We start from the raw sequence: 222,076 nt of genomic DNA, 5'->3' as shown, positions 1-222,076 counted from the left end.
TGGACGCCATCGCCTCGATGGCGTCGGCGGGCGGGCCGATCCAGATCAGACCGGCGTCCGCCACGGCCCGCGCGAAGTCCGCGTTCTCCGAGAGGAATCCGTATCCGGGGTGGACGGCGTCGGCGCCCGCCGCCAGCGCCGCTTTGACGATGGCCTCGCTGCGCAGATAGGTTTGGGCGGGTGTGTCGCCGGGCAGCCGCACCGCCGCGTCCGCCTCCCGCACATGGAGGGCGGTGGCGTCGGCGTCGGAGTGGACGGCGACCGTCGCGATGCCCAGCCGGCGGCAGGTGCGAAAGACACGGCACGCGATCTCGCCGCGATTGGCGACAAGGACAGTGGAAATCACAGGAGGGTCCTCACATCCGGAAGACGCCGAAGCCGCCGCGCGCGCCTTCGACCGGTGCCGTGTGGATGGCGGACAGGCACAGACCGAGCACCGTCCGGGTGTCGCGCGGGTCGATGACGCCGTCGTCGTAGAGCCGCCCGGACAGGAACATCGGCAGCGACTCCGCCTCGATCTGCTGCTCGACCATGGCGCGCAGGCCGGCGTCCGCCTCGTCGTCGTAGGGCTGTCCCTTCGCCGCGGCGGACGCCCGGGCGACGATGGACAGCACGCCGGCGAGCTGCTGGGGGCCCATGACCGCGGATTTGGCGCTGGGCCAGGCGAACAGGAACCTCGGGTCGTAGGCCCGGCCGCACATGCCGTAGTGCCCGGCGCCGTAGGACGCGCCGATGAGCACCGACAGGTGCGGGACACGGCTGTTGGACACCGCGTTGATCATCATGGCGCCGTGCTTGATGATGCCGCCCTGCTCGTACTCCTTGCCGACCATGTAGCCGGTGGTGTTGTGCAGGAACACGAGCGGTACGTCGCGCTGGTTGGCGAGCTGGATGAACTGCGCGGCCTTCTGGGACTCGGCGGAGAACAGCACGCCCTGGGCGTTGGCCAGCACGCCCACCGGGTAGCCGTGCAGCCGCGCCCAGCCGGTGACCAGGCTCGGCCCGTACAGCGGTTTGAACTCGTCGAAGTCGGAGCCGTCGACGATCCGGGCGACGACCTCGCGCGGGTCGAACGGGGTCTTCAGGTCCTCCGGCACGATCCCGAGCAGTTCCTCCGCCGCGTACTTGGGCGGCTCGGCCGCGCCGGGGTCCGGGTGTGCCTTGCGGTGGTTGAGGCGGGCGACGATCCGGCGGGCCTGGCGCAGCGCGTCCGGCTCGTCGAGGGCGAAGTGGTCGGCGAGTCCGGAGGTGCGGGCGTGCATCTCGGCGCCGCCGAGCGACTCGTCGTCGCTCTCCTCGCCCGTCGCCATCTTCACCAGTGGCGGGCCGCCCAGGAAGACCTTCGACCGGTCCTTGATCATGATGGTGTGGTCGGACATGCCGGGCACATAGGCGCCGCCGGCGGTGGAGTTGCCGAACACGACGGCGATCGTGGGGATGCCGGCCGCCGACAGGCGTGTCAGGTCGCGGAACAGGGCCCCGCCGGGGATGAAGATCTCCTTCTGGGACGGCAGGTCCGCGCCGCCGGACTCGACGAGCGAGATCACCGGAAGCCGGTTGGCGTAGGCGATCTCGTTGGCGCGCAGCGCCTTCTTGAGGGTCCAGGGGTTGGAGGCACCGCCGCGTACGGTCGGGTCGTTGGCGGTGATCAGGCACTCGACGCCCTCCACCGTCCCGATGCCGGTCACGATCGAGGCGCCCACCGGGTAGTCGCTGCCCCAAGCGGCGAGCGGGGACAGTTCGAGGAAGGGGGTGTCCGGGTCCAGCAGCAGCTCGATGCGTTCGCGGGCGAGCAGTTTGCCGCGGCCGCGGTGCCGGGCCACGTACTTCTCCCCGCCGCCGGCGAGCGCCTTCGCGTGCTCGGCGTCCAGTTCGGCGAGCCGGCCGAGCATCACGGCACGGTGGGCGGTGTGTTCGGGGCCGGTCACATCGACGGCCGAGGCGAGAACGGTCACAGCAGAGCCTCCGGGATGTCGACGTGCCGGGCGCGCAGCCACTCGCCCAGCGCCTTGCCCTGTGGATCGAAGCGGGCCTGCGCGGCGACCCCTTCGCCGAGGATCCCGGCGACGGTGAAGTTGAGGGCGCGCAGGTTGGGCAGTACGTGCCGTACGACGGGCAGTTCGGCGGTCTCGGGGAGCAGCGCGCGCAGCCGGTCGACGGTGAGTTCGTGGGCGAGCCAGCGCCAGGCGTCGTCGGTGCGGGCCCATACGCCGATGTTGGCGTCGCCGCCCTTGTCGCCGCTGCGCGCCCCGGCCACGAGTCCGAGCGGGGCGCGGCGGGTCGGACCGTGCCGCAGCGGCTCGGGCAGCGCGCCGGGCCCGGCGTCGGTGAGCTCCCGGGTGATCTGCGGGTGGGGGACGGCGACGCGTTCACCGTCGTGCAGGACGGCGGTGTGCGGGACGCCGTCCGCTTCGGTGTACGCGGCCTCGAACACGCCGTACGGGGCGCCCTTGCCGGGTGGTGCGGTCACATGGAAGCCGGGGTAGCTGCCGAGCGCGAGCTCGATCGCGGCGCTGCTCACGGCGCGGCCGACGCGTTCCGCGTCCAGGTCGCGGACCGTGAGCCGCAGATACGCGGCGGCGCGCTCCTCGGTGTCGGGGTCGGTGCTCTGTGTGCGGGCGAGTTCCCAGCGCACCTCGGCGGGCGGCTGCTTGCGGAGCGCGTCCTCCATCTGTTCCTGTACGAGCCGGGCCTTGGCGTCGATGTCGAGTCCGGTCAGCACGAACGTGACCTCGTTGCGCCAGCCGCCGAGGCGGTTCAGTCCGACCTTGAGCGTGGGCGGCGGTGCCTCGCCGCGCACTCCGGAGATCCGCACCCGGTCGGGGCCGGCCTGCTCGAGGCGGACGGTGTCGAGCCGGGCGGTCACGTCCGGGCCGGCGTACCGGGCGCCGCCGGTCTCGTACAGCAGTTGGGCGGTGACGGTGCCGATGTCCACGAAGCCGCCGGTGCCGTCGTGTTTGGTGATGACACAGGTGCCGTCGGGGTGGATCTCGGCGACGGGGAAGCCGGGCCGGCGGACGTCGTGGCCGCCTTGGGCGAAGAACGCGTAGTTGCCGCCGGTGGCCTGGGTGCCGCATTCCAGGACGTGCCCGGCGACGACGGCGCCGGCGAGGGCGTCCAGGTCGTCGGGGCCCCATCCGAAGTGGGCGGCGGCGGGGCCGGTGACGAGGGCCGCGTCGGTGACGCGTCCGGTGACGACGATGTCGGCCCCCGCGCGCAGACAGGCGGCGATCCCTCCGCCGCCGAGGTAGGCGTTGGCGGTGAGCGCCCCGGGGAAGCGGGCGGTGAGGTCGTCGCCCTCGACGTGCGCGACGTTCACGGGGACGCCGAGGCGGGCGGCCAGGGCGCGGACGGCGTCGGCGAGGCCGGCGGGGTTGAGTCCCCCGGCGTTGGCGACGATGCGGACGCCCTTGTCGTGGGCGAGGCCGAGGGTCTCCTCGAGCTGCCGCAGGAAGGTCCTGGCGTAGCCGAGTCCGGGGTCCTTCAGGCGGTCGCGGCCGAGGATGAGCAGGGTGAGCTCGGCGAGGTAGTCCCCGGTGAGCACGTCCAGCGGCCCGCCGGTGAGCATCTCGCGCACGGCGTCGAAGCGGTCGCCGTAGAAGCCGGACGCGTTGCCGACGCGGAGCACCCGGGCGCTGTGCGCGGCCTCGGGGCCGGTCACGGCTTTCCGCCTTCCGGCACGTCACCGGTCGGCGTGCCCGCGCCGGGTGCCCGCCCGGCACCCGGCGGGCCGGCGAAGGCCTGGGCGATGTCCAGCCAGCGGTCGGCGTCGGCGCCTTCGGCCCGCAGGGCCAGGTCGTCGCGGTGTGCGCGCTGGGTGACCAGCAGGCAGAAGTCGATCGCCGGGCCGGTCACGCGCTGTGCGGCGTCCTCGGGTCCGTAGGTCCACGATTCTCCGCAGGGGCCGGTCAGTTCGACGCGGAACGGTTCGGCGGGCGGGGTCAGCCCGTGCACGCCGAACGCGAAGTCCCGTGTGCGGACGCCGAGCCGGGCCACCTGTGCGAGACGCGCGGTCGGCCGCCGCACGACGCCGAGCGCGTCGGCGATGTCCTGGCCGTGCGCCCAGGTCTCCATGAGCCGTGCGGTCGCCATCGACGCGGCGCTCATCGGCGGCCCGTACCAGGGGAAGCGGGTGCCGGCGGGGGCCGAGCGGAGGGCCTCCCGGAGCTGTTCGCGGCCGGTCCGCCAGCGGGCGAGCAGTTCACCGGGCGGGAGGGCGGCGCCCGCCTGTGCGCCGTCGTCCACGAACGAGTGGGGCGCGGCGAGCGCCTTCTCCACTTCCGCGGCGAAGCCGTCGGGGTCCGTGACGGCCGTCAGGGCGGCCGCGTCGGTCCAGGCGAGGTGGGCGATCTGGTGGGCGACGCTCCAGCCGGGGGCGGGGGTCGCGGTCGCCCACCGCCCGGGATCCAGCTCTCTCACCAGCTGATCGAGGTCTTCGCTTTCGCTGCGCAAGTCGTCGAGTACGACGGCCGGGTCGGACACGGAACGCTCCCCTGTGGGACGACGGTCTGTGCCCCGGAGCATGGCAGCGCACCCGGAAACAAGCAAGCATGCTTGCTTTGATTGATTCCGACGTCCGGCCCGCGATGCGCTTGAGTCGCAGGTCAAACCGCATGGCATCGCAGAATTGATTCTCTTTGAACCGCAAGGGTGGTTCGGCCGGTAGGCCATTGCGGGCGACACCGGCGCCCCCTCAACGTGGTGAGCCGACCCCCCTTTCCCCGTTCCGGCCGGCCGGTCGCGCCCGCCGGTCGACACGTTGATCCACTCCGTTGCAGTTCATTCACTCTCTGTGTACACATGTCACAGTCAGTTATGGCCGGCCTATTCCGTCTGCATATGCCGCCCCGGTGACCGCGGGGCCGTCCCGCATGCGCGCACGGCCGGCACGCCATGAGGAGTCCCATGTCACGACCACGACTGTCCAGGCTGATCTCCGCCTGCGCCGTCATCTCCGCCCTGACCAGCGCCCCCCTGGTCGCCGCACTCCCGGCGGCAGCCCACGGCGGCGCACCGGAACCCCGCTCCCTGACCCGCGACGCCGCGCCCGGCCGTGGCGAGAAGGTCACCGTGGACAAGGCGGAAGCCGCCGTGCTCGGCCAGGAGCACGCGGAGCGGCACGCGCAGGCGAGGCTGCGCGCGCAGGACGCGGGTGACTATCCGCAGCCGACGCGCACGGCCCGCCTGGAGTCGCTCACCAAGTCCCAGGCCACGCAGAACGCCAAGTTCGCCGCACGGGAGTACGGGGCCTTCAAGGAGTACTTCCCCTCCCCGGACTTCGGCGTGCACGTCGCGCAACTGCCCACCGGAAAGGTCCTGTTGTTCTCCTTCGAGCGGGTCGAGACCAATCCGACGAAGGAGACGGCGCCCACCCAGGTCATCGGCGCGCAGAACGCGGGCCGGGCGTATCTGTGGGACCCGCAGAAGGGCAGCGGCACGGACGCGTTCAAGAAGGTCACGCCGCCCACCGTCATGATGCCGGACGGCAAGAACGAACCCCGACCCGCGCCCTTCTTCTGCGCCGGCCACGCCTACCTCCCCAACGGGATGCTCGGCGTCTTCGGCGGCAACCTCGGCGGCAACCACGGCTCGGGGGCGAAGCTCTCCCTCGTCTTCGACCCGTGGACCGAGCGGTGGTCGCTCAACCAGGAGATGTCCGTCGGCCGCTGGTACCCGAGCGCCGTCACCGGTGCCGACGGGCGGATCCTCATCATGTCCGGGCAGTCCGAACTCGGCTGGGCGACGCCCACCCCGATCGTGGAACGCTTCCCCGCGCTGTCCCACGACGTCCCGTTCAGCCGGTCGGACGTCCCCGAGAACGTGCCGGTGGACGTCTTCAAGGCGGAAGCCCCGTACAGGAACGACTATCCGCACCTGTTCTCCCTGCGCGACGGCAAGATCTACGGGCTCGGCCGGGACCACGACCAGCAGTGGCTCTTCGACCCGGACACCGAGACCCGCACGAGCCTGGCCGACCGGCCCGACGGCTTCATGCGCAACTACGGCTCCGCGGTACCCCTGCCGGCCGGCTTCAGGGGCCCCGACTCCGTGCTCGTCCTCGGCGGCGACCGCGACAACCCGAACACCTACCAGCTCGTCGGCGGCCGGTGGAAGACCAAGGAACCCCGGGCCTTCGGCCGCACCCAGGACGACACCCTGCTGCTCCCCGACGGCGCGCTGTTCACCGTCAACGGCGCCCATGACATCCGGGACTACGGCAACGGCCCCTACAACCCCAACGCCGACCTGAAGTACCGGCAGACCGAGATGCGCGACACGGACGGAAACTGGAAGCTCGGGCCCGCCCAGCGGCTGCCGCGCGGCTACCACTCCAACGCCGTCGTCCTTCCCGACGGCCGGATCATGGTCACCGGGGACGAGGCGCAGCAGATCGCCAACGACCCGGACATCCAGGACGACATGGACGGCTCCATCGAGATCTACGAGCCGGCCTATCTGCACAACGGCGACCGCCCCGACCTGTCCGCCGTGCCCCGGCGCACGATCGGCTACGACGACCGGTTCCAGGTGCTCAGCTCGAACCCGGACGACGTCCGGCGGGCCGTGCTGCTGGCCCCCACGACGGCCACCCACTCGGTGAACTTCAGCCAGCGCCACCTCGACGTGCGGATCAAGAGCCGCAGCGACGGCGCCCTCGAACTCCAGGCGCCGCCCTCGGCGCAGGCCGCGCCCCCCGGCTACTACATGCTCTTCCTCCTCAACGAGGAGGGCGTTCCCAGCACTGCCAAGTTCGTCTCCTTCGGCCCGCCGGCCGGCATCTGAGGCACCGGCCAGGACCAGACGCGAACCACAGAGGAATGCGAGGCAGGATGACGGATCTGGCACTGCGGGAGAGCACGGAGATCCAGGGCGATGTGCTCGCCGGCTTCAAGAAGGACCACGTACAGCTGCTGTTCCTGAAGTTCGACGACGCGACCCGGGCGCGCACCTGGCTGCGCCGGCTGAAACCGCGTATCGCCACGACCCGGCAGGTCGCCGCGTTCAACGCGGCCTTCAGTACGGCCCGCCGCAACACCGGGGGGGACGACCCCAAGGCGCTCACCGCCGTATGGCGCAGCGTCAGCTTCACCCACGGCGGCATCCGCACCCTGACGGGCAAGGACCCTTTCCCCCGGACCGCCGAGGGCACGACCGAGCACGCCTTCAAGCAGGGCTCCGCGATGCGGGCCGGGATGCTCGGGGACACGGGCGACAACTCCCCGGAGAACTGGCTCTTCGGCGACAGCAACGCCCAGCCCGTCCACGCGGTGCTCACCATCGCTGCCGACAAGGTCGAGGACCTGCGGGCGGCGATCGCGCAGGAGCGGCAGGAGGCCTCCGTCCACAAGGTGGTGATCGTCTTCGAGCAGGACGGCGGGACCCTGACGGGCGCCCGCAGGGGCAAGGAGCACTTCGGCTTCAAGGACGGCGTCAGCGAGCCCGCCGTCCAGGGCTTCGACGAGCCCGACCCCCGCAAGCCCGAGTGGAAGAAGGGCAGCCCCGGCACCCGGATCATCCCCGCCGGTGAGTTCGTCATCGGCGAGGAGACCGTCAGCGGGAAGCCGTCCGGCCTGCCGGAGTGGGCGAAGAACGGCTCGTTCCATGTGGTGCGCCGGCTCGGCCAGGACGTTCCGGGCTGGTGGGCGCAGATCGGCGCACGGCTGAAGGAGCTGAAGAACGCCAAGGCCGTGCCGCCGGAGGCCACCGCGGAATGGCTGGCGGCCCGGCTGGTCGGGCGCTGGCGTTCGGGCACGCCCGTGGCGAAGTGCCCGCACGCCGACGTCTCGTTCGACCCGGACTGCGGGAACGACAACGACATCAGCTTCGCGGACGACCTGGAGGGGGAGATCACCCCGCTCTTCTCCCACCTGCGCAAGACGAACCCCCGTGACGGCCTCGCGCTGAAGAAGGGCGACAAGCCCGTACCGGAGAAGGGCGGGCTCGACGGCCGGCGCATCATGCGCCGCGGCATCCCCTTCGGCCTGCCCTTCGACCCCGCGGGTTCGGCCGGCCACGGCCCCGACGCGGCTCGCGGCCTGGTCTTCGTCAGCTACCAGGCCGATCTTGTGCGGCAGTTCGAGTTCATCCAGAGGGACTGGGTGACCGACACCAAGTTCCCGGACCGCGACCCGCGGGTGGGCGCCGATCCCATGATCGGCGTGACCACCGATGTCACCTTCAAGGGACAGCCGGTGCGCTTCGAGCAGTTCGTCCGGACCGAGGGCGCGGTGTACGCGTTCACGCCGTCGCTGTCGACGCTCGACCGTCTCGCGGACGGGAAACTCTCCGACGACGCCCCGAAGATCAAGATCCGGGTCACCGACGAGGGCAACCACGAGATCTCCGCCGTCTCCACCTTCGACATCGGCGACGTCGTCGACGCGGGCAAGGCGAAGCTGATGCTCCAGGACGACGGAAAGCTGGTGGTCTTCGACGAGAACGACGACCCCCGCTGGGCCTCCAACAACCCGGCCACCCCCGGTGCCCGTGCCGTCTTCCAGGAGGACGGCAACTTCGTGATCTACACGCCGGACAACCGGCCGGGGTGGGCCTCCGCGACCGACGGCAACCCCGGCGCCTTCCTCGCCGTACAGGCCGACGGCAATGTGGTGATCTACAACAGCAAGGGCGGGCCCGTCTGGCACAGCAGGACCCAGCACTGACGCCCCCACGAGCGCACGGAACGGCCCGCCGACAGCGTCGGCGGGCCGTTCCGCCACGTCATGCCCCCGGCGCCCGTTTCCCGGCCGACGCCTGCGTCCGTACCGCGCCCATGCTCGCCACGACGACCAGCACGATCGCCAGCCCCTCCGCCGGCGAGAGCGCCTGACTCAGTACGAGGAACCCGGCCGCCGCGGCGATCGCCGGCTCCAGGCTCATCAGCACCGCGAACGTCGCCGCGGGCAGCCTGCGCAGCGCCAGCAGTTCCAGGGTGTACGGCAGGACCGACGACATCAGCGCCACCGCCAGTCCCAGCCCCAGCGTCGAGGGCACGAACAGCCGCGACCCCGCCTCCAGCAGACCGAACGGCAGGCTCAACAGCGCGGCGAAGCCCATCGCCAGCGCCAGCCCGTCCGCCTGCGGGAAGCGCCGCCCCGTGCGGGCGCTGAAGATGATGTACGCCGCCCACATGCCGCCCGCCGCCAGGGCGAACGCCGCGCCGACGGGGTCGAGCCGTTCGAAGCCCCCTCCGCCGAGCAGGACCACGCCGCCGAGCGCCAGCGCCGCCCACAGGAGGTTCACCAGCCGCCGCGAGGCGATCACGGAGAGGGCGAGCGGCCCCAGCACCTCGAGCGTGACCGCCGCACCGAGCGGGATCCGGTCCACGGCCTGGTAGAAGAGCATGTTCATCCCGCCCATGGCGGCACCGAAGGTGATCACGGTGGCCCAGTCGGCGCGGGAGTGTCCGCGCAGCCGCGGCCGGCAGATCACGAACAGCACCAGGGCCGCGAGCACCAGCCGCAGCGTGACGACGCCCAGCGCACCGGCCCGCGGCATCAGCATCACGGCGACGGCGGCCCCGAACTGCACGGAGAGCCCGCCCGCGACGACGAGCGCGACGGGCCCGAGGGAACGCCGGGCACCGGACGGCGGCGCCCCGCCGGCGCCCTGCGCCGCGGCGCCCGCCGCCTCCGGCAGCACCACCGCCGCGGCACCGGCCTGCGCCCCTGTGCCCGTCCGCGCCGACTGCGCGTCCTTCACCCCGGCCTCCCTGAACCTTCGCCTGCCTTGTCCTCCCCAAGCTACGGATCAGTGCGTCGCGCGTGAAATGTGTTTCTCGCTGCGGTTATGCTCCACGCGTATGAGCATCGAGCTGCGCCATCTCCGCTGCTTCCTGGCCGTCGCCGAGGAGTCGAGCGTGACCAGGGCGGCGGCCCGGCTCGGTCTCACCCAGCCCAGCGTCTCCCGCGCCCTCGCCTCGCTCGAGCAGCATGTGGGCGTCCGGCTGGTGGACCGTTCCACCCACCACCTCGCCCTCACGGCGGCGGGCCGTGCCTTCCGTGACAAGGCGGCCGTGGCCGTCGCCGCCTTCGACGACGCGCTCGACACCGGGCGGCTCCCGCAGCGGCCCCTGCGCCTCGGGCACGCCTGGTCGGCCCTCGGGCCGTACACGACCCCGCTGCTGCGCCGTTGGCAGCGCGAGCACCCGGACGTCCCCCTCGAACTGCTGCGGGTCGACGACCGTACGGCGGGGCTCGCCCGCGGCGAGGTCGACGCCGCCGTACTGCGCGGCCCGGTGGACACCCCCGGTCTGGCCACGGAGCTGCTGTTCACGGAGCCCCGGGTGGCCGCCGTGCCGTCGGACGACCCCCGCGCGGGGCGTGCCTCGCTGACCCTGACGGACCTGGCGGCCGGCCCGGTCGTGCTGAACACGGTGTCCGGCCTGACCACCCTGGACCTGTGGCCGCCGGAGACCCGGCCCACGGCGACGATCACGGTCGCCAACACCGACGACTGGCTCACCGCGATCGCCGCGGGCCGCGGCGTGGGCGCTTCGGTCGCGTCCACCGCCCAGATGCACGCGCACGGCGGTGTGACGTACCTGCCGTTGTCGGACGCCCCTCGGGTGCCTGTCTTCCTCGCCTGGCGCAGCGCCTCGCCCCACCCCGCCGTGCGTCAACTCGTCGGGCTGGCCAGAGCGGTGGCCCGGCCGCGCTGACGCGCACCGCCCGGGCGGGACGGACCGGGGTGCCGGCCTTCCAGGAGGAGAGCGCCGAGCCGCCCGGAGCGGCCCGTGATAGGCAGGTCGTATGAAGCGCGACGAGCTGGTGTGGTTCCTCCGCAGGAACAGGCTCGCGGTCCAGGCCTCGGCCGCACCGGACGGATCACCTCAGGCGGCGGTCGTCGGATTCGCCGTCAGCGACGACCTCGAGATCGTCTTCGACACCGTCGAGACGACCCGCAAGAGCCTCAACCTGCGGGCCGACCCGCGTATCGCCCTCGTGATCGGCTGGGACGACGCGATCACCGTGCAGATCGAGGGGCTCGCGGACTTCCCCGCCGGCGCCGAGCTCACGCGCCTCCAGGAGTGCTATTTCCGCGTGTACCCGGACGGCCGGGACCGGCTCTCCTGGCCGGGGATCACCCATGTGCGGGTCCGCCCGACGTGGGTGCGGTACAGCGACTTCACCCAGGAGCCGCCCCATGTCGTCGAGGTCTCCGCCGCGCAGCTCGGCTGAGACGCCCGTCCTCCCCGCGTCCCTCGTCCGCCGGCGGCCCACAAGGCGCCTCACGGCCGCCTTGGCGCCGCGTCCGGCCACCACCAGGAGCAGGACGGCCGCGACGCATTTCGCCGCGCCGAGCGCGCCGGCCGTTCCGCCCCGCAGCAACGAGACGAGGAGCGACCCGAGGCCCTTGTCCGCCGGGTCGACCTGGTCCACCGCGATCGCGGACACCAGCAGCTGCCCCACCAGGGCGACCAGGAGCAGGGCCGCGCAGGACCGTGCCAGCAGACCCACGACGTCGGTCCGCCCGACGCTCTTGCGCATGGCATCCGCTCCTTCCTGGCCGGCCGCCCATCCTGCCGGATACGGGCTGTCACTTCGTGACCGGTCCCTCGTCCAGGCCCTCCGCCAATACCTCCGCGAGGTGCCGGGCCCGGCGGCCGGCGAGCTGTTCGAGCTGGGTGCGGCAGGAGAAGCCGTCGGCCAGCAGCTCGGTTCCCGCGGCGGCCGCACGTACGGCGGGCAGCAACTGCTCCTCCGCGCACGCCACAGACACCTCGTAATGCCCCTTCTCGAAACCGAAGTTGCCCGCGAGGCCGCAGCAGCCTCCGCTCAAGGCGCCCTGAAGGCCCGCCCGTGCACGCAGGCGGCGTTCCGCCGCGTCGCCGAGGACCGCGTGCTGGTGGCAGTGGGTCTGGCCCGCCACCGGGCGGTCGATCCACGGCGGTTCCCAATCGGGGGCGCACTCCTCCAGGGTCTGTGCGAAGGTCCGCACCGACGCCGCCAGCCGGGCCGCCCTCGGATCGTCGCCGAGCAGCTCGGGCAGGTCGGTCTTGAGGGCGGCCGCACAGCTCGGCTCCAGCACGACGACGGGCACATCGAGTTCGAGCAGCGGCTCGACGACGTCGAGCGTGTGGCGCATGGTCGTGCGTGCCCGGTCGAGCTGTCCCGTCGACACATAGGTGAGCCCGCAGCAGACCCGGCCGGGCGGCAGCACGATCCCGATGCCCGCCGCCTCCATGACGCGTACCGCGGCCCGCCCGGCGGACGGTGAGAGGTGGTCGGTGAAGGTGTCCGGCCACAGCACGGCCGTCCGGCCCTTCTCCAGCACTTCGGCCCGTGCGCCCATGTGGTCGCGCAGCCACCGGCGGAACGTTTCCGGCGCCAGGCGCGGCAGGTCCCGTTCCGGCGCGATGCCACCGAGCCGTTTGGCGAGCGCGGCCAGCGGCCGCACCCGGACTGCTGCACCCAGCAGCGGGGCGAGCGGCGCGGCGGCCCGCAGCCACTGCGGGAGACGGCCCATGGCGTAGTGGGCGGCGGGGCGGCGGCGTCCCGCGTAGTGGTGGTGCAGGAACTCGGCCTTGTACGTGGCCATGTCGACGCCGACCGGGCAGTCGCTCCGGCAGCCCTTGCAGGACAGGCACAGGTCGAGCGCGTCACGTACCTCGGGCGAGCGCCAGCCGTCGGTGACGATCTCCCCGGCGAGCATCTCGTGCAGCAGCCGCGCCCGGCCCCGGGTGGAGTGCCGCTCCTCGCCGGTGGCCCGGTACGAGGGGCACATCAGGCCGCCGCCCGCGGCGGCGTCCTCGGTGCGGCACTTGGCGACGCCGACGCAGCGGCGCACCGCGCCCGCGAAGTCACCGCCGTCGTTCGGGTAGCCGAAGGCGACGTCGACGGGCCGGGCGGGAAGCACGGCGAAGCGCAGGTTCGCGTCCAGCGGGGCGGGGCGTACCAGCATGCCCGGGTTCATGCCGCCGGCCGGGTCCCACAGGTCCTTGAACCGGCCGAAGAGGCCCACCAGTTCGTCCCCGTACATCTTGGGCAGCAGTTCGGCCCGGGCCTGGCCGTCGCCGTGTTCGCCCGACAGGGAGCCGCCGTGGGCGACGACCAGGGAGGCGACCTGTTCGGAGAACGCGCGGAAGCGGCGGACGCCCTCCTTGCTCAACAGGTCGAAGTCGATGCGGACATGGACGCAGCCGTCGCCGAAGTGCCCGTAGGGGGTGCCGCGCAGGCCGTGTTCCGCCAGCAGGGCACGGAAGTCGAGCAGATAGGCGCCCAGGCGGGCGGGCGGCACGGCGCAGTCCTCCCAGCCGGGCCACGCCTCGCCGCCGTCGGCCCGCCGGGTCGCGGTGCCCGACGCGTCCTCCCGCAGCCGCCACAGGGCGCGGACGGCGGCCGGGTCGTCGACGACCGTGCCGTCGAGGGCGTCGGCGGCCCGCATGATCCGCTCCGCCCGGTCCCGCGCCTGCGCGGCGCTGTCGCCGCCCGTCTCGACGAACAGCCATGCCCCGCCGCGCGGCAGGCCGTGGCCGGCGGGCACCAGGTCCTCCGCCATGCCTTCGACGGTCAGCGGGCCGTGGGGCAGGAGGCCGGCGGCGGCTTGTGCGGCGGCGCTCTCGTCCTGGTAACCGATGACGGCCAGCGCCCGGGCCGCCGGGGCTGCCACGAGCCGCACGGTCGCCTCCGTGAGCACGGCGAGGGTCCCTTCGCTGCCGCAGAAGGCGCGAGCGAGGTCGGTGCCCTTCTCCGGCAGCAGCGCGTCGAGCGCGTAGCCGGAGATGCGGCGCGGCATGGCGTCGGGGAAGCCGGTGCGCAGCAGGGCGAGGTTGCGGTCGACGAGGTCGGTCAGGCCGGGCGGGGCGTCGTGCGGCGGGCCGCCCCGGGCCAGCCGGTGGCGGGTGCCGGCGTAGGTGAGGACGGACAGGGCGTCGACGTTGTCGGCGGTGGTCCCCCAGGCGACGGAGTGGGATCCGCACGCGTTGTTGCCGATCATCCCGCCGAGCGTGCAGCGGCTGTGCGTCGACGGATCAGGGCCGAAGAGCAGGCCGTGTCCCCGTACGGCGTCCTGCAGCCGGGCCTGTACGACTCCGGGCTGCACGCGGGCGGTCCGCTCCTGAGGGTCGACGGCCAGGACCTTGTTCATGTGGCGGGTGAAATCCAGGACGACACCGGTGCCGGTGGCCTGTCCTGCGATGGAGGTGCCGCCGCCGCGGGGCACTACGGGGACGCCGTGGTGCCGGCACACCTCGAGCACCGCGGCCACGTCGTCGGCGTCGCGGGGGGCGACGACACCGACCGGGACGCGCCGGTAGTTCGAGGCGTCCATGGTCGTCAGGGCCCGGGCGGCGGCCGAGAAGTCCACTTCACCGACGACGGCGGCCTTGAGCGCGCGGGCCAGTTCTCCCGTATCCCTGGTGTGTTCAGCCATGCGCTCCAGAATGACTCCTCCGGCCGCCGACGCACCGGCAGGAAACGTGTCACTTGCACACGTTGTGCGCCCTCCGTGAAGTGGGAAGCGCCACGACCTTCCCCAACTGATCGTCAACCCTCCTATAGTGACGACGACTTCGCCAGGAAGCAGCGGCTCCAGTTGCGCCCCCCGTCACCCCGGAAGGCACCACTCGATGACCGGCACCTCCGAGAAACGATGACCCGCGCCACGACCCGGGCGACCCCCGGAAGCGCGCTCGCGGGCGCGGACGCCCCCGCGGACGGCGGCGCTGACTTCTGCGCGCTCAAGATCGCTGTGGTCGGTGGCTTCGGCGCCGGCCGGTCGACGATGGTGCGTTCGGTCAGCGAGATCCGTCCGCTGCACACGGAGGCGGTGATGAGCGCGGCCACCCCCGTGAGTGACGCCGGGGTACGGGTCCCGGCCAAGACGGCGACGACGGTCGCCCTGGACTTCGGCCGCATCACGATCGACGAGCAGAGGGTCCTGTATCTGTTCGGCACCCCCGGACAGGAACGTTTCCGCTTCCTCTGGGACCGGCTGCTCCGCGGTACCACCGGCGCCGTCGTCCTCGTCGACACCCGGGCCCTCACCGACGCCTGGTACGCGATCGACCGCCTGACGCACCACGGCACGCCGTTCATCATCGCCGTCAACGACTTCGGCGGTCCCTTCCGTTCGGAGGAGGAGATCCGTGCCGCGCTCGCCCTCCCCGCCGGCGTGCCGCTGGTCGAGTTCGACGCCAGGGACCACTCGTCCAGCAAGTTCGTGCTGATCGCCCTGGTGGAACATCTGCACGCACTCGACAGCGGCCACGGTGTCTGACCTGGCGGTGGGGCGCACTCGCACCGTCTCAGCCGCCGGACCGTGTCCCCGTCGTGCGGCCGGACCGGTATACGCTCCGAACGTGGCTGATATCCAGATTCCCGCTGACATCAAGCCCGCCGACGGCCGTTTCGGCGCGGGCCCCTCCAAGGTGCGTACGGAGGCGCTGGACGCGCTGGCCGCCACCGGCACCTCCCTCCTCGGCACGTCCCACCGCCAGGCCCCGGTCAAGAACCTGGTCGGCGAGGTCCGTGACGGCGTGCGCGAGCTGTTCTCCCTCCCCGAGGGATACGAGGTGATCCTCGGCAACGGCGGATCCACCGCCTTCTGGGACATCGCGACCCACGGCCTGATCGAGAACAAGTCCCAGCACCTGTCGTTCGGCGAGTTCTCCTCCAAGTTCGCCAAGGCCGCCAAGCTGGCGCCGTGGCTGGCGGACCCGACGGTCATCTCCTCCGACCCCGGCACCCACCCGGAGCCGCAGGCGGAGCAGGGCGTCGACGTCTACGCCTTCACCCACAACGAGACCTCCACCGGTGTCGCCGCCCCGATCCAGCGGGTCGCCGGCGCCGACGACGGCGCGCTGGTCCTGGTGGACGCCACCTCCGGCGCGGGCGGCCTGCCGGTCGACATCGCGCAGACGGACGTCTACTACTTCGCCCCCCAGAAGTCCTTCGCCTCCGACGGCGGCCTGTGGATCGGCGTCTTCTCCCCCGCCGCCCTCGAGCGCGCGGCCCGCGTGCACGGCTCCGGCCGGCACGTCCCGGAGTTCTTCTCGCTGCCGACGGCGATCGACAACTCGCTGAAGAACCAGACGTACAACACCCCGGCGCTGGCCACCCTCTTCCTGCTGAACGAGCAGTTGAAGTGGATCAACGGCCAGGGCGGCCTCGACTGGTCGGTCCGCCGCACCGCGACCTCCTCGCGCACCCTGTACGGCTGGGCGGAGGCGTCCAAGTACGCGACCCCGTTCGTCGTCGACCCGGCGAAGCGCTCGCAGGTCATCGGCACGATCGACTTCGCCGACGAGATCGACGCGTCCGCGGTCGCCAAGGCGCTGCGCGCGAACGGCATCGTCGACACCGAGCCGTACCGCAAGCTGGGCCGCAACCAGCTGCGCGTGGCGATGTTCCCGGCGATCGACCCGGCGGACGTCGAGGCGCTGACGGCGTGCATCGACTACGTGATCGAGAAGCTGTAGCAGCGAACCGAACGGCGAAGGGCCCGGCGGACACCGCCGGGCCCTTCGCCGTACCGGCGTGGCCGCGCCCTCACCCCGACTGCGCCTTGATGTGGTCGAGCACCTCGGTGAACTCCGTCGTCGGCGAGAACTCCATCAGATCGGTGTCCTCCAGAGCCTCCGGAGCGTGGCCGGGCGCCCAGTAGTACGCCTGGCCCGCCTCGTAGGTCTCCTCACCGGAAGCGGTCCTCATCCTGATCCGGCCGTTCACCAGGAATCCCCAGTGGGGGCATTGGCACAGGTCCCCGGGCATCCCCTTGAGCGCGGGCCCCATGTCCGTGCCCTTGGGCAGGTGGACGAAGGCGACGGACAGGCCGCCGCCGGCGTCTTTCACCCTCAGCTCCACACCGCCGCCCTCGAGTACGACGGGGGTCTCCTCGCGCGTGGTCGCGGTCATGATTGCCTCCACGGCCGGGACCGGTCGACTCGCGTTCCCCGGCCTCTTCCAGTCTCGCCCCGGCGACCCCCACGGTCGAGGCGGCCGGAACCGCGCCGGCAACCGGCCCGGCGCATGATCGCTCGATGGTGTGGCGCTCCGCCTGACGGACGCCGGTGGGTGCCGCGTCCTACGATGATGCTCTCGACACCAGCCACCAGGAGGCCCGCATGTCTGCCGCAGCAGTCGAGCACCCCTGTGACCCCTGTGACGGCGAGCCGCCGACGCTGCTCGAAGAGGCGGATCGCCTCATCGAGCTGCTTCCCCGTCATCGCGTCGAGATCATCGGAGGCATCCTCACCGTGACCCCGCCCCCGGACGGCGCCCACGCCAGGACACTCACCCAGCTGATGCTGCCCTTCGTGTCAGCCGGGCTGCACGGCGGAGAGACGGTGATCCTCCAGGCCGTCGGACTCTGGCTCCCCGATGGACCCGAGGACTACACCATCCCCGACCTTGCCCTGGTCGATGCGGACTTCGAGGACCATCTGATCGAGTACAACTGCTACGACCCCGCCGTCTTCCGGCTCGTCGTCGAGGTCACCTCCAGCAACTACCGCAACGACCTCCGGAACAAGGCCATCGCCTACGCCCAGGCGAAGGTCCCCGTTTATGTGATCGTCGACCGCAAGCACACCAGGATCCACGTGCTCACCAACCCGCTCACCAGCGAGTACGACAGCCATGAGGTCTACGCGCCCGGCCAGCAGATCGCCCTCCCCGCCTCGATCGGTGCCGAGGTGAAGCTCGACGCGGCCGAGCTGCTGAAGGCCGGGGCGCCTCGCCGGTCCGACGACGTCAGCGGCTGAGCCGCTGGAAGCGCCGTACCGCGAGCGGTGCGAAGACCGCCGTGACGATGATCGGCCACACCACCGCCATGAGCAGCGAGTGCTCCTGGATCCAGCTGCCGTCGCTCGCCACCGGGTTCCCGAACAGTTCGCGGGCCGCCGCGGCGGTGGAGGAGATCGGGTTCCAGGCGGCGATGGTGCCCAGCCAGTCCGGCATCGTCGACGGCGGCACGAAGACGCTCGAGATCATGGTCAGCGGGAAGGCCACCGCGTACAGGCCGCCGGCCGCCTCCGGGGTGGGGACGAGCAGGCCGAGCAGGATGCCCACCCAGATCAGGCAGAACCGCAGGAGCAGCAGCAGCGCGAACGCGGCGAGTGCCTTCACCGGGCCGGCGTCCGTGCGCCAGCCCATCGCGAAGGCGGTCGCCGCGAGGATCGTCAGCTCGGCGCAGGCGACGATCAGGTCGTTGACACCCCGCCCGGTGACGACGGCGGAGGGCGCCATGGGCATCGACCGGAAGCGGTCGATCACACCCTTCGTCGCGTCGGTGACCACTGCCATCGCCGTGTTCATGAAGCCGAAGGCCATCGTCATGGCGAACATGCCCGGCATCAGGAAGTCACGGACGCTGCCGCCGTCGGGCGACTTCATCGCGCCGCCGAAGACATAGCCGTAGAGCAGCACGGAGATGATCGGGAAGCCGAGCTGCCAGGCGATGAGGACCGGCTGGCGCCGGTAGTAGGTCAGCCCGCGCCGGACCACGTTCCAGCAGTCGGCCACCGCCCAGTAGGCGCGCCCGTGCCTGTCGTCGAGGGTCAGGTCCACCAGGTCCGTCGTACTCACGCCGCCTCCTCGGTCTGCGTGCCGTGTCCGGTCAGGCGCAGGAACACGTCGTCCAGGCTGGGCCTGCGCAGCCCGATGTCCTCCACGGGGATCCGTTCGTCCTGAAGGGTGCGGGCGACCTCGGTGAGGGCCGCGACCCGGTCGGTCACCGGTGCGTGGACCCGGCGTTCAAGTTCCTCGGTGGTCGGGTCGGTGTCGGCGACCCGGGCCACGGTCTTGGCGATCGCCGGGAGGTCGGCCGCCTCGCGGGCGACCACCTCGATGCGGTCGCCGCCGACCCTGTTCTTCAGCCCGTCGGGCGTGTCGTCGGCGATGGCCCGGCCCTGGTCGATGACGGTGATGCGGGAGGCGAGCCGGTCGGCCTCCTCGAGGTACTGGGTGGTGAGCAGGACGGTCGTGCCGCCTGCGACGAGCCGGCGCACCGCGTCCCAGACCTCGCCGCGCGAACGCGGGTCGAGTCCGGTCGTCGGTTCGTCGAGGAACAGCACATCGGGTGCGAGGATCATCGACGCGGCGAGGTCGAGCCGGCGGCGCATTCCGCCGCTGTACTTGCCGACGCCCTTGTCGCCGGCCTCCACCAGGTCGAACTGCGCCAGCAGTTCGGTGGCCCGCAACGCCGCGCGCCTGCCGCCGAGATGGAAGAGGCGGCCGAACATCTCCAGGTTCTGCCGGCCGGTCAGCACCTCGTCGACCGCCGCGTACTGGCCGGTGAGACCGATGCGCCGGCGCACCTGCCGCGGGTCGCGCCGCACGTCGACGCCGGCCACCCGCGCCCGGCCGCCGTCGAACCGCAGCAGGGTCGCGAGGACCCGCACCGCGGTCGTCTTCCCGGCGCCGTTCGGCCCGAGCAGGCCGTGCACGGTGCCCTGGCGCACGGCGAGATCGAAGCCGTCGAGGGCCCGTTTGTCCCCGTACCGCTTCTCGAGTCCTTCTGCCGAAACGGCGTATTCGTCCACTGAGCCCCTCCGAGACGAGCTAACTGAGTACGGTGTACCCATATGAGAGTACACCGTACTCAGTTTCTGTCCAGGCGATTACGCTGACCCCATGACGACTGAGACGAGCGGCAGCAAAGACGTCTCGCGCAGCCTCGAACTGCTCTGGGGCACCGGCGAGCGACCCTCACGCGGCCCCAAGCCGGGCCTCACCCTCGACCGGATCGTCAGCGCCGCGATCGAGATCGCCGACGCGGAGGGCCTTGCCGCCGTCTCGATGCGCCGCCTCTCCACCGCGCTGGGTACGGGCACGATGTCCCTCTACCGCTACGTCCCCGGCAAGGCCGAGCTGCTCGACCTGATGCTCGACCGCGTCACGGGCGAGCCCCTGGAGAACGACGCGCACCCGCCGGAGTCCGACACCTGGCAGGACGCCGTACGCGCGATGGGCCGCGCCTACCTCGATCTCTACCGGGCGCACCCCTGGCTCCTGAAGGTCAACCAGTCACGTACGGTCCTCGGCCCCAGCGCCGTACGGGGGCTGGACGTCTCCCTGTTCGCGCTGCGGGAGATGCGGCTGAAGGACCCGGAGCTGATCTCGGTGATCATCGCGGTGCAGAGCTTCGTCACCGGCATCGCACGCATGGAGATCGAGGCCGCGGAGGCGGCGAAGCAGACGGGGCAGAGCGAGGAGGAGTTCTGGCGCGATCAGGAGCCGTTCCTGTCGAAGGCCATGGTCAGCGGCGAGTACCCGACCCTGGCGCATCTCTCGGAGGACGCCTTCACCTCGGACTTCGACCACTTCACCTTCGGCCTGGAACGCCTGGTCGACGGGTTCGAGACACTGGTCCGGGCGCGGGCGAAGGACGCCTGACCCGCGGCAGGCCGCCAAGAGCCGGTCGCGGGAGGTCCCGCCCGGCCCGCCGCCGGACGCCTCAGCCCCGGCGCCGGCGCAGCGCGAGGACCAGCACCGCGCCGCCGCCGAGCACGAGCAGGCCGTACGTGGTGACGTCACCCTTCTCGTCGTTCCCGGCGGCCTTCCCGCCGTCCGCCGGCGCGCCGGGGCTCTTCGCCTCGCCGCCGGAGCCCGGTTCCCTCTCGACCGCCACCCGCTCGACGGGGCTCTGCTCCCCCTCGGTGCCGATCATCAGCGCCGTGCCGTCCGTCGTGTACGTCACCGACTCCGACTGGCCCTGGATCGGCGCGCGCACCCGGTGGTCGGCCCCGAGGCGGCCGTCCTTCCACTCGTAGCCGCGGGCGCTGAAGTAGGAGCGGAGCACCAGCTCCGTGCCGTCCGGCGAGAAGGCGCCGTCGGTCACCCACGGCACCTCCCCGATCCGCCGGAAGACGTTGGTGGCCTTGGCGTCGAGCGTGGCCGGGCCTTCGTAGAGGCCGCCGCCGTCCTCGTTCTTGGAGGCGATGTAGACGCGGCCGGTCTTCGGATGCACCATCAGCGCCTCGGCGTTGCGGGCGCCGTCCGCGTACTTCACGTCGAACTGGGTGGCGGTGACGGTCTGGTCGCGCAGCCGCTCCGGCTCGGGGAAGCGGTAGATCCAGACGTGGTCCCAGCTGCCGTCGAGGTTGTCGCCGATGTCGCCGACGTAGATGTTGCCGTCGGGGCCCACGGAGATCGCCTCCATGTCCCTCGGCTCGCCGACGCCGCGCATGGTGATCGTCGCCACCGTCTCGCCCGTCGCCGAGTCGACGCCGAAGATCCGCGGCTGGTCCTGGTCGTTGTGCGTCCAGTAGATCCCGGGGTGCGCCCGGCTCGCCGCGAGCCCGCTGGACTCGGTGATCCGCGGGTCCTTGATCGTGAACCCTTCGGACCCGCCGTCGGCGGCGGCGACGGGGCAGGCGGCGGCGAGCACGAGAGCGGCCGCCAGGCCGGTGACGTACGGAAGCGAACGCATGCCCCAAGCCTGCCATCCCCGCCGGGCGGCTCCTACGGGCGTACGGCGGTGACCAGCCACGCCGTGCTGCGCAGCCGGACGGCTCCGTCCTTCTCGTACGGCCGCAGGATGTCCGTGAGTCGACGCCGGGCCCGCTCGCCGGTCGCCTCGTCGACCTGGCTCAGCAGATGGCGGCCCGGTCCGGAGCCCATGAGGAACGCGGTGGCGTCCTCGGCGTCACGTCCCCACCTCCCGTAGGCCTCGGCGGGATCGACGGTGACGCCGGTGAACCCGGCGGCCGTCAGGACCTCGCGGACGCGACCGGGATCGGCCAGGGAGAACATGCCGGGCCCGCCGGTGGCCCCGAAACCGCCCATCGGAAGCATGTCCCGCAGGCCGGCCAGCGCCTCGATCCACTCGTTGCCGTCCCCGCCGGCGACGAGGAACGCCGCCCGGCCGCCACCGCGCAGGCCACCGCCGATGTTGGCGAAGGCGGCCACCGGATCGGCGAAGAACATCACGCCGAAGCGGCTGATCGCCACGTCGAAGCCGCGGCCCGCGAGGGGGTGGACCTGGGCGTCGCCGTGCTCGAAGGTCACGTTGCCGAGGTGTTCGGCGCGTGCGGACTCACCGGCGCGCTCCAGCATCGGCCGGGACAGGTCCACGCCGGTGGCGTGCCCGTCGGCCGCGCGGCGGGCGGCGAGCCTGGTGGTGGCGCCGGCGCCGCAGCCGACATCGAGGACCGAGTCCTCGCGGGCGACGGCGGCGGCGGTGAGCAGGGCCTCGTCGAAGCCCTCGTTGACGGCGTCCCAGCGGTCCTGGTTGCGGGCCCAGTGGGTGCCTTCGTACCCGTTCCAGGCCTGCTCCTGCTCTGTGTTCACGATGTGTTCCACGGCGCTGCCTCCCGCTAGAATGGGCGTATGCCCAAACAGTATGGGCGTGTGCCCATTCTGTCCATCGCAACCCGCAGAAGACCCGGAAGGCCCTGGATGTCACCCCGTGGAGTAGCCGTCCCCGACGCCCGCGAACGCCTCTTCGCCGCGGCGGAGCGAGTCGTGGCCCAGAGCGGCCCCGGCGCCCTGACCAGCCGGGCCGTCACCGAGGAGGCGGGCTGCTCGAAGGGGCTGCTGCACGCGCACTTCGCGGGCGGGCTCGACGAGTTCGTCGCCGAACTGGTCCTCGACCGGCTCGCCCGTACGGCCGCCCTGGCGGACCGGCTCCCCTCACGGGCGGGCGAGGACACCGTCACCGCGAACCTCACCGATGTCGCCACCGCGCTGTTCACCTCCACGGGACCGACCGTCTCCGGGCTGGCCCTCACCCGCCCCGGAGTCGCGATCCGCTTCCGGGAGGCGATGGCGGCGGGCGCACCGGGCTTCACCACCGTCCAGGAGGCGGTCACCGCGTACCTGCGGGCCGAACAGCGCCTCGGCCGCCTCGACGGCCGGCTCGACGCGGAGGCCGTCGCCCTCGCGCTCGTCGGCACGGTCCACCACCTGCTGATGACGAGTCACCCGGGCACCCCCGACCCCCATGAGCAGATCCGGCGACTGGTCACGGCGCTGGCGGGTGGCGGGCCTCACATCGCGGACCAGTGACGAGTTACCGGTGAGTTCGGCCATGATGTCGACCATGCGATTGATGTTCGTCGGCGACTCCATGACCATCGGACGCGCCGGCGACTTCACCTGGCGCTACCGGATGTGGCAGCACCTCTCCGCCCTCGGTGAGCCCTTCGAGATCGTCGGCCCGCGCCACGAGCTGTACGACACGCAGGAGAACGCCCCCGTGTCCCATCGGTACGCCGACCCCGGCTTCCCCGGACCCGCCCGCCGCCACCTGGCCGGCTGGGGCGAGGGCTGGCTGCACATGGCCCCCTTGATCCGCGAGACGGTCGCCGCGGAAGGGGCCGACGTCCTCCTGGTCTCGCTGGGCCTGATAGACCTCGGCTTCTACACGGACAGCGACCAGACCGCCCGGAACGTACGGGAGTTCATCGCGCAGGCCCGCCTGGCCAACCCGCGCGTGCGGATCGTCATGCTCCCGGTCATCCCGAACATCCGCGCCCGGTCCGACCGGCCCTTCGCCGCCGAGTGCGACCGGTTCAACGACCTGCTCGCCAAGGCGGTGGCCGACCTGGACACGTCCGCGTCCCCGCTCCTGCTGGCCTCGCACCCGCCGTCGTACGACATCGACACCGACACCTACGACGGCACCCACCCCGGCCCGAGCGGCGAGATCAAACTGGCCGGGGCGTTCGCGACGGCGATGCACCAGGCGTGGGGACTGGGCGGGGCGTACAGCGTCGCCGCCTGAGCGGCCCTCCCCGCGGGAAAACCGGGTGCGGGCCTCTCCCCCGGCTGCGACCCTGCCCGTATGTCCACGTTCGAAGACCTCGTCGCCGAAGGCGAAGCCGTCCCCACCGAAGGCTGGGACTTCTCCTGGTTCGCCGGCCGCGCGACGGAGCAGCGCCCCTCCTGGGGCTACGCGAAGCTCCTCGCCGAGCGGGTGCCGAAGGCCGAGGCGGTCCTCGACATCCAGACCGGCGGCGGCGAGGTCCTCGCCTCGATCCCCGCCGCCCCGCCGGTGCTGGCGGCGACGGAGTCCTGGCCGCCGAACCTGGAGATCGCCCGGCGCAACCTCGCCAGGCTCGGCGCGACGGTCGTCCACGTCGGCGACTCGGCCGACCTGCCGTACCCCCCGGCCCACTTCGACCTGGTCGTCAGCCGCCACCCGGTGAGCACCCGATGGGACGAGGTCCACCGCGTCCTGCGCCCCGGCGGCACGTACCTCTCGCAGGCCGTGGGCGACGGCTCGGTCCGCGAGCTCACCGACTTCCTGATGGGCCCGCAGCCCGTCGACCCGTCACGCAGCCCGTTCACGACCGTCACGGCCGCGGAGGCCGCCGGCCTGGACGTCGTCGACCTGCGCCAGGAAGCGCTGCGGATGGAGTTTCACGACATCGCCGCAGTGGTCCACTTCCTGCGCAAGGTGATCTGGATCGTCCCGGGCTTCACCGTGGACGCGTACCGCGACCGGCTCGCATCCCTCCATGACTTCATCGAGCGCCACGGGCCGTTCGTGGCCCACTCCAACCGCCTCCTGATCGAGGCCCGGCGCCCGCGCGGCTGACGCCGGAGGGTCCGCGGTACGGTGCCGCTGGGCGCCGAACCGGGGAGATCACGCAGATGACCGTCATACGCCGTCTGGCGCTGTACGTGGCGCTGCCGCTGGCACTCGCCGTCGTCGCCGGCTACGGCTGGTACCGGCTCAGCGACACGGGCAAGCGCTGGCGCTACGAGGACAAGCTGGCGACGTACTGCCAGGGGCTGATCCCGCCCGAGGAGTCGGCCCTCTTCACCGGCTACGACACGGATGAGGGACTGCCGAACGACGTGCACCACGGCGGGTCCGACGGCTACGAGTTCTGCGTGGTCGGGAACAAGACGCTCACCATCGCCCTGATCCCTGAATCCGCCCGGGACGACGACGGCGCCCGCGGCGTGTTCGACGAGCTGCGCTCGAGCAGGACGGGAACCCTGCCGATGTCGCTGGGCGGCGGCTGGCACGGCTACACCGACCTCGACAGCACCGCCGTGGTCCTGAGTTGCGGCAACAAGGACGCGTCCGTCGTCGTCCACACGGCCGGCCGCGGCAGCGCGGTGGCGGGACGCACCACCGCCGAGCTCGCCGCGGCCACCGCGGTCAGGGCGGCCGAGCACTGGAACTGCGAGGCGGAGCCCGGCGGCCGGATACCTCCCGTCGCCGCGGAGCCGGAGGAGAAGTCCCGCTTCGAGACGCACGGAACGTGCGCCGGCATCCCGATGCGCGACATGGACACCGTCCACTGGATCAAGGAGACGCCGACGGCGGACTCCTTGGTGACGGAGAGCTGCGTGCTCGGCGAGACCAAGGCCCGTGCAGAGGAGCTGTTCCAGGTCCGCGCCCACTTCGGCCCCTTCGCACAGGCCTGGTACCCGGGTGACGAGCCCGGCCGGGACGCGGGCCGGAACGGCAGCGACTTCCTCTGGGCCACCGCCGAGTGCCCCGGGACCAGCGCCCGCGCGGTCTTCACGATCTCCAGCACGGTCTACGCCCCCGGGGGCGTCGACGACTTCGCCCGCGCGGCTCTCAAGGGCTTCGCCGAACGCTCGGCCGGGCAACGCGGCTGCACGGACCTGAAGCTCCCGGGCTGAAACCCACTCAGCCACCGCGAGTGGGCCTGGCCCGCTCCAGAACAGCGAGCACCGCCTGGGTGACGACGTCCGGTCTGCTGCTTTGGATGTAGTGACCCGCGGCCGGAACCACCGTGTGCTCCCCGCCCGCCACGGACGCGGCGACGGATTTCTGCAGCTCGGTCCACCGACGTCTCATACCCTGCGGCATCCCCCGGCTCGCGCTGAGGACCGTCACGGGCACGTCAGGCAGCCTCGACGCCGCGCGGCGGCGCCGGATCTCGGGGGTGGCCTTGACGATCATGCGGTACTCGTCGACGGCGGTACGCACCTGCTGCCGGCTTCCGGAGGCGGCGAGCCAGGCGGCGACCAGCAGCTCCCGCACCCGCGGGTCGTCGGTCGCGCGGGATGCCTCGCGCACGGCATCGCGGTGTCTCGACCGGCCGGTGAGCCGGAGAGACGTACGCACCGCCAGCTGACGCGCGTACGCCCCTTCGGCCATCCGGCCGGCCCACGGCTGGAACTCCTCGTGCGAAGGGTCGAGCAGCACGAGCCCCGCCACCAGGTCCGGTTCGGCCCACGCCAACAGCTCGGCCAGCTGGCCGCCCCAGCTGTTGCCGACCAGGACGCACGGGCCGCCGCCGGCTCGGGCGAGCAGCGCGGCCAGGTCCTCGACGGCCGAGTCGAGCGTGAGCCGGGGGACCGGGTCGCTCAAGCCGAGCCCCGCCCGGTCGTACGCGATCACTCGGGTGCAGCGGGCCAGGGGCGCCAGCACCGACGTCCACATCATCGACGACCCGGCGCTCGGCGCGTCCAGCACGACCGCCGGCGCGCCCTCGCCCGCTTCGATCCAGCGCAACGTCCGCCCGTGGCGGTCCAGTTCGCCGCGCGACGCCCCGCCCGGCACCAGCGCTCCGACGGCCTTGACCACCGCGTCGTCCACGACTTCCCCTCCAGATCTCGCAACCGGCGCTTGCGCCAACGAATCCGGGCGGGCGACGGTTCCGCCGAGAGACCTGGAGGGTGCTTCCCCGGCCGGGGTGGGGCCGGGTCCACGCCTTCGCCGTCAGCCGGTGAGCAGGTCCGGGTTGTCGGCCAGGGCCGCGAGGTGTGCGCGCGGGTCGGCGATCAGCCTGCGGGTCGAGAGGTCGAGCATGCCCGCGACGCCGGAGATCTCCGCGGCGATCGTGCCGTCGTCCTTGACGATCTGCTGCTCGACCGCGAAGGTCTTGCCCTCCGAGTAGACGAACCGGCAGGTCACCCGCACCTGGTCGCCGCCGCGCAGCTCGCGCAGGAACTTGACCGTCACCTCGAGCGCGACCGGTCCCACGCCGCTCGCCAGCAGCTTCTCCTGCGGCAGGCCGGCGGCGCGCAGCAGTTCCCAGCGCGCGTGCTCGGCGTACTGCAGATAGACGGCCTGATTCAGATGGCCCTGCGTGTCGAGCTCGTAGCCCCGCACGGTCACGTCGGCGAAGAAGGTCATGCCGACGGCAACCGCGAGGTCCGGTCCGGTATTCCCGTCGGCAAGAACCTCAGAGCGCGGCCCGCGTCAGCCGGTTGGCGAACGTCGACATCGTGTAGGTGCCGATACCCATGACGACCTCCAGCGCGTTCTGCGAGGTGAAGCCGTGCGCCAGGAAGTCGCGCAGCTCCTCGTCGCCGACGGCGCCGGCGGTACGGAACACCTCGAGGGTGAACTGCCGCACCGCCTCGAGCCGTTCGTCGGGCAGCACACGCTGCTCGGAAAGCACCGCGATCAGCTCCTCGTCCGCACCGAGCGTGCGCAGTTTCCCCGTGTGCATGGCCACGCACACATGGCACTCGTTGCGCGCGGCGACCGTCATGACGACGACCTCACGGGCGACCGGGTCGAGCGTCGTCGTCTCGAACGCGGCGCTCAACCTGAGGAAGCCCTCCAGCAGGTGCGGCGACTCCGCCAGCCTGGCGACCGCCGGCGGCAGACGGCCGAGCCGCTTGGTGGTGGCCTCCATGGCACGGCGGGACGCGGGCGGGGCGGATTCCAGGGTGTGCTCGGTGAACATGGCCGACTCCTACAATGGACAACATGGTTGACGAACCGCTCCCTGAAAACGTAAACCAGGTTGTCGAACAGCGCAAGGCGATTGCCGACCCGCCCGGATACGAGCTGCCCCTGCTCCTCTTCGCCGGGTTCCGCTCGCTCATCGACAAGCTGCACGCCGAACTGGCCGAGCAGGGCCACCCCGACGTACGGCCCGCCTACGGCTTCGCCATGCAGGCCATCGGCGCGGAAGGGGCCACCGCCAGCGACCTCGGCCGTCGTCTCGGCGTCTCCAAACAGGCGGCCGGCAAGACCATCGACCGGCTGCTCTCCCTCGGCTACGCGGAACGCGCCGACGACCCGGCGGACGCCCGCCGCAAACTGATCCGCCTCACCCCGCACGGCTTCGACGCGCTCGCCCGCTCGGCGGCGATCTTCGACGAACTGCGCGCGGAATGGGCGCGGGCGATGGGCCCCGACCGCCTGCGCGACCTCGAATCCGCCCTGCGCACAGTCACCCCGCCGGGCAGCATCCGCCTGGACGCGGCGGGCTGGCTGGGCGGCGCCTGACCGTTCCGGGGTGGTGACCGGTCACTGTGAGTATCGTTGTACCGCGCGGCTGCACTCGTTCGAGCGGCAGCCGGGGAGGAGCGCCACGATGACCGCCTTGGACGAGCGCAGGATCGAAATGGCCGAGAACAGCGACGAACGCACCCTGGACGAGATGTTCCAGTGGCTCGAGTCCGCCCCCGAGGGATTCAAGGTCGAGATCGTCGAGGGGGCCATCTTCATGTCGCCGCAAAGGGACATTCATTGGCAGATCATTCGCCGGATCGTGCGGGCGCTCGAGGACCGCTTCGGCATGGACGTCACGGTGACGTCGGACGTACGGATCGACTTTCCCGGGACGCTGAACGGCTTCGCTCCCGATGTCGCCAAGATCAGGGACGGGGCCGAGAAGGACGCAGCGGGCCGCTGGCGCCACCAGGACGTCGAGTTCGTGGCCGAGGTCGTCTCCAAGGGCACAGGGCACAACGACTACGGCCCCAAGAAGGCCGCGTACGCCGCGGCGGGGGTCCCCGCCTACCTGGTAGCCGACCCGTACCAGCGCAAGTGCCACCTCTACACCGCCCCGAAGGAGGGCGACTACGCGACGGAGACGACCGTCGTCTTCGGCACGGACCTCGATCTCACCGGTACCCCCGTCGGTCTCACGCTCACCACCGCCGACTTCCCCCGCGAGTGAGCCCGCGCCGGGCGTGGGCCGCCGCCCCCCGGCAGGGAGCGGCGGCCGAGGTTCACCAGGCGAACGCCTCCGGGGAGGGGCCCGGCCCCGGGAAGATCTCGTCGAGGCCCGTGAGCAGTTCCTCGCTCAGCTCCAGCTCCACCGCCCGCAGCGCCGACTCCAACTGCTCCGCCGTGCGCGGGCCGACGATCGGGCCCGTCACGCCCGGACGGGTCAGCAGCCAGGCGAGCGCCGCCTCACCGGGCTCCAGGCCGTGCTTGTCGAGCAGGTTCTCGTACGCCTGCACCTTCTCCCGTACGGCCGTGTTGGCCAGCGCGTCCGCGCTGCGGCCGGTCGCCCGCCGGGAGCCCTCGTTCTCCTTCTTGAGCACCCCGCCGAGCAGTCCGCCGTGCAGCGGCGACCAGGGGATGACGCCGAGGCCGTACTCCTGGGCGGCCGGGATGACCTCCATCTCGGCACGGCGCTCGGCCAGGTTGTACAGGCACTGCTCGCTGACCAGGCCCAGCGAACCGAGACGGCGGGCGGTCTCGTTGGTCTGGGCGATCTTCCAGCCGGGGAAGTTGGAGGAACCCGCGTAGAGGATCTTGCCCTGCTGGATCAGTACGTCGATGGCCTGCCAGATCTCCTCGACCGGGGTGCGCCGGTCGATGTGGTGGAACTGGTAGAGGTCGATGTGGTCGGTCTGCAGGCGCTTGAGCGAAGCGTCCACCGCGCGGCGGATGTTGAGCGCCGAGAGCTTGTCGTGGTTGGGCCAGACCTCGCCGTCCGTGCCCATGTTCCCGTACACCTTGGTGGCGAGCACGACCTTGTCACGGCGGCCCTCGCCCTTGGCGAACCAGCTGCCGATGATCTCTTCGGTGCGGCCCTTGTTCTCGCCCCAGCCGTAGACGTTGGCCGTGTCGAAGAAGTTGATGCCCGCGTCGAGGGCCGAGTCCATGATGCTGTGGCTCGTGGCCTCGTCGGTCTGGGGGCCGAAGTTCATTGTGCCGAGGACGAGTCGGCTGACCTTGAGTCCGGTGCGTCCGAGCTGCGTGTACTTCATGACGTCCAAGCCAACGCCTTCGAGCACGCTCGAAGCAAGGACCACTTCGCGCAAGGACGGGTCTCGAGGCAGGGACACCCGGCGGCGTGGTCAGACCCGGCGGCCGGTCTCCGCGTCCGCGCAGTGCAGGAGACCCCCGGTCCGGTCCCGGCTCGCGGCAAGGAACAGCACCCGGTCGGTTCCCAGCGGCACCGGCCGTTCGGCCCACACGCCCGCTGCCGCCGCCGCCCACAGCAGCCGGCCGTCGCGGACGGCCCCGACCATGTCCCCGTCGGAGACGAACACGTGCCGGTGGCCGGCCGCCATCTCCCGCGGGCGCACCGCACGGCCGTCAGGGGCGGCCAGGCGCAGTCGCCGCAGGCCGCGCCGTCCGCCGGTCTCGGCGACGTACAGCCGGTGCCGCCAGGTCGTCGCGTACACCCGGTCGCCCACGCACACAGCGGGTTGCGAGAACGAGGTGAAGCGGCCGAGCCCCAGCCGCACGCCTATCAGGGGCTCCGCCCGGTCCCTGCCCGACCAGGCGAAAAGCCGGATCCGGCGCCCGAGGGCCTGGGAGAACAGCACCCGGCCGCCGTCGACCAGGGCGGGCGGGGGGCCGAGGCGCTTCACCACACGCTTCGGGAACGAGGTCCGGCGCAGCACCTCGCCCGTGTCCGTCGCCCGCACGCAGAGGCTGCCGGCGCCCCAGGTGTGGAACAGAGCCGCGTCGGCCTCCTCACCCTGCCCGAGCAGATCGCCGTAGCCGTTCTGCCACAACTCGTCGCCGGTACGGGCGTCGAGGGCGCGGAAGCCCGCGGTGTCGAGGATCACGGTCCCGCCCCGCACCAGCAGGCCGTAGATCCTGCCGAACTCGTCCTCCCAGAGGGTCTCACCGGTCGAGGCGTCGACGCCGGTGATCTGACCGCCGTCCTCGTCGTTCCACAGCACGACGGCCGAACCGGCCGCCGCGGCCTGCCGCAGCCGGCTCCTGCGGCGCTTCCACCGCACCTCGCCCGTCTCCGCGTCCAGGCCGACGAATCCGCTGCGCTCGTAGTCCCGGTTCACAGGGACGACCACCGTCCCTGTGGCGCGCACGATGCCTTCGCCGTCCGGGTTTCTCAGCTCCTCGCTGCACCAGCGGATCCGGCCCCCGTGCGCGTCCACCGCGCCTATCCGGCTGTCGGAGACCACGACATGGACGGTGTCGCCCACGACGACGGGACTGCTCAGCGTCCCGCCGGGCGCGCGCAGCGTCCACCGGCCGCTCCCGTCACCCGCCCTGATCGTCAACGGCGGTTGGTCGTCCGGCATGTACGGCTCCTTCGACGGCGAGCCGCTCGGAGCCCGGATCCCGGCGCAGCGGGCCCGGCGCCGCGCGGAGGCGGATACCTGGGTGTTCGGCCGGCCGGTCGCGGGGCGCGTCAGCCGATGGCGGCGGCCACGGCGACGATCACGAACATCAGCACCAGCGCCGCGGCCATGATCTGGTTTCGGGTCTTGGGATTCACCCGTCGAGGTTAACCCGCGCCCCCGAGGGGCCAGGAACCGACCACGTCGTACCGGGGCTGCTCACCCGCCACCCCGCTGACCGGCAGGTTGCTGCGTACGAGGGCGAGGTCGGTCACCTGCCACGGGGTGCCCTCGAAGTCGGCCAGCGCCGCCACGTAAGGACGCAGGTCACCCGCCTCACGGGCCCGGGCGATCGTCAGATGCGCCTGATAGCGACGGTGCTCCTCCATGCTCACGCCGGCGCGGCGGGCCGCGGCGTCCGACCGCTCGGCCAGCAGCCGCATCTCCTCCAGGCCGCCGGCAGCCCCGACCCACAGCGCGCGGTGCCCGAACCGCCCGCCCTGGTGCAGCCGCAGCGGAAACGCCGACGTCCTGCGCGCCGCCCGCGCCAGCCGCTCCCGCAGCTCGGGCACGAGCTCGTCGTCGACCTCCCCCATGAACGCGAGCGTGAAGTGCCATCCGGCGTGCCCGGTCCAGCGGAGCGTGTCGGCGGCGGGAAGCCGACGGAGGACTGCGACCTCGGTGGCGAGTTCGTCGACGGCCGTGGGGGGTGGGAGTACGGCGGCGAAGAGTCTCATGGGGTTCAGTGTGCCGCGCGCGGGCTCCGATGCGCGGGGCGTTTTCCCCTACCCGCGCCAATCGCCGGGCGGGCTGGAGCTGCCTGGAAACTCCAGCCCCGCCGGCGTCCGAGGCGCGGGGGTCCGGGGGCAGAGCCCCCGGTCCGCCGCCCACGGGAGGTGCCCCCCGGGCTACGCCGCGGTCGTCAGCCTCTCCCGCGCCACGAACCGCACCTGCGGATGCCCGCGGTGCCAGCCGACCGACAGTCGCAGGCCGCCGACCCGCGCCAGCATCACGCCGACGCCGGCCGCCGCCACCGCGGCCACCGCGCCGCCCGCGGCGAAGCCGACGCGTGCGCCGTACGTGTCGGTGACCCAGCCGACGAGCGGCGCGCCCAGCGGCGTGCCGCCGGTGAAGACCATCATGAACAGGCTCATCACGCGGCCCCGCATGAGCGGGTCCGTCGCCATCTGGACGCTCGAGTTGGCGGTGACGTTGACCGTCAGGCCGAACATGCCGATCGGGACCATCATCACCGCGAAGATCCAGAACGCCGGGGCGAAGGCGGTCACGATCTCCAGCACTCCGAAGAGCACCGCGGCGCCGACCAGCAGCCGCAGCCGCGAGGTTCCGCGCCGGGCGGCGAGCAGCGCACCGGCCAGGGAGCCGGCGGCCATCAGGGTGTTGAGCAGGCCGTACGTACCGGCGTCGCCGTGGAAGACGTCGTCGACGAACGCGGACAGCCAGATCGGGAAGTTGAAGCCGAAGGTGCCGATGAAGCCGACGAGGACGATCGGCCAGATCAGCTCGGGCCGGCCCGCGACGTACCGCAGGCCTTCGCGCAGTTGACCCTTGCCGCGCGGGGCGCGCTCGACCTTGTGGAGCTCGCAGGACCGCATCATCAGCAGTCCGGCGATGGGCGCGATGAAGGACAGGCCGTTGAGCAGGAAGGCGTATCCGCTGCCGACGGCGGTGATCAGTACACCGGCCACGGCGGGTCCGACGAGGCGCGCGGACTGGAAGTTGGCCGAGTTGAGGGAGACGGCGTTGCGCAGCTGGTCGGGGCCGACCATCTCGGCGACGAACGACTGCCGGGCCGGGTTGTCGACGACGGTGACGAGGCCGAGCAGGAACGCCGTCAGGTAGACGTGCCAGACCTGGACGTGGCCGCTGAGCGTGAGCACGGCGAGCGCCAGGCCGGTGAGGCCCATCGCGGCCTGGGTGGCGAGCAGCAGCTGCCGCTTGGGCAGCCGGTCCGCGAGCACCCCGCCGTACAGGCCGAAGAGAAGCATGGGGAGGAACTGCAGCGCGATGGTGATGCCGACGGCGGACGCGGATCCGGTCAGGCTGAGCACCAGCCAGTCCTGGGCGATGCGCTGCATCCAGGTGCCGGTGTTGGACACGACCTGACCGGTCGCGAAGAGCCGGTAGTTACGGATCTTCAGCGAGCTGAACATGCTCTGCTTGCGGTCGGGCCGGGTGGACAGGGTGTCGGGGTCGGTCGGTGCGGGGGCGGAGTCTGCTCCGGATCCCGTACTCAAAAGAGTTCGCCTCCTCAGGGCTTGCGTGTGGGGCGGACGGGCGGACGGACTGCGCTTCCGCCCGCGGTCATTGCAGGTGTGCGAGCTTCTCCAGGACGGGGGCGGCTTCGCGCAGCTTCGCCCACTCCGCCTCGTCCAGACCTTCGGCGAGCGAGGCCAGCCAGGCGTTCCGCTTGCGGCGGGACTCCTCGAGCATGGTCTCCGCCTGTTCGGTCCGGCTGACCACCTTCTGCCGGCGGTCGTCGGGGTGCGGCTCGAGCCGGACGAGTCCCTTGGCCTCGAGCAGCGCCACGATGCGGGTCATCGACGGCGGCTGCACGTGTTCCTTGCGGGCCAGCTCACCGGGGGTGGCCGAGCCGCAGCGGGCGAGTGTGCCGAGCACCGACATCTCGGTGGGGCTCAGCGATTCGTCGACGCGCTGGTGCTTCAGGCGGCGGCCCAGCCGCATGACGGCCGAGCGGAGCGAGTTCACGGCGGCGACGTCTGCGTCAGTACCGTGGGACAGGTCAGGCATGTTGTTAGCGTAACTCATTACCCTGACTAAAGACCAGTGGGTTACGGGGCCGATAGATGTGTCACCCATATGAGTGAGAGACAGCCGGAAAGTGACGCCTCCGCGGCGGGAATCCGGCGACCCTGACCGCATGAAATCGACTGTGCTCAGCCTGCGCATGGACGGTGAGCTGCTCGACCGGCTCCGGCAGCATGCGGCGAAACGACAAATGAGCGTCCAGGACTACGTGGTCCGGACGCTCATTCGCGACGACTTCGACGAGCGCTTCAAAGCGGCGGTCGACGAGACGGAGAAGTTCTACGGCGTCACGTGAGGGGCCCCTTGCGGGCGATCCCGCCCGACGGCCCGCCGAACGGCCCCGCAGAAACGATCACGCGGCGGCGTTCAGGTAAGGGCGGTCCTCAGGCAGCGGCAGTCCTCAGGTGAGTGCGGCCCGTCAGGTGAGACCGAGGGCCGGCATGGCGTAGTAGAAGACGAACACCGCCGACACCGCGTACATCGCCGCGGGCACCTCGCGCCCGCGCCCCACGGCCAGGCGCAGCACGCTGAACGTGATGAAGCCGATGCCGATGCCATGGGTGATCGAGTAGGTGAACGGCATCATCACCATCGCCAAGAACGCCGGCGCGGCGATCGTGAAGTCGCTCCAGTCGATGTCCTTGACCGAACCGGCCAGGATCAGGAAGCCGACCGCCACCAGCGCGGGCGTCGCCGCCTGGGACGGGACCATCGTGGCGAGCGGCGTGAGGAACAGTGCCAGCGAGAACAGCGCGCCGGTGACGACCGACGACAGGCCCGTACGGGCGCCTTCGCCGACGCCGGCCGTGGACTCCACGAAGCAGGTGTTGGCGGAGCACGAGGCGGCACCGCCCGCGGCGACGGCGAGGCCGTCGACGACCAGGACCTTGTTGATGCCCGGGTAGTTGCCGTCCTTGTCCATGAGCTTCGCCTCGTCGCCCACGGCGAGGATGGTCCCCATCGCGTCGAAGAAGCAGGACAGCAGCACGGTGAAGACGAACAGGACGCCCGTCAGCAGGCCGACCTTCTCGAAGCCGCCGAACAGGCTGACCTGGCCGAGCAGGCCGAAGTCGGGCGTCGAGAGCGGGTTGCCCGGCCACTCGGGCGTCGTCAGGCCCCAGGAGTCGATGTCCGCCACGGCGTGGATGATCATCGCGATCACCGTCATGACGACGATCGAGATGAGGATCGCGCCGGGCACCTTGCGGATGATCAGCGCGAGGGTGAGCAGCGTGCCGAGGGCGAAGACCAGGACCGGCCAGCCGAGCAGATGACCGCCGGTGCCCAGCTGGAGCGGGACGGTGGTGTGGGCGGCGTCCGGGATGCGGGTGATGAAGCCCGAGTCCACGAGCCCGATCAGCATGATGAACAGGCCGATACCGATCGCGATCGCCTTGCGCAGGCCGAGCGGAACGGCGTTCATCACACGCTCACGCAGGCCGGTGGCCACCAGCAGCATGACCACGACACCGGCGAGCACGACCATGCCCATCGCGTCCGCCCAGGACATCTGGGGGGCGAGCTGGAGGGCGACGACCGTGTTGACGCCGAGGCCGGCCGCGAGCGCGATCGGGACGTTGCCGATGACGCCCATCAGGAGGGTCGAGAAGGCCGCGGTCAGCACGGTGGCGGTGACCAGCTGGCCGCCGTCGAGCTGGTGCCCGTACATGTCCTTCGCGCTGCCGAGGATGATCGGGTTCAGCACGAGGATGTAGGCCATCGCGAAGAAGGTGGCGAATCCGCCCCGGACCTCGCGGGCGACCGTGGAGCCGCGTTCGGTGATCTTGAAGAAGCGGTCCAGACCGCCGGACGGCTGCGGGGGCGTGGGCGGCAGGCCGGGAGACCCGACCTCGGCGGTGGCCGTGGGGGACATGCGGAAACCTCAGACGTACGCGAAGGGGGGCGACACGAGAAGGGCAGAGAAAACCGGCCAGACTTGGACGATCCAACGAAGGAAACCAGTCAGCCGGAATCAGTTTCAGTATGAACATATGAACGAAAGATCGCCACTCTCCGCGCGTAGACCCCTGCGGTTACTGGCCCCCCGGCCGTCCCGGCCGCCCCGCCTACACTGTGCGCATGGCGAAATGGACCCCCCGGCACGAGGCACCCGAACCCCTTGAGGGACCGATCGTCGCCACCATCACCGGCGGCACGATCCTGTGGTTCGTGATGTTCCTCGCCCAGGTCCCCTTCTACAGCTGGTTCGACGACCGCGACCTGACCTGGTGGGTGTGGACCTGCCTGGCCGGCGCGGGCCTCGGGCTCATCGGCATCTGGTACGTACGCAGCCGGGAAGCCGCCCTTAAGCGCGCCCGGACCTCCGACGCGGCCGGCGCCGCGGAGCCCCGGGAACCGGGCACCCCTCCCGGCCCGTAGTCCCCGAGGGGGATTCGTGTCCGACCCTGGTCCGATCTTCCGGCCGCCCAGGGGGTGAACGGTCCGGCCCCGCCGTAACGTCGGAACCATGACGCAGCGGGCGGACAGGGGCCGCGGCCCCGAGCCGGAAGGACCCGTCATCGACGCGGGCGCAGAACTCGACCCCGTACACCCCCGGCGACCACCGGGCGGCGGGCCGCCCGCCACCGGTCTGACGTCCGCGGAGGTGGCGGAACGGGTCGCACGGGGCGAGGTCAACGACGTACCCGTACGCAGTTCGCGCTCCGCCGTCGACATCGTCCGCGCCAACGTCCTCACCCGCTTCAACGCCATCATCGGCGTCCTGTGGGTGATCATGTTCTTCGTCGCGCCGATCCAGGACAGCCTCTTCGGCTTCGTGATCATCGCCAACACCGGCATCGGCATCATCCAGGAACTGCGCGCCAAGAAGACCCTGGACTCCCTCGCGGTCATCGGCGAGGCGAAACCGAGGGTCCGCCGGGACGGTGTCGCCGCCGCGGTCTCCACCTCCGAGATCGTTCTCGGCGACCTCGTCGAACTCGCCCCCGGGGACAAGGTCGTCGTCGACGGCGAGATCGTGGAGGCCGACAACCTGGAGGTCGACGAGTCGCTGCTGACCGGCGAGGCCGACCCCGTCCTCAAACAGCCCGGCGACGAGGTCATGTCAGGGAGCTTCGTGGTCGCGGGCGGCGGCGCGTTCACGGCCACGAAGGTCGGGCGCGAGGCGTACGCGGCGCAGCTCGCTGAGGAGGCGTCCCGCTTCACGCTCGTCCACTCCGAGCTGCGCTCCGGTATCTCCACGATCCTCAAGTACGTGACCTGGATGATGGTCCCCACCGCGATCGGGCTGATCCTCAGCCAACTGGTGGCGAAGGACGACAACTTCAAGGACTCGGTCGCGAGGACCGTCGGCGGCATCGTGCCGATGATCCCCGAGGGGCTCGTCCTCCTCACCTCCGTCGCCTTCGCGATCGGCGTCATCCGTCTGGGCCGCAAGCAGTGCCTGGTGCAGGAGCTCCCCGCCATCGAGGGCCTCGCCCGCGTCGACGTCGTCTGCCTCGACAAGACCGGCACCCTCACGGAGGGCGGCATGGACGTCACCGAACTGCGGACGCTGGACGGCGCGGACGAGCAGCGCGTACGGGCGGTCCTGGGCGCGCTCGGCGCGTCCGACCCGCGGCCGAACGCCTCGCTCCAAGCCGTCATCACGGCCTACCCGGACGACGGTGAGCACCGCTGCACGGCCGCGCTGCCCTTCTCCTCCGCCCGCAAGTACAGCGGCGCGACCCTCGCCGACGGCGACGGCGCGATGTCGACCTGGCTCCTCGGCGCGCCCGATGTGCTGCTGCCCGCCGGTAACCCCTCCCTCGCCGAGGTCGACCAGCTCAACCGGCAGGGACTGCGGGTGCTGCTCCTCGCGCGGGCGGAAGGCACCTTGGACGCCCCCAAGGAGAAGACGCCGACCGCTCTGGTCGTGCTCGAGCAGCGCCTGCGCCCCGACGCCTCGGCGACCCTGCGCTACTTCGCCGACCAGGACGTGGCGGCGAAGGTCATCTCCGGCGACAACGCGGTCGCGGTCGGCGCGGTCGCGGCCAAGCTCGGCCTGCCCGGCGCCGATGCGACGCTCGACGCGCGCAAGCTGCCGGCCGAGCGCGAGGCGATGGGCGCGGAGCTGGACGGGGCCGCGGTCTTCGGCCGGGTCGGTCCGCAGCAGAAACGCGACATGGTCGGTGCGCTCCAGGCCCGCGGCCACACCGTCGCGATGACCGGCGACGGCGTCAACGACGTCCTCGCGCTGAAGGACGCGGACATCGGCGTGGCGATGGGGGCGGGCTCGGAGGCGACGAAGGCGGTCGCCCAGATCGTCCTGTTGAACAACAGCTTCGCGACGCTGCCCTCGGTGGTCGCGGAGGGCCGCCGGGTCATCGGCAACATCACCCGCGTCGCCACCCTCTTCCTGACGAAGACGGTGTACTCGGTGCTCCTGGCGATCCTCGTGGTCTGCAGCCAGGTCGAGTACCCGTTCCTGCCCCGGCATCTGACCCTGCTCTCCACCCTCACCATCGGTGTCCCCGCCTTCTTCCTGGCGCTCGCCCCCAACAAGGAGCGCGCCAAGCCCCACTTCGTCCGCAGGGTGATGCGCTACGCCGTCCCGGCAGGCGTGATCGCGGCGGCGGCGACGTTCTGCGCGTATCTGCTGGCCCGCTCGCACTACTCGGGACCGTCCTCGCTGTCCGCGGAGACGAGCGTGGCCACGCTGACCCTGTTCCTGGTCGCCATGTGGGTCCTCGCGATCATCGCCCGCCCCTACACGTGGTGGCGGATCGGCCTGGTGGCGACGATGGGAGTGGGCTTCCTGCTGGTGCTGACGGTGCCGTGGCTCCAGGACTTCTTCGCGCTGAAGCTGGTGGGTACGACGATGCCGTGGACGGCCGTCGTGATCGCGGCGGTGGGAGCGGTGCTGCTGGAGCTGTCGTGGCGGGTGGTGGGGCGGCGCTTCCCCGCGTAGCGGCCGGACGGCTCGCCGGCAGCGGAAGCAGTGACCCACGGCTCGCCGTGACCGGAAGCTGCGGCAGCCACGGGGCGGGGCGCCGGAACGGCGAAATAATCGATCGACTTTTCGATCACCGTAAATAGAGTTGGATCGTGCTCCTGACAAGTGCAGCTCTGGGCGTGACGGTCATCTGTATGGGGTTGTTCTGGGCCCGCAGGAATCTGGTGGTGGTCAGCGTCGAGGGGGCCAGCATGGAACCCGCGGTGCGGCACGGCGACCGCGTGCTCGTCAGAAGAAGACGCCTGCACCGGGTCAGGACCGGCGACATCGTCGTCCTGGAGCCCCCGTCGGACGGCCCGTACCGCACCGCCGCCACAGCCGGGCCCGACGGCCGGATCTGGAACGTGAAGCGGGTCGCCGCCCTTCCGGGCGATCCCCTGCCGCCCGGTGTGCCCGGCGAGGGGCAGGTAGGACCGGGCACCTTCGCGGTCCTCGGCGACAACCGCGCCGACAGCATCGACTCCCGGCACCGGGGCCTGTTCCCCGCGGAGCGGCTGATGGGCGTCGTCGTCCGCACACTCTCCGCCCGATGAGGTTCGGGCTCCTCGGCCGGCTCGAGGTACAGGCCGGCGGCCAGCGGATCTCCGTCCCACGGGGCAAGCAGCGGACGATCGTGGCGGCGCTGCTTGCCGCCGAGGGCCGGGTCGTCGCGGTGCCGTCCCTGGCGTGGGAGGTCTGGGGAAACCAGGTGCCGGCGTCGGCGGTGCCCAACCTGCGCACCTACGTCATGCGATTACGCAGGAGGCACCAGGACCTCGGTGAGCGGCTGACGACTTCGACCTCCGGCTACGCCCTGCACACGGAACCGCACGAGCTGGACCTGAGCGTCTTCAGGGACGCGGCGAAGCAAGGACACAAGGCCCTCACCGAAGGGGATGCCGCGGCAGCCGCGTCGGCGTTCGACAGCGCTCTGGCGCAGTGGCGGGGTCGGCCGCTGGAGGACATCCCGCTGGGGCCCACCCTGAACCACCTCGCGCAGTCCCTCGGCGAGCAGTACGCGCAGACGGTCGAGGACCGGGCAGAGGCGGGCCTCGTGCTCGGCGACCACCGGGGGGTGGTGGACCGGCTCCGCCCGTTCGTCGAGGACAATCCGCTGCGGGAGCGCGCCTGCGGGCAGTTGATGCTGGCGCACTACCGCAGTGGGGAGATCGACGCGGCGTTACGCGTCTTCCACCAGGCCCGCGACGCCCTGCGCGACGAACTCGGCATCGACCCGGGCCGCGAGCTGTCCCGGCTCCAGCAGGCGATGCTCGCCCGCAGGCCGGAACTGGAGACAGCGGCCGGACACATCCGCCCCGACGCGTCCGGGCCGCCACCCGGACCGGGCCTGCGCGCTCCGGGAGCGGGGCGCGTACCGCGCCAGTTACCGCCCGCCCCGGCGATGTTCGTGGGCCGTACCGCCGAACTCGCCCGTACCGGGTCGGCACTGCGCGGGAACGCGGGTCCGGTGGTGATCGCGATCCACGGGCCGGGAGGCGTCGGGAAGTCGGCACTCGGGCTGCGCGCCGCCCACGCGGTCGCCGGCCACTATCCCGACGGCCAGCTGTACGCGGATCTGCAAGGGGCGAACCACGACTCACCGGCGCTGTCCCCGTGCGAGGTGCTCGGCAGGTTCCTGCGCGCCCTGGGCGTGGACCGCTACGACGTCCCGGCCGACGAGGCGGAGGCAGCGGCCCTGTTCCAGTCGGTGCTCGCGGACCGGCGGGTGCTGCTCGTGCTGGACAACGTGGCGTACTCGTCACAGGTGCGGCCGCTCCTGCCGGCCGGTCGCGGTTGTGGCGCCCTCATCACCGGCCGGACGGTGCTGTCCACGCTGGACGCCGAACAGCTCGCACTGCGAGAACTTCGTCACGCGGAGTCGGTGGCGGCCCTCACGCTCCAGGCGGGCGAGGCGAGAGCCGCGGCCGAACCCGGCGCGATGGACGCGGTCGCACGGGCGTGCGGCGGGCACGCGCTGGCCCTGCGGATCGCGGGGGCGCGGCTCGCGGCCCGCCCCGACATGCCGGTCTCCTGGCTGGCGGAGCGGCTGGCGCGCCGCCGGCTGGCCGAGTGGTCGGAGGGCGACCTGGACCTCCGCGCCTGTTTCGCGGCCGGTTACGAGGCGCTCACGGACCCGGTCGCGGCCCGGGCGTTCCGGCTCATCGGCCGGGCGCGCCCCGGCGTCGTCCATGCCAGGTCCGTCGCGGCCCTGCTGGGCGAGGACGTGACCACCGCGGAGGCCGTGCTGGACGTGCTGGTGGCGGCCCGCCTGCTGGAACCGACGGCCGAAGGCCATTTCCACATGCACCGGTTGCTCCGGCTGTACGCGGCGGAGCTGCCGGAACCCGGCCCGTGCGCGGACCGGGGCCGCCGCGCCCGCGTGACCGTGTGCTGATCCGCCCGCCGGTCCATGCGCGATGTATCAGCCGGTGTACGTGCCGTTCATAGGGTCATGACCCAGACCAACGACCGGAGGGAACAACCATGTTCGCCATGATGGACAAGGTGCTCGACCGCCTGGTGCCGCGGGCCACCGCCCACGCCGACACGTCGTTCTACAAGTACTGCACGGGCTGCGCGTACGTCGAGGTGTTCGACGCCATCGGACGCTGGCAGAAGCTCTGCCACGTCGTGGGCGGCACGACCGGCTGCACCACCTGCCAGTACTTCAAAGTCGGCTGCTGACAGGTCGCTTGAGTGACGTATCTGCTCCTCGGATGCCGCGCGCTGCTTCTGGTCGTCTTCCTCGTCGCCGTGGCGGGGAAGACGCGCAGTCGCGCGGCATTCGCCGAATTCACCTCGTCGGTCGTCGCCCTGCGACTGCTGTCGCGGAGAACGTCCGCCGCGGCCGCGGCGACCGTCGTGGTCGTGGAGCTCGCCACGACCGCCCTGCTCGTGGTCCCCGCCACCGCGGTCATCGGTCTCGCCCTGGCGGTGGCCCTGCTGCTGGCGTTCTCCACCGGCATCGTCCTGGCCCTGCGGCGCGGCGACGGGACGGCGTCGTGCCGGTGCTTCGGCGCCTCCGCCACGCCCCTGGGCCGGATCCACGTCGTGCGGAACCTGGCCCTCGCCGTCGTCGGTGGCGCCGGTCTTGTCACGGGCGTGACCGCTTCGGTCTCCTCCTGGCCGCCGCATCCGGCGGGGACCGTCGTCACGCTCGCGGTGGCCCTGCTCGGCGCGCTCCTGGTGATCCGCCTCGACGACCTGGCCTTTCTCTTCACCGACCCGAAGCGAGACTTGTCATGATCTACCTCATCGCCGCAGTGGTGCTGGTCGGCCTGCTCTGCGTGTTCGACCTGTTCCTCACTTTCGCCGTGCTGCGCAGGCTCCGGGAGAACACCGCCGAACTGGACAGGCTGTCCGTACAGCCGCAGATCCAGATGTACGACCCGAAGGTCCTCGAAGGGACGACGGTCCCCGAACTCGGCGACGGATCCGGCGAGCGGCTCGTGGCGTTCTTCGAGGCGACCTGCGACGCCTGCCACGAGCACGCACCGCGGTTCGCCGCCTCGGCCCGCGGCTACGACAGCGCCATGGCCGTCGTCTCCGGCAGGGGACCGCAGGCCGAGGAACTCCTCGCCCTGGTGGGCCCCGACGTCCCCGTCACGCGTGCCGACGAGGCGAAGGCGCTGGTGAAGCGTGTCGGCCTCACGGCGTTCCCGACCTTCGTCCTCGTCGACGCCGACGGGACGATCACCCGTGCGGGTACCGACGTGAGCGAGCTGGCACCCCGGGTCCCGGCCGCGTGACCGGCAGGTTCGAGGTCGTACGGCTGGTCGGTGTCGCCGTCGGCCTGTGCTGGCGCGCGGGGCGCGGCCGCTGCCTGATGTACCTGGCCGCCACGGTGGTCGGCGGCCTGCTGCCCACCGCCACGGCCTGGTTCACCAAGTTCGTCGTCGACGCCCTCATGGCCGGCCAGGTGACGGGCGCCGTGCGATGGGCGGTCGCGCTCGCCGCCGTGGGCGTGGGTACGGGGTTCCTGCCGCACCTGTCGCGCTTCCTCCGCAGTGAACTGGACCGGCGGCTCGACCTGGTCATGAAGGACGAGCTCTACACCCGGCTCAACGGGCTCCAGGGCCTGGCCCGTTTCGAGGACCCCGCCTTCCGCAACGACCTCACCATGGCGTCGCAGGCATCGGGTGCGTCGCTCGGGTCCACGACCGCGGGCCTGTTCGACATCGCGCGCAGCCTGATCACCATCGTCAGTCTGCTGGCGACCCTGTCCGTGATGAGTCCCCTCATGGCGGTCCTGGTGGCCGCCGCCGCGGTGCCGGCGCTCCTGGTGCATCTGGTGCTGTCCCGCAGACACGTCACGATGCTCGCCACGATCTCCCCCGCCACCCGCCGGCAGATCTTCTACTCGTCGCTGATCTCGGACCTGACGGCGGTGAAGGAGACCCGCATGTTCGGCCTCGGGGACTTCCTCAAGGGCCGGATGCTGGACGAGTTGTCCGTGATGCACCGGGGCGAACGCGGGCTCGACCGGCGGGAGTTCCGTACGCAGAGCCTCCTGTCGCTGCTGTCGGCAGGGGTCGCCGGCGGCGGACTGGTGTGGGCGGTCTCCGCGGCCGCCGCCGGGGACCTGAGCGTCGGCTCCGTCACTGCCTTCGCCGCCGCTGTGACCGGGGCGCAGGGAGCACTCGTGGGGCTGGCCTCCGGTATCGCCGGCGCCTACCAGGCGATGCTCCTGTTCCGCTACCACCGGAACGTGGTCGCCACCCCCGACGACTTCCCCTCGGCGGCCGGCGAGATCGCTCCCCTGCGCAAGGGGATCGAGCTGCATGACGTGTGGTTCCGCTACAGCGACGACCACCCCTGGGTGCTGCGCGGCCTCGACCTCACCCTGTCCCACGGCTCGTCGGTGGCGCTCGTCGGTCTCAACGGGGCGGGCAAGAGCACCCTCATCAAGCTGCTCTGCCGCTTCTACGACCCGACGCGGGGCGCCATCCTGTGGGACGGCGTGGACATCAGGACGGTGCCGGTGGACGAACTGCGGCGCCGGGTAGGCGTCCTGTTCCAGGACTACATGTGCTACGACCTCACCGCGGCGGAGAACATAGGCGTCGGTGACCTGACGGCGCTGACCGACCTCCCGCGCCTGCGGGCCGCCGCCCGGCTGGCCGACATGGACGCCCAGCTCGAAAAGCTTCCGCAGGGGTACGACACGCTGCTCAGCCGCATCTTCTTCGAGAACTCCGACGAGGACGACCCGCAGACCGGTGTCGTGCTGTCCGGCGGCCAGTGGCAGCGGGTGGCTCTGGCCCGCACGCTGCTGCGGGAGTCCGGCGAACTGCTCATCCTCGACGAGCCCGGATCGGGACTCGACGCCGACGCCGAGCACGAGATCCACCAGCGCCTGCGCGAGCACAGGTCGGGCCGTACGACCCTGCTGGTGTCGCACCGTCTGGGAGTGGTCAGGGACTCGGACGTCATCGTCGTCCTGGAGGACGGGCGCGTGGTGGAACAGGGCACGCACGACGAGCTGACGGCCGCCGGAGGGCAGTACGCCCGCCTGTTCGCGCTCCAGGCCGAGGGCTACCGCACCACCGACGAGTCGGTCGGCGCCTCGGCGACACCCTGACCGGCTCCCCCGCGGCTCGCCGCGCCCGGACCGTGGGCGCGGCGCCTGCCGTGACCCGTCGCGGGTGGGCGGGCCGCGGCAGGCGCAGGGCCGGTGCGACAGACCGGGGCGCTGCCAGATGTGCGAGCCCTCGCGAGCCGTCGGACCGCCGCCCCCGGTTCGCGCCGGCTCTGCCGAATTCACCTCGGCGTCATGCGGCCATCACGCTTTGCCCACCGGACACGACCAGGGTCCACTACGACGAGCGAAGCGTCATGTACTCGACATAGAGGAGCCCATGTGACCCCGCGCCGCCCCCTCTTCACCGCCGCTCTTGTAGCGGGTACGGCCCTCGCGGCCGTCGCCGCGACCGTGCCCGCCGCGGCTCACCCGCACGGCCGGGCCGACGCCCTGCCGGCCGTCCAGCCGCGGGCGGAGACGGCCACGCTCTACGACGACGAGGCGGGCGGCAACGCCAACGCCGACGACCCCGCGATCTGGCGCAACGCCGCCGACCCGGACCGCAGCCTCGTCGTCGCCACGGCGAAGGAGGGCGGCCTGCGGGTCTACGACCTCGACGCACGGCAGGTCCAGTTGATCGCGGCACCCGCCCCGGCCACGGCGGACGACGCCCCCGGACGCTTCAACAACGTCGATCTCCTCCAGGGTGTCCGGCTCGGAGCCGGCCGCGCCGACCTCGCCGTCGTCAGCGACCGCGGCAACGACCGGCTGCGCTTCTACCGCATCGACCGCGACCGCCCCGGCGGCCCGCTGACCGATGTCACCGACCCCGCGGCCGCGCCCGTGTTCTCGTCCGGCCAGGACGAGATCAACGAGCAGGCGACCGCGTACGGCCTGGCAACCTGGACCGACCGGTCGACGGGCCGCTCCTACGCCCTGGCCAGCCGCCGCAACCGCACGGGCATCGCCCTGCTGGAGATCACCGCCCGCCCCGACGGCACGGTCGGCTACCGCAAGATCCGCACCGTCGAACTGCCCTCGGCCTTCCGCCTCCCCGACGGCACTTCCTGGTCCCCGTGCGGCGAGCCCGGTGAACTGCCCCAGGTGGAGGGCATGGTCGTCGACCCGGCGAACGGCATGCTCTACGCGGGCCAGGAGCGCGTGGGCGTCTGGCGGATGCCCGCCGACCTCACCGGCAGGCCCGTCCTCGTCGACAAGGTCCGCGAGTACGGCGTCCCCGGCACGTACGACGAGGAGACCGAGGAGTGCACGCCCGGCGCCGACCCCGGTCACGGCGGCAGCCGGCTGGCAGCCGACGTCGAAGGGCTGGCCCTGCTCACCGAGCCTGACGGCGACGGCTATGTGATCGCCTCCGGCCAGGGCGACAACACCTTCGCCCTCTACGACCGCGAGGTCGGCGACAAGAACGAGTACGAGGGCGGCTTCCGGATCACCGCCGCCTCCGCCACCCTCGACGGCTCGGAGGAGTGCGACGGCGCGGCCGTGCTGAACGCCCCGCTCGGCCACCGGTACCCGAACGGTCTGCTCGTCGTGCAGGACGGCCACGACGCTCCCGGGGACGGTGACCGCGAGGCGACCAACTTCAAGTTCGTCGACCTGGCGGACGTCCTCGACACGGTCGACTGAGCCCGGCCCGCACGGGGGGCGGCAGCCCGCCGCCCCGCGCGCAATCTGCCGCCGGCCGGTCAGGCGTGCGCCCAGCCGTGCGGCGCCGGCGAGTGGTAGAGGCTTTCGATGTCGTCCGGCACCGGTGCGTAGAGCGCTTCGTCGTTCCGGCGGTGGCGGCCGGACTGCATCGCCTCGCTGTCTCCGGTCCTCGGCGACAGCCGGCCCTCAGCGGCCAGGTACTGGGCGCGCAGCAGCAGCGTCCTCGGGCTGAGGCCGAGTTCTTCCGCGACTGTCGGGAGGTCCAGGCCGGACTGCCAACTCCATTGGAGGACGGAGTCCATGCCGGGCGACCAGACCACCGAATCCTCGGCGGGCCGTGCCACGTACTCGGCCGTCGGTACGGGCACACTCGGCGGTACCGGTGCTTCCACGCGCGGATGGGGGAACGGGACGTCCGGCGACACGGGCTCGTCCTCGCGAGGGATCGGCGCCGCACGGTGCTCCGGTCGAGCGGCGAGGATGTGCTCGGCGACGGTGTGGGCATCGGTCTTACCGACGGTCTTGCGGGCTACGCGGACCTCACGGGCGTTCAGCCCCATGAGATCGGCGACCGCCCCATCGCTGCCGACCGTGACAGCGAACGCGGCGAGCGTACGGGCTCGGTCGGCATGCGCCTCGTCCAGGATCGCCCGCGCCTGCCGCACCTTGTCGTCGCTGCTACAGAACGCCTCAGCCAGGAGGGTGTTGCGCTCCCAAAGGTCACGTGGTTCCACGCCCCAGCCAACGATCTTCGACGGCGGGGGACACTTGGCCCGGACTCCGAATACCCGAAACGGCCTAAATCCCCCATTTACAGTCGATCTGCTGAAACGTCGACCACACTCGGACTCATGTCCGGGCCCGGGCCTGCTCATCGTGCAGGACGACCACACCCCCGGCATCAGTTGCACGCGAAGCCGTCGGCTTCCGGTTCGCCGCCCTGGGCGACGTCCTGGAGCCGCCGACCGGTCGTGGGTGCCGCGCAAGGGGCGCGGCACCCCGCGAAACGCGCCTACGGCCGGGCGTAGGGCCGGGTCATGATCTCCATGTTGTGGCCGCTCGGGTCGTCGAAGTACGCGCCGCGACCGCCGAACAGCCGGTTGATCTCGCCCGGTTCGGTGTGGCTCGGGTCGGCGTAGTACGTGACGCCGACCGTCTCCAGGCGGGCGATCATCGTGTCGAACTGCTCGTCGGGCACCAGGAACGCGTAGTGCTGCGGCTGGATCGGCTCGTCGGTCAGCTCGTAGTAGTCGAGCGTGACGCCGTTGCCGAGGTCCACGGGCAGGAACGGCCCGAACGGCGCGGCGACCTCGACGCCCAGGATGGCGGCGATGAACTCGGCCGACAGCCGCCGGTCCTTGGCGTACACGGCGGTGTGGTTCAACTGGACGGTGGTGACAGGCGGTTGCTGCTGAGGCATGGTGGGGCGACTCTCCAGGTCTTGGTTCCTCAAGGGACAGGTCGAAGATGGAGAGACAACGGCGGGCCCCTGGCCCGCCCCGCGCTCACGCCGAGGCCGGGCGCCTCACTCGTGCGTGGCCCATGGCCGACCCGGCAGTCACCCGGCCGAGCCTAGCCGCCGACCGGGCGCGGCGCACCTGAGTAAGTAGGCGTACTCATGACAACGCCCCCCGCAGGGCGAAAGGATCAGCGGACGCGTCGGCCCGCCCCTCCCCAGACCGCCGGAGTGCCCAGGTGAAACGTCCCGCCCCCACCGTGACCGGCGTTGCCGCCGTGCTGCTGGCGCTGCCCCTCCTCGCCGGTTGCGGAACCGTCGTCGGCGACGGCCCGGGCGCCACTCCGACGCGTGACGCGTCGAGCGCGCCGGCCATCGACCACGAAGCGCGGGCCAAGGAGGCGAAGGCCGCACACGACCGGAAGTTCCCGGAGGTGGCGAAGGTCTGCGCCGACGCGCCGGCGAAGCCGTCCGAGGAGCCGACCCCTTCCGAGGCGCCCACCGACCCGTGGGCCCGCAGGGTCGCCGAGAACCACGCCTACAAGACACAGGCGCGCCTGGACGCCGACGCCCGCTGCCGGGGCGACGCCCACGCCCGCCGGATCACCGCCGGCCTGGAGGGTGTACGTGACGAGAAGGCGCTGCGCTCCGCACTCGGCCGACTCGGCTATCCGCCGGAGACAGTGGATGTGTACGAGACAGGTGCCGCCCCGGGCTTCTCGTTCAGCATCCCGGACGCCGGTCCGTGCATCACCGGCACCCTGACCGAACCGGCGAAGGCGGAGGCGCACGGGCACTACGTCGAGGGCGGCTGCACGGAACCCAAGGGCGGGCACTGAACCGCCACTTCCGCCCAGACGGTCTTCCCGACGGGACAGCGCGGCTCCACACCCCAGCGGTCGGCAAGTACATCCACGAGAACCAGCCCCCGCCCCGACACGTCGTCGGCGGCGGGGGTCCGTACGTCGGTCGGCGGATGCACCGAGGACGCGTCCGAGACCTCGACGCGCACCCGCCGTGCGTCCAGCGTCAGCCGCAGCCGGAAGTCCCGCCCCGGTACGCGACCGTGCCGTACGGCGTTCCCCGCGAGCTCCGCCACCAGCAGGGCGACGGTGCAGGAGAGGTCGGAGTCGGCGGGGTGACCCCACTCGGCCAGGTGCCGCACGGCGACCCGCCGGGCCAGCCGCGCACCGCGGGGCGTCGAGCCGAACAGCGCCGCGAACTGACCTCCCGTACGCGGTTCTTCGTCCGCTGCCCGCTGGTGGTCCGGGCCTTCGCCCGGCGTCGTCATGGTCTTCAGCACTGTGTCGCCCATCCCGGTTCGCCGCTCTCTTGAGGCACGACCCGTGGGTGTACGGACCGTGACGTTCCGTGTTCAAGAGTCGTCGCGCGGCTCTACGCTCGGAAGGGCATGCAGCCTTACACCGCAAGCCGTAAGGAACGGAAGTAAGCCCATGGCCAAAGGAATTGAGCCCGAGGAGTCGATGGCAGCGCTCTTCGGCTCCCGGGTCCGCCGACTGCGGACGGCCGCCGGTCTGACCCAGGCCCAACTGGGGGCAAGGACCCATGTGGTGAGCACCCGCATCACACAGGTCGAGCGGGCGTCCGGCGCCCGCCCGACGCTGGAGCTCGCGCGGGCGCTCGACGCGGCGCTCGGAGCGGACGGGCTGCTGGTGGACCTGTGGCCGCACGTCTACCGGGAGTCGTTCCCGGACTGGTCGCGGACGTTCATGGCGTACTCGGCGCAGACCGAGGCGATCCGTGAGTACACCGCGCACGTCGTGCCGGGTCTCTTGCAGACGGAGGAGTACGCCCGGGCCGTGCTGAGTGTCGGCCTGTCCCACCGGGACGAGCAGCACTTGGAAGAGCGGCTGGCCGCCCGGCTGGAACGGCAGAAGCGGCTCGGGTCGCCGGACCGACCGGAGCTGCTGGTGATCCTCGACGAGACGGTGCTGCGGAAGCGGATCGGCGGGGACGACGTCATGCGACGGCAGCTCGCGCGCCTGCTCAAGGCCGCCGCCGAACCCCACATCACCGTGCAGGTCCTGCCGTTCGACGAAGGCGCGCACGACGTGCTGGGCGGCTCGCTCACCGTGCTGACCCTGCGGGACGGATCCGAAGTCGCCTACACGGAGGGCGCGGACCACGGCCGGCTCTTCGAAGATCGGGACGATGTGCGGCGTTTCGCGGTGGCCTACGATCGGCTGCGGGCAGCGGCCCTGCCCCCGCGCAGGTCGCTCCACATGATCCGATCCGCGATGGAGGAGGACCACCGTGACCCCCAGCTCCCTTCCCGGTCCGCGCGACGCCGCCTGGCGAAAGAGCAGTTACAGCAATCAGGAGGGCGGCAACTGCGTCGAGGTGGCCGACGGAATCCCCGGCGTGGTTCCGGTACGTGACAGCAAGGCCCCGCACGGTCCCGCACTCACCTTCGCGACCGCGTCCTGGACCGCGTTCATAGGCGAGTTGAAGGCCGCCGACCGGGCCTGAGCCGAGCGGGACCCGGTCCGTACGCCGGTCTTCCCGGCCCGCCGGGACCTCGCCCGCGAGGGGTCGGTGAGCCACGAACTCCCCCAAAGAACCTGGGGGAAAGAACCACCTGCCCACCCTCCCCGCCCCGGCATCACTCGGACGGGTGACCGGCTTGCGGGGGCGGGAAGTTGGCGGTTACGTTCGCGGCAACAACCCCAGACATATGACGGCCCCCGGCCGGGACGGCAATCCCGATCGAGGGCCTCACCACCCAGGAAGAAGCCCCTTCCCGATGGCTGAACCGCAGTCTAACGCGCCCCTGCGCGCCCCCGCCGGAGCTCCGACCTCCGGCGTGATCCACGTCCGCACCCGGCTCGCCGGCGACTTCACGGTGATCGCCAACGCCCTGCTCCAGCGCCGGGGCAGCGCGGTCACGGTCGGCGTCGCGGGCTACATCCTGTCGCTGCCGGACGGCGCACCCGTACGCATCGACGCGCTGTGCGAGCACTTCACCGAGGGCGAGATCCTCATCTCCCGGGCCCTGCGGGAGCTGGAGGCGGACGGCTATCTGGAGCGGCGGCGCGAGCGCGGTCCGAGCGGCCGACTCCGCACGCGGACGTTCTTCCACGACGTGCCACCGGGCGACGGCCCCGAGCCCCCGCGGCCGCCCTCACCGCCGCGCCCCCGCAGGTCCACACCGTCGCCGCAGCCCGCGTCCGAACCCCGGCCCGTGCCCGAGCCGACTCACGAGCCGGACCCGTCGCCCGCCGCGCAGACCGCCACCACGGAACCGCAGGCCGCCGCGGACCCGGCTGCCCACCCCGCCCCGGACCCCCGCGCTGCGGTGATCCTGGCCTCGCTGCGCATCGTGGACCGCCGGCTGATCCTCTCCCGGCGGGAGGCCGACCGACTCGCCCCGGCGGTCACCCGGTGGCTCGAGCACGGCGTCAGCCCCGAGGACATCACGACCCACCTCACCACCCGCCTGCCGGACCCCTTGCGGGCCCGCCCGGCCCGCATCCTCGCCTACCGCCTCGGTGAGCTCCCGCCACCCCTCCCCGACCGGCCCGCGGCCCCCGCCGCCCTCCCCTGGCAGACCTGCGACGGCGGCTGCGAACGCGCCTTCCGAGCGGCGGAACCGGGCCGCTGCCGCGACTGCCCACCGGTCGCGGGCCTGGCGACGGCGTGCTGACCGGCACGCCTGCCTGGTCCGACGCCGTCTCGCGCGTGAACGTCGTCCCACACACCGAGGCCGTCGCGCGCCGAGCAGACAAGCTGCTCGCCGCGGCCGGTATGCACGATCGCAAGTACGCGCTCGACGCCATCGTCGCCGCGACCGCCCCCGCCTCACCGTCGCCCGTCACCGTCCTGGCCTCGGACCCCGAGGACCTGCTCATGCTGTCCGTGGGCCCGGCGGTCCGACCGCCGGTGGCCCCGCCACGGGCCGGCGGAGCCGTCAGACGCGGGCGATCAGGGCGTAGCGCTCGTCCGTCACCGGGCCGCCCCACAAGGCCGGGTCGCCGCTGAGGGGTTCGACGCGCAGGTCGGCCACGAGAGGCCGCACTGCGGCCGCGAGGTCGTCCGCGCCGATCCCGCCGTGCCAGGGCAGGGTCTCGGCGCCCGCCACGTACGGCACACCGGCCTGGCCGGACTCACGCCAGCGGCCCTCGACGAGGATCAGCGTGCCGCCGGGGCGGATGCGGGCCGTCCAGTCGGCGAGGGCGGCCTCGGGGTCGGGCAGGGTCCACACGAGGTGGCGGGAGAGCAGGGCGTCGAACCGCTCGTCGCCGGTGGGCGGTGCCGCCGCGTCGCCCACCAGGAAACGCGCCGGGAGACCGGCGGCGGAGAGCTTGGCCCGGGCCTGGTCGATCATCCGGGGCGAGAGGTCGACCCCGGTGACCCGGTGCCCGGCCTCCGCCACCAGAGCGGAGAGCGAGCCCGTGCCGCAGCCGACGTCCAGCACGGACGACGGGTCCGACGGGAGCCAGGCGGTGAGCAGTCGGGACCAGGCGGCGCGGGTCCCGGCGGCCCGCAGGCCGTGGTCCGGCTCGGCGTCGAAGTCGGTGGCGGCTGCATCCCAGTACGCGGTGATCGCTGTGGAGTCGGTCATCCGCCGATCGTTTCAGCCGGCACCGACAGTGCCGTGGTGGGCGAGCGCCGCGTGCGGATCGCCCTCGACGGGACGGTGGTCGATGTGGACGGTGGCCGCCGTCAGCCGGGGTACGGCGTGGATCAGCGCGTGCTCGGCCGCGACGGCCAGCGAATGCGCCTGGACGACGGTGAGTTGCGGGTCGACCACGATGTCGGCCTCCGCCCGCAGCGCGTGTCCGATCCACCGCATCCGCACCTGCCCGGTGTCCAGCACGCCCTCCACACCGCGCAGCGCGGTCTCCGCCGTCCCGACGAGGGCCGGGTCGACCGAATCCATCAGGCGCCGGCAGACCTCACGGGCGGCGTCCTTCAGGACCAGCAGGATGGCGACGGTGATCAGCAGACCGACGACCGGGTCGGCCCACCGAAGGCCCAGCGCGGCGCCGCCCGCGCCCAACAGGACGGCCAGCGAGGTGAATCCGTCCGTACGGGCGTGCAGGCCGTCCGCGACGAGCGCGGCGGAGCCGATCCGCCGGCCGGTGCGGATGCGGTAGCGGGCGACCCACTCGTTGCCCGCGAAACCGACCAGCGCGGCAGCCGAGACCGCCCACAGGTGCGTGATGTCGCGGGGGTTCAGCAGCCGGTCGACGGCCATGTAGGCGGCGACCACCGCCGAGGCTGCGATGGCGGCCACGATGACGATGCCCGCCAGGTCCTCGGCCCGCCCGTAGCCGTACGTGAAGCGGCGGTTCGCCGCGCGTCTGCCGAGCATGAAGGCGATGCCCAGCGGGACGGCGGTCAGCGCGTCGGCCGCATTGTGGACCGTGTCACCGAGCAGCGCCACCGACCCGGACAGGGCGACGATGACGGCCTGGACGACGGTGGTCGCGCCCAGCACCACGAGCGAGATCCACAGCGTGCGCATCCCGTCGCGGGACGTCTCCATCGCCGCGTCGACCTTGTCGGCGGACTCGTGGCTGTGCGGCCGGAGGACATGGGCGAGCCGGTGCCGCATGCCGCCGCGCACAGGACCGTGGTCGTGACGGGCGTGATCGTGATCCCCGTGGTGGTGATCGCCGTGCTGGTGATCGTGCCCGTTCGGATGAGTGTGCCGAATCCCCGCCATGGCACCCACCGTCGCACAGGAACCACCTTGCGGCTACAGCCGTCATACGCCCTGTGACCAGGTGCGATTCCCTCGCAAGTACGCGCGGAAAGCACCTGGCCCGAAAGCGACGGCCTACGCGTCGAACCAGCGGTCCCGCGCCAGCTCCTCCGTACGGGACGGGTCCTCCAGCAGCGCCGCGACCTCGAAGCGGCGCGGCCACTGGCCCGCCGCCCAGGCGAGACCGGCCGCCACGCCTTCCAGCGTCGCGGCGTGCAGCACGCCGTCGGGGGTGCGGCGCCAGTCGAGTTCGGTGCCGCCCGCGACCAGCTCCTCGTGCTCGACGTACGAGTCGGGCGTCGCCGGGCCCAGCAGGATACGGACGGACTCCGGAACCTCGTGCTCCTCACCGTCCGTCGTGACGTCCGCGTCCACCGTCTCGCTCAGGCGCCTGACCTGGAACAGGTCCGCCAGGTCCTCCGCGCGGGTCGGCGCCACCGGGAGCAGGGGCAGACCGGCGGACAGCGGCAGCAGGTCGGGGGTGTCCGCGACGACCGCGTCGGCGGCGTCCACCACACGTACCTCGCCGTCCACCACCGCCCGCAGCTCGTCGGGGAGGGTGACCTGGTCGGGGTCCAGGTCGGCGAGCGACGTGTAGAGGCCGTGCAGCTGGCGGCCGGTCACCGCACGGTCGGGATCGGCCAGGCGGGACAGCAGCTCCGCCGCGCCACCCGGCTCGTCCAGCAGCGCCGCGACCGAGGTGCGGACGCCAAGGGCGTGCAGCACCTGCGCGTCGGCGAAGCCGGTCGTGTCGGCCGACTCGTACAGGCCCTCCAGCAGCGGGTCCGCGCCCGACGCCCGCAGACCGGCGGGGCGGCGGCCGTCCAGCACCGGATGGTCGCGCAGCCACCACGCCGTGTACGGGCGCACGGTCTCCGTCGTGCCGTCCGGCAGCAGGATCCGTACGGACTGGGTGAGCGCGTCCCGCAGCGGCGGCTGCGCCAGCAGCGCGAGGGCCTGCGGCCAGCGGTCGTCGTCCACCAGGTCCAGGTCGCGCACGGCGACGATCTCCGTGGCGACCGGCGGCACGGGCGTGTCCGGCAACCGGTCGAGGACGTCCTCGCACCACACGTCCACCGCGTCGAGCAGGCCCGCGTCGTCCGGCTCGGCGAAGTCGCCGTCGCGCGGCTCGAGTTCATCGGGGTCGAGGACGACGTCGGTGGCGCGGACCAGGGCGAAGTTCGCGAGGACACCGCAGGCGGCGAGGGGCTGCTCGCCCCACCGCTCGGCCAGCTCGGCGTCGCACAGGGCGAGTTCGCCCTCGCGCATCACCGAGGCGAACGGGCTGCCCGGCAGGACCAGTTCACCGGCCGGAGCCGGCTCGCCGTCCTCGTCGGGCAGGGCGAGCGCGCCGAGCCACGGCTCGTCGCCCGGCTCCAGCTCCGCGTCGCGGACCAGCGCGAGCACCGTCTCGGCGAGCTCCTCCGCGTCGAGCGTGTCGGCGTCCTCGTCCCACACCTCGCCCTCGTCGAGGGAGGCCGCCACCGCCGCGCGCACCTGCGGGGTCCGCAGAACGGCGCGCGGCGTCGCGGGCAACGCCCCCAGCTTCTCCAGCAACGGGTGGGCGGCGTCCGGGTGGACGACCTTGAGACCGAGGCGCGCCAGGTCGGCGGGGGTGTCCGCGAGCGGAAGCAACGTCTGGCGGGGGCCGATGGTGGTGCGCGAGTCCGCGAGCGGGACGGGCAGACCCGACAGGCGGTCCGGGTCGACGCCGGCGAGGCTCTCGTACAGACGGTGCCACCAGGCAGGTTCGCGTTCAAGGCCGGCCAGCCGGTCGATCGCCTCCGTGAGCGGCACCCGTGCCACGCCCAGGGTGCGCAGCTCCACCCGGCGCTCGAGGCCGGCGGGCAGCAGCGTCGGCATGACCTCCGCCAGTACGCGCACGGTGTCCGTGCCCGCCCCCTCCAGCACCTCCGCCTCGATGGGCCGCAGGCCGTTGGTGGTCACCCGGTCCGGCAGCCCGGTGTCCTCGTCGGACACGTCACGCGGGACCGCCGCCTCGAGGAACGCCGTACGCGGCAGGCGCCGCAGGATCGCCGCCCGCAGCGCGCCGTCGAGTTCGCCCTTGCCGAGCGGGCCGGGCACGAGGTCGATGACGCCGGTGGTCACCGGCTGCCAGCCGCCGAGCAGTTCGGCGTACGCGTCCGCCGCGCGCTCCACCAGGAAGTCGGTGAGCGGCCCGCGGGCCGGGTGGCGGCGGGTCGTGTCCAGCGGCAGCGACGCGATGAGCAGCGCGGGCACGCCCAGGGGCTCGTCGGTGGGGGTCGGCGCATGCACCACGGGCGCGGTGAGCGGCCGGGCGGGCGCGCCCTCGTCGTCGACAGGAACGGCCCAGGTGACGGTCCAGTGCGGGCGCAGCCGCTCCTCGACCGGCCGGTCCGCCAGCAGCGCCGGCTCGGTCGCCCCGCCGTGGCTGACGACCCGCCAGCGGCGCTCGCCGTGGACGCTGTCCTCGACGCGGACGTACGGCTCCTGCTCGTAACGCTTCAACACCCGCGTCGAGTCGGGGGTTTCGATGACGATCTCGGCGAGGCCGGGCAGCGTGAGCAGCAGCGCGTCGTCGATGCCGGCGAGCAGACGCTCGACGAGGTCCACGGCTGCGCCGTCGCGCAGCGGCAGCACGACGACCGTGTCGTAGCCCTCCGGCGCGGTGCCTTCCGCGGGCAGCGGGAGCCGCAGCAGCGGCACGTGCCCGTCCCTGCGGCGCAGCTCGTCCCCGAGGCCGGGGCTGCCCTGGGCGGCCTGGCCCGCCAGCTCCCTGGCCTCCGCCAGGGACCAGCGCACGCCGCCGTGACGGCCGATGACGGCCGGCTCGTCACTGACCGCGAGGACGGCGGCGAAACCGACACCGAACCTGCCCACGGCCGCCTCGTGGCCCTCACGCTTCGCGGAGGCCCGCAGGGTGCTCAGCGACTCGACGCCGGTGGCGTCCAGCGGGGCGCCGGTGTTCGCGGCGGCGAACACGGCGGGCTCGCCGTCCGCGCCGACGGGTCGCAGGTTCAGCCGCAGCCGGCCGGGGACACCGGCACGGGCCGCGGCGTCGGCCGCGTTCTGCGCCAGTTCGACGACGAGACGGTCCCGGTAGCCGCCGAGGGCGAGGTCCTCCTCGGCGTTGGCGTCCTCCCGGAAGCGGGCGGGGCTCGCGCCCCACGCGTCGAGCACGCCGCGCCGCAGCCGCGCCGTCCCGAACGGGTCGGCCCACTCGGTCGTCCTGACGCTCACGCTGTGCTCCACTCTCTTACGGCTCCCGGGCGCGGGGCCGGCCACGCCGGCCTGCTGCGACTCCTGATGCGCCCGAAGGTACCGCGTACCGGCCCGGGGTGCGGTCCTCGCCCACCGCCCGCCGTCACCCTCCGGGCGTGTCCCCCTGCACCGACCCCGCCCCACCGCCGGACCCACCGCCAGTCACCACCGTGACACGCCGCTACGGGCGGACCTCCGCCCCCGGCCCGCGGGCCGGGAGACGGGACGCCCTTCGCGCGCCACCGGAAAGTCGCCACCGAAGTCGGCAAGCCGAAGCGTGTGGCCGCTGCGGCGGACTCCTGGCACCGCATCACCGGCTGCGGCCTCTCTGACATGCCGATTCGGCAGACGAGCGCCCGGGGGACGTGCCCGGTAGCGTCTGATTGAGGGGAGGGCGAGCAACCCGGACCGCCGGCGCAAGACACCGAAGGACAGACTCTCGTGCCCTGCCGCGACCCCGATGATGATGCCGAGCGGCGCGAGGTACGACGGCGCCGCACCAGCGGCACGCTGCGGAGCCGATGCCGCGGACCCATCGGCACCTGGCCGGCCGTGGGACTCACCGTGGCTGTTCTCGTCGCCGCCAATGTGGTCATGCACCGCTGGACCGGCCTGTCCGGCCTGGCGACAGCACTCCTGGTAAGCGCCCTGCTGCTCGGCGTCCTCCGCATGGCGGACGGTACCTGGGCGGACGCGGGCCTGGCACCCGGCACACTCGCCCGCGGTTGCCGCTGGGCACTGGTTCTGATGGGCCTGGTCGGCGTCGTCTACTTGGCCGGAGCGCTGTTGCCGGCCACCAGCTCGCTGTTCGAGGACCGGCGCTACGACGGGATGAGCGCGAGCGAGTTGACGGTTCGTGTTCTCGTCCTGGTCCCCGTCGGCACCGTCCTGGTGGAGGAGGTCGCCTTCCGCGGCGTGCTCTACGGTCTGTTGTGCCGCGCACGGGGGGTGGTCTGGGCGACCGCCGTGTCGAGTTTGCTGTTCGGCCTGTGGCACGTACTGCCGTCACTGGGCCTGGCGACGGCGAAACCTGCTCTCACGACTGTCTTCGGCGCCTCCGCGTTCGGTGCCGCCCTGGCGGTCGCGGCGACCGTGCTGTTCACGGCGGCAGCGGGAGTCCTGTTCTGTGAACTGCGTCGCCGCAGCGGCAGTCTGCTGGCGCCCATGGGCCTGCAGTGTTGAAGTTGGGTGGACCGGCGAACAGGGTGCCGGCGGTGCGGTTGCGCAGGTCGTACTCCCCGCTGAAGGCCGTCTCACCACCGAACGACCCCAGGCTCTCGCCTGCCACGAACAGCCTCGGACGCTGGTCCTGGGGCAGCTTGGACCAGACGTCGTAGACCGCGTCGAAGAGCTCGCGGCCTGCCTCACGCGCTTTGGACTGATCGACGAGATAGGACAACCACGACGGCAGGTACGAGTACTGCATCGCCACAGTCGCCGAGTCGCCGCTGCCGAGGTACTCGAACGAGTCCACCGCGGCGGGATCCACCCAGCCGCTCCCCGTGGTGGTCATCACGAGCAGGTTCTCGCGTTCGAAGCCGCCCGCCCGCCGGAGGTCCGCGACGGCTCGCTCCGCCCGGGTCTCCGTGTCACCGGAGGTCGTCAACCCAGCGTAGGCCCGGACGGGCTCCTGCGCCGCGCTGTGGGTGAACTCGCCGATGTCCCGGGCCGACGGTCCACTCCCGGTGAAGGCCCGCCCCTGTCTGCCCAGCGAGTCCCACGGCACCAGAGAACCGGGCCCACCCGAGCGCAGGGCGGAAGTCGGCTGGTGCACGCCCTCCGGGGTCTCCGTATCACGCAGCGAGAACGCCTCGTTGGCCGCGTTCACGAATCCCCCCAGCAGCACACCGCTGAAAACGGACCACGCGAGTCCCGCCACCACGACCCAGCCGACCACCCGCGCCGCACGCGGCCCGATCCAGCGGCCGAGCAGGCGGGCGGCCCCGTGGTACAGGCGACGGAGCCCTCGCCCGGCCATCAGTAGGAGGCAGAAGACGAGGACGGCGACGAGCGGGCAGGCGACGGTGGCGATGACGTTGTAGTCGGTGACCCCCATGAGCCCGCGGATCTGGTGCTGCCAGTACTGTCCGAGCCCGAACGCGAGGCCGAACAGCACGATGGCGAACACGCCCAGGACGAGCCATGACCTGCGGGACGGGCTCCGTCGGTCCCGGTCGGCGAAAGCGCGCCACACGTAGGCGGCGACCACGCCGAGCCCGTACCCGATGGCCGCGCTGATGCCGCAGACCAGTCCTTGGAGTACACCTCCGCGGGGAAGCAGCGACGGAGTGAAAGACAGGCACGCAAGGAGAAGCGCGCCCCAGCAGCCGGGCAGCGTGAAGCGGAGCAGCCGTCGGCGCTTCCCGGACCCGGAGAGCGATTCCACCCGGCCGTCGTCCTCGGGGCTGTTGTCCCTGCGCGAGGGCGGCACGTCCGAGGGAGACGACGAAGACGCCGGCGGCTCATGAGTCATGTCTGTCCTCCGGGGCAATCGTCGCGCGGTCCGACCCGCCGTGCCATCCGGACCGGGAGCCCGGCCCCTGGCTCCGCCCACGCGAGCGGGCGCTCCGACCAGCCACGGCGCGGCTCCTCCTTCCTGCCGGCCTACTGAGGCTCGGGTGCACGAGGTCAGGAGGGGAGGACACGCCTGCCCGTGGGTCGACCGAGGTCGAAGACATCCGGCGCGTTGCAGAGCGGCTCAGGATCACCTACCGGGGCCGACGCACTCCTGAGCAGGTCGATGCCGCTGTGTCTGCCGCTGTGGAGCACCTCAAGGACAGCAAGATCCGTGATTTCGTCCCTGTGCTCGCCGAACGCCGCGCCCGAGTCGTCCTCGACTCCGTGACGGGGAGGAGCAGTTCAGACGTCATCGGAGAGTCCGCGCCGGCAGATCAGGGGTGCGGGCGAGGCAGTGAGAGGCGGTCCATCAGGGGGCTCAGAGCCTGTCCGGCCCCCTGATGGGCAGTGAAGCGGGGCGACGGGCCGGCTCCCTGCCCCTCGTGCCCCTGACAGGGCTGCGGCCCGCTTGGCTCTCATGGCGACGGTCGGCACCGGAGAAGCCGCGAGCGGGGCCGTGGCCCCGGTCCCGGGCGCGAGGGCATCGGGCCGCGGCCCCGGGTCGTCAGGAGTGGCCGAGGTCGTCCGACGTGCCGTCGGACTCCACCGGGACGGAGCCGCCGTCGCGGGCCGGGCGCAGCGGGAACTCGTCCGCCGCCATGGAGTCGAAGACCGGCGGCGGCGGCGTCGGCGGCTTCGGCATCACCGCGGCCTCCGAGTGCCCACCGCAGCCGTAAGCCAGCGAGACCACCCGGCCGTCGGCCGGTGAGAACTCGTTCGCGCAGATGCCGAACGCCTGCCGCAGCGAGCCCGCGATCGGGACCAGGAAGCCGCAGGAGACGCAGGACGCCGGGGCGGCCTGTGCCATGGGCGTCTTCGCACCGTAGGACTCCTCCCAGCGGTCGGCCGCCGCGTAGAGCCCGTACCGGGACAGGACGCGCGCGCGGCGCATGCCCAGCTCCTCGGCGAGCGCCGCGATCTGGCCCCGGCCGCTGTTGGTCGTGGCCTCGACCGCCGTCCTGCGGTCGGTGAGCTCCGCGTCCTCCGCCTCGACCAGCTCGACGAGGTCGTGGGTCGGGGGGTGCTCGGCGAGGACCGAGTTCGGCGGCGGCTCGTCCTCGCCGCTGTAGCCGGGCTCGAGGCGGAGGTCCTCCGCCTCGGTCGGCAGCAGGTCGCCGGGGCCCATGTCACCGGGCCGCAGCCGCTCGCTCCACGGGACCCACTCGGGCGCCAGCAGCGCGTCGGGGCCGGGCAGCAGGACGGTTTCGTCAAGGGTGATGTTCTTCGCCCGTGAGGCGCGTGTGACGGTCACGGCCCACCGCCAGCCGCGGTAGCCGGGCTCCTCGCACTCGAAGAAGTGCGTGACGACCCGGTCCCCTTCGGAGACGAGCGACACATGCTCTCCGACCACCCCAGGCGCCGCGGCCTCCTCGGCCGCCGTCCTGGCGAGGTCTACCGCCTCGGCGCACAGGCGGTCGGGGGTACGGCTTCGCGTCGTCGCAGCACTCACTAGTCTCGCTTCTCTCCTACGCCGTCTCACGGATGCGCTCGGCCGATTACGAGGTACGGGGCGGCGCACGGAGCGGACCAGAGGGCCGCATCGACGTCCACACGCCCGGACCGTCCTGATCCCGGGCACACCTAACGTCATCCATTCTGCGGGATGCCGAAGAGGCGCGCGGCCGAGAACAACCGCCGGTGGCGCGCTACGCACGCTACCCCTTCCTTCGCCCGCCGCCCACCTGCCCGTCCCAACACGGGCCGAACCGGCCCCGGCGAAAGGGCCGCCGCGACCGGCACGACCGGTGCGGGAACCGGGCAGGAAGGGGGCGGGGGCCGGGCCGGGGTCCGCAGGAACCGGGTCGCGGCCCGGCACGGACCGGTCACGTACCCACGCGAGAAGACCGCAGGAACACCCGCAGAACTCCGCAAGGAGAAAACACGCCGCACCGCGGGCGGGGAACCGGTTCGGGGCAGCCGGGCTTGGGGCACTATGACGGGGTGGCAGCCGCAAGGTCGTCCGAAGGAGACGGCCCGGCCCGCAGGGCGGGCCGGGCGGTCGGCCGTGCCTTGCACCTTCCCTTCACCGGCACCGCCCGCGGCATCCGCAGGGCGACACACGCGCACGGCGCCGGCGAATCGGGCCTCGGGAAGCTGATCGAGCTGCACGCCGTGAACGGCGCGGGCGACGTCATGATCACCGTCGCGCTGGCGTCCACGGTGTTCTTCTCCGTCCCGACCGACGAGGCTCGCGGCCGGGTCGCGCTGTACCTGGCCGTCACGATGGCGCCCTTCGTCCTGCTCGCTCCCGTGATCGGCCCCCTCCTCGACCGCCTCCCGCACGGCCGGCGCGCGGCCATGGCGGGCGCGATGCTCGCCCGCGCACTGCTGGCGATCATGATGTCGGGCGCCGTCGCGACGGGCGACCTGGAGCTCTACCCGGCGGCGCTCGGCGTGCTGGTGTCGTCGAAGGCGTACGGGGTGGTCCGCAGCGCCGTCGTGCCACGGCTGCTGCCACCGAACTTCGCGCTGGTGAAGGCGAACTCCCGGGTGACGCTGGCAGGTCTGCTGGCCACGGGCGCCGCGGCGCCGATCGGTGTGGGCCTCCAGCAGATCGGACCGCAGTGGCCGCTGTACGGGGCGTGCGCGCTGTTCGTCCTCGGCACCTACTGGGCGTTCACGATGCCGCCCAAGGTCGACTCGGCGAAGGGCGAGACGCCCGTACGCGTGCTCGCGCACGGCGAGAAGAAGCCGACGCTGCGGACGGTCGGCCCGTCGGTGCTGCACGGCCTCCAGGCGAACGCGGCGCATCGCGCCCTGTCCGGCTTCCTGATCTTCTTCCTCGCGTTCCTGCTGCGCGAGCATCCGCTCTCCGGGCAGTCGGCCGCCGTCTCGCTGGGAATGGTGGGGGTCGCCGCAGGCGTGGGCAACGCGCTCGGCACCGCGATCGGCGCCTGGCTCAAGGCCCGCGCCCCGGAGGCGATCATCGTCACGATGCTGTCGCTCGTGCTGACGGCGGCCGTCATGGCGGCCGTCTTCTTCAGCACGGGCATGGTGGCCGTCCTCGGCGCGACGGCCGGGCTGTCCCAGGCGCTGTCGAAGCTGTCCCTCGACGCGGTGATCCAGCGGGACGTGCCGGAAGAGGTCCGCACGTCGACGTTCGCCAGGTCGGAGACGCTGCTCCAGATGGCATGGGTCGTGGGCGGCGCGATCGGCATCGTGCTGCCGCTGAACGGCGTGGTGGGCATGTCGGTGGCCGCGGGCATCGTCGGGGCGGGAGCGGTCACGGCGGGGCGCGGGCTGCTCGGCGCGGCACGCCACCGCGGGGCCACGCCGAAGGCCCGGGTGGCTTGAGGCCCCCGGCCCTCTGAGGTGCCCGGCCTGCCGTGCGACGTGCGGTCACGGGTACCTCCCGCGGCGTAACGGGGCGCGCTTCGGGCCGCCGCGCCGCGCACCCCCGCGCGGCAGGGCGAAGCACGCCCGATAGCCTTCGGCTCATGACCGTTGCGTTCTTCTCGGGCAAGCGCCGCCGGGCCGCTGCCGCTCTCGGTGCCGTCTCCGCCGGGCTCCTCGTCCTTTCCGCCTGCGACAAGCCGACGCCGCTCGTCACGGTGACCATCGGTTCGGACTCCGTCCACGCGGAGGCCGCCTGCTACAACGACGGCGAGGCGATCAAGGAGTCCGAGATCCAGGGCTGCCTGACCAAGAAGCCGTCGAAGATCATCAAGGTCGCCATGGACGACCAGGTCCGCATGGGCGTCGACCCGGAGATCGCGGACAACGGCTGGACCCTGCTGTTCGGCGCGCAGCCGGTGGAGCAGGAGCCCTTCAAGAAGACGTACCGGACGATCCCCGGCAACGCCTTCTTCTCCTCCGCGACCGGCGAGCCGACGACCAAGACGGCCGTCAGCGTCATGGAGACCAAGGGCAAGAAGGTCGTCGGCATCTGGAACTTCCAGTTCGAGAAGGAGTCCTGACCGGGACCGGAGGGTGACACCGTGCGCGTGCTTGTCGTGACCGCGGTGGCGGCGGAGGCCGCCGCCGTCGTCGCGGACGCCGGTCCTCCCGAGGCCGCCGCCGTTCCGCTCCCGGGCGGATACGCGCTGACGCGCACCCCCGACTACGACGTGCTCGTCGGCGGGGTCGGCCCCGCCGCTGCCGCCGCGGCGACCGCGACCGCCCTCGCCGTGGCCGACACGCCGTACGGTCTCGTCGTCTCCGCCGGTATCGGCGGCGGCTTCCCGCCGCACGCCCCCGTCGGATCACTCGTCGTCTCCGACGCCGTCGTCGCCGCGGACCTGGGCGCCGACACCCCCGACGGCTTTCTGCCCGTCGACAAGCTCGGCTTCGGCCGTACCGTGCATCCCTCGCCCGCCGGTCTGTCGGCGCTCGTGGCCAGGACCCTCGGCGCCGTCCACGCGCCCGTGCTGACCGTGTCCACGGTCACCGGCAGCGCCGCCCGGGCGGCCGAGCTCGCCCGCCGGCACCCGCGTGCCGCCGCTGAGGCGATGGAGGGCTTCGGCGTCGCCGAGGCCGCCGCCGCCCACGGCGTGCCCGTCGTCGAGGTCCGCGCGGTCTCCAACGCCGTCGGCCCCCGCGACCGCGCGGCCTGGCGCATCGGCGAGGCGCTGGCCGCCCTGCGAAAGGCGTTCCAGCAGCTCGCCCCCGTCCTCCAGGAGCAACCGTGACCCTGCGTATCGCGTACTCGCCCTGCCCGAACGACACCTTCGTCTTCGACGCCTGGGCCCACGGCCGGGTCCCCGGCGCGCCCGCGCTGGAGGTGACGTTCGCGGACATCGACCTCACCAACGGCTGGGCCGAGCACGGCGGCGCCGACGAGTACGACGTGCTGAAGGTGTCGTACGCGGTGCTCCCATGGGTGCTCGACGAGTACGCCCTGCTGCCGTGCGGCGGCGCTCTGGGCCGGGGCTGCGGCCCGCTGGTGCTCACCCGGGAGGCGGGCACGGACCTGACGGGCAAGACGGTCGCCGTGCCGAGCGAGCGGTCGACGGCGTACCTGCTGTTCCGGCTGTGGGCCGCGGAAGTCGTGCCGGGCGGTGTCGGCGACGTGGTCGTGATGCCGTTCCACGAGATCATGCCCGCCGTGCGCGACGGCAAGGTCGACGCCGGACTCGTCATCCACGAGGCCCGCTTCACGTATCAGGACTACGGACTGCACTCCCTCGCCGACATGGGCGAGCACTGGGAGTCCACCACGGGCCTGCCGATCCCGCTCGGCGCGATCATCGCCAAGCGGTCGCTGGGCGAGGAGACGCTGCGCCTGCTCGCCGAGTCGGCGCGGGCGTCCGTACGGATGGCCTGGGACGACCCCGAGGCCTCGCGGCCGTACGTGCTCGAGCACGCCCAGGAGATGGACCCGGCGGTCGCCGACCGCCACATCGGGCTGTACGTCAACGAGTTCACCGCGGACCTCGGGGACGACGGCTACGCGGCCGTGCGCGGACTGCTCACACGCGCCGCGGCCGAGGGGCTCGTACCGCCCCTCGCCCCGGACGCGCTCGACTTCGTCTGACGCACCCGCGCGTTCACGCGACGACGACGCACCCGGCGCCGGGGGCCCGGAACTCCGGGTCCGCCGGCGACGGGTGCCATGTCGTCGGCCGCTGGACTACACGTCCAGCTGGTCCGCCACCGCGCGCAGCAGGCCGGCGATCTTCGCGCCCTGCACCTTGTCGGGGTACCGGCCGCGCTCCAGCATCGGGGTGATGTTCTCCAGGAGCGTGGTGAGGTCCTGCACGATGGACGCCAGTTCGTCCGGCTTGCGCCGCTGCGCGGCCGCCACGGACGGCGTCGGGTCCAGCAGCGTCACCGACAGCGCCTGGTCGCCACGCTGGCCGGCCACCACACCGAACTCGACGCGCTGACCCGGCTTCAGGGCCTCTACCCCGGACGGAAGTACAGAGGAGTGCACGAAGACGTCGCCGCCGTCGTCGCGGGAGAGAAAGCCGAAGCCCTTCTCACTGTTGAACCACTTGACCTTGCCGGTAGGCACGTCTGTCCTCGTCCTCGTACTCGTTGGGCGCTGGGGCACCGCAAGTCGGTCCGCCGAAAAACGGCTCTTGATAGCACTACAGCGGGTCGCCTGACCCGCCACCCCCAAGGCTAATGGTCCAGAGGCTGGTGACAAGACGTCCCCGGTGGGTTCGTGCGCGCAAGGGAACTACCCTGGCCGAATGACTGCTACTCCTCCCGCCACCGCTCCCGCCCCGGGCGACGGGCTGGTGCGTGCCGGCGCTGTCCTGTTCATCATCGGCGCGGTGGCCACTCTGGTCACGGTGGCCCCGCTGTTCCTGGGCACCGAGCCCTTTCCGACCGTCGCGTACATGGTGAGCATGCTGATGGGCGTCGGGTTCATGGTCGCCGCCGCGGGCGTGCTGCGGTCGATCGCCGCGCAGCGGCGTCAGGCCGGATCCGCGCGGTAGGAACGCAGCCACGCCGGGAACGCGGTCAGGTCGTCGAGGACCACGTCCGCACCCGCCGCGCGCAGTTCGTCCGCGTCGCAGGGCCCCGTCGGCACCGCCACGGAGAGCGCGCCGGCGACGTGTGCGCCCCGCACGTCGCCGATGTGGTCGCCCACGTACACGCTCGCCCCGTGCTCGTGCAGCGCCTCCGCCTTGGCCTCCGCCCACAGCCAGCCGATCGTCTCGTCAGGCTCGATGCCGAGGTGCGCGAGGTGGAGCTTCGCGTTCGGCTCGTGCTTCGCCGTGACGACGATCGCCCGGCCGCCGGACTCCCGGACCGCGGCTATGGCCTCGCGGGCACCGGCCATCGCGGGTGTCGGGGCGATCGCGTACACCGGGTACATCTCGCGGTACCTGTCGGCCATCTCCTGGATGTGCTCGTCCGGGAACCAGTGCGCCAACTCCTGCTCCAGCGGCGGCCCGAGGCGCGTGACGGCCAGGTCGGCGTCGATCGGCACGCCCGTCTCGTCGGACAGCGCGCGATAGGCGGCGCGGATACCCGGCCTCGAGTCGATGAGCGTCATGTCGAGGTCGAAACCGACGGTCAGCGGGCGGTGGGCGGAGTGAGGGGCCATAGGGGTCATTGTGCCCACCCGTAGGCACGCATTTTCGGATGCATAGACTTAGCCAAGCCTTACCAACCTCGGCCCGGTCCTGGCACTGCCGCGCTCCGGCCTCGGCCCGTCCTCACGCCCGACACGACCGCACCTCGATTGGTTCCCATGTCAGCCAGACGCGCGCTCGCGGCCCGCCGCATCGGGTGGACGGCCGCCGCCGTCGCGGCCCTGCTGCTCGCGGTGCTGCTCAGCCTCGCGGTCGGGGCGCGCTCGGTCGCCCCGACCGCCGTCCTCGACGCCGTGCTGAACGGCGGACACAGCCCCGACGCCGAAGTCGTACGCGAGCTCCGGGTGCCGCGGACCCTCATCGCGCTGATGGTCGGCGCGGCGCTGGCCCTCGCCGGCACGGTCCTCCAGGGCATCACCCGCAACCCGATCGCCGACCCCGGCATCCTCGGCATCAGCCAGGGCGCCTCGGTCGGCGTGGTGCTGGCCATCGCCTTCGCCGGGGTGCACACGCTGAGCGGATACGTGTGGTTCGCCTTCGTCGGCGCGGCGATCGCCTCGGTCGCCGTCTACGCGATCGCCGCCCGCGGCCGGGGCGGCGCGACGCCCGTCAAACTGGCGCTCGGCGGCGCGGCGATCAACGCGCTGCTGGTCTCCGTGACGATGGGCGTGCTGACGACGAAAGCGGCGGCACTGGACGAATTCCGCTTCTGGCAGGTCGGCTCGGTCGCCGGCCGCGACGCCGAAGTGGTCGGCCAGATCTGGCCCTTCCTGCTCGTGGGCGCCGTTCTGGTGATCTCCGTGGCCCGCGGCCTGGACGCGCTGGCGCTCGGCGAGGACATGGCGAAGGGCCTCGGCCAGAACGTCGCCACCGTACGGATCGTGGGCGGTGTCGGCGCGACCGTGCTCACCGGCGCCGGGGTGGCGGCGGCCGGCCCGATCGCCTTCATCGGCCTGGCCGTCCCCCACATCGCCCGCGCCATCGTCGGCAGCGACCACCGGTGGGTACTGCCGATGGCGGCGCTCGTCGGCCCGGTGATGCTGCTCGTCTCCGACGTGATCGGCCGGATCGTCTTCCCGCCGGGCGAGGTCCCGGCGGGCGTGATGACAGCCCTCATCGGTGTGCCGTTCCTGGTCACCCTGGTCCGCCGCAAGGCGGTGCCGGCATGAGCGCGCAGACCGTCACCGGCCGCCGGATGCGGCCCGCCGGCTACACCGTCGTCCGCACCACCCGCGGCAGCTTCCTGCTGCACCGCCGCGCCGCCGCCGTCGCCCTCGGCCTCGCCGCGGTGCTCGCCGCGGCCTGCGTCGCCTACCTGAGCGTCGGCGAGAGCTTCGTCGCCCCCGCCGAGGTGCTCAAGGTCGTCCTCGGGCAGCCGTCGCCGGACGAACTCGTCGTGGGGACGCTGCGGCTGCCCCGTATGGTCCTCGGACTCCTCGTCGGCGCTGCCTTCGGCGTCGCCGGCGCGCTGATCCAGACCGTCGCGCGCAACCCGCTCGCCAGCCCCGACATCATCGGCATCAGCCAGGGCGCGAGCGCGCTCACCGTGGGCGCGATGACGTTCGGCCTCACCTCGTACGCGGTGCTGCCGTACCTGTCCGTCACCGGCGGCATCGTCGCCGCCGCGCTCGTGTACGTGTTCGCGTGGCGCGGCGGGCTGCACGCCACCCGGTTCGTCCTCATCGGCATCGGCTTCGCCATCGCGCTCCGCTCGGTCACGACGCTGTTCATGACCAAGGGCGACTACCTCGTCGCCCAGCAGGCACAGATCTGGATGACCGGATCACTGAACGGCCGCGGCTGGGAGGAGGCCGCGCCGCTCGGCTGGACGCTGCTCGTCCTGCTGCCCGCGGTGCTGTGGGCCGCCCGCGCCCAGCGCACGGTCTCCATGGACGACGACACCGCGACCGCCCTCGGCGTACGGCTCGGCCGGGTACGGCTCGGGCTCGTGCTCCTCGGGGTCGTACTGGCGTCGATCGCGACCGGCGCCGCCGGGCCCGTCGACTTCGTGGCGCTGCTCGCACCGCAGATCGCCCGCCGCATGACCCGTACCGCGCAGATCCCGCTGCTGTGTTCCGCGCTGCTCGGCGCCGTGATCGTCGTCCTCGCCGACCTCGCGGCCCGCCGGATGTTCTCGCCCACGGAGCTCCCGGTGGGTGTGCTGACGGCAGCGATCGGCGCCCCCTACCTGATCTGGCTGATCGTTCGCAGCCGCACCGTTGGAGGTAAGTCGTGAGCAGGCTGACGGCGCGCGAGCTGACGCTCGCCTACGAGGACCGCACGGTCGTGCACGAACTCGACCTCGCGGTCCCCGACGGGCAGGTCACGGTCATCGTCGGCCCCAACGCCTGCGGCAAGTCGACCACCCTGCGGGCGCTGGGCCGGCTGCTGAGGCCGAAGGGCGGCGCGGTCCTCCTCGACGGAGCGGAACTGTCCGCGATCCCGACGAAGAAGATCGCCCGGTCGATCGGACTGCTGCCGCAGTCCCCGGTCGCGCCGGAGGCCATCACCGTCGCCGACCTCGTGGCCCGCGGCCGCCAGCCCCACCAGCACTGGTGGCAGCAGTGGTCGCAGGAGGACGAACGTGCCGTGACGGACGCCATGGAGCGCACGGACGTCACAGCCCTCGCCGACCGGCCCGTCGACGAACTGTCGGGAGGTCAGCGGCAGCGCGTGTGGATCGCGATGGCGCTCGCGCAGGAGACGGACCTGCTGCTGCTGGACGAGCCGACGACGTTCCTCGACATCGCGCACCAGGTCGAGGTGCTCGACCTCGTACGGCAGTTGAACCACGAGCGCGGCCGCACGGTCGTCGCCGTGCTCCACGACCTCAACCAGGCCGCCCGCTACGCCGACCATCTCGTCGCCATGAAGGCCGGCCGGATCGTCGCGGAAGGCGCCCCGGCCGACATCGTCACCGCCGAGCTGGTCCGCGAGGTGTTCGGCATGGAGTCCGTCGTGGTCGCCGACCCGGTGACCGGATCGCCGCTCGTCGTGCCCGGAGCGCCGTACTCCCCTCCGGCCCGGCCCAAGACCCCCACGTCCACCACACAGTCCGCCTGAAAGGTACCCCCGTCATGAGCAGCATGCTTCGCCGCCGCGGCCTCCTCGCCGGTTCCCTCGCCCTCACCGCCGCGATGACGCTGAGCGCCTGCGGCGCGAACGACGACGCCGCCCCCTCCGACTCGGCTGCGTCCGGCGGCGCCGGCGGCAAGCACACGGTGAAGACGGCCATGGGCGACGTCGAGGTCCCCGACGCGCCGAAGCGCGTCGTCGTCCTCGACACCGCCGAGCTCGACTCCGCGATCACCCTGGGCGTCAAGCCCGTCGGCGCCACCCACACCGGCACCGAGTCGGGCTTCCTCAACTACCTGCCCAAGGACAAGCTCGAAGGCATCACGGACGTCGGCGAGATGATGACCCCCAACCTGGAGGCCATCGCCGCGCTCAAGCCCGATCTGATCCTCACCAGCAAGATCCGCCACGGCGACAAGTTCGCCGAGCTGAAGAAGATCGCGCCGACGGTGATGACCGAGACCACCGGTGAGCCCTGGAAGGAGAACTTCCAGATCCACGCGGACGCGCTCGGCAAGAAGGCGGAGGCGGCGAAGGCCGTCGCCGCGTACGAGGCGCGCGCCGGGAAGGTCACCGAGGCGCTCGGCGGCAAGGAGAAGGCGGCGGCGACCGAGGTCAACGTCGTCCGCTTCGTCGAGGGCGCGGACATCCGCATCTACGGCAAGAAGAACTACATCTCGACGATCCTCGCCGACGTCGGCCTGGGCCGCCCGGCCATCACCGACAAGGCCAAGGACGGCTTCTCCTACGACGTGAGCCCCGAGAAGATCGACCTCGCGGACGCGGAGGTCGTCTTCCACTCGACGTACGGCGACCCGGAGAAGGCGAAGCAGAAGCAGACGCTGGACAGCGCGCTGTGGAAGAGCATGAAGGCGGTCGAGAACAACAAGGTGTTCGCGGTCGACGACGAGCTGTGGATCCAGGGCATCGGCTACACGGCGGCGTCCCGGATCCTGGACGAGCTCGAGGCGGACCTGACGAAGTAGCAGGCGGGGGCGGGGCGCCCCTGCGGGGCGTGGCCCGCTGCGCGGGAGCGTTGCCAGGGCCTCGCCGCAGCGGGACGTGGGCCGCCGCGGGAGCGTGGGCCGCTGCGCGGGGCCGTCCCCTACCCGCCCCTTCCCGTAACCGGGGGCTCCTCCCCCTACGCCTGGCGGCGTGGGGGGGACCCCCACCGGATCCCCGCGCCTCGAACTCCCCCTACGGCCTGGCGGCCGTGGGAGGTGCCCCCAGCGGGGCTGATTTCGCGGAGCGAAATCAGCCCGCCCGGCGATTGAGGGCACCGCGCGAAGCGCGGTACGGGGCCCGGGGCTTGCCCCGCCACGCGGCGGAGCCGCACATCGATACAGCGGGAAGGGGCGGGGTGGGGAACTGGCCCGCCGCAGGCGTTACCGGAGCCGCCTCGACCGCCACACCAAGAAGACCGCCGACGCCACCGCCGCCCCCCTCACCACCCACGGCCACGTCCCCGTCAGCGCGTCCCGCATCCCGTCCTCGGCGATCGTCTCGCCCCAGTGGCCGTTGATGCGGCCCCAGAGCCACAGCGCACCGCCCGCCACCGCGGCGCCCGGCAGGCCGAGCACGGCGAACTTGACCTCCGTGCGGGACAGTCGGCGAGAGCCGTACGCGAGGAGCCAGCCGAGGCCGAGTGCGACGAGCGAGCCGAGGATCGCGCCGGCGACGAGCAGCGCCGCGGCGAGCAGCAGCATCGGGCTGCCGAGGCCGGGCCGGGGTCCGGCGGAGGCGTCGGCGTCGGCGTCGACGCCGACGGCGCGACGGCGCAGCAGCCGCCTCAGCGAACGGCGGCGGCGCCCACCCGCCCCGGCCGGGGCGTCCTCGCCCTCCCGGTCGCCGTCCTCGGCCTCGTTCTCGTCCTCCGACGGCGGGGGCTTCAGTATCTCGGGGATCTCGACACCGCCGACGAACCCGGCCACGGCGTCGCCCGCGCCGAACGGCGCCGGATCGATACGCCACCAGTCCGGCTCGGAGCCGGAGGGGCCCAGTTCGTCCATGCCGGCGAGATGAGGCGGCGACGCCGCCTCACGCGGCAAAGGCGCAGGCGTGGGTGCGTCCCCCGCACGCGGCCGTGGCACGCGACGCCGTCCCCGCAGACGCGGCAGCGCGGACGTCTCCGGCTCCATGTCCCGCTCCGGCGGGGCTGCCTGACGTGGCGTCGGCTGCGGCCCGTCGGCCTCCCGTGCGGTGGCCGAGGCCGCAGGAGCCGACGTCGCCGACGCCACCACTTCGTCCGGAGTCCCGAGCCGACCGAGGATGCGGCGTACGCCCGCCGGGCTGTCCCCGCCGAACTTCGTCCGCTGCTTGTCGATCTCGGTCCGCAGCGTCGTCACGAGCCGCATGCGTTCGCCGGACGGAAGCTGTGCCTGCTGGGCCAGGTCGCCGACACGGCTCAGATAGTCGTAGACGAGCTGGTCGCTCTCGATCCCCACCGACGGTTCCCCTGACGTTCCCGGTGTGCCCGGCGTCCCCGGTGTTCCCGTGCGCAGGCCGGCGGACGCCAAGAGCCGGCCCGCCTTCCCGGGCCGTCCCGTCCCCGACGGTAGCGCTCCAGGGGCTAACGTGGGGCGGATGGGGACCATGCCCGAAGAACGCGGCGGCAGCCCGCGCACGCTCGCGGAAGCGCTGCGCGCCCGCGACGACGAGGAGCTGGCCGCGCTGCTGCGCGCCCGCCCCGATCTGCTGAGCCCGGTGCCGAACGACGTCACCCAGCTCGCCACCAGGGCCGGTACCCGCGCTTCGGTCGTACGGGCGCTGGAGCGGCTGGACCGGTTCACCCTGCAGACCGCGGAGGCGCTCGCGGTGGCGCCGGACCCGGCACCGTACGGGACCCTGCTCGCGCTGATGGCAGGCGACGACGGTGACGCCGACGTCGAGACCGCCCTCCCCGGCGCCCTGGGGGTGCTGCGCGGGCAGGCCCTGGTGTGGGGCGCAGACGACCGGCTGCGGCTGGTGCGCACAGCTCGCGAGCTGCTCGCGCCGTCGCCGGCCCGTCCTTCGCCGACCGGGCTCGGCCCCACGGTGACGGAGGCGACGACCGGTATGTCGCCCGGCCGGCTCCAGGAGATCGTGGCGGCGGCGGGCCTGCCGACGACGCACGACCCGGTGTCGGCGGTGGCGTCGCTGACCTCGCTGTTCACGGACCGGTCGCGGATGGCGGCGCTGCTGGACACGGCCCCGTCCGACGCGCTGGCGGTCCTGGACCGGCTGGTGTGGGGGCCTCCGTACGGGGAGGTGACGGCGGACCCCACGCCGCCCGTGCGCTGGCTGCGGGACCGCGGTCTGCTGCTGCCGGCGTCGCCGCGCACGGTGGTGCTGCCGCGGGAGGTGGCGCTGCATCTGCGGGCGGGGCGGGCGCACCGGGCGCCGGAGCCCGTTCCGCCGGCCGTCACGTCGGCCGCGGAATACGGTCCACAGGCTGTGGACAGTGCGGCGGCCGGGCAGGCGTACACGGCGCTGACCACGGTCGAGGACCTGCTGAAGGACTGGCACGAGGGCGGCCCGGCGGTGCTGCGCGCCGGGGGTCTGGCCGTGCGGGACCTCAAGCGGACGGCCGCGGCGCTGGACACCAGCGAGCAGCTCGCCGCGTTCTGGATCGAACTGGCCTACGCGGCGGGGCTGCTGGCCTCCGACGGCGAGGCCGAGGAGCGGTACGCGCCGACACCGGCGTACGACGAGTGGCTCGAACTCCCGACGGCGGAGCGGTGGGGTGACCTGGCCGTCGCCTGGTTGACGGCGACGCGTACACCGGGCCTCGTCGGCAGCCAGGACGCCAAGGGCCGCACGCTCTCCGTCCTCGGCCCGGACCTGGACCGCTCGGCCGCCGTGGAGGTGCGCCGGCGCGTCCTGGAACTGGCGGCGGAGCTTCCGCACGGCACCGCCCCCTCCCCCGAGTCGCTGCTGTCCCGGCTGCGCTGGGAGCGGCCGCTGCGCGGCGACGCGGCGGGCTCCACGAAGGACCTGCGGGCACGCGTCGCGGCATGGACCCTGTCGGAGGCGGAGCTGCTCGGCGTGACGGGCCGGGGAGCGCTGTCCACGCACGGCCGCGCCCTGCTCGGCGGGGAGGGGCCCGGCGCCGACGGGACCGGAGAGGGGCCCGGTGCCGAGGGCACACTCGCCGACCGGCGCGCCCGCGCCGTCAAGTCGCTCGCGCCGCTCCTGCCGGAGCCGCTCGACCACGTCCTGCTCCAGGCCGACCTCACGGCGGTCGCCCCGGGGCCCCTCGACCGTCCCCTCGCGGAGACGCTCGCCGTCCTCGCCGAGATCGAGTCCAAGGGTGGCGCCACCGTCTACCGCTTCACGCCCGGCTCCGTACGACGGGCTCTCGACGCCGGCATGGCCGCCTCCGACGTGCACGCCTTCCTGACCACGCACTCCCGCACGCCCGTGCCGCAGCCGCTCAGCTACCTCGTCGACGACGTCGCCCGCCGCCACGGCCATCTGCGTATCGGCGCCGCCTCCGCCTATGTGCGCTGCGACGACGACGCCCTCCTCGGCGAGATCCTCGCCGACAAGCGGTCGCAGGGCCTCGGGCTGCGCCGCCTGGCGCCGACCGTGCTCGCCGCCCAGAGCGATCCGGGGACGCTGCTCGAGGGCCTGCGCGCGATGGGGTACGCGCCGGCCGCCGAGTCCGCCGAGGGCGATGTGGTGATCACCCGCGCCCATGCCCGCCGCACCCCGCCGCGCACCCCGCCCGCCCCCGTACCGGAAGGGCCGCCCGTACCGGACGGCACGCTGCTCGGCGCGGCCGTGAAGGCGATCAGGGCGGGTGACATGGCGGCCAGCGTCGTACGGAAGCCGGCCGCCGACGAGGGCCGACCGCAGGCCGGTGAACTGCCCCGCACGTCGTCGGCGGAGACCCTGGCCACCGTCCAGGCCGCCGCGCTCACCGGTTCCGCGGTGTGGATCGGCTACGTCAACGCGGAGGGCGCCGCCAGCCAGCGCGTCATCGCGCCGGTCCGCGTGGAGGGCGGCTTCGTGACGGCGTTCGACCACACCGCGGACGAGGTGAGGACGTACCCGCTGCACCGCATCACCGGCGTGGCGGAACTGGCCGACGACGCCCCTTGAGCCACCAGGTGAGCGGAACCGGCCGACGACGCCCCTTGAGCCGCCCGGTGGGCGGAACCGGCCGAGGACGCTCCTTGAGCCGCCCGAAGAGGGGGCCGGAACGTCCTCTCGCGGGCTCGTCGGGCTCCGCCTCGCCGCGCCGCCGGCGCCATGCGCGGCCCAGCCTGCGCCCCAGCAGGACGTAACCGATCAGCGCGCCCGTGGTGTTGAGGATCACGTCGTCCACGTCGAAGGCCCGGCCGACGACGATCGCGCCCTGCGCCAGCTCGACCAGGGCCATCACCACGACCGTGAGCACGATCACCCGCAGCAGCCGCATCGACCGGGGCACCAGCACCGGCAGCAGCACGCCGAAGGGCACGCCGAGCAGCAGATTGCCGCCGGCCTGCTTGGCGGCCGCCAGGAACGTGTAGTCCTCGGCGTACTGCCGCAGGGATGCTCCGGGGCGCATGTTCGCCGTCGCCACGCCCTCTGAGGCGTGCGAGGGCGTGAGCGTCAGCCGGGCCAGGACGGCGGAGAACAGGACCAGGGCGGCGAAGGCGCAGACGATCAGACCTGCGCGGAGGAGGGTTCTGCCCCACTCGCGGGGCCGGGCATCTGTGGTCATGACAACCCGGCTACCCGCGCATTCCCCGGACAGACCCGCGATGCGGGACACTGGTTGTTTGGCCGTGTCCCGGACGGACGGACCGGCCCGACCGAAAGGGTGTGGCGTTGAACGGACCGCTGATCGTCCAGAGCGACAAGACGCTCCTGCTCGAGGTGGACCACGAGCAGGCGGACGCCTGCCGTCGCGCCATCGCGCCCTTCGCCGAACTGGAGCGCGCGCCGGAGCACATCCACACCTACCGGGTCACGCCGCTCGGCCTGTGGAACGCCAGGGCCGCCGGCCACGACGCCGAGCAGGTCGTCGACGCGCTGGTCGAGTTCTCCCGCTACCCCGTGCCGCACGCCCTCCTCGTCGACGTGGCGGAGACCATGGCCCGCTACGGCCGGCTCACCCTGTCCAAGCACCCCACCCACGGGCTCGTCCTCACCTCCACCGACCGGCCGGTGCTCGAGGAGATCCTGCGGTCGAAGAAGGTCCAGCCGCTGGTCGGCGCCCGCATCGACCCGGACACGGTCGCCGTGCACCCCTCGGAGCGCGGCCAGATCAAGCAGACGCTGCTGAAGCTCGGCTGGCCGGCCGAGGACCTCGCGGGCTACGTCGACGGCGAGGCGCACGCCATCGAGCTCGACGAGTCGGGCTGGGCGCTCCGCCCGTACCAGAAGCAGGCCGTAGAGGGCTTCTGGCACGGCGGCTCCGGCGTGGTCGTCCTCCCCTGCGGCGCGGGCAAGACCCTCGTCGGCGCCGGTGCGATGGCCCAGGCGAAGGCCACCACCCTGATCCTGGTCACCAACACCGTCTCCGCCCGCCAGTGGAAGCACGAGCTGGTGAAGCGCACCTCGCTGACCGAGGACGAGATCGGCGAGTACAGCGGCACGAAGAAGGAGATCCGCCCGGTCACCATCGCCACCTACCAGGTGCTGACGACCAAGCGGAAGGGCATCTACCCCCACCTGGAGCTCTTCGACTCCCGCGACTGGGGCCTGATCCTCTACGACGAGGTGCATCTGCTGCCCGCGCCGGTGTTCAAGTTCACCGCCGACCTCCAGGCCCGCCGCCGGCTCGGCCTCACGGCCACGCTGGTGCGCGAGGACGGCCGCGAGTCGGACGTCTTCTCCCTCATCGGCCCCAAGCGTTTCGACGCGCCGTGGAAGGAGATCGAGGCGCAGGGCTACATCGCCCCGGCGGACTGCGTGGAGGTACGGGTCAACCTGACCGACTCCGAGCGGCTGGCGTACGCGACGGCGGAGCAGGAGGAGAAGTACCGCTTCTGCGCGACGACCGCGACCAAGCGCAGGGTCACCGAGCAGCTGGTGCGCAAGCACGCCGGTCAGCAGACCCTCGTCATCGGCCAGTACATCGACCAGCTCGACGAGCTCGGCGAGCACCTGGACGCGCCGGTCATCAAGGGCGAGACGCCCAACACCCAGCGCGAGAAGCTCTTCGACGCGTTCCGCAACGGCGAGATCAGCGTGCTGGTGGTGTCCAAGGTCGCCAACTTCTCGATCGACCTGCCGGAGGCGACGATCGCGATCCAGGTGTCCGGGACGTTCGGCTCCCGACAGGAGGAGGCACAGCGCCTCGGCCGGGTGCTGCGACCGAAGGCGGACGGCCACAAGGCGCACTTCTACTCGGTGGTGGCGCGGGACACGATCGACCAGGACTTCGCGGCGCACCGCCAGCGGTTCCTGGCCGAGCAGGGCTACGCGTACCGGATCATGGACGCGGACGACCTGCTGACGGGCGAGGACCCGGTGCGCTGACGGCGCGGTCCCGGGTCGCGCCTTCGGCGGGCGTCCCCCCTTGCCCGCTTTGCCGGCGTGGCTGGATGCCGGGAAACGGCACTTCCGACCCGCCCGGCGCCTGCGGGGGACCCCGTGGCGCAGCCGCGCTCAGCGGCGGCGGACGCCCGCCTCCTCCCCGTACTCGCCGAGGACGGCGACGCTGAAGACGGCGCCCGCGAAGACCCTGACCGCGCGCAGGGCGTTGCCGACGCGGTGGTGCCGGCTGTCTGCGGCGCCGCTCGCGGTGGCTCCGTCGCGGGTGGTTCCCGGGGGGAGGATCGCTGTGGTCATGCGTCCATGGTGCTGCGCGTCACCCGCTCGGAGCATCGGGCTGCGGGGTGAACCGGCGGGCGCTCCACGTACTACTCCAGACAGAGCGCGTCCCCTACGGGAATGACCCCGCCGCCCCTACGGCCGGAAAAACCGTTCGCGCCCCTTCGGCGCCCCCACTACAATCGCCGGCTTGTCCCAGGTCGCCTGTCCGTGGCCCGGGGACTTCCCCCGCCTCCCCCGAGGAGAGCCGCCGCCCGGACGGAAACCGGCCGGTCCGCCATGTCGTGATCACGCAGCTCAGCCGGAGGCAACCCGTGCCCGCGCACGCCCCTGTACCCGACGTATCCACCTCCACCGTGGCCACCGACGGGGACGATCCGCTCTCCCGCGAGCGGGCCCACCTCGCCGCGTCGCGGTCCGCCCTGCGCGCGATGCGCGAGGACGTACAGTCCCTCGACATCAAGGACGTCACGGCGAACTGGGTCAACGCCGCCGTCCTCCAGTCGCAGATCGAGGACCGCATCAAGGCGCTCGCCGATCTGTCCCACACCCCCCTCTTCTTCGGCCGCCTCGACTACCTGCCCACCACGCAGGAAGGCCGTCGTTTCTACATCGGCCGCCGCCACGTCCACGACGCCGAGGGCGACCCGATGGTCATCGACTGGCGCGCACCCGTCTCCCAGCCCTTCTACCGGGCCTCCCGCAAGGACCCGCAGGACGTCGGTCTGCGCCGGCGCTTCGGCTACACCGGCGGGGACCTGACGGCGTACGAGGACGAGCACCTCACCGACCCGTCGGAGACCGAGCAGACCTCCAGGCTCCTCCAGGCGGAGATCGAGCGGCCGCGCGTCGGCCCCATGCGGGACATCGTCGCGACGATCCAGCCCGAGCAGGACGAGATCGTGCGCAGCGGCCTGTCGGGCACGGTGTGCGTGCAGGGCGGACCGGGCACCGGGAAGACGGCCGTCGGCCTGCACCGTGTCGCGTACCTCCTCTACGCGCACCGGGAACGGCTGGCGCGCACCGGCACCCTGGTCATCGGGCCGAACCGGTCCTTCCTCCACTACATCGAGCAGGTCCTGCCCGCCCTCGGCGAGCTCGAGGTCAAGCAGGCCACGGTCGACGACCTGGTCGGGCACGTGGAGGTCAGCGTGCGGGACACCGCGGCGGCGGCCGTCGTCAAAGGCGACGCCAGGATGGCGAAGGTCCTGCGGCGCGCGGTCCGCTCGCACGTCACGATGCCGACCGAGCCGGTGGTCGTGGTGCGCGGATCACGGCGCTGGCGGATCCCGGCGTACGAACTCGAGGAGATCGTCCGCGAGTTGCTCGACCGCGACATCCGCTACGGCGCCGCCCGCGACGCCCTCCCCCAGCGGATCGCGCACACGGTGCTGGTCCGCATGGAGGAGGCGGGGGAGGCGCCCGACGACCGGGTCCAGGACGCGGTCGCCCGCAACCCCGCCGTCAAGGCGGCGGTCAAGGCGATCTGGCCGCCGGTCGACCCGGCGAAGCTCGTACTGCGGCTGCTCTCCGACGCCGAGTTCCTCGCCGCGCACGCGGACGGCGTCCTCACCGCCGAGGAGCAGGCGACGATCCTGCTGCCGAAGCCCGCGCGCAGCGTGCGGTCCGCGAAGTGGTCGGCGGCGGACGCGGTGCTGATCGACGAGGCGACGGACCTGGTGCAGCGCACGCAGTCGCTGGGCCATGTGGTCCTCGACGAGGCGCAGGACCTGTCCCCGATGCAGTACCGCGCGGTGGGCCGCCGCTGCTCCACGGGATCGGCGACGGTCCTCGGCGACCTGGCCCAGGGCACGACGCCCTGGGCGACCGCGTCGTGGGCGGAGGCGCTGTCCCACCTCGGCAAGCCGGAAGCGGTCGTCGAGGAGCTGACCGCGGGTTTCCGCGTCCCCCGCGAGGTGATCGCCTACGCGTCGCGCCTGCTCCCGCACATGTCCCCCGGCCTCGCGCCGGTCTCCTCGGTCCGTGAGTCCCCCGGTTCCCTCGAGGTCCGCGCGGTCGCGGACGCCGCGGACCTCGATGCGGCGGTCGTAGCGGCGTGCGGGGAATCCCTCCGCAACGAGGGCTCGATCGGGCTGATCGCGGCGGACTCCCGTGTCCCCGCGCTCTCCGCCGCGCTGGCCGCGGCGGGCCTCCCGCACCTGTCCCCCGGTGAAGAGACCACCGCACAGGCGCGTCTCACCCTCGTCCCGGCGTCGCTGGCGAAGGGCCTGGAGTACGACTACGTGGTCCTCGACGAGCCGGCGTCGGTCATCAGCGACGAGCCGGACCTCCGCACGGGCCTGCGCCGCCTGTACGTCTCCCTGACCCGTGCGGTCTCCGGTCTCACGGTCCTCCACGCGGCCCCGCTCCCGCCCCAGCTGGCCTGACCGCCGTCGGGCGGACCCGGCTCCCGACTACCGCCGCGGCGGTACGGCACCGCCGCGGGAGGCCGGACCTCCCACGGGTGCGCCCGGCTCCGGGCCGGGCCGCCGCATCGGGCCGGGGCCGTGAGGCCTGACCTGCGCCCGGGTCCGGGCCGGGCCGGTCCCGGCGCGGCGGCGCGCCCTCGCGCGCTACGCGTCGAGCGCGGCGCGCCATTCGCGGACCGCTGCCGGGTCCACGGGGGCCGACCATCCGCCGGGCCGTGCCGCGCCGCCGATGTGGAAGCCCGTCAGGCCCGCCTGCCGCAGACGCGGGACGTGGTCCAGGCGCAGGCCCCCGCCGACCAGGAGCTGCGGCTCGTAGCCCGGTTCGCCGTGTCGCGCGGCCTCGGTGAGGAGCGTGCGCATGCCGTCGTCGACGCCCGCGGCGGAGCCGGCCGTCAGATACGTGTCGAGCCCGGGCAGGTCCGCCAATTGCTTGCGCAGGGCGTCCCGGTCCGCCGCGTGGTCGATCGCGCGGTGGAAGGTCCAGCGGCAGTCGTCGACGACGGCCAGCAGCCGTTCGATCGTGACGAGGTCCGGCTGCCCGTGGTCGTCGAGGAAACCGAGGACGAACTCGTCCGCCCCCGCCTCACGCAGGGCTTGCGCGGCCCGGACCAGGGCGTCCATGTCCGCCGGGCCGCCGGCCGCGAAGCCGTCGGAGAGGCGGAGCATCACGCGCAGCGGGATGTCGACGGCCGCGCGGATCGCCGTGAAGGTGGAGACCGGCGGCGTCAGCCCGTCGGCCGCCATGTCGGTGACCAGCTCCAGCCGGTCCGCCCCTCCGGACTGGGCGGCGACCGCGTCCTGCGCGTCGAGGGCGATCACCTCCAGGAGTACACGGTTGCTCATGGGACCCATTCCTCCAGGCTCCGACAGGTCTAGTCCATTGGCCAGCCTAATGCTCAACGAGCCGGACGGCAGCCACACCCTGATCCTTCCCGGGAAGCGGGCTTGCATCCAGTACGGGGCGGGGGTATACATGAAGCCACACAGAGATACCCCCTGGGGGTATCAAGAAGAGGCCGAGGAGACACCATGCCGCAGACCGCGACCGAATCCCGCTCCGTAGAGCTCGCCATCGGTGGCATGACGTGCGCCTCCTGCGCGGCGCGGATCGAGAAGAAGCTCAACCGCATGGACGGTGTGGAGGCGACCGTCAACTACGCCACCGAGAAGGCGAAGGTCACCTTCGCCGAGGGCACCGCCGTCGCCGATCTGATCGCCACCGTGGAGGCGACGGGCTACACCGCCGCCGAGCCGGCGCCGCCGCCTGTCGAGGGCGGGCCCGCAGCGCCGGACGAGGCCCCGGCGGACGACGGGCTGACCCCGCTGCGGCAGCGACTGGTGACCGCGGTGGTGCTCGCGGTGCCGGTGGTCGCGATGGCGATGATTCCGGCACTGCAGATCGAGTACTGGCAGTGGCTGAGTCTGACCTTGGCCGCGCCGGTCGTCACCTACGCGGCCTGGCCCTTCCACCGGGCGGCGTGGACGAACGCGAAGCACGGCGCGGCGACGATGGACACGCTGATCTCGGTCGGTACGTCGGCGGCGTTCCTGTGGTCGCTGTGGGCGCTGTTCTTCGGCACCGCCGGCACTCCCGGCATGACGCATCCGTTCGAGTTCACGATCGCCCGCAGTGACGGGGCGGGGAACATCTACCTGGAGGCGGCGGCCGGTGTCACCGCGTTCATCCTGGCCGGACGGTACTTCGAGGCACGCTCGAAGCGCCGGGCGGGCGCGGCGCTGAAGGCGCTGCTGGAACTGGGCGCCAAGGACGTGACCGTACTGCGCGACGGCCGGGAGGAGACCATCCCGACGTCCGACCTGAAGGCCGGGGACCGCTTCCTGGTCCGGCCGGGCGAGAAGATCGCCACCGACGGCACGGTGGTGGAGGGCGCCTCCGCCGTCGACGCCTCCATGCTCACCGGCGAGTCCGTCCCGGTCGAGGTCTCGGTCGGCGACACCGTCACCGGCGCCACCCTGAACGCCGGCGGCCGCCTCGTCGTCGAAGCCACCCGCGTCGGCGCCGACACCCAGCTCGCCCGGATGGCGAAGCTGGTCGAGGACGCGCAGAACGGCAAGGCCGCGGCCCAGCGCCTCGCCGACAAGATCTCCGCCGTGTTCGTCCCGGTCGTCATCGCACTCGCCCTGGGCACCCTCGGTTTCTGGCTCGGCAACGGCTCCGGGCTGACCGCCGCGTTCACCGCCGCCGTCGCCGTCCTGATCATCGCCTGCCCCTGCGCCCTGGGCCTGGCCACCCCGACCGCGCTGATGGTCGGCACCGGCCGCGGCGCGCAGCTCGGCATCCTGATCAAGGGCCCCGAGGTCCTGGAGACCACCCGCAAGGTCGACACGATCGTCCTCGACAAGACCGGCACCGTCACCACCGGCAGGATGACCCTGCTCGCCGTGCACACCGCCGACGGCACCGAGGAGGCCGAGGTGCTGCGGCTGGCCGGTGCGCTGGAGAACGCCTCCGAGCACCCCATCGCCCAGGCCGTCGCCGCCGGGGCCACCGAGAAGCTCGGCGCCCTGCCCACCCCCGAGGACTTCGCGAACATCCCCGGCCTGGGGGTCCAGGGCATCGTCGAGGGTCACGCCGTCCTCGTCGGCCGGACCAAGCTCCTCGCCGAGTGGGCCATGGAACTGCCCGCCGGCCTCGCCCGCGCCCGGCACGAGGCCGAGGCCGCCGGCCGCACCGCGATCGCCGTCGCCTGGGACGGCGAGGCCCGCGCGGTCCTCGAGGTCGCGGACGCCGTCAAGGACACCAGCGCGGAAGCCGTCCGCCGCCTGCGCGCCCTCGGCCTCACCCCCATCCTCCTGACCGGCGACAACGAAGCCGTCGCCAAGAGCGTGGCCGCCGAGGTCGGCATCTCCCCCGAGGACGTGATCGCGGAGGTCATGCCCGAGGACAAGGTGAACGTCGTCAAGCGTCTCCAGGCCGAAGGCCGCAGCGTCGCCATGGTCGGCGACGGTGTCAACGACGCCGCCGCCCTCGCCCAGGCCGACCTCGGCCTCGCCATGGGCACCGGCACCGACGCCGCCATCGAGGCCGGCGACCTCACCCTCGTCCGCGGCGACCTCAACGCCGCCGCCGACGCCATCCGCCTCTCCCGCAAGACCCTCGGCACCATCAAGTCCAACCTGTTCTGGGCCTTCGCCTACAACGTCGCAGCCCTCCCCCTCGCCGCCGCCGGACTCCTCAACCCCATGATCGCCGGAGCCGCGATGGCCTTCTCCTCCGTCTTCGTCGTCGCCAACTCGCTGCGCCTGCGCAGCTTCAAGGCCGCGTGAAGGAGCGCGAAGGGCCCCGGGGCACCCGCCCCGGGGCCCTTCGCGCGTGCGGGCACAATATGAGCCATGACCGACCGATCCGCCGACCTCCGCGCCCGCTGGACCGACGCGCTCCTCGGGGCCCGGGGGGAGGCGAGCGGCCCCGACCCGCTGCCGTACGGGGAGAACCTGCTCGCGCGCTGGGCCGAGCCGCAGCGGCGGTACCACACCACCGGCCATCTGATCGCGGTCCTCGACCACATCGACACCCTCGCCGGCCATGCGGACGATCCCGACCTCGTACGGCTGGCCGCCTGGTTCCACGACGCCGTGTACCTCCCCGACCGCTCGGAGAACGAGGAGCGCTCCGCCCGCCTCGCCGAGCGCGCCCTCCCGGAGGCCGGGCTGAGCGAACGGGCGACCGCGGAGGTGGCCCGGCTGGTGCGCCTGACCACCACCCACGCCCCCGACGAGAGCGACCGCAACGGCCAGGTGCTGTGCGACGCGGACCTGGCGATCCTGGCCGCCGCACCCGACGCGTACGCCGCATACGCGGCGGCGGTGCGCGAGGAGTACGCCTTCGTCCCGGACGAGGCCTTCCGCGACGGCCGTGCCGCGGTGCTGCGGCAGCTCCTCGCCCTGCCGCGGCTGTTCCGTACGCCGCACGGCCGGCACGAGTGGGAACAAAAGGCCCGCCACAACCTCACCGTCGAGCTGGAGCTGCTCGCCGCGTCCTGATCCGGCGGCCGGGAATTCCAGGCTTCAAGCACCTGTTGGCAACTGTCATGCCCGACCCTTCCGAACGCACCGCCCGCGCCCGTATGCCGCTCGCCGTCTACATCCTCGGCCTCTCCGTCTTCGCCCTCGGGACGAGCGAGTTCATGCTCTCCGGGCTGCTGCCGCCGATCGCGGCGGACATGGACGTGTCGATCCCCCGGGCCGGGCTGCTGACCTCGGCGTTCGCGGTCGGCATGGTGGTCGGCGCACCGCTGCTCGCCGTCGCGACGCTACGGCTGCCCCGCAGGACCACTCTGATCACGCTGATCTCCGTCTTCGGCGTCGGCCAGGTCGCCGGCGCCCTCGCGCCCACCTACGAGATCCTTTTCGCTTCCCGTGTGATCAGCGCGCTCGCCTGCGCCGGCTTCTGGGCGGTCGGCGCGGCCGTCGCCATCGCGATGGTGCCGGTGACCTCGCGGGCCCGGGCCATGGCCGTCATGATCGGCGGACTGTCGATCGCCAACGTCCTCGGCGTCCCCGCGGGCGCGTTCCTCGGCGAGCACCTGGGCTGGCGGTCGGCGTTCTGGGCGGTCGGCGCGGCGTCCGCCGTGGCGCTCGTCGGCGTGCTGATGCGGATCCCGCACATCCCGCTGCCCGAGCAGAAGCCGCAGCTGCGGAAGGAGCTGACGATCTACCGGGACCGCCAGGTCTGGCTGGCCGTGGCGATCACCGCGCTGGCGGCGGGCGGTGTGTTCTGCCTCTTCACCTACCTCAGTCCGCTGCTCACCGACGTGGCGGGGCTGGACGCCGGCTGGGTGCCGACCGTGCTCGCGCTGTTCGGCATCGGCGCGCTGGCCGGCTCGACGATCGGCGGCCGGGTGGCCGACGCGCACCTGTTCGGCGTGATGCTCAGCGGCATAGCCGCGTCGACGGTGCTGCTGACGGCGATCGCGCTGTTCGCCTCGTACGCGGCCGCCGCGGTGGCGCTGTCGTTCCTGCTCGGCTTCTCCTCTTTCTTCACGGCCCCGGCGCTCAACGCCCGGATGTTCAATGTCGCGGGCGCGGCGCCGACGCTCGCCGGAGCCACGACGACCGCGGCGTTCAACCTCGGCAACACCGGCGGGCCCTGGCTCGGCGGTGTGGTGATCGACGCGGACCTGGGCTTCACGTCGACGGCCTGGGCGGGCGCGGCCATGATGGTCGTCGCCATCGTCCTCGTGGCGGTGGCGCTGCGGCTCCACGGCAGCTCACGGGTGGTGTCCCAGTCGGTCCCGGGCCGGCGGGCCGTCTCCGCGGAACACGTCTGAGCGGAACAACGCGTCCGAGCGGAAGAACGCGTCCGAGCCGGGGGATCCCGCCCGGCGGCCCCCTCAGACGGAACGCCCCTTGGGCCGGCGCAGCCCCGCGCCCGTGAGGCGGCGTACGAGCTCCTTCGAGCCGACCTCCACCGCGCCCGCCGCGACGGCGTCCGCGTACCGGTGCGAGGGGACGTCGTAGTGGTCGCGTTCGAAGGCGCGCGGCGGGCAGCCGATGGACGCGGCGAAGGCGTGGAGCTCCTCGAACGACACGTCACTGACCAGGTGGGACCACATCCGGCCGTGCCCCGGCCAGGTCGGCGGATCGATGTAGACCGTCACGTCAGGCCGCCTATGGGGGCCACCACCACGCCCGCCTTGCCGCACACCCAGTGCGGGTCCGGCCCGAGCTCCGGCTGGATCTCCAGGGCGTGCGGGTCGCCGGCGTCGCACACCGGGCACAGCGGCCAGCGGCCGTGCCGCTCCAGCAGGGCGTCCTGGACGTCCTGGGCGACGAGACCGACGACGTACTCGACACCCTCCGGCCACTGCTCGACCCACCAGCGGCGGTGTGTGACCGCGTCCTCGACCATGGAGACGACTCCTGCGTCGGCTACGTTGCGGGCGGCCAGATCGGTGAGGACCAGGGCCCGGGCCCGGTGCAGAGCCTGTTCCAGTGGGTTCGAGTCGTCCATGCACCCATTCTCTCCGGGTCTTGACGCCACCCGAAACGCGAAAATACCTTTCAAGTGTGACCAATCAAGTGAAGGAAATTTTCAGCGGTGACGCTCCCGCACCCGCCGCCCTCGCGGCCAAGGTGCGCACGCTCTCGCCGTCCATGACCCGCTCCATGCAGCGGGTCGCCGAAGCCGTCGCCGACGACCCGGCAGGCTGCGCGGCCCTCACGGTCACCGGCCTCGCCGAGCTCACCGGCACCAGTGAGGCCACCGTGGTCCGCACCGCCCGCCTGCTCGGCTACCCCGGCTACCGCGACCTCCGCCTGGCGCTCGCCGGCCTCGCCGCCCACCAGGAGTCCGGCCGGGCGCCGGCCATCACCACCGACATCGCCGTCGACGACCCCATCGCGGACGTCGTCGCCAAGCTCGCCTACGACGAGCAGCAGACCCTCGCCGACACCGCCGCCGGTCTCGACACCGTCCAGCTCGGCGCGGCCGTGGCCGCCGCGTCGACCGCCCGCCGCATCGACATCTACGGCGTCGGCGCGTCCTCGCTCGTCGGCATGGACCTCGCCCAGAAACTCCTCCGCATCGGCCTGATCGCCCATGCCCACGCCGACCCGCACCTCGCCGTCACCAACGCCGTGCAGCTGCGCTCCGGCGACGTGGCCATCGCGATCACCCACTCCGGCTCCACGGGTGACGTGATCGAGCCGCTGCGGGCCGCCTTCGACCGCGGCGCCACGACGATCGCCATCACCGGCCGTCCCGACGGTCCGGTCTCGCAGTACGCCGACCATGTGCTGACGACGTCGACCGCCCGCGAGAGCGAGCTGCGGCCGGCCGCGATGTCGTCCCGTACGAGCCAACTGCTCGTCGTGGACTGCCTGTTCATAGGCGTGGCGCAGCGTACGTACGAGTCGGCGGCCCCTGCCCTCGCCGCCTCGTACGAAGCCCTCGCGCACCGCCACAGCCCGCGCACCCGCTGACGCCCGCGCACCCGCTGACCGAACCCCCCGCGTACCAAGAAAGCCGAGCCGCTCTTCATGACCTCCACCTACGGTGAACTCCGCGCCCAGCTGGCCACTCTCACCACCGAGGCGTTCCGGCCCGAGCTCGCCGACATCGACCGGCTGCCCACCCTCGAGATCGCCCGGATCATGAACGGCGAGGACGAGACCGTCCCCGCCGCCGTCGCCGCGCAACTGCCCGCGATCGCCGCCGCGATCGACGGCACCGCGGAGCGGATGTCCCGCGGCGGCCGGCTGATCTACGCGGGGGCCGGCACGGCGGGCCGGCTGGGCGTGCTCGACGCCAGCGAGTGCCCGCCCACCTTCAACACCGACCCGTCGGAGGTCCTCGGCCTGATCGCGGGCGGCCCGACCGCGATGGTCAAGGCCGTCGAAGGCGCGGAGGACAGCAAGGAACTGGCCGCGGCGGACCTGGACGGCCTGGAGCTCACGGCCGACGACACGGTGGTCGGCATCTCGGCGTCCGGCCGCACCCCCTACGCCATCGGCGCGGTGGAACACGCCCGCGCGCTCGGCGCGCTCACCGTCGGGCTCTCCTGCAACGCGGACAGCGCGCTGGCCGCGGCCGCGGAACACGGCATCGAGGTCGTCACCGGGCCCGAACTCCTCACCGGGTCCACCCGGTTGAAGGCGGGCACGGCGCAGAAGCTGGTGCTCAACATGATCTCGACGATCACCATGATCCGCCTCGGCAAGACCTACGGGAACCTGATGGTCGACGTCCGCGCGTCCAACGACAAACTCCGCGCCCGTTCCCGCCGCATCGTGGCGCTGGCCACGGGCGCGTCCGACGAGGAGATCGAGTCGGCCCTGGAAGCGACGGACGGCGAGGTGAAGAACGCGATCCTGGTGATCCTGGGCGACGTCGACGCCCCGACGGCGGCCACCCTCCTCGCCCGCACCTCGGGCCACCTGCGCGCCGCCCTCACCGCCTCCTCCCGGACCTGACCGGGCTCACTACCAGGGCCGCCCGGCCACCCCGGCCGGCCGGTCACCGGTGAGGGACGGTCCGATCCGTCACGTCATTCCTCGACGATCGTCACGACGTCACGGCACAGCACCCGCGGCCGGTCCGCCTCGACCTCCAGCACCCAGGTGCCGGAAGGGGCCGTGAGGTCCGCGACCAGGCTGCCCGTACCGTCCGGTGCCAGCGCGACCGGGGCCGCCGCCGGCACCCCGTCCCGGACCAGGCGCGCCCGGACCGTTCGTCCCGGGTCGGTCAGCCCGGTGACGGCGACCTCGAAGGGCTCACCCGCGACGGCGAAGTCCGGTGCCGCCAGGCCGAAGTCCTCTCCCGCCAGTGTCTCCCTGGCGGGCTTGCCCCGGCGGATGGCGGCGAGTTGGTGGCCGACCGACTCCGCCCCCGCCATCGTGGCGTGGCGCTCACCGCCCCAGACCGCCTGGGACATGTCGTCGAGAGCCCACTTGGCAAAGGCCGACTCCTCCGGAACGGTGCCGTCGCCGGTCCATTCCTGCGAGTTGTCGAGCCAGGTGGGGAACTCCAGCGTTCCGTCCACACCGACCACCACGCCGTGCACGGTGGGGTGCGCCCTGCCGCCGAGGCAGTGCACCCGGTACGGAGGCACGGGCAGGGCCGACCTGCTCGCCTCCCAGGCATCGGTGAACTCGCGATGGAAGGCGAAGGCGTCGTCCACCAGTTCCGAGGGCAGATCAGGCACGAACCCGTCGGTCAGCGGCCGCCACCGGCTGCCACCGTCGGCCATGGCCGCCTTGTACACCGGCAGCAGCTGCGCCACGGACGGAAACGTGCGGGCCAGGTCCACCAGTGCGGAGTTGACCCGCGCGGCCCTTTGCGCGGCCTTCCGGCGCAGCCTGCCCTGGTCCGCGCCGGGCCCCACGCCGTTCTTCGTGAGGAAGCGGACCGCCTTGGCCGCGCCGCGGTGCGGCGTGCCGATGGTGACCAGGGAGCGGGCGATGTCCCGGCCGCCCAGGCACTCCAGGTAGTAGCGGGCGATCAGGCCGCCCATGGAGTGACACATGAAGACGACCTTCGGCACGTCGTCGTGTGCCTGGGGATAGAAGCCCGCGGCCCGCTCCTGCCATTGGGCGAGGGCCGATTCGACCCGGGTCCGCAGACGGCGCGCGTTGAGCCGGTTGGACAGACGCCAGTCATAGGCGAAGGCCACGTACTGACCGGGGCGCAGCCCGCCCTGCGGATGGTGGTCGGGGCTGCGGTCGAGCATCGCCCTGACGTCCGGGTAGCCGAGGAACGACACCAGGCCGGGCAAGGCGTCGGGTCCCTTGAGCAGCTCGTCGGCGTCCACCGCCCAAGGCTCCTCCGGTTCGTTGTCGCCGATACCGGGCGGCAGCGCGAGGCGCTCCACGGCCTTGGAGGGGCGCAGCATCTGCAGGGCGGCCTGCTTCGACTGATGCCACAGGTCCCGTCCGTCCCGGGTCAGCCGACTGCCGAGAATGCCCGGCACGAAGACCACGAGGTCGTGCTCCATCGCGAATGTTCTCCCTTTCCTCGTTCCCTGGGGGCGCCGTCCCGGGTTATCCGGCCCGGGCGGCCTGCACGGCACTCCTGATCAGCGGCTCGGGCAGGCTGATCTGGTCGCAGCGGACGCGTCCTTGCACCGCGAGCGTGATGCCGAGACGGGCGTCGAACGCGGCGTCGGCCGCCTCGATGTCCAGGCCCCGGTGCGGCGCGGTGAGTTCGTCGAGCCACACCTCACGCCCGACGTCCCGCACGGACGCGGTCCGCGCGCCGCCGAGGACCAGCAGCAGCGGATCGCGGGCGCGCCCGGAGAAGGCGAGGGCCGAAGGGGTTCCGTGCGCGTGCGCGAAGCCGGTCGTCGTCCACTCCCCCTCTTCGCACTCCGCCAGATGCACCGCGCCCGCGCGGGTCCAGGCGATCAGCGGCAAGCACTCGCCGTCGACGAGTCTCGCGCCGAGCGCGGCACCGGCGGGGCGGTCCGGTGCGGCCCGCTGCCCGCCGGCGCCGACGAGGCCCTCGCCGGTGCTCTCCCACAACCGCAGCGCGTCCACGCAGTCCGCCAGCACCCAGGTGCGTCCACCCAACGAGTGGGCGTGCACGGCCCGGATCCTCACCTCCGGGACGCCCGCCTCACCGGAGCTGTGCCACGGACCGGTCCCGTCCGGCCGGGTGAAGCGCCGGACCCGGCGTCCGTCGGGGACGAACACGTGCAGGCCGTCGGCCGTGGACACGAGTTCGAGGCCCTCCGCGATGTCGCCGGCATCGCCGCCGAGGTCGACGTGTCCGTCGCGTTCCCAGTCGCCCGGGACGTCGGAGAGCCGCCACATCTGGACGCGCCGCCCGCCGACGGCCGCGACCACCCACTGTCCGCCGTGCCGGACCGAGGACACGGCAGTGACCCTCGCGTCGTGACGCAGCACGGCTTCGGCGCCGACCTGTCCTTCGCGGGCGTCCTGCCGGGTGACGTGCACATCGCGGCCCCAGACCCTGGTGAGCAGGGCGGGAGCCCCTGGTTCACCGGCCGTCAGCCGCACGACCGGGCGCTCGTCGTGATCACGCCGCCGGACCTCGCGGCCCGCGCGCACCGCGGCAGGCACATCGAGCAGCCTCACCTCCGTACCGTCACCGACGGCCAGCCGGCCCGAGCCCGACGGGTCGAAAGCCAGGCCGTTGCGCCTGCTGCCCAGACCGAAGGAACACCGGAAGGTGCTGTCGGTGACTCCCGTCACCCGCACCGTGCTGCCATGGTCCTCGTACAGCGCGACGAGCGGCATTTCACCGCACAGCCCCAGCGCCACGTCCCTGGAAGCCGACTCGGCGACGAGCTCCGGAGTGAAGCGCGGGGTCGCGGTGTACCCCTCCGCGAACAGCCGCCAGACGCGGACCTGTTCACCGTCGACCACCGCGAGCAGGCCGCTGTCGTCCCCTTCCGCCAGCGCCGCTGCGGCGAACGCGGGCCCTTCGAGCGTGTCGAGCTCCCACTCCCGCCGCACCCAGTGCTCGTCCCCGGAGAGCTTGCTGTGCAGTTCGTGCACAGTCACCGTGCGGCCCGCGGTGAGCAGGAAGCTACGGTCGCGCAGGCCGAGCAGCGCGACGCGACCCGCCTCCACGGGCAGCAGGGTGCCGCGGACCTCGGCCGACAGTCCGGCCACGACCGGCCAGCGCCACGCCCAGACACGGCGGCCGTCGGCCGCGGCGACCAGCAGGTCGTCGCCGAGCCGGGCGGCAGCGACGCTGCCCAGCGTGCCGCCCCAGTGGAAGGTCCTTCGCGGCAGGCGCTCGCGTCCCGACCACAGGTGCACGGTCGAGCCGTCGTGGGCGACGGTCACCCGCCGGATCCGGGTACCCGCTTCGCACACCTCGGTGAGAACGGCCCGGCTGCCGTGCTCCGACCCGGTGGTGCGGCGTGTCAGCACGTGGTCGCCGGTGCCCGCGTCGCGGACGGAGATCTCTCCTCGCCCCGCGACGGCGATCGTGCCTCCCTCCGCGGCCGTCCAGCTCACCGCGCGGGCTCCGCCGAGGGGCGCCGGCAGGGACAGCTCCAGCGGGTCCGGTGGCGTGTCGGTCCACACCTCGTCCCAGCACAGCTCCTTGAACTCCTGAAGGCCCTCGATCCGGCGTAAGTACTCCGGATGGCCGGCGTGGGCCACGGCACGAAGGATCGCTCTGCGCTCCCGGCGATCGGTGTGCCGCCGGAATTCGCCGCCCACCCGCCGGTACAGCGCCGCACCCTCACAGGTGGCGGCCAAGGAGGCGGCGAGCGGCAACATCACGTCCGGCCGTGTCCGCACCAGGAAGCACGGGTCGTCGAACAGTTCCTCCAACGGATCCGGCTCGTCGTCGAGCACGACCGTCGCACTCCGGGCCTGCGCGGCGTGCGCTCCGAGGTAGGCGAGGGTGTACTCGTCCGCCGTGTCCCAGTCACCGGCCAGCTCGTCGTAGACGCGGCGGTGGGCGGCGGCGGGGGCGAGCTTTGCGCGGGCCAGCAGCGCCGTTCCGTAACTGGCGTGCCCCAGGCGGTGAACGGGAGGTCTTCCCGGCCGGTGCTCCACGGTCAGCAGGACGTCCGTGACTCTGCTCAGCACCGTGTCGAGCGACTGACGCGACACCTTGGGCGAGCCACGGCGCAGCAGTGCCCGCGCCATGCGGAACCACAGGTCGCGATCGGACAGTCCGTTGCCCTGGGCCAGGGCGAGCGGCAGCAGCAGTTCGGCGGCGCCGAACCGGCCGGACGGATCGAGGGCCTCGAGCTCGTCCTCCATCCGTGCCCGCAGCTCCGCGCCTCCCTCGCGGACGAACTCCTCCAGCCGGCTGCCCGACAGGCACTCCGGCTCCCGGGCGAGGGCCCGGGCGACCAGCTTGGCCACGAGAAATCGCCGCCTGCACTGTTCCGCCACACGTCGAGCGGTCTCCAGTCGCACCCCGTCGTTCTCACGGCCCGCGTAAGGAGAACCCTCGTACGCGGCGAGGTCCGCCGCGACGAGGGAGGCGATGTCCCGCTCGGTGTCGGCGTCCTGGTCGATCCGGAGATCGGGCGCCGTCCGGTCCAGAGCGTCCAGCAGCGACTCCCGGCCCACTCCGTCGGTGATCTGCCGGGGATGGGCACGGGTGGCCACCACGACCTTCACGCCCGGACGGTGCGACAGGGGATTGAGCAGCCGGCGCGCGATCTCATGGGCCTGGCCGGGCATGGCCTCGTCGAGGCTGTCGACCAGCAGGTTCAGCCCACCCACCTGCTCCACCAGCGAGCTCACCCGGTCCACGCACTGCTCCGGGGTGATGCCCGCCGGCGGCGGCTCGGCACCCAGCGGCCCCAGCACCTCGACCACGGCCCTGGCCAGCGAATGCAGCGACTCGCCCTGGCAGGACACCGCGGCATGGATCGAGCCGGGGCGGGGCCGGGTCTGGACCGGGGGTTCCGGCCTGAGCGATTCGCGCATCTCCGGCACGGACAGCAGGGCCAGCCGGCCGAGCAGTGCGGACTTGCCGGTGCCGGCCGCGCCGGTGACGACGAGCATGCCGTTCGTGGTCGCCTCGAGCCAGGTGACCAGTCTGCTGAGCGGCTGCACGCGGCCGGTGAAGCGGAGCCGGGAGGTGCGGTCGGAGATCTGGTCGAAGTGTTCCGGCCGCAGCCACGGCAGATGGTCGGCCGGCCGAGCGGCCGTGCGGAACACCTTGTTCTTCTCCGAGAAGTACGGATTGTGCAGGAACCGCGTGTCCAAGGGCCGGATCACGGCCGCCCTGGGCCGCTGCTCCGGGTCGGCCAGACCCGATTCCCTGGCCTTGAGGTCGACGGCCTCCAACAGGTCCGGTAGGGAGAGGTAGAGCGCCGTGGACGCGAAAGGGCGCACCATGCCCTCGAGTTCGAGCCGCTCGTCCGCGACGGCCTGCTCCAGCCAGTCCACCCAGCGACCCTCGTCCACCTTGAGGCCGGCGCCCGCGGTGGCGGCGACGACGAGGCCCCGTTCACGCGGCGATCCGCCGGAGAAACGGCCGTACGCCTCGACGAGGGGACGCGCGGCTCCCAGCGTGCTCTGCGACTGACAGGCGTCGACGACGATCAGGAACTCGGTGTCCCGCTCGACGGCACACCTCTGGAGCAGGTCCGTGAAGGGCATGGCCCGGTTCAGGTCCATGCTGCCGGTGGAGAAACTGTTCCGGCAGCCCAGGAAGTAGCCGCGGTCCCCGAGGTCGTAGCCATGACCCGTCCAGTAAAGGATCTTGCGGGTCGCCTCGTGCTCGAGGAAGCGGCTGAGCCCCGCCTTGACGTCGTCCAGCGTGCCGCCGCCGTCGAGCCGCATCTCGTGGGCGAACCCGAACCGCTGCACGCACAGCTTGGTGAACCGCTGACGCGCGTCCTCCACGAGCTTGCGGTCGAGCCGCCCCTCGGGGTCGTCGTACGCCTCCATGGCCACGGTGCCGACCAGCCCCGATGCCCTGAGTTCCTCACGTACGAGGTGAACAGTCATCCCCTCCCCCTCCCGTCCCTATCATGGTCCATCTGCCGTGACCTGTGTCGGGCCGGCCGTCAACCGCCCTGCGCGAAAGGTGAATTGATGACTCCGAGGGACCGTTTCACCGTGGTCGGACGCCAGACCGACTGCCATGTCTACGAAGGTGACGGGACACGGCCGATCGCCGAGGAGAACATGCGGGTGAAGTACGTTCCCGGGCGCGTCCGCTTCCCGGAGGAGATCGGCCGCTGGCGGCGGGAGATCGAGGAGGAACAAGCCGCCAAGGAGGCGGCCGGGGAACCGCATCGCTGGAACAACCCGCGCTTCGCCGTGGAACGCCTGACCGTCTCCCGCACCCACACCGCGGAGGAGCCGGTCGCGACGCTCACGCTGCGCGACGCGGACTACTACGACTTCCTGACCACCTCCATCAATCTCGACCGCATGAAGAGCGACGGGCAGACGCTCCGCGAGCAGTACATCGACGGCAAGGACCCGCTGGAGGCGGAGCCGTTCATGTTCTGCAGCTTCGGCGTGAACGTCGCGGTGGAGACGGGCAAGGACAAGAAGATGGTCATCTCCCACCGCAGTTCCCGGGTGGCGGGACACAACAAGTCGAAGTGGAACTCGTCCGCGAACGAGGGCCTGGCCCGCAACCACGACCTGTCTCCCGACGGGAGCGTCAGCCTGCACGCCGTGGCCCGCCGGGCGATGCGCGAGGAACTGGCCGTGTACGAGTCCGACGAGGTCGACCTCGAACTCCTCGGCTTCGGCCTCGATGTGCGCGACAACCAGTGGGCGGCGTTCTTCCGGGCGGTCCTCGCCGACCTGACCGAGGAGGAGCTGAGGGCGCGGTGGAGCCGTGGCATCGAGGACAAGTGGGAACACGACCGCCACGCGTTCGTGCCGGCCGACCCGGAGAGCGTTCTGCGCTTCCTCCGCGACGAACCGGCGGAGAACTGGACAACGTGCGCCCCTGCCCTCTTCTACCTGTCGCTGGTCCGAGCGGCGGTCCGGGCGCGGGACAACGACCCCACGGCCCGCTTCGAGGTGGAGGCGATCGAACGCAGGGTTGTGCGCGAACTCGATGACGACGAGTAGCCCCTGCCCCCGCGCCCGGCCGGAACCGGACCGCCCCTCAAGCCCGCCGACGCCCGGGCCGCCCACCAAGCCCCGCCGACGCCCGAGGCACGCACCAGGCCCGCCGGCGATTGAGGCGCGGGGCTCGGGACAGACCCCCGACGACCGGGCCGCCCCGCCCCCGCCTCGCGCTACGCCGCGTCGACCGCTCGTTCCTTCACCGTCACCCGCCCCTTGCGGATCGTCGCGATCCGCCTCGTCCGGCGCGCCAGCGCCGAGTCGTGGGTGACCATCACGAACGTGAAGGCGTGCTCCTCCCACAACGCCTCCAGCACCTCCATGATCTCGTCGCGCATCGACTCGTCCAGGTTCCCCGTGGGCTCGTCCGCGAGCAGTACCGCCGGCCGTTTCACCAGCGCACGCGCGATCGCGACCCGCTGCTGCTGCCCGCCGGACAGCTCGCCGGGCAGGTGCCGCAGCCGCTCTCCGAGCCCGACGGACGCCAGCGCCTCCCCGGCGCGTTCCCTGCGTTCGCGCGCCTTGAGACCCGGCAGCGGCACGAGCGCCGTCTCGACGTTCTCCTGCGCGGTCAGCGTGGGAATCAGGTTGAAGCTCTGGAAGACGAAGCCGATCTTCTCCGCCCGCACCCGCGTCAGCCTCGCCTCCGGCAGGGTCGCCAGATCCGTCCCGTCGAGGACCACGCTGCCCTCGCTCGGCCGGTCGAGGCCCCCGAGCATCTGCAGCAGCGTGGACTTGCCGCCTCCCGTGGGGCCCTGGATGACGAGCCGGCCGCCGTCCTCGATGGTCAGGTCGACGCCGTCGAGGGCGTTCACACTGTCCTTGCCGCGCCGGTAGCGCTTGGTGACGCCACTGAGCTGGTACATCGTCAACTCCTGTTGTACGTGGAAGAGAAGGGGCCGGGTGTCGGCCGGGTCACTCGACGCGGCGCAGCGCGTCGGCGGGCCGCAGCCGGGATGCCCGCCAGCCGCCGAAGCCGCCCGCGACGAGGCCGCCGGCGACGGCGAGGGTCACGGCGAGGCCGATCGTGGTGAGCGACACGGGCGCGGTGAGCGCGATGTCGAGGGCGCGGTCGGCCGAGTCCCGCAGGGGTCCGCCACCGCCGGGACCGGCGACCCGGAGACCGCCGCCACCGCCCGCCGCGCCCGCCCCGGCGCCACCGCCGAGCTGAGCGGTGAGGGTCGGGCTGAAGGTGGTGATCAGCCACGCGCCGGCGAGTCCGAGGGCGATCCCGAGCGCGCCGCCGACGAGCCCGTTGACGAGCGCCTCGCCGGCGACCTGCCGCGTCACCCTGCCGCTGCGCCAGCCGAGCGCCTTGAGCGTGCCGAACTCCCGCACGCGCCGGCTGACCGCCGAGGACGTCAGCAGTCCGGCGACGAGGAACGCCGCGGCCAGCACCAGGACGGAAAGCCACTTGCCGACGCCCGACGCCAGGTCGGACGCCGTGGACAGCGACCCGGAGACCGTCTCCGCGAGGTCGGCGGAGGTGGTCACGGTCGTGCCGGAGATGTTCTTCTGGATGGTCTCCTTGACGCCGTCGATCTTCTGCGAGTCGGTCGCCTGGACGTAGACCGTGGTCACCTTGTCCTTGGCGTCGGCGAGCCGCTGCGCCTGGGCCAGCGGCAGATAGACGTCGGCCGCGGCGTCGCCGCTGTCCGCGGTCGCGATGCCGATGATCTCGAAGTCGGTGCCGGAGATGGTGAGTTTCTTGCCCGGGCCGAGGTCCTTCTCCTTGGCGTAGGCGCTGTCGAGGACGGCGACCCGCGCGTCGGTCTCGTTCTCCTTGAAGGTCCGCCCGGAGGTGATCGTCGAGGAGGTAAGGGGCCCGAGCTCCTGGTGGGCGACGTCCGTTCCGTACGCCGTGTACGAGTCGACGTCGAAGTCGGCCCCGCCGCCGCGCACGGCGCCGCCACCCGCGCCCGGCCCGCCCTGGCCGGGCTTCTGCTGCACCGCCCCGCGCTTGAACTCGCCGTTGACCTTCATGACGTTGACGCTCAGTCCGCCGACCGCGCCCGCGACGCCTTCCTGCTGCGCGACCTCGGCGACGGTCGAGGAGGCGAGGGTCTCGAACCCCTGGACCATCACGATGTCGCTGCTCTGCTCGGCGTCGTCCCCCTCGTCCTTGGCGTCGAACCGGAAGCGGGGCCGCCGCACGGTCTCGCCCTCGCCGGGCGGCTCCGCGGCCTTGGTGACGGTCATGTCGGTGCCGAGCCCGTACAGCGATTCCAGGACCTTGTCCTGGGCGCGGTTCATCCCGGACGACACGGAGTTGACGACGATGACCAGCGCGATCCCGAGGGCGAGCCCCGAGGCGACGACGAGCGCCGCTTTTCTGCGGCGGCGGAGCTCACGCCGGAGGTAGGTGAAGAACATGGCGTGACGGTATGGACGCGGCGTGATGGGGAGTTAAGGCCCGCATGAGAGCCGCATGAGTGTTCCGGGCGCGCCGGACGGACGGAGATTGCCAAAGAAATTTTGCAAAAACTATTTTGCTGACCACTCGGTCCGATCTACGCTCGCCCGGTGACCGATGACCCCTCACACCGCCGCCGCGTACTCGATCCCCGCCAGGACGCCGCCGCCCTCAAGGCACTCACCCACCCCCTGCGGATCCGGCTGCTGGGCCTGCTGCGCATGGAGGGACCGGCCACCGCGAGCGAACTCGCGGTCAGGACGGGTGAGTCGTCCGCGTCGACCAGCTACCACCTGCGGGTGCTGGCCAAGTACGCGTTCATCGCGGAGGCGGAGCACCGCGACGGCCGGGAACGGCGCTGGAAATCCGTCCACGACGTCACCAGCTGGAGCAACGCCGCGATGGCCGGCTCACAAGAGGCGCGGGCGTTCGTCGACGTGGCCCGACGGGCCCAGCTCGACCATCTGGAACGGTCGCTGGTCCGGCATCAGGAGGACCTCGACACCGGCAGGCTCGGCGGGGAGTGGCTGGAGCCGTCCGGCTTCACCGACCTGGTGGCCCGCCTCACGCCGGAGTCGCTCACCGAGCTGTGGGCGACGTTCGAACGCACCGTGGGCGAGCTCGCCACCCGCGACGAGGGCGACCCCCGCGCCGAGCAGGTCGTGCTCTTCACGGGCGGGCTGGCACTCGGCTCGGGCATCGACGCCGGCGACACGGAGCCGAACGCGGGAGCAGGCAGCACCAAGGCCGGCACGGAGAAGACGTCAGCCACGGAGGACCGCTCGTGAAGCTGCTGGACCCCCGCGCCGCCCGCCGCCGCTTCGTCACCGTCTCGTTCCTCTTCTGGCTCCCCGTCGGCCTCTACGTACCGTCCCAGGTCCTGCTCCTGACCGAACGTGTGGGGCTCACCGCCGTCGCCGGGCTCTTCGCCGTCTACTCGGTCACCGTGTCCGCGCTGGAACTACCGACCGGCGGACTGTCCGACGTCATCGGCCGCCGTGCCGTCCTCGCCGCCTCCGGGCTGCTCACCCTGTCCGGTCTGGCCCTGATGGCGCTCGGTACCACCCTCTGGGCGCTCGCCGTCGCCATGTTGTTGATGGGCACGGGCCGCGCCCTGTCCAGCGGCCCGGCGGAAGCCTGGTACGTCGACACCGTGCAGGCCCACTCCGGCCCCGGCACCGAACTGCGCTCCGGCCTCGCCCGCGGCAACACCGCCTCCTCCGCAGCACTGGCCGCCGGCACGCTCACCGGTGGGGCCCTGCCCTTCATGCTCAACCTCGGCACCGACCCCGGCGCTCACCTCGCCGACGCCACCGGCGGGCTCGTGCTGCCCCTGTCCGTGCCCGGGCTGCTCGGAGCCGCAGTCTGCGTCGCATATGTCGCGTACGTACTGACGGCCCTGCCGGAGCCACCCCGCCCGTCGGTCACACTGCGCGGCGTGCTGCGCGGGGTCCCGGCGACGATGCTGGGCGGACTGCGGCTCGGCGTCACAGAGCCGCTGGTCGGCAGGGTCCTGCTGACGGCGGCCACGGTCGGCGCGTCCTTCGCCACCCTCGAGCTCCTCACGCCCGGGCGGGCCGCCACGCTCACCGGCGCACCCGAGTCCGGAGCCGTGCTCTTCGCCGCGCTCGCCTGCGCCGGCTTCGTGTGTGCCGCGATCGGCAGCCAGTGCGCGCCACTGGCGGCCCGGCTGACGGGCAGCAGCGAGCGCGCGATTCTCGCCTCCCTCGGCGTAGGCACGACCGGGCTGCTGCTGCTCGGCGTGACCGCCGCATGGGACGGCCCCGTGCCCGTCGCCCTCGCCGCGACCGGATACGGCCTGGTCCACCTCGGCCACGGCGCAGCCGGCCCGAACCAGAACGACCTGCTTCACCGCCGCATCGAGAGCACGGTCCGCGCGACCGCCCTGTCGGTGAAGTCCCTCGCGCTGCAGCTGACCGGGGCGCTGGCCGGTCTCCTCGTCGGTTCGCTTCCCGTCGGCCCCCTGCCGTGGCTGGTGGGCGCCGCGGCCCTCCTGCTCGGCGCGCTGCTGTGGACCCGCCGGGCCCGCCCGGCCCCCACGTCCACCCCGGCCACGGGCACACCGCTCCCCGCGACAGATCCGCTGCCCCGGCCTTGAACGAGGTCGTTCGCCGCCCGCACGGAGCGCACCAGGCCCTCTCGGCAGTCGATCCGCAGAACTGTGCAACCGCCGCTCACCAAGGTTTGATCGTGCTTCATGACGGCCGGGACCGCGCGACCGCCGCACGGTTCGCGGTCGAGCTCCAGCAGCACAGCGTGCACGACGGCCCGCGCTGAAGCGCCGGCTGCTGTCGACCCGCCGGAGGCAACCTGGCGGGCAGTGCGGGCGACCACGGGTCGGGACCGCCCGCACTGTCACGCCACCGAAAGGGATGCGGGCGCGGCGCGCTTCCAGCAGGGCTGCTCAGAAGAAGTCGTCCTGCCCCCGGTCGCGTCGCGACCCGTCCCGTACAACGGGAACAGCGGCTCTCCGCCGAAGCCTTGCCGTGGCAGCGGCATTCAGAAGGCGTCGTCTCCACCAGAGCAGCAAAGCCGCTGCGGCAACCACCACCGGCAGCACGCGCAGAGCCAACCCACCGGCGGTCAGGCTCTCTTCCTGTGAACCGGGGTCGGCGGCCCCACGCTGTGCGGGCACCTGCGGTTCGGAGTCGTAGCCGGAGTCGGGACCGGAGTCGGTGCCGGAGTCATGGCCGGCTGCCTGACGCGGTGTGGGCGCGCCGAGCCAGATCGCTCCGCGCCCGTCGGCGGACGGCTCGCTCAGAGAGCGGTCGACCTCCGCTGGCAGGCTCGCGAAGTCCGCGGCGAACCGCTCCCCGGAGACCTTCGCGACGGGAATCCTGCTGAAGTCGACGCCGCCGTAGACATAGCTGCGCACATAGGTGGTCCCGCCTTCGGTGGTCTCGTCGGTGACCTTGAACTCGCCCTTCGTGTACGACTCGACGAACCGGTCGAAGGTGTCGGTGGGCTTCCAGTCGCCGGTGAGCGGCCAGTCGTCGACGTCGCCCGTGTCGATGAGGTCACCGTAGGTGGTGTCCTTGCTGCGGCTCAGGTCGCGATACCACTCGGCGGCGACCCGGGCGAGGTAGACGCGGCGCAGCTCGGCGTACTCGGGGGCGGTGTTGATGGCCTTCTTGAGCTCGGTGAGGACCAGAGTGCGGAAGTGCTGCTCGTTGTAGTCCTCGGTGGCCTTGTCCTGCTTCGGGCACGAACCGGTGGCGTTCGCCCCCCGCTGTTTCAGGTACTGGGTCTCCATCCTGACGTCGAGGGGCGCGTCGAGGATGTAGAGCTTGTCACCGTCCTGGTGGATCGACGCGGGCGCGGGAAGGATCCACGTCCGGTACGACATGCAGTCCCCGCGGATGCCGTCCCAGAACTTCCGTCCCCGTACGGAGTGGGGGTGGATGAGCTTGCCGATCGTCTTCTTCATCAGCAGATCGGCTTCGAGGAGGACCCGTCCGGCGTCCGTACGGCCGAGCCGCTCGTCGACGATACGGTCCGGCTCGCCCGGGTTGAGGTTGACCCAGAACGCCGACGGTTCGAGGGACAGCCAGACGAAGAACGCGTCGGAGCTGCTCTCCGCGGCGTCGAGGCCCGCCGCCGGAGAACCGCCGCCGTCGGCGGAGAGGGGCGCCTGGAAGGCGTACTGCAGACCGCTGCCGTCGCCGGGGTCCGAGAGATGGCGCAGTTGCAAGGAGGAGAAGTCGATCCCGCCGGGCGCTTGGGGCACGGGCTGCGTCAGCGCTCGGCTCAGGCCGTCCGCGGTGCCGCCCGCGGTGCCGCTCTCTGGGCACGGGTCGGCCGCCGGTCGTGCGTTGCGCGCAGCGGCCGGCGCCGCCACGGTCGTCAGCTGCGGGATGAAGCCGAGGGCCTGGCTGTCGCCGCACGGTTCGGCGGCGCGGGGGTTACGGAAGAACTGGTTCTCCTTCCTGCTCTGCGCGATCCGCTGCCGCTCCGCCGCCCTGCGCTGCTTGCTCAGCTGCTTCTGTGCCGCCACTTCCCTGGCCACGGCGGTCTCTTCGGCTTTGGCTCGCGCCCTGGCGCCGTCGATCAGCGCGTTCATCTCGTCGGAAGAGCCCAAGCCGTCCACGACGGCGTAGATGACATCGGTGTTGGCCGGGATCCGGCCGGCGCACTGAGGCCTGCACGGCGAACGGTCGCTGTAGATCACGAAGAGCCGGTCCTGGGGCACCGGTTTCCGCGCATCCTGGCTCAGGAAAGCCAGGTCCCAAACGAGGATCTTCAGTTCGGAGTGGTTGCCTTGCGCTTTCGCCGAGGCCTCGTTGGCGTGCGGGACTACGGCAAACTTCTCGATCCCGGGGCGTTCGTCCATGCGCAACCGCTCGTACAGCGCCGGGTCGTCGTGCTTCAACGCGGCGGTCTCCACCACCTCAAGGCCCCGGGTGTCCACGTCGTCGAGACCCGTGATGTCCACGAACCCGATCGCGACGTTCCGGCTCCCGTCGATCCGACGCGGGTTCTTGCCGCCGTCGAGCTGCGACCGGTGACCCCACACCGACTGCCCGTGCACGTAGGACCGGTGTCCCAAGGGGTCGCTGTACCAGTCGCCTTCGATCCGGGTCAGCGATCTCCCGGAGGGAGCGGGCTTGCGCTCCTTCTTTCCCCCGTCGGCCGTGAGGTTCCGGGTGTGGCCGGGCGTCTGCGTCTGCACCTCGGCGGACGCCTCCGCGAGGCCGCCGCCCGTGCCCAGTAACAGCCCGAGCATCAGCACGGACGCGGCCAGCGCACGCGGCCCCGTACGCCCTCTGGTCGATGACATGTCGCTCCCCCGGTTTCCGTCCGCGCAAAATACGCGACTGCCCAGGAGGGCCCTTCCCCAGCAGTCACCCCCGTGCCGCCGGTCCTTTGGCAGTTGGCCGGAAGTCGCCACTGAAGGGCCGAAGACTCAGCCGCGCAGCGTCACCCCGTACCTGGTGCGCAGGCGGGTGATCTCCCACCACGCCACCGCCGTCACCGACGCCGGGCCGCCGAGGACCGCGCAGAACTGGACGGCCGGCGGCCCCGGCGGCGCTCCGGCCATGGCCAGGTTGATCGCCGCGAGTTCCCACACCAGGACGCCCGTGAGCAGGGCGGGGAGAGCCGCATGCGCGTCGGCCGTGTTGAAGGCGGTACGCAGCGCCGTCGTGGACGCGAAGACGACGAAGAACAGCACCCACAGCACCGGCAGCAGCAGCGCGAGCGTGATCAGCGGGCTGAGACGGCTGCTCTCGTAGGTCCGGCTGAGGAGCATCACGCCCGCGAAGAGCAGCGGTACGGCCGTGAAGGCGCCGAAGTACCAGAGCACCGAGCGGACCGCGGGCCGCAGCCTGGTCCGCATGCCGGGCCGTGCGTGCGGCGGCGCGAGCCGGAAGAGGACGAGGATCACCACGGGAGCGGTGAGGAGCAGCAGCCACGGCGTGACGACCAGCCGGAAAAGGTACTGGTCCTGCACCTCCGCCCAGTCCGCCTCGGTCCCGTAGGCGGCGAGGATCAGGAAGGACGCGACCAGCGCGACCCAGGCCCTGGTCTTCTGCACGCGCCACACCTCGGGGTCCTGGTACCGCCGGTAGCTGTGCGCGGGGAACCGCAGCCTCGCCTGACGACGGGCGGACCTGGCCAGCGGGTAGCCCAGCAGCACCATCAGCGCCGGCCACACACAGAGCAGGCCGATCACCCAGAGGCAGCCGGGCATCCGGCGCACATGCCGCAGCACCTCGCCCAGCGGCGGCCATTCGTCCTGACGGAACTGCTGCCACAGCGACGGGGGCGGACCGTAGGGAGGGTACGGGTACGGGTACGGGTACGGCCCAGGACGGGGCGGCGGTCCCGGATACGGTCCCTGCCCCGGATACGGCCCGGGCTGCGGCGGCACACCTGGCTGCGGCTGCCCCGTCCACCGGTACGGATTCTGTCCCCCGAATGTCACGCCTTCGCCCTTCCTGGAGTGGTCCGCCGATCATTCCAGGTGAGCGAACTGCCGTGCACAGCCAGGTACATGGCGGGCCGGAACCAAAAAGCCCGCTCGACGACCGCCCCCGGCGTAAACTGGGCCGCATGAGCCGACGACGACATTGATCCACCGCAGCGGGTCCTGGAACGGGCTGTCGCGGGCCGCCGCACGGGTGAGCACCCGGCGTCCCCCGTTCGTTCCGCAGAAGGACCACACGCATGCTCACCGTTTCGTCATGCCCGCCGGACCCCCGTGTCCGCGGTGTCCGCCGCCTCGAGCGAAGGCTCTACACCTACGCGGGTCTTGAGGACTTCGTCCTCCTCTACCCCCTCTACGCCCTGCTCTTCGCCGAACACGGCCTGACCACCGCCGAGATCTCCTCCCTCTTCGCCATCTGGTGCGTCGTCGGCCTGCTGGTCGAAGTGCCGTCGGGTGTCTTCTCCGACACGGTGTCCCGCCGCGTCACGCTGGTCGCCGGCCCGCTGCTGACCGCCGTCGGATTCGCGCTGTGGGCGCTCACCCCCTCCTACGCGGCCTACGCCGCGGGCTTCACGCTCTGGGCCGTCGGCGGCTCGCTGCGCTCCGGTTCCATGGAAGCGCTTGTCCATGACGAACTCGAACGGCTCGGCGCGGCCGACCGCTACGGCCGGATCATGGGCAGAGCCGCCGCCTTCGGCATGGCCGCGACGGCCGCGGCCACGGCCGCTGCCGCGCCCGCGCTCGCCTTCGGCGGCGACGCGCTGGTGTGGGCCGGGAGCATCGGCGCCTGCCTGCTGTGCGCCGCGGCGGGCGCGACGCTGCCCGAGCACCGCGCCGCCCACCACGACACCACCGAACGGCCGGGCTACCTCGCGACGTTGCGCTCCGGACTGGCCGAGGTGCGCGGCAGCCGTCCCGTCCGGCGGGCGATGGTCCTCGCCGTGGTGATCACGTCGATCTGGGGTGTGCTGGACGAGTACGTGCCGCTGCTCGCCGCCGCCACGGGCGTCGCGACGGAGACCGTCCCCCTGCTCGTGCTGGTGGTGTGGGTGGGCGTGACGCTCGGCTCGCTGCTGGTGACGGCCGGCGAACGGCTGTCGGTCCGCGCGACCGGGGCGCTGGTCGCGGCCGCGGCCGTGGCGCTCGCGGCGGGCGCGCTGTCGGGCACGCCCGCCGGATTCGCCCTGCTCGCCGTCGCGTTCCTCGTCTTCCAGCTCGCGGATGTGCTGGCCGACGCACGCCTCCAGGCCACGATCACCGGCAGGAGCCGGGCGACCATCACCTCGCTGACGGGCCTCGGCACCAACATCGCCTCGCTGCTGGCGTACGGCACGTACGCGGCACTGTCGCCGCACGCCTCCCACGGCACGGTCTTCGCGCTGCTGGCCGTGCCGTACCTGCTGGTGGCCGCCGCGATGGGCCGGCCACGTCCGGCCCCCGCGCCGGCCGGTCAGGAGGCGCAGTAACGGTCCCGCGCCGGGCGCTCCCCGGTGAGCAGGAAGCGGGTCACGGTCGCGTCGCCGCACTCGTTGCCGTTGTCCACGTAGGCACCGTGGCCGACCGCGTCGACGACGACCATCCGCGCCCGGTCCCCGAAGGCCGCCCGCATCTTCTTCGCGCCCGCGAGCGGGGTCGCCACGTCACGGTCGTTCTGGACGAGCAGGACGTTGGACGGGCCGTGCGGCGTGATGCGGACGGGCCGCTCGGTGGGGCCGAGCTCCCAGAAGGCGCATGGCATCACGTTGACGGGCATGCCGGCCGTGAGCGGATGGCGCTCACGGCTGTCGGCCACGTCCTTCTCGTAGGAGGCCTGGTCGTCCCCCCAGGCGTCCACGTCGTTGCAGAGCGTCGCGGCCGACGCCGCCACGGTGTTCTGCATGGCCTCGTCCGGGGGCGTGTTCGGGGCCGGCAGCCCGGCCCCGGAGCGGGCAGCGGCGATCAGGCGGGCGACGACCGGGAACCGCTTCGGCGAGTAGAGGCTGTCGAGCAGCGTCTGACGCAGCACGTTGCCGTTCAGCTCCTCGGGGTTGGCGCCCGGCCAGGGGATCGGCTCGCGGTCCAGGCGCGCGGCGAGGGCGAGGAAAGCGGACCGTACCTCCTTGGGCGACCCCGCCAGCCGGTCCGGGTCGGCGGGGTCGGCGGCCCAGGCGGCGAAGTCGGGGAAGACGTCCTCGACGCCCACCGCGTAGTTCGCCAGCCAGCCCCGCGACACCCGGTCCGGGTCGGGGTCGTCGTTGCTGTCGAGGACCCAGCGGTCGGTGCGGTGGGGGAACATCTGCGCATAGACGGCGCCGGCGTAGGTGCCGTAGGAGACACCCCACGCGGACAGTTTCCGCTCGCCGAGCGCCTCGCGGATGCGGTCGATGTCGCGCGCCTCGTTGCGGGTGCTGACGGTGCGCAGGACCTCGCCGCCCTTCTCGGCACAGGCGTCGGCGAGGCGCCGGCCGGCGGCGAAGTTGTGGTCGACGGAGCCGTCGGGCGCCGGCCAGGGGCGCAGACGCTCCATGGCGAGGTCGTCGTGCGGGAGGTCGCAGCTGACGGGTGCGGACCGCCCGACGCCGCGCGGGTCGAAGCTGACGACGTCGTACGCGTCGCGCACCGACTGCGGCAGGGCCTTCCCCCGCCGGGAGGGCTCATGCAGACCGGGATTGCCCGGTCCGCCGGGGATGATCAGCAGTGTGCCGCGCCGGGCTTCGGGCCTCTCGCTGCGCAGCCGCGACACGGCGAGCTGTATGTGCGGCCCGCGCGGCTCGGCGTGGTCCAGCGGCACGGACACGGTCCCGCACTCCTGGCGCGGGTCGAGTCCGGTCCCGGGGCACGGGCCCCACCGGACGGCCGATGCGGGCCGGCCGGTCGCCTCTGCGGACGGCGCGGGGAGGGCGACCAGCGTGGTCGCGAGGGCGGGCAGCGTCAGCGCGACGGTGACGGCGGGCCGGAGCCGGAACGTTCGAGTGATTGCCATGGCACGACCCTCCCGGAATTCCGCGCCCGGCCCCACGGGACCAACTGCCGTATCCACCAGGGGGTTTGCCCCACCAGCACAGGCCGGTCACCCCCAGGCGGGCGGACTCCGGGTGCGCGCAGGCACCCGCTCGCGGGCGGGCGTCCCGCCCGGTGCGCGCGGCCGGGAACGCCCGAGGGCGGCACCCCCGTGCAGGGGTGCCGCCCTCGGTGTGAAACCGGTCTGCCGATCCGCGAGCGGATCAGAAGTCCATGTCACCGCCCGGCATGCCGCCCGGAGCGGCCGCGGCGGCCTTCTCCGGCTTGTCGGCGATGACGGCCTCGGTGGTCAGGAACAGCGCCGCGATGGAGGCCGCGTTCTGCAGAGCAGAGCGGGTCACCTTCGCGGGGTCGATGATGCCCTCGGCGATCATGTCGACGTACTCACCGGTCGCGGCGTTCAGGCCGTGGCCGACGGGCAGGTTGCGCACCTTCTCGACGATGACGCCGCCCTCGAGACCACCGTTGACGGCGATCTGCTTGAGCGGGGCCTCCAGCGCGAGCTTCACGGCGTTGGCGCCGGTCGCCTCGTCGCCCTGGAGCTCGAGCTTCTCGAAGACCGAGGAGGCCTGGAGCAGGGCCACGCCACCACCGGCGACGATGCCCTCCTCGACGGCCGCCTTCGCGTTGCGAACGGCGTCCTCGATGCGGTGCTTGCGCTCCTTGAGCTCGACCTCGGTCGCGGCGCCGGCCTTGATGACGGCCACGCCGCCGGCCAGCTTCGCGAGGCGCTCCTGGAGCTTCTCGCGGTCGTAGTCCGAGTCGCTGTTCTCGATCTCGGCACGGATCTGGTTGACGCGACCCTGGACCTGGTCGCTGTCACCGGCACCGTCGACGATCGTGGTCTCGTCCTTGGTGATGACGACCTTGCGGGCGCGGCCCAGCAGGTCCAGGCCGGCGTTCTCGAGCTTGAGGCCGACCTCCTCGGAGATGACCGTGCCGCCCGTGAGGATGGCGATGTCGTTCAGCATGGCCTTGCGGCGGTCGCCGAAGCCCGGGGCCTTGACGGCGACGGACTTGAACGTGCCGCGGATCTTGTTGACGACCAGGGTCGACAGGGCCTCACCCTCGACGTCCTCGGCGATGATCAGCAGCGGCTTGCCGGACTGCATGACCTTCTCCAGCAGCGGAAGGAGGTCCTTCACGTTGCCGACCTTGGAGTTGACGATCAGGATGTACGGGTCGTCCAGGGACGCCTCCATACGCTCCATGTCGGTGGCGAAGTACGCCGAGATGTAGCCCTTGTCGAAGCGCATACCCTCGGTGAGCTCGAGCTCCAGACCGAAGGTCTGGGACTCCTCGACGGTGATGACGCCTTCCTTGCCGACCTTGTCCATGGCCTCGGCGATGAGCTCACCGATCTGGACGTCAGCGGCGGAGATGGAGGCGGTGGAGGCGATCTGCTCCTTGGTCTCCACGTCCTTGGCCTGCTCGAGCAGGGCACCGGAGACGGCCTCGACGGCCTTCTCGATGCCGCGCTTCAGGGCCATCGGGTTGGCGCCGGCGGCCACGTTGCGCAGGCCCTCACGGACGAGCGCCTGGGCGAGAACGGTCGCGGTGGTCGTACCGTCACCGGCGACGTCGTCCGTCTTCTTGGCGACTTCCTTGACCAGCTCTGCGCCGATCTTCTCGTACGGGTCCTCGAGCTCGATCTCCTTGGCGATGGAAACACCATCGTTGGTGATCGTGGGGGCGCCCCACTTCTTCTCGAGGACGACGTTGCGACCCTTGGGGCCAAGGGTGACCTTGACGGCGTCGGCGAGCTGGTTCATCCCGCGCTCGAGACCGCGCCGTGCCTCCTCGTCGAACGCGATGATCTTGGCCATGTGAAGTGGTCCTCCCGGACTGGGGTGGATTGCTTCGGATCGCATCCGGCGCCCGCGACGGACGGCCTGCGTGCCTTGTGGTTCCTTGCCCCACCCGGCTCGCGGGCCTCACCGACCCGATCCAAGTTCTGTCACTCTCACTGGGAGAGTGCTAACGCCAATGATTAGCACTCGACCCCTGAGAGTGCAAGCGCCTTCGAAGAAGGCTCCTTGAGGGGTGGCGGTCGGGCGACGGGTGAGCGCAAGCGCCTTCGAAGGATGCGGGCGGTCCGCGGCGGTGTCCGGACAGGTGTCCGGACACGCGTGAGCGGCGGTGCACCGGACACGCGTGAGGGGCCCGCTTCCCGGTGGCCGGGAGGCGAGCCCCTCATGCGTGAGTGCGTCGGTGGCCGAACGCGCCTGGATCAGTTGGATCAGACGGCGAGCTTGACCATGTCCGCCTGCGGACCCTTCTGGCCCTGCGAGATCTCGAATTCGACTCGCTGACCTTCTTCAAGGGTGCGGTAACCGTCCATCTGGATCGCGCTGTAGTGGACGAAAACATCCGCACCACCGTCGACCGCGATGAAGCCGTACCCCTTCTCCGCGTTGAACCACTTGACGGTGCCCTGAGCCATGCCTAACTCCCCTATTACTGGCCCTTGCGCAGGACCGCACTTCGCGGACCCGGGTCAGATCTCCACCCCAGCAGGAGGGGTGTGCGCCGGAACGCGTCGACCGCGGCTGAATGTATCTGCCCAACTGCCCTCTGCAACAGGTCAATCGGACGAGAAATCTGGGCAGGACCGAACGGCCGATCCGTGTCAATTCATGGAATTCCGGGGCAAGTCGGGCCCGGCAAATAACGCCTAAGTGGCAATTCGATCGCATGGTTTGGCCGCATTCTTGCGGAACTTGAAGGCATTCTCGAGCGGCCGGCGAAGGGGGCTTCCCAAACTCTACCGCGCTCAACCATGCAGAATTGCCCCCTCCGCTTCTCTCGCGGAGGGGGCAATTTCAGTAACTGCGGGTAAATCCCTGGGGAAAGCTTGACGTCCGCTCCCCCGCTACCGTCAGCCGCCGGCGACGGCGGGGATGATCGACACGCCCGCGCCGTCCGGCGTGGCCGTCTCCAGGCCCTGCTCGAAACGGACGTCGTCGTCGTTCACGTACACGTTGACGAACCGGCGCAGCTTGCCCTGGTCGTCCAGGACGCGGGCGGCGATGCCCGTGTGGTTCTTCTCCAGGTCCGCGATGACCTCGGCGAGGGTCGCGCCCTCCGCCGGGACCTCGGCCTGGCCGCCCGTGTACGTACGGAGGATGGTGGGGATGCGGACGTTGACGCTCATGTTCGTCACCTCTCGGCGGGGTACGGCGTGGCAGTGCGGAGCAAGGTTCTCAGTGGGCGGCCAGGCCCGCGTCGCGGAACGCGTCCAGGCTCGGGCGGATGACGGCGGTCGCCTGCGAGGTCTCCGCGACGGCGTCGAGGGTCTTGAGACCGTCGCCGGTGTTGAGCACGACGGTGGTGAGCGCCGGGTCGAGCAGGCCGGCCTCGATCAGCTTCTTCGTCACACCCACCGTCACGCCACCGGCCGTCTCGGCGAAGATGCCCTCGGTGCGGGCCAGCAGCTTGATCGCGTCGACGACCTGCTCGTCGTTGACGTCCTCGACGGCTCCGCCCGTGCGGCGCGCGATGTCCAGCACGTACGGACCGTCGGCCGGGTTGCCGATGGCGAGGGACTTGGCGATGGTGTTCGGCTTCTGGGGCCGCACGACGTCGTGGCCCGCCTTGAAGGCGGTCGACACCGGCGAACAGCCCTCGGCCTGGGCGCCGAAGATCTTGTACGGCTTGTCCTCGACGAGCCCGAGCTTGATCAGCTCCTGAAGACCCTTGTCGATCTTCGTGAGCTGGGAGCCGGAGGCGATCGGGACGACCAGCTGGTCCGGCAGCCGCCAGCCGAGCTGCTCGCAGATCTCGTACGCCAGGGTCTTGGAGCCCTCCGCGTAGTACGGGCGGAGGTTGACGTTGACGAAGCCCCAGCCCTCGCCCAGCGGGTCGCCGATGAGCTCGGAGCAGAAGCGGTTCACGTCGTCGTAGTTGCCCTCGATGCCGACGAGCTCGCCGCCGTAGACCGCGGCCATGACGACCTTGCCCTGCTCGAGGTCGTGCGGGATGAAGACGCAGGAGCGGAAACCGGCCCGCGCGGCGGCGGCGCCGACCGCGCCCGCGAGGTTGCCCGTGGAGGAGCAGGACAGGGTGGTGAAGCCGAAGGCGCGGGCGGCCTCGAGGGCCTGGGCGACGACCCGGTCCTTGAAGGAGTGCGTCGGGTTGCCGGAGTCGTCCTTGATGAACAGGCCGCCGGTGACGCCCAGTTCGCGGGCGAGGTTGTCGGCCTTGACCAGCTTGGTCCAGCCCGGGTTCAGGTTCGGCTTGTCGGCCACATCGGCCGGGACGGGCAGCAGCGGGGCATAGCGCCAGATGTTGGCCGGGCCCGCCTCGATCTGCTTCCGGAGCTCTTCGGGGCTGCCGCTCGGAAGGTCGTATGCGACTTCGAGCGGCCCGAAACACTCGGCGCAGGCGAAGATGGGACCGAGTTCGAAACGCTGTCCGCACTCGCGGCACGAAAGTGCGGCGGCGGGGCCGAGGTCCACGGAGGTGGACGCGGTGGCGGAGGTGCTGGTGCTGGTGCTTGCGACGGTCTGCGCAGCCATGATGGCGAGGCCCTTTCTCCTCATCTTCCTCGTGACGCACTTCGCCACGAGACGGAATTGGCACCTTCCCCACCGTGACCTCGCGGTCGGCAGGAGGGTTGCCGGGGCTTCAACGGGCCGTTCCCTCTGCCCCTCTGGATGAGCGGTATGGCTCCGGACGTGCGGTCCGGGCGTTTGTGTGCAGGGACCCCCCGAGATGCGAGGGTCCTTCGCGTTGCTCAAGACTGTAACCGAAGCCCCGGACGCTCGAGATAGTCGTCCGACCCGCGAGATGGATCACACGACCGACTGTCGATCGACTGTCAAGGGAGACGCGAAGTGCTCGATGAGGTGGCCCGCTGGCTGAGCCGGCGCTCCTGGTCCGCGTCCGACCGCTCCCTCGAGAGGCTGATGTCCGCCAAGGTCAGGCAGGGCACGACCGTCAGCGTGGTGCTCCCCGCGCTGAACGAGGAAGCGACGGTCGGAGAGATCGTCACGATCATCCGCCGGGAGCTGATGGAGAACACCCCGCTCGTCGACGAGCTGGTCGTCATCGACTCGGCCTCGACCGACCGCACGTCGGAGGTGGCCGCGGCCGCCGGGGCCCGGGTGGTGCACCGGGACGCGATCCTGCCCGGCCTGCCCGCGGTGGCCGGCAAGGGCGAGGTGCTGTGGCGGTCGCTGATGGCGACGGGGGGTGACATCGTCTGCTTCTGCGACGCGGACCTGCGCGACTTCTCCGCGGACTTCGTCTCCGGGATCGTCGGCCCGCTGCTGACCGAGCCCGACGTCCAGTTCGTCAAGGCCATGTACGACCGCCCGCTGGGCGGGGGCGCCGCGCCCGGCCCCGACGGCACACCGGCCCAGGGCGGCCGGGTGACCGAGCTGGTGGCCAGGCCGCTGCTGAACCTGCACTGGCCGCAGCTCGCCGGGTTCGTGCAGCCGCTGGGCGGCGAGTACGCGGCACGGCGCTCGCTGCTGGAGCGGCTGCGCTTCCCCGTCGGGTACGGCGTGGAGCTCGGCCTGCTGGTCGACTCGCTGAACCTGGTGGGCCTGGACGCGCTGGCCCAGGTCGACGTCGGCACCCGCAAGCACCGCCACCAGGACGGGCAGGCGCTCGGCAGAATGGCCGCGACGATCTATCGGACGGCCCAACTGAGGCTATCCCGCCCGCATTTGGTGCGCCCGTCGATCACGCAGTTCGAGCGCGTGGGGAACGGGTTCGTGCCGCGGACGCACCCGGTGGACACGGAGGAGCGCCCGCCGATGCTCGAGATCGGTGAGTACGCGGCGCGTCGCGCCGCATAAGCAGGACCCGCCGGTCATTTTGCCTACATTTCCCATGTATGGGACTTATGGGATTTCTTGTTCTGTCGTTTCCCGGATCTCCGGGCAGTCGCGGCAGGCACCGCAAGGAGACGCCCACCGGCGGCACGGAACGGCTGAAGGGGCTCCTCGGCACCTTGGCGGTCACCGCCGCCGCGGCGTTCGGACCGGCCGTCCCCGCGGTGGCGGCGCCGACCGGGCCGGCGGCGCCGGGAACGCTCCCCGGTGAGCTGCCGGCGCACCGGACCGCCCCGGACGCCGCCGAGCAGCGGACGGACGGCCACCCCGAGGACGCGCCCGCCGCTGCCTCGGCCGCCGGCGGCCCGGAGGGGGCCGCCGGCGGGGCCGAGGGCCTTAAGGGCGGGGAACCGGTCCGTCAGGTGGAGATGGCCCGCACCGGCGGCACCGCGGAGCAGCTGTGGCTGCTGGGCGGCGTCGCGCTGAGCCTGACGGCGGCCGGCATCGTCGCCGTGGCCGCCACCCGCGGCCGCCGCCGCGACCACTGACCTGCGCGAGGCCGTACGCACGTTTGAGCTTTTGCGGTACGGGCTAGATTTCGGCACATGGTCTCCGACGCAGCCCAGATCCTCGTCGCGTCCAACCGCGGCCCTGTCTCCTACGAGCTGAACGAGGACGGAGAGCTCGACGCCCGCCGCGGCGGTGGAGGACTCGTCTCCGGCCTGTCGGCCATCGGCTCGGACGCGCAGTCGCTGTGGGTGTGCGCGGCCCTCGGCGACGGCGACCGCGAAGCGGTCCGGCGCGGGGTCGGCGAACCCGGTGTACGGATGCTCGACATCGACGCCCGCGTCCACGCCGACGCGTACAACGGCATCGCGAACTCCGTGCTGTGGTTCGTCCACCACATGCTGTACCAGACGCCCCTCGAGCCCGCCTTCGGCCGGGAGTTCCGGCGCCAGTGGGGCGCCTACCGGCTCTACAACCGGGCCTTCGCGGAGGCGCTCGCCGCGGAGGCGGCCGACGACGCCGTGGTTCTCGTGCAGGACTACCACCTGGCCCTGGTGCCGGGAATGCTCCGCGAACTCCGCCCCGACCTGCGGATCGGCCACTTCTCGCACACCCCGTGGGCGCCCCCGGAGTACTTCGCGATGCTGCCCGGCGACATCGCGGAGGAACTGCTGCTCGGCATGCTCGGCGCCGACCGGCTCGGGTTCCTGACCAAGCGGTGGCTGCGGGCGTTCCAGAGCTGCGCCGCCGCCGTCCTCGCGCCGTACGACGGGACGTCGCTGTGGCCGAAGGACAACGAACCGAGCTTCGAGTTCCGGATCCCCGGCCGCGGCCGCCACCGGACCCGCCTCGGGGTCCACGGGCTGGGAGCCGACGCCGACTTCCTGCGTGAGCGGGCCGGGCGCCCCGACGTCGACGAGCGGATGGCCGCCCTGCGGAAGCAGGCCGGCGAAGGCCGCCGGACGATCGTGCGCGTCGACCGCACGGAACTGTCCAAGAACATCCTGCGCGGCCTGCAGGCCTACCAGGAGTTGCTGGAGGAGCACCCCGAGTGGCACGAACGCGTCGTGCACATCGCGCTCGCCTACCCCTCACGCCAGGACCTCGAGGTCTACCGCCACTACACGGCGGAGGTCTCCCGGCTCGCCGACGAGATCAACGCCCGGTACGGCACGGCCGACTGGACTCCGGTCGTCGTGCACGTCAAGGACGACTTCGCCCGCTCGCTCGCCGCGTACCGGATGGCCGACGTGGCCCTGGTCAACCCGATCAGGGACGGCATGAACCTGGTCGCCAAGGAGGTGCCCGTCGTCACCGACCTCGGCTGCGCCCTGGTCCTCTCACGCGAGGCCGGCGCCCACGAGGAGCTCGGTGACGACGCGATCACCGTCAACCCGTACGACGTCAGCGGCACGGCGGCGGCGCTCCACGAGGCGCTGACCATGTCCGCCGACGAGCGGGCCGAGCGCTCGAAGCGCCTGGCGGCGGCAGCGACCGCGCTGCCGCCGCGGCAGTGGTTCCTCGACCAGCTCCAGGCGCTGCGCGAGGAAGGTTAGACGCGCAGGGCGAGGGCTGCCAGGAAGTCCGCCAGCTGCGCCGGCCCCGGGAGCACCAGGTCGGCGCGGTCGGCCAGTTCGGGGACCTCGTTGCCGCTGCACAGCAGCAGGCCGGGCACACCGTCGGAGCGCAGCTTCTCGACGGCGCCGTAGGCGGCGAGGTCGCCCAGGTCGTCGCCCGCGTACAGCACGGACCCGGCGCCCACCTCGCGCACGTACTCGGACAGCGCGACGCCCTTGTCGACGCCCGGCGGGCGCAGCTCCAGGACCATACGTCCCGGCTCCACGATCAGGCCGTGCCGGGAGGCGAGCTCGGCAAGCGGCTCACGCAGGGCCTCGAAGGCGGCCTGCGGGTCCTCGGCGCGGCGGGTGTGCACCGCGACGGCGCGGCCCTTCTCCTCGATCCAGGTGCCCTGCCAGGCGCCGATCCGGTCGAGGAAGCCGGGGAGCTCGGCCCGCACGGCCGCGACCCCCGGGTCGGGGGCCGGAGCGCGTACGGTCCCGGTGACCGCGTCCCAGCGCTCCGCGCCGTAGTGGCCGAGGACGACGAGGCGGTCCAGACCGGTGACACCGGAGAAGCCGCCGTAGCGGACGGCGACCCCGGCCGGGCGGCCGGTGATCACCGCGACCGACGCCACCTTCGGCGCGAGCGCGGCCAGCGCGGGGACGGCGCGCTCATGGGCGCGGGCCTGTTCGGGGTCGGGCACGATCTCGGCGAGCGTGCCGTCGAAGTCGAGTGCGATCACGGCCTGCCCTGGCCGTTCGAGGAGTGCCGCGAGGCCTTCACGACCTGCGGGGGTGGACGGCGTCGGCATGGAGTCTGCGGCTTCTGCATACGGTGAGCTGCCCATGCCTTCGACCCTAGCGGCGACTTCTCCTCGCGTCCCTCACACGGCGAAGCCGGTTGACGGTGACCGGGTCGTGGGCGAGGGCACGCGCGTCATCGAGCAGGGCGTTGAGCAGTTGGTAGTAGCGGACCGGGGAGATGCCGAGCTGCTCCCTGACGGCCCGCTCCTTGACGCCGGGGCCCGGCCAGGAACGGCGTTCCATGGCCAGGACGGCCCGGTCCCGCTCGGAGAGCTCCTGGGCGCCGGGCCGGTCGCCGGCCTCCTGCTCCTCAGGCGCCTGGTCGTCGGTCATACGATCCAACATATCGGTGCCCACCGACGCCCGGACCGCCCTGTGGACGACGCCCGGCGCACGGAGTCACTCCGCGCTCTCGGCCGCCCTGGCGTCCTGGGAGATCCGGTCCAGCGTGCGGGCGGGGCTGCCGCCCGGTCCCACGGCGTCGCCGATGTTCTTCTTGATGTTCTCGCTGGCCGAGGCCCACGACGTCTTGCCCACCGGCGGCAGCACGGAACCCGGCAGCACCTCCAGGAACTCCTTGAGGTCCGCGTGCTCCGGGTCCTTCTTCATCTCCTCCTGGGCGGAGACCGTCACGGGCAGCAGATCGTTCTGCCCGGCGAACTCCAGGACGTTCTCGTCCGTGAAGAGGAAGTCCAGGAACTTGCCGATCTCCGTGCGGTGACCGTTCTGCTTGAAGCCCATGATCCAGTCGGCGACGCCCATCGTCGTGTCGGCGGGACCGCTCCTGCCCGGGAGCGCGACCTTGCCCACGTCGATGCCCGCCTTCTCCGCGGCTTGGAGCAGCGAGGGGTGGCCGTTGAGCATGCCGACATCGCCCCGGGTGAACGCGGCGAAGGCGTCCTTGCGGTTGAGCTTGCCGGGGGCGACCGGGCCGGTGAGCTTCTCGTCGACCAGGTTCTCCTTCAGCCACTCGAAGGTGTCGATGTTCTGCGGGGAGTCGATCGCGTACCTGCCGAGCTCGTCGGTGTAACCGCCACCGCCACTGAGCAGCCACATCATCGTCTCCGCCTGGGCCTCCTCGGGGCCGAGCGGCAGCGCGAAGGGGTAGTCGACGTCGGTGTTCTGCTTGAGCAGCTCCGCGTCCTCCTTCAGCTCCTTCCACGTCCCGGGGGCGCCGTCGATCCCGGCATCCTCGAAGAGTTCCTTGTTGTAGAAGAGCAGCCGGGTGGAGGCGACGAACGGCAGTCCGTACTGGGTGCGCTTCATCTCGCCCGCGTCGGTGAGCGGAGGAAGGAAGTTGGACTGGACGGGGATGGAGAGCATCTGGTCGGCGGAGTACAGCTTGTCCGCCGCGGCATAGTCGGCGTAGGCGCCTATCTGCGCGATGTCGGGGGCCTTGCCCGCCTTGACCATCTCGGCGACCTTGCGGTCCACGTCGTTCCAGGACTCGATCTGGACGTCGACCTTGATGCCGGGGTTCTCCGCCTCGAAGGCGGCCGTCAGATCGGCCCAGTACTTCTTGCTGCTCTCACCGCCGGCGACGTCGTAGTCGGCGGCCACCAGTTTGAGGGTGACACCGTCCCCGGAACCGCTGGAGCTGCCGCAGCCCGCGAGCGAAACCGTCATTCCGAGTGCGGCGACAGCCGCTGTCAGACCCAAGAAGCGCCGCTGCACAGCTCTTCCCCACCCTCTGCTACCTAGTACGTGTTCCGTTTGTCCCAGTCGGTCCCCCCGCGACGTCCTGTGAGATGAGGAGCGATCTTTCCCCATCCGGCGTACAAGGTCTACACCACTGCGGTCTCACTTTCACAACGCCTGCACGGCCCCGCGCGGGGTACGCCGCGCGCGGGGAGCGCCCGTGGCGGGCCCCGCGCCCTCCCCGCCCGGTTTGTATGGCGTGGCAACAATCTCGGCGAGTGGACTAGACCTTTACCCGTTCCACGCGCCAGACTGTTCCCGTGAGACACGTCATCGCCCTCGATGTGGGCGGCACCGGTATGAAGGCTGCCCTGGTCGGGGCGGACGGCACGCTCCTGCACGAGGCACGGCGGCCCACCGGGCGCGAGCGCGGGCCCGACGCCGTCGTGGAGTCGATCCTCGGCTTCGCCGCCGATCTCCGCGCCCACGGCCAGGAGCACCTGGGGCAGGCCGCCGAGGCCGCCGGTGTCGCCGTGCCCGGCATCGTCGACGCAGAGCACGGCATCGCCGTCTACGCCGCCAACCTCGGCTGGCGCGACGTCCCCCTGCGGGAGTTGCTGAGCCGCAGACTCGACGGCGTCCCGGTGGCGCTCGGGCACGACGTCCGCACCGGCGGCCTCGCGGAGGGCCGGATCGGCGCCGGCCGAGGCACCGACCGGTTCCTGTTCGTCCCGCTCGGCACCGGCATCGCGGGCGCCATCGGCATCGCCGGCACCATCGAGGCCGGCGCCCACGGCTGCGCCGGCGAGATCGGCCACATCGTCGTACGGCCCGGCGGCCCCGCCTGCGGATGCGGGCAGCGCGGCTGTCTGGAGACACTGGCCTCCGCCGCCGCGGTCACCCGCGCCTGGTCCGCCGCCGGCGGCGACCCCACGGCCGACGCCGCCGACTGCGCCAGGGCGGTCGAGGCGGGCGACAAGGCGGCGACCCGAGTGTGGCAGGAGGCGGTCGACGCACTCGCCGACGGCCTCGTCACCGCACTCACCCTGCTGGACCCCCGCACGCTGATCATCGGTGGCGGCCTCGCCGAGGCCGGGGAAACCTTGTTCTCACCCCTTCGGGCGGCCGTAGAGGAACGCGTGACGTTCCAGAAGCTGCCCACGATCGTCCCGGCGGCCCTCGGGGACACCGCCGGATGCCTGGGCGCAGGGCTGCTCGCCTGGGATCTACTCGCCACGGAGGTATCCGCCTGATGGCCGCCAGCGCCGCTCGCGCCACGAGCACGGTCCACGCCGGGAGCCCGCACCACCCGCCGAGCACTGTCCTGGCCGGTGCCCGGGTGGTGCTGCCGACCGGGACCGTCGACAACGGACGCGTCGTCGTCGAGGGCACGAAGATCGTCACGGAAGCCTCCGCCACCGAGGCTCACGTCCACGACCTGTCCGGCCACTGGGTGGTCCCCGGCTTCGTCGACATCCACAACCACGGCGGCGGCGGAGCCTCCTTCACCTCCGGCACCGCCGAGGACGTCCTGCGCGGCGTCATGACGCACCGGCGGCACGGCACCACCACACTGGTCGCCTCCACCGTCACCGGCGACATGGACTTCCTCGCCCACCGGGCCGGCTTCCTGTCCGAGCTGGTCGAGCAGGGCGACCTCGCGGGCATCCACTTCGAGGGGCCGTTCATCTCCCCGTGCCGCAAGGGCGCCCACAGCGAGGAGCTGCTGCGCGACCCCGACCCGGCCGAGGTCCGCAAGCTGATCGACGCCGCCCGCGGCACCGCGAAGATGGTCACCCTCGCCACCGAACTGCCCGGCGGCATCGACTCCGTACGGCTGCTCGCCGAGCACGGCGTGATCGCCGCGATCGGCCACACCGACGCGACGTACGAGCAGACCCGCGAGGCCATCGACGCCGGCGCCACCGTCGCCACCCACCTGTTCAACGCGATGCCGGCGCTCGGCCACCGGGCCCCCGGCCCGATCGCGGCGCTGCTCGAGGACGAGCGGATCACCGTCGAGCTGATCAACGACGGCACCCATCTCCATCCGGCCGCGCTCGAGCTGGCCTTCCGCAGCGCCGGCGCCGGCCGGGTCGCGTTCATCACGGACGCCATGGACGCCGCTGGATTCGGCGACGGCCGCTACCAGCTGGGCCCCCTCGAGGTCGAGGTCAAGGACGGTGTGGCGCGGCTCGTGGAGGGTCATTCGATCGCGGGCTCCACGCTCACCCTGGACACCGCCTTCAAGCGGGCCGTCACCGTCGACCGCATCCCGGTGGAGGACGTCGTCGCGGCGATCTCCGCCAATCCGGCGAAGCTGCTCGGCGCGTACGACAGGGTCGGCTCGCTCGACCCCGGCAAGGACGCGGACCTGGTGGTCCTCGACGCCGACTTCGCCCTCAAGGGCGTGATGCGTCGCGGCGAATGGGTCGTCCGCCCCGCAGCGGGCTGACGGCGCGGCACCTCGCGGCAGGCGGTTGGCCACCAGGTCTTGGGCCAACCGCCTTCCGTTTGGCATGATCAGAACCCGTACGAGCACGGCAAGCGCGTTCTTCGGGGGTGTCCACGGGTGATCCTTACGGTCACGCTCAACGCCGCCCTCGACATCACCTACAGGGTGGCCGCCCTCACCCCGCACGCCACCCACCGCGTCGGCGATGTCGTGGAGCGCCCCGGCGGCAAGGGCATCAACGTCGCCCGTGTACTCACGGTTCTCGGCCACGAGAGCGTCGTCACCGGCTTCGCGGGCGGAGCCACCGGGGCCGTACTGCGCGGGATGCTCGCCCCGCTCGCGCCGCACGACGCGCTCGTCGAGATCGCCGGCACCACCCGCCGCACCATCGCCGTCACCGACGGCGCGAGCGGCGACACCACGCAGCTGAACGAGCCCGGACCGACGGTCCTGCCCGAGGAGTGGGCCGCCTTCCTCTCCTCGTACGACTCCCTCCTGCGCGAGGCCGACGCGGTCGCGCTGTGCGGCAGCCTGCCGCCGGGCATCCATGTCGGCGCCTACGCCGAGCTGGTGCGCCGGGCGCGCGCCGCGGAGGTGCCCGTACTCCTCGACACCAGCGGCGAACCGCTGCGCCGAGGCATCGCCGCACGCCCCGATCTCGTCAAGCCCAACGCCGACGAGCTGGCGCAGCTCACCGGCTCGAGGGAACCGCTCCGCGCGACCCGCGACGCCCGCCGCCGCGGCGCGCACACCGTGGTCGCCTCGCTGGGCCCGGACGGTCTGCTCGCCGCCACACCGGACGGCACCTGGCAGGCCGTTCCGCCGGAGCCGGTGAAGGGCAACCCGACGGGCGCGGGTGACTCGGCGGTCGCCGGCCTGCTCTCCGGACTGGTCGAGGGACTCCCCTGGCCGGAACGGCTTTCCCGGGCGGTGGCCCTCTCCACGGCGACCGTGCTGGCCCCCGCGGCGGGCGAGTTCGACGCGGCCGCGTACGAGCAGCTGCTGCCGAGGGTCACCGTCGTCGAGCACACCCCGGCCGCACCCGGGAAGTGACGGCGCCGGAGCCGGACCTGAAACGCCTCGTCCCGGCTCGCGCGGGGCGCGGCCGGGACGATGACGGGTGACACGTACGGGCTACGGCCGCCGTGCGGACGCAGGGCCCGCGGTCAGCTCTTGGTCTGACCGGCCTCCAGCCAGACCTGGTCGAGATAGGCCTCGCACTGGTTCCCCTGCTCGCAGGAGATCTTGAGGTCGTTCTTGCCCTTCTCGAGGTTCACGAAGGCGTAGGTGTTGGTCCAGCCCTTCTCCCAGTCGCCCTCCGCGGCCTTCGCGAAGTTCGACATGTTGAGCTCGCGGGGCTGCCCGCCGTTGATCGTCAGGGAGGTCTTGGCGTCCTTGCCGGGCACGCTGTACGTGATGTACATCGTGTAGGCGCCGGCCTCCGGGACGTCCACCGACCAGCCGGCCGAACCGCCGACACCGTTGAACATCACGTACGCGCCGTCCGCGCCCTTCGCGCCGGGCACGTCCTTGGCGAGGGCCGCGGGCGGCCCCAGCGTCAGCGTCGCCGCGTCCTGCTTGGGCAGCTCGACGGGCTCCGGCTCCTTCTCGGACGGCGACGGCTTCTCCTGGACGGTCTCGCCCGCGGACGGGGTGGTGCCTCCGCCGCCCTGGCCCGCCGTGTCGTCCTTGTCGCCGTTGCTGGTCATCAGCGCCGCGGCGATGCCGATCACCACGACCGCGACGACCGCGATCGCGCCGATCAGCAGGCCCTTGGTGTTGGGGCCACCGCCGCGTCCGCCGCCGTGACCGCCCTGGCCGTGGCCGCCGGGCTGCGCCGGGACCTGACGCGTCTGGGCGGAAGCCCCGGGGTACGTCTCCGGTGCGGCGTACGCGGCCGTCGGCTGCTGGCCGTAGCCGGGCTGCTGCCCGTACGCCTGCTGGTGCGGGACCTGCTGGCCGTACTGTCGCTCGCCGACCGTACGGACCTGGTTGTACGAGGTGCGGGGGACCCCGGGCTGCGCGGCCGGACCGGGGTAGCCGTAGCCGCCCTGGCGCGGCGGCGTGGCGCCTGCCTGCTGCCCGTCGGCGTACAGATAGCCGAACGGGTCGTCGTCCTCGGGCGTGCTCGCGCCGTTGTTCCCGGCCGTCATCCCAGTCACTCCTCACCATCTCGTCAGCACAACGCTGACGCGAGGCGAGCCTACCCGGTTCCACTCACCCCTTTGGGTGTCGTGGGCCTCATCCGGTGGGACCGGGGCCGGTCACCAGGCCGGGTGCGGTCGGGTGTGATAGGTCACCCGGCCCCGCGGGGGCTCAGCCGGCCCTGCGGTGGACCTTCGAACGGGACCGCTTCTCGATGTACATCCGCTGGTCCGCGGATTGCAGGACCTCCTCGACGGACATCCCGCAGCTCGCCCAGCCGATGCCGAAGCTGGCGCCCACCCGCACTCCGCGGCCACCCACCCGGATGGGCAGGATGATCGCGTTCCGCAGACGTACGGCGAGGTCGGCGGCGTCCGCCGCGCCGAGGCCGTCGGCGAGGACGACGAACTCGTCACCGCCGAGCCTGGCGACCGTGTCACCGTCCCGTACCCCGGTGGTGAGCCGGCGCGCGACCTCCACGAGAACCGCGTCACCGGTCTGGTGCCCGAAGCGGTCGTTGATCGACTTGAAACCGTCCAGGTCGCAGAAGAGGACCGCGAGCCCCTTGGCGCCGTCGTCGATCTCACTGTCGGGCGCCACCGTGTGGACGTGGTGGTCGTAGGGCCGGCCACCGACCGTGTCGAAGTCGAAGCCGTCGCTCCGGAAACCGCGGTCGGTCTCGTACGCGGCGTCGAGCGCCTCGATGTCCGTCGCGTACGTCGCGTGCGGCCGCTCGCACAGGCGCGAACTGAGCCGGGCGCGCAGCTCGGCGCTGTTGGGCAGGCCGGTGAGCGCGTCGTGCGAGGCGCGGTGGGCGAGCTGGAGCTCGTGGCGCTTGCGGTCCTCGATGTCCTCGACGTGGGTCAGGAGGAAGCGGGGCCCGTCCGCGGTGTCGGCGACGACCGAGTTCCGCAGCGACACCCATACATAGCTGCCGTCCCTGCGGCCCAGTCTGATCTCCGCGCGTCCGCCCTCGGCGGAGGTACGCAAAAGGGTGCCGACGTCCTCGGGGTGGACGAGGTCGGCGAAGGAGTAGCGGCGCATCGCGGAGGCGGGGCGGCCCAGCAGCCGGCACAGCGCGTCGTTGGTGCGCAGCAGGCGGCCGTGCTGGTCGCCGCCCATCTCGGCGATGGCCATGCCGCTGGGCGCGTACTCGAACGCCTGACGGAAGGATTCCTCGCTCGCGCGCAGTGCCTGCTGCTCGCGTTCGAGGCGGACCAGGGCGCGCTGCATGTTGGCTCGAAGTCGTGCGTTGCTGATGGCGATCGCGGCCTGGGAGGCGTACATCTGCAGCGCCTCCTGACCCCAGGGCCCTGGCCGGCGGCCGTTGCGCGGGCGGTCCACGGAGATCACGCCGAGCAGTTCACGCCCGCCGCCCGACGCGTACATCGGGGCGTAGAGACGGTCCTGCGGGTGCCACTCGTCGTCGAAGCGGGGCTCGGGGCCGTCGGTGTGCCACTGGGGCACGTCGTCCTCTATGAGGACCCAGCCCTCGGTGTGCGGGATGAAGCGCAGGTCGCCCCAGGCCTCACCCATGGACAGGCGGCGGTCCCAGGAAGTACGCGAGCCGACCCGGCCGGTGATCAGGGCCTCGGCCGCGGCGCTGCCGGCGAAGGCGGCGACGACGAGGTCACCGTCGGGGCGCACCAGGTTGACGCAGGCCAGTTCGTAGCCCAGCCCGGCGACGATTCCGTCGGCGACGGTCTGCAGGGTGTCGGCCAGGCTGCGGGCCGTGTTGAGGTCCGCGACGACCTGGTGCAGCTGCCGCAGGGTCGCAAGACGGACATAGGGCTCCGACTCGGTCTCCATCGCTCGCTCTCCCCGAGACCTCGACAGCAAACTCCAGGGCGTCTGATTGGCGTACTTGTAGCGGTATCCCGGCCACTGAATCACAGCGAGCAGCTCACCCGGTACACAGGGTCAACAAATACTGGCCTCTGTGACTCAAGTCACATCAGGTGATGAAGGGTCAGATGCTGATCCGCCGGACACACCGTAGCTTTCTTGAAATCAACTATTGAACGCAAAACCATCGGAACGTACCCATGGTTACTCATGGTGGTCGGCCTGCGGTCCTAGGACCCGGCTGGTCCCCGAGCCCGATGCGGCGGCGGAACGGCCGAGACTAGCGTTCCTCGTGTGTTGCAGACGACCCCCGCTCCGGCCGCTCCCGCCATCCCCCATCCTGAGGGGGTGAGCAATGAGGAATTCCGTGCCGCCATGTCCCGTCTGGCCGCCGGCGTGGTGCTGGTCACCGCGCGCGACGCCGACCACGGGCCGCGCGGCGAGGACGTCGGCATGACGGCGACAGCCTTCATGTCCGTCTCCCTCGACCCGCCGCTGGTGCTCGTCAGCCTGCGCAACGGCTCACGCATGGACGACCTGCTCGCGGAACAGCCGCTGTGGGGCGTCTCCGTCCTCACCGAGGGCCAGCGGCAGATCGCCGGCCGCTTCGCCATGAAGGGCCGGCTCAGCGACCGCCTGCTCTTCGACGATCTGCCCCATGAACGCGGCGAGATCTGCGGGTCGCCTCTGGTGAAGGGCGCGCTGGCGACCCTCGAGTGCCGTACGGAGCAGCGGGTGGAGGCAGGCGATCACACGCTGGTGATCGGTCAGGTCCTGAAGGTGGGCCTCTCCGACGTGGTCGCCGGGCCCCTGACGTACTTCCGGGGGCGGTACCGGCACCTCGGGTGAACGCGCCGAGGTACGCGCGCCGCCGGGTTCGAGAGGCCCTGGCTACCAGTCGCGGCCGGAGCGGCCCCGCTTGGTCTCCGCGCGCTGCTTCTTCTCCCGCAGCCGGCGCTCGTTGATGCCGCGCGGGATCTTCGTCGCCCGGCGGGGCCTGGGCGGCGGGGCGGTCGCCTCGGCCAGCAGGGACGCCAGCCGTACCGCCGCGGTCTCGCGGTTCCGCCACTGAGAGCGGTGCTCCGAGGCGCGTACGGCGATCACACCGCCCACCATCCGGCTTGCGAGCCGCTCCAGCGCGCGGTCCTTCCAGACCGGCGGCAGCGCCTCCGTCCTCGCGAGGTCGAAGCGGAGCTCCACCTGCGAGTCGCTGGTGTTGACGTGCTGGCCACCGGGCCCCGAGGACCGCGAGAAACGCCACATGAGCTCGGCCTCCGGCAGGGAGACGGAGCCGCGGATGATGTAGGGCCCGGACATGTCATCCATGGTCCCGCGCCCCGGACGCGCCCGTCACCCTCTTTTCTCCCGGCCGTTCGTCCACATCGCCGTCCGGCCCCGCGCCGGCCCCGCCCGGGAAGTGGGAACCGGACCTCGGCGGATGGAACCTGACAGTCCCCTGCCCGCGTTATGACCTGTGACGGTAGCTTCGGGAGGACCCGTAGCCCGCAGATTCGAAATGAAGGGGACTTCCCAATGGCAGTAAGCCTGTCCAAGGGCGGCAACGTCTCGCTCACCAAGGAGGCCCCGGGCCTGACCGCCGTCACGGTCGGCCTCGGCTGGGACGTCCGCACCACCACCGGCACGGACTTCGACCTCGACGCGTCCGCGATCGGTGTGAACAGCGCGGGCAAGGTCGCCTCCGACGCCCACTTCGTCTTCTTCAACAACAAGGCGACGCCGGACCAGACCATCGTCCACACCGGCGACAACCGCACCGGCGAGGGCGGCGGCGACGACGAGCAGATCAACGTCAACCTCGCGGGCCTGCCTGCCGACGTCGACAAGATCGTCTTCCCCGTCTCGATCTACGATGCCGTCTCCCGCAGCCAGAACTTCGGCCAGGTGCGCAACGCCTACATCCGCATCATCAACCAGGCCGGCGGCGCCGAGATCGCCCGCTACGACCTGAGCGAGGACGCCGCCGTCGAGACCGCCATGGTCTTCGGCGAGCTCTACCGCAACGGCGCGGAGTGGAAGTTCCGCGCGGTCGGCCAGGGTTACGCCTCCGGCCTCGAGGGCATCGCCCGCGACTTCGGCGTCAACCTCTGACCTGACGTCCTGACACGGTCGTTCGACAGGGCCCCGGCAGCGAGCCGGGGCCCTGTCGCGCTCACGGCCTCGGGGGTTTCTCGTCCCCGTACAGCCACACCTTCCACAGATCCGTCAGGTCCTTGCCCGACCTCGCCTCCGCATAGGCGGTGAAGTCCCCTGTGGACGCGTTGGCGTGACGGTACTTCCGCGCCCAACCGCGCACGATCTTGAAGAACACGTCGTCGCCGACGGCCTCACGGAGCTTGTGCAGCACCATCGCCCCCCGCCCGTAGACCGGCGCCGCGAAGATGTCCTCGGCGCGCGGAGGCACGGCCGGGGCGAAGGCCCAGTTCTCCCGGTCCGCGAACGCGTCCTCGAAGCTCTCGCGCACCGGGGTGTCCCCGGCCTCCGCCAGCCACATCCACTCGGCGTAGGTGGCGAAGCTCTCGCTCAGCCAGATGTCCCGCCAGGTCGCGGGCGTCACCGAGTTGCCGAACCACTGGTGGGCCAGCTCATGGACGAGGGTCTCCTCGTCGAACCGGTCCAGCGGGAGGACCGGCCGGCTCTGCGTCTCCAGCGCGTATCCGACCTCCCCCGCGGGCACGACGACCGCGCCCGCCGACGAGAACGGGTACGGCCCGAATTTCTCCGTCCCCCACTCGACGATCCGCGGGATCCTGCGCAGCAGCGCCGAACTCTTCTTGGCCGCCGCCGGATCGACGGCCGTCACCACGGGCAGGCCGGCCGCCGTGCGGGTGGTCGCCATACGGAAGTCGCCGACCGCGAGCAGGACCAGGAAGCTCGCCATCGGCTCCTCGGACCGCCAAGTGAAGGCGGTTCGGCCGCCCTTGGTGCGCTCACCGGTCGGCTCGCCGTTCGACACCGCCTCGTAGCCGTCGGGAACGGTGACGGTGATGTCGTACGCGGCCTTGTCCGCCGGGTGGTGGTTGCCGGGGAACCACGCCATGGAACCCACTGGTTCGCCGACCGCGAGGACGTCGCCGTCCGGAACCCGCAGCCAGCCCTCCTTGGAGCCGTCGGCGTCCGTGACCGTCTGCGGGACCCCGGAGTACCGGACGACGGTACGGAACTCGGCGCCCTTGTCGATGTCCCGGCGCGGACGCACCGTCAGTTCCGTACCGGCCCGGTTGACGGCGGCCTCCGCGCCGTCGACCGTCACACGCTCCACCGTCATCCCCCGCAGGTCGAGGTGGAAGGCGCTCAGATCCTGGGTGGCGAGTGCCGTGAGCTCCGCGGTGCCTCGGAGACGGCCGGTGCGGGGGTCGTAGCCGAGGGCGAGTCCGTAGTGCCGGACGTCGTAACCGCCGTTGCCGAGCCGGGGGAAGTACGGGTCACGGAGCCCCGCGGCGCCCGGCGTTCCCCGCACGCCCGCGCCACCGTCGCAGCCCGTGGCGGCGGCCGCGACCAGCAACAGGGCCAGGGCGGTACGCAGGAGGGCGGGGCGGCGGGAGACGTACGGATCCACTCCGAGATCCTAAGCAGGCGGCACCCCGGGACGGTCCTGAACAGGCCTGCCCCAGGACGCCCGCCCGGTCAGCGGCCGAGCGCGGCGGCGCCTGCCTGGGCGAACTTCTCGTCCAGCTCGCCGCTCGGCGCACCCGCCACGCCGATGCCGGCGACCGGAGCCCCCTTGACCTGCACCGGCACACCGCCGCCGAGGAACAGCGTCCCGGGGATGTCCTTCAGGTTCGGGGCCTGCTCCAGCCGCTTGACCAGCTCGGAGGTGGCAGCGTTCCAGGACACCGCGGTGTACGCCTTCTTCTCCGCCGACTCGTACGACTGCGGGCCCGCGCCGTCGCCGCGCAGGGTGACGATCGTGTTGCCGTTCCGGTCGACGACGGCGACGGTGACACGCTGGTTCTCCTGCTCCGCGGCGTCGAGAGCGGCCTGCGCGGCCCTGGTGGCCGCGTCGATCGTCAGGTGCGTGGACTGCTGAAGGCTGCGGGACGAGACGTCGGCGGTCACGGCGGCCTTGGACTCCGCGGCCGGGGCGGAGGCGTTCGCCGCCACGGCGCCGAACGTGCCGGCGGCGACAACGGCTGCGGTGGCGGCACCGATCAGGGTCTTCTTCATCCGGGTGGCTCCTTCATGAGGGCGGCTGTTCCGCCGTGGCTCTCGTTCTGCCATCGATCCTCCGGCCGTCCACGGCCCGCTACGGTCCACGCTCCGGCTGCGCCTGGCGCGCATGATGGACGACGGGCGTGTCAGCCGATCGGTTGATGCCCCCATGGGTCCGCCGGGCCACCATGAAGAAGCAGGCCCAGGTCAGAGGCCTGGGCGGTCGAGGAGACGACGGTGGACAAGGAGCAGGACAGGGGCGGCCCCCGAGCCCCCGAGCGGGTACGGCCCCGGGATCGGGACCGGTACGGCGAGCACGCGGGCGGGCAGCACGGCGAGCAGGATCCCGACGCCCGGTGGCTGGCCGGCGTGATGCACGCGGCGTTCTTCCTGCTGCTCGGCGCCTCGCTCGCCCGCTATCTGCTGCGCCACCCCTGGGAGTTCCGGTCCCCGTGGATCATCGGGCTCTCGGTGACCCTCGCCGTCCTCTACACGGTGGGCCCCGTGTTCGGCCCGCGCGCCACCCCCCGCCGGCTGATGTGGCTGGTCACCGTCGTGGCCGTCTGGGTGGTCCTCGTCCTCCTCGCCCCGAGCTTCGCCTGGTGCGCCGTGCCCCTCCTCTACACCGGGCTGCGCGCGCTGCCGACCCGCGCGGCGATCGCCCTGGTCGCCCTGCTCACGGTGTTCGTCGTCGCCGCGCAGTTGCAACTCGCGCAGGGCGGCTTCGACCCCAACCTGGTCATCGCGCCGCCCGCCGTGGCGGCCGTCGCCACGGCCGTCTTCGTCCATGCGGAGCGGCTCGCCGACCGCCGGCGGGCGCTCATCGACGACCTGGTCCGCACCCGCCGGGAACTCGCCGCCACCGAGCGCCGCGAGGGTACCCTCGCCGAACGGCAGCGGCTGTCCATGGAGATCCACGACACCCTCGCGCAGAGCCTGTCCAGTCAGCAGATGCTGCTCCAGGCCGCGGACCGCACCTGGGACAGCGATCCGTCCGCCGCCCGCGGCCATGTCCGGACCGCCGAGTCCATCGCGGAGCGCAGCCTCGCGGAGGCCCGCCGCTTCGTCCACGACCTGGCACCGGCGGACCTCGCCGAGGGCGGGAGCCTCCCCGAGGCGCTCCGGGCGCTCGCCGCCCGGGAGTCCACCGATGCCCTCCCCGTCCGCTTCCACCTCGACGGCCCGCCCGCGCCGCTGCCCGACCGGGTCCAGTCGGCGCTGCTGCGTATCGCCCAGGGCGCGCTGGCGAACGTACGGGAACACGCCGGTGCCACCGCCGCCACACTGACCCTCACGCTCATGGGCGACCAGGTCGTCCTCGACGTCGCGGACGACGGGCGCGGCTTCGACCCCGCCGCAGGCCGCTCCTCCCCCGGCGTGCGCGGACACGGCCTGCCCGCGATCAGGGCACGTGTCGAACAGCTCGGTGGCACCCTCACCGTCGAATCCGCACCCGGCGAGGGCACCGTGCTGTCCGCCGCGATCCCGTTGGAGGCCCGGCGATGACAGCCGTACGGATCCTGCTCTGCGACGACCACGCCGTCGTGCGCGCCGGACTGCTCGCGCTCCTCGGCAGCGAGCCCGACATCGACGTCGTCGGCGAGGCGGGCAGCGGCGAGGAGGCCGTGGCGATGGCCGCCAAGCTGAAGCCGGACGTCGTCCTGATGGACCTCCAGCTGGGCGCGGGCATCGACGGCGTCGAGGCCACCCGCCGTATCGCCTCGCCCGGCACCCATGTGCTGGTCCTGACCACGTACGACACGGACGCCGACATCACCCGGGCCATCGAGGCGGGGGCGACGGGCTACCTCCTCAAGGCAGAGCGCCCCGAGGAGTTGTTCGCGGCGATCCGCGCGGCCGCACAGGGCCGCACCGCGCTGTCGGCACCCGTGGCGAGCCGGGTCATGGACCGTATGCGCGGAGCCGCCGGTCCGTCGCTGACCGACCGGGAACGCGACATCCTCGGCCAGCTGGCACGCGGCCTCGGCAACCGCGAGATCGCCCGCGCCCTGTTCATCAGCGAGGCGACCGTGAAGACCCACCTGGGCCGTATCTACGCCAAGCTCGGCGTCGACACCCGGGCGGGCGCGGTGGCGGTGGCGAAGGAGCAGCGCCTGCTGCCGTGACGCTTGGCGTCGTACGTGGCTGCGACGGCGGCGGCTTCGACTGCTGCGGCGGTGGTGGCGTCGTCTGCGCCTGCGGGCCCCGGCGCCGCCGTCGTGCGCGTCTGCGCGCCGCCCTGCGGCGTCACGGCGCGGCCGCCCCGCGACGGCGGCGTTTGCTTCGGCGGTGGCGGTTGCGGCTACGGCTCCGGCTTCGGCTCCGGGTCTGCCTCCGGCTGCGGTCCGGGACCGGCTGCGGCTGCTGCCCGAGGCACACCCCGCCCGCGACTTGGCTGCCCCTGCGGGCGGCACGGCGGCCCGACGCGTCTGCGACCTGCGTCCGGGCCGTCTCCCCCGTGCGACGGAGACGGTCCGCCGCGCAGAAGGAAGCATCCCCGCACCCTCCGCGGCCATCGTGGATGTCATGACCACCTCGACCGAAGCCTGCCGCCCGTCAGCCCTGCCCACCGCCACCGTGCCGGCGATCGCCCCCGCTCCGCTCTGGGCCCGCCGTGCCGCCCACGCCATCGCCCTGTGCGCCCTGCCCTCCGGTCTGTGGCGCATCGCCATGGCGAGCGGTGTCTACGTCGGCTACAGCGACCAGGTCCTGCGCGACGCCTTCGGCATCCCCGGCTGGGGCATCGCCTACGTCGTCGGCCTCGCCGTCGTCTCCGAGCTCGCCGCCCTGTTCCCCCTGCTCCTGGTCAGCGACCGGTGGCAGCCACTGCGCCCCCGCACGCTCGCCGCCCTCGCCTGGACCGCGTCCGCCCTGACGATCGTCTTCGCGCTGTGGCAGCTGGTGGTCCTGTTCACCGTGGAGAGCCGGAGCTACCTGACGGGCACCGCCGAGACCGTCTGGGCCTTCTTCTTCCTGCCGCTCGCCGCCGTCCCCTTCCTGCTGACCGCCGTCACCTGGTCGTACAGCAGGCGCCGCCGGGCATGACACCATCGACCACGTGCTCGACATCGGCTACTCCCTCTCGCGCCGCTTCCCCGACCCGCCGCAGACCGACTACCGGCGCGCGGACGTACACGCGCTGCGCCACGACCTCTTCTGCGGCGACGTCTATCTCGCCGACACCGAGAAGGACCGGGAGGTTTCCACAGCCTGGGGATGGGTCCCCGTGCTCGACTTCGCCTGGGCCCTGTGCGACATCGTCGAGCAGCTCGACCGCGACCCGCTCGGCAGCCGCGCCTCGAAGCCCCAGTACGCCGAGCTGGACTTCACGGAGTCCAGCGACCGGATGCTCTTCGAGCGCCGCTTCGGATGGGTCGACGTCGAGGCCGACTGGATGCCCGGCGACGAGCCGCCGATCACCTTCAACCACGCCGAACTCCGCCGTGAGGCCCGTGACTTCCTGCACGACCTGATCGCCGACCTCACCGACATGCACGAGGGCCTCGGCGACAACCCGGTGATCTGGGACCTCCAGGCCCGCTTCCCCCGCACGGCCTGACCCGGAGGCCCGGCCTGCCCCGGCACCTACTCCACGCGTACGCCGATCTGCGCCGCGAACGCGGGGGCCAGCTCCAGCAGTTGACCGGGGCTGATCACCGCACCCGCCAGCCGCTCCACGCCGCGTGCGATGTCCAGCTCCGCGGCCCCCCGCAGATCGACGTCCTTCATCCGCACCGCGGTCAGATCCGCCCGGCGCAGCACACAGTCCCGGAACTCCACCCGCTCCAGCCGCGCGCCCCCGAAGTCCGCCTCCGACAGCACGCAGCCGTGGAACACGACGTCCGTCAGTCTCGCCTCCCGAAGATTCAGGTAGTCGATCTTGCCGCCGCGCAGCATCACCCCCGTCAGCGACGCCCCGTGCAGCTGCGCCCCGCCCAGCCGCGCCTCCCGCACCTCCACGTCACGCAGCGAGGCCCCGGCGAGATCCGCCCCCACCCCGCGGACCCCCTCGAGCACGCAGTCCACGAAACGGGCCTGCGTCAACTGCGTCCCGTCCAAGGCGCAGTCCGTCAGCGCGCAGTCGATGAAGCGGGCCCCCGCCCCCTGCTGACCTCCCAGGTCCAGCCCCTCGAACCGCACCCCGTCGTAATCCCCGTCCGGCTCCAGGGCGCCGCCGCCGAACTCCTCGAGCTGCGGCAGCCGCACCTCGGTCACCCTCGCCGCCACCACTGCCGGTCTCCGCGCCTTCGCCATTCCCCCATGGTGACGTGCGCCACTGACAACGCCTTCCCGCCCGTCCGATGTCACATCCCCAGGCCCCCGATCCGTCACAGCCGTGAGAGCGACGAGCCGAACGACCCGGGAGAGACAGCCATGCATGAGATCACCGTCATCGGCGGCGGCTTCGCCGGCCTCACCGCGGCCATCACAGCCGCCGAGTCCGGCGCCCGTGTGTCCCTGTACGAGGCCCACCACACCCTCGGGGGACGCGCCCGCACCAGCGACGGCCCCTACCGGACCAACGACGGCCCCCACGCCCTCTACAACCGCGGCCCCCACTGGACCTGGCTGAAGCAGCGCGGCCTGCTCGGCCCCCTCGCGCCCCTGTCCCCCCTCGAAGGGGCACGCTTCCGCTTCCGCCGCGACGGCGCGCTGCGCAGGACCCCGCCCCTCGGAATGCTCAGGCTCGCCCGCCGTCCCGCCGGCTCGGCCCCCGTCGACACCGACTTCCTGACCTGGGCGACGACCGTCGCGGGGGAGCACGCCGCCCGGGCGGCCGCCCACTACATGGGCGTCGCGCTCTTCCACCACGACCCCGGCTCGCTCTCCGCCGCGTTCGTCCAGGAACGGCTCCGGCGGGCCACGGCCCTGCCACCGGAGGCCCACTACCCGCGTGGCGGCTGGGGGCAGGTCGTCGAGAGGATGGCCGCCCGCGCCTGGGACCTGGGCGTACGCATCGAGACCACGTCACGCGTCGACGCGTTGCCCGAGGGGCACGGCCCCGTCATCGTCGCCACCACCCTCGACGCGGCGCGCCGCCTCCTCGGCGACGACACCCTGCGCTGGACCAGCGGCCGCACCACCCTGGTCGACCTGGCGCTGCGGACCCGTCGCGGCGACGCGTTCGTGGTCTCCGATCTCGACGCCCCCGGCTGGCTGGAACGCTTCACCGCCCAGGACCCGACCCTCGCGCCGGCCGGGGAGCAGCTGGTGCAGGGCCAGCTCCCCATCGGCCCCGACGGGTCCAAGGCCGACGGAACCGCCCATGCGGAGGCCCTTCTCGACCTCGGGTTCCCCGGCTGGCGGGAGCGGACCGTATGGCGGCGAGAAGCGCTCTCGAACGGCCGCACCGGCGCCGTGGACCTGCCCGGCACCACCTGGCGCGACCGTCCCGCCATCGACCGCGGGGACGGCGTCTACCTGGCCGGGGACCAGGTCGCGGCGCCGGGGCTGCTCTCGGAGGTGTCCTTCAACAGCGCGCTGGAGGCGGCCTCGCTCGCGCTGCGCGGCAGCTCGCACCGGGCGGCCCGCAACCGTCTTGACGTCAAGCGCACTTGAGGTTGAACAGTGGGCCCGACGACCCCATCACAAGGGAGCCCACACCATGCACGCCGTACGCCTGCACGCCTTCGGCCCCGCAGAGAACCTGACCTACGAGACGGCCGACGACCCCGTACCCGGCCCCGGCCAGGTACGGATCGCCGTCGCCGCCGCCGGTGTCCATCTCCTCGACACGGCGCTGCGCGAGGGCGCGCAGGGTCCGTATCCGGTCGCCGTGGAACTGCCGACGATCCCCGGCCGCGAAGTCGCCGGCGTCGTCGAGTCCCTCGGTGAGGGCACCGACCCCGCCTGGCTCGGCAAGCGCGTCGTCGCCCACCTCGGCATGGCGCCCGGGGGTTACGCCGAACTCGCCGTCACCGACGCCGGCCGGCTCCACGAGATCCCCGGAGAACTCGACGAGGCGGCGGCCGTCGCCATGATCGGCACCGGAAGGACCGCGCTGGGCATCCTCCAGTACACCGACCTCGGGCCCGACGACATCGTGATCGTCCCCGCCGCCGCGGGCGGCATCGGCACCCTGATCGTCCAGTACGCCAAGAACGCCGGCGCCACCGTCGTCGGCCTGGCCGGCGGCCCCGCCAAGACCGCCCGCGTACGCGACAACGGCGCCGACCTGGCCGTCGACTACACCCGGCCGGACTGGCCCGACACCCTCCGCGACCACCTCGGCGACCGGCGCGCCGGCGTCGTCTACGACTCCGTCGGCGGTGAGGCCGGCCGCGCCGCCGTGGACCTCCTCGGCAAAGGCGGCAAGCACATCGTCTTCGGCTGGTCCAGCCAGGGCATCCTCTCCGACAGCCCGCTCACCCTCACCGAGGAGGAACTCGCCGAACGCGGCATCACCTCACAGGGCGTACTCGGCCCCGCCATGCTCGAGAAGGCCGGCGGTCTGCGCGCCCTCGAGAGCCGCGCCCTCGCCGAGGCCGCCGCCGGCCGGCTCCGCCCCGCCGTCCAGCGCTACGCCCTGGCGGACGCCGCCGACGCGCACCGCGACCTCGAGACACGCGGCACCGTCGGCAAGGTCGTCCTCGTCCCGTAAGTCCCCGTCACGTCCCGGGCCCGTCCCGGTCCCGTGAGGAAGGGTCAGGCTCCGAGGCTCTTGAGCGCCCCGTCGGTCAGCCGGTAGACCGTCCACTCGTCCTGCGGCCGTGCCCCCAGCGACCTGTAGAAGTCGATCGACGGGGTGTTCCAGTCCAGCACCGACCACTCCAGACGCTCGTAGCCGCGCTCCACGCAGATCCGCGCCAACTCCGTGAGCAGCGCCTTCCCGTGGCCGCCGCCCCGCAGCCGCGGCCGCACGTACAGGTCCTCCAGGTAGATCCCGTGCACACCGCGCCACGTGGAGAAGTTCAGGAACCACAGCGCGAAACCGGCGACCTCGCCGTCCTCCGTCTCCGCGATGTGCGCGAACGCGGCCGGCCGCTCGCCGAACAGCGCCTCACGCAGCTGCTCCTCGGTCGCGTTCGCCTCGTGCAAGGCCTTCTCGTATTCGGCGAGCTCCCGGACCATCTCGTGGATCACGGGCACATCGGCGGGTGCGGCAGTACGAATCATGCGCCCAGCCTGCCCTTACGACCGCTGGTCGCGCCAGAAGATTCCACGGAGCGGACCACCGCCCGCCCGGCGCCGCCCGTGCCGCTCCCCTACGTCGCGGAAAGCGGCCCGGAGCAGTAAATTCCCGCCACACGGCCCACCCAACGGCAGGGAAAGCAGCGACCCACATGAACACCGTCAACGGCGGCATATCGTTCTGGTACGCGCAGGACGGCGCGCCCGTCCCCCGCGAACCCCTCCCCGGCGACAGCAGCGCCGACGTCTGCATCGTCGGCGGCGGATACACCGGCCTGTGGACCGCGTACTACCTCAAGAAGGCCGTCCCGTTCCTCAACATCACCGTCCTGGAAGCCAAGTTCTGCGGCTACGGCGCCTCAGGACGCAACGGCGGCTGGCTCTACAACGGCATCGCCGGACGCGACCGCTACGCCCGGCTCCACGGCCACGACGCCGCCGTACGCCTCCAGCAGGCCATGAACGACACCGTCGACGAAGTCGTCCGCGTCGCCGGCGAGGAGAAGATCGACGCCGACATCCACAAGGGCGGCGTGCTCGAGGTCGCCCGCACCCCCGCGCAGCTCCAACGCCTGAAGGACTTCCACTCGGTCGAGATCGCGTTCGGCGAGAAGGACCGCATCCTGCTGGGCGCCCGCGAGACCGCGGAACGCGTCCACGTCAGCGGCGCCGTCGCCGGCAGCTGGACCCCGCACGGCGCCCGCCTGCACCCGGTGAAACTGGTCAAGGGCCTGGCCGCCGCCGTGGAGGCGCTCGGCGTCACCGTCCACGAGTCGACACCCGTCACGGAGATCAGGCCCAAGCACGCCGTCACCCCGTACGGCACCGTCCGCGCCCCCTACATCCTGCGCTGCACCGAGGGGTTCACCGCGTCCCTCAAGGGCCAGCACCGCACCTGGCTCCCCATGAACTCCTCCATGATCGTCACGGAGCCGCTCCCGGACGACGCATGGGACGAGATCGGCTGGTCCGGCCGCGAGACCCTCGGCGACATGGCCCATGCCTACATGTACGCCCAGCGCACCGCCGACAACCGCATCGCGATCGGCGGCCGCGGCGCCCCCTACCGCTACGGCTCGCGGACCGACAACGACGGACGCACCGGCCCCGCCACCGTCGAGGCGCTCCGCGAGATCCTGATCCGCTTCTTCCCCCGGCTCGCCGGCGCACAGATCGCCCACGCATGGTCGGGCGTCCTCGGTGTCCCCCGCGACTGGTGCGCCACCGCCACCCTCGACCGCTCCACCGGCCTCGGCTGGGCCGGCGGATACGTCGGCTCCGGAGTCGCCACCTCCAACCTGGCCGCCCGCACGCTGCGCGACCTGATCCAGCAGGACTCCGGCCAGTCGGGGCCCACCGACCTGACCGCGCTCCCGTGGGTCAACCACAAGGTCCGCAAGTGGGAACCGGAACCCCTGCGCTGGCTCGGCGTCCAGACCCTCTACACCGCCTACCGCAGGGCCGACCGGCACGAGGCCGCCACCCACACCCCGACGACGGCCCGCCTCGCGACCCTGGCGGACAAGATCTCCGGCCGCCACTGAAGGGCACACGGCGAAGGGCCCCCGGACGGTCTGTCCGGGGGCCCTTCGCGTGCTGGAGCCTCCTGTCGGAGTCGAACCGACGACCTCAAGATTACAAGTCAAGCGCTCTAGCCAACTGAGCTAAGGAGGCAGCGAGAGAAGTGTAACCAAAGCTCACGCCGCCCCGACGGGATTTCTCCCCGCCTCCGGCTACTGACAGATCCCCGATCGCCAGGTAGCGTCACGGCAGGTTCACTCCGTTGGACCAGACCACTCCCTTACTCGGATCGTCCGGCACGTTCCTGCCGGTGAAGGAGACACATCAGCATGGCTACTGTCACGTTCGACAAGGCGACCCGGATCTACCCGGGCTCCGAGAAGCCCGCCGTCGACCAGCTCGAGATCGAGACCGAGGACGGCGAATTCCTCGTCCTCGTCGGGCCGTCCGGCTGCGGCAAGTCGACCTCCCTGCGGATGCTCGCGGGTCTCGAGGACGTCAACGGCGGATCCATCCGGATCGGCAACCGCGACGTCACACACCTGCCGCCGAAGGACCGGGACATCGCCATGGTGTTCCAGAACTACGCGCTCTACCCGCACATGACCGTCGCCGACAACATGGGCTTCGCGCTCAAGATCGCCGGCGTCAACAAGAGCGAGATCCGCAAGAAGGTCGAAGAGGCCGCGAAGATCCTCGACCTCAGCGACTACCTGGACCGCAAGCCGAAGGCCCTCTCCGGTGGTCAGCGCCAGCGTGTCGCAATGGGCCGCGCCATCGTGCGTGAGCCGCAGGTCTTCCTCATGGACGAGCCGCTGTCGAACCTGGACGCCAAGCTCCGTGTCTCCACCCGTACGCAGATCGCGAGCCTGCAGCGCCGCCTCGGCATCACCACCGTGTACGTCACGCACGACCAGGTCGAGGCCATGACCATGGGCGACCGGGTGGCCGTGCTGAAGGACGGCCTGCTCCAGCAGGTCGACTCGCCGCGCAACATGTACGACCGGCCCGCCAACCTCTTCGTCGCCGGCTTCATCGGCTCCCCGGCCATGAACCTCGTCGAGGTCCCGATCACCGACGGTGGCGTGAAGTTCGGCAACAGCGTCGTCCCCGTCTCCCGTGAGGCGCTGTCCGCCGCCGCCGACAAGGGCGACACCACCGTCACGGTCGGCGTCCGCCCCGAGCACTTCGACGTCGTCGAGCACGGCGCGGGCGACACCAAGACCCTTTCCAAGGACGCCCCGGCCGGCCTCGCCGTGTCCGTGAACGTCGTGGAGGAGCTCGGCGCCGACGGCTACGTGTACGGCTCCGCCCAGGTCGGCGGCGAGCACAAGGACCTCGTCGTCCGCGTCGGCGGCCGTGACGTCCCGGACAAGGGCAGCGAGCTCCACGTCGTGCCGCGCTCCGGCGAGATCCACGTCTTCTCGACGTCGACGGGCGAGCGCCTCAGCGGCTGACCCGCCGAGCGGCCGGGCCGCGAAGCACAGCAATGACCAAAGGCCGGGCCCCCGCACTTCGGTGCGAGGGCCCGGCCTTTCGGGTAATTGTGCAAATAAGCCGCCAGAGGCGGATGTTCGGCCCATTTCACCGTCCGCGTCAACACGGTAATCGAAAGGCGCGATCGAACCATCCCTCGCGTGAGTGACTGAATGTCTCCAAATCATCACTGCCCGCTACGCTCGCGAGCGTGACCCACACAGCCCGCCGAATCGGCCGCACTCTCGCCCTCGTTCTGCCTGTCGTCCTGGTGCTCTCCGGAACCCTCGCGGTCACCGCCGTCCCGTGGGCAGGGCAGGCCACCCAGTCGCAGATGCTCACCGCCTCCTCGGAGAACGTGTCCGTACGCGCCAAGTCCCGCGCCCCGCAGGACGTCCTGCGCGACCGGCTGCTCATGGAGCTGCAGACCAAGGACCCGGGTGTCGCGCTCACCCGTCTCCAGCGGGAGATCGAGGCGCGCCCGTCGCTCGCGGAGCACTGCATGTCCCTCGCGCGTGCCCTCGGCCGCGCCGCAGTGGACCTCTACGGGCCGACCCGCGCCCAGTCGTTCTCCCGGCCCGTCTGCGACACGTCGTTCGCCACGGGCGTCGCGCAGCAGGCACAGGGCTCCTGACGGCCGTCGCGGACACGAGGGCCCGGGGACGCCCCGCCGGGCCCTGACCGCTCCCCGGGGCGCTCCTACGCCCCCACGGGCCGCTTCCCACGCCCCGCACGGCCACTGACGCCGTCCCGGGCCCAGGGGCGGCCGGCCCGCCGCATATCGTTCAGGCCATGCAAACGCCTACGTTTCCGACGCAGGCCGTTGTCCTGGCGGGCGGCCAGGGCTCTCGGCTGCGCCCGTACACCGACGACCGCCCCAAGCCGATGGTCGAGATCCCGGGGACCGGCACCCCGATCATCGGCCACCAGCTTGCCTGGCTGGCCGAGGAGGGCGTGACCGACGTCGTGGTGTCCTGCGGCCACCTCGCAGAGGTCCTCCAGGAGTGGCTGGACAGCGCGGTGCTTCCCCTGCGCGTCAAGACCGTCGTCGAGACGGAGCCCCTGGGCCGGGGCGGCGGCCTCAAGTACGCCGCGACCGCCCTGCCGCATCCCGATCGGCCCTGGTACGCGACCAACGGCGACATCTGGACCCGCTTCTCGCTGCGCGAGATGGCCGCCTTCCACGCCGAACGCGACGCCGCGGCGACCCTCGCGCTCGCGCGTCCGCGCATCCCCTGGGGTGCCGTCGAGACGGACGCCTTCGGGCACATCACGGACTTCATCGAGTCACCGCCGTCGCCGTACCTGATCAACGCGGGCGTGTACGTCTTCTCCGCGGAGTTCACGAGGCTCCTGCCGGATGTGGGCGACCATGAGCGGACGACGTTCCCGCGGCTGGCGCGCGAGCGCCGGCTGGCCGGCTTCCCGTTGCCCAACGGGGCCTACTGGCGGGCGATCGACACGGCGAAGGACCTGACGGAGGCCGCCAAGGAGCTTTCCACCCAGGTGCGTTGACCTTCCCGTCCCACGCTTCCGGTCGAACGGACGAAGGGGCGGCCACCGGATCGATCCCGGTGGCCGCCCCTTCGCTCCGTCGCGGACGGACGGGCGTTCAGCCCAGCAGGCCGCCGATCACGCCGCCGCCGTCGGAGCCGCCGCTGCTGCCACCGGAGCCGCCCGAGCCGTCGCCCGACCCGCCGCCGGTCGTGCCGCCCGAGCTGCTGCCGCCGGTCGAGGTCGGCCCCGTGGTGCCGGAGGACGGCGGAGGGGCGGGCTGGGAGCCGCTGGGCGACTGCCGACCGCTGCCCTGCGTCTCGCTGGGCGTACCGGCGACCTGCCCGCTCTCCCGCACGGCCTCCCGCGTCGGCGTGGACGCCGCTTCGCCGGGCTTCTCGGGGCTGGCGGACGGGGAGGGCTTCTCCTTGCGGGGGCGCGGCGAGCCGCCACCGGTTCCCGACTCCTCGGGCAGCGGGGCGCCGGGCAGGTAGTTGGTCGGGTTCTGGTTCGGGCCGGGCACCGTGACCATGTCGTTCGAGCGGACGGCGCCGCCGAGGATCGAACCCACGAGCATCGTCAGCCCGACGACGACCGCGGCGACGAGGCCGCCGCGACGCAGGACGCGCCGACGCAGGTCCCACAGTGCGGAACGGGGCCCGAGGGTGCGCCAGGCCTCGCCGGCGAGACGGCCGTCGATCGAGTAGACGGGGGCGCCGGCGATGATCAGCGGCGACCACGCCGCCAGGTAGATGAGGTCCGGCGTCTCGTAGACGGGGACCGACCGCCAGCTCACGGTCATGATCAGCGCCGCGGACAGCAGCGCGCCGACGACCGCCGCGACGCGCTGCCACAGCCCGAGGACGGTGAGGACGCCGACGATGACCTGGAGGAAGGCGACGGTGAGCCCGGCGCCGACCGGGTGGGCGACCGCGAAGTCACGCATCGGCTCGCCGAGCGCCCACGGGTTCAGGGCGTTGAGCCACTTGACCATGGAGCCGCGGTCGCCGCCGTCGAAGTAGACGGGGTCGCAGAGCTTGCCCATGCCGGCGTAGACGGAGATGAGGCCGAGGAGCACCCGCAGCGGCAGCAGCACCACGCCGAGGTTCATCCGGCGGCCGGGGTAGTAGGCGTGCCGCACGGAGTCCGCTCCGTGGCGCTGCGGGGAGCGCCGCTCGGCGCGTTCCCGCTCGAAGGCCTCGTCGTCGTACGCCTCGACCTGGTACGTCCCCGCGTCGTACGGCTGCTCGCCGTAGGACGGGCCGGTGTCGTACGAGTCGTAGGCGCCGACCGCCTGCCGCATCGGGGGCAGCAGCGGCCTGTCCCGGCCGGGGCCGCCGGGGGCGGGGACCGTGGGGGCCGCCACGGTCTCGTCGAGGTCGACGCGGGGCATGACCTGGGTGGCGCCCGCGCTGTAGGCCTCGTGCTCGAGGGTGGAGTTGCGTACGGCCTGGAGCAGCCCGGTCGCCCCGGAGTCCCCGGGGGCCGACCTGCCGCTCCATACGACGGGCGCCCTGCGCGGCCTTCCCGCCGCGCCGGCTCCGGCGAGCGGGGCGAGGCGCGCGGTGTCCGCCAGGGAACGTGCGGGGCGCGGGCTCCGGGCGAGCTGTACCCGGAAACTGGCGTGGCTGACGATGACCTGCGCGGGATCGCAGTCCACCTTCACCATGCTCAACGCAGGCTGATCATCGAACCCGGACCGGGGCGTTCTGGTGTCCACACTCATCTAACCGAGTGATGCGTGTTTAGGGCACGGCCGTGACGGGCCCGATCTGTCCGAGACCCGTCAAGCGCTCCTTATCGTCCGGTTTGCACCCGCGGCCGTCCGAAAACGGCCCAACACGGTCCTCAGGCGCGCCGCTTGGCCGCCTCGTACAGGACGACACCGGCCGCGACACCGGCGTTGAGGGACTCCGCGCCGCCCGGCATGGGGATGCGGACCAGGTAGTCGCAGGTCTCGCCGACGAGACGGGACAGACCCTTGCCCTCGCTGCCCACGACGATGACCAGCGGCCCGCCGAGAGCCTCGAGGTCCCCGACCTCGCTCTCGCCGTCGGCGGCCAGGCCCACGACGGTCAGACCGGCCTTCTGGTACGACTCCAGGGCGCGCGTCAGGTTGGTGGCCCGTGCGACCGGCGTACGGGCGGCGGTGCCGGCGGAGGTCTTCCAGGCGCCCGCGGTCATACCCGCGGCGCGGCGCTCGGGGACGACCACACCGTGGCCGCCGAAGGCCGACACGGAGCGGACGACGGCGCCCAGGTTACGAGGGTCGGTGACACCGTCGAGGGCGACGATCAGCGGGTCCTCACCGTCGTCGAACGCGGCGGCGGCGAGGTCCTCCGGGTGCGCGTACTCGTACGGCGGGACCTGGAGGACCAGGCCCTGGTGGTTGAGCCCGTTCGTCAGCCGGTCGAGCTCGGGGCGCGGCGCCTCCATGATGTTGATGTTGCCGCGTCCGGTGGCGAGCTGGAGCGCCTCGCGCACCCGCTCGTCGTTGTCGATGAACTGCTGGACGTAGAGCGTGGAGGCCGGCACGCCGTCGCGCAGCGCCTCGAAGACCGGGTTGCGGCCGACGACCATCTCGGACGTGCCCTTGCCGCCGCGGCGGGCGACCGGCCGACGGCTGGTGGCCTTCCGTGCCTGTGCGTTGGCGACCCGGTTCTTCTTGTGCCCCTTACGGGCGGAGGCGGGCGGCGTCGGGCCCTTGCCCTCGAGACCGCGGCGACGCTGGCCACCGCTGCCGACCTGCGCGCCCTTCTTGTTGGACGTGCGGCGGTTCCTGCGCTGGCTGTTCCCGGCCATGACTTTTCGTTCCTCTGGATCGCGTCGTTAAGTGAAAGTGTGCCGCCCGGAACACCGGGCGGCACATGCGCCCGGTGCTCAGCGCGGTCCGAGTGTCCAGCGCGGTCCGTCGGGACCGTCCTCGATGACGAGTCCGGACTGGTTCAGCTGGTCGCGGATGGCGTCCGCCGTCGCCCAGTCCTTGCGGGACCTGGCCGACTCGCGCTGCTGGAGCACGAGCCTGACGAGCGTGTCGACGACCCCGTGCAGGTCTTCGCCGCGGTCGGCCTCGCCCGCCCAGTGCGGGTCGAGCGGGTCCAGGCCGAGGACTCCCAGCATGGCACGGACCTCGGCGAGGCGTGCTACGGCGGCTTCCTTGTCGTCGGCGGCCAGCGCGCTGTTCCCCTGCCGGACCGTGGTGTGGATGATCGCGAGGGCCTGCGGTACGCCCAGGTCGTCGTCCATGGCCTCGGCGAACGCGAGCGGCACCTCGGCGGCCGGCGCGACCGCCCCCGCCTTCTCGACGACCCGCTGGACGAAGCCCTCGATCCGCGCGAACGCCGACTCGGCCTCGCGCAGGGCCTCCTCGCTGTACTCGATCATCGAGCGGTAGTGCGGGGTGCCGAGGTAGTAGCGCAGGACGATCGGGCGCCAGTTCTTCACCATCTCGGAGACGAGCACCGAGTTGCCGAGCGACTTCGACATCTTCTCGCCGCTCATGGTGACCCAGGCGTTGTGCACCCAGTACGAGGCGAAGGCGTCGCCGAAGGCCTTGGCCTGGGCGATCTCGTTCTCGTGGTGGGGGAAGATCAGGTCGAGACCGCCGCCGTGGATGTCGAAGGCCTCACCGAGGTACTTGTGCGCCATCGCCGAGCACTCCAGGTGCCAGCCCGGCCGGCCGCGGCCCCACGGGGTCTCCCAGGAGGGCTCGCCCGGCTTGGTCGCCTTCCACATGGCGAAGTCGCGCGGGTCGCGCTTGCCGGTGATGCCCTCTTCCGTGGGCTGGCGCAGGTCGTCGATGTCCTGGTTGGACAGCGCCAGATAGTCGGGGAAGGACCGCACGTCGAAGTAGACGCTGCCGTCGGCCTCGTAGGCGTGCCCGCGCTCGATCAGACCGCGCATCATCTCGACCATCTCGGTGACGTGGCCGGTGGCGCGCGGTTCGTAGGTGGGCGGGAGGCAGCCGAGGGCCTCGTAGCCGTCGTTGAAGGCCCGCTCGTTCTCGTAGCCGATGGACCACCAAGGACGGCCCTGGTCCGTCGACTTGGCGATGATCTTGTCGTCGATGTCGGTCACGTTCCGGATGAACGTGACGTCGAAGCCGCGGTACTCGAACCAGCGGCGCATGATGTCGAAGTTCAGTCCCGACCGGATGTGCCCGATGTGCGGGGCGGCCTGCACCGTCGCACCGCACAGGTAGATCGAGACACAACCCGGCACGAGAGGGGCGAAGTCACGGATCTGCCGGGCGCTGGTGTCGTACAGGCGAATGGTCACGCCACAAGGGTAGTGGGCGCGTGGTAGTGCCTCGCGACCGTTTCCTGCCAGGACGTGACATCAAGGTGACACGGACCACACCCGTGCCCGCCGCCCGTCACCCCGTGCGGACCACGAGCGCGGTCGCTATGGCGGCCAGACCTTCCGCCCGTCCGGTCAGGCCGAGACCGTCGGTGGTGGTCCCCGAGACCGCGACCGGCGCGCCCACCGCGGCGGACAGCGCCTTCTCCGCCTCCTCGCGGCGCTTGCCGATCTTGGGGCGTACGCCGATCACCTGAACGGAGACATTGCCGATCTCGAACCCGGCGGCACGCACGATCCGCGCCGCCTCCGAGAGCAGGGCGACGCCGGAGGCGCCGGACCACTCGGGCCGCGACGTACCGAAGTGGGCGCCGAGGTCACCGACGCCGGCGGCGGAGAAGAGGGCGTCGCACGCGGCGTGCGCGGCGACGTCACCGTCGGAGTGCCCCGCGAGGCCGTACCCCTCGCTCTGTGCGCCGTCCCAGAGCAGGCCGGCGCACCACAGCTCGCGCCCCTTCTCGAAGGCGTGCACATCGGTGCCGATGCCGACCTGCGGCAGACGGAGCTCCTCAGAAGCCATCGGTGGCCCTCCTCCTGGCGAGTACGGCCTCGGCCAGTACGAGATCGAGCGGCCGGGTCACCTTGAACGCTTCCTCGTGCCCCGGGACGACGACGACCCGCAGGCCCAGCTGCTCGACCATGCTCGCGTCGTCGGTGACGTTGTCGGTGACCGTCGCGTGCGCGCGCACGAGGGTCTCGCGGTCGAAGCCCTGGGGTGTCTGCACGGCGCGCAGAGCGGCCCGGTCGGGAGTGGCGACGACGGGCTCCGGCTCGTCCTTGCCGGCCGGTTCGACCAGCTTGACGGTGTCCGCGAGGGGCAGCGCGGGCACCACGGCGGGAGCGCCGTCGCGCACGGCCTCGATGACCGAGTCGACGGTCTCCACGGGCACCAGCGGGCGGGCCGCGTCGTGCACGAGGACGGTCCCGATGTCGTCCGGGAGCGCGTCGAGACCGAGGCGTACGGACTCCTGGCGGGTGTCTCCGCCGGGGACGACGAGGTAGTCCGTCCTCTCGGGCAGGGAGTGCGCGTCGAGGAGGCGCTTCACCTCGGGAGCCCCGTCGGGCGGCGCGACGACCACGACCAGCGAGACCGCCCGGGACGCGGCCATCGCGCGCACGGCGTGGACGAGCATGGGCGTGCCGTTCAGCGCGCGGAGCGCCTTCGGGGCACCGGGGCCGAGCCGCACACCCCGGCCGGCGGCCGGGATCACGGCCGCGGTGCGATGGTGGCGCGATACGTCTGACATCGGTTGCACTCCGGCAGGTTTGTTTCCTCAGCCGACATGGGTATGGCCACAGCGTGCCGGGCGCGACGCCTTGACGGGCCCTTCCGTGACCACTGGTCTGCGCCAGCCGCCGAGGCCCGGCACGCCACGGTGCCGGACGACGACGGTCGCGACCGTCAGAGAGTTGCGACCCTTGCGAGCCTTCAGCTGCGACCTTTCATACACATGCCGCAGCGCCCGGCGGCAGGCTGGATTTCACGGAGGGTGATTTCACAGCGTGCCAGCGGGCACCGCGGCATTATTGTGCGTCAGGACGCGAGGACCTCGTCGAGCAGAGCCTCGGCCTTGTCCTCATTGGTGTTCTCCGCGAGGGCGAGCTCGCTCACCAGGATCTGGCGCGCCTTTGCGAGCATCCGCTTCTCACCTGCGGAAAGCCCACGCTCGCGCTCACGACGCCACAGGTCGCGCACTACTTCGGCGACCTTGATGACATCGCCGGAGGCGAGCTTCTCGAGATTTGCCTTGTAGCGACGGGACCAGTTCGTCGGCTCTTCGGCGTACGGTGCACGAAGCACCTCGAAGACCCGGTCCAGTCCGTCCTGGCCGACCACATCGCGAACGCCGACGAACTCCGCATTGTCCGCTGGCACGCGAACCGTCAGGTCACCCTGGGCGACCTTGAGCACCAAGTAGGTCTTGTCCACGCCTTTGATCTGGCGAGTTTCGATGGCCTCGATCAGCGCGGCCCCGTGATGGGGATAGACCACGGTGTCGCCAACCTTGAACGTCATGTGACAGGTACCCCTTCCGTGGCTATCCAGGGTAACACGGATACGGCTTCTTCTGAATGGCGTTTTCGCAGGTCAGGGCATATCTCGGGGCTTGACAACCGAGACAGGAACGTGCTGCGGACGGCTTCCGGAGTGCGGTATTCGCAGGTCGGAGCCGCTGCGCGGGCGAACAGAAACACGCGCGACACAGAGCGCGTACCCCCCTCCGAAGAGGCTGAACGTCCCGATTTGCCTGATTCTCGACGGTGAACTTCCCGTACTCCGTTCGGCCGCCGCTCACCCGTACGGACCGACGTGCCGGAGAATCCGGAATTGATCACCGCGGCTATTCGCAAGGAATGTGCGACGCCCCAGGAAATTGATCACCACGGTTATGTGAACGGGCGGGTCCGCGGGTGATCGGAACACCTGATCGGGGCGCGGCATCCGTACAGGCCGGCGGGTCACGCCGCGGCAGCCGCCGACACGCCGGTCGGACCTCCGCCCGGACGGGTCCTTCTCGTCCGCCGCCGGCAAAGGGCGGGTCGGGTGCCGGACGTGATCGGCGGCTCGGTAACCTGAGCGCGAGCTGACACGCCCTGAGCCGGTGGCAGCCGTCACCACCCGTCCTTACGTAGAAGGAGAAGCGCCGCCGTGAGCAGCAGCCTTCGACGCGGTGCCCTCGCCGGCGCTGCCATCGTCTTCTCGATCGCCTCGCTCTCCGCCTGCGGTGCGGGCAACGACGCGCAGACCCTCGGTGTCAGGCCGGACAACGCGGCCACCGCCGTCGACAACCTGAAGCTGCAGAACGTGAACGTCATCACGCAGCCGAAGCCGGACGTGAAGGGCCCCGCCGTGGTGGCCCTGACGATCTTCAACGAGGGCGTGAAGCCGCAGACCCTCGAGTCGATCACGCTGCCTGGCTCCGACGCCAAGGTGAAGCTGACCCCCGCCAAGGGCTCCAAGGACGTCACCGTCCCCGCGCAGGGCCGCCTCATCATCGGTGGCAAGGACAACGCGTCCGCCGTGATCGAGAACGGCAACCAGGAGATGAACGACGGCTCGAACCGCGAGGTCGTCTTCCGGTTCAGCGAGACGGGCGACGTCAAGCTGCAGGCGCTGGTAGTCCCGGCGACGAACTACTTCAAGGACTTCGGCCCGACCGAGGTGCCGAAGCCGTCGCCCGCCGCCCCCACGCAGTCCCCCTCGGGCAGCCCGTCCGGCACGCCCACCGGCACCCCGGCCTCCCCCGAGGCGCCGGCGGGCGACACGGAGGCGGCCGGCAGCGAGCCCGAGCAGCCGACCGACTCGGCGTCCGCGTCGCACAGCGCGGGCCACTGACACCAGCGCACGAACGCCGAAGGGGCGCCCGCCGGATTCCGGCGGGCGCCCCTTCGCCATGGGTCCGGCGGACCCTCGGTCCGCCGGACTCCTACGGCTCGAACTTGTAGCCCAGGCCGCGGACCGTCACCAGATAGCGCGGCGCGCCCGGGTCCGGCTCGATCTTGGCGCGCAGCCGCTTCACATGGACGTCGAGGGTCTTGGTGTCACCCACGTAGTCCGCGCCCCACACCCGGTCGATCAGCTGCATACGGGTCAGCACGCGGCCCGCGTTGCGCAGCAGCATCTCGAGAAGGTCGAACTCCTTGAGCGGCAGGTCCACCTTGCCGCCCGAGACGGTCACGACGTGACGGTCCACGTCCATGCGCACCGGCCCGGCCTCCAGGGCGGCCGGCGTGACCTCCTCCGGCTCACCGCGGCGGCGGAGCACCGCGCGGATGCGGGCGACCAGTTCCCGGGAGGAGAAGGGCTTGGTGACGTAGTCGTCGGCTCCTATCTCCAGCCCGACGACCTTGTCGATCTCGCTGTCCTTGGCGGTCACCATGATCACGGGCACGTTCGAGCGGCCCCGCAGCTGGCGGCACACCTCGGTGCCGGGCAGTCCGGGCAGCATCAGGTCGAGGAGCACCAGGTCGGCTCCGTTGCGTTCGAACTCGTCGAGTCCGTCGGGTCCCGTGGTCGCCACAGCGACCTCGAAGCCCTCCTTGCGGAGCATGTAGGACAGGGCGTCGCTGAAGGATTCCTCATCCTCGACGACGAGCACTCGGGTCACGGAAGGACCTCCGGGGCAGGAATTTCGGTGTTCGGATCGGTGTCGTAAGGCCGGTCGTCGTCCTCTTCGACGCGATCCTGGCCGCTGGTTGCGCGTTCTTTCGCCGCGCCTGCCTCCGGCAGCCGCAGCGTGAAGGTGGAGCCCTGTCCCTCGGAGCTCCAGACCGTGACCTCACCGCCGTGCGAGGCGGCCACGTGCTTGACGATGGCCAGCCCCAGGCCGGTGCCCCCGGTGGCTCGGGAACGGGCGGGGTCGACCCGGTAGAACCGCTCGAAGATCCGCTCGCGGTCCTTCTCGGAGATGCCGATGCCCTGATCGGTCACGGCGATCTCGATCAGGTCCCCGCCGGGCGCCGAGACACGGCGGGCGGAGATACCGACGCGGGTACGGGCCGGGGAGTAGTTGACGGCGTTCTCGACGAGATTGCCGAGCGCGGCTGCGAGCTTGCCACGGTTCCCCCAGATCCGCAGGTCGGCGGCGGCTCCCGCGGCCATGGTGATCTGCTTGGCCGACGCGGTCTGCCGGGAGCGGTCGATGGCCTCGGCGACCAGTTCCTCGACCCGTACGGGCTCGGAATCCTCCAGCGGGTCGTCGTTCTGCACCCGGGAGAGGTCGATGAGTTCCTGCACGAGGTTGGTGAGCCGGGTCGCCTCGATCTGCATCCGCCCGGCGAAGCGGGTGACGGCCTCGGGGTCGTCGGAGGCGTCCATGACAGCCTCTGAGAGCAGGGAGAGCGCCCCGACAGGGGTCTTGAGCTCATGGCTGACGTTGGCAACGAAGTCGCGCCGTACGGCCTCTATGCGGCGGGCCTCCGTGAGGTCCTCGACGAGCAGCAGGACGAGCCGCGAGCCCAGCGGCGCGACGCGGGCGGAGACGGCCAGCGCCTCGCCGCGACCGGTGCCGCGGCGGGGCAGGTCCAGCTCGACCTGCCGTATCTCCCCGTCCCGCCGGGTGTCGCGGGCCATGTGCAGCATCGGTTCCACGGCGAGCTTGCCGCCGCGGACCAGGCCGAGGGCGTACGCCGCGGAGCTGGCCTTGACGACGGAGTCGGACTCGTCGAGGACGACCGCGGAACTGCGGAGCACCGACAGGACCGTGTCGACGCCGGGCGGGAGCACGGCATCGGTGTGGAGCGACGTCCGGGTGGGCCGCTTCTGTTCGCGCTCGCTCCAGCGGAACGCCAGCACCGCGATGACACCGGTGCAGAGACCGGCGATCGCTGCTGCTGCGGCAACCGCCGCGTTCACGTCCATGCATTCAGGTTATGCGGGTCGCGGGGCACTCTCCCAGCCAAACGGGTGGCACCTCGAACAGTCGTCGCTCAGAGTTCACCAAGGGGATAGTGCTGGTTCATTTGGGATGGAGCCGGCGGACTCCTGCCCATCGGAACGTGGGAGCGTGGGGGTTCGAGCCCCACCCGGACCCCGGTCGTATCAAGAGAGGGACACCATGCGGGACGCGTACCACGAGGAACTGGACTCGATCGGCGAGGGCCTGGTCGAAATGGCCCGGCTGGTCGGGTCGGCGATCGGGCGCGCCACCACGGCCATGCTCGACGCCGATCTCAAGCTCGCAGAGAACGTGATCGCCGGCGACCAGAAGGTCGACGATCTGCAGCACGACCTGGAGGCACGGGCGATCGCCCTGCTGGCGCGGCAGCAGCCGGTCGCCACGGATCTGCGGATCGTGGTCACCTCACTGCGGATGAGCGCCGACCTGGAGCGCTCCGGCGACCTGGCCCAGCACGTGGCCAAGCTGGCCCGGCTGCGCTTCCCGAACCGTGCCGTGCCGAACGACCTGCACGCCACGATCCTGCAGATGGGACAGCTGGCCCAGCGCCTGATGGCGAAGGCGGCGGAGGTCATCATCACCAAGGACGTCGACCTGGCGCTCCAGCTGGAGCAGGACGACGACGAGATGGACCTGCTGCACCGCACGCTCTTCCAGCACCTGATGGACGACCGCTGGAAGCACGGCATCGAGACGGCGGTCGACGTGACGCTGCTCGGCCGCTACTACGAGCGGTTCGCGGACCACGCGGTGTCGGTGGCCAAGCGCGTGGTGTACCTGGTGACGGGTGAGCACGCCGACGAGATCCAGCAGCAGACGACGGTGGAGGGCGCATAACGGCGCCGATGGGGCGCACGGGGGGCGCTTGCGCGCATGCGCCGTTGATGCGCCCGGCCCGGCGGGACTGCAATGGGCGTGGCGGCATTCCCGTACGCCTCTGAGGAGGGACCCATGGCCGAATCCCCCACCACCGACCCCCGGCAGGAAACCCCGCGCGAAGCGGTCCACCTGCCCGTCCTCGGCGCCTGCGGCTGTGGCTCCGGCTGCGGCTGCGGCTGCCAGTCCGGCGCCCCCTGCCAGTGCGGCGGCTGCTGCGGCTGACGCGCACACGCACGACGAGGGCCCCGTCCGGTCGCGGACGGGGCCCTCGTCGTGCGGCGTCGTCCCCGCGATGGATCACGCATCACGCTCGACGGTCTTCCGGTCCCGTGGGATGTCAGGCCGCGAGGGGGACCTGCTCGCCCTCCGCCGGGTTCCGGTAGTGGGTCCAGATCTGGTTCAGCTCGTGCTGGTAGTAGAGCGCGTGCAGGCCGGCGACGATCATGAGGATCAACCCGATCCAGGGATTGCAACTGGGCCGCATCCCGGCCGCCTTCTGCATGTCGGCGATGCGCTGACCGGTGTTGTAGACCGACACGAAGGGCGGAACGATCACCAGCCAGCCGACGAGCACCGCCAGAACCGCGTACGCCGGGTTGACCTCGATCCGGCGGTCGAAGTCACGGGCCTCGCGGTTGACCTTGTAGTACCAGACGAAGTGGTAGACACCCAACGTGATCAGCGGCCAGATCAGCCACACGAGAAAGATGTTGCGGGGTCTGCCGACACGACCGGACACGACGCACCTCCTTTCACTCCAGTCCAGCACGCCGATCGGGATCAGGCGCGCGGGGCGAGGGAGCGGGCACCATCGCGCGGCCCGTCCGGCACGGAGCCGGACGAGGAGTGCGTGGCGGCTCGCAGACCGCCCGGCACATGAACGAGCCCCCTGCTCGCGGGAATCCGCGGGCAGGGGGCCTGATCGTGCAGCGGGCTACTTCTTCTTGCCCTGGTTCTTGACCGCCTCGATCGCGGCCGCCGCCGCGTCCGGGTCGAGGTAGGTGCCGCCCGGGTTGACCGGGTTGAAGTCGGCGTCGAGCTCGTAGACGAGGGGGATGCCGGTGGGGATGTTCAGGCCGGCGATGTCCGCGTCGGAGATGCCGTCCAGGTGCTTGACCAGCGCGCGCAGGCTGTTGCCGTGGGCGGCGATCAGGACCGTGCGGCCGGCGAGCAGGTCGGGGACGATGCCGTCGTACCAGTACGGCAGCATGCGCTCGACGACGTCCTTGAGGCACTCGGTGCGGGGACGCAGCTCGCTCGGGATGGTCTGGTAGCGGGCGTCGTTCGCCTGCGAGAACTCGTTGTCGTCGGCGAGGACCGGCGGAGGCGTGTCGTACGAGCGGCGCCAGAGCATGAACTGCTCCTCGCCGAACTCGGCCAGCGTCTGTGCCTTGTCCTTGCCCTGAAGGGCGCCGTAGTGGCGCTCGTTCAGCCGCCAGGTCCGGTGGACCGGGATCCAGTGGCGGTCGGCGGACTCCAGGGCGAGCTGCGCCGTGCGGATGGCGCGCTTCTGGAGCGAGGTGTGGAGCACGTCGGGGAGCAGACCGGCGTCCTTGAGCAGCTCACCGCCGCGGACTGCCTCCTTCTCGCCCTTCTCCGTGAGGTTGACGTCCACCCAGCCGGTGAACAGGTTCTTCGCGTTCCATTCGCTCTCGCCGTGGCGGAGGAGGATCAGCTTGTACGGTGCGTCGGCCATGCGCCCGAGCCTAATCGACGCGCCGCCGGCGCCGCGCGGCTGCCCGAGGAGCGGACCGTTGACGATCGCCGTCAATTGAGTGGCGGCCGGCGCCTCCCGCTAAGTAAGTTGCGGCTGCATCAAAAGACCATTACAGCCGTGGGGGGCTCCCGTATGTCCATCGCTTCGCTCGGACGCGCAGCGCGCACGACCGTCTCGGGCCTGCCCCCCGGCTTCTGGTGGCTGTGGACCTCCACGCTGGTGAACCGGACCGGCGCGTTCGTGCTCACGTTCCTGTCGCTCTACCTCACGCAGGAACTGGGCTACTCCGCCTGGTACGCCGGTCTCGTCATCGCACTGCACGGGCTCGGCGGCGTGGCGGGGTCGCCGCTGGGCGGGATGCTCACGGACCGGTGGGGCCGGCGTCCCACCATGATCTCGATGCACCTGGCCGGGGGTTCGTGCGCCGCCGCCCTCGCCGTGGTCAGCAGCGCCTGGGGCATCGCGGTCGTGGTGCTCCTCATGGGCGTGGCGATGCAGGCCGTGCGGCCGGCGATCAGCGCGATGATCGCGGACATGGTCCCGGAGTCCGAACTGCGCCGGGCCTACGCGCTCAACTACTGGGCCCTCAACCTGGGCTTCGCCGTCGCCGCGCTCGGCGGCGGTGCCGCGATCTTCCTCGGCTACCGGACCCTGTTCGTGGCGGACGCCGTGGCGACGGCCCTGTGCGCGGTGATCGTCTTCATGCGGCTGGGCGAGACCCGGCCCGAGGCCCGGGTCGACAGCGCCGGCGAGAGGGTCGAGGAGCAGCGGGTGACCGTCCTCGACGTGATGAAGGACGCCCCGTTCCGCACCCTGGTCCTGCTGAACCTGCTGGTCTGCCTGATCTTCACCGCCCCGTGGGTGGGCCTGCCGCTGACCATGGCCGGTGAGGGACTGTCGGCCGATTCGTACGGCATGGTCATCGCCGTCAACGGTGTGGTGATCGTCGCCCTGCAACTGCTCGTCAACAAGATCACGGACAAACGCTCGCCGGCCGCGCTGCTCACCGTCTCCTCGCTGCTCTTCGCCGTCGGCACCGGTGCGACGGCCCTGGCAGGCACCCCGCTGGTCTTCGCGGCGACCGTGGTGGTGTGGACGCTCGGCGAGATGGTGCACGTCCCGACGAACGCCGCCGCCACCGCCCGGCTGTCCCCCGAGCACGCCCGGGGCCGCTACCAGGGTGTGATGGGCATGTCCTGGGCCGTCGCCGGTTTCGTCGCCCCGATCCTGGCGGGCTGGGTCGTGGACGGCCCCGGCCCGGACGTCCTATGGATGGGCTGCGCGGTGGTCGGCGCGGTGGCGGCGGTGGGTTACTCGCTGCTGCTGCGAAGGGCGCTGGCGGAGACGGGCGGTCCGGTGGAGACGGGCGGTCCGGCGGAGCCTTCGGTGCCCAAGGCCGTGGAGGTCGCGAAGGCGGCAGACGTGACGGCCGCGAACGACAAGGAGACCGAGCAGGGCGCGACCCCGGTCGGGGGCTGACCGGGCCGGCACGCCCGCGATCGCCGGCGTCTAGGTGTCGGCCCGGCCATCCGGCGCAGGCTCCGCCGTCACGCGGGTCCCCGGGTGACGGAGCGCGCAGAGGAAGGCAAGGGCGAGCGCCATGGCCATCCCGTAGAAGACCCACTGGTTGGCCTCCGCGAAGTCCATCCGGATCGCGTCCATCGAGTCACGCATGATCCGCGCCCCCTCGCCGGCACCCGACGGCGCCCGGTCGTCCGCGTGCCCGGTCACCGCCTCCGCGATGTCACGGCCCGCCCCCCGTGCCGCGGTGTCCGGAACGCCCTTCGAGGTGAGGGTGTCCACGACGCGGTCGGTGGTGACATGGGTGAGCACGGTGCTGAAGACGGCCATGCCGACCGCGGCCGAGAAGTTGCGGACGGTCTGCGTGATACCGGTGACCTCGCCGTAGGAGGCGCCGATGGAACGGTTGACCGCGTCCGTCGAGGCCGGCGCCAGCAGGAAGCCGATACCGGCGCCGGCGAGGGCCGCGTACGGCCACTGGTCGTGCATGGACAGGTCCGTCATCTTGTGCGCCCAGAGCGCGAACCCGGCCGCTCCCAGCGCCGTACCGAGCTTCATCGCGGGCCGCGCGCCCCGCTTGTCCAGGATGCGGCCGCCCCACTGCGAGGCGATGCCGAAGCCGATGAAGAAGTACAGCAGGAACAGCGCCGCCTGGTTCGGTGACGCGCTCAGCGAGACCTGCGCGTAGACGGAGGCGAAGAAGAACACCGGGACGAAGGCGAGCATCGCGAAGAAGAGCACCAGGTTGTCGACGGTGAACGCCCGGTCGCGGAACACCTCGAGCTTGATGAGCGGATGCTCCACGCCCACCTCGTAACGGCAGAACAGCGCGAGGACCGCCAGTCCGCCGATGATGCACAGCCAGGTCAGGAAGCTGCTCCAGCCCCAGGCGGAGGCCTGCTGGAGACCCAGCACGCCGAGCCCCATACCGACGGCCACGAGTACGGCGCCCGGGATGTCGAGACGCTCACGGCGGGAGGTGTCCGGGATACGGGCCAGCGCCGTGAGCACCAGGGCGACGACGGCGACCGGCACGTTGACCCAGAAGATCGCCCGCCAGGTCCAGTCGGTCAGCCAGCCGCCGAGGAGCGGGCCGACGGCGGTCAGCGCGCCGGAGAGCCCGAAGAACAGGGCCAGCGCGCGCCCGCGCCGCTCCACCGGGAAGACCGCGATGACCACAGCCAGCGCCGCGGGGAACATCAGGGCCGCGCCGAGCCCTTGGGTGGCCCGGAAGATGATCAGCCAGGTCTGGGCGAAGTCGCCCTTGGGGACACATCCGCACAGCACGGAGGAGATGACGAACATCAGGGTGCCGGTCAGCATGATCCGGCGGTGTCCGAAGATGTCGGCCAGCCGCCCGCCGAGCGCGAAGAACGCCGCCAGCGCGAGCAGGTAGGCGTTGACCACCCACTGCATCCCTGAGGACGAGAGTCCGAGCTCGCCGATGATGCTGGGTGCGGCGATGGACACGATCGTCTGGTCGATGAAGGTCATCGACACCGCGAAGAGCATCGCCGCAAGGGCCAGCGTCTGGTTCGGGGCGCCGCGGGCGGAACGGGTGACCGGACGGCCCGAGTCCCGGCCGGTGGGCGCTCGTTCGGTGCTCATGATCCGAGTTTGGACCTGATGGTTCATGTCCGCACATCCATGGTGATGTACGTACATGCCGCTGTTAGCGGCCGAGTCGGCGCTGCGCCTCGTAGAGATTGGCGGGGTGGACCGCGCCTGGGGCTCCGTACGCCTCCAGGCGGGAGTTGAGCGCCCCGGTGAAGTCCGGGACGTCGGTCTGGTCGAACTCGCGGACCTCGCTGATGGCGACGGTGGCGCTGTACGGGGCGATCCCGTCGATCCGGACCAGGCCGGCGCGGCCGTTGGTGACCGTGACGTTCCAGTGGGTGAAGCGGGCACCGTACAGGGGGCCGGCGCTCGCGTCGCCGCCGTGGCGGCCGTTGTTCTCCACCGTGATCTCGGTGCGGACACATCCGAACGGCATGCCGCGGTGGGTGTCGAAGGTGCCCATCTCCATCACGCCTCGCGACCAGACGTTGTAGCTGGACAGGCCCTCGACGTTGATGCCGTGGAGCTGGGTCCCGGCGGGTGCCGGGACGGTGCGGCGCGCGACGGTGAAGTCCTCGACGAGGTTGTCGTGCGAGCCCTCACGGCAGAAGTAGGGGTGGTGCGAGCCGCGGCCCTCGACGCGGGTGCGCCGCAGCGTGCAGGCCGAGGCCGCGACAAGGCCGAACCCGTTGTCGACATGGCGCACGGTGACGTCGTCGGCCCAGCAGTCGTACGCGCACTGGAAGGTGACGCCGTTGTAGCCCTTGTCGAGCAGGTGCGGGGACTGCGGCGTCTCGATCGCCGCGAGGGTCAGGCCCTCCACGCCGGAGCCGGTGAGCGGTGTGACGAGAGTGGTGAGGCGCGGGTCCCATTCGGCGCGTACGTCGAGGGGCAGCGGGCGCTCGAGGGTGACCCGGTCACGTGTGACCGACGTGATGCGCACGGGCCACTCGTAGGGGACGTAGGACGTCAACTTGGTCTTGTCGTCCCAGACATACGTCTTCGTCCCCTCTCCGTCACCGGCCATGTGCCGGAGCAGGGTGTGGCCGGCGTCGTCGGCGAGGCGGAGCATGACGAGCTGCCCGCGGCGCAGCCCCGAGGTGTCGGAGACGGTGACGGACCGGTCGCCGCGTCGGGCGGGGGCGACGGTGGCGAGGGTGGTCCACTCGTCGCGCCGGTTGCCGGTCCACCCTTCGAAGGGCCATGCCCTGGCCCTGATGGCGTCGGTGAGGGAGGCGTAACGGTCCTTCGGGCAGAGCCAGATGAGGCCGCCGGCCCAGGACCAGGAGGACTTGTCCCCGCCGTAGCGGGAGCCGTAGGGGCCGATGAGTTCGGTGAGGTTCCTGGTGGCGAGGAGGGTGGTGCGGCCGCTCCCCGCGCCGCGCAGGACGACGCCGCTGTGCCCGATGCGGATGACGTCGTCGATGCGGTACGTGCCCGGCGGGACGAGGACCGTGCCGCCGCCGCGTTCGCCGACAGCGGCGACGGCGCGGTTGATCGCGGGTGCGCAGTCGACGGAGCCGTCCCCCTCGGCCCCGTAGTCGCGCACGTCCGCCCTGACGGGACGCCGCGGGAGGTGACGCGCCCCGGCGGCCCGGCCGGCACTGCCGATGTAGGGGATCTGCGGATGGGTGTAGGGCGCGCGGCGGAACTCCCGCCACAGTTCAGGGGTGGTGCGCGGCCACGCCGCCGCGGGAGCCGCCGTGAGGCCGCCGGTCGCGGCGGTCGCCACGACGGCCGTCGCACCGGCGAGCAATGCGCGCCTGCTGATGGCTCGTTGATCGGTCCCCATGACGTCACCTTCCACGGATGTGAACGACGTTCATATTTACGTCGGCGGTGAGCATGCCACGAGGACCCGGCGCACCGAAAGGGTCGTGCACCGGGCAACAGAGGAGTCAGGACGTCAGCCGGCGGGCCGCTGGGTCAGGTGCGTGAACGCGTCCAGGTTGCGCGTCGATTCGCCACGCGACACGCGCCACTCGTACTCACGACGGATGGCGCTCGCGAAGCCCAGCTCCAGCAGCGTGTTGAACGAGCCGTCCGCCGCCTCCAGGATCGAGCCGAGCAGCCGGTCGATCTCCTCGGGCGTGACCACGGACAACGGGAGTCTGCCCACGAGGTAGATGTCGCCGAGCCGGTCGATCGCGTAACTCACCCCGTACAGCTTGAGGTTGCGCTCCAGCAGCCAGCGGTGGACGGCCGCGTCGTTCTCGTCGGGGTGGCGGATGACGAAGGCGTTGACCGAGAGCGAGTGCTTGCCGACGAGGAACGAGCACGTCGTGGAAAGCTTGCGCGTGCCCGGGAGTTTGACGACGTAGGAGCCCGTGTCGGGGTTCTCCCATTCGAGGTCGGCGTCCTTGAAGGCCTGCTCGATGACCTGCGTCGCCTGCTGTACGTCAGCCATGGGGCGAGCGTACGTCAGAGGTACACGGCCCGCGTGCGACGGCCGTCACAGCCGCGCGGCCCGCGCCGCGCCCGTCGGCGGGCACGAATCAGGGGTGACCCGTCAGTGGTGCGCGGCGCGCATACGGTGGCGGTGTTCGTACATGGCCGCCTGGTAGACGTCCGCGGTCGCCGACGCCGACGCCTCCCAGCCGAACGACTGCGCGTGCCGGGCCGCCGCCTCTCCCATCCGCTCGGTCCGGGAGGGGTCACGTACGAAGCCGGCCAGGACGTCCGCGTAGTGCGCGGGATCGTGCCCCGGCACCAGGAAGCCGGTGCGCTCGTCACGGACGGCGACCGGGAGACCGCCGACGGAAGCGGCGACCACCGGCGTGCCGGCGGCCTGCGCCTCTATGGCGACGAGCCCGAAGGATTCGCTGTAGGAGGGCATGACCAGTACGGAGGCGGCACGGAACCAGTCCGCGAGCTGTTCCTGGCCGACGGGCGGCCGGAAGTGGACGACGTCCGCGATGCCCAGCCTGGCGGCCAGCTTCTGGAGCCCCTCCGGCTTGGCGAGCCCGCTGCCGCTGGGGCCGCCGACGACGGGAACGTGGATACGGCGCCGCAGGGACGGGTCGCGTTCCAGCAGGGTCGCGACGGCGCGCAGCAGGATGTCGGGGGCCTTGAGGGGCTGTATCCGGCCCGCGAACAGCGGGATGAACGCGTCCTGGGGCAGCCCGAGGCGTGCCCGGGCGGCGGCCCGCCCGTCCGCGGGGCGGAAGAGGTCGAGGTTCACGCCCGGGTGGACGACGGCGATCTTCGCGGGGTCGGCGTCGTAGAAGCGGGCGAGCTCGTCGGCCTCCCCCGCCGTGTTGGCGATCAGCCGGTCGGCGGCGTTCACGATCTGCGTCTCGCCGATCACGCGGGTGGCCGGCTCCGGGGTGTCGCCCTCGGCCAGGGCGGCGTTCTTCACCTTGGCCATGGTGTGCATGGCGTGCACGAGCGGGACGCCCCACCGTTCCGCCGCCAGCCAGCCGACGTGGCCGGAGAGCCAGTAGTGCGAGTGGACGAGGTCGTAGTGGCCGGGGCGGCGGGCCGCCCACGCCTGCATCACCCCATGGGTGAAGGCGCACAGCTGAGGTGGCAGGTCCTCCTTGGCCAGGCCCTCGTAAGGACCGGCGTCGACGTGCCGCACGAGGACGCCGGGGGCCAGCTCCACGGCCGGCGGCAGGCCGCCGGCCGACGCCCTTGTGAATATCTCGACCTCGACGTTGATGGCGGCGAGACGCTTGGCCAGCTCGACGATGTAGACGTTCATGCCGCCCGCGTCGCCCGTCCCCGGCTGGTGCAGCGGGGAGGTGTGGACACTGAGCATGGCGACCCGGCGGGGCTTGCGGTTGCCGCCGGGGAACCGGATACGCGGTGCCATCCGGCTGCTGCCGAGGCGGGACACGTACTGGCTCACGTCGACGGTCCTCTCGCTGCGGGCACGGCAATGCGTCGCGGGGCAAGCGGGTCCCGCACACGCTGACAACAGCGGAGCGGTCCCTTCCATTTCCACCAGGGGCCACTTTGCCGAATCATTACCGTCCTCGGCCGCCGCGCCCCTTGCGCCCGGGGCCGCCGACCACGTCCGTTGTGCGCCGGTCCGACCGCATACCCTCTTCTGCATGAACCGTCCCGTCGGCACCGCGACCCGCGGGACGACCAACCCCAATCGGCTGCGCCGCATGGACCGCTGGATCGCGCATGCGCACGGCCCCGCCCTGCGCCGCGCCGACGTGGCCCCCGTGGCCGTCGACCTCGGGTACGGGGCGGCCCCGTGGACCGCGGTGGAGCTGCTGGCGCGGCTGCGCACCGCCGATCCGCGATGCGAGGTCGTCGGCGTCGAGATCGACCCGGCGCGGGTCCGTGCCGCGAAACCGTACGAACGGGCAGGGCTCGCCTTCCGCCACGGCGGCTTCGAGGTCCCGACGGCGGACCGGCCGGCGCTCATCAGGGCCGCCAATGTGCTGCGCCAGTACGACGAGTCCCAGGTGGCCGCCGTGTGGGCGCGGCTGTGCGGCCGGCTGGCTCCCGGAGGCCTGCTGGTGGAGGGCACCTGCGACGAGATCGGGCGGCGGCACGTATGGGTGGCGCTCGGCCCTGAGGGTCCCCGGACGGTGACGTTCGCGACCCGGCTCGGCTCCCTCGAACGCCCCTCCGACCTCGCGGAGCGGCTCCCCAAGGCGCTCATCCACCGCAATGTGCCGGGCGAGCCGGTGCACGCCTTCCTCCGGGACTTCGACCGGGCCTGGGCGGCGGCGGCCCCGTACGCGTCCCTGGGCGCCCGACAGCGCTGGATCAAGGCCGTGACGGACCTCGCGGACAGCTGGCCGCTGACGGACGACCGGAGACGGTGGCGACAGGGAGAGGTGACCGTGAAGTGGGCGGCACTCGCACCCGATTCGGGATGAACGGCACCACGATCGAGTGAACGACCCGAACACGGGAACGCACGGGGGGCCTTGCTCGTCAGTGGAGTGGGAGGACCGGCGGGCGGGACCAGGGGTGGGTGATCTGCGAGGGTGATCTGCGCGTCGAACTGCCGGTCGACCCTGTCACTTTCGCGTCCGTCATGACACCATCACGTCGTCACGCCCAAGTTACTGACGGTTAATCACATTCGGTTTGCCCCGCAAGCAGCCGGATACCAGGCGTTCGTCCGAAGGGGGAGTCGTGAACCGACGCCACTGTGCCACTGCCGCGATCACACTGGTCTGCGCTCTGACGCTGCTGGCGTCCCCCGGCACGGCCTTCGCGGCCCCCGAGCCGGCCCCGACGACACCGGCGTCCGTCACCCGGCCCGGCGCGCTCCCGCCGCCCCCGCCCGCCGCGCCGAACCGGTCGCTCGAGGAAGTCCGCCTGGAGATTGACGCCCTCTACCGCAAGGCCGCGTCCGCGACGGACGCGTACAACCTCGCGGAGGAGCAGACGCAGAAGCAGTCGGCCGAGATCGTGAAGCTCGCGCAGGAGATGGCCAAGGGCCAGGCCAGGATCGAAGAGCTGAAGAACCGCGCGGGCGCGGCCGCCCGCGCCCAGTACCGCGCGGGCGGGCTGCCCCCGGAGGCTCAACTGGCGCTCGTCGACGACCCCCAGCTCTTCCTCGACGGCGTCGGCCGTATCCAGCAGGGCCAGAAGGCCACCAAGGACCTGATCACGGAACTGACCCGCACCCAGGCGGACTTGGCCGACTACACCAAGGACGCCAGCGCCCAGTGGGAGAAGCTCGAGGCCAACCGGGCCAAGAAGGAGAAGGCGCAGAAGGAGATCAAGGAGCGGATCGCCGCCGCCAAGAAGCTCGAGGACCAGCTCGAGAAGGAGGAGCTGGCGACGCTCCTGCAGCTCGAACAGCGGGCGCAGTACGACGCGCAGGCCGCCTGGCTGGACTCGGGCGCCCTGAAGGGCGTGGGCGGCACAGCGAGTGAACAGGGCCGCGAGGCACTCCGGTTCGCGACGAAGCAGCTCGGCAAGCCGTACGTGTGGGGCGCCGAGGGACCGGACTCCTACGACTGCTCGGGGCTCACCTCCGAGGCGTGGGCCGCCGCCGGCCGCACCATCCCCCGCACCTCGCAGGAACAGTGGCGCCTGCTGCCCCGGATCCCCATCCAGGACATGCGCCCCGGCGACCTGATCATCTACCACTCGGACGCCAGCCATGTCGGGATGTACATCGGCGACGGCGCGATCATCCACGCGCCGCGGCCCGGCAGGAACGTGACCGTGGCCGGAGCCGGGTCGATGTCCATCCTCGGTGTCGTCCGCCCCGACAAGTGACGCCGGGCCGCCGGGACCACGGCGGCGGGACACGGACCCCACTTCGCAAGTGACGCACGCCACGCGGAGGAAGGGGCGAAACGGGCGCGCGGGGTGATGTTCGTCATGGGCCACCCGGCAACTACGCCCCTATGCGCGGCATATGCCATCGGCTCTTCGCTGATCGCCATTCCGTTCGGCCACCGCCTACCGCTATGGTCCCCGTCTGGCGGGTCGTCGATCGTCGTCCTGCCGCGCCCTCGGGGGGAGGGAAGGAACAACACCGATGCCCGTACCCGTACCGCGACAGAGGAACGTCCCCGTCGCGGAGACCGCCCCCGGTGGAGCCGGCGGCGACCTGATACTCCTCGTCATCGAGGACGACCCTGCGGGCACCTTCAGCGTTCCCGGTCTGCTGGACGCCGCAGGTGCGCGCGTCCGCATCCGCACCGCCCGGAACCTCACCGAGGCCGAGCGGCTGCTCACGGACGACGTCCACTGCGTCCTCGTCGACCTCGCGCTCCCCGGACGCCCGCAGGACGACGCCCTCGGCGCGCTCAAGCACGTCCTGCGCCTCGCGCCCCGGCACGCCGTGCTGGCGCTGACCGCGTCCGGCGACACGGAGCTGGCCGCGGAGGCCGTACGGCTGGGCGCTCAGGACCACCTCGTCCGCGAGGAGCTCGACGGACGCCTGCTGACCCGCGCCGTGCGGTACGCGGTGGAGCGCAAGCGGGCCGACACCGCCCAGGTGAAGCTCGCCGAGTCCCGGCTGCGCGCCCAGGAGAACGCCCGGCTCGAGCGCGGTCTGCTGCCCACCCCGCTGCTGGAGGGCTCGGACCTGCGCTTCGCGGCGCGCTACCGCCCGGGGCGCTCCCGCGCCCTGCTCGGCGGCGACTTCTACGACACCGTCCGCACCCCGGACGGCACGGTCCACGCGATGATCGGCGACGTCTGCGGCCACGGCCCGGACGAGGCGGCACTCGGCGTGGAACTGCGCATCGCGTGGCGGGCTCTCACGTTCGCCGGACTGTGCGGCGACGACCTGCTGTCCACGCTCCAGCAGGTGCTGGAGCACGAGCGGGAGAGCGACGAGATCTTCGCGACGCTCTGCACGGTGGACATCTCCGCCGACGGACGGCGGGCCGGGCTCTGCCTGGCGGGCCACCCCTCCCCGCTGATCGCCCGGCACGGCCGGGCCGCGCAGCTGCTCCCCTACGACGACGGCGGCCCGGCGCTCGGCCTGCTGCCGCGTGCCCGCTGGCCACGCCGCCAGGTGGAGCTGGGCGGCTCCTGGAGCCTGATGATGTACACGGACGGGCTCATAGAAGGCCGCCAGGGCCCGGACACCAAGCAGCGACTGGGCCAGGACGGCATGCTCGCGATGATCAACCGCCAGCTGTCGGCCGGGCTGGACGGCGAGGCGCTCCTCGAGGCCGCCGTCGGCGAGGTGCGCGAGCTCAACGGCGGTGATCTCACCGACGACGTGGCGGTGCTGCTGCTGAGCCGCGACGGGACCCGCCGCTGAGCGACGGTCGTCCACCGCGGTCACCGGTGGTCCGTCGCGTCACCGGCCGGGCATCGCGGTCATGCGCAGCGATCGTGGGCAGGGCGTCGCAGGCACCGGCCGAGGCTCATGGCCGGCGACGAGCGCCGGAGGTCGAGAACAGGCACACCGACGAGTCCGCACGCGCCGGCGTGCGGTCCTTGAGGCCGTCACCGGCCGCCGTTGTAGGGGCCGTACGGGCCGTCGCTGCTGGAGCCGCCACGGCGCCTGCCGCCTCCGGAGACCTGCTGGAGTGCGGGGCGTACGTCGACGAAGAAGACGATCGATGCGATCAGTCCGGCGATCTGCAGGAACAGCATCGAGATGAACGGAATCAGGTTCACGGCGACCGCGACACCGAGGATGATCAGCCAGAACGGCTTGGTCTTCTTGTCGGCGGCCCGGTAGGCGTCCTCACGGGCCATGGCGGCCATGACGAAAGCGGCCACGGACGTCACCAGGAAGACCAGATCGACGATCATCCCGAGCCCGAAGTCGAAACGTTCAGCCAGCATCCTCAGCACCGCCTACTCAGTGGTTGGTGTCGCCTGCCTCGCCGCCAAGGTACCTCCGAGGATGCCCGCAGCGCGATGAACGTGCCGGGCGCCGCGTCCAGCGGCGCCCGCGCATCGCTCACTTCGCGGCCGGCGGCGTGCTGTTCTTGTCGGCCGGCTTGCGCACGGCGGTCTTGCGCGCGGCCGGCTTCTTGGCCTCGGCGCTCTTCGGCTCCGCGGTGGCCGACACGGGCTTCGACTCGGCGTCGCTCTGCTTGCTCTTCGCCGGCTCGGGCTCCACGGCGACGGCGATCTCGGTGATCTCCTCCGCCGCGCCGCCACGCCACGCCCGCACGGTCTGCTCGCCGTGCTCGGCGACCTTCTCGTACGTCTCACGGGCCTTGACCGCGTACTCGGCGGCGACGCCGACGCTGCGCAGCGCGAGGTCCTGGGCGCTCTCGCCCAGCTTCTTCAGGTCGGTGTCGAAGTTCCCGATCACCTCGGCGACCTTCGCCTGCACGGTGGCCTGCGCCTCCTTGGCCTGCGCGGTCACCTTCTCCTGCACAGCCTTGGGGTCGGTGTTGCGCACGGCGTCGATACGGCCCGGCGCCTCGGCGGCCAGCTGCTCGATCAGCGCGGGCACCTTCCTCGCCTGCTGGACGGCGAGGTCGGCGGTGCCGGCGGCGAAGTAGAGGGGAGTCGGGTCGGTGAGGGTCTTACGCAGGTCATCGGTGATGGCCATGACTGTGGTCCTCCCGGAACGCAGATCAGTTCGTCTTCGGTTCGGCATCGCCCGTGCCGGCCGTGCGGGGGCCGTCAGCGGCGGTGTCCTCGTGGGCTTCCGTGGCAGCGGCGGTCTCGAGCCCGTTCTCCTTGCGGAAGGACTCGTAGATCTGGAGAAGCACCTGCTTCTGCCGCTCGTTGATGGAAGGGTCGGCCAGGATGACGGCACGCGTCTCCAGTTCGTCCCGCTCCTGCTCGTCCAGGATCCCGGCCCGCACGTACAGCGTCTCCGCCGAGATCCGCAGGGCCTTGGCGACCTGCTGAAGAACCTCGGCGCTCGGCTTGCGCAGCCCGCGCTCGATCTGGCTCAGATACGGATTGGACACCCCGGCGGCGTCGGCGAGCTGCCGCAGGGACAGCTGCGCGTTGCGCCGCTGTTCGCGGAGGTACTCACCGAGATTGCCGACGTTGAGCGATGCCATGTACCGATGGTGCCGCACCGGCGCTAACTATTGCAAGCAACTGCTTGCAATAGTGTCGCAAACAACACCCGGACGGACCAGGCGCCGACCTCGCCGGGCTACTTCTCCGGTGCAGCACCGAGCCTGACGGAAAGTCATTGGCTTCCCGCTCCGTCCGCGGCGAGACTTCCGGCGTGACGCTTCACGAGAACGAGATCCCGGTCGACGAGACGCTGGTCCGGTCACTGCTGAAGGCGCAGCGACCGGAGTGGGCCGGCCTGCCGCTGGCACCGGCGGGCGCGGGCACGGAGAACACCATGTACCGGCTGGGCGACGACCTGCTCGTGCGTCTTCCACGGACCGCCGACAAGGGAGAGTCCTTGCGGAAGGAGCAGGAGTGGCTTCCTCGCCTGGCGCCCCTCCTCTCATGCCCGATCCCCGAGCCCGTACACGCCGGGGCGCCCACCGCCGCCTTCCCCCCGGTCTGGTCGGTCTACCGCTGGATCGACGGCGACCAGGCCGGCCCGGACACCGTCAGGGACTGGTCCGCCTTCGGCGCCGACCTGGCGGCGGTCGTCCGCGAGTTGCACAGCATCGACCTCATGGGAGCGACCCGCACGGACGGCCTCAGCTGGTACCGCGGAGGCGGCCTGGAGCCGTGCGACCAATGGATAGGCGGAAGTCTCGACGACTGCCGGACCACCGTGGGCTCCGAGCTCGACGTCGACGCTCTGGAACAGCTGTGGCGAGCCGCGCTCGCGCTGCCCGGGCCCTCCGCACCTCACGTATGGCTCCACGGCGACCTCAAGCCGACCAACCTCCTGGTCCGGGAAGGCAGACTCCACGCGGTCATAGATTTCGGGGCGCTCTCGGTCGGCTTTCCCGACGCCGAGCACTCCACCGTCTGGGACCTGCCGGCACAGGCACGGCAGGCCTACTGGGACGCGTTGAGTCTCGATGACGTGACCTGGGCCCGCGCCCGCGCCTGGGCGATCGCGGTGGGCGTCAGCGGGATCTCCTACTACTGGCACACGTATCCCGCCTTCGTGGCCGAATGCCGGGCACGACTTCGAGCGATCCTCGCCGACGCCGCGACACGTTGAGCGAATAGCGGCTCAGGACGTCGTCGTCCGCTCCGGGGAAACCCGGCGCCGCGCCGTCGCCCGCGGCCGGGACATCTACGCGACCAGCGCACCCCTCGCCGTCGAGGCGGTCGTCCGTCCCCTCGCCGGACAGGTCACGAGGGTCGGGGCCTCCTCGGCGGGGGAGGTCTTCGACGCGCCGGCGTTCCTGAGCTCGCTGTCCCGCATCTGTCGGTCGAGTTGGGCGAGATCGAGCCCGCCGGTGCCGTCCGGTCCTAGGGTTTCGTCCATGGGCGGGGAAACGGACCACGGACGCGGCCAGGAGCACGACGAGGACTGGGCGGCGACGCGCGCCTGGGTGCGCGGGCAACTCGGGGAAGGCGAACGGATCGAGGGCGCCGAGCGGCTTCTCGGCGGATGGACGTCCACGATGCGGCGTCTGCGCGTCGAGGGGCCCGCGGGCGCGGAACGCACGCTGGTGCTGCGGTCGTTCGTCGAACCGTTCTACCTCCGGCATGCGGCGGGGCTCCTCACCCGCGAGGCCGGCATGCTGCGGCTGCTCGGACCGTCCGGCGGGGTGCCGGTGGCCGAGCTCGTAGCCGTCGACCCGGACGCCGAACACTGCGACCATCCCTCGCTCCTGATGAGCCTGCTCCCGGGGCGCGTCCGGCTGGAGGAGACCGGCGCGGGCCGCCGGGCCGCCCTGCTCGCGGACCAGTTGGTGCGCATCCACCGGCTGGACGTACCCGAAGGGGAGCGGCCACGCGCCTACCAGGCGTGGACCGCTCCCGACCGCGTCCGGCTGCCCGGGGCGACGGACCGGCCCGACGTATGGCGGCGCGCGGTCGACGTCATACGCCGGGCCCCGCCCGCCCACCGGGCCTGCTTCCTCCACCGCGACTTCCATCCGGGGAACGTGCTCTTCACCGGGGAGGCGGAGGACCCGCGCATCAGCGGTGTCGTCGACTGGGTGGAGACCTCCTGGGGCCCCGCCGACCTGGACGTCGCCCACTGCTCCACCGCGCTCGCTCTGCTGCACGGCCCCGACGAGGGCCTGCGCTTCGCGGACCGCTACGCCGCAGCCGGCGGGCGGCTCACCGAGGATCCGGCCGACCACCTCTACTGGCGGATGCTCGACGCGCTGGCCTTCGCGCCGGACGCCGAGAAGGTCGCCGTCCCATGGCGGGAGCTCGGCCGCACCGACCTGACGGCGCGGCTGGTCGCGCGGCGTCTGGAGGACTACCTCGAAGCGCTGCTGCGCCGCTACGGCTGAGGCTCCCGCCCGGCCCCGTCCAGCAGTGCCATCTCGTCGTCCGAGAGCCGCAGGGAGCCGGCGGCCACGTTGTCGGCCAGATGGTCCGGGTTGCCGGTGCCCGGGATCGCGAGCACGTGCGGGCCGCGCTGCAGCGTCCAGGCGAGCCTGACCTGCGCCGGGGTCGCGCCGTGCGCCCGGGCGACGGCATGGACCTCCTCGCTGTCGGTTCCGTTCGCACCGGCCTCCCGGCCGCTGCCCGCGATCGCGAAGAACGGCACGAACGCCACGCCCTGTTCACCGCAGGAGTCCAGGAACGCGTTGTGCTCCGGCGAGGCACCCACCCCGTACGGGTTCTGCACACACACGACCGGCGCGATGGCCCGAGCCTCCTCGAGATGGTGCGGCCGGACGTTGGAGATGCCGAGATGGCGGATCAGACCGGCGTCACGCAGTGTGGCGAGGACCTCGAAGTGGGCCGCCAGCGAGCCGGTTCGACCGCTGGGCGGGATGCGGAGGTTCACCACGTCCAGGTGGTCGCGGCCGAGCTGCCGCAGGTTCTCCTCGACCTGTCCCCGCAACTGCTCCGGCGAGGCCCACCACCAGTTCCCGGACGGGTCGCGTCCCGGCCAGACCTTGGTGGTGATGACGAGGTCGGACGGGTACGGGTACAGGGCCCGGTTGATCAGCTCGTTGGCGGACCGGGTGGCCGAGAAGTAGAAGGCGGCGGTGTCGATGTGGTTCACGCCGAGCTCCACGGCCCGCCGCAGCACGGCGATCGCCCGGTCCCTGTCGCCGGGAGCGCCGTCCGCGTCCGCCGTCAGCCGCATCGCGCCGAACCCGATCCGGTTGACCGTCAGGTCGCCCAGCTGCCAACTCCCCGCGGCGGAGGCGGTGATCGTCTCTGTGGTCATCCCGGAAGTCTGACACGCGCGCCGGCGGCGCGACGGGGAGCGGGCGACGGACGCAGCGGCGCAGCGGCCGGAGGGAAGCCTCTCGCACCGGAATTCATCCCAGACCCGCTCGCAGCTGCGCGAAGGCATGATCGGCCGCCGCCACGGCGTCCGGCGCGATGTCCTCGGCCCGTTCCCCCGCTGCGATCCGCCGCCAGTTCTCCTCGGCGAGGATGCGCAGCACGGCGACGATCTGCCCCGCCGCCAGCCGGGCGCCGAGCCCCTGCGACCCCGCCGCGCACAGCGCCTCCGCCAGCGCCCGTTCCGACCTGACCTGGTAGGCGTGGAGCCGCGCCACCAGGCTCGGTGTCCCGTACACCAGCCGGTGGAAGGCGAGCACGCCCTGCTCGTCGTTCAGCCCGGTGACGGGGTCGCGACGCGCCAGGCCGTCGAGGACGTGGCGGTGCAGCACCTCGAGCGGCGGGACACCGGCCGGGCGGGCGGCGACCACACGCGCGGCCTCGTCCTCGTGATCGGCGAACCGGTGCAGCGCCAGGTCCTCCTTCGTGGGGAAGTACCGGAACAGCGTCGGCTTCGAGACGTCCGCCGCGGACGCCACCTCGGCGACGGAGACCGCGTCGAAGCCCCGCTCGAGGAAGAGCGCGACGGCCGCGTCGGAGATCGCCCGGTAGGTGAGGCGCTTCTTGCGCTCGCGCAGCCCCGTTCCGCTGCTCGCGCCGCTCATGTCCGCGGTCCTCCCTCATGCTGTGCCGCGTCCGCGAGGCGCTTCTCGACCAGGACACCCACGCCGTCCAGCAGTCGCTCCAGACCGAAGACGAACTCGAAGTCCTGGCTGTCCGGTTCGTACATCACCCGCGACTGAAGGAGGCGGGCGAGCGCCGGATAGCGCTCGGGGTCGGCGAACCGCTCCAGAGTGTTCGCGTAACGGCGCATGACCACGTCCGGGGACTCGCCGCTCGCCGCGATCGCCGCCCCGAGGTCGGCCATGAGCAGTGCCTCGTTGCGCACGAAACCGCCGACCAGCAAAACCACCGAGATCTTCTCGCCCTCGTCGAGACCGGTGTCCGCCAGGGCGGCGAGGCCGCGGTCCCACCAGGCGACCGAGTTGGGGGTGGCCGGCGGGCCGGAGATGGGGATGCGCAGCATCCACGGACTGCGGTGGAAGACCTCGCGCTGCGCCCACGCCCAGGCCGCCAGCGCCTCACGCCAGCCGGTCCCGGGGGCCGGGGGTTCGGGCGGCAGGCCGACTGCCTCCTCCAGCATCAGGATGTAGAGCTCGTCCTTCGCGGCGACGTACCGGTACAGCGACATCGTGGAGACGCCGAGCTCCTTGGCGACCCTGCCCATGGAGACCGCCGGGAGTCCTTCCGAGGACGCCACAGCCACGGCGGCCGCGACGATCCGCTCGATCCCGATCCCCGGCTTGGGGCCTTTCCCGGGGCGTTTCCGCAGGCCCCACGCCGCCTCGATGCTCGCGGGCAGCCCGGTTTCGGTCTTCGCACCGTCCGGGGCGCGCCTGCGTCCACTGCCCGCCATCGACTCCGCCGCCTTCTGCTGTCGCCCGCTGCCCGCCGCCCTCTCGCGCTTGACGCCCATCCTAGTAATGCGTAACCCTTACACAGTAACGCGTATTCCATACGCAGAAGGGGGCTCGCCATCATGAGCACCGGACGACCGACGGCCACCCGGCGGCCGCCGCACGCCACGCCCACCGCCGAGCCGGCGATCGAGGCGCACGGCCTGCGCAAGGCCTACGGAAAAGTGCCCGTGCTCGACGGCGTCGACCTCAGGGTCGAAAGGGGCAGCGTCTTCTCGCTGCTCGGACCGAACGGGGCGGGCAAGACGACGACCGTACGGATCCTCGCCACCCTCACCGCCGCCGACGCGGGACGTGCCCGCGTGGCCGGCCACGACGTGACGGCCGACCGGGGCCGGGTACGCCGGGCCATCAGCCTCACCGGCCAGTTCGCGGCGGTCGACGAGAAGCAGACCGGTGAGGAGAACCTCCGCATGATGGCCCGCCTCAGCGGCCTGTCCCGCGCGGCGTCACGCCGCCGCGCGGCCGAACTGCTGGAGCGCTTCGACCTCGCCGCCGCCGGGCGTCGCCTCGCCGTGACGTACTCCGGCGGCATGCGCCGGCGCCTCGACCTCGCCGCCGGGCTCGTCGGCGACCCCCAGGTCGTGTTCCTGGACGAGCCGACGACCGGCCTCGACCCACGCAGCCGCCAGGAGCTCTGGCAGGTCGTCCGCGACCTCTCCGGCCGCGGCACCACGGTCTTCCTGACCACCCAGTACCTGGAGGAGGCCGACCGGCTCGCCGACCGCGTCGCCGTCATGGACGCGGGCCGCATGGTGGCGGAAGGCACCGCCGCGCAGCTCAAGGCCAAGGTCGGCGGCCACCGCCTGGACGTCGTGTTCACCGACCGGGCCGCCTACGCACGACACGAGCGGCGGGCCGTGCACCGCTCCCCCGAGTCGCTCACGCTCGGCCTGCCGACCGACGGCACCGCCCTCGAAGTGCGGGCGCTGCTCGACGACATCGACCCGGAGCGGCGGGACGTCTCCCGCTTCTCGCTGCACACCACGACGCTCGACGACGTGTTCCTGTCCCTCACCCGCACGGGTGCCGCTTCCGGGCAGGAGCCCACCCATGTCTGAGACGTCGGGCGCCGCGCGCCTGCTGACCCCCGCCCTGACCATGACCGGCCGCTGCGTCCGCCTCAGCCGCCGCGACGTCGACGCCGTCATCACCTCGATGATGCTGCCGGTCATGCTGATGCTCGTCTTCGTCTACTTCTTCGGCGGAGCGATCAACACCGGTACGGAGTACGTCGACTACGTCGCCCCGGGCATCCTCGTGCTCTGCTCCGCCTTCGGCTCGTCCGGCACGGCGGTCCGGGTGAGCGAGGACATGAAGGGCGGCATCATCGACCGGTTCCGGTCCCTCGACGTCGGCGGCACGTCGATCCTGGCCGGTCATGTCGTGGCGAGCACCGTGCGCAACGTCTTCTCGACCGCGCTGGTCCTCTCCGTCGGCCTCCTCATCGGCTTCCGCCCGTCGGCCTCCGCGGCCGGCTGGCTCGCCGCGGCGGGCATCCTGCTGGCGTTCCTGGTGGCGCTCTCCTGGCTGTCCGCGGCGGTCGGCCTCATGGCCAGAACACCGGAAGCGGCGGCCGGCTTCACCTTCTTCATGATGTTCCTGCCCTATCCGAGCAGCGCGTTCGTCCCCATCGAAACCATGCCGTCCTGGCTCCACGGCTTCGCCGACCACCAGCCGGTCACGCCGCTGATCGAGTCCCTCCGCGGCCTCCTGCACGACGAGCCGGTGGGCACGGCGCCGTGGACGGCGCTGGCGTGGTGCGGGGCGATCCTGGCGGTGGCGGTCGCGCTGTCGGGGGTGCTGTTCAGGGCGCGGACACGCTGAACGACACCAGGGCGGTCATGATCCGGGGCACGTCCGGCGGCGGCGCCGAGCCGAGCGCCGAACGCCCCCGCGCGAGGACCGTCCGCAGCTTGTGCGAGGTCGCCTGAAGGGCACGCCAGTCGATGTCCCCCCGGGCCACAGCGAGGGCGGCGCGGATGACGTCCGTGTAGACGGACTGGGCCCGCTTGTAGCGCAGCAGATGCGGCAGGTCCTTGCGCCAGCCGCGCGAGCTGCCCGGCCGTGCCTCCTCGACGGCGTCCCGCCAGCGGCGCGCCACCGCCGCCTCCTGCTCCGCCGGATATCCCATCAGGTGCAGATGGGTGGCGAGGTCGTACAGCGGGTCGCCGAACATGGCCAGTTCCCAGTCGATCGTCCACAGCCGGCCGTCGCCGTCGACGATGAAGTTCTCCCGGTGCAGGTCCCCGTGCAGGAGGCAGAAGGGACGCGCGCTGAAGGAGCGGGTCCGCTCCGCGAGCCGCAGCAGCCCTTCCTCGGGCACGCCGAGCTCCTGGAACAGCCGCCCGTACACGGGCCGGTGCGCCTGGTGGACGCGCTCCTCCGTGAAACGGATCAGCCCTTCGGCGAACGCGCCGCAGTCCCCGTCGGCGGCACCGCCCGCCGTGTGGGCCGGTTCCTCCGGCGGCAGCACCGCCGAAGGAACGGCCGCCAGCTCGCGGAACAGCCGCTCGATCTGGGCGACATGGGCCTCTGGGACAGCGGTCCCAGGACGCCCGTGCAGTGCGAGCGTCGAGCCCTCGATGAACCGCTGAAGGCCGATGTCGTCGACCACGATGATTTCCGGGACGCTGGAGACATGACCGGCCAGAGCGCGGACCAGCGCCCCTTCCGAGGGGAAGGAGCGCCGGTCGAAGCGGAGGATCCCCTCGCGGGGCTCCCGGCACTTCCACCGGACCGTCCCGGCGCCGCCCGCCGGATGGGGCAGCGGGAAGGCGTAGGTCTCGTGGTGGTACCCCTTGAGCGGCCCTTCGATCAGCGCCTCGCCGGCGCTGAGCCGCACGGCCTGCTGCCACACCCTCGCCGAAGGCTCGGCCGTCATGCTCGCTGCCCCCGTGTGAATGCGGCCGCCTCCTTGTTCACGGACCTCCCTGGGTGGTGCGGTCCTCCTCCACAAGCAAGGTACAACTGCCGCGCCGCTGTGGGTCTTCGGCGGCCACCGCCTCAGGCGAACGGAAGGAACTCCGCCATCCCGGAAGCGATCAGCGGCACACCGGCCTCCCGTAGCCGTCGCCTTCCCCGCTCGGACCGGTGGTACCCGTAGAACGGCATCCCCACCTCCTGGGCGGCCCGGAAGTCCGTGCCGGTGTCGCCGATCATCAGGTGCCGGTCCACGGCGACGCCGCGCAGCATGGCCTCCCTGAGCGGCGCCGGATGGGGTTTCATCAGCAGCGCGTCCCGGCCCCTGCCGACCACCGGACCCTCGAAGCAGTGGCGCACGGACATGCGCGCGAGGATCCGTGTCGCGGCGTCCACATGGTTGTTCGTCGCGATGGAGAGGGTCCTTCCGGACGCATGGCACGCCTCGATGAAGGCTGCGGCACCCGGCGTGGGCGTCGCCGACTCGGCGGCCTTGCGCTCGTAGGCGTCGAGCTGGTCGTGCATCTTCGCGACGGTCTCCGCCCAACCGCCGCCGCCGTTGTTCCTCCGCATCTCCGCGGTGTGCCCGTACAGCAGGGCCATCGGGTCGAGGCAGCCGCGCAGCTCCTCGACCAGGCAGCCGTCGCGTTCGGCGATCTCCCACAGCTCGCGGGCGATGACCGCCGCGGGCTCGCCGGCGAAGACCCGCGCGATCGGGCCGTCCAGGTCGAACACGATGCACTGGGCCCGGGAGAGCATCTCCCGCATCGCGTCCGGGACCGCCACGGACGTGGTGACAGATGGCACGGTCAGAAATCCGCCTCTTTGGCTTGGTGTTTCCACATCGAATCGAAGAGGTACTGGAACGCCCGCACGATGCCGACCTGCTCGGGTGTGGAGTCGGCGGCGGCACGGAAGGGGAACAGGGTCGCCCCGGTGCCGTACGCGTCGAGGATCGTCACCTCCTCACCGTCCGGAGGGACGGTGATCGTCCCCAGCTCCGGCGGGTAGAAGCCCTGGAGCGCCAGCCGGCGGTTGAGGATGTACAGCTTGAGCTGCGGCGCGAACGGGACCAGCCGGACCTCGACGGAGACCTCGGACACCAGTCCGCGGTCGCGCAGCTCGTACAGAGACTGGCTGAGCATGGACGCGTGCGCCTGGAGAATGCCTCGCAGCCGGCGCCGTACGCGGGGATCGTCCCGCCCGTCCTCCAGCCGGGGGATCGCCAGGACGGGAGAGTCGGTGTCCGGGAGCATCAGCCGGGCGCTGATGCTGCGCGGCGGACGGATGTCGCCGTCCATGATGCGGGTCTTCTGGGCGGACACCCTGGCCGCGAGAGTCTCCGTGGTCATCGAGAAGACGTCGAGGGTGACCTCCGTGGCCTCGAACGCCTCTTCCAGGTAGGGCGCGAGCACCACCGGCGGGACACGTTCGGAGACGACCGCCCACACGTCCTCGCCGTCGCCCGTGCCGGTCTGCGCCGGGATGCTGCGCTCGCTCCGGCTCACGAACGTCCCGCTGCCCTGCCGCGACTCGATGAGCCCCTGCTCCCTGAGGACTTCGATGGCCCGGTTCACCGTCGCCCGGGACACACCGAACCGGGAGACCAGCTCGCTCTGGGTGGGCAGACGGTCGCCCGGCCGGCGCGTCCCGTCGTTGATCTCCCTGCGCAGGGCGTCGGCCACCGACAGGTACCTGTGCGTGTGGTCTCGCGGGACAGATCCATGACTCGTCACGCCGCAACCTTACAACTGACGTACAGCCAAGGAGAGATGCCTCGCACCGACCCGACAAGAAACAAGCAACCAGACAAGTTTGCAACCATGCCCCCAGGGGGCATCACCCATACAGGTCAACCAGACCAATTTGTACGGCAGTTGACCTAACACCGGTCCAGTTGTCAGCCCCGCAGCACAACGGAGTGCGAGCCCGGCGCCTCTCCCTCGAAGGAGTGATCCCCATGCCTCTCATCACCCTCCTCGCCGAGCAGTACGTGCAGCTGCGGTACGGCTTCGTCGCCGCCCTGGGGCTCGCCCTGCTCGCGGTCGGCATCAAGGCGGAGAACGCGGCCTGCGCCGGTATCGGCGGCTTCCTGCTGATCGCTCCGGCAGTCGGCACGGGGCCCTGACGGCGCTCGTGTTCGACGGCTGATCAGCCGTCGAACACGACGTCCGCGGCCAGCGTGCCCCAGAGACTGTCGAACCACGTCTGCGACTGGGCCACGAACGCCTGGTCACGCCGCCCCCCGCCGGACTCGAAGGGGAAGAGCGTCGAGTCGCTGCCGAGGGCGTCGAAGATCCTCGTGTCCGTACCGGCGATGCGTTCCGTGCGCTCATGGACGTTGTAGTACGCGAAGAGGGCCTCCGCGCCGTTCAGCAGATAGAGCTTCACGGGCGGGGTGAAGGGCAGCGTCCTCAGGGTCACCTCGACGTCGATGCCCCGGGTCGCCAGCGCCTCGAGGCTCAGCAGCAGTCCGCGCCCGTGGCCGTCGCGCCGCACCTGCCAGTGCCTGTGCACCTTGTCGTCGTCGACCGCCCCCTCCGCCGGACGCGGGAAGGCGAGCTTCACGTCGTGCGCCGGCACGAGGACCCTGACCCGGACGCTCTCCGGCGTGGCGATCTCCCGCGCCTGGACCCGCCGCAGCGGTTCCGCGAGGGCCTGGTTGAGGGTCTCCGTGGTGAGACAGATCGCGTCGACCCGCACGTTCGGCGCCTCGAACGCCTCGACCAGACGCGGTCCGAGGGCGGCGGCCGTCGTCCTGGGCGTCTCCTCCGCGTCCCGCGGCGGTGGGACGGAGACCCGGGCGGGCGCACCCTTGCCGCCCTCCGTGATCAGACCCGCGTCGCGCAGCAGCTCCAGCGCCTGGCGCACCGTGCGCCGTTCGATGCCGAACTCGGCGGCGAGCTGTTCCTGCGTCGGCATCCGCTCGCCGGCTCTCAGCAGACCGGTACGGATGCGATCGGTCAGCACGTCTGCCACCTCGCCGTACGAGGGCTTGCCCCGGGCGGCCACTGCCTGTTGCTCGTGGGTCACACCTGAACGCTACAACTTCGCCATCCATGGCGGGAGTTACCAGGAAGTTGTTTAGCTATCTCGGCCAACCGGGGACAACTTCTACAAGTTGGCGGCCAACTCGGCTGACTTCATCCGCAACTCCCCCTTTGAGCGTGAGGAGAACAGCCGTGCCTCTGGTGTCCCTGGTCGTCGAGCAGTACGTGCAATGGCGCTTCGGTCTCACGGCCGCATTCGGCCTGGCCCTTTTAACCGTCGGTCTCAGGTCCGAGAACACCACCTGCGCCACCATCGGCGGCTTCCTGCTCGTGGCCCCCGCGCTGACCGCCGGGGCCTGACCGCGATGCCGTAGGCCCCCGCCCGCCCTGCCTCAGAACACGTCCGGGCACCAGGGCCGGCGCCCCGTGCGGAACAGCAGGTCCGCGCGCGCGGCCGCGCCCGCCGTGTGCTCGTCGAGGCGGCCCAGGGCCGTGAGGCGGGTCGCGGACTCGTCCCCCAGGCCGAGTGTGGCCAGTTCCCGTACGTCCAGGGTCAGGTCCGGCGACTGCGACGAGGGCGTGCAGGACACGCCCGACGGCGACGCGTCCAGCCGGAAGCGGCCGGACGCGAGCGCCGAGTCGTCCCGCACGTCGAGCACCAGGGTCCCCGAGCCCTGGTACGTCCGGGCGGTCAGCGCGACCGGGACGTCCAGGAGCCGCAACCACAGGAAGTCCGCCTGCGTGACGATCCGCGCCGCGCGCGGGTCGGGCAGCAGGTGGGGCAGCAGGTCGTCCGGGGCGCGTCGGCCGGAGCGGACCGTGGTGATCCAGTCGACCGAGCAGACGAAGCGCCACAGGGCGCGCTCCGCGGCCGGGCTCAGCGCGATCATGTCGCGCACGGTGGCCGTGTTGAGCGGCTGCTTGCCGTCGCCCCACTTGTCGTCCGCCGAGTAGGTCAGCAGCCCCTCGACCGTGCCGTCCGGTGCGCGGTACACGGCGTAGAACGGTTCCGTCCACGGATGCGCGGGAAGCTGCGCCTGGCCGGTGTTCACCCGCCACCAGCGCTCGTCGCGGTCGACGACGCCGTGCTGCGTGGCCGCCAGCCGCTGGTGGAGCTCCGGGCCGAGCTTGCGCACGTCGTCGCCGTCGACCAGGTCGACGCGGCCGCCGTCGTCCGGGCCGGCCGCCCGCGGGTCGAGGCCGGCCCGGGGTACGTCCACGGACCACTCCGCAGTGGTGGTGGCCGGCCCGTAGCCGTACCGGCCGTAGATCGGGTACTCGGCGGCGATCAGCGTCGAGACGCTGTCGCCGCGCTCCTTGGCCTCGGCGAGATCGGCGTCGATCATCCGGCTGAGCAGGCCCCGGCGGCGGTGCGTCGGGGAGACCGTGACGTTGGAGACGGCGCTCGCCGCGAGCCGTGCGCCGCCGACCGTGGTGAGCTGCTGGGCGAAGGAACGGTACGTCGCCACGCACCGGCCGGCGTCGAACGCGCCCCTCACCCGGCCGAGATCCGTACTCGCCCGGCGGTCGGCCACCTCCTCGTCGGTGACCACCGGCGGCCTGAGAAAGCCCGTGGCCAGCGCCCTGAGCCAGTCGGGGTACTCGGACTCGGCGATCAGACGCGTTTGGACAGTCATGCACGACACGCTAGGCGGGCGGACGAAGCCGCCGCATCCGGATTTCCGCCGCGCCGGGCATCAGAACGCCGCCCGCACCGACCCGACCTCGACGCCGCCGCCGAGCAGCGGCAGGTGCCCGATCCGGGCGACCACCGGTGAGTCCACACCCATCAGCGTGAGCGTCCGCGCCAGCACCGGCCCCAGCGCCCGGGTGGAACCGTCGTCGATCTTGAACGCCAGTGCCCGGCCGTCCGCCAGCGCCACCGCCTGGACCGCCTCCGCACCCATCTTGGAGAGCGCGCCGGGCACCTCGCGCATCAGCCAGGTGTCGGGCCGGCGGGTACCGGCGACGTACTCGGGATGGGCGCGCATCGCGTCCGCGACGCGGCGCTCGGCCGTACCGGGCGCGGCGAGCACGAAATGGCGGAAGGCGCGGGCCAGACCGGTCAGGGAGACGGCCATCAGCGGTGCGCCGCAGCCGTCCGTGCCGACGGCGCCGACCGGTTCGCCCGCCGCGTCCTCGACCACCGTGCGGACCAGCTGCTGAAGGGGGTGGGCGGGGTCCAGGTAGTCCTTGCGGTCCCAGCCGTTCACGGCGCAGACCGCGAGCATGGCGGCGTGCTTGCCGGAGCAGTTCATGGTGACCTTGTCGCGCACCTGCCCCGACGCGAGGTACGCCTCGGCCTCCACCGGGTCGAGCGGCAGGTCCGCCGGGGTCAGCAGCTCGTCGGCGGTCAGCCCGTGTCCGGCGAGCATCTTGCGCACGAGCTCGAGGTGGAACGCCTCGCCCGAGTGGCTGGCCGCGGCGAGCGCAAGGCGCTCCCCGTCGATGTCCAGCCCGGCCCGCAGCACGGCGGCGGCCTGCATCGGCTTGTTGGACGAGCGGGGGAAGACGGGCAGCGACGGGTCACCGAGCGCCAGTTCCACACTGCCGTCCGCGGCCAGGACGACCAGCGATCCCCTGTGCCGGCCCTCCACGAAGCCGGAACGCACCACCTCGGCGAGGACCGGGGTCGCGGCGGCGGTGCTGGAGGAGGACGAGGAGGACATCGGCGGCCTTCCGGGGCAGGGGATCCGCCCACCGGAAGGATCGCTTCACGTGAGCAGGTCGTCTACTTGTGCTTCGCCTTCACGGTACCTGCGGGCGATCTCGGCACTGCAATCGTCGGCCGTCCGCTGGAGCAGCCGGCGGCGGTGCGAAACCTGCTGCTCGTAGCCCAGCAGCCGGCCCATCGCCGTGTGCAACTCCTCGTCGGTGCGGGCGTCGAGGTCCGAGAGCTGGACCTCGTCGAGCATCTCCGAGGCGAGCCGCCGGTACTCCTCGCCGTGCGGTGTGGAGAGCGTCACATGGCGTGCGGAGGACCCTCGCCTGGACGGCGGGTCGGCGAGGATCTCCGACAGCCGGTCCACGACCAGCCGGTCCACCACCGGTGTCCCGGGTGTGCCGGTCGTACCAGGGCCCTCACGGCGGGCCAGCTCGGCCCGGAGGATGTCGATACGGCCCTGTACCAGCCGCCGCACATAGCTGAGGTCCGCCTCGTCGCGCTGCGAGTCGCGGCGCAGCGTGCGCAGCTCGGGCAGGCGCAGCGCGGTGAGGTCGTGCTCCGGGTGCTCGGGCAGTTCAGCGCCGTTGCGCTGCCGCGGCGGGCGGACCGCGGAAGCGGAATGCCGGATCGGTACGGGACCGAGCGACTGCCCGGCGCCAGAAGTGCTCATGTGCGTGTGTCCGTCCCCTCGACCGGTGCATGGGCCTTCCCGGGCCCGGAGGGCCGAGGGGTTGCACCGCCTTCGTGCATGGTGCCACTCCGATACGTCCCCATGCAGGCGCATCGCACCCGTTCGGCCCTGAATGGCGGCCCGGACGGCCCCGATAGGTTGCTCCGTATGCGAGCAGTGGTACAGAGGGTCGACGGCGCGAGCGTCGTGGTGCCCGGCGAGTCGGGACCGGAGACCGTCGGTGAGATCACCGGCGAAGGGCTGTGTGTGCTGGTGGGGGTCACGCACACGGACACAAAGGAGAAGGCGGCACAACTGGCCAGAAAACTATGGTCGGTTCGTATGCTCGAGGGCGAGAAGTCCTGCTCGGACGTGGGCGCGCCCCTGCTGGTGATCTCGCAGTTCACCCTCTACGGGGACGCCCGCAAGGGTCGCCGCCCGACGTGGAACGCCGCGGCTCCGGGCCCGGTCGCCGAGCCGCTCGTCGACGAGGTGGTGGCGCAGCTGCGGGCGCTCGGCGCGCACGTGGAAACGGGCCGGTTCGGAGCGAAGATGCGGGTCTCGCTCACCAACGACGGCCCGTTCACCGTGCTGATCGAGGTCTAGGGGCTTCCGTCCGGGACAGGCAGGATCCGAACGGCAGGCCCTGGCGGCGGTGGCCCGCGCTACGGCTCGACGACCGTCTCCTGGGCGGCCGCCGTGTCCCCGGCCAGCAGCTCGGCGTCCACCGGCACGTTCCGCTTCACCAGCGCGAGCGCGATCGGCCCCAGCTCGTAGTGGCGGGCGGACGTCGTCACGAAGCCCAGCTGGCGGCCCTCGGCCCCCTCGGAGGCGAGGCGGACCGGAGTACCGGGCGGGGGCAGGTGCACCTCGCTGCCGTCCAGGTGGAGGAAGACCAGGCGGCGCGGCGGCTTCCCCAGGTTGTGGACACGCGCGACGGTCTCCTGACCGCGGTAGCAGCCCTTCTGGAGGTGCACGGCGCTGCCGATCCAGCCCAGCTCGTGCGGGATGGTGCGGTGGTCGGTCTCGAACCCGAGACGGGGGCGGTGGCTCTCCACCCGCAGGGCCTCGTACGCGAGGATCCCCACGGCCGGTCCGGCCTCCGCGGCGAAGGCCTCGAGGCCGGCGCGCGGCAGGAACAGGTCACGGCCGTGCGCCGTCTCCCGTACGACGACGCCTTCGGGCACCTCGGCGATGGACCCGGCCGGCAGATGGACGACCGCGAAGTCGTCGGTGCGGTCGGCGACTTCGGCCTTGTAGAAGAACTTCATCGACTCCAGGTAGCCGATGAGCGCCTCGCGCGTGCCCGGTTCGACGTGCGCCCAGACCGTCTCGCCGTCGTCGACGAGATACAGGGCGTGCTCGATGTGACCGTGCGCGGAGAGGATCAGCGCCTCTGTGGCCTGCCCGGGGGCCAACTCGCTCACGTGCTGGGTGAGCAGCAGATGCAGCCAGCTCAGCCGTTCCTCGCCGGTGACGGTGACGACCCCGCGGTGCGACAGGTCCACGAAGCCCTTGCCGTCGGCGAGGGTGCGCTGCTCACGGAACAGGTCGCCGTAGTGCGCGGCGACCCCTTCGTCGCGCCCCTCGGCGGGGACCGCGCCGGGCAGGGACAACAGAGGGCTGGTCGATGACATGGCCCCAGCCTACGACTCGGCCTCCGCGGCCTTCGCCGTGCAGTCCTCACAGCGCCCGAAGATGGCGAAGTGCTTCATGTCCGTCTCGAAGCCGAACGTCTCACGGAGCTTGGCGGTGAAGTCCGCGGCGACCGAGACGTCCGCCTCGATCACGTCCGTGCAGTCCCGGCACACCAGATGGAGATGATGGTGCCGGTCGGCGAGATGGTAGGTGGGCGCCCCGTGCCCCAGATGGGCGTGCGAGACGAGGCCCAGCTCCTCGAGCAGCTCCAGCGTCCGGTAGACCGTGGAGATGTTCACCCCGGACGCGGTTTTGCGCACCTCACCGAGGATCTCGTCCGGCGTGGCGTGCTCAAGGGCGTCGACGGCCTCGAGGACAAGCTGGCGCTGCGGAGTCAGCCGGTAGCCGCGCTGCCGCAGATCGCTCTTCCAGTCGGTGCTCACCACGCCCCCAGTGTAGGCAGCGCGCACCGTCCGGCGGCCGTCCGGTGCGAAGAGGATGTCCTGTCGGCAGCGTGCCGTGTCCGGGAAAGAGCCCTACTTGAAGAAGGCGATGCCGTCGTCGGGCAGGTCCCCGAGGTCCTTCGCCCACGACTCGACCTGCTCGGGGGTGACGACCTTCTTCAGGTGCGCCGACATGTACGGGCGCAGCGGCACCTCGGGGGTGGCCTTCTCGCCCACCCACATCAGGTCGCTCTTCACGTAGCCGTACAGCCGCTTGCCGCCGCTGTACGGGCCGGAGGCCGCGGTGCGGGCGACGGCGTCCGTCGCCAGGTCGATCTGCGGCTTCTGGTGGGCGAGCTCGCCGTACCAGATCTCCACGATGCCCTGGTCACGGACCATGACGACCTCGACCTTGCGCTCCTTGTCGATGCGCCAGTAGCCGGACTCGCTCTCCAGCGGCTTGACCTTGTTGCCCTCGGTGTCGAGGACCCAGGAGTGCGAGACGTACTCGATGAAGTCCCGGCCGTCGTGGCTGAAGGTCACTGACTGGCCGAAGTTGCACTTCTCGGCGCCGGGGAAGTCCGCGACGCCCGCGCCCTCCCACGTGCCCAGCAGGAACGCGAGGGGGACGAGGTCCGGATTCAGGTCGGACGGGATCTCGATCATGAGCAGCTCTGTCGATCTCTAGGGTTCGAGTGGTACGGGTCCCGAGGGTACGGGTGACTACCGCTGGCCCTGGTACAGCTTCTTCACGGTCAGACCGGCGAAGGCGAGGACGCCGACGCAGACCAGAACCAGCAGAGCTTCGAAGAAAACGATCACGGGGTGCTCCTCGAATGAGCGTGGAGGCGAAAGCGGGCCGGGCCCCAGCTTAGTGGGCGGGGGCCCGGCCCGTTCTGTGAGGTCCGCGTCAGCCGAGCAGCTGGTTCTGCAGGACGACGGTCTGGTGGAAGGGCACGAGCGGAGCCTCGCCCTTACGGGAGACCACCACGAGCGCGAGGGTGTCACCGGCGGTGACGTACGCGTGCCGGACGTGCACCGGGCCGCGGGGCGCCGGCTCGTCGTACACGTAGCGCTCGGTGGAGGCCACCTTCGCGCCGGTCTCCCACTCCAGGTCGAACGACGACACCTCCTCCACGCCCTCGGGCCGCAGCCCGGTGTCCGGCGCGCCGCCGATCTGCGCGTCGAAGTAGTGGCCGGCGAGGGCGGAGGTGTGGAAACGGAGCAGGAAGATCCGTGTCGAGGTGCCGTCCGGCATCGACCAGCCACGGGCGACCACATGGCGCAGACCGCCCTCGGTGAGGTGCTCCCGCAGGCTCTCGCGGCCGTCCTGCGCGTACTCGTCCAGGTACCGGTCGACCGTCACCCGGCTCCGCTCACCGCGCAGGGACCGGTCGGGGCTGCTGCCCGCGGGCGCCGGGAGCAGCAGTTGCTCCAGGTCCGCGTAGTGGATCTCGCCGGGGTTCTCCTGGACGAACGGGAGCGGCGCACCGGCCGGCAGCACCGGCTTGGTCAGCTCCGGGTAGTCCCAGCGTCCGTCGGAGAGGGTGGACAGTCCGGGGACGTCGGTGCGCTCCTGGTCGACGACGGCCAGCGCCGTGCCGGTGCCGGCCGCCGCGAAGACCACCACGGCGGCCGTCCAGCGCAGCACGGCCCGCAGCACCCGGCGGTCCCGCTGTCGCGGGACGGCGGCGGGCGGCGCCGCCTCCGGGTCCTGGGCGGCGGTCTCCCCGGGCACGGGGGCGTCCCGCGGGGCGGACTCGGGTGCCGGCGCGTCCGGGAGCGCCGCGGCCGGCGGCGCCGTCTCGGCTCCGGGCACCCGAGCGGGGGTCGCTGGAGCGTTCTGGTCGTCGGTCACACGGACTCCCCGGGTGAAGCGATGCGGTCGAGCTGCTCGCCGACGAGTTCCGCGAGCGACTTGGTGACCAGCGGCTTGGGGCCGTACGCGTACATGGTCACCAGCACCTCACCCACGTGGCCGGTGCACATCATGGCGTCCAGCTTCAGGTCCTTGACCTTCGGCAGCAGGAAGCACGCGGCGTCCGGGTGCCCCTTGATCTTCGGCCCCTTGCGGAAGACGCCGAAGGCCTCGGTCATCTCCTTCTGGAACGCGGTGATACCGGTGACCGCCTTGGTGTTCTCCAGCTGCGCCAGGCGCGTCTCGAGGACGTACCGGTTGCCCGAGTCCCGGTAGCTGCGCATGGCCAGGCCCTTGATGCGCAGCTTCTCGACGGCCTTGTCGTACGCCTTGCGCTTCGCGCTCGGCAGGCCCCGGGAACCCTCCTTGAACAGCGCGACCGCACGCCGCTGGTCCACGACGGAGTCGTTGCCGAACTCGTCGATGTCCGGGCCCGGGCGGTCGAAGGGCGGCAGGGGAAGCAGCTGTGCCGCCAGCCCGGTCGGCTCCAGAGGCGGAAAGTCCAGCTCCGGATGCTCGGCCGGCTCGGCCCAGGTGACCGTCGGCGCGGTCCGGTCCGCGTCCCGCAGGGCGGACCGGCCCCAGCCGGCGGCGCCGGCGACGAGGCCGAGGCCCACCACGGCGGCGACGAGCTTCACCGGGAAGCGGCGCCGCGCGCCCGGGGCGGGCGCCTGGGGCTGCGGGACGGTCACGGGCGCCTCGGGCGCCTCGGGCAGCTTTGACGCGGCAGCCTCGGCGGGCTGCTCGGGCCGCGCGTCGGGGGCGGGCGCCTCGGGCGTCGCCTCTCGGCGTTCCTCGTGCTGGGTCACAGTCGCTCCAACTGGCGCTTCGCGAGCGACTTCAGGGCCTTCTCGCTGATCGGGCCCGAGTTGTTCACGTATTCGATGATCATGACGAGGTCGCCGCGCCAGGCGACGGCCCGGCCCTGGTAGAGGGGCTCGTACCCGGCCTCGCGGTGAGGTTCGTCGTAGACATAGGTGCGGCCGTTGGCGCTGCCGGGGATGGGCTCGCCGTCGTTGCCGGCCCACTCGTCCTCGCTCATGTACGCCTGCTGACCCTCGCCGAACCGCTCCGCGTTGAGTTCGGTGTTCTCGCGGAACTGCACCAGGCGGATGTCGACGTAGACCTTCTCGTCCTCGGACCAGCCGACGCTCACGGCCCGGCGGAAGTCGTTCTCCGCGAGGTCCTCGAACATGTACTCCTCGTCCTTGAACCACGTCGCGAAGGAGAAGAGGTCGTCCCAGTCGGCCTTCTGCTCCGTCTTCGCGCCCTTGGGCTCGGGGACCAGCAGCTGCCGCAGGTCGCCGTCGGTCTTCGCCCAGCGGTTGACGGAGACGGACCGGGCGGTGGTGTGCTCCCCCGCCTTGACCGGCTTCGGGGTCCTGATGTCCGGCTGGGAGAGCGGCGGGAGCGGCGTGGGCTCCCGGTGGTACTGCACGGTGTAGCCGGTGACCGCGCCCGCGACGACCCCGAGGACCGCGGCGGCGGCGACGAGGAGCGTCGTGCGCCCTCTGCGGCGGGACCGGGCCGCCGGCGCTGCCCGCTCCGGCGCCGTGTCCGCGACGGATGCCGCCTCCGCGACGGATGGCGCGTCCGCGACGGGTGGCGGCGGCACGGCCGGCTCCGGTCGCGTGTCGGGCGCCGCCTCCTGCGGCACCTGATGGTCCTGCGTTTCCAAGAGTCCCCCCACGAGACCTGAGCCGCGGATTCCGTATCCGCGTACCCAGCAGACCCCGGCCACGGGACCAGGGTTGTAGGGCGGCGCATTACAGTTCGGCATATGGCGAACAAGCTCGTGATCAAGGTGACCGCAGGTGCCGACGCACCCGAGCGCTGCTCCCAGGCCTTCACGGTCGCGGCCGTGGCCGCGGCCAGCGGGGTGGAGGTCTCGCTCTGGCTGACCGGGGAGTCCTCCTGGTTCGCGCTGCCGGGGCGGGCGGCCGAGTTCGAGCTGCCGCATGCCGCGCCGCTGCCCGAGCTGATCGAGTCGATCCAGGCGAACGGGAAGATCACGCTGTGCACGCAGTGCGCGGCGCGGCGGGACATCACGGAGAAGGACACGCTCGAGGGCGTGCGGATCGCCGGCGCGCAGGTGTTCGTCAGCGAGATCATGCCGGAGGGTGTGCAGGCCCTGGTCTACTGACCGCGCCCCGCCCCGCGCCGGCCCTGCCTACTGGTGCGGCCGGCGTCTGCCGTCGAGCTCGTCCCACCACTCGTCGGACTTCGGGTCGCCTGAGGGGTCGTCCCACCAGCGGTCCTCCGGGCCGCGCCGGTTGGCGATCACGGCGGCGACCGGCGGGATGACCATGGCGACGACGCACATGCCCACCGCCGTGGGCACGGACCACAGCCGCACCACGGCCCAGGCGGCGACGAAGAGGAAGAGGCAGCCGCCCATCAGCAGGAAGTAGACGTGCCGACGCCTGGCGTACATGCCTCCAGCGTACGACCGAAGGGCCGCACCTCGTTCCCGGTAGCGTCCAACCCCCAGGAGGTGCGGCCCTTCGGCCTGTCAATGACTCAGACGGCGATGGCGACCTCGGAGAGGCCCCCCGTCTGGGCGACGACCGTACGGTCCGCCGTGCCGCCGGGCACGAGCGCGCGCACGGTCCACGTGCCCTCGGCCGCGTAGAAGCGGAACTGTCCGGTCGCCGAGGTCGGGACCTCCGCGGTGAATTCGCCGGTCGAGTCCAGGAGACGGACGTAACCCGTCACCGGCTCGCCGTCGCGGGTCACCTGACCCTGGATGGTGGTCTCACCGGGCTTGATCGTCGAGGCGTCGGGGCCGCCGGCCTGCGCTCCACACATGCTGTTCTCCAGAAAAGGTCGGGGCGGATTACTTGTTGGCGCCGAGCTCGATCGGCACGCCGACGAGGGAGCCGTACTCGGTCCACGAGCCGTCGTAGTTCTTGACGTTCTCCTGGCCGAGGAGCTCGTGGAGCACGAACCAGGTCAGCGCGGAGCGCTCGCCGATGCGGCAGTAAGCGATGGTGTCCTTCGACAGGTCGACCTGCTCGTCCTCGTAGAGGGCCTTGAGCTCCTCGTCGGACTTGAAGGTGCCGTCGTCGTTGGCGTTCTTCGACCACGGGATGTTGCGGGCGCTGGGCACGTGGCCCGGGCGCTGCGACTGCTCCTGCGGGAGGTGCGCCGGGGCGAGCAGCTTGCCGCTGAACTCGTCGGGCGACCGCACGTCGACGAGGTTCTGGCTGCCGATCGCGGCCACGACGTCGTCGCGGAAGGCGCGGATGGACGTGTCCTGGGCCTGGGCCTTGTACTCGGTCGCCTCACGGACCGGCACCTCCGCGACCAGGTCGCGGGAGTCGAGCTCCCACTTCTTGCGGCCGCCGTCGAGCAGACGGACGTCGCCGTGGCCGTAGAGCTTGAAGTACCAGAAGGCGTAGGAGGCGAACCAGTTATTGTTGCCGCCGTAGAGAACGACGGTGGAGTCGTTCGCGATGCCCTTCGCCGACAGGAGCTTCTCGAAGCCCTCCTGGTCGATGAAGTCACGGCGGACCGGGTCCTGGAGGTCCTTGGTCCAGTCGATCCGGATCGCGTTCCTGATGTGGTTCTTGTCGTAGGCCGAGGTGTCCTCGTCGACCTCGACGATGACGACCTTCGGGTCGTCGAGGTGGGCCTCGACCCAGTCGGCGTCTACCAGGACGTCGCTGCGGCTCATGGTTGTTCTCCTCCGGGGCAGTGTGCGGCGGTGGTGCGCGAGGGGTTGTGCGCGAGAGGTGTGCGGGTACGCGGAAGGGCGTCGATCAGCACGGGGCGGCCCTGACATGGAGGTCGAAGGGCCTGGGGATACGGGGCAGTGCTCCCGCTCAGACAGTGCGACAGAGCATGGCGGCGACGCGGCACAGGTCTACTGCCCGCCGCTTCGTGAGATCCGCCTGTCGCTGCTTCATGGGACCGATCGTAGGGACGAGTCGGTGGCCATGTCACCGGCGTGTCGCATGTTGAGACGCGATCGTCCACTATCCGGGACGGGCGTCGGGTCCCGGGCACTCGGAAGTATCCGGGGGGCGGGCCGCGTCCCGCGTGCATCTGCACAGCGGACACAGCCGTCTCACCATTCGGCGCGCTGGTCCGGCCCCGGTCCCGATCCGGCGCGACACGACCGGCTGCGGCGCGCCCCGGTCCGCCGCGCCCCCTGCTCGGCCGCTGGGCTCAGCCCGCGAGCCGAACGTCCTTGCCGGTCACCGTGATCACGACGCCGTCCGGCCCTGCCTCGACCTTCTCGAGCTTCAGCCCCGCCGGCAGCCCGCCCAGCTTCCGGTCGAAGTCCGTCTTCTTGCGGATCTCGCCCTCGAGCCCGGGGATCCCCTCACCCGGGACCTTGTCGGCGCGCACCCTGATCGTGTCCCCGTCGACGATGCTCACCGTGGACACCACGCTGCGCGTGATCTTCCCGAACAGCGGCAGGGTCACCGAGCCGGTGACCTTCACCTTGCCGTTCTGGCCGTACGCGACGGTGACACCGTCGTCGGCGGCCTCCGTGAGGTCCGCGTAGCTGATGCGGGCGGTGCCCTCGGCACGGGCGGCCGTGGCGCTCGAATACCCCTCGGCGACCCGGACGTCGAACAGGTCGGCGGTCATCTCCTCGATCCGCACCGGCCGGCCCGCCGCGCTGGTCCGGATGCCCTCGAGCTTGATCTCGACCTCGTCGAACTCGCTGTCCATCGCCTGCGTCAGGAAGGGAAAGCCCTTGATGGACACCGCGGTCGAGTCGGCCGTCCCCTCCTGGACCTTGATCCGCTCCGCCGCCTCCGACTCCGCCACGTTGAGCGCGATCCGGTCCGCGGCGACGAACAGGCCGCCGAGGACGACGGCGATGACGATCAGTATTCGCAGTGCACGCATGTGTTCGGTGTCCCCCACCCTGTCTGGCCACGGACGCCCGTTGAGCCCGAGCCGGTCGGGACGACGCCTGCGCAGTGATCGACGTCCGGCGGCCGCCGATGGTTCCGAACCTGCCCTCCGTGCGGGCGGCTATGCGAGCGCGCGCCCGATCAGGTAGACGGCGGGGGCGGCCGCGGTCAGCGGAAGCGCCACACCGGCGGTCATGTGGACGAAGCGGGAGGGGTAGTCGTAGCTCGCCACCCGCAGACCGATCAGCGCGCACCCGCCCGCGGCCAGACCGAGCAGCGCGCCCCCGGAGCCCATGCCGGTGAGCCCGCCGGCCGCGATGCCGGCGCCCGCCGCCGCCGCAAGGGACAGCGCGACCGGGACGACCCCGCCCAGCGGCAGGGCGCGGACCGTCGTGGCGACGGCGACGGCGATCGCGCCGACCACCACCGCGTCGTCGTCGGCGGCGAGATGACCGGCGGCCAGGACGGCGAAGGCCGCGGAGGCGACCGTCGCCATGAGGCCGTACACCCGTTCGTCGGCCCCCGCGTGACTGCGCAGTTGGAGGACGAGCGTCAGCAGCACCCACACGCCGAGCGTGCCGATGATCGCGGCGGGCGCGTTCCCGTCGCCGGAGGCGAGGAGCGCGGCGTCGGCCGCGAGACCGCCGAGGAACGCGAGCGCGATGCCCTGCCTGGCCGGCCACATGCCGTTCAGGCGGAACCAGCCGGCCGCGGTGACCGCCTGGAGCAGCACCAGCGGTACGAGCAGCGCGTACTCGCCGACGGCCGCGCCGCCGGCGAGAAGCAGCGCGAGCACGGCGGTCAGGCCGGCGGGCTGCATGCCCGGCGCGATGATCGGCGAACGCCCCTCGGCGCGGGCGCGCTGGGCGTCCGTGATCCGGGCGTTGCCGCCGACGGTCGGCGAGCTGTACCCGGCCGGGGCCTCGGGCGCTGCTTCCGCCACGGGGGCGGGTGCGCTCGGGTACGCCGCCGAAGCGCGGGCGGGAGCGTGCGGGACGGGCACCTCGGGCGGCAGCGGCAGACCCGCGGCGGCGGGCACCGGCGGCAGGTACGCCGTGTCGGCCGCGTCCGGAGCGGGCGCCTGCTGCTGGGACTGCGGCTCGGGCCGGGGCCCGCCCCAGGCACCGTCGGCCCCGGCGGGAGGGTGCGCGCCGGGCTGCACGATCGGCTGGTACTGCGTGTCCCAGGTCTCGCCCTGCCAGGTCTGCGTCTCGCCCACGTCCCCGTACGGCTGCTGCCGGTAGGCGTCGTCGTGGCCCGCCGGCTCCTGCTGCCGGTAGGCGTCCTCGTACCCCGCCGGCTGCTGCTGCCCGTACGCGTCCCCGTAGGACGGGTACGGCTGCTGTCCGTACGGATACTGCTGGTCGCTGCTCATGCTGTGCGGTTCACCCTCCTGCGAACGGCGGGAGCACCTCGACCGTGCCGCCCTCGGCAAGCCGTACGGTCTCATGACTGCGGGTCCCGACGGGGTCACCGTCGACGAGGAACGAGCAGCGCAGCAGTACGCGCGTCAGCTCCCCGGGGTGCTTGTCCCGCACCGCCTCCAGGGCCTCCGCGAGCGTCTCCGCCGCGTAGGGCTCCTCCGCGATGCCGGCCGCCGCCTTGGCCGCGGCCCAGTAGCGGATGGTTCCCGCTGCCATAGCGGCACTCCTTTCGTCTCCGTGCGCGCCGCTCACCATGATGGGCTATCGGCCGGTGAGCCATTCCCCCAGGCGGCGCAGCAGCGGCTCGTCCGCCGCGTTCTCCGCGTGCCCCATGCCCGGCTCCAGCCACAGCTCCGCCGTCCCCTCCGCCACCGCGGCCAGCATCCGGGGGTGGTCGAGCGGGAAGTACGGGTCGCGGTCGCCGTGCACGATCAGCAGCGGCGTCGGCGCGATCAGCGGCACGGACTCGGCCGGGGAGAGCGGCACCGGGTCCCAGTCACGGTGATGGATGCGGGTACGGAACCCGTACCGCCCGACGACCCGGCCGGCCGGGCGGGTGACCACCCAGTGCAGCCGCCGCATCGGCGCCGTGCCGCGGTAGTACCAGCGGGCGGGGGCGCTCACCGAGACGACCGCGTCCGTGCGTGCCTCCGTGCGCCCCTCGTGCATCCGGGCGCCGTACAGCGCCGCGTGCCGCAGCACCACCGAGCCGCCCATCGAGAAGCCGACCGTCACCACCCGGGTGTGCCCGAGCGACCGGGCCCACTCCACGGCGGCGGCCAGATCCAGCACCTCGCGGTCACCGACGGTGGAACGCCCGCCGGAGCGGCCGTGGCCGCGGAAGGAGAAGGTCACCACCCCCGCGTACCGGGAGAAGGTCCGCGCCGCGCGGCGCACCGCGGGCCGGTCGACCGAGCCGGTGAAACCGTGCGCGACGACGACGGCGGTGCCGGTCGGGCCGCTCGCACAGGGCTCGTAGCGGGCTTCGATCCGGACACCGTCGGATGTCAGGAGAGTTGCGCCCTGAGGGCGCGGAGAGATCCTTGACACGTCCACAGTGTGAAATCGGCCCTCTCGCCCAGAAGTCATGTGGGCTATTCTGCTGCGAGAGGATCCGGGCAATGCAGCCCCCGGATCCTTTTGTGTTTTCCGGCCATTGTTACAGGCTGGTGAACAAAGCCTCACAAAGGCTCTCGGACGCGAGAGAGCCGCGTACGAAGCAGTGCACGTCCTCGCAGGGACCGAGGAGGAACCGACGTCATGGACGAGCGAACCGACGAGCGACCCCAGCACGCCGAACGCACGACGATCAGGGCAGGTGGGACGCGATGAGCTCCCTGCTGCTCCTGACCAATGCCCTCCAGCCGTCGACGGAGGTGCTTCCCGCCCTCGGACTGCTTCTGCACAACGTACGGGTGGCACCGGCGGAGGGGCCGGCCCTCGTCGACACCCCTGGTGCCGACGTGATCCTCGTCGACGGCCGCCGCGACCTGCCGCAGGTGCGGTCGCTCTGCCAGCTACTGCGGTCCACCGGGCCCGGCTGTCCGCTCGTCCTCGTCGTGACCGAGGGCGGCCTCGCGGCCGTCACCGCCGACTGGGGCATCGACGACGTGCTGCTGGACACGGCCGGACCGGCCGAGGTCGAGGCACGGCTGCGGCTCGCCACCGGCCGCCAGCAGATCACCTCCGACGACTCCCCGATGGAGATCCGCAACGGCGACCTGTCGGTGGACGAGGCGACGTACAGCGCCAAACTGAAGGGCCGGGTCCTCGACCTGACCTTCAAGGAATTCGAACTGCTCAAATACCTCGCGCAGCACCCCGGCCGGGTCTTCACCCGGGCGCAGCTGCTCCAGGAGGTCTGGGGCTACGACTACTTCGGTGGTACGCGCACGGTCGACGTCCATGTGCGGCGGCTGCGCGCCAAGCTCGGCCCTGAGCACGAGGCGCTCATCGGGACCGTCCGCAACGTGGGCTACCGGTTCGTCGCCCCGGAGAAGGTCGAGCGGGCGGCCGAGGAAGCCAAGGCGAAGGCCGCCAAGACAGTAGCCCGTACGGATGACGGCGCCGAGGTGGAGGAACCGGCCGTACGCCCTGCCCAGAGGTAGGTCACCACGCGTAGACTTCGCGCGTGGCCAAGGTGACGCGGGACGATGTGGCACGACTGGCGGGGACTTCGACCGCGGTCGTCAGCTACGTCATCAACAACGGACCCCGGCCGGTCGCCCCGGCCACGCGCGAGCGGGTACTCGCAGCGATCAAGGAGCTGGGGTACCGGCCCGACCGGGTCGCGCAGGCGATGGCGTCCCGGCGCACCGATCTCATAGGCATGATCGTGCCCGACGCCCGGCAGCCCTTCTTCGCCGAGATGGCACACGCGGTCGAACAGGCCGCCGCCGAGCGCGGAAAAATGGTGCTCGTCGGCAATTCCGACTACCGCGACGAGCGTGAGGTCCACTATCTGCGGGCCTTCCTCGGCATGCGGGTCTCCGGCCTGATCCTGGTCAGCCAGGGCATGAGCGAGCGCGCGGCCGCCGAGATCGAGGCGTGGGACGCGCGGGTCGTCCTGCTCCACGAGCGGCCGGAGGCGATCGACGACGTCGCCGTCGTCACGGACGACATCGGCGGCGCGCAGCTCGCGACCCGGCACCTGCTCGAGCACGGGCACGAGTACGTCGCCTGCCTCGGCGGCGTCGAGTCGACCCCGTCGGTCGGCGACCCGGTCGCCGACCACGTCGAGGGCTGGCGCCGGGCCATGCAGGAGTCCGGACGCGCGACGGAGGGACGGCTCTTCCAGGCCCCGTACAACCGCTACGACGCCTACCAGGTCGCGCTGAAGCTGCTCGCCGGGCCCGACCGTCCGCCGGCGATCTTCTGCTCGACCGACGACCAGGCCTTCGGCGTCCTGCGAGCCGCCCGGGAACTGCGGATCGACGTGCCGGCCGATCTCGCGGTGGCCGGCTTCGACGACGTCAAGGAGGCGGCCCTGACGGACCCGCCCCTCACGACGATCTCCTCGGACCGCCCGGCGATGGCCCGCGCGGCGATCGATCTGGTCCTCGACGACGGCCTGAGGCTGGCGGGCTCACGGCGCGAACGGGTCAAGCAGTTCCCCTCGGGCCTGGTGATCCGCCGCTCCTGCGGGTGCGGCGAGCCGTAGCGGCGAAGGGCCCCGGGCCGGGGACGCCTCCCCGGTCCGGGCGCCGCTTCACCAGGCGCCGTTGAGGCCGTACCAGTCGCCGTTGACCGACTCGCCGGCCCGGAAGGTCGTGCTGCCGCCGGTGCCCCGGTAGCCGAGCAGCCGGCCGGGGCTGCCACCCATGTATCCCTCGTTGGTGATCGTCAGGACGTCGTTGAGCGTGCCGCCGTTGTACGAGCCGACGCTGATGAAGGTGTCCATGACCTGCCAGCCGCCGCCGACCAGCTTGCGCGTGCCGAACGCGCCGCGGCCGTTGCCCGGGTAGAGCCAGAGCTTCCCGGCCGTGTCGCGGGCCAGCAGATCGGGACGCGCGTCGCCGGTCAGATCGCCCGGCCCGGTGAGGGCGTTCATGACCTGCCAGCCGCCGCCGACCGGCTTGCGCGAGCCGAAGGCGCGGCCGTTGCCCGGGTACATCCACAGCGTGCCCGCCGTGTCACGGGCCAGCAGGTCGCCCCGGCCGTCGCCGGTCAGGTCGCCCGCCGCCGCGATCTGGCGCATGACCTGCCAGCCGCCGCCGACCAGCCTGCGGCCGGCGAAGCCGCCGTTGCCGGTGCCCGGGTACAGCCACAGCTGCCCCGCCTTGTCCCGGGCGAGCAGGTCCTCGTTCTTGTCGTCGGTGAGGTCGCCGTGACGGGTCATGGCGTTCATGCTGTTCCAGCCGCTGCCGACGAGCCGGCCGGAGTGGTCGCCGGGAAGCCGCCACAGCCGTCCGGCCGTGTCCCGGGCCAGGATGTCGGGGAGCAGATCATGGTCGAGGTCGCCGAAGCCGGCCGGCGTGGCGGTGGGCGCCGTGGCCCACTGCGGGTAGGCCGGCATGTGGCACTCCCGCTCCGTCCTGACGAATTTGCAGGGTGCAGACCCTCGAGCCCCGGCCACGGTTGCCCGGTTCCGGACGCCTTTCCGCGGCGCCGAATCCACGGGCGGCCTTATATCGGGCATACACGGTTCTGTCGGGCTTCTCAGCGCCGTCTCAGACGGCTCTCATCCGGGCCGACGACAGTCGATGCCATGAGCGACCACTACCGCCGAAGCGGCGACGATGCCCACCACCAGCAGCCGTACGGCGCTCCCCTCCCGCAGGGGGCGGGCGGCGGATACCCGCCGGTCCCGCCCTACCACCCCGGCGACACCACGGCCGGGCACATCCCCGGACCGCACGCACCCGCACCCGCGCAGGCGGCCGCGTACGCGCCCGTACCGGCACAGCGGGCGCGGGCGAAGCGTCCCGTGGCGCTGCTCGCCGCCGTCGCCATCGTCGCCGCGGCCTTCGGCGGCGGTGCCTCCGTCCTCGTCGGGGAGCTCACCAAGGACACCGCAAGCGGCGGCTCCGGCGCGGTGACCGGCACGAACGTGTCGCAGAGCAGCAAGGGAACGGTCGCCGGCGTCGCACAGGCCGTCTCCCCGAGCATCGTGGAGATCAGCGCGGACTCGAACACCGGGCAGTCCACCGGCTCCGGTGTGATCATCACCGAGGACGGCGAGATCGTCACCAACAACCACGTCATCTCGGGCGCTTCGACGATCAAGGTGCAGCTCAGCAACGGCAAGACGTACGAGGCGGACGTCCTCGGCACCGATCCCGGCAAGGACCTCGCCCTCATCAAGCTCCAGGGCGCGTCCGGCCTGAAGGCCGCCTCGCTCGGCGACTCGAGCAAGGTCAAGGTCGGCGACGAGGTCGTCGCGATCGGCTCGCCCGAGGGCCTGACCGGCACGGTGACGAGCGGCATCGTCTCCGCCCTCGACAGGGACGTGACCGTGGCCAAGGACGAGGAGCAGCCGCAGCAGCAGGACCCACGGCAGGGCTGGCCCTTCGAGTTCGGCGGGCAGCAGTTCAACGGCGACACCGGCGACTCGACGACCACCTACAAGGCGATCCAGACCGACGCCTCCCTCAACCCCGGCAACTCCGGCGGCGCCCTGATCAACATGAACGGCGAGATCATCGGCATCAACTCGGCCATGTACTCGCCCAGTTCCGCCACCGGGTCCACCGCGGGCAGCGTCGGACTCGGCTTCGCCATCCCGATCGACACCGTCAAGGCCGACCTGGACGCCCTCCGCTCCGGCGACGGCAACTGATCGCGTGCGAGGCTTGGTCCATGACTGAAGGTGAGCGCATCCTGATCGTCGACGACGAGCCCGCCGTGCGTGAGGCGCTCCAGCGCTCGCTCGCGTTCGAGGGATACGGCACCGAGGTCGCCGCCGACGGCATCGACGCCCTCGCCCGCGCGGAGGCGTACGCCCCCGACCTGATCGTCCTCGACATCCAGATGCCGCGGATGGACGGTCTGACCGCGGCCCGCCGGCTGCGGGCCGCCGGATCGACCGTGCCCATCCTGATGCTCACGGCCCGCGACACGGTCGGCGACCGGGTCACCGGCCTCGACGCCGGCGCGGACGACTACCTGGTCAAGCCGTTCGAGCTGGACGAGCTGTTCGCCCGTATCCGCGCGCTGCTGCGGCGCAGTTCGTACACCACGGCCGGCCCCGGGGGCGCGGAGGAGGACGTGCTGTCCTTCGCCGACCTGCGGATGGACCTCGCGACCCGGGAGGTCACCCGCGGCACCCGCCGGGTCGAGCTGACCCGTACCGAGTTCACGCTGCTGGAGCTCTTCCTGGCGCATCCGCGCCAGGTGCTCACCCGTGAGCAGATCCTCAAGTCCGTGTGGGGCTTCGACTTCGAGCCGAGTTCCAACTCCCTGGACGTGTACGTCATGTACCTGCGGCGCAAGACGGAGGCGGCCGGCGAGCCGCGCCTGGTCCACACGGTGCGCGGCGTGGGGTACGCGCTGCGCACCGGCGGCCCGGAATGACGAACAGGTTCCGCGCGCTTCCCCTGCGCTCCCGTCTGGCGCTGCTGGTGGCGACGGCGGTGGCGGTGGCCGTCGCAGCGGCTGCCAGCGTGTGCTGGCTGGTGGTGCGCAGCGCGCTGGTCGACTCGCTCGACAACGCGCTCAGCACCAACCGGATGGCGCCGCGCCAGGTGCTCGCCTTCGTCGACCCCGCCGGTCAGTGCCGAAAGGCGGCCCCCGCCGGTCCCGACACCGACCTCTTCAAGTCGACGATCCAGCTGCTGGACCGCCAGGGGAACAGCTGTGTGGTCCTCGGCGACGAGTCGGTCGAGGTCACGGACGCCGACATCGACGTCGCCGGCGGCCGGTCCGACTCCTCCTTCCACAACGCCACGGCGTCCGACGGCTCCGAGTACCGCGTCTTCACCTATCCCATCGAGGGCTACGCGGGCGCGGTGATCGTCGCCCGTCCCCTCAGCGAGGTCGACGACACCCTCGGCAATCTGACGCTGGTGCTGGCCCTGGTCGCCGGCGCCGGTGTGCTCGGCGCCGGCGCGGCCGGCGCCTGGGTCGCCAGGACCGGACTGCGGCCGGTGGACGAACTGACGGGCGCGGTCGAGCACGTGGCCCGTACCGAGGACCTGAGCGTGCGCATCCCGGTCGAGGGGGACGACGAGATCGCCCGGCTGTCCCGGTCGTTCAACGCGATGACCGCGGCGCTGGCGTCCTCGCGCGACCTCCAGCAGCAGCTGATCGCGGACGCCGGCCATGAGCTGCGCACCCCGCTGACGTCGCTGCGCACCAACATCGAGCTGCTCGCCAGGAGCGAGGAGACCGGCCGCGCCATCCCGCCCGACGACCGCAGGGCGCTGCTCGCCTCGGTCAAGGCGCAGATGACCGAACTGGCCGCGCTCATCGGCGACCTCCAGGAGCTGTCCCGGCCGGACGTGGGCGCGAGCGGCAAGGTGCAGGTGGTGGCCCTCCACGAGATCACGCAGGCGGCCCTCGACCGCGCGCGGCTGCGCGGCCCGGAGCTGACGTTCACGTCCCGGCTGGAGCCCTGGTACGTACGGGCGGACCAGGCCGCGCTGGAGCGGGCGCTGGTCAACGTCCTGGACAACGCCGTGAAGTTCTCGCCGCCGGGCGCCGAGGTCGAGGTGGGGCTGCGCGGCGGTGAGCTGACGGTCCGCGACCACGGTCCGGGTATCCCGCCGGAGGAACTGCCGCACGTCTTCGAACGGTTCTGGCGCTCTCCCTCCGCGCGGGCGCTGCCCGGTTCGGGGCTGGGGCTGTCCATCGTGGCGCGCACGGTCCGGCAGGCGGGCGGCGACATCGCCCTGGAACCGGCCGCCGGCGGCGGCACCCGCGCGGTGATCCGCCTGCCGGGGGCGGCGGGTCCGCCGCCGCCCACCCCCTGAACATCTCGCGAGACGGAACGTCTTGCCAGGGAGGGGCGCACACACTACTCTCACATCGAGACGAACCGTCTCGTCTCATCTCTCCTGTCGTCCGCCGAAGGAAGCGCCCTTGTTCCCAGCCACCGCCACCGCCGCCCAGTTCGTCGTCACCGACGTCACCAAGCGCTACGGCGACCATGTCGTCCTCGACCGGGTCTCCTTCACCCTGCGCCCCGGCGAAAAGGCCGGTGTCGTGGGCGAGAACGGCTCCGGGAAGTCGACACTGCTGCGGCTGCTCGCAGGAGCGGAGCAGCCCGACAACGGCACCGTGGCCGTCACCGCCCCCGGCGGCATCGGCCACCTCGCCCAGACGCTCGACCTGCCGGACACCTGCCTCGTCGCCGACGCGATCGACCTGGCCCTCACCGACCTCCGGTCCCTCCAGCGGCGGATCCGCGTCGCGGAATCCGGGCTGGCGACCATGGGTGAGGCCGGCCACGAGCGGTACGCACGACTGGTCGCCGAGTTCGAGGCACGTGGCGGACACGACGCCGACCGCCGGGTCGCGATCGCCCTGCACCGGCTCGGCGAACGGGCGGCACCGGCCCTGGACCGGCCGCTCGGCACGCTCTCCGGCGGTCAGCGCTCGCGGCTCGCACTCGCCGCGACCCTCGCCTCATCCCCCGAACTGCTGCTGCTCGACGAGCCGACCAACGACCTCGACGACACGGCCGTCGCCTGGCTCGAGGAGCGGCTGCGCGCCCACCGCGGCACGGTCGTCGTGGTCACCCACGACCGCACGTTCCTCGACCGGGTGACCGCCACGGTGCTCGAGGTGGACGACGACCGGAAGACCGTGCACCGCTACGGCGACGGTTACGCGGGCTACCTCACCGCCAAGGCCGCCGCCCGCGCGCGCTGGGCACGGGAGTACGAGGAGTGGCGCGACGAGGTGGCCCGGCGGTCGAGGCTGGCCGACACCAACATCGGTGCCTTGTCCGCCGTTCCGCGCAAGATGCCGCGCGGCTTCAGCGGCGCCGGCGCGTTCCGCGCGCGCTCGCGGACGCACGGCGCGGCGAGCCGCGTCCGGGACGCCCGGGAGCGGCTGCAGCGCTTGACGGAGAACCCGGTGCCACCGCCTCCGCGGCCGCTGCGGTTCACGGCCCGGATCGAGGGCGAGGCGGCCCGCGGTGTCGACCTGGCGGATGTACGTGTGCCGGGGCGGCTCCTTCTGGACGCACTGCACATCGAACCGGGCGGACGGCTGCTGGTCACCGGTCCGAACGGCGCCGGGAAGTCCACGCTCCTGAAGGTCCTGGCCGGCGAACTGGTCCCGGCGGCGGGCACGGTCGAGCGCCCGGAGCGGGTGGGCCTGCTGCGCCAGACCACCGGGCCCGTTCCGGACGGCCGCACAGTCCTGGAGGCGTACGGCGAGGAGCGGGCCGAAGCCCTGCTCGCGACGGGGCTGTTCCGGTCCACGGACCTGCCCGAGCCGGTCCGCACGCTCTCGGTGGGCCAGCGACGCAGGCTCGAACTGGCCCGGCTGCTCGCCGGCCCCGTCGATCTGCTGCTGCTCGACGAACCCACCAACCACCTCTCCCCCGTACTGGTGGAGGAGATCGAGGCGGCGCTGGCGCAGTACGCGGGGACGCTGGTGCTGGTCACCCACGACCGGCGGGCACGGGCGGCGTTCGACGGGCCCGAGCTGGCGCTCACCCCCTGCCGATGACCCGCCCGTGAAGGCACCCACACGGCCCACCATGGCTGGCTATGTACATGCCACCTCAGCAGCCGTACCGGGCCCCCGTCCCGCCGCCCCCGCCCATGCCGCCCTCCGCGCCCGCCCGTGGCAGGGGTCCGCTGGTGACCGCCCTGCTGGTCGGGCTACTGGTGGGCGGCGGAGGCGTCGGTGCGGCCTGGGCGCTGACGGGCCCGGGCGAGGACGCGGTCGCCTCCGGCCCCGCGTCCGACGCACAAGGCGCGTGCGCGGCCCTCGCCGACTTCGACGAGTCCACTTACGCGGCCAAGGGCGCCGAGGGCGAGGTGGCGCTCCACCGCTGGAACGGGGCCGTGGTGCCGGCCGAGGCCGCGGCCGCGGCCGCGGGCGACCCGGCCCACGAGCCGCTCGCGGAGGATCGCTGACGCCTCAGCCGTTGTGGCGGATGAGCGAATCCACCAGCCCCGCCCGCGTGTTCGGGAAGTCGAGCGGAACGATGCCAAGGCCCCGCCAGCCGCTCGCCTCCGCGCCGTCGATGAAGCGGTGGACGCGGGGGTTGAGGTTGTCGGAGTTCCAGCGGGGCGGCAGATACGCGGACGTGCTCACGTAGTTGACGAACAACTTGCCCGGCTGCTGCACCGCCTTGCGGAAGTGCGCCTCGATCCTCCTGTACTTGGGGTCGGGCAGGGCGTTCCAGTCGTCCTGGATGTCGAACCACGTGCCGTCCGCGTAACGCACTCCGGGCAGGCCACCGTTGTCGCCGAGAAGCACGACGCGCCCGCGCGCCTCGCCCAGCACCGGGATGCCGTCGCCGATCCGGAAGAGCGGGCGCCAGCCGCGGCGGTCGAGGTAGTCGTCGAAGATCGCGCGGAAGGTGGCGTCGCTGTCCTCGGAGTACTCCTGCTTGACCCGCATCAGCACGGTCTCCGAGGGGTGCGCGGCGAGGAAGTCGCGGCAGGCGACGAGGACATCACCGAACATCATGTTCTGGTAGGACGGGCCGTGGTGGATGGCGAACGAGCCTCCGGTGACCCGGCACCGTATGTCGAGGAAGCGGATACCGCTGTCGAGCTGCTCGGCGATGGTGGTGTTCTGGCATTCGCTCCACAGTCCGCCGAAGCGCGCACCGGAGTCGTGGGTGCCCGGGATCGTGAGCCTCTGCAGCGGGGTCGAGTCGGCCGGGCCGGCCATCCAGTCCTGTGCGGACAGGGTGCGGCGAGGCGCGGCGGTGGCGTGGGGGGCGCCGATGAGGGCGGCTGCGGACAGTGCGGCAGCGCCTGCGAGGAATCTCCGTCGGTCCATGGCGAGGGAGTATGACGCGTTCACGTCAGAGGTACCAGACTCTCGTACCGTCCGGTAACGACGAGGGGGCGGCAGGCTTCGCGCCTGCCGCCCCCTCCGCCGGACAGTGCTACTGCACGACCGTGATCCGGTCGGCCTTCGGCGGCGCGATCGGCGCGGAGGCCGAGGAGTTCGCCGCCAGGTAGGCGTTGAAGACGTCCAGGTCGGAGGCGCCCACCAGCTTGTTGGTGTGCTCCTTCAGGACGGAGAAGCCGTCACCGCCGCCCGCGAGGAACTCGTTCATCGCGACGCGGTAGGTCTTCGACGGGACGATCGCCTCGCCGTTCAGCTTCACCGAGTCCACGACGATCCGGTCGGCGCCGGTCTTCGTCAGGTCCAGGGTGTACGTGAAGCCCTGCGAGACCTGGAGGATCTTCGGGGACGCCTCGTTCGGGCCGCTGACCTGCTGCTGGAGCGCGGTGATCAGCTGGGCGCCCGTCAGGTCGACGACGTTCATCATGTTGGTGAACGGCTGGACCGTGAAGGCCTCGCCGTACGTCACCACACCGTCGCCCTCGCTGCCCGACGCCTTGTACACCAGGTCCGAGCGGATACCGCCCGGGTTCATCAGGGCCAGCTGGGCGCCGCCCTTGTCCGCCGGGGCGAGGCCCGCGAGCTGCGCGTCCGCGATCAGGTCGCCGAGCGGCTTCTCCGGGGTGGTGGCGCCACGGCCGTTGATGTCCGCGGAGATGAAGCCCTGCGGACGGCTCGCGATCGGCGCGGCCAGCTTGTTCCAGCGCGTGATCAGGTCGGTCATGTCCTGGGCCTTGGCCTGGTCACGGCTGACCACGTGGTTCGCCGACTTCACGGACGTCCGCACGATGTCCTTGGTGCGGCGGTCGTAGGTGAGCGTCGTGTCCGTGTAGAGCTTGCCGTACGAGGACGCCGACGTGACCATGCGCGGCTTGCCGGACGGGTCCGGGATCGTGCACACGTACGCCTGGTGGGTGTGGCCGGTGACCAGCGCGTCGACCCGGGGCGTGATGTTCTTGGCGATGTCCGCGATCGGGCCGGAGATGCCGTCGCCCGCACCCGGCGAGTCGCAGTCGTAGTTGTACGCCGTCGACGCCGGCGAGCCGCCCTCGTGGATGAGCGCGACGATCGACTTCACGCCCTTGCGGTCGAGTTCACGGGCGTACTTGTTGATCGTCTCGACCTCGTCGTGGAACGCCAGGCCCTTGATGCCGCCCGCGCTGACGATGTCCGGCGTGCCTTCCAGCGTCACGCCGATGAAGCCGATCTTGACGCCGTCCTTCTCCCAGACCGAGTACGGCTTCAGGATCGGCTTGCCCGTGGACTCCTTGGTGACGTTGGCCGCCAGGTAGGGGAAGTCCGCGCCCTCGAACTCCTTGCCCTCCTCGTAGCAGCCGTCCGTCGGGTGGCAGCCGCCGTTCTGGAGGCGGGCCAGCTCGAGCGCGCCCTCGTCGAACTCGTGGTTGCCCACGCCCGTCACGTCGAGGTCGAGCTTGTTGAGCGCCTCGACCGTCGGCTCGTCATGGAAGAGGCCGGAGAGCAGCGGGCTCGCGCCCACCAGGTCACCGGCGGCGGCGGTGACGGAGTACGGGTTGCCCTGACGCGCGGTGCGCAGCGACGTCGCCAGGTACTCGACGCCACCGGCCGGGATGGACTTGACCGTGCCGTCGTGCTGGATCTCGGAGACGTTGCCGGCGGAGCCGGCCGGCGGCTCCAGGTTGCCGTGCAGGTCGTTGAAGGAGAGCAGCTGCACATCGACGGTGCGGCCGTGGTGCGGCCGGTGGGCGGTGCGCTCGCCGGAGGCGGCGCCGGCCGGCATGGCGGCGATGAGCGCGCCGACGGTCGCGAGACCGGCGGCGGCCGCGAGCACGCGGCGGTTCCGCTTGGCCGCGCGATGGTTGGGAGGTGTCGCTGACATCTGTCCCCTTGTCAGTCCAGCGTGGTGTGAGGGTGCGAGCGGCAGCCTAGAGTCAACGCGCGTAGCGCGACAGGGGGATGTGGGTTACGACCTGGTTGCCGTCTTTCGTCAACGGGCGATTACCGCACCATCACCCGCATGACGGACATATCTCCGCACAAGTGGCGGCTACTTCGGCCCCCCGGCCCTTCGAGCCGCTGACCGGGGCCCCCTCCGCCGTACCCTCGAAGCATGACGATCGACGCAGTGATTCCGGAGCCCGGCCGGCAGATCCAGTCCCTCGACGAGCTCACCCCCGAGCAGGCGGAGGCCGTACTGGGCGTACTCGCAGAGGCTGCGCGGAACGACGGGATGCAGGCCGTCTCCGAGCAGGGCCGGCTGCAGCTGCGCGGCGGGCGGCGGGAAGGCGTACGCCACTTCCTGCTCACCGTCGGCGACCAGCTCGTCGGCTACGCCCAGCTGGAGGACACCGACCCCGTCGAGGCCCCGGCGGCCGAACTCGTCGTCCATCCCGGCCACCGGGGCCGCGGGCACGGACGGGCACTGGGCACGACGCTCCTGGACGCCTCCGGCCGGCGGCTGCGGATGTGGGCGCACGGCGGGAAGTCGGCCGCCCGGCACCTCGCCCAGGTGCTCGGCCTCGCGCTCTTCCGCGAACTGCGGCAGCTCCGGCGCCCCTTGGACCTGCGGGACATCCCCGAGCCGGTCTACCCGGCCGGCGTCACCGTGCGGACCTTCCGGCCCGGCGAGGACGACGCCGCGTGGCTCGCCGTGAACGCCGCCGCCTTCGCCCACCACCCCGAGCAGGGCTCACTGACCCAGCGGGACCTCGACGACCGCAAGGCCGAGCCGTGGTTCGACCCGAAGGGCTTCTTCCTGGCCGAGCGGGACGGCGAGATCATCGGCTTCCACTGGACGAAGATCCACGCGGAGGAGCAGCTCGGCGAGGTGTACGTGGTCGGCATCCGCCCCGACGCCCAGGGCGGCGGCCTCGGCAAGGCCCTCACCGCCACCGGTCTGCGCCACCTCGCCGCGCAGGGCATGCCGACCGCGATGCTCTACGTCGACGCGGACAACCCCGCGGCGCTGCGCGTGTACGAGCAGCTCGGCTTCACCACGCACGAGGTCGACCTGATGTACCGCACGGAGTCCTGACAGCAGCTCGAGAAGCGGTCTTCCGGGCAGCACTCGAGCTGATGAGGGGCGGTGTCTGTTGACACCGCCCCTTTCTTGCATCACCCTTTCACTACTCAACTAGTGAAAGGGTGATGCGGCGACATGGTCGAGTTCCGGATCGACCGGCGCAGCGGGATCGCCACGTACCTCCAGATCGTCCAGCAGACCAAACAGGCCCTGCGGCTCGGACTGCTGGAGCCCGGTGACCGGCTGCCGACGGCCCGCGAGGTCGTCGAGGCCACCGCGATCAACCCGAACACCGTGCTCAAGGCGTACCGCGAGCTGGAGCGCGAAGGGCTCGTCGAGGCCCGCCGGGGGCTCGGCACGTTCATCACCCGCACCCTCGGCGGCCAGGCCGCCGACACCCCGCTGCGGGCCGAACTCGCCGACTGGGTCGACCGGGCGCGCGACGCCGGGCTCGAGCAGGACGACATCACCGCGCTGTTCACCTCCGTGCTGGAGGAGCGCACACAGGACGACCACAAGGGGGACGGCGCATGACGGCGACCGCGATCGAGGCGACGGGCCTCGGCCTGGCCTACGGGAAGCGGGGCCGCTCGGCCCTGCACGACTGCTCGTTCCGGATACCGGCCGGCCGCGTCTGCGCCCTCGCCGGCCCCAACGGCGCCGGCAAGTCCACACTGCTCGCCCTCGCGGCGGGTCTGCTCCGGCCGACCGACGGGGCGCTGCGCGTCCTCGGCGGCGCACCCTCCGACGTACGCGCACGCCTTGCGTACGTCGCCCAGGACAAGCCGCTGTACCCGCAGTTGACGGTCGGCGAGACGCTGCGGACGGGGCACGAGCTCAACCCCGGCCGGTGGGACGCGACCGTCGCGGAACGGATCGTCGAGGAGGGCGGCGGACTCGACCCCCGCGCCCGGATCCGTAGCCTCTCCGGCGGCCAGCGTACCCGCGTCGCCCTCGCCCTCGCGCTCGGCAAACGCCCCGAACTGATGCTGCTGGACGAGCCGATGGCCGATCTCGACCCGCTGGCACGGCACCGGCTGATGGCCGCGCTGATGACGGAGGCCGCCGACCACGGCACCACCATCGTGATCTCCTCGCACATCCTGTCCGAGCTGGAGACCACCTGCGACTACGTGCTCCTCGTCGACGGCGGCCGGGTGCGCCTCGCCGGCGAGACGGAGGACCTGCTCGCCGCCCACACCCTGCTCACCGGGCCGGTCGCCGACCTGCCCGACCACACCGTCGTCGAATCACGCACGACGGGCCGTCAGCTGACCGCGCTGGTACGGGGGTCCCGCGCGGTCGGCGGCGGCTGGCAGGCCGCGAGGCCGTCCCTGGAGGAACTGCTCATGGCGCATCTGCGCAGCCCCGACGCCCCGGCGCTGCTCACCCCGAGCGCGGAGGTGGCGGTCGCATGAGCACGCTCACCACGTCCCGCCCACGGCTGCGGGGCATCACCTGGGTCGTCGTCCACCAGCACCGCCGCATCCTGACCACCGCGGCCGTACTGCTGGCCGTCGCGACGGCGGTCACGGCCGGGCTGCGGATCGCGTACGGAACGAGCTCGTACGACGACACCGGCGGCGGCCTCTTCACACGCTTCGCCTACCAGGGCGGGCTCTCCGCCGTCGCCGACTTCCTCGCGAACGCCGCCCTGCTGCTGCCGCTGCTCGTCGCCGCCCTCGTGGCGGGACCGATGATCGGCCGGGAGCTGGAGAGCGGCACCTACAAGCTGGCCTGGTCGCAGTGGTGCCCCCCGTCCGCTGGCTCGCCGCGAAGGTCGCGGTACCCGCGGCGGCCGTCGCCGTCACCACCGTGGGCCTGACCGTCCTCTTCCGGATCCTGTCGGGCCCGGTGAGCTGGGACCACCGGCTGAACTGGCACGAGCGGCAGGTGTTCCTCGCCTCCGGACCGACCCTGCTCGCCCACGGTCTCCTCGCCGTCGCCGTCGGCGCCCTCGCCGGCCTGCTGGTTCGCCGCACCCTGGTCGCGATGTCCGTCGCGGGCCTCGCGACCGGGACCGTCATGATCGTCATGTCCGCGCTGTGGACGCGGCTGTGGGCACCCGCCGTCGCCACGGGGCGCGACCCGGACTCGGTGCAGTTCTCGGCCGGTGAGTTCGTCCTGGACAGCGGTCTGCTGACCGCGTCCGGGGAACGGCTCCCCGACAGCGTGTGCTTCACGCCGCAGCCCACCGCGTGCCACGCCGAGCACGACGTCGTCGGCAGGTGGCGGGAGTACCATCCCGACTCGCACCTGTGGCCGCTCCAGCTCGTCGAGACCGGCATCGTCCTCGCCGTCGCCGCCGCCGTGGCGTACGCGGCCTTCCGGGTCTTCCGCCGCCGCCACGCCTGACCCGCCCGCGAGGCGAACGGCCCCCGGGGAGCGACCCCCGGGGGCCGTACTGCGCTTTCCCTCACGTCATGTCCTTGTTACCGGGCATTCAGACGCCCTTGCGACCCTCACCCAATGCAGCCCGCTGTGCCCGCCTCCCCCACCGGGAGAAAACGTCTCGCCCCGGCCCTCTCCGACGCGCCGCCGAAGCCTCTCGCGCGGAACAATGGGGCCATGAGCCAGCAGCCCGCCGAGGTCCCGGTCCAGCACCCCCAGCCGTCCGTCGCGTCCATAGCCGCGCACCGGCCCCACACCGTCGCCGCCACGGTCTCCGATCTCGAGCCCGACCTCGACGCCGACCTCGACTCGTACCAGGAGGACCCGGAGTCGACGCTCGGCACCGAGCTGCCCCAAGGGCGGTTCCTCGACCGCGAGCGCAGCTGGCTCGCGTTCAACGAGCGGGTCCTCGAGCTCGCGGAGGACCCGGCCACACCGCTGCTCGAGCGCGCCAACTTCCTCGCGATCTTCGCGTCCAACCTGGACGAGTTCTTCATGGTCCGCGTCGCCGGCCTGAAGCGCCGGATCGCGACGGGTGTCGCCACGCGTTCGGCCTCGGGCCTCCAGCCGCGCGAGGTCCTCGACCTGATCTGGACCCGCTCGCGCGAACTCATGGCCCGGCACGCCGCCTGCTACCAGCAGGACGTGGCCCCCGCCCTGGCCGACGAGGGCATCCACCTGATCCGCTGGCCCGACCTGACGGAGAAGGAGCAGGCCCGCCTCTTCACGCTCTTCCGGCAGCAGATCTTCCCGGTCCTGACCCCGCTGGCCGTGGACCCCGCGCACCCCTTCCCGTACATCTCCGGCCTCTCCCTCAACCTCGCCGTCGTGGTGCGCAACCCCGTCAGCGGGCACCGCCACTTCGCCCGGGTCAAGGTCCCGCCGCTGCTGTCCCGCTTCCTCGAGGCCTCGCCCCAGCGGTACGTACCCCTGGAGGACGTCATCGCGGCGCACCTCGAGGAGCTGTTCCCGGGGATGGAGGTCCTCGCCCACCACATGTTCCGTGTCACCCGGAACGAGGACCTGGAGGTCGAGGAGGACGACGCGGAGAACCTCCTCCAGGCGCTGGAGAAGGAGCTCATGCGGCGCCGCTTCGGCCCGCCGGTGCGCCTCGAGGTCGAGGAGTCGATCGACCCGTACGTGCTCGACCTTCTGGTGCGCGAGCTGAAGGTGTCCGACGCCGAGGTCTACCCGCTGCCCGGACCGCTGGACCTCACCGGACTCTTCGGCATCTCGGCGCTGGACCGGCCGGAACTGAAGTTCCCCAAGTTCGTCGCGGGCACCCACCGGGACCTGGCGGAGGTCGAGTCGGCGTCCGCGCCCGACATCTTCATGGCGCTGCGCGAACGGGACGTGCTGCTGCACCACCCCTACGACTCCTTCTCGACGTCCGTCCAGGCCTTCCTGGAGCAGGCCGCGGGCGACCCGGACGTCCTCGCGATCAAGCAGACGCTGTACCGCACGTCCGGCGACTCCCCGATAGTGGACGCGCTGATCGACGCCGCGGAGTCCGGCAAGCAGGTCCTCGTCCTCGTCGAGATCAAGGCCCGCTTCGACGAGCAGGCCAACATCAAGTGGGCGCGCAAGCTCGAGGAGTCCGGCTGCCACGTCGTCTACGGGCTCGTCGGGCTGAAGACCCACTGCAAGCTGTCGCTCGTGGTCCGCCAGGAGGGCGAGACGCTGCGGCGCTACTCGCACGTCGGCACCGGCAACTACCACCCGAAGACCGCCCGGCTCTACGAGGACCTGGGGCTGCTGACCGCCGACCCGCAGGTCGGCGCGGACCTCTCCGACCTGTTCAACCGGCTGTCCGGCTACTCGCGCCGCGAGACGTACCGCAGGCTGCTGGTCGCGCCGAAGTCACTGCGCGACGGCCTGATCTCCCGGATCAACAAGGAGATCGTCCACCACCGCGCGGGACGCCCCGCCTACGTCCGCATCAAGGTCAACTCGATGGTGGACGAGGCGATCATCGACGCCTGCTACCGGGCGGCGATGGCGGGCGTGCCGGTGGACATCTGGGTGCGCGGCATCTGCGCGATACGCCCCGGCGTGACCGGCCTCTCGGAGAACATCCGGGTCCGCTCGATCCTCGGCCGCTTCCTGGAGCACTCCCGGGTCTTCGCCTTCGGCAACGGCGGCGAGCCCGAAGTGTGGTTCGGCAGCGCCGACATGATGCACAGGAACCTCGATCGCCGGATCGAGGCGCTGGTACGGGTCACCGACCCGGCCCACCGCGCGGCCCTCACCAGGCTCTTCGAGACCGGCATGTCCGACACCACGGCCTCCTGGCACCTCGGCCCGGACGGCGCGTGGACCCGGCATGCGACGGACTCCGAAGGCCAGCCGCTGCGGCACGTACAGGAGATGCTCATAGACGCCCGGAGGCGCCGGCGTGCACAGCCCTGAACCTTCCCGGCCGGACACCGTCCTCGCGGGCACGGCGGGCGAGGCGGTGGCCCACTACCTCCACGCCCAGGCCGCCGACTTCCTGCGAAGTCTGCGCCGGCACGGCGAGAGCGGCGCGGAGACGGCGGCGGTCGCGGACGCGGCCCGCTCGCTGCGGGTCGCCTCCCGCCGCATCAGCGGGACGCTCCACACCTTCCGCCCGCTGCTCGACCCGGCCTGGGCGGACGGCCTGCGCACGGAGCTGGCGTGGCTGTCCACGACCCTGGCCCAGGAGCACGCGTGCACCTCACGCCTGTCCCGCCTGCTGGACGCCCTGTCCCGCCTGTCGGGCACGGCCCCGCTGCCGCCGGCCCGCGGCGAGAGCCTGCCGCTGTACGGCTCCGCGGCACACAACGGGTCGCTCGGGGCCGAGTCCCGTCCCCACCCGGCCGGCTCCGCCCCGGCTGCTGCGCACGGCCGGACGGGCGCCGTGGACACCCACGACGCGGACGGTCATGCCGCGGGCAACGGGGCAGCGACCGCCCTCGCCGGCGGGCACGGCACGGGTGACACGGCACCGGCCGCGCTCGAGGACGGCCACAGCACGGACCACGGGACGCCGGCGGCGGGCGAAGGTCCGGCCTCCCGCGGCGTCCGGGCCACGGTGACCACAACGGCGGCGGACCGCGCCGGACGTACGGCCGGCTCCCCCTCCGGCAACGGCGCGCTCGCCGTAGGGGCCGCCCGGGCCGCGGCGCTGCTGGAGCGGCAGCTCACCCTCGCCCGCACCCGCGCCCACTCCGCCGCACTCCAGGCGCTCGGCTCCTCCCGCTTCCACGCGGTCGCCGACGCCGTCGCTTTACTGGCCTCCGAGCTCCCGCTCGGCCCCGCGGCCGCAGGTCCGGCCACCGAGACCCTGGCGCTGCCCGCCCAGGCCGCCGAGCGACGGCTGCTCGCGGCGGTCGCCGAACTGCCGCTGCGCAGGGCGGCCCACCCGTACAACGCGGAGGCGCTGTTCAGCGGCCTCGCCGCGGCGTCCGCCGGTGAGGCGCAGGACGCCCCCTGGCACGAGGTCCGCAGACTGCTGCGGCTGCACCGCTACGCGCAGGAGGTGCTGCACCCCGGCACCGACCCCGTCCTGTGCCACGCGGGCATCCTGCTCGACCGGCACCGCGACGCGGCGGAAGCGGCAGCCGCGGCGGCCACCGCGGCCCGCACGCCGCGCATCGCCCCGGCCACCGCGTACGCCCTCGGCGTGCTCCACGCCGACCAGCGGCACGAGGTCGAGGCGGCCAGGTTCGCCTTCCAGCAGGAATGGCGGCACGCGACCACGGCGGTCACGGCGCCATGAACGGCGGGGCCACCGTTCTCGCCGCGGGGTGCGTGCTCTGGCGCCGCTCCCCGCACCGGGACGGCGGTATCGAGATCTGCCTGGTGCACCGGCCCAAGTACGACGACTGGTCCCACCCGAAAGGCAAGCTCAAGCACGGCGAGGACACCCTCGCCGCGGCCCTGCGCGAGGTGCTCGAGGAGACCGGCCACCGCTGCGTCCCCGGCGCCCGTCTCCCCACCGTCCGTTATCTCGCGAACGGCCGGCCCAAGCAGGTCTCCTACTGGGCCGCCGAGGCGACCAGCGGTTCCTTCGCCGCCGGCGACGAGGTCGACCGCATCGTGTGGCTGCCGCCCGCCGCGGCGCGGACCCGGCTCACCCAGCCACGCGACCGCGCACTGGTCGACGCCCTTCTCCAGGCTTTGCACACAGCGTGAGCGTATGGGAGCACCCCGTGTGCCTCGGGCCGGCAAACGAGCGGACATTCGAACGGGCACCGGGTCGCCGGGCACGGTTCACCTTGCGTTCACTCTCGCCAGTCGGCCGCTTCATCTCATCTGCCTAATTTCGGCCTCAGACGGTGACCGGCCCGGTGCCGGTCCCCCCACCCCGACGCACGCCGCCACGGACGGCGGCAACTGGAAGGAACACCAGAAAGTGAAGCTTCAGCGCAAGAACGGGCTTCGCGCCACCGCGCTCGGCGCCCTCGCGATCTCCGGCGCCCTGGTCCTCACGGCGTGTGGCTCGGACGACAACACGGCCACGGGCCCCGACGGCGGCGACAAGACCAACGCCGCGTCGAACATCAAGTGCGACGAGGCCAAGGGCCAGATCCTCGCGGCCGGCTCGAGCGCGCAGAAGAACGCCATGGACCTGTGGGTGAAGAACTTCCAGGCCGCCTGTTCCGGCGTCGAGGTCAACTACCAGCCCATCGGCTCCGGTGGCGGTATCACCAAGTTCACCCAGGGCCAGGTCGCCTTCGCCGGCTCCGACTCCGCGCTGAAGCCGGAAGAGGCCGAGGAGTCCAAGAAGATCTGCAAGGGCGGCCAGGGGATCAACCTCCCGATGGTCGGCGGCCCCGTCGCGATCGGCTACAACCTCGAGGGCGTGGACAACCTCGTCCTCGACTCCGCGACCATCGCGAAGATCTTCGACTCGAAGATCACCAAGTGGAACGACCCGGCCATCGCCAAGCTCAACCCCGACGCGAAGCTGCCGAGCTCCTCCATCCAGGCCTTCCACCGCTCCGACGAGTCGGGCACCACGCAGAACCTGCACAAGTACCTCAGCGAGGCCGCCCCGGCCGACTGGAAGCACGACCCCAAGTCGAAGTCGTGGCTGGCCCCCGGTGGCCAGGCCGCCAACGGCTCCTCCGGTGTCGCCGCCCAGGTGAAGCAGACTCAGGGCTCGATCGGCTACTTCGAGCTGTCGTACGCGACCTCGCAGTCGATCTCCACCGTCAAGCTGGACACCGGTGCCGCCGCCCCGGTCGAGGCGACGAGCGAGAACGCCTCCAAGGCCATCGCCGCCGCCAAGGTCACGGGCACCGGCAAGGACCTCGCCCTGTCCCTCGACTACAAGACCAAGGCCGAGGGCGCCTACCCGATCATCCTCGTGACGTACGAGATCGCCTGCGACAAGGGCAACAAGGCGGAGACCCTGCCCACCCTGAAGGCGTTCCTCAACTACACCGCGAGCGAGGAGGGCCAGAAGGTCCTCGCGGACGCCGGCTACGCGCCGCTGCCCGCCGAGATCGCGGCCAAGGTCCGCGAGATCGTCCCCACCCTGTCCTGATGTCCGGCCGGTGCCGGTCCGCCTGAGGCGGACCGGCACCGGCATCCGGTGCACCGCCGCCTGGAGCCCGCCGGCTCCGCAGACCGGAGACCCCGATGGATACAGCAACCACCACATCAGCCCCACCGCCCCGTGCCCCGCAACAGACGGGCACCACCCGCGGCAAGCCCCGCCCCGGTGACCGCATATTCCTGGGCATGTCCCGGGGAGCAGGCATCTTCCTCCTGGTCGTCATGGCCGCGATCGCGGGATTCCTCGCGTACCGCGCGGGCATCGCCATCTCGAAGGACGACGCCAACTTCCTGACCACGTCCGAGTGGAACCCTGCCGGTGACCCGCCGGTCTTCGGCATCGCCGTACTCGCCTTCGGCACCGTCGTCAGCTCGGTCATCGCGATGGTCATCGCCGTGCCGGTCGCCATCGGCATCGCGCTGTTCATCTCGCACTACGCGCCGCGGAAGATCGCCACGCCCCTCGCGTACGTCGTCGACCTGCTCGCCGCCGTGCCCAGCATCATCTACGGCCTCTGGGGCGCCATCTTCCTGGTCCCCTACCTCGACGGCCTGAACAGCTGGCTCAACGAGTACCTCGGCTGGACGTACATCTTCGAGAAGACCGGCGACGGCGTCGCCCGCAACCTGTTCACCGTGGGCATCCTGCTCGCGATCATGATCCTGCCGATCATCACCAACGTCACCCGCGAGGTCTTCCTCCAGGTGCCGAAGATGCACGAAGAGGCCGCCCTGGCGCTCGGCGCCACCCGCTGGGAGGTCATCCGGATGTCGGTGCTGCCCTTCGGCCGCTCCGGCATCATCAGCGCCTCCATGCTCGGCCTCGGCCGCGCCCTCGGCGAGACGATGGCCGTCGCCGTCGTCCTGTCGCCGAGCTTCATCATCTCCGGGCACCTGCTCGACCCGGGCGGCGGCACCTTCGCCCAGAACATCGCCGCGAAGTTCAACGAGGCGGACGAATTCGGCCGCGACGCCCTGATCGCCTCCGGCCTCGTCCTGTTCGTGATCACCCTGGTGGTCAACGGAGCGGCCCGCGCGATCATCGCCCGCCGCAAGGAGTACTCGGGGGCCAACGCATGAGCCAGCTCGTCCAGGAAACTCGTCCGGTGGCCACCGTACGCAGCGGTCCGCTCTCCCACGCCCGCCTCCCGCGCTGGGCCCCGGCAGCCGTCGCGGCCGGCTCGATCGCCGCAGGCTGCGGCATCGGCCTGGCGGCCGGCTGGCAGAGCCGTGTCCAGTGGGGCATGATCGCCGCCCTCGTCTTCGTCCTCGCCACCTACGTGATCACCACGAAGGTCGAGAACTCCCGCCAGGCCAAGGACCGCGTCGCCACCAGCCTCGTCTGGGTGTGCTTCGTGCTCGCCGTCGTGCCGCTGTTCTCGCTGGCCTGGGTCACGATCACCAAGGGCATGGAGGTGGTCGACGGCTACTTCCTCGGCCACTCCATGAACGGCGTCCTCGACGCCGAGCCCGGCGGCGGCATCTACCACGCACTGCTCGGCACCATCGAGCAGGTCCTCATCGCCGCGGTCATCGCCGCCCCGATCGGCCTGCTCACCGCGATCTACCTCGTCGAGTACGGGCGCGGGAAGCTGGCCAAGGCCGTCACCTTCTTCGTCGACGTCATGACCGGCATCCCGTCCATCGTCGCGGGCCTGTTCGTCCTCGCCACCTGGAACCTGATGCTCGGCTTCGGCCCCTCCGGTTTCGCCGGCGGTCTCGCCCTCGCCATCCTGATGATGCCGGTGGTCGTCCGCTCCACCGAGGAAATGCTGAAGCTGGTCCCGAACGAGCTGCGCGAGGCCTCACTCGCCCTGGGCGTACCGAAGTGGCGGACCATCCTGAAGGTGGTCCTGCCCACCGCGATCGGTGGCATCACCACCGGCGTGATGCTCGCCGTCGCGCGTATCACCGGTGAGACCGCTCCGGTACTGCTCCTCGTTTTCGGCACGAAGCTGATCAACCCGAACCCCTTCGAAGGCGCCCAGTCCTCCCTGCCGCTGTACGTGTACGAGCAGTACGCCGTCGGCACCGACGCCTCGATCGCGCGCGCCTGGGGCGCCGCCCTGGTTCTGATCGCCTTCGTCATGATCCTCAACCTGGTGGCCCGCGGCATCGCCCGCTGGAAGGCCCCGAAGACCGGAAAGTAGAACCACCATGGCCAAGCGAATCGACGTATCGGGCCTGACCGCCTACTACGGCTCCCACAAGGCGATCGACGACATCTCCATGACCGTGGAGCCCCGCTCCGTGACCGCCTTCATCGGCCCGTCCGGCTGCGGAAAGTCCACGTTCCTGCGCACCCTGAACCGCATGCACGAGGTCACTCCCGGTGGCCGCGTCGAGGGCAAGGTGCTGCTGGACGACGAGAACCTGTACGCCAAGGACGTCGACCCGGTCGCCGTGCGCCGCACGGTCGGCATGGTCTTCCAGCGGCCCAACCCCTTCCCCACGATGTCGATCTTCGACAACGTCGCGGCGGGCCTTCGGCTGAACGGCACCTACAAGAAGAACCAGCTGGCGGAGATCGTCGAGCGCTCCCTCAAGGGCGCGAACCTCTGGAACGAGGTCAAGGACCGGCTCAACAAGCCCGGCTCCGGCCTCTCCGGCGGCCAGCAGCAGCGCCTGTGCATCGCCCGTGCGATCGCGGTCGAGCCGGACGTGCTGCTGATGGACGAGCCGTGCTCGGCGCTCGACCCGATCTCGACACTCGCGATCGAGGACCTGATCGGCGAGCTGAAGGAGCGCTTCACGATCGTCATCGTGACGCACAACATGCAGCAGGCGGCGCGCGTCTCCGACCGCACGGCGTTCTTCAACCTCTCGGCGGTCGGCCAGCCCGGCAAGCTGATCGAGATCGACGACACCGAGCGGATCTTCGCCAACCCGTCCGTCCAGGCGACCGAGGACTACATCTCGGGCCGCTTCGGCTGACAGACGCCCCGGACCGCCGGGGAGCAGACGTCCTGGGGTGCTGCATGGCGGTGCCACCCCAAGACGAAGGGCCCGCCCCTCTCCCAGGGGGCGGGCCCAACCACTTCCTCCGACAACACCTGCCCCCCGGCCGGTCCACCTCTCCGCCACGCGGCGCCTGGGCCCGGCCTGCCGTGTGCGGGTGGCCCCGGGTTCGGGTTCACCCCCGGGTCCGCGTGCGGGTGGGGGTGGGCGGGCCCCGTCCGGACGGGTGGGGGTGCGCCCCGTCCGGGGGTGCGGGTGCGGGTCGCGGGTGGGCCCCGTCCGGGTGCGGGTGCGGGTGCGGGTGCGGGTGGCAGGGCGGCGCCTGCGGCGGGCTTGTCCCCTCCCCGCCCCTTCCCGAAACCGGGGCAAGCCCCGGACCCCGTAGGGCCTTCGGCCGTGCCCTCAAACTCCCCTACGGCCTGGCGGCCCCGCGGGAGGTGCCCCCCAGGCGGGCTGGAAATGCCGCCGCGCGGCACTTCAGCTCGTCGGCGGAGACACCCGGCCGTGCCGGCACTTCCGGGCCCCGCTGGCCGGCGGCTCGAGGCTCCGCCGGGGGGAGCCTTTCCAGCCTCGCCGGCGATCGAGGGGCGTGGGCCCGGGCCCGGGGGCAGAGCCCCCGAAGCACAGCGCGGAGCGCGATGGCAGAGGGCAGCACCCAGCACGGAGCGCGGTGACGGGCCCGGGCGGAGCCCCCAGCACGGAGGGCGATGGCAGGTCCGGGCGGAGCCGCTCGGGCAAGCCGCACATCGATACAGCGGGAAGTGGGGGCCCCACGGCCGCCAGGCCGTAGGGGGAGGGGAGGGGAAACGGCCCGCAGCGGGCAACCGCCCGCCGTCAGCCGAAGATCAGGTACACCACGCCATAGCTGACCGCCGCCACCATCGCCGCCGCCGGCATCGTGATGAACCAGCCCAGGATGATGTTCTTCGCGACACCCCACCGCACCGCGTTCACCCGCTTCGTCGCCCCGACGCCCATGATCGCCGAGGTGATCACGTGCGTCGTGGAGATCGGCGCGTGGAACAGGAACGCCGAGCCGAACATGATCGACGCACCCGTGGTCTCCGCCGCGAAGCCCTGCGGCGGGTCCAGCTCGATGATCTTGCGCCCGAGCGTCCGCATGATGCGCCAGCCACCGGCGTACGTACCGAGCGACAGCATCAGCGCACAGGCGATCTTGACCCAGGCGGGGATCGGGTCGCCCTGGTTCTCGACGTCGGCGATGACGAGGGCCATCACGACGATGCCCATCGTCTTCTGCGCGTCCTGAAGACCGTGGCCGAGCGCCATGCCCGCCGCGGACACCGTCTGCGCGATCCGGAAGCCGCGCTTGGCCTTGTGCGGGTTGGCGTTGCGGAACATCCACAGGATGCCGACCATCACCAGGTAGCCGACGGCCATACCGACGATCGGCGAGATGAACATCGGGATGACGACCTTCTCGAGCACCCCGGTCCAGATCACCTCGGTCCCACCGGCGAGCGCCGCTCCGACCATGCCGCCGAACAGCGCGTGCGAGGAGGAGGAGGGCAGGCCGAAGTACCAGGTGATCAGGTTCCAGACGATCGCGCCGACCAGCGCCGCGAACAGGATGCCCATGCCGCGCGAGCCGACGGGCGTCTCGATGAGTCCTTCGCTGACGGTCTTGGCGACGCCCTGTCCGAGGAAGGCGCCCGCGAGGTTCATCACCGCGGCCATCGCCAGTGCCACGCGCGGCGTCAGGGCCCTCGTGGAGACCGATGTCGCGATCGCGTTCGCGGAGTCGTGGAAACCGTTGGTGTACGTGAAGAAGAGCGCGACCCCGATGGTCACGACCAGGGCAAAGGTGTCCACGTGGTTCAGGACTCCTTGACCGCGATGGTCTCCACCGTGTTCGCCACGTGCTCGAACGCGTCCGCGGCCTCTTCGAGCACGTCGACGATCTGCTTCAGCTTGAGGACCTCGATGGCGTCGTACTTGCCGTTGAAGAGGTGGGCGAGCAGCTTGCGGTGGATCTGGTCCGCCTGGTTCTCCAGCCGGTTGACCTCGATCCAGTACTCGGTGAGGTTGTCCATCGTCCGCAGGTGCGGCATGGCCTCGGCCGTCAGCTCCGCCGCCCGTGCCAGGACCTCGATCTGCTGCTCGACGCCCTTGGGCAGCTCTTCGACGTTGTAGAGGACGACCAGGTCGACGGCCTCCTCCATGAAGTCCATGATGTCGTCGAGGGACGACGCGAGGTTGTAGATGTCCTCGCGGTCGAACGGCGTGATGAACGAGGAGTTCAGCTGGTGGAAGATCGCGTGGGTGGCGTCGTCCCCGGCATGCTCGGCGGCCCGCATCCGTTCCGCGATCTCGGCCCTGGCGGAGGATTCCGCCCCGAGCAGTTCCATCAGGAGCTTCGAGCCGGTCACGATGTTGTCCGCGGAGGCGGAGAACATGTCGTAGAAGCTCGTCTCCCTGGGGGTCAGACGAAATCGCACGTGGGGTCCTCGGGGTGCTTGGATTCGGTCAGGCTGATGCTAGGCGCATCATCCGGCCACGGCTAACCGGCAGTATCCCAGTGTCGCCCATGAGAACAAGGCGATCAGCACGGACCCCCACCGGATTCCCCACGATTCGTTACCATATACCCACGAGGGGTATACACCCCTTTCGGGACAACGGGAGGACACGATGACGACCACCGAGGCGGCCGGCCTTCCGGTCACGGAGCACGAGACCGACCACGACCGCGGCGTGCACGGGTACCACAAGCAGAAGGACGAACACCTGAAGCGGCTGCGCCGTATCGAGGGCCAGATCCGCGGGTTGCAGCGGATGGTCGACGAGGACGTGTACTGCATCGACATACTCACCCAGGTCTCGGCTTCGACCAAGGCCCTGCAGTCCTTCGCGCTTCAGCTGCTCGAAGAGCACCTGCGGCACTGCGTCGCGGACGCGGCGGTGAAGGGCGGCACCGAGGTGGACGCCAAGGTGGAGGAAGCGACGAAGGCCATCGCCCGTCTGCTGCGCACCTGACCGGGCGGCCGCGCGTGGCTTGATCTTTACGGTCTCCGCCGGGTGCGGCACCGGCCGGGCCGGCCCGTGCCGGGACCGGTCGCAGCAGCGCGGCGACGCTCTCTCACCGGCAGGCGGCCCGCTCGGCCGCCACCATCAGGACCTCGTCGATACGGTCCGCGCTGAGTCGCTCCTCCGCGGCGGCCGACGCGGCGATCATCAGCTCGCCGCACAGCTCGATCTCGGCGAGGGCCACGTGGTCGTCCTGGACGGTGGTCGTACTGGGCGGGGCCACGTGCAATCACCTCTTCCGGCCGATGTCGGTTTCCTAGCGTAGGGAGCGGTGCACGCGCTGCGCATGGCACGTCCGGACCATTTAGGTTCTGACTCTCCCGGCCCAGATGCCCCTGGCCTCCCCCGCGCGGACGGGCCGGGCCGGCACGCTCAGGCCTTGACCTTTCCGGAGTAGATGTCCTTCTCGTCCGGGAGCTGGACCACGACCTGCGCCCCGAAGTCGAAGAGGACCGTGGTCGACGTGACGTCGACCGTACGGCCCTCATTGACGAACGCGAAGCGGTGCCGCACCTTCCGGAGCCGGCCCGCCTCGTCGAGGTAGGCATCGAACGGCACCACGTCCCTGGCGAACCCTTTCGCCGCCGCGGCCAGTGACGCTTTCGCATGGGACTCCGCGACCCGCGCCGCCCGTCCGATGTCGGTGACGCCCTTGAAGTGCCGTACCTTCTGGCCCGAGATCTCCACATCGCCGACGTATGTCACCTGGTCCGCGCCACGGAGCAGTTCGGCGGCGGTGAGCGGGTCGGTCGCTCCGCCCGTGACCAGGTTCCCGTCGTCCAGGGTCGTCGTGTCCACCCTGACCCACTTGTCCGCGGGCACACCCGCGCCCCGGTTCTTCATGTACAGGGCACCGGAGGTCAGCAGTTCGGTGATGGGCTTGTGCTCGTCCTCACCGGCGGCGTCCGACGGCAGTACGACCTTCAACATGCCCATGCCCCGGGCGAAGTCGTATCCGCCCTCGCCCCGGATGGTGACCCGGGTGCCGCCCGACGCCATCTCCATCGACGTACGCGCCTTGGAGCTCCCTGCCCCTGTCAGCGCGTCAGCGGCTCCGCGCACCTCGGCCGCGGGGCCGCCGGACCTGCCCGGGGCAGGTCCGTTGCCGTCCTCCGCGGCAGCGCCTGGGTCCGAGCACCCCCCGGCCGCCGCCAGGGCCATGGCTGCCAGGCCGGCGACCGCTCCGCCCCTGCGCTTGTGCTGCACCACCATTGCCTGCCAACCCCCAACACCGGACCGCTGCTTGTACGGGTCCCCCTTGCCCTCCGCCCGAGGGGCCGGGGAACGACCCATTCGCATAACGACTGCCCGGGCACGTCGTCACGCCGGTCCCGGGGCTTTGCGGCCCTGGGGGCCGCAGTACCGTTGACCCGTGCCCCAGCAGGACCCCTCGGCCGGTGACCCGGCGACGCATACGACCACCACAGTCGAGCGCGGCTCCTTCGCCGTCGCCCGCTGCACGTGCGGCTGGTCAGGACCGGCCAGACGGTCCCGTGACCGGGCCCGTACCGACGCCCGGTCCCACGTTCTGACCCCCACGTCCTGACCGGGCCGTCGGCCCGGGAACCTACCGGCGCCGGGAGCCGTCTCGTTCCCCAGGAGGTTCCATGGACCGGCGTGCGCTGCTGACCACCGCTGTCGCCCTCACCGCGGCCGCCGCTACGGGCTGCACGGAGAAGGGGGGCGGCACCGCGCCGGGCACCACCGCCTCCGCACCCACCCCGCCCGCCCCTGCGGCGCCGTCGGCCACCAGGACCGCCGCCGCGGACTGGGCCGCCCTCGCCCGCGGCCTCGACGGGCAGCTGATCCGGCCCGGGGACGCGGCGTACGCGAGCGCCCGGCAGCTGTACAACACGCGCTTCGACTCGCTGAAGCCGGCGGCCGTCGCCTACGTGGCGGGCGAGGAGGACGTGAAGGAGTGCCTCGCCTACGCGCGGGCACACGGCACGCCGGTGTCCATCCGCAACGGCGGCCATTCCTACGGCGGCTGGTCCTCCGGCAACGGACGCCTCGTCATCGACGTATCACTGCTGAACCGGATCGAGGCCGACGGCTCGATGGGCGCCGGCGCCAAACTCATCGACGTCTACAACACCCTGGCCCGGCACGGACGTACCGTCCCCGCCGGTTCCTGCCCCACGGTCGGCGTCTCGGGCCTCGCACTCGGCGGCGGTCACGGTGTCACCTCCCGGGCCTACGGGCTGACCTGCGACAGCCTCACCGAGGCGACGGTCGTCACCGCCGACGGCAGAGCGCTGACCGCCGACGCCGACGAGAACAAGGACCTCTTCTGGGCGCTGCGCGGCGCCGGTAACGGCAACTTCGGTGTGGTGACACGGCTGCGTTTCCGCACCAGCCCCACCCCTGACACCGTCACCGCGTACCTCAACTGGCCGTGGCAGAAAGCGGAACCGGTGCTCGCCGCCTGGCAGCGCTGGGGCCCCGACCAGCCGGACGAGATCTGGTCCTCACTCCATCTCTCCGCCGGCCCCGGCGGCTCCCGGCCCACCCTGTCCGTCGTCGCCTTCACGCTCGGCGCGGAGAGCGATCTGCAGAACGCGGTCGACCGGCTCGCGGGCGCGGCCGGCTCGTCCCCCTCCTCGACCGCCCTGCGCCCCCGCGGCTACCGGGACGCCATGCTCGGCTACGCGAACTGCCTCTCCCTCAGCGAGGAACAGTGCCGGCTGCCGGGCAGCACACCTGGCCGCGGCCGGCAGGGTGCGCTGCCCCGGGAGACGTACGCCTCGGCCTCCGACTTCTACGACCGTGACATCCCTGCCGGCGGCCTGCGCGCGCTGATCGCGGCTGCGGAGGCCTTCACCCGTCTCCCGGCCGACGGGGGCGGCGGTGGTTCGATCGCCCTCACCGCGCTGGGCGGCGCGGTGAACCGGGTGGATCGACTGGCGACGTCGTTCGTGCACCGCCGTTCACGGATGCTGGCCCAGTACATCGCCGCCTGGCGGCCCGGCACCGGCGGCAAGGCACAGCAGTCCTGGCTGCGGGACACTCATGCGTCGATGCGGCGCTACGCGTCGGGAGCGGCGTACCAGAACTACGCCGATCCGAACCTCACCGACTGGCGCCGCGCCTACTACGGTCCGGCCCTCGACCGGCTCGTCCGGCTGAAGAGACAGTACGACCCCGACCGCCTCTTCGACTTTCCGCAGGCGCTGTAGACGCCCCGCCCGCCCACCCCGAGCCCGAGCCGCTCGCGGTGACCTTTGCGGCGCTGTCCCGCTCCTCATGGAGAAGGTGTGGAAACCATGGGGCCGAACCACTGTGCCCGCCGACGCGCTGGCGGAGCGGCTCGGCGGCGCCTCCTGGGGCCTGCTCTACGAGCGGTCCGCCGACATGGAGGAGCCGCCGGGGCAGGACGGCTTCCGTGTCCGCGTCATGGCCAGGGGCGAGATCCAGGTCCGCCTGGATCCGTTCCTCTCGCCCGTCCGGCCGGTCATCGAGGACTGACCGGCGGGACGCCGGGCATGCGCCGCGGCTTCCCGGGCGAGGCTGTTCGTACGGGGCTTCGGGGCGGGGCTGCTCAGGTCAGGCCGCGAGCCCGTTGTCTCCGTGGTTCTCGGCCCTCGGCTCCGTGATGTCCAGTGCCTCCGGCCGGAGCGAACCGGCCCGGGCGCGCTTCGACCGGACGAGCCGTCCGAAGTGGCGAGAGCCCGCGATCGCCGACATCAGCGGCGTGAGCAGCGCCAGGGCGAGCGGCGCCAGCAGAAGGGCGACGGCCGTACCCAGCGCGAATCCACCGATCACGTCGGTCGGATAGTGCACTCCCATGTAGACCCGGCAGAAGCCCTCTGCCACGGCGAGGACGAGGGCGGCGGCCCCGAACCTGCGGTGTGCCACGAACAATCCGGCGGCGATCGCCATCGCCATCGTCGCGTGGTCGCTGACGAACGAGTAGTCGGTCTTGCCCGCGATCAGGACCTCGAGGCCCTCATGCGAGAGGAACGGTCGCGGCCGCTCCACGAAACCGCGGATCGGGATGTTGATCAACAGCGCGATCCCGGCGGCGAGCGGCGCCCAGACCAGTCCGGCGGCCGCCGAGACCGAGTCCTCCGCGCTGCCGCGCCGGCGCACGCTCCACCAGCACCAGAGCACGACCAGCACGAGGGCGAGCATGATCCCGTACTCGCCGACGAACTCCATGGTGCGGTCGAGCCAGGTGGGCGCGTCCTTGGCGAGGCCGTTGATGTCGTAGAGCAGGCCGACGTCCGGGTTCACACCGTCTGCTGCGAGTCCAGCCATCTGCTGCGGCCCCTTGCCTTGTGCCTGCCGGCGCACCTGCCTGTGCGCCGTCCTGAATCAACCCCCGTGGTCAGTGCGGTGTCTGCTGCATGGTCAGTGCGGCCTTCCCTGCCCAGGGAACGACGTGATCGGCGGTCGCGTTCCACTCTCCACCGAACGATCACCATGACGTTATCGAAGAGTGACACGTCGTCGCAGCTCAGAGCCCTGGCCCCACCGTCGTGTTCCAGCCACTCGGCTGCCTTCCGCTCATGCCTCGGGAGCCTTGGGCAGGTCCGTCGGCAGGGCACGCGCGCCGTCCTCGGTGACGCGTGTCGCGCCGAAGTAGTCCGGGGTGTCGATCTTGTCGAACCGGATCACCGCGCCGGTGTACGGGGCGTTGATCATGTACCCGCCACCGACGTACAGCCCCACGTGCCGGATCGCCCTCGAGTTGGTCAGGTCGTCCGAGAAGAAGACCAGATCCCCCGGCAGCAACTCGTCCCGGGAGGGGTGCGGCCCGGCGTTGTACTGGTCGTTCGCCACCCGTGGCAGCTCGATCCCCACCGTGCGGTAGGCCGCCTGCGTCAGGCCCGAGCAGTCGAAACGCCCACCCTGCTCGGGTGTTCCGTTGCCGCCCCACAGGTACTTGGTGCCCAGCTTCTGCTGCGCGAAGTAGATCGCCCCGGCGGCCTGCTTCGACGGCTCGACCCGGCCGACGGGCTTGGCGAAGCTCTGCTCGAGCGTCCGGATGACCTTCACGTAATTCTGCGTCTCACGGTACGGAGGCACACCGCCGTACTTGATCACCGCGTAGGCGCCCGCGTTGTACGCGGCGAGCATGTTGTCGGTCGGATCACCCGGCGCCTTGCGAACATATCCGGCCAGTTCGCAGTCGTACGAGGCCGCCGACGGGATCGCGTCCGCCGGGTCCCACACGTCGCGGTCCCCGTCCTTGTCCCCGTCGATCCCGTGCGTCGCCCAGGTGCCCGGGATGAACTGCGCGATGCCCTGAGCGGCGGCGTGGCTCTGCGCCTTCGGGTTCCAGCCGCTCTCCTGGTAGAGCTGGGCGGCGAGCAGCGCGGGGTTGATGGCCGGGCAGAGGTTCCCCCACTTCTGCACCAGCGGCTGGTACTTCGCCGGCACGGCCCCCTTCGCCAGCCCCACCGCCCCGTTCTTGGAGCCACCGAGGAGCCCGGAGGCCGCCGAGTACGTGCCGACGACGAGCAGCGCGACGAAGCACAGGCAGAACCCGATCGAGAGCCCCGCGACCAGCCACGCCTTACGCACCGTCAAACACCCCTCAGCGCCCGGTAGTCCGCTTCGCCGTCAGTCTAGGCGTCCACCCGCCTCCCGTGGAGGTGCTCACCCGGCGCACCGGTTCACCCCGTCGGCGCCGCTGCCCGCCCGCCCTGGAGGGTGATCACGTCTACCGAACGAGTGAACGCCCGTCCTGACCGAAGGGGTCGAACTCGCCGTCGCGTACGTATGACGGCGCCCCTGGCCGCATGCTCCGCACGGCCACCCCGGTCCGCGGAAGAAGCTTCGATTCGAGGCGGCGACCGGCCGGTGACGGTCTCGCGCCGCGCCCGGAGCCGGTCGGGCCGGGGGCCGGCAGGCATGGCGCGCCGCCGGCCGGCCAGACCCCGCCGGGGCCGGCTACGGCTTGCGCCCCACGCCCCCGTACATCGCGACCTCTTCCGGGGTGAGTGGCTCGGCGGGGTCCGGGCGCCAGCGGTTGCAGGAGACCACGCCGGGAGACAGCAGCTCCAGGCCGTCGAAGTAGCGCTCCACCTGCTCCGGCGTGCGCTGGGTGAGACGCGGGGTGCCGTGCTCGTTCCAGAAGGCGACCGCCGCGTCCACGTCCGGCATCGAGGGGCTGGTGATCGTGTGCGACAGCGCGAGGTGGCTCCCGGAAGGCAGCGCGTCCATGAGCCGGCGCACCACCCCGTAGGACTCCTCGTCGTCCTCGATGAAGATCACTACACCGAGCAGCATCAGCGCGACGGGCTCGGAGAAGTCGAGCGTCTTGGCCGCCTGCTCCAGGATCGTGTCGATGTCCCGCAGGTTGGCGTCGAGATAGTCGGTACTGCCTTCCGCGGTACCGGTCAGCAGGGCGCGGGCGTGCACGAGGACGAGCGGGTCGTTGTCCACGTAGACGATGCGCGCGTCGGGGGCGACGCTCTGGGCCACCTGGTGGGTGTTGTCGGCGCTCGGCAGGCCCGTCCCGATGTCCAGGAACTGACGGATTCCGGCCGTTCCGGCGAGATGCCGGACGGCGCGACCCAGGAACTTACGATCGGCCAGGGCGTAGTCCCCGATGCCCGGATGCAGTGTCCGGATCTGGTCGCCGACCTCCCTGTCGACCGGATAATTGTCCTTGCCACCGGTCCAGTAGTTCCAGATCCGCGCCGTGTGAGGGCGCGTGGTGTCTATGCGAGCAGCAATGGGTGCGTTTTCGGTCACCCGGCGAAGCGTAGGCAACTCGGCCTGTGAGCAACAGGGTTGAGTAGAGACCGGCACAGATGCCACCGCGGGGGCGCCCCGGACCCCCGCGAAACTGGTCTGGACCAGTTGCGGCTACTCTGTGTGACGCAGCCCAGAAGGCTGAGGTCAGACCCCCCTCCGGCGACCACGGCGGGGACCGGTAACACAGCACCACAGGAGCAACACGTGAAGAACGCTGCGAGCGTGACGGACACACCCGCCACACAGGACGCCCGCAACGGGGGAAGAACAGAACGCCGAAGCAGTGACGCCGGCGGCACGGTGGCGACGGTGACCTTCATCGCACTGCTCGCCATCGCACTGGGAGTGCTCGGCTACATGGTGGCCATCCGCTGAACCGGACCGGGCCGAGGCCCGGCGAGCACCGCGGCGGGGCGGGGGCCCCCCCGGGGGCCCCCCCCCCCCCGGGCGGCCCCCCCCCCCCCCCCCCAAACGGGGCCAAACCCACGGCAAGTCCGAAGGAACCCACCCAGGTAA

At 71.8% G+C, this 222,076-nt stretch carries 216 protein-coding genes, 1 tRNA gene, 1 pseudogene and 1 riboswitch (1 of these 219 cut by a window edge); of the genes and pseudogenes, 108 read left to right on the top strand and 110 right to left on the bottom strand.

Translation table 11 applies throughout. The features are described 5' to 3' along the window. The 4 genes in view from ACIPJI_RS16230 to ACIPJI_RS16215 are tightly spaced (at most 10 nt apart) and all read right to left on the bottom strand, a layout consistent with a single transcriptional unit that may run on beyond the window. Positions 1–346 carry the 5' end (the start) of a biotin carboxylase N-terminal domain-containing protein gene (locus tag ACIPJI_RS16230; protein ID WP_402246843.1) on the bottom strand. The gene continues 1,655 nt to the left of window position 1, outside the view, so the window shows 346 of its 2,001 coding nt (coding positions 1–346); the start codon lies at positions 344–346; its stop codon lies beyond the left edge, outside the window. Positions 347–356: 10 nt separating this feature from the next. After that, entirely contained in the window at positions 357–1,955 is a 1,599-nt protein-coding gene (locus ACIPJI_RS16225) for an acyl-CoA carboxylase subunit beta (protein ID WP_402246840.1), read from the bottom strand. Continuing rightward, the gene (locus tag ACIPJI_RS16220; protein ID WP_402246838.1) at positions 1,952–3,661 is read right to left on the bottom strand and encodes an acyclic terpene utilization AtuA family protein; all 1,710 of its coding nucleotides are present in this window, start codon (positions 3,659–3,661) and stop codon (positions 1,952–1,954) included. The genes ACIPJI_RS16225 and ACIPJI_RS16220 overlap by 4 nt, the downstream gene beginning before the upstream one ends. Beyond that, positions 3,658–4,482 (bottom strand): TIGR03084 family metal-binding protein, encoded by an 825-nt coding sequence (locus ACIPJI_RS16215; protein ID WP_402246837.1) that lies wholly within the window; start codon positions 4,480–4,482, stop codon positions 3,658–3,660. The genes ACIPJI_RS16220 and ACIPJI_RS16215 overlap by 4 nt, the downstream gene beginning before the upstream one ends. Positions 4,483–4,905: 423 nt before the next feature. On the opposite strand from ACIPJI_RS16215, the gene ACIPJI_RS16210 reads away from it, so the two are divergent. Continuing rightward, entirely contained in the window at positions 4,906–6,783 is a 1,878-nt protein-coding gene (locus tag ACIPJI_RS16210; RefSeq protein WP_402246835.1) for a galactose oxidase-like domain-containing protein, read from the top strand. Between the two features lie 47 nt (positions 6,784–6,830). Continuing rightward, positions 6,831–8,663 (top strand): Dyp-type peroxidase, encoded by a 1,833-nt coding sequence (locus ACIPJI_RS16205; protein ID WP_402246833.1) that lies wholly within the window; start codon positions 6,831–6,833, stop codon positions 8,661–8,663. A gap of 58 nt (positions 8,664–8,721) precedes the next feature. Here the strand turns inward: ACIPJI_RS16205 and ACIPJI_RS16200 are convergent, their stop codons facing one another. Next, entirely contained in the window at positions 8,722–9,702 is a 981-nt protein-coding gene (locus ACIPJI_RS16200; RefSeq protein WP_402246831.1) for an EamA family transporter, read from the bottom strand. 100 nt (positions 9,703–9,802) lie between these two features. On the opposite strand from ACIPJI_RS16200, the gene ACIPJI_RS16195 reads away from it, so the two are divergent. Both ACIPJI_RS16195 and ACIPJI_RS16190 read left to right on the top strand, forming a co-directional pair. Next, positions 9,803–10,660, top strand: a complete 858-nt coding sequence (locus ACIPJI_RS16195) for a LysR family transcriptional regulator (RefSeq protein ID WP_402246829.1) — start codon at positions 9,803–9,805, stop codon at positions 10,658–10,660. Positions 10,661–10,751: 91 nt separating this feature from the next. After that, a complete protein-coding gene (locus ACIPJI_RS16190) occupies positions 10,752–11,180 on the top strand; it encodes a pyridoxamine 5'-phosphate oxidase family protein (protein WP_307707017.1) in 429 nt (142 codons plus the stop codon). A 358-nt stretch (positions 11,181–11,538) separates the two neighbouring features. Here the strand turns inward: ACIPJI_RS16190 and ACIPJI_RS16185 are convergent, their stop codons facing one another. Then, positions 11,539–14,373 (bottom strand): FAD-binding and (Fe-S)-binding domain-containing protein, encoded by a 2,835-nt coding sequence (locus tag ACIPJI_RS16185; protein ID WP_402246827.1) that lies wholly within the window; start codon positions 14,371–14,373, stop codon positions 11,539–11,541. A gap of 219 nt (positions 14,374–14,592) precedes the next feature. Between ACIPJI_RS16185 and ACIPJI_RS16180 the strand changes: the two genes are divergently transcribed. Together ACIPJI_RS16180 and serC are read left to right on the top strand one after the other, a co-directional pair. Next, positions 14,593–15,219, top strand: a complete 627-nt coding sequence (locus ACIPJI_RS16180; RefSeq protein WP_402246825.1) for a GTP-binding protein — start codon at positions 14,593–14,595, stop codon at positions 15,217–15,219. 82 nt (positions 15,220–15,301) lie between these two features. Next, on the top strand, positions 15,302–16,420 hold the full coding sequence (serC, locus tag ACIPJI_RS16175) for a phosphoserine transaminase (RefSeq protein WP_307707020.1): 1,119 nt from the start codon (positions 15,302–15,304) through the stop codon (positions 16,418–16,420). Between the two features lie 70 nt (positions 16,421–16,490). On the opposite strand, the gene ACIPJI_RS16170 is transcribed toward serC, so the two are convergent. Then, positions 16,491–16,856, bottom strand: a complete 366-nt coding sequence (locus ACIPJI_RS16170; RefSeq protein WP_356618722.1) for a hypothetical protein — start codon at positions 16,854–16,856, stop codon at positions 16,491–16,493. Between the two features lie 209 nt (positions 16,857–17,065). On the opposite strand from ACIPJI_RS16170, the gene ACIPJI_RS16165 reads away from it, so the two are divergent. Then, on the top strand, positions 17,066–17,704 hold the full coding sequence (locus ACIPJI_RS16165) for a Uma2 family endonuclease (protein ID WP_402246823.1): 639 nt from the start codon (positions 17,066–17,068) through the stop codon (positions 17,702–17,704). On the opposite strand, the gene ACIPJI_RS16160 is transcribed toward ACIPJI_RS16165, so the two are convergent. Then, complete coding sequence (locus ACIPJI_RS16160) at positions 17,694–18,527, bottom strand: ABC transporter permease (RefSeq protein WP_356618726.1); 834 nt, start codon at positions 18,525–18,527, stop codon at positions 17,694–17,696. The genes ACIPJI_RS16165 and ACIPJI_RS16160 overlap by 11 nt on opposite strands. After that, a complete protein-coding gene (locus ACIPJI_RS16155) occupies positions 18,524–19,525 on the bottom strand; it encodes an ATP-binding cassette domain-containing protein (RefSeq protein ID WP_356618728.1) in 1,002 nt (333 codons plus the stop codon). The genes ACIPJI_RS16160 and ACIPJI_RS16155 overlap by 4 nt, the downstream gene beginning before the upstream one ends. Positions 19,526–19,574: 49 nt before the next feature. Between ACIPJI_RS16155 and ACIPJI_RS16150 the strand changes: the two genes are divergently transcribed. Beyond that, positions 19,575–20,336 (top strand): TetR/AcrR family transcriptional regulator, encoded by a 762-nt coding sequence (locus tag ACIPJI_RS16150; protein ID WP_356618730.1) that lies wholly within the window; start codon positions 19,575–19,577, stop codon positions 20,334–20,336. 61 nt (positions 20,337–20,397) lie between these two features. Here the strand turns inward: ACIPJI_RS16150 and ACIPJI_RS16145 are convergent, their stop codons facing one another. Beyond that, positions 20,398–21,372 (bottom strand): WD40 repeat domain-containing protein, encoded by a 975-nt coding sequence (locus ACIPJI_RS16145; protein WP_402246819.1) that lies wholly within the window; start codon positions 21,370–21,372, stop codon positions 20,398–20,400. Between the two features lie 32 nt (positions 21,373–21,404). Continuing rightward, positions 21,405–22,244, bottom strand: coding sequence for a class I SAM-dependent methyltransferase (locus tag ACIPJI_RS16140; RefSeq protein WP_356618734.1), 840 nt, complete (start codon positions 22,242–22,244; stop codon positions 21,405–21,407). 96 nt (positions 22,245–22,340) lie between these two features. Between ACIPJI_RS16140 and ACIPJI_RS16135 the strand changes: the two genes are divergently transcribed. From ACIPJI_RS16135 to ACIPJI_RS16120, 4 genes are read left to right on the top strand one after another with little or no spacing between them, the layout of a single operon-like run. Further along, a complete protein-coding gene (locus tag ACIPJI_RS16135; protein WP_402246817.1) occupies positions 22,341–22,949 on the top strand; it encodes a TetR family transcriptional regulator in 609 nt (202 codons plus the stop codon). Between the two features lie 34 nt (positions 22,950–22,983). Further along, positions 22,984–23,667, top strand: coding sequence for a GDSL-type esterase/lipase family protein (locus tag ACIPJI_RS16130; protein ID WP_402246815.1), 684 nt, complete (start codon positions 22,984–22,986; stop codon positions 23,665–23,667). A 60-nt stretch (positions 23,668–23,727) separates the two neighbouring features. Continuing rightward, the gene (locus ACIPJI_RS16125; RefSeq protein ID WP_356618740.1) at positions 23,728–24,483 is read left to right on the top strand and encodes a class I SAM-dependent methyltransferase; all 756 of its coding nucleotides are present in this window, start codon (positions 23,728–23,730) and stop codon (positions 24,481–24,483) included. 56 nt (positions 24,484–24,539) lie between these two features. After that, the gene (locus tag ACIPJI_RS16120) at positions 24,540–25,547 is read left to right on the top strand and encodes a hypothetical protein (RefSeq protein ID WP_402246813.1); all 1,008 of its coding nucleotides are present in this window, start codon (positions 24,540–24,542) and stop codon (positions 25,545–25,547) included. Between the two features lie 7 nt (positions 25,548–25,554). Here ACIPJI_RS16120 and ACIPJI_RS16115 read toward each other — a convergent pair whose 3' ends face one another. The 3 genes from ACIPJI_RS16115 to ACIPJI_RS16105 form a co-directional block, all read right to left on the bottom strand. Continuing rightward, positions 25,555–26,469, bottom strand: a complete 915-nt coding sequence (locus ACIPJI_RS16115) for an alpha/beta hydrolase (protein WP_356618744.1) — start codon at positions 26,467–26,469, stop codon at positions 25,555–25,557. Positions 26,470–26,592: 123 nt separating this feature from the next. Continuing rightward, positions 26,593–27,009, bottom strand: a complete 417-nt coding sequence (locus ACIPJI_RS16110) for an acyl-CoA thioesterase (protein ID WP_402246811.1) — start codon at positions 27,007–27,009, stop codon at positions 26,593–26,595. A gap of 49 nt (positions 27,010–27,058) precedes the next feature. Beyond that, complete coding sequence (locus ACIPJI_RS16105) at positions 27,059–27,568, bottom strand: carboxymuconolactone decarboxylase family protein (protein WP_402246809.1); 510 nt, start codon at positions 27,566–27,568, stop codon at positions 27,059–27,061. Between the two features lie 23 nt (positions 27,569–27,591). On the opposite strand from ACIPJI_RS16105, the gene ACIPJI_RS16100 reads away from it, so the two are divergent. Then, on the top strand, positions 27,592–28,116 hold the full coding sequence (locus ACIPJI_RS16100; RefSeq protein ID WP_402246807.1) for a MarR family winged helix-turn-helix transcriptional regulator: 525 nt from the start codon (positions 27,592–27,594) through the stop codon (positions 28,114–28,116). Positions 28,117–28,204: 88 nt separating this feature from the next. Beyond that, positions 28,205–28,792 (top strand): Uma2 family endonuclease, encoded by a 588-nt coding sequence (locus tag ACIPJI_RS16095; protein WP_356618752.1) that lies wholly within the window; start codon positions 28,205–28,207, stop codon positions 28,790–28,792. 52 nt (positions 28,793–28,844) lie between these two features. On the opposite strand, the gene ACIPJI_RS16090 is transcribed toward ACIPJI_RS16095, so the two are convergent. The 5 genes from ACIPJI_RS16090 to ACIPJI_RS16070 all read right to left on the bottom strand — a co-directional run bounded on the left by ACIPJI_RS16090 (position 28,845) and on the right by ACIPJI_RS16070 (position 33,935). After that, positions 28,845–29,834, bottom strand: a complete 990-nt coding sequence (locus ACIPJI_RS16090) for an aldo/keto reductase (protein WP_307707036.1) — start codon at positions 29,832–29,834, stop codon at positions 28,845–28,847. Positions 29,835–29,924: 90 nt separating this feature from the next. Beyond that, positions 29,925–31,124, bottom strand: coding sequence for a PQQ-binding-like beta-propeller repeat protein (locus ACIPJI_RS16085; RefSeq protein ID WP_402246804.1), 1,200 nt, complete (start codon positions 31,122–31,124; stop codon positions 29,925–29,927). A 206-nt stretch (positions 31,125–31,330) separates the two neighbouring features. Next, on the bottom strand, positions 31,331–31,900 hold the full coding sequence (thpR, locus tag ACIPJI_RS16080; RefSeq protein ID WP_356618757.1) for an RNA 2',3'-cyclic phosphodiesterase: 570 nt from the start codon (positions 31,898–31,900) through the stop codon (positions 31,331–31,333). Between the two features lie 171 nt (positions 31,901–32,071). Then, entirely contained in the window at positions 32,072–33,421 is a 1,350-nt protein-coding gene (locus tag ACIPJI_RS16075) for an MFS transporter (RefSeq protein ID WP_356618759.1), read from the bottom strand. A gap of 67 nt (positions 33,422–33,488) precedes the next feature. Beyond that, entirely contained in the window at positions 33,489–33,935 is a 447-nt protein-coding gene (locus ACIPJI_RS16070) for a MarR family winged helix-turn-helix transcriptional regulator (RefSeq protein ID WP_402246802.1), read from the bottom strand. A gap of 130 nt (positions 33,936–34,065) precedes the next feature. On the opposite strand from ACIPJI_RS16070, the gene ACIPJI_RS16065 reads away from it, so the two are divergent. Then, positions 34,066–34,248, top strand: a complete 183-nt coding sequence (locus ACIPJI_RS16065) for a hypothetical protein (RefSeq protein ID WP_005315906.1) — start codon at positions 34,066–34,068, stop codon at positions 34,246–34,248. Positions 34,249–34,371: 123 nt separating this feature from the next. Here the strand turns inward: ACIPJI_RS16065 and ACIPJI_RS16060 are convergent, their stop codons facing one another. After that, positions 34,372–35,826, bottom strand: a complete 1,455-nt coding sequence (locus ACIPJI_RS16060; protein WP_307707041.1) for an NCS2 family permease — start codon at positions 35,824–35,826, stop codon at positions 34,372–34,374. A 206-nt stretch (positions 35,827–36,032) separates the two neighbouring features. On the opposite strand from ACIPJI_RS16060, the gene ACIPJI_RS16055 reads away from it, so the two are divergent. The 9 genes from ACIPJI_RS16055 (at position 36,033) to ACIPJI_RS16015 (ending at position 46,054) form a co-directional block, all read left to right on the top strand. Further along, entirely contained in the window at positions 36,033–36,332 is a 300-nt protein-coding gene (locus ACIPJI_RS16055; RefSeq protein ID WP_307707043.1) for a DUF2530 domain-containing protein, read from the top strand. 88 nt (positions 36,333–36,420) lie between these two features. Beyond that, positions 36,421–38,862 (top strand): HAD-IC family P-type ATPase, encoded by a 2,442-nt coding sequence (locus ACIPJI_RS16050; protein ID WP_402246799.1) that lies wholly within the window; start codon positions 36,421–36,423, stop codon positions 38,860–38,862. A gap of 137 nt (positions 38,863–38,999) precedes the next feature. After that, positions 39,000–39,440, top strand: coding sequence for a S26 family signal peptidase (locus tag ACIPJI_RS16045; RefSeq protein ID WP_402246797.1), 441 nt, complete (start codon positions 39,000–39,002; stop codon positions 39,438–39,440). Next, entirely contained in the window at positions 39,437–41,281 is a 1,845-nt protein-coding gene (locus ACIPJI_RS16040) for a BTAD domain-containing putative transcriptional regulator (RefSeq protein ID WP_402246795.1), read from the top strand. The genes ACIPJI_RS16045 and ACIPJI_RS16040 overlap by 4 nt, the downstream gene beginning before the upstream one ends. Positions 41,282–41,370: 89 nt before the next feature. Further along, the gene (locus ACIPJI_RS16035; RefSeq protein WP_307707047.1) at positions 41,371–41,571 is read left to right on the top strand and encodes a hypothetical protein; all 201 of its coding nucleotides are present in this window, start codon (positions 41,371–41,373) and stop codon (positions 41,569–41,571) included. 12 nt (positions 41,572–41,583) lie between these two features. Beyond that, positions 41,584–42,132, top strand: a complete 549-nt coding sequence (locus ACIPJI_RS16030; RefSeq protein WP_356618771.1) for a MauE/DoxX family redox-associated membrane protein — start codon at positions 41,584–41,586, stop codon at positions 42,130–42,132. Further along, positions 42,129–42,635, top strand: a complete 507-nt coding sequence (locus tag ACIPJI_RS16025) for a TlpA family protein disulfide reductase (RefSeq protein ID WP_402246793.1) — start codon at positions 42,129–42,131, stop codon at positions 42,633–42,635. The genes ACIPJI_RS16030 and ACIPJI_RS16025 overlap by 4 nt, the downstream gene beginning before the upstream one ends. Then, positions 42,632–44,467, top strand: a complete 1,836-nt coding sequence (locus tag ACIPJI_RS16020) for an ABC transporter ATP-binding protein (RefSeq protein ID WP_402246791.1) — start codon at positions 42,632–42,634, stop codon at positions 44,465–44,467. The genes ACIPJI_RS16025 and ACIPJI_RS16020 overlap by 4 nt, the downstream gene beginning before the upstream one ends. Before the next feature lie 279 nt (positions 44,468–44,746). Further along, on the top strand, positions 44,747–46,054 hold the full coding sequence (locus tag ACIPJI_RS16015) for a phytase (RefSeq protein WP_402246789.1): 1,308 nt from the start codon (positions 44,747–44,749) through the stop codon (positions 46,052–46,054). A gap of 59 nt (positions 46,055–46,113) precedes the next feature. Here the strand turns inward: ACIPJI_RS16015 and ACIPJI_RS16010 are convergent, their stop codons facing one another. Then, a complete protein-coding gene (locus ACIPJI_RS16010) occupies positions 46,114–46,809 on the bottom strand; it encodes a hypothetical protein (protein WP_356618779.1) in 696 nt (231 codons plus the stop codon). Between the two features lie 278 nt (positions 46,810–47,087). Continuing rightward, positions 47,088–47,495, bottom strand: a complete 408-nt coding sequence (locus ACIPJI_RS16005) for a VOC family protein (RefSeq protein ID WP_307707053.1) — start codon at positions 47,493–47,495, stop codon at positions 47,088–47,090. A 275-nt stretch (positions 47,496–47,770) separates the two neighbouring features. Between ACIPJI_RS16005 and ACIPJI_RS16000 the strand changes: the two genes are divergently transcribed. After that, the gene (locus ACIPJI_RS16000) at positions 47,771–48,370 is read left to right on the top strand and encodes a hypothetical protein (RefSeq protein ID WP_402246787.1); all 600 of its coding nucleotides are present in this window, start codon (positions 47,771–47,773) and stop codon (positions 48,368–48,370) included. Here the strand turns inward: ACIPJI_RS16000 and ACIPJI_RS15995 are convergent. Further along, the gene (locus ACIPJI_RS15995; protein ID WP_402246785.1) at positions 48,328–48,846 is read right to left on the bottom strand and encodes an ATP-binding protein; all 519 of its coding nucleotides are present in this window, start codon (positions 48,844–48,846) and stop codon (positions 48,328–48,330) included. The genes ACIPJI_RS16000 and ACIPJI_RS15995 overlap by 43 nt on opposite strands. 169 nt (positions 48,847–49,015) lie before the next feature. On the opposite strand from ACIPJI_RS15995, the gene ACIPJI_RS15990 reads away from it, so the two are divergent. The 4 genes and pseudogenes from ACIPJI_RS15990 to ACIPJI_RS15975 all read left to right on the top strand — a co-directional run. Further along, a complete protein-coding gene (locus ACIPJI_RS15990; protein ID WP_402247166.1) occupies positions 49,016–49,930 on the top strand; it encodes a Scr1 family TA system antitoxin-like transcriptional regulator in 915 nt (304 codons plus the stop codon). Then, positions 49,893–50,021 (top strand): DUF397 domain-containing protein, encoded by a 129-nt coding sequence (locus tag ACIPJI_RS15985; protein ID WP_307707056.1) that lies wholly within the window; start codon positions 49,893–49,895, stop codon positions 50,019–50,021. Before ACIPJI_RS15990 ends, ACIPJI_RS15985 begins: the two co-directional genes overlap by 38 nt. A gap of 274 nt (positions 50,022–50,295) precedes the next feature. After that, positions 50,296–51,195 carry a hypothetical protein gene (locus tag ACIPJI_RS15980; RefSeq protein ID WP_402246783.1) on the top strand — a complete coding sequence of 300 codons (900 nt, stop codon included), beginning with the start codon at positions 50,296–50,298 and terminating at the stop codon, positions 51,193–51,195. A 23-nt stretch (positions 51,196–51,218) separates the two neighbouring features. Continuing rightward, positions 51,219–51,404 (top strand): annotated as a pseudogene (locus ACIPJI_RS15975) (DNA-binding protein); the annotation flags it as partial. A gap of 55 nt (positions 51,405–51,459) precedes the next feature. On the opposite strand, the gene ACIPJI_RS15970 reads toward ACIPJI_RS15975, so the two are convergent. The 3 genes from ACIPJI_RS15970 to ACIPJI_RS15960 all read right to left on the bottom strand — a co-directional run bounded on the left by ACIPJI_RS15970 (position 51,460) and on the right by ACIPJI_RS15960 (position 56,481). Next, the gene (locus ACIPJI_RS15970) at positions 51,460–52,113 is read right to left on the bottom strand and encodes a class I SAM-dependent methyltransferase (protein ID WP_402246781.1); all 654 of its coding nucleotides are present in this window, start codon (positions 52,111–52,113) and stop codon (positions 51,460–51,462) included. A 12-nt stretch (positions 52,114–52,125) separates the two neighbouring features. Then, complete coding sequence (locus ACIPJI_RS15965; RefSeq protein ID WP_402246779.1) at positions 52,126–53,220, bottom strand: cation diffusion facilitator family transporter; 1,095 nt, start codon at positions 53,218–53,220, stop codon at positions 52,126–52,128. Between the two features lie 114 nt (positions 53,221–53,334). Then, entirely contained in the window at positions 53,335–56,481 is a 3,147-nt protein-coding gene (locus ACIPJI_RS15960) for a sacsin N-terminal ATP-binding-like domain-containing protein (protein ID WP_356618793.1), read from the bottom strand. A gap of 585 nt (positions 56,482–57,066) precedes the next feature. On the opposite strand from ACIPJI_RS15960, the gene ACIPJI_RS15955 reads away from it, so the two are divergent. After that, the gene (locus ACIPJI_RS15955; protein WP_402246777.1) at positions 57,067–57,684 is read left to right on the top strand and encodes a lysostaphin resistance A-like protein; all 618 of its coding nucleotides are present in this window, start codon (positions 57,067–57,069) and stop codon (positions 57,682–57,684) included. On the opposite strand, the gene ACIPJI_RS15950 is transcribed toward ACIPJI_RS15955, so the two are convergent. Further along, positions 57,602–58,975: an alpha/beta-hydrolase N-terminal domain-containing protein gene (locus tag ACIPJI_RS15950; protein ID WP_402246775.1), complete on the bottom strand. Its 1,374-nt coding sequence runs from the start codon at positions 58,973–58,975 to the stop codon at positions 57,602–57,604. The genes ACIPJI_RS15955 and ACIPJI_RS15950 overlap by 83 nt on opposite strands. Between ACIPJI_RS15950 and ACIPJI_RS15945 the strand changes: the two genes are divergently transcribed. After that, entirely contained in the window at positions 58,882–59,460 is a 579-nt protein-coding gene (locus ACIPJI_RS15945) for a three-helix bundle dimerization domain-containing protein (protein ID WP_402247164.1), read from the top strand. The genes ACIPJI_RS15950 and ACIPJI_RS15945 overlap by 94 nt on opposite strands. Positions 59,461–59,623: 163 nt before the next feature. On the opposite strand, the gene ACIPJI_RS15940 is transcribed toward ACIPJI_RS15945, so the two are convergent. Further along, positions 59,624–60,568 (bottom strand): DUF3027 domain-containing protein, encoded by a 945-nt coding sequence (locus ACIPJI_RS15940; RefSeq protein ID WP_402246773.1) that lies wholly within the window; start codon positions 60,566–60,568, stop codon positions 59,624–59,626. Positions 60,569–61,059: 491 nt separating this feature from the next. On the opposite strand from ACIPJI_RS15940, the gene ACIPJI_RS15935 reads away from it, so the two are divergent. From ACIPJI_RS15935 to ACIPJI_RS15920, 4 genes are all read left to right on the top strand, one after another. After that, positions 61,060–62,412, top strand: coding sequence for an MFS transporter (locus tag ACIPJI_RS15935; protein ID WP_307707064.1), 1,353 nt, complete (start codon positions 61,060–61,062; stop codon positions 62,410–62,412). A 143-nt stretch (positions 62,413–62,555) separates the two neighbouring features. Beyond that, a complete protein-coding gene (locus ACIPJI_RS15930; RefSeq protein WP_189468725.1) occupies positions 62,556–63,035 on the top strand; it encodes a DUF2771 domain-containing protein in 480 nt (159 codons plus the stop codon). Positions 63,036–63,056: 21 nt separating this feature from the next. Continuing rightward, positions 63,057–63,746 (top strand): futalosine hydrolase, encoded by a 690-nt coding sequence (locus tag ACIPJI_RS15925; protein ID WP_402246771.1) that lies wholly within the window; start codon positions 63,057–63,059, stop codon positions 63,744–63,746. After that, the gene (locus ACIPJI_RS15920; protein ID WP_402246769.1) at positions 63,743–64,591 is read left to right on the top strand and encodes a 1,4-dihydroxy-6-naphthoate synthase; all 849 of its coding nucleotides are present in this window, start codon (positions 63,743–63,745) and stop codon (positions 64,589–64,591) included. The genes ACIPJI_RS15925 and ACIPJI_RS15920 overlap by 4 nt, the downstream gene beginning before the upstream one ends. Positions 64,592–64,687: 96 nt before the next feature. Here the strand turns inward: ACIPJI_RS15920 and ACIPJI_RS15915 are convergent, their stop codons facing one another. Continuing rightward, positions 64,688–65,071 (bottom strand): cold-shock protein, encoded by a 384-nt coding sequence (locus ACIPJI_RS15915; protein WP_159690609.1) that lies wholly within the window; start codon positions 65,069–65,071, stop codon positions 64,688–64,690. 181 nt (positions 65,072–65,252) lie between these two features. On the opposite strand from ACIPJI_RS15915, the gene ACIPJI_RS15910 reads away from it, so the two are divergent. Next, positions 65,253–65,501 carry a hypothetical protein gene (locus tag ACIPJI_RS15910; RefSeq protein ID WP_159690605.1) on the top strand — a complete coding sequence of 83 codons (249 nt, stop codon included), beginning with the start codon at positions 65,253–65,255 and terminating at the stop codon, positions 65,499–65,501. On the opposite strand, the gene ACIPJI_RS15905 is transcribed toward ACIPJI_RS15910, so the two are convergent. Then, a complete protein-coding gene (locus ACIPJI_RS15905) occupies positions 65,480–66,124 on the bottom strand; it encodes an HAD family hydrolase (RefSeq protein WP_402246767.1) in 645 nt (214 codons plus the stop codon). The two genes, ACIPJI_RS15910 and ACIPJI_RS15905, sit on opposite strands and share 22 nt — an antisense overlap. A 138-nt stretch (positions 66,125–66,262) precedes the next feature. Between ACIPJI_RS15905 and ACIPJI_RS15900 the strand changes: the two genes are divergently transcribed. The 4 genes from ACIPJI_RS15900 to ACIPJI_RS15885 are packed head-to-tail and all read left to right on the top strand — an operon-like array spanning position 66,263 to position 70,165. Continuing rightward, positions 66,263–67,273, top strand: coding sequence for an iron ABC transporter permease (locus ACIPJI_RS15900; RefSeq protein WP_307707069.1), 1,011 nt, complete (start codon positions 66,263–66,265; stop codon positions 67,271–67,273). After that, complete coding sequence (locus tag ACIPJI_RS15895; RefSeq protein ID WP_402246765.1) at positions 67,270–68,340, top strand: FecCD family ABC transporter permease; 1,071 nt, start codon at positions 67,270–67,272, stop codon at positions 68,338–68,340. Before ACIPJI_RS15900 ends, ACIPJI_RS15895 begins: the two co-directional genes overlap by 4 nt. Next, positions 68,337–69,167 carry an ABC transporter ATP-binding protein gene (locus tag ACIPJI_RS15890; RefSeq protein ID WP_356618809.1) on the top strand — a complete coding sequence of 277 codons (831 nt, stop codon included), beginning with the start codon at positions 68,337–68,339 and terminating at the stop codon, positions 69,165–69,167. The genes ACIPJI_RS15895 and ACIPJI_RS15890 overlap by 4 nt, the downstream gene beginning before the upstream one ends. 14 nt (positions 69,168–69,181) lie before the next feature. Continuing rightward, complete coding sequence (locus tag ACIPJI_RS15885) at positions 69,182–70,165, top strand: iron-siderophore ABC transporter substrate-binding protein (RefSeq protein ID WP_356618811.1); 984 nt, start codon at positions 69,182–69,184, stop codon at positions 70,163–70,165. A gap of 399 nt (positions 70,166–70,564) precedes the next feature. On the opposite strand, the gene ACIPJI_RS15880 is transcribed toward ACIPJI_RS15885, so the two are convergent. Continuing rightward, a complete protein-coding gene (locus ACIPJI_RS15880; RefSeq protein WP_402246763.1) occupies positions 70,565–71,623 on the bottom strand; it encodes a hypothetical protein in 1,059 nt (352 codons plus the stop codon). A gap of 148 nt (positions 71,624–71,771) precedes the next feature. Between ACIPJI_RS15880 and ACIPJI_RS15875 the strand changes: the two genes are divergently transcribed. Next, a complete protein-coding gene (locus ACIPJI_RS15875) occupies positions 71,772–74,261 on the top strand; it encodes a helicase-associated domain-containing protein (protein WP_402247163.1) in 2,490 nt (829 codons plus the stop codon). Here the strand turns inward: ACIPJI_RS15875 and ACIPJI_RS15870 are convergent. Continuing rightward, on the bottom strand, positions 74,224–74,868 hold the full coding sequence (locus ACIPJI_RS15870; protein ID WP_402246761.1) for a VanZ family protein: 645 nt from the start codon (positions 74,866–74,868) through the stop codon (positions 74,224–74,226). The two genes, ACIPJI_RS15875 and ACIPJI_RS15870, sit on opposite strands and share 38 nt — an antisense overlap. Positions 74,869–74,975: 107 nt before the next feature. Between ACIPJI_RS15870 and ACIPJI_RS15865 the strand changes: the two genes are divergently transcribed. Then, entirely contained in the window at positions 74,976–76,631 is a 1,656-nt protein-coding gene (locus tag ACIPJI_RS15865; protein ID WP_159690576.1) for a DNA repair helicase XPB, read from the top strand. Positions 76,632–76,760: 129 nt separating this feature from the next. Here ACIPJI_RS15865 and ACIPJI_RS15860 read toward each other — a convergent pair whose 3' ends face one another. Beyond that, positions 76,761–76,943 carry a hypothetical protein gene (locus ACIPJI_RS15860; protein WP_402246759.1) on the bottom strand — a complete coding sequence of 61 codons (183 nt, stop codon included), beginning with the start codon at positions 76,941–76,943 and terminating at the stop codon, positions 76,761–76,763. A 338-nt stretch (positions 76,944–77,281) separates the two neighbouring features. Between ACIPJI_RS15860 and ACIPJI_RS15855 the strand changes: the two genes are divergently transcribed. After that, positions 77,282–79,312, top strand: a complete 2,031-nt coding sequence (locus ACIPJI_RS15855) for a HelD family protein (protein WP_402246757.1) — start codon at positions 77,282–77,284, stop codon at positions 79,310–79,312. Positions 79,313–79,498: 186 nt separating this feature from the next. Here ACIPJI_RS15855 and ACIPJI_RS15850 read toward each other — a convergent pair whose 3' ends face one another. After that, positions 79,499–80,197, bottom strand: a complete 699-nt coding sequence (locus ACIPJI_RS15850) for a copper homeostasis protein CutC (RefSeq protein ID WP_402246754.1) — start codon at positions 80,195–80,197, stop codon at positions 79,499–79,501. Between the two features lie 186 nt (positions 80,198–80,383). Between ACIPJI_RS15850 and ACIPJI_RS15845 the strand changes: the two genes are divergently transcribed. From ACIPJI_RS15845 to ACIPJI_RS15835, 3 genes are all read left to right on the top strand, one after another. Continuing rightward, on the top strand, positions 80,384–82,642 hold the full coding sequence (locus ACIPJI_RS15845) for a heavy metal translocating P-type ATPase (RefSeq protein ID WP_356618822.1): 2,259 nt from the start codon (positions 80,384–80,386) through the stop codon (positions 82,640–82,642). 66 nt (positions 82,643–82,708) lie between these two features. Then, positions 82,709–83,359: an HD domain-containing protein gene (locus tag ACIPJI_RS15840; RefSeq protein WP_307707079.1), complete on the top strand. Its 651-nt coding sequence runs from the start codon at positions 82,709–82,711 to the stop codon at positions 83,357–83,359. 83 nt (positions 83,360–83,442) lie between these two features. Beyond that, complete coding sequence (locus tag ACIPJI_RS15835; RefSeq protein ID WP_307710403.1) at positions 83,443–84,645, top strand: Cmx/CmrA family chloramphenicol efflux MFS transporter; 1,203 nt, start codon at positions 83,443–83,445, stop codon at positions 84,643–84,645. A 63-nt stretch (positions 84,646–84,708) separates the two neighbouring features. Here ACIPJI_RS15835 and ACIPJI_RS15830 read toward each other — a convergent pair whose 3' ends face one another. After that, on the bottom strand, positions 84,709–84,975 hold the full coding sequence (locus tag ACIPJI_RS15830) for a DUF4031 domain-containing protein (RefSeq protein ID WP_159690560.1): 267 nt from the start codon (positions 84,973–84,975) through the stop codon (positions 84,709–84,711). Then, entirely contained in the window at positions 84,972–85,328 is a 357-nt protein-coding gene (locus ACIPJI_RS15825; protein WP_307707080.1) for a hypothetical protein, read from the bottom strand. Before ACIPJI_RS15825 ends, ACIPJI_RS15830 begins: the two co-directional genes overlap by 4 nt. Positions 85,329–85,384: 56 nt before the next feature. Here ACIPJI_RS15825 and ACIPJI_RS15820 point away from each other — a divergent pair, with 56 nt between their 5' ends. Together ACIPJI_RS15820 and murQ are read left to right on the top strand one after the other, a co-directional pair. Then, positions 85,385–86,299, top strand: a complete 915-nt coding sequence (locus tag ACIPJI_RS15820; RefSeq protein WP_307707081.1) for a MurR/RpiR family transcriptional regulator — start codon at positions 85,385–85,387, stop codon at positions 86,297–86,299. A 57-nt stretch (positions 86,300–86,356) separates the two neighbouring features. After that, positions 86,357–87,289 (top strand): N-acetylmuramic acid 6-phosphate etherase, encoded by a 933-nt coding sequence (gene murQ, locus ACIPJI_RS15815; protein WP_356618827.1) that lies wholly within the window; start codon positions 86,357–86,359, stop codon positions 87,287–87,289. A 74-nt stretch (positions 87,290–87,363) separates the two neighbouring features. On the opposite strand, the gene ACIPJI_RS15810 is transcribed toward murQ, so the two are convergent. Continuing rightward, complete coding sequence (locus tag ACIPJI_RS15810) at positions 87,364–88,809, bottom strand: hypothetical protein (protein WP_402246751.1); 1,446 nt, start codon at positions 88,807–88,809, stop codon at positions 87,364–87,366. 46 nt (positions 88,810–88,855) lie between these two features. Next, positions 88,856–93,268, bottom strand: coding sequence for a peptidase C14 caspase catalytic subunit p20 (locus ACIPJI_RS15805; RefSeq protein ID WP_402246749.1), 4,413 nt, complete (start codon positions 93,266–93,268; stop codon positions 88,856–88,858). 87 nt (positions 93,269–93,355) lie between these two features. Between ACIPJI_RS15805 and ACIPJI_RS15800 the strand changes: the two genes are divergently transcribed. Beyond that, positions 93,356–94,354 carry a translation initiation factor 2 gene (locus ACIPJI_RS15800; protein WP_356618833.1) on the top strand — a complete coding sequence of 333 codons (999 nt, stop codon included), beginning with the start codon at positions 93,356–93,358 and terminating at the stop codon, positions 94,352–94,354. A 170-nt stretch (positions 94,355–94,524) separates the two neighbouring features. Here ACIPJI_RS15800 and ACIPJI_RS15795 read toward each other — a convergent pair whose 3' ends face one another. After that, positions 94,525–95,217, bottom strand: a complete 693-nt coding sequence (locus ACIPJI_RS15795) for an ABC transporter ATP-binding protein (RefSeq protein WP_307707088.1) — start codon at positions 95,215–95,217, stop codon at positions 94,525–94,527. Between the two features lie 49 nt (positions 95,218–95,266). Next, on the bottom strand, positions 95,267–96,724 hold the full coding sequence (locus ACIPJI_RS15790) for an ABC transporter permease (protein WP_402246747.1): 1,458 nt from the start codon (positions 96,722–96,724) through the stop codon (positions 95,267–95,269). A 150-nt stretch (positions 96,725–96,874) separates the two neighbouring features. Between ACIPJI_RS15790 and ACIPJI_RS15785 the strand changes: the two genes are divergently transcribed. Beyond that, positions 96,875–97,552, top strand: a complete 678-nt coding sequence (locus ACIPJI_RS15785; protein ID WP_402246745.1) for a helix-turn-helix domain-containing protein — start codon at positions 96,875–96,877, stop codon at positions 97,550–97,552. Beyond that, positions 97,549–98,883, top strand: coding sequence for an MFS transporter (locus ACIPJI_RS15780; RefSeq protein WP_402246743.1), 1,335 nt, complete (start codon positions 97,549–97,551; stop codon positions 98,881–98,883). The genes ACIPJI_RS15785 and ACIPJI_RS15780 overlap by 4 nt, the downstream gene beginning before the upstream one ends. 306 nt (positions 98,884–99,189) lie before the next feature. On the opposite strand, the gene ACIPJI_RS15775 is transcribed toward ACIPJI_RS15780, so the two are convergent. Both ACIPJI_RS15775 and ACIPJI_RS15770 read right to left on the bottom strand, forming a co-directional pair. Continuing rightward, a complete protein-coding gene (locus ACIPJI_RS15775) occupies positions 99,190–101,562 on the bottom strand; it encodes a hypothetical protein (RefSeq protein ID WP_402246742.1) in 2,373 nt (790 codons plus the stop codon). A gap of 126 nt (positions 101,563–101,688) precedes the next feature. Continuing rightward, positions 101,689–102,708, bottom strand: a complete 1,020-nt coding sequence (locus tag ACIPJI_RS15770) for a hypothetical protein (RefSeq protein ID WP_402246740.1) — start codon at positions 102,706–102,708, stop codon at positions 101,689–101,691. A 242-nt stretch (positions 102,709–102,950) separates the two neighbouring features. On the opposite strand from ACIPJI_RS15770, the gene ACIPJI_RS15765 reads away from it, so the two are divergent. Continuing rightward, positions 102,951–104,177 carry an MFS transporter gene (locus tag ACIPJI_RS15765; RefSeq protein ID WP_402246738.1) on the top strand — a complete coding sequence of 409 codons (1,227 nt, stop codon included), beginning with the start codon at positions 102,951–102,953 and terminating at the stop codon, positions 104,175–104,177. Here ACIPJI_RS15765 and ACIPJI_RS15760 read toward each other — a convergent pair. The 5 genes from ACIPJI_RS15760 to thrC all read right to left on the bottom strand — a co-directional run bounded on the left by ACIPJI_RS15760 (position 104,162) and on the right by thrC (position 110,228). Then, positions 104,162–105,673: an alpha/beta hydrolase gene (locus ACIPJI_RS15760; RefSeq protein WP_356618847.1), complete on the bottom strand. Its 1,512-nt coding sequence runs from the start codon at positions 105,671–105,673 to the stop codon at positions 104,162–104,164. The two genes, ACIPJI_RS15765 and ACIPJI_RS15760, sit on opposite strands and share 16 nt — an antisense overlap. Before the next feature lie 241 nt (positions 105,674–105,914). Then, a complete protein-coding gene (groL, locus tag ACIPJI_RS15755) occupies positions 105,915–107,537 on the bottom strand; it encodes a chaperonin GroEL (RefSeq protein ID WP_005315739.1) in 1,623 nt (540 codons plus the stop codon). 413 nt (positions 107,538–107,950) lie between these two features. Further along, on the bottom strand, positions 107,951–108,154 hold the full coding sequence (locus ACIPJI_RS15750; protein WP_005315736.1) for a cold-shock protein: 204 nt from the start codon (positions 108,152–108,154) through the stop codon (positions 107,951–107,953). Between the two features lie 435 nt (positions 108,155–108,589). Continuing rightward, positions 108,590–108,865: a MoaD/ThiS family protein gene (locus tag ACIPJI_RS15745; RefSeq protein WP_018847107.1), complete on the bottom strand. Its 276-nt coding sequence runs from the start codon at positions 108,863–108,865 to the stop codon at positions 108,590–108,592. Between the two features lie 49 nt (positions 108,866–108,914). Next, positions 108,915–110,228, bottom strand: a complete 1,314-nt coding sequence (thrC, locus tag ACIPJI_RS15740; RefSeq protein ID WP_402246736.1) for a threonine synthase — start codon at positions 110,226–110,228, stop codon at positions 108,915–108,917. A 17-nt stretch (positions 110,229–110,245) separates the two neighbouring features. Then, a riboswitch (SAM riboswitch) is annotated at positions 110,246–110,373 on the bottom strand. Positions 110,374–110,546: 173 nt separating this feature from the next. Here thrC and ACIPJI_RS15735 point away from each other — a divergent pair. The 3 genes from ACIPJI_RS15735 to ACIPJI_RS15725 are packed head-to-tail and all read left to right on the top strand — an operon-like array spanning position 110,547 to position 113,554. After that, positions 110,547–111,515 (top strand): glucosyl-3-phosphoglycerate synthase, encoded by a 969-nt coding sequence (locus ACIPJI_RS15735; protein WP_356618850.1) that lies wholly within the window; start codon positions 110,547–110,549, stop codon positions 111,513–111,515. A 38-nt stretch (positions 111,516–111,553) separates the two neighbouring features. Next, positions 111,554–112,039: a hypothetical protein gene (locus ACIPJI_RS15730; RefSeq protein ID WP_402246734.1), complete on the top strand. Its 486-nt coding sequence runs from the start codon at positions 111,554–111,556 to the stop codon at positions 112,037–112,039. Positions 112,040–112,096: 57 nt separating this feature from the next. Then, positions 112,097–113,554, top strand: a complete 1,458-nt coding sequence (locus ACIPJI_RS15725; RefSeq protein WP_402246732.1) for a trehalose-6-phosphate synthase — start codon at positions 112,097–112,099, stop codon at positions 113,552–113,554. Here the strand turns inward: ACIPJI_RS15725 and otsB are convergent. From otsB to ACIPJI_RS15710, 3 genes are all read right to left on the bottom strand, one after another. Then, positions 113,551–114,405 (bottom strand): trehalose-phosphatase, encoded by an 855-nt coding sequence (gene otsB / locus ACIPJI_RS15720; protein WP_402246730.1) that lies wholly within the window; start codon positions 114,403–114,405, stop codon positions 113,551–113,553. The two genes, ACIPJI_RS15725 and otsB, sit on opposite strands and share 4 nt — an antisense overlap. Positions 114,406–114,415: 10 nt before the next feature. Continuing rightward, the gene (locus ACIPJI_RS15715) at positions 114,416–114,694 is read right to left on the bottom strand and encodes a DUF3263 domain-containing protein (protein ID WP_159690515.1); all 279 of its coding nucleotides are present in this window, start codon (positions 114,692–114,694) and stop codon (positions 114,416–114,418) included. 66 nt (positions 114,695–114,760) lie between these two features. Beyond that, entirely contained in the window at positions 114,761–115,987 is a 1,227-nt protein-coding gene (locus tag ACIPJI_RS15710; RefSeq protein ID WP_356618857.1) for an extracellular solute-binding protein, read from the bottom strand. A 332-nt stretch (positions 115,988–116,319) separates the two neighbouring features. Here ACIPJI_RS15710 and ACIPJI_RS15705 point away from each other — a divergent pair, with 332 nt between their 5' ends. The 3 genes from ACIPJI_RS15705 (at position 116,320) to ACIPJI_RS15695 (ending at position 119,507) form a co-directional block, all read left to right on the top strand. Continuing rightward, positions 116,320–117,252: an ROK family protein gene (locus ACIPJI_RS15705; protein ID WP_307707105.1), complete on the top strand. Its 933-nt coding sequence runs from the start codon at positions 116,320–116,322 to the stop codon at positions 117,250–117,252. After that, a complete protein-coding gene (gene nagA / locus ACIPJI_RS15700) occupies positions 117,252–118,454 on the top strand; it encodes an N-acetylglucosamine-6-phosphate deacetylase (protein ID WP_402246728.1) in 1,203 nt (400 codons plus the stop codon). The genes ACIPJI_RS15705 and nagA overlap by 1 nt, the downstream gene beginning before the upstream one ends. A gap of 117 nt (positions 118,455–118,571) precedes the next feature. Beyond that, the gene (locus ACIPJI_RS15695) at positions 118,572–119,507 is read left to right on the top strand and encodes a 1-phosphofructokinase family hexose kinase (RefSeq protein ID WP_402246726.1); all 936 of its coding nucleotides are present in this window, start codon (positions 118,572–118,574) and stop codon (positions 119,505–119,507) included. 113 nt (positions 119,508–119,620) lie between these two features. Here ACIPJI_RS15695 and ACIPJI_RS15690 read toward each other — a convergent pair whose 3' ends face one another. Continuing rightward, positions 119,621–120,607, bottom strand: a complete 987-nt coding sequence (locus ACIPJI_RS15690) for a carbohydrate-binding protein (protein WP_356618863.1) — start codon at positions 120,605–120,607, stop codon at positions 119,621–119,623. A gap of 163 nt (positions 120,608–120,770) precedes the next feature. Continuing rightward, complete coding sequence (gene cdgB, locus ACIPJI_RS15685) at positions 120,771–122,408, bottom strand: diguanylate cyclase CdgB (protein ID WP_307707109.1); 1,638 nt, start codon at positions 122,406–122,408, stop codon at positions 120,771–120,773. Between the two features lie 384 nt (positions 122,409–122,792). On the opposite strand from cdgB, the gene ACIPJI_RS15680 reads away from it, so the two are divergent. Then, positions 122,793–123,293 (top strand): flavin reductase family protein, encoded by a 501-nt coding sequence (locus ACIPJI_RS15680; RefSeq protein WP_356618866.1) that lies wholly within the window; start codon positions 122,793–122,795, stop codon positions 123,291–123,293. Between the two features lie 42 nt (positions 123,294–123,335). On the opposite strand, the gene arfB is transcribed toward ACIPJI_RS15680, so the two are convergent. Continuing rightward, positions 123,336–123,770, bottom strand: a complete 435-nt coding sequence (gene arfB, locus ACIPJI_RS15675) for an alternative ribosome rescue aminoacyl-tRNA hydrolase ArfB (RefSeq protein ID WP_307707111.1) — start codon at positions 123,768–123,770, stop codon at positions 123,336–123,338. A 207-nt stretch (positions 123,771–123,977) separates the two neighbouring features. Between arfB and ACIPJI_RS15670 the strand changes: the two genes are divergently transcribed. Next, positions 123,978–124,553 (top strand): TerD family protein, encoded by a 576-nt coding sequence (locus ACIPJI_RS15670; RefSeq protein ID WP_307707112.1) that lies wholly within the window; start codon positions 123,978–123,980, stop codon positions 124,551–124,553. 61 nt (positions 124,554–124,614) lie between these two features. Here the strand turns inward: ACIPJI_RS15670 and ACIPJI_RS15665 are convergent, their stop codons facing one another. Next, positions 124,615–126,021 (bottom strand): M1 family metallopeptidase, encoded by a 1,407-nt coding sequence (locus tag ACIPJI_RS15665; RefSeq protein ID WP_356618869.1) that lies wholly within the window; start codon positions 126,019–126,021, stop codon positions 124,615–124,617. A gap of 68 nt (positions 126,022–126,089) precedes the next feature. Beyond that, positions 126,090–126,629: a heme-binding protein gene (locus ACIPJI_RS15660; RefSeq protein WP_307707114.1), complete on the bottom strand. Its 540-nt coding sequence runs from the start codon at positions 126,627–126,629 to the stop codon at positions 126,090–126,092. A 357-nt stretch (positions 126,630–126,986) separates the two neighbouring features. Between ACIPJI_RS15660 and ACIPJI_RS15655 the strand changes: the two genes are divergently transcribed. The 4 genes from ACIPJI_RS15655 (at position 126,987) to ACIPJI_RS15640 (ending at position 130,173) form a co-directional block, all read left to right on the top strand. Further along, the gene (locus ACIPJI_RS15655; protein WP_307710404.1) at positions 126,987–128,120 is read left to right on the top strand and encodes a sensor histidine kinase; all 1,134 of its coding nucleotides are present in this window, start codon (positions 126,987–126,989) and stop codon (positions 128,118–128,120) included. Next, positions 128,117–128,740, top strand: a complete 624-nt coding sequence (locus tag ACIPJI_RS15650) for a response regulator transcription factor (RefSeq protein WP_189468631.1) — start codon at positions 128,117–128,119, stop codon at positions 128,738–128,740. Before ACIPJI_RS15655 ends, ACIPJI_RS15650 begins: the two co-directional genes overlap by 4 nt. A gap of 400 nt (positions 128,741–129,140) precedes the next feature. Continuing rightward, positions 129,141–129,659, top strand: a complete 519-nt coding sequence (locus ACIPJI_RS15645) for a hypothetical protein (RefSeq protein WP_402246723.1) — start codon at positions 129,141–129,143, stop codon at positions 129,657–129,659. A 13-nt stretch (positions 129,660–129,672) separates the two neighbouring features. Then, a complete protein-coding gene (locus ACIPJI_RS15640; RefSeq protein WP_402246721.1) occupies positions 129,673–130,173 on the top strand; it encodes a hypothetical protein in 501 nt (166 codons plus the stop codon). 26 nt (positions 130,174–130,199) lie between these two features. Here the strand turns inward: ACIPJI_RS15640 and ACIPJI_RS15635 are convergent, their stop codons facing one another. Continuing rightward, complete coding sequence (locus tag ACIPJI_RS15635) at positions 130,200–130,868, bottom strand: pentapeptide repeat-containing protein (RefSeq protein ID WP_402246719.1); 669 nt, start codon at positions 130,866–130,868, stop codon at positions 130,200–130,202. Positions 130,869–130,988: 120 nt separating this feature from the next. Here ACIPJI_RS15635 and ACIPJI_RS15630 point away from each other — a divergent pair, with 120 nt between their 5' ends. Beyond that, positions 130,989–132,173, top strand: coding sequence for an NAD(P)-binding protein (locus ACIPJI_RS15630; RefSeq protein ID WP_402246717.1), 1,185 nt, complete (start codon positions 130,989–130,991; stop codon positions 132,171–132,173). A gap of 46 nt (positions 132,174–132,219) precedes the next feature. After that, positions 132,220–133,215 (top strand): zinc-binding dehydrogenase, encoded by a 996-nt coding sequence (locus ACIPJI_RS15625; protein WP_402246715.1) that lies wholly within the window; start codon positions 132,220–132,222, stop codon positions 133,213–133,215. A gap of 44 nt (positions 133,216–133,259) precedes the next feature. On the opposite strand, the gene ACIPJI_RS15620 is transcribed toward ACIPJI_RS15625, so the two are convergent. Then, entirely contained in the window at positions 133,260–133,730 is a 471-nt protein-coding gene (locus ACIPJI_RS15620) for a GNAT family N-acetyltransferase (protein ID WP_307707120.1), read from the bottom strand. 167 nt (positions 133,731–133,897) lie between these two features. Here ACIPJI_RS15620 and ACIPJI_RS15615 point away from each other — a divergent pair, with 167 nt between their 5' ends. Further along, entirely contained in the window at positions 133,898–135,289 is a 1,392-nt protein-coding gene (locus ACIPJI_RS15615) for an FAD-binding oxidoreductase (protein WP_307707121.1), read from the top strand. A 53-nt stretch (positions 135,290–135,342) separates the two neighbouring features. Here ACIPJI_RS15615 and ACIPJI_RS15610 read toward each other — a convergent pair. Then, positions 135,343–135,419 (bottom strand) — tRNA-Thr (locus ACIPJI_RS15610). A 176-nt stretch (positions 135,420–135,595) separates the two neighbouring features. Between ACIPJI_RS15610 and ACIPJI_RS15605 the strand changes: the two genes are divergently transcribed. The 3 genes from ACIPJI_RS15605 (at position 135,596) to ACIPJI_RS15595 (ending at position 138,257) form a co-directional block, all read left to right on the top strand. Continuing rightward, the gene (locus ACIPJI_RS15605; RefSeq protein ID WP_307707122.1) at positions 135,596–136,723 is read left to right on the top strand and encodes an ABC transporter ATP-binding protein; all 1,128 of its coding nucleotides are present in this window, start codon (positions 135,596–135,598) and stop codon (positions 136,721–136,723) included. Positions 136,724–136,953: 230 nt separating this feature from the next. Beyond that, entirely contained in the window at positions 136,954–137,376 is a 423-nt protein-coding gene (locus tag ACIPJI_RS15600; protein ID WP_356618882.1) for a hypothetical protein, read from the top strand. A 158-nt stretch (positions 137,377–137,534) separates the two neighbouring features. Further along, positions 137,535–138,257, top strand: a complete 723-nt coding sequence (locus tag ACIPJI_RS15595) for a nucleotidyltransferase family protein (RefSeq protein WP_307707124.1) — start codon at positions 137,535–137,537, stop codon at positions 138,255–138,257. Between the two features lie 97 nt (positions 138,258–138,354). Here ACIPJI_RS15595 and ACIPJI_RS15590 read toward each other — a convergent pair whose 3' ends face one another. The 6 genes from ACIPJI_RS15590 to ACIPJI_RS15565 form a co-directional block, all read right to left on the bottom strand. Beyond that, positions 138,355–139,905: a DoxX family protein gene (locus tag ACIPJI_RS15590; RefSeq protein WP_402247161.1), complete on the bottom strand. Its 1,551-nt coding sequence runs from the start codon at positions 139,903–139,905 to the stop codon at positions 138,355–138,357. 179 nt (positions 139,906–140,084) lie between these two features. Then, positions 140,085–141,038: a 23S rRNA (guanosine(2251)-2'-O)-methyltransferase RlmB gene (rlmB, locus tag ACIPJI_RS15585; RefSeq protein ID WP_159690458.1), complete on the bottom strand. Its 954-nt coding sequence runs from the start codon at positions 141,036–141,038 to the stop codon at positions 140,085–140,087. 78 nt (positions 141,039–141,116) lie between these two features. Then, positions 141,117–142,514 (bottom strand): cysteine--tRNA ligase, encoded by a 1,398-nt coding sequence (gene cysS / locus ACIPJI_RS15580; RefSeq protein ID WP_356618885.1) that lies wholly within the window; start codon positions 142,512–142,514, stop codon positions 141,117–141,119. A 97-nt stretch (positions 142,515–142,611) separates the two neighbouring features. Then, complete coding sequence (gene ispF / locus ACIPJI_RS15575) at positions 142,612–143,115, bottom strand: 2-C-methyl-D-erythritol 2,4-cyclodiphosphate synthase (protein ID WP_402246712.1); 504 nt, start codon at positions 143,113–143,115, stop codon at positions 142,612–142,614. Next, positions 143,105–143,842 carry a 2-C-methyl-D-erythritol 4-phosphate cytidylyltransferase gene (ispD, locus tag ACIPJI_RS15570; protein WP_307707128.1) on the bottom strand — a complete coding sequence of 246 codons (738 nt, stop codon included), beginning with the start codon at positions 143,840–143,842 and terminating at the stop codon, positions 143,105–143,107. The genes ispF and ispD overlap by 11 nt, the downstream gene beginning before the upstream one ends. 287 nt (positions 143,843–144,129) lie before the next feature. Next, complete coding sequence (locus tag ACIPJI_RS15565; protein ID WP_003953493.1) at positions 144,130–144,612, bottom strand: CarD family transcriptional regulator; 483 nt, start codon at positions 144,610–144,612, stop codon at positions 144,130–144,132. A 633-nt stretch (positions 144,613–145,245) separates the two neighbouring features. Between ACIPJI_RS15565 and ACIPJI_RS15560 the strand changes: the two genes are divergently transcribed. After that, positions 145,246–145,932, top strand: coding sequence for a DUF461 domain-containing protein (locus tag ACIPJI_RS15560; protein ID WP_356618889.1), 687 nt, complete (start codon positions 145,246–145,248; stop codon positions 145,930–145,932). Positions 145,933–146,023: 91 nt separating this feature from the next. On the opposite strand, the gene ACIPJI_RS15555 is transcribed toward ACIPJI_RS15560, so the two are convergent. After that, positions 146,024–146,704, bottom strand: a complete 681-nt coding sequence (locus ACIPJI_RS15555; RefSeq protein WP_053557145.1) for a response regulator transcription factor — start codon at positions 146,702–146,704, stop codon at positions 146,024–146,026. Beyond that, positions 146,701–147,957, bottom strand: coding sequence for a cell wall metabolism sensor histidine kinase WalK (locus ACIPJI_RS15550; protein WP_159690443.1), 1,257 nt, complete (start codon positions 147,955–147,957; stop codon positions 146,701–146,703). The genes ACIPJI_RS15555 and ACIPJI_RS15550 overlap by 4 nt, the downstream gene beginning before the upstream one ends. Before the next feature lie 196 nt (positions 147,958–148,153). On the opposite strand from ACIPJI_RS15550, the gene phoU reads away from it, so the two are divergent. Both phoU and ACIPJI_RS15540 read left to right on the top strand, forming a co-directional pair. After that, complete coding sequence (gene phoU / locus ACIPJI_RS15545; RefSeq protein ID WP_159690440.1) at positions 148,154–148,831, top strand: phosphate signaling complex protein PhoU; 678 nt, start codon at positions 148,154–148,156, stop codon at positions 148,829–148,831. A 114-nt stretch (positions 148,832–148,945) separates the two neighbouring features. Continuing rightward, a complete protein-coding gene (locus ACIPJI_RS15540; protein ID WP_307707130.1) occupies positions 148,946–149,095 on the top strand; it encodes a hypothetical protein in 150 nt (49 codons plus the stop codon). A 115-nt stretch (positions 149,096–149,210) separates the two neighbouring features. Here ACIPJI_RS15540 and ACIPJI_RS15535 read toward each other — a convergent pair whose 3' ends face one another. After that, positions 149,211–149,612 (bottom strand): DUF4234 domain-containing protein, encoded by a 402-nt coding sequence (locus ACIPJI_RS15535; RefSeq protein WP_356618892.1) that lies wholly within the window; start codon positions 149,610–149,612, stop codon positions 149,211–149,213. Between the two features lie 195 nt (positions 149,613–149,807). After that, positions 149,808–150,569: a phosphoglyceromutase gene (locus tag ACIPJI_RS15530; protein ID WP_005315620.1), complete on the bottom strand. Its 762-nt coding sequence runs from the start codon at positions 150,567–150,569 to the stop codon at positions 149,808–149,810. A gap of 153 nt (positions 150,570–150,722) precedes the next feature. Here ACIPJI_RS15530 and ACIPJI_RS15525 point away from each other — a divergent pair, with 153 nt between their 5' ends. Continuing rightward, entirely contained in the window at positions 150,723–152,069 is a 1,347-nt protein-coding gene (locus ACIPJI_RS15525) for an MFS transporter (protein ID WP_356618894.1), read from the top strand. A 30-nt stretch (positions 152,070–152,099) separates the two neighbouring features. Here the strand turns inward: ACIPJI_RS15525 and ACIPJI_RS15520 are convergent, their stop codons facing one another. The 4 genes from ACIPJI_RS15520 to mshA all read right to left on the bottom strand — a co-directional run bounded on the left by ACIPJI_RS15520 (position 152,100) and on the right by mshA (position 157,518). Next, the gene (locus tag ACIPJI_RS15520) at positions 152,100–153,623 is read right to left on the bottom strand and encodes an MFS transporter (protein WP_402247159.1); all 1,524 of its coding nucleotides are present in this window, start codon (positions 153,621–153,623) and stop codon (positions 152,100–152,102) included. Positions 153,624–153,783: 160 nt separating this feature from the next. Then, the gene (locus ACIPJI_RS15515) at positions 153,784–155,460 is read right to left on the bottom strand and encodes a glycoside hydrolase family 55 protein (RefSeq protein ID WP_402246707.1); all 1,677 of its coding nucleotides are present in this window, start codon (positions 155,458–155,460) and stop codon (positions 153,784–153,786) included. A gap of 114 nt (positions 155,461–155,574) precedes the next feature. Further along, the gene (locus ACIPJI_RS15510; protein ID WP_356618898.1) at positions 155,575–156,075 is read right to left on the bottom strand and encodes a YbjN domain-containing protein; all 501 of its coding nucleotides are present in this window, start codon (positions 156,073–156,075) and stop codon (positions 155,575–155,577) included. Positions 156,076–156,177: 102 nt separating this feature from the next. Continuing rightward, the gene (gene mshA, locus ACIPJI_RS15505) at positions 156,178–157,518 is read right to left on the bottom strand and encodes a D-inositol-3-phosphate glycosyltransferase (protein WP_402246705.1); all 1,341 of its coding nucleotides are present in this window, start codon (positions 157,516–157,518) and stop codon (positions 156,178–156,180) included. Positions 157,519–157,723: 205 nt separating this feature from the next. On the opposite strand from mshA, the gene ACIPJI_RS15500 reads away from it, so the two are divergent. From ACIPJI_RS15500 to ACIPJI_RS15490, 3 genes are all read left to right on the top strand, one after another. Next, entirely contained in the window at positions 157,724–158,509 is a 786-nt protein-coding gene (locus ACIPJI_RS15500) for a class I SAM-dependent methyltransferase (protein ID WP_356618902.1), read from the top strand. Positions 158,510–158,771: 262 nt separating this feature from the next. Beyond that, a complete protein-coding gene (locus ACIPJI_RS15495; RefSeq protein WP_402246703.1) occupies positions 158,772–159,869 on the top strand; it encodes an NlpC/P60 family protein in 1,098 nt (365 codons plus the stop codon). A 265-nt stretch (positions 159,870–160,134) separates the two neighbouring features. After that, positions 160,135–161,373: a PP2C family protein-serine/threonine phosphatase gene (locus tag ACIPJI_RS15490; protein WP_402246701.1), complete on the top strand. Its 1,239-nt coding sequence runs from the start codon at positions 160,135–160,137 to the stop codon at positions 161,371–161,373. A gap of 188 nt (positions 161,374–161,561) precedes the next feature. On the opposite strand, the gene ACIPJI_RS15485 is transcribed toward ACIPJI_RS15490, so the two are convergent. The 3 genes from ACIPJI_RS15485 to ACIPJI_RS15475 all read right to left on the bottom strand — a co-directional run bounded on the left by ACIPJI_RS15485 (position 161,562) and on the right by ACIPJI_RS15475 (position 163,090). Further along, entirely contained in the window at positions 161,562–161,906 is a 345-nt protein-coding gene (locus ACIPJI_RS15485; protein WP_307707161.1) for a DUF2516 family protein, read from the bottom strand. A gap of 118 nt (positions 161,907–162,024) precedes the next feature. Beyond that, positions 162,025–162,627 (bottom strand): hypothetical protein, encoded by a 603-nt coding sequence (locus ACIPJI_RS15480; protein ID WP_307707162.1) that lies wholly within the window; start codon positions 162,625–162,627, stop codon positions 162,025–162,027. A 25-nt stretch (positions 162,628–162,652) separates the two neighbouring features. After that, positions 162,653–163,090 (bottom strand): helix-turn-helix domain-containing protein, encoded by a 438-nt coding sequence (locus ACIPJI_RS15475; RefSeq protein ID WP_159690415.1) that lies wholly within the window; start codon positions 163,088–163,090, stop codon positions 162,653–162,655. Between the two features lie 173 nt (positions 163,091–163,263). Between ACIPJI_RS15475 and ACIPJI_RS15470 the strand changes: the two genes are divergently transcribed. Beyond that, positions 163,264–164,172 carry an aminoglycoside phosphotransferase family protein gene (locus ACIPJI_RS15470; RefSeq protein ID WP_402246699.1) on the top strand — a complete coding sequence of 303 codons (909 nt, stop codon included), beginning with the start codon at positions 163,264–163,266 and terminating at the stop codon, positions 164,170–164,172. A gap of 75 nt (positions 164,173–164,247) precedes the next feature. Here ACIPJI_RS15470 and ACIPJI_RS15465 read toward each other — a convergent pair whose 3' ends face one another. Next, on the bottom strand, positions 164,248–164,442 hold the full coding sequence (locus ACIPJI_RS15465) for a hypothetical protein (RefSeq protein WP_402246697.1): 195 nt from the start codon (positions 164,440–164,442) through the stop codon (positions 164,248–164,250). Here ACIPJI_RS15465 and ACIPJI_RS15460 point away from each other — a divergent pair. Further along, a complete protein-coding gene (locus ACIPJI_RS15460; protein WP_402246695.1) occupies positions 164,441–165,424 on the top strand; it encodes a phosphotransferase family protein in 984 nt (327 codons plus the stop codon). The genes ACIPJI_RS15465 and ACIPJI_RS15460 overlap by 2 nt on opposite strands. Here ACIPJI_RS15460 and ACIPJI_RS15455 read toward each other — a convergent pair. The 3 genes from ACIPJI_RS15455 to ACIPJI_RS15445 all read right to left on the bottom strand — a co-directional run bounded on the left by ACIPJI_RS15455 (position 165,415) and on the right by ACIPJI_RS15445 (position 167,853). Further along, positions 165,415–166,317 (bottom strand): oxidoreductase, encoded by a 903-nt coding sequence (locus ACIPJI_RS15455; RefSeq protein WP_356618914.1) that lies wholly within the window; start codon positions 166,315–166,317, stop codon positions 165,415–165,417. The two genes, ACIPJI_RS15460 and ACIPJI_RS15455, sit on opposite strands and share 10 nt — an antisense overlap. 94 nt (positions 166,318–166,411) lie before the next feature. Beyond that, positions 166,412–167,041, bottom strand: coding sequence for a TetR/AcrR family transcriptional regulator (locus ACIPJI_RS15450; RefSeq protein ID WP_402246694.1), 630 nt, complete (start codon positions 167,039–167,041; stop codon positions 166,412–166,414). Beyond that, complete coding sequence (locus ACIPJI_RS15445; protein ID WP_307710405.1) at positions 167,038–167,853, bottom strand: TetR/AcrR family transcriptional regulator; 816 nt, start codon at positions 167,851–167,853, stop codon at positions 167,038–167,040. Before ACIPJI_RS15445 ends, ACIPJI_RS15450 begins: the two co-directional genes overlap by 4 nt. Positions 167,854–167,976: 123 nt before the next feature. On the opposite strand from ACIPJI_RS15445, the gene ACIPJI_RS15440 reads away from it, so the two are divergent. Further along, complete coding sequence (locus tag ACIPJI_RS15440) at positions 167,977–168,975, top strand: ATP-binding cassette domain-containing protein (RefSeq protein WP_356618917.1); 999 nt, start codon at positions 167,977–167,979, stop codon at positions 168,973–168,975. Further along, the gene (locus tag ACIPJI_RS15435; RefSeq protein WP_356618919.1) at positions 168,968–169,741 is read left to right on the top strand and encodes an ABC transporter permease; all 774 of its coding nucleotides are present in this window, start codon (positions 168,968–168,970) and stop codon (positions 169,739–169,741) included. The genes ACIPJI_RS15440 and ACIPJI_RS15435 overlap by 8 nt, the downstream gene beginning before the upstream one ends. On the opposite strand, the gene ACIPJI_RS15430 is transcribed toward ACIPJI_RS15435, so the two are convergent. The 3 genes from ACIPJI_RS15430 to ACIPJI_RS15420 form a co-directional block, all read right to left on the bottom strand. Then, positions 169,722–170,798 (bottom strand): phosphotransferase, encoded by a 1,077-nt coding sequence (locus ACIPJI_RS15430; RefSeq protein WP_402246692.1) that lies wholly within the window; start codon positions 170,796–170,798, stop codon positions 169,722–169,724. The two genes, ACIPJI_RS15435 and ACIPJI_RS15430, sit on opposite strands and share 20 nt — an antisense overlap. A gap of 122 nt (positions 170,799–170,920) precedes the next feature. After that, positions 170,921–171,643, bottom strand: a complete 723-nt coding sequence (locus ACIPJI_RS15425; protein ID WP_307707170.1) for an HAD family hydrolase — start codon at positions 171,641–171,643, stop codon at positions 170,921–170,923. A gap of 2 nt (positions 171,644–171,645) precedes the next feature. Then, the gene (locus ACIPJI_RS15420) at positions 171,646–172,521 is read right to left on the bottom strand and encodes a GntR family transcriptional regulator (RefSeq protein WP_402246690.1); all 876 of its coding nucleotides are present in this window, start codon (positions 172,519–172,521) and stop codon (positions 171,646–171,648) included. Between the two features lie 275 nt (positions 172,522–172,796). Here ACIPJI_RS15420 and ACIPJI_RS15415 point away from each other — a divergent pair, with 275 nt between their 5' ends. Beyond that, complete coding sequence (locus ACIPJI_RS15415) at positions 172,797–172,964, top strand: hypothetical protein (RefSeq protein ID WP_307707172.1); 168 nt, start codon at positions 172,797–172,799, stop codon at positions 172,962–172,964. Positions 172,965–172,987: 23 nt separating this feature from the next. Here the strand turns inward: ACIPJI_RS15415 and ACIPJI_RS15410 are convergent, their stop codons facing one another. Beyond that, positions 172,988–173,869 (bottom strand): GntR family transcriptional regulator, encoded by an 882-nt coding sequence (locus tag ACIPJI_RS15410; RefSeq protein ID WP_402246688.1) that lies wholly within the window; start codon positions 173,867–173,869, stop codon positions 172,988–172,990. 149 nt (positions 173,870–174,018) lie between these two features. On the opposite strand from ACIPJI_RS15410, the gene ACIPJI_RS15405 reads away from it, so the two are divergent. Beyond that, on the top strand, positions 174,019–174,186 hold the full coding sequence (locus tag ACIPJI_RS15405) for a hypothetical protein (protein ID WP_229834970.1): 168 nt from the start codon (positions 174,019–174,021) through the stop codon (positions 174,184–174,186). Positions 174,187–174,218: 32 nt separating this feature from the next. On the opposite strand, the gene ACIPJI_RS15400 is transcribed toward ACIPJI_RS15405, so the two are convergent. The 3 genes from ACIPJI_RS15400 to ACIPJI_RS15390 are packed head-to-tail and all read right to left on the bottom strand — an operon-like array spanning position 174,219 to position 177,161. Then, entirely contained in the window at positions 174,219–175,463 is a 1,245-nt protein-coding gene (locus ACIPJI_RS15400) for a GNAT family N-acetyltransferase (RefSeq protein ID WP_402246686.1), read from the bottom strand. A 60-nt stretch (positions 175,464–175,523) separates the two neighbouring features. Further along, positions 175,524–176,495, bottom strand: a complete 972-nt coding sequence (locus ACIPJI_RS15395; RefSeq protein WP_356618929.1) for an asparaginase — start codon at positions 176,493–176,495, stop codon at positions 175,524–175,526. A 45-nt stretch (positions 176,496–176,540) separates the two neighbouring features. Next, positions 176,541–177,161 (bottom strand): AmfC protein, encoded by a 621-nt coding sequence (locus ACIPJI_RS15390; protein ID WP_402246684.1) that lies wholly within the window; start codon positions 177,159–177,161, stop codon positions 176,541–176,543. A 168-nt stretch (positions 177,162–177,329) separates the two neighbouring features. On the opposite strand from ACIPJI_RS15390, the gene dtd reads away from it, so the two are divergent. Next, positions 177,330–177,767 carry a D-aminoacyl-tRNA deacylase gene (gene dtd, locus ACIPJI_RS15385; protein WP_402246682.1) on the top strand — a complete coding sequence of 146 codons (438 nt, stop codon included), beginning with the start codon at positions 177,330–177,332 and terminating at the stop codon, positions 177,765–177,767. Between the two features lie 59 nt (positions 177,768–177,826). Here dtd and ACIPJI_RS15380 read toward each other — a convergent pair whose 3' ends face one another. The 6 genes from ACIPJI_RS15380 to ACIPJI_RS15355 form a co-directional block, all read right to left on the bottom strand. Further along, positions 177,827–178,798 (bottom strand): YgfZ/GcvT domain-containing protein, encoded by a 972-nt coding sequence (locus ACIPJI_RS15380; protein ID WP_402246680.1) that lies wholly within the window; start codon positions 178,796–178,798, stop codon positions 177,827–177,829. 9 nt (positions 178,799–178,807) lie between these two features. Next, positions 178,808–179,245, bottom strand: a complete 438-nt coding sequence (locus ACIPJI_RS15375; protein ID WP_307707180.1) for a Fur family transcriptional regulator — start codon at positions 179,243–179,245, stop codon at positions 178,808–178,810. Positions 179,246–179,335: 90 nt separating this feature from the next. Then, on the bottom strand, positions 179,336–179,908 hold the full coding sequence (locus tag ACIPJI_RS15370; protein WP_159690361.1) for an FABP family protein: 573 nt from the start codon (positions 179,906–179,908) through the stop codon (positions 179,336–179,338). Positions 179,909–180,152: 244 nt separating this feature from the next. Beyond that, positions 180,153–181,100 (bottom strand): hypothetical protein, encoded by a 948-nt coding sequence (locus ACIPJI_RS15365; protein WP_402246678.1) that lies wholly within the window; start codon positions 181,098–181,100, stop codon positions 180,153–180,155. Continuing rightward, entirely contained in the window at positions 181,097–181,969 is an 873-nt protein-coding gene (locus tag ACIPJI_RS15360; protein WP_402246677.1) for a hypothetical protein, read from the bottom strand. Before ACIPJI_RS15360 ends, ACIPJI_RS15365 begins: the two co-directional genes overlap by 4 nt. Beyond that, positions 181,966–182,838, bottom strand: coding sequence for a hypothetical protein (locus ACIPJI_RS15355; RefSeq protein WP_402246675.1), 873 nt, complete (start codon positions 182,836–182,838; stop codon positions 181,966–181,968). The genes ACIPJI_RS15360 and ACIPJI_RS15355 overlap by 4 nt, the downstream gene beginning before the upstream one ends. A gap of 102 nt (positions 182,839–182,940) precedes the next feature. Here ACIPJI_RS15355 and ACIPJI_RS15350 point away from each other — a divergent pair, with 102 nt between their 5' ends. Beyond that, positions 182,941–183,303 carry a DsrE family protein gene (locus tag ACIPJI_RS15350; protein WP_189468536.1) on the top strand — a complete coding sequence of 121 codons (363 nt, stop codon included), beginning with the start codon at positions 182,941–182,943 and terminating at the stop codon, positions 183,301–183,303. Between the two features lie 27 nt (positions 183,304–183,330). Here the strand turns inward: ACIPJI_RS15350 and ACIPJI_RS15345 are convergent, their stop codons facing one another. The 8 genes from ACIPJI_RS15345 to ACIPJI_RS15310 form a co-directional block, all read right to left on the bottom strand. Then, entirely contained in the window at positions 183,331–183,594 is a 264-nt protein-coding gene (locus tag ACIPJI_RS15345; RefSeq protein ID WP_307707185.1) for a DUF3099 domain-containing protein, read from the bottom strand. 86 nt (positions 183,595–183,680) lie between these two features. Next, entirely contained in the window at positions 183,681–183,968 is a 288-nt protein-coding gene (locus ACIPJI_RS15340) for a DUF1416 domain-containing protein (protein WP_005315529.1), read from the bottom strand. A 28-nt stretch (positions 183,969–183,996) separates the two neighbouring features. Next, complete coding sequence (locus tag ACIPJI_RS15335) at positions 183,997–184,836, bottom strand: sulfurtransferase (RefSeq protein ID WP_356618944.1); 840 nt, start codon at positions 184,834–184,836, stop codon at positions 183,997–183,999. 148 nt (positions 184,837–184,984) lie between these two features. After that, on the bottom strand, positions 184,985–185,068 hold the full coding sequence (locus ACIPJI_RS15330; protein ID WP_355648638.1) for a putative leader peptide: 84 nt from the start codon (positions 185,066–185,068) through the stop codon (positions 184,985–184,987). Positions 185,069–185,330: 262 nt separating this feature from the next. Then, positions 185,331–186,023: a DUF2993 domain-containing protein gene (locus ACIPJI_RS15325; protein WP_356618946.1), complete on the bottom strand. Its 693-nt coding sequence runs from the start codon at positions 186,021–186,023 to the stop codon at positions 185,331–185,333. Between the two features lie 129 nt (positions 186,024–186,152). Beyond that, on the bottom strand, positions 186,153–187,406 hold the full coding sequence (locus ACIPJI_RS15320) for a hypothetical protein (protein WP_402246672.1): 1,254 nt from the start codon (positions 187,404–187,406) through the stop codon (positions 186,153–186,155). A gap of 10 nt (positions 187,407–187,416) precedes the next feature. Beyond that, positions 187,417–187,671, bottom strand: a complete 255-nt coding sequence (locus ACIPJI_RS15315) for a MoaD/ThiS family protein (RefSeq protein ID WP_159690344.1) — start codon at positions 187,669–187,671, stop codon at positions 187,417–187,419. A 45-nt stretch (positions 187,672–187,716) separates the two neighbouring features. Further along, positions 187,717–188,544: an alpha/beta hydrolase gene (locus ACIPJI_RS15310; protein WP_402246670.1), complete on the bottom strand. Its 828-nt coding sequence runs from the start codon at positions 188,542–188,544 to the stop codon at positions 187,717–187,719. Positions 188,545–188,783: 239 nt separating this feature from the next. Here ACIPJI_RS15310 and ACIPJI_RS15305 point away from each other — a divergent pair, with 239 nt between their 5' ends. Together ACIPJI_RS15305 and ACIPJI_RS15300 are read left to right on the top strand one after the other, a co-directional pair. Further along, on the top strand, positions 188,784–189,563 hold the full coding sequence (locus tag ACIPJI_RS15305; RefSeq protein ID WP_307707190.1) for a response regulator transcription factor: 780 nt from the start codon (positions 188,784–188,786) through the stop codon (positions 189,561–189,563). A gap of 23 nt (positions 189,564–189,586) precedes the next feature. After that, the gene (locus ACIPJI_RS15300; RefSeq protein WP_307707191.1) at positions 189,587–190,615 is read left to right on the top strand and encodes a LacI family DNA-binding transcriptional regulator; all 1,029 of its coding nucleotides are present in this window, start codon (positions 189,587–189,589) and stop codon (positions 190,613–190,615) included. A gap of 48 nt (positions 190,616–190,663) precedes the next feature. On the opposite strand, the gene ACIPJI_RS15295 is transcribed toward ACIPJI_RS15300, so the two are convergent. Beyond that, positions 190,664–191,470 carry an FG-GAP repeat domain-containing protein gene (locus ACIPJI_RS15295; protein WP_402246667.1) on the bottom strand — a complete coding sequence of 269 codons (807 nt, stop codon included), beginning with the start codon at positions 191,468–191,470 and terminating at the stop codon, positions 190,664–190,666. A gap of 192 nt (positions 191,471–191,662) precedes the next feature. On the opposite strand from ACIPJI_RS15295, the gene ACIPJI_RS15290 reads away from it, so the two are divergent. The 5 genes from ACIPJI_RS15290 (at position 191,663) to ACIPJI_RS15270 (ending at position 196,985) form a co-directional block, all read left to right on the top strand. Further along, positions 191,663–192,733 carry a S1C family serine protease gene (locus tag ACIPJI_RS15290; RefSeq protein ID WP_402246665.1) on the top strand — a complete coding sequence of 357 codons (1,071 nt, stop codon included), beginning with the start codon at positions 191,663–191,665 and terminating at the stop codon, positions 192,731–192,733. A 20-nt stretch (positions 192,734–192,753) separates the two neighbouring features. Further along, the gene (locus ACIPJI_RS15285; RefSeq protein ID WP_402246663.1) at positions 192,754–193,467 is read left to right on the top strand and encodes a response regulator transcription factor; all 714 of its coding nucleotides are present in this window, start codon (positions 192,754–192,756) and stop codon (positions 193,465–193,467) included. Next, the gene (locus ACIPJI_RS15280) at positions 193,464–194,864 is read left to right on the top strand and encodes an ATP-binding protein (protein ID WP_402246661.1); all 1,401 of its coding nucleotides are present in this window, start codon (positions 193,464–193,466) and stop codon (positions 194,862–194,864) included. Before ACIPJI_RS15285 ends, ACIPJI_RS15280 begins: the two co-directional genes overlap by 4 nt. Positions 194,865–194,973: 109 nt before the next feature. Further along, on the top strand, positions 194,974–196,572 hold the full coding sequence (gene abc-f / locus ACIPJI_RS15275) for a ribosomal protection-like ABC-F family protein (protein WP_402246659.1): 1,599 nt from the start codon (positions 194,974–194,976) through the stop codon (positions 196,570–196,572). Positions 196,573–196,613: 41 nt separating this feature from the next. After that, positions 196,614–196,985, top strand: coding sequence for a hypothetical protein (locus tag ACIPJI_RS15270; protein WP_402246657.1), 372 nt, complete (start codon positions 196,614–196,616; stop codon positions 196,983–196,985). A 4-nt stretch (positions 196,986–196,989) separates the two neighbouring features. Here the strand turns inward: ACIPJI_RS15270 and ACIPJI_RS15265 are convergent, their stop codons facing one another. Together ACIPJI_RS15265 and ACIPJI_RS15260 are read right to left on the bottom strand one after the other, a co-directional pair. Next, entirely contained in the window at positions 196,990–197,862 is an 873-nt protein-coding gene (locus tag ACIPJI_RS15265; protein WP_402246654.1) for a phosphatidylinositol-specific phospholipase C, read from the bottom strand. 109 nt (positions 197,863–197,971) lie between these two features. Further along, the gene (locus tag ACIPJI_RS15260) at positions 197,972–199,792 is read right to left on the bottom strand and encodes a bifunctional metallophosphatase/5'-nucleotidase (RefSeq protein WP_356618964.1); all 1,821 of its coding nucleotides are present in this window, start codon (positions 199,790–199,792) and stop codon (positions 197,972–197,974) included. Between the two features lie 231 nt (positions 199,793–200,023). Between ACIPJI_RS15260 and mshD the strand changes: the two genes are divergently transcribed. From mshD to pstB, 12 genes are all read left to right on the top strand, one after another. Continuing rightward, complete coding sequence (mshD, locus tag ACIPJI_RS15255; protein WP_402246652.1) at positions 200,024–200,947, top strand: mycothiol synthase; 924 nt, start codon at positions 200,024–200,026, stop codon at positions 200,945–200,947. 123 nt (positions 200,948–201,070) lie between these two features. Beyond that, positions 201,071–201,469 (top strand): GntR family transcriptional regulator, encoded by a 399-nt coding sequence (locus ACIPJI_RS15250; RefSeq protein ID WP_307707200.1) that lies wholly within the window; start codon positions 201,071–201,073, stop codon positions 201,467–201,469. Further along, complete coding sequence (locus tag ACIPJI_RS15245; RefSeq protein WP_402246650.1) at positions 201,466–202,353, top strand: ABC transporter ATP-binding protein; 888 nt, start codon at positions 201,466–201,468, stop codon at positions 202,351–202,353. The genes ACIPJI_RS15250 and ACIPJI_RS15245 overlap by 4 nt, the downstream gene beginning before the upstream one ends. Then, entirely contained in the window at positions 202,350–202,760 is a 411-nt protein-coding gene (locus ACIPJI_RS15240) for a hypothetical protein (protein ID WP_402246648.1), read from the top strand. The genes ACIPJI_RS15245 and ACIPJI_RS15240 overlap by 4 nt, the downstream gene beginning before the upstream one ends. Continuing rightward, entirely contained in the window at positions 202,682–203,290 is a 609-nt protein-coding gene (locus ACIPJI_RS15235) for a hypothetical protein (RefSeq protein ID WP_402246646.1), read from the top strand. Before ACIPJI_RS15240 ends, ACIPJI_RS15235 begins: the two co-directional genes overlap by 79 nt. Before the next feature lie 213 nt (positions 203,291–203,503). Next, positions 203,504–205,735, top strand: a complete 2,232-nt coding sequence (locus ACIPJI_RS15230; RefSeq protein ID WP_356618972.1) for an RNA degradosome polyphosphate kinase — start codon at positions 203,504–203,506, stop codon at positions 205,733–205,735. Further along, a complete protein-coding gene (locus tag ACIPJI_RS15225) occupies positions 205,722–207,065 on the top strand; it encodes a CHAD domain-containing protein (protein WP_356618973.1) in 1,344 nt (447 codons plus the stop codon). The genes ACIPJI_RS15230 and ACIPJI_RS15225 overlap by 14 nt, the downstream gene beginning before the upstream one ends. After that, positions 207,029–207,481: an NUDIX hydrolase gene (locus ACIPJI_RS15220; protein WP_373465300.1), complete on the top strand. Its 453-nt coding sequence runs from the start codon at positions 207,029–207,031 to the stop codon at positions 207,479–207,481. Before ACIPJI_RS15225 ends, ACIPJI_RS15220 begins: the two co-directional genes overlap by 37 nt. Before the next feature lie 220 nt (positions 207,482–207,701). Beyond that, complete coding sequence (gene pstS, locus ACIPJI_RS15215) at positions 207,702–208,838, top strand: phosphate ABC transporter substrate-binding protein PstS (RefSeq protein ID WP_356618975.1); 1,137 nt, start codon at positions 207,702–207,704, stop codon at positions 208,836–208,838. 95 nt (positions 208,839–208,933) lie between these two features. Beyond that, a complete protein-coding gene (gene pstC, locus ACIPJI_RS15210; RefSeq protein WP_402246643.1) occupies positions 208,934–209,929 on the top strand; it encodes a phosphate ABC transporter permease subunit PstC in 996 nt (331 codons plus the stop codon). Next, positions 209,926–210,999 (top strand): phosphate ABC transporter permease PstA, encoded by a 1,074-nt coding sequence (gene pstA / locus ACIPJI_RS15205; RefSeq protein ID WP_402246641.1) that lies wholly within the window; start codon positions 209,926–209,928, stop codon positions 210,997–210,999. The genes pstC and pstA overlap by 4 nt, the downstream gene beginning before the upstream one ends. A 7-nt stretch (positions 211,000–211,006) precedes the next feature. Continuing rightward, positions 211,007–211,783 (top strand): phosphate ABC transporter ATP-binding protein PstB, encoded by a 777-nt coding sequence (gene pstB, locus ACIPJI_RS15200; protein WP_005315486.1) that lies wholly within the window; start codon positions 211,007–211,009, stop codon positions 211,781–211,783. Between the two features lie 858 nt (positions 211,784–212,641). Here pstB and ACIPJI_RS15195 read toward each other — a convergent pair. Both ACIPJI_RS15195 and ACIPJI_RS15190 read right to left on the bottom strand, forming a co-directional pair. Continuing rightward, complete coding sequence (locus ACIPJI_RS15195; RefSeq protein WP_307707208.1) at positions 212,642–213,640, bottom strand: inorganic phosphate transporter; 999 nt, start codon at positions 213,638–213,640, stop codon at positions 212,642–212,644. A gap of 5 nt (positions 213,641–213,645) precedes the next feature. Beyond that, complete coding sequence (locus ACIPJI_RS15190) at positions 213,646–214,266, bottom strand: DUF47 domain-containing protein (protein WP_005315481.1); 621 nt, start codon at positions 214,264–214,266, stop codon at positions 213,646–213,648. 193 nt (positions 214,267–214,459) lie between these two features. Between ACIPJI_RS15190 and ACIPJI_RS15185 the strand changes: the two genes are divergently transcribed. After that, complete coding sequence (locus tag ACIPJI_RS15185; RefSeq protein ID WP_307707210.1) at positions 214,460–214,804, top strand: metal-sensitive transcriptional regulator; 345 nt, start codon at positions 214,460–214,462, stop codon at positions 214,802–214,804. A 103-nt stretch (positions 214,805–214,907) separates the two neighbouring features. Here ACIPJI_RS15185 and ACIPJI_RS15180 read toward each other — a convergent pair whose 3' ends face one another. After that, the gene (locus tag ACIPJI_RS15180) at positions 214,908–215,078 is read right to left on the bottom strand and encodes a hypothetical protein (RefSeq protein WP_167306773.1); all 171 of its coding nucleotides are present in this window, start codon (positions 215,076–215,078) and stop codon (positions 214,908–214,910) included. A gap of 149 nt (positions 215,079–215,227) precedes the next feature. Then, complete coding sequence (locus ACIPJI_RS15175) at positions 215,228–216,067, bottom strand: hypothetical protein (protein WP_356618982.1); 840 nt, start codon at positions 216,065–216,067, stop codon at positions 215,228–215,230. 395 nt (positions 216,068–216,462) lie between these two features. Between ACIPJI_RS15175 and ACIPJI_RS15170 the strand changes: the two genes are divergently transcribed. Then, positions 216,463–218,031 carry an FAD-binding oxidoreductase gene (locus ACIPJI_RS15170; protein ID WP_402246638.1) on the top strand — a complete coding sequence of 523 codons (1,569 nt, stop codon included), beginning with the start codon at positions 216,463–216,465 and terminating at the stop codon, positions 218,029–218,031. A gap of 103 nt (positions 218,032–218,134) precedes the next feature. After that, positions 218,135–218,320, top strand: a complete 186-nt coding sequence (locus tag ACIPJI_RS15165) for an Imm7 family immunity protein (RefSeq protein WP_402246636.1) — start codon at positions 218,135–218,137, stop codon at positions 218,318–218,320. Between the two features lie 78 nt (positions 218,321–218,398). Here the strand turns inward: ACIPJI_RS15165 and ACIPJI_RS15160 are convergent, their stop codons facing one another. From ACIPJI_RS15160 to ACIPJI_RS15150, 3 genes are all read right to left on the bottom strand, one after another. Further along, a complete protein-coding gene (locus tag ACIPJI_RS15160; protein ID WP_356618988.1) occupies positions 218,399–219,112 on the bottom strand; it encodes a phosphatase PAP2 family protein in 714 nt (237 codons plus the stop codon). Between the two features lie 249 nt (positions 219,113–219,361). After that, positions 219,362–220,381, bottom strand: coding sequence for a bifunctional lytic transglycosylase/C40 family peptidase (locus ACIPJI_RS15155; RefSeq protein ID WP_307710408.1), 1,020 nt, complete (start codon positions 220,379–220,381; stop codon positions 219,362–219,364). Positions 220,382–220,750: 369 nt separating this feature from the next. Continuing rightward, positions 220,751–221,557 carry an SAM-dependent methyltransferase gene (locus ACIPJI_RS15150; protein ID WP_402246634.1) on the bottom strand — a complete coding sequence of 269 codons (807 nt, stop codon included), beginning with the start codon at positions 221,555–221,557 and terminating at the stop codon, positions 220,751–220,753. Positions 221,558–221,764: 207 nt separating this feature from the next. Between ACIPJI_RS15150 and ACIPJI_RS15145 the strand changes: the two genes are divergently transcribed. Beyond that, on the top strand, positions 221,765–221,935 hold the full coding sequence (locus tag ACIPJI_RS15145) for a hypothetical protein (protein WP_307707218.1): 171 nt from the start codon (positions 221,765–221,767) through the stop codon (positions 221,933–221,935). Positions 221,936–222,076 lie beyond the last annotated feature (141 nt).

This window comes from Streptomyces sp. NPDC086835 (genome assembly GCF_044745705.1).
Taxonomy (GTDB): domain Bacteria; phylum Actinomycetota; class Actinomycetes; order Streptomycetales; family Streptomycetaceae; genus Streptomyces.
This window is presented reverse-complemented; position numbering and strand designations above follow the sequence as displayed.

What these genes read in the sequence shown, in the direction of transcription:
- ACIPJI_RS16210 (WP_402246835.1), top strand. Translation starts at nt 4,906, where the DNA reads ATGTCACGACCACGACTGTCCAGGCTGATCTCCGCCTGCGCCGTCATC.
- ACIPJI_RS16205 (WP_402246833.1), top strand. Translation starts at nt 6,831, where the DNA reads ATGACGGATCTGGCACTGCGGGAGAGCACGGAGATCCAGGGCGATGTG.
- ACIPJI_RS16195 (WP_402246829.1), top strand. Translation starts at nt 9,803, where the DNA reads ATGAGCATCGAGCTGCGCCATCTCCGCTGCTTCCTGGCCGTCGCCGAG.
- ACIPJI_RS16190 (WP_307707017.1), top strand. Translation starts at nt 10,752, where the DNA reads ATGAAGCGCGACGAGCTGGTGTGGTTCCTCCGCAGGAACAGGCTCGCG.
- ACIPJI_RS16185 (WP_402246827.1), bottom strand. Translation starts at nt 14,373, where the DNA reads ATGGCTGAACACACCAGGGATACGGGAGAACTGGCCCGCGCGCTCAAG.
- ACIPJI_RS16180 (WP_402246825.1), top strand. Translation starts at nt 14,593, where the DNA reads ATGACCCGCGCCACGACCCGGGCGACCCCCGGAAGCGCGCTCGCGGGC.
- ACIPJI_RS16170 (WP_356618722.1), bottom strand. Translation starts at nt 16,856, where the DNA reads ATGACCGCGACCACGCGCGAGGAGACCCCCGTCGTACTCGAGGGCGGC.
- ACIPJI_RS16165 (WP_402246823.1), top strand. Translation starts at nt 17,066, where the DNA reads ATGTCTGCCGCAGCAGTCGAGCACCCCTGTGACCCCTGTGACGGCGAG.
- ACIPJI_RS16155 (WP_356618728.1), bottom strand. Translation starts at nt 19,525, where the DNA reads ATGGGTACACCGTACTCAGTTAGCTCGTCTCGGAGGGGCTCAGTGGAC.
- ACIPJI_RS16150 (WP_356618730.1), top strand. Translation starts at nt 19,575, where the DNA reads ATGACGACTGAGACGAGCGGCAGCAAAGACGTCTCGCGCAGCCTCGAA.
- ACIPJI_RS16145 (WP_402246819.1), bottom strand. Translation starts at nt 21,372, where the DNA reads ATGCGTTCGCTTCCGTACGTCACCGGCCTGGCGGCCGCTCTCGTGCTC.
- ACIPJI_RS16135 (WP_402246817.1), top strand. Translation starts at nt 22,341, where the DNA reads ATGTCACCCCGTGGAGTAGCCGTCCCCGACGCCCGCGAACGCCTCTTC.
- ACIPJI_RS16130 (WP_402246815.1), top strand. Translation starts at nt 22,984, where the DNA reads ATGCGATTGATGTTCGTCGGCGACTCCATGACCATCGGACGCGCCGGC.
- ACIPJI_RS16125 (WP_356618740.1), top strand. Translation starts at nt 23,728, where the DNA reads ATGTCCACGTTCGAAGACCTCGTCGCCGAAGGCGAAGCCGTCCCCACC.
- ACIPJI_RS16120 (WP_402246813.1), top strand. Translation starts at nt 24,540, where the DNA reads ATGACCGTCATACGCCGTCTGGCGCTGTACGTGGCGCTGCCGCTGGCA.
- ACIPJI_RS16110 (WP_402246811.1), bottom strand. Translation starts at nt 27,009, where the DNA reads ATGACCTTCTTCGCCGACGTGACCGTGCGGGGCTACGAGCTCGACACG.
- ACIPJI_RS16105 (WP_402246809.1), bottom strand. Translation starts at nt 27,568, where the DNA reads ATGTTCACCGAGCACACCCTGGAATCCGCCCCGCCCGCGTCCCGCCGT.
- ACIPJI_RS16100 (WP_402246807.1), top strand. Translation starts at nt 27,592, where the DNA reads ATGGTTGACGAACCGCTCCCTGAAAACGTAAACCAGGTTGTCGAACAG.
- ACIPJI_RS16095 (WP_356618752.1), top strand. Translation starts at nt 28,205, where the DNA reads ATGACCGCCTTGGACGAGCGCAGGATCGAAATGGCCGAGAACAGCGAC.
- ACIPJI_RS16090 (WP_307707036.1), bottom strand. Translation starts at nt 29,834, where the DNA reads ATGAAGTACACGCAGCTCGGACGCACCGGACTCAAGGTCAGCCGACTC.
- ACIPJI_RS16085 (WP_402246804.1), bottom strand. Translation starts at nt 31,124, where the DNA reads ATGCCGGACGACCAACCGCCGTTGACGATCAGGGCGGGTGACGGGAGC.
- thpR (WP_356618757.1), bottom strand. Translation starts at nt 31,900, where the DNA reads ATGAGACTCTTCGCCGCCGTACTCCCACCCCCCACGGCCGTCGACGAA.
- ACIPJI_RS16070 (WP_402246802.1), bottom strand. Translation starts at nt 33,935, where the DNA reads ATGCCTGACCTGTCCCACGGTACTGACGCAGACGTCGCCGCCGTGAAC.
- ACIPJI_RS16065 (WP_005315906.1), top strand. Translation starts at nt 34,066, where the DNA reads ATGAAATCGACTGTGCTCAGCCTGCGCATGGACGGTGAGCTGCTCGAC.
- ACIPJI_RS16060 (WP_307707041.1), bottom strand. Translation starts at nt 35,826, where the DNA reads ATGTCCCCCACGGCCACCGCCGAGGTCGGGTCTCCCGGCCTGCCGCCC.
- ACIPJI_RS16055 (WP_307707043.1), top strand. Translation starts at nt 36,033, where the DNA reads ATGGCGAAATGGACCCCCCGGCACGAGGCACCCGAACCCCTTGAGGGA.
- ACIPJI_RS16050 (WP_402246799.1), top strand. Translation starts at nt 36,421, where the DNA reads ATGACGCAGCGGGCGGACAGGGGCCGCGGCCCCGAGCCGGAAGGACCC.
- ACIPJI_RS16040 (WP_402246795.1), top strand. Translation starts at nt 39,437, where the DNA reads ATGAGGTTCGGGCTCCTCGGCCGGCTCGAGGTACAGGCCGGCGGCCAG.
- ACIPJI_RS16035 (WP_307707047.1), top strand. Translation starts at nt 41,371, where the DNA reads ATGTTCGCCATGATGGACAAGGTGCTCGACCGCCTGGTGCCGCGGGCC.
- ACIPJI_RS16025 (WP_402246793.1), top strand. Translation starts at nt 42,129, where the DNA reads ATGATCTACCTCATCGCCGCAGTGGTGCTGGTCGGCCTGCTCTGCGTG.
- ACIPJI_RS16005 (WP_307707053.1), bottom strand. Translation starts at nt 47,495, where the DNA reads ATGCCTCAGCAGCAACCGCCTGTCACCACCGTCCAGTTGAACCACACC.
- ACIPJI_RS15995 (WP_402246785.1), bottom strand. Translation starts at nt 48,846, where the DNA reads ATGGGCGACACAGTGCTGAAGACCATGACGACGCCGGGCGAAGGCCCG.
- ACIPJI_RS15990 (WP_402247166.1), top strand. Translation starts at nt 49,016, where the DNA reads ATGGCAGCGCTCTTCGGCTCCCGGGTCCGCCGACTGCGGACGGCCGCC.
- ACIPJI_RS15980 (WP_402246783.1), top strand. Translation starts at nt 50,296, where the DNA reads ATGGCTGAACCGCAGTCTAACGCGCCCCTGCGCGCCCCCGCCGGAGCT.
- ACIPJI_RS15970 (WP_402246781.1), bottom strand. Translation starts at nt 52,113, where the DNA reads ATGACCGACTCCACAGCGATCACCGCGTACTGGGATGCAGCCGCCACC.
- ACIPJI_RS15965 (WP_402246779.1), bottom strand. Translation starts at nt 53,220, where the DNA reads ATGGCGGGGATTCGGCACACTCATCCGAACGGGCACGATCACCAGCAC.
- ACIPJI_RS15950 (WP_402246775.1), bottom strand. Translation starts at nt 58,975, where the DNA reads ATGACTCATGAGCCGCCGGCGTCTTCGTCGTCTCCCTCGGACGTGCCG.
- ACIPJI_RS15930 (WP_189468725.1), top strand. Translation starts at nt 62,556, where the DNA reads ATGACCGTTGCGTTCTTCTCGGGCAAGCGCCGCCGGGCCGCTGCCGCT.
- ACIPJI_RS15910 (WP_159690605.1), top strand. Translation starts at nt 65,253, where the DNA reads ATGACTGCTACTCCTCCCGCCACCGCTCCCGCCCCGGGCGACGGGCTG.
- ACIPJI_RS15905 (WP_402246767.1), bottom strand. Translation starts at nt 66,124, where the DNA reads ATGACCCCTATGGCCCCTCACTCCGCCCACCGCCCGCTGACCGTCGGT.
- ACIPJI_RS15900 (WP_307707069.1), top strand. Translation starts at nt 66,263, where the DNA reads ATGTCAGCCAGACGCGCGCTCGCGGCCCGCCGCATCGGGTGGACGGCC.
- ACIPJI_RS15895 (WP_402246765.1), top strand. Translation starts at nt 67,270, where the DNA reads ATGAGCGCGCAGACCGTCACCGGCCGCCGGATGCGGCCCGCCGGCTAC.
- ACIPJI_RS15885 (WP_356618811.1), top strand. Translation starts at nt 69,182, where the DNA reads ATGAGCAGCATGCTTCGCCGCCGCGGCCTCCTCGCCGGTTCCCTCGCC.
- ACIPJI_RS15875 (WP_402247163.1), top strand. Translation starts at nt 71,772, where the DNA reads ATGCCCGAAGAACGCGGCGGCAGCCCGCGCACGCTCGCGGAAGCGCTG.
- ACIPJI_RS15870 (WP_402246761.1), bottom strand. Translation starts at nt 74,868, where the DNA reads ATGACCACAGATGCCCGGCCCCGCGAGTGGGGCAGAACCCTCCTCCGC.
- ACIPJI_RS15860 (WP_402246759.1), bottom strand. Translation starts at nt 76,943, where the DNA reads ATGACCACAGCGATCCTCCCCCCGGGAACCACCCGCGACGGAGCCACC.
- ACIPJI_RS15850 (WP_402246754.1), bottom strand. Translation starts at nt 80,197, where the DNA reads ATGAGCAACCGTGTACTCCTGGAGGTGATCGCCCTCGACGCGCAGGAC.
- ACIPJI_RS15845 (WP_356618822.1), top strand. Translation starts at nt 80,384, where the DNA reads ATGCCGCAGACCGCGACCGAATCCCGCTCCGTAGAGCTCGCCATCGGT.
- ACIPJI_RS15840 (WP_307707079.1), top strand. Translation starts at nt 82,709, where the DNA reads ATGACCGACCGATCCGCCGACCTCCGCGCCCGCTGGACCGACGCGCTC.
- ACIPJI_RS15835 (WP_307710403.1), top strand. Translation starts at nt 83,443, where the DNA reads ATGCCGCTCGCCGTCTACATCCTCGGCCTCTCCGTCTTCGCCCTCGGG.
- ACIPJI_RS15825 (WP_307707080.1), bottom strand. Translation starts at nt 85,328, where the DNA reads ATGGACGACTCGAACCCACTGGAACAGGCTCTGCACCGGGCCCGGGCC.
- murQ (WP_356618827.1), top strand. Translation starts at nt 86,357, where the DNA reads ATGACCTCCACCTACGGTGAACTCCGCGCCCAGCTGGCCACTCTCACC.
- ACIPJI_RS15810 (WP_402246751.1), bottom strand. Translation starts at nt 88,809, where the DNA reads ATGGAGCACGACCTCGTGGTCTTCGTGCCGGGCATTCTCGGCAGTCGG.
- ACIPJI_RS15805 (WP_402246749.1), bottom strand. Translation starts at nt 93,268, where the DNA reads ATGACTGTTCACCTCGTACGTGAGGAACTCAGGGCATCGGGGCTGGTC.
- ACIPJI_RS15800 (WP_356618833.1), top strand. Translation starts at nt 93,356, where the DNA reads ATGACTCCGAGGGACCGTTTCACCGTGGTCGGACGCCAGACCGACTGC.
- ACIPJI_RS15795 (WP_307707088.1), bottom strand. Translation starts at nt 95,217, where the DNA reads ATGTACCAGCTCAGTGGCGTCACCAAGCGCTACCGGCGCGGCAAGGAC.
- ACIPJI_RS15790 (WP_402246747.1), bottom strand. Translation starts at nt 96,724, where the DNA reads ATGTTCTTCACCTACCTCCGGCGTGAGCTCCGCCGCCGCAGAAAAGCG.
- ACIPJI_RS15775 (WP_402246742.1), bottom strand. Translation starts at nt 101,562, where the DNA reads ATGTCATCGACCAGAGGGCGTACGGGGCCGCGTGCGCTGGCCGCGTCC.
- ACIPJI_RS15765 (WP_402246738.1), top strand. Translation starts at nt 102,951, where the DNA reads ATGCTCACCGTTTCGTCATGCCCGCCGGACCCCCGTGTCCGCGGTGTC.
- ACIPJI_RS15760 (WP_356618847.1), bottom strand. Translation starts at nt 105,673, where the DNA reads ATGGCAATCACTCGAACGTTCCGGCTCCGGCCCGCCGTCACCGTCGCG.
- groL (WP_005315739.1), bottom strand. Translation starts at nt 107,537, where the DNA reads ATGGCCAAGATCATCGCGTTCGACGAGGAGGCACGGCGCGGTCTCGAG.
- ACIPJI_RS15750 (WP_005315736.1), bottom strand. Translation starts at nt 108,154, where the DNA reads ATGGCTCAGGGCACCGTCAAGTGGTTCAACGCGGAGAAGGGGTACGGC.
- ACIPJI_RS15745 (WP_018847107.1), bottom strand. Translation starts at nt 108,865, where the DNA reads ATGAGCGTCAACGTCCGCATCCCCACCATCCTCCGTACGTACACGGGC.
- thrC (WP_402246736.1), bottom strand. Translation starts at nt 110,228, where the DNA reads ATGGCTGCGCAGACCGTCGCAAGCACCAGCACCAGCACCTCCGCCACC.
- ACIPJI_RS15730 (WP_402246734.1), top strand. Translation starts at nt 111,554, where the DNA reads ATGGGACTTATGGGATTTCTTGTTCTGTCGTTTCCCGGATCTCCGGGC.
- ACIPJI_RS15725 (WP_402246732.1), top strand. Translation starts at nt 112,097, where the DNA reads ATGGTCTCCGACGCAGCCCAGATCCTCGTCGCGTCCAACCGCGGCCCT.
- otsB (WP_402246730.1), bottom strand. Translation starts at nt 114,405, where the DNA reads ATGGGCAGCTCACCGTATGCAGAAGCCGCAGACTCCATGCCGACGCCG.
- ACIPJI_RS15715 (WP_159690515.1), bottom strand. Translation starts at nt 114,694, where the DNA reads ATGACCGACGACCAGGCGCCTGAGGAGCAGGAGGCCGGCGACCGGCCC.
- ACIPJI_RS15710 (WP_356618857.1), bottom strand. Translation starts at nt 115,987, where the DNA reads ATGACGGTTTCGCTCGCGGGCTGCGGCAGCTCCAGCGGTTCCGGGGAC.
- nagA (WP_402246728.1), top strand. Translation starts at nt 117,252, where the DNA reads ATGGCCGCCAGCGCCGCTCGCGCCACGAGCACGGTCCACGCCGGGAGC.
- ACIPJI_RS15690 (WP_356618863.1), bottom strand. Translation starts at nt 120,607, where the DNA reads ATGACGGCCGGGAACAACGGCGCGAGCACGCCCGAGGACGACGACCCG.
- cdgB (WP_307707109.1), bottom strand. Translation starts at nt 122,408, where the DNA reads ATGGAGACCGAGTCGGAGCCCTATGTCCGTCTTGCGACCCTGCGGCAG.
- arfB (WP_307707111.1), bottom strand. Translation starts at nt 123,770, where the DNA reads ATGGATGACATGTCCGGGCCCTACATCATCCGCGGCTCCGTCTCCCTG.
- ACIPJI_RS15670 (WP_307707112.1), top strand. Translation starts at nt 123,978, where the DNA reads ATGGCAGTAAGCCTGTCCAAGGGCGGCAACGTCTCGCTCACCAAGGAG.
- ACIPJI_RS15660 (WP_307707114.1), bottom strand. Translation starts at nt 126,629, where the DNA reads ATGAAGAAGACCCTGATCGGTGCCGCCACCGCAGCCGTTGTCGCCGCC.
- ACIPJI_RS15655 (WP_307710404.1), top strand. Translation starts at nt 126,987, where the DNA reads ATGCACGCGGCGTTCTTCCTGCTGCTCGGCGCCTCGCTCGCCCGCTAT.
- ACIPJI_RS15650 (WP_189468631.1), top strand. Translation starts at nt 128,117, where the DNA reads ATGACAGCCGTACGGATCCTGCTCTGCGACGACCACGCCGTCGTGCGC.
- ACIPJI_RS15645 (WP_402246723.1), top strand. Translation starts at nt 129,141, where the DNA reads ATGACCACCTCGACCGAAGCCTGCCGCCCGTCAGCCCTGCCCACCGCC.
- ACIPJI_RS15635 (WP_402246719.1), bottom strand. Translation starts at nt 130,868, where the DNA reads ATGGCGAAGGCGCGGAGACCGGCAGTGGTGGCGGCGAGGGTGACCGAG.
- ACIPJI_RS15630 (WP_402246717.1), top strand. Translation starts at nt 130,989, where the DNA reads ATGCATGAGATCACCGTCATCGGCGGCGGCTTCGCCGGCCTCACCGCG.
- ACIPJI_RS15625 (WP_402246715.1), top strand. Translation starts at nt 132,220, where the DNA reads ATGCACGCCGTACGCCTGCACGCCTTCGGCCCCGCAGAGAACCTGACC.
- ACIPJI_RS15620 (WP_307707120.1), bottom strand. Translation starts at nt 133,730, where the DNA reads ATGATTCGTACTGCCGCACCCGCCGATGTGCCCGTGATCCACGAGATG.
- ACIPJI_RS15615 (WP_307707121.1), top strand. Translation starts at nt 133,898, where the DNA reads ATGAACACCGTCAACGGCGGCATATCGTTCTGGTACGCGCAGGACGGC.
- ACIPJI_RS15605 (WP_307707122.1), top strand. Translation starts at nt 135,596, where the DNA reads ATGGCTACTGTCACGTTCGACAAGGCGACCCGGATCTACCCGGGCTCC.
- ACIPJI_RS15595 (WP_307707124.1), top strand. Translation starts at nt 137,535, where the DNA reads ATGCAAACGCCTACGTTTCCGACGCAGGCCGTTGTCCTGGCGGGCGGC.
- ACIPJI_RS15590 (WP_402247161.1), bottom strand. Translation starts at nt 139,905, where the DNA reads ATGGTGAAGGTGGACTGCGATCCCGCGCAGGTCATCGTCAGCCACGCC.
- rlmB (WP_159690458.1), bottom strand. Translation starts at nt 141,038, where the DNA reads ATGGCCGGGAACAGCCAGCGCAGGAACCGCCGCACGTCCAACAAGAAG.
- ispF (WP_402246712.1), bottom strand. Translation starts at nt 143,115, where the DNA reads ATGGCTTCTGAGGAGCTCCGTCTGCCGCAGGTCGGCATCGGCACCGAT.
- ispD (WP_307707128.1), bottom strand. Translation starts at nt 143,842, where the DNA reads ATGTCAGACGTATCGCGCCACCATCGCACCGCGGCCGTGATCCCGGCC.
- ACIPJI_RS15565 (WP_003953493.1), bottom strand. Translation starts at nt 144,612, where the DNA reads ATGACGTTCAAGGTTGGCGACACCGTGGTCTATCCCCATCACGGGGCC.
- ACIPJI_RS15550 (WP_159690443.1), bottom strand. Translation starts at nt 147,957, where the DNA reads ATGGACGTGAACGCGGCGGTTGCCGCAGCAGCAGCGATCGCCGGTCTC.
- phoU (WP_159690440.1), top strand. Translation starts at nt 148,154, where the DNA reads ATGCGGGACGCGTACCACGAGGAACTGGACTCGATCGGCGAGGGCCTG.
- ACIPJI_RS15540 (WP_307707130.1), top strand. Translation starts at nt 148,946, where the DNA reads ATGGCCGAATCCCCCACCACCGACCCCCGGCAGGAAACCCCGCGCGAA.
- ACIPJI_RS15530 (WP_005315620.1), bottom strand. Translation starts at nt 150,569, where the DNA reads ATGGCCGACGCACCGTACAAGCTGATCCTCCTCCGCCACGGCGAGAGC.
- ACIPJI_RS15525 (WP_356618894.1), top strand. Translation starts at nt 150,723, where the DNA reads ATGTCCATCGCTTCGCTCGGACGCGCAGCGCGCACGACCGTCTCGGGC.
- ACIPJI_RS15520 (WP_402247159.1), bottom strand. Translation starts at nt 153,623, where the DNA reads ATGCTCTTCGCGGTGTCGATGACCTTCATCGACCAGACGATCGTGTCC.
- ACIPJI_RS15515 (WP_402246707.1), bottom strand. Translation starts at nt 155,460, where the DNA reads ATGGGGACCGATCAACGAGCCATCAGCAGGCGCGCATTGCTCGCCGGT.
- ACIPJI_RS15510 (WP_356618898.1), bottom strand. Translation starts at nt 156,075, where the DNA reads ATGGCTGACGTACAGCAGGCGACGCAGGTCATCGAGCAGGCCTTCAAG.
- ACIPJI_RS15500 (WP_356618902.1), top strand. Translation starts at nt 157,724, where the DNA reads ATGAACCGTCCCGTCGGCACCGCGACCCGCGGGACGACCAACCCCAAT.
- ACIPJI_RS15490 (WP_402246701.1), top strand. Translation starts at nt 160,135, where the DNA reads ATGCCCGTACCCGTACCGCGACAGAGGAACGTCCCCGTCGCGGAGACC.
- ACIPJI_RS15485 (WP_307707161.1), bottom strand. Translation starts at nt 161,906, where the DNA reads ATGCTGGCTGAACGTTTCGACTTCGGGCTCGGGATGATCGTCGATCTG.
- ACIPJI_RS15480 (WP_307707162.1), bottom strand. Translation starts at nt 162,627, where the DNA reads ATGGCCATCACCGATGACCTGCGTAAGACCCTCACCGACCCGACTCCC.
- ACIPJI_RS15475 (WP_159690415.1), bottom strand. Translation starts at nt 163,090, where the DNA reads ATGGCATCGCTCAACGTCGGCAATCTCGGTGAGTACCTCCGCGAACAG.
- ACIPJI_RS15460 (WP_402246695.1), top strand. Translation starts at nt 164,441, where the DNA reads ATGGGCGGGGAAACGGACCACGGACGCGGCCAGGAGCACGACGAGGAC.
- ACIPJI_RS15465 (WP_402246697.1), bottom strand. Translation starts at nt 164,442, where the DNA reads ATGGACGAAACCCTAGGACCGGACGGCACCGGCGGGCTCGATCTCGCC.
- ACIPJI_RS15455 (WP_356618914.1), bottom strand. Translation starts at nt 166,317, where the DNA reads ATGACCACAGAGACGATCACCGCCTCCGCCGCGGGGAGTTGGCAGCTG.
- ACIPJI_RS15450 (WP_402246694.1), bottom strand. Translation starts at nt 167,041, where the DNA reads ATGAGCGGCGCGAGCAGCGGAACGGGGCTGCGCGAGCGCAAGAAGCGC.
- ACIPJI_RS15445 (WP_307710405.1), bottom strand. Translation starts at nt 167,853, where the DNA reads ATGGCGGGCAGTGGACGCAGGCGCGCCCCGGACGGTGCGAAGACCGAA.
- ACIPJI_RS15440 (WP_356618917.1), top strand. Translation starts at nt 167,977, where the DNA reads ATGAGCACCGGACGACCGACGGCCACCCGGCGGCCGCCGCACGCCACG.
- ACIPJI_RS15435 (WP_356618919.1), top strand. Translation starts at nt 168,968, where the DNA reads ATGTCTGAGACGTCGGGCGCCGCGCGCCTGCTGACCCCCGCCCTGACC.
- ACIPJI_RS15430 (WP_402246692.1), bottom strand. Translation starts at nt 170,798, where the DNA reads ATGACGGCCGAGCCTTCGGCGAGGGTGTGGCAGCAGGCCGTGCGGCTC.
- ACIPJI_RS15415 (WP_307707172.1), top strand. Translation starts at nt 172,797, where the DNA reads ATGCCTCTCATCACCCTCCTCGCCGAGCAGTACGTGCAGCTGCGGTAC.
- ACIPJI_RS15400 (WP_402246686.1), bottom strand. Translation starts at nt 175,463, where the DNA reads ATGACTGTCCAAACGCGTCTGATCGCCGAGTCCGAGTACCCCGACTGG.
- ACIPJI_RS15395 (WP_356618929.1), bottom strand. Translation starts at nt 176,495, where the DNA reads ATGTCCTCCTCGTCCTCCTCCAGCACCGCCGCCGCGACCCCGGTCCTC.
- ACIPJI_RS15390 (WP_402246684.1), bottom strand. Translation starts at nt 177,161, where the DNA reads ATGAGCACTTCTGGCGCCGGGCAGTCGCTCGGTCCCGTACCGATCCGG.
- dtd (WP_402246682.1), top strand. Translation starts at nt 177,330, where the DNA reads ATGCGAGCAGTGGTACAGAGGGTCGACGGCGCGAGCGTCGTGGTGCCC.
- ACIPJI_RS15380 (WP_402246680.1), bottom strand. Translation starts at nt 178,798, where the DNA reads ATGTCATCGACCAGCCCTCTGTTGTCCCTGCCCGGCGCGGTCCCCGCC.
- ACIPJI_RS15370 (WP_159690361.1), bottom strand. Translation starts at nt 179,908, where the DNA reads ATGATCGAGATCCCGTCCGACCTGAATCCGGACCTCGTCCCCCTCGCG.
- ACIPJI_RS15350 (WP_189468536.1), top strand. Translation starts at nt 182,941, where the DNA reads ATGGCGAACAAGCTCGTGATCAAGGTGACCGCAGGTGCCGACGCACCC.
- ACIPJI_RS15345 (WP_307707185.1), bottom strand. Translation starts at nt 183,594, where the DNA reads ATGTACGCCAGGCGTCGGCACGTCTACTTCCTGCTGATGGGCGGCTGC.
- ACIPJI_RS15340 (WP_005315529.1), bottom strand. Translation starts at nt 183,968, where the DNA reads ATGTGTGGAGCGCAGGCCGGCGGCCCCGACGCCTCGACGATCAAGCCC.
- ACIPJI_RS15335 (WP_356618944.1), bottom strand. Translation starts at nt 184,836, where the DNA reads ATGAGCCGCAGCGACGTCCTGGTAGACGCCGACTGGGTCGAGGCCCAC.
- ACIPJI_RS15330 (WP_355648638.1), bottom strand. Translation starts at nt 185,068, where the DNA reads ATGAAGCAGCGACAGGCGGATCTCACGAAGCGGCGGGCAGTAGACCTG.
- ACIPJI_RS15325 (WP_356618946.1), bottom strand. Translation starts at nt 186,023, where the DNA reads ATGCGTGCACTGCGAATACTGATCGTCATCGCCGTCGTCCTCGGCGGC.
- ACIPJI_RS15320 (WP_402246672.1), bottom strand. Translation starts at nt 187,406, where the DNA reads ATGAGCAGCGACCAGCAGTATCCGTACGGACAGCAGCCGTACCCGTCC.
- ACIPJI_RS15315 (WP_159690344.1), bottom strand. Translation starts at nt 187,671, where the DNA reads ATGGCAGCGGGAACCATCCGCTACTGGGCCGCGGCCAAGGCGGCGGCC.
- ACIPJI_RS15310 (WP_402246670.1), bottom strand. Translation starts at nt 188,544, where the DNA reads ATGACTTCTGGGCGAGAGGGCCGATTTCACACTGTGGACGTGTCAAGG.
- ACIPJI_RS15305 (WP_307707190.1), top strand. Translation starts at nt 188,784, where the DNA reads ATGAGCTCCCTGCTGCTCCTGACCAATGCCCTCCAGCCGTCGACGGAG.
- ACIPJI_RS15295 (WP_402246667.1), bottom strand. Translation starts at nt 191,470, where the DNA reads ATGCCGGCCTACCCGCAGTGGGCCACGGCGCCCACCGCCACGCCGGCC.
- ACIPJI_RS15290 (WP_402246665.1), top strand. Translation starts at nt 191,663, where the DNA reads ATGAGCGACCACTACCGCCGAAGCGGCGACGATGCCCACCACCAGCAG.
- ACIPJI_RS15285 (WP_402246663.1), top strand. Translation starts at nt 192,754, where the DNA reads ATGACTGAAGGTGAGCGCATCCTGATCGTCGACGACGAGCCCGCCGTG.
- ACIPJI_RS15280 (WP_402246661.1), top strand. Translation starts at nt 193,464, where the DNA reads ATGACGAACAGGTTCCGCGCGCTTCCCCTGCGCTCCCGTCTGGCGCTG.
- ACIPJI_RS15270 (WP_402246657.1), top strand. Translation starts at nt 196,614, where the DNA reads ATGTACATGCCACCTCAGCAGCCGTACCGGGCCCCCGTCCCGCCGCCC.
- ACIPJI_RS15265 (WP_402246654.1), bottom strand. Translation starts at nt 197,862, where the DNA reads ATGGACCGACGGAGATTCCTCGCAGGCGCTGCCGCACTGTCCGCAGCC.
- ACIPJI_RS15260 (WP_356618964.1), bottom strand. Translation starts at nt 199,792, where the DNA reads ATGTCAGCGACACCTCCCAACCATCGCGCGGCCAAGCGGAACCGCCGC.
- mshD (WP_402246652.1), top strand. Translation starts at nt 200,024, where the DNA reads ATGACGATCGACGCAGTGATTCCGGAGCCCGGCCGGCAGATCCAGTCC.
- ACIPJI_RS15250 (WP_307707200.1), top strand. Translation starts at nt 201,071, where the DNA reads ATGGTCGAGTTCCGGATCGACCGGCGCAGCGGGATCGCCACGTACCTC.
- ACIPJI_RS15245 (WP_402246650.1), top strand. Translation starts at nt 201,466, where the DNA reads ATGACGGCGACCGCGATCGAGGCGACGGGCCTCGGCCTGGCCTACGGG.
- ACIPJI_RS15240 (WP_402246648.1), top strand. Translation starts at nt 202,350, where the DNA reads ATGAGCACGCTCACCACGTCCCGCCCACGGCTGCGGGGCATCACCTGG.
- ACIPJI_RS15230 (WP_356618972.1), top strand. Translation starts at nt 203,504, where the DNA reads ATGAGCCAGCAGCCCGCCGAGGTCCCGGTCCAGCACCCCCAGCCGTCC.
- ACIPJI_RS15220 (WP_373465300.1), top strand. Translation starts at nt 207,029, where the DNA reads ATGGCGGCACGCGACCACGGCGGTCACGGCGCCATGAACGGCGGGGCC.
- pstC (WP_402246643.1), top strand. Translation starts at nt 208,934, where the DNA reads ATGGATACAGCAACCACCACATCAGCCCCACCGCCCCGTGCCCCGCAA.
- pstA (WP_402246641.1), top strand. Translation starts at nt 209,926, where the DNA reads ATGAGCCAGCTCGTCCAGGAAACTCGTCCGGTGGCCACCGTACGCAGC.
- pstB (WP_005315486.1), top strand. Translation starts at nt 211,007, where the DNA reads ATGGCCAAGCGAATCGACGTATCGGGCCTGACCGCCTACTACGGCTCC.
- ACIPJI_RS15185 (WP_307707210.1), top strand. Translation starts at nt 214,460, where the DNA reads ATGACGACCACCGAGGCGGCCGGCCTTCCGGTCACGGAGCACGAGACC.
- ACIPJI_RS15175 (WP_356618982.1), bottom strand. Translation starts at nt 216,067, where the DNA reads ATGGTGGTGCAGCACAAGCGCAGGGGCGGAGCGGTCGCCGGCCTGGCA.
- ACIPJI_RS15170 (WP_402246638.1), top strand. Translation starts at nt 216,463, where the DNA reads ATGGACCGGCGTGCGCTGCTGACCACCGCTGTCGCCCTCACCGCGGCC.
- ACIPJI_RS15160 (WP_356618988.1), bottom strand. Translation starts at nt 219,112, where the DNA reads ATGGCTGGACTCGCAGCAGACGGTGTGAACCCGGACGTCGGCCTGCTC.